Annotated in this window: 175 protein-coding genes and 2 pseudogenes (1 of these 177 running past the window's edge); 51 read left to right on the top strand and 126 right to left on the bottom strand. The window is 50.6% G+C overall.

Annotation, left to right across the window (positions count from 1 at the left end; all coding sequences use genetic code 11):
- Nucleotides 1-111 precede the first annotated feature (111 nt).
- Together ACX93W_RS13500 and ACX93W_RS13495 are read left to right on the top strand one after the other, a co-directional pair.
- Entirely contained in the window at nucleotides 112-1,317 is a 1,206-nt protein-coding gene (locus tag ACX93W_RS13500) for an ATP-binding protein (RefSeq protein WP_459392894.1), read from the top strand.
- Nucleotides 1,318-1,581: 264 nt separating this feature from the next.
- A complete protein-coding gene (locus tag ACX93W_RS13495; protein WP_459392893.1) occupies nucleotides 1,582-2,274 on the top strand; it encodes a Na-translocating system protein MpsC family protein in 693 nt (230 codons plus the stop codon).
- Between the two features lie 55 nt (nucleotides 2,275-2,329).
- On the opposite strand, the gene ACX93W_RS13490 is transcribed toward ACX93W_RS13495, so the two are convergent.
- The 3 genes from ACX93W_RS13490 to ACX93W_RS13480 form a co-directional block, all read right to left on the bottom strand.
- Complete coding sequence (locus tag ACX93W_RS13490) at nucleotides 2,330-4,552, bottom strand: S41 family peptidase (protein WP_459392924.1); 2,223 nt, start codon at nucleotides 4,550-4,552, stop codon at nucleotides 2,330-2,332.
- A gap of 189 nt (nucleotides 4,553-4,741) precedes the next feature.
- Nucleotides 4,742-4,927 carry a hypothetical protein gene (locus ACX93W_RS13485; RefSeq protein WP_459392892.1) on the bottom strand — a complete coding sequence of 62 codons (186 nt, stop codon included), beginning with the start codon at nucleotides 4,925-4,927 and terminating at the stop codon, nucleotides 4,742-4,744.
- 259 nt (nucleotides 4,928-5,186) lie between these two features.
- Nucleotides 5,187-5,528, bottom strand: coding sequence for a zinc ribbon domain-containing protein YjdM (locus ACX93W_RS13480; protein ID WP_459392891.1), 342 nt, complete (start codon nucleotides 5,526-5,528; stop codon nucleotides 5,187-5,189).
- A 366-nt stretch (nucleotides 5,529-5,894) separates the two neighbouring features.
- On the opposite strand from ACX93W_RS13480, the gene ACX93W_RS13475 reads away from it, so the two are divergent.
- From ACX93W_RS13475 to ACX93W_RS13440, 8 genes are all read left to right on the top strand, one after another.
- Nucleotides 5,895-6,110, top strand: coding sequence for a hypothetical protein (locus tag ACX93W_RS13475; protein ID WP_459392890.1), 216 nt, complete (start codon nucleotides 5,895-5,897; stop codon nucleotides 6,108-6,110).
- Nucleotides 6,111-6,272: 162 nt separating this feature from the next.
- A complete protein-coding gene (locus ACX93W_RS13470) occupies nucleotides 6,273-6,914 on the top strand; it encodes a rhamnogalacturonan acetylesterase (protein ID WP_459392889.1) in 642 nt (213 codons plus the stop codon).
- A gap of 148 nt (nucleotides 6,915-7,062) precedes the next feature.
- Nucleotides 7,063-9,390: a helix-turn-helix domain-containing protein gene (locus ACX93W_RS13465; protein ID WP_459392888.1), complete on the top strand. Its 2,328-nt coding sequence runs from the start codon at nucleotides 7,063-7,065 to the stop codon at nucleotides 9,388-9,390.
- A 170-nt stretch (nucleotides 9,391-9,560) separates the two neighbouring features.
- The gene (locus tag ACX93W_RS13460; RefSeq protein ID WP_459392887.1) at nucleotides 9,561-10,523 is read left to right on the top strand and encodes an ABC transporter permease; all 963 of its coding nucleotides are present in this window, start codon (nucleotides 9,561-9,563) and stop codon (nucleotides 10,521-10,523) included.
- A 17-nt stretch (nucleotides 10,524-10,540) separates the two neighbouring features.
- Nucleotides 10,541-11,425 (top strand): carbohydrate ABC transporter permease, encoded by an 885-nt coding sequence (locus tag ACX93W_RS13455; protein WP_459392886.1) that lies wholly within the window; start codon nucleotides 10,541-10,543, stop codon nucleotides 11,423-11,425.
- Between the two features lie 62 nt (nucleotides 11,426-11,487).
- A complete protein-coding gene (locus tag ACX93W_RS13450) occupies nucleotides 11,488-13,050 on the top strand; it encodes an extracellular solute-binding protein (RefSeq protein ID WP_459392885.1) in 1,563 nt (520 codons plus the stop codon).
- A 29-nt stretch (nucleotides 13,051-13,079) separates the two neighbouring features.
- Nucleotides 13,080-14,351: a rhamnogalacturonan lyase family protein gene (locus ACX93W_RS13445; RefSeq protein ID WP_459392884.1), complete on the top strand. Its 1,272-nt coding sequence runs from the start codon at nucleotides 13,080-13,082 to the stop codon at nucleotides 14,349-14,351.
- A 24-nt stretch (nucleotides 14,352-14,375) separates the two neighbouring features.
- A complete protein-coding gene (locus tag ACX93W_RS13440; RefSeq protein ID WP_459392883.1) occupies nucleotides 14,376-16,583 on the top strand; it encodes a rhamnogalacturonan lyase in 2,208 nt (735 codons plus the stop codon).
- Here ACX93W_RS13440 and ACX93W_RS13435 read toward each other — a convergent pair.
- Nucleotides 16,580-17,665, bottom strand: a complete 1,086-nt coding sequence (locus ACX93W_RS13435; protein WP_459392882.1) for a substrate-binding domain-containing protein — start codon at nucleotides 17,663-17,665, stop codon at nucleotides 16,580-16,582. The genes ACX93W_RS13440 and ACX93W_RS13435 overlap by 4 nt on opposite strands.
- Nucleotides 17,666-17,995: 330 nt before the next feature.
- On the opposite strand from ACX93W_RS13435, the gene ACX93W_RS13430 reads away from it, so the two are divergent.
- From ACX93W_RS13430 to araA, 3 genes are all read left to right on the top strand, one after another.
- Complete coding sequence (locus ACX93W_RS13430) at nucleotides 17,996-19,609, top strand: xylulokinase (RefSeq protein WP_459392881.1); 1,614 nt, start codon at nucleotides 17,996-17,998, stop codon at nucleotides 19,607-19,609.
- Between the two features lies 1 nt (nucleotide 19,610).
- Nucleotides 19,611-20,306, top strand: a complete 696-nt coding sequence (locus tag ACX93W_RS13425; protein WP_459392880.1) for an L-ribulose-5-phosphate 4-epimerase — start codon at nucleotides 19,611-19,613, stop codon at nucleotides 20,304-20,306.
- Nucleotides 20,307-20,572: 266 nt separating this feature from the next.
- Nucleotides 20,573-21,997 carry an L-arabinose isomerase gene (gene araA, locus ACX93W_RS13420; protein ID WP_459392879.1) on the top strand — a complete coding sequence of 475 codons (1,425 nt, stop codon included), beginning with the start codon at nucleotides 20,573-20,575 and terminating at the stop codon, nucleotides 21,995-21,997.
- Nucleotides 21,998-22,831: 834 nt separating this feature from the next.
- Here araA and ACX93W_RS13415 read toward each other — a convergent pair.
- The 13 genes from ACX93W_RS13415 to ACX93W_RS13355 all read right to left on the bottom strand — a co-directional run bounded on the left by ACX93W_RS13415 (nucleotide 22,832) and on the right by ACX93W_RS13355 (nucleotide 41,712).
- On the bottom strand, nucleotides 22,832-23,839 hold the full coding sequence (locus tag ACX93W_RS13415; RefSeq protein ID WP_459392878.1) for a glycoside hydrolase family 113: 1,008 nt from the start codon (nucleotides 23,837-23,839) through the stop codon (nucleotides 22,832-22,834).
- Between the two features lie 116 nt (nucleotides 23,840-23,955).
- A complete protein-coding gene (locus ACX93W_RS13410; protein ID WP_459392877.1) occupies nucleotides 23,956-24,960 on the bottom strand; it encodes a carbohydrate ABC transporter permease in 1,005 nt (334 codons plus the stop codon).
- A 25-nt stretch (nucleotides 24,961-24,985) separates the two neighbouring features.
- Nucleotides 24,986-25,888: a carbohydrate ABC transporter permease gene (locus ACX93W_RS13405; protein WP_459392876.1), complete on the bottom strand. Its 903-nt coding sequence runs from the start codon at nucleotides 25,886-25,888 to the stop codon at nucleotides 24,986-24,988.
- Nucleotides 25,885-28,455, bottom strand: a complete 2,571-nt coding sequence (locus tag ACX93W_RS13400; protein ID WP_459392875.1) for a DUF5696 domain-containing protein — start codon at nucleotides 28,453-28,455, stop codon at nucleotides 25,885-25,887. The genes ACX93W_RS13405 and ACX93W_RS13400 overlap by 4 nt, the downstream gene beginning before the upstream one ends.
- A gap of 14 nt (nucleotides 28,456-28,469) precedes the next feature.
- Nucleotides 28,470-29,090, bottom strand: a complete 621-nt coding sequence (locus ACX93W_RS13395) for a Yip1 family protein (RefSeq protein WP_459392874.1) — start codon at nucleotides 29,088-29,090, stop codon at nucleotides 28,470-28,472.
- The gene (locus ACX93W_RS13390; RefSeq protein WP_459392873.1) at nucleotides 29,071-30,531 is read right to left on the bottom strand and encodes a gluconolactonase; all 1,461 of its coding nucleotides are present in this window, start codon (nucleotides 30,529-30,531) and stop codon (nucleotides 29,071-29,073) included. The genes ACX93W_RS13395 and ACX93W_RS13390 overlap by 20 nt, the downstream gene beginning before the upstream one ends.
- Before the next feature lie 13 nt (nucleotides 30,532-30,544).
- The gene (locus tag ACX93W_RS13385) at nucleotides 30,545-31,411 is read right to left on the bottom strand and encodes a carbohydrate ABC transporter permease (RefSeq protein ID WP_459392872.1); all 867 of its coding nucleotides are present in this window, start codon (nucleotides 31,409-31,411) and stop codon (nucleotides 30,545-30,547) included.
- A gap of 3 nt (nucleotides 31,412-31,414) precedes the next feature.
- On the bottom strand, nucleotides 31,415-32,383 hold the full coding sequence (locus tag ACX93W_RS13380; protein WP_459392871.1) for a carbohydrate ABC transporter permease: 969 nt from the start codon (nucleotides 32,381-32,383) through the stop codon (nucleotides 31,415-31,417).
- Between the two features lie 11 nt (nucleotides 32,384-32,394).
- Nucleotides 32,395-35,316, bottom strand: coding sequence for an extracellular solute-binding protein (locus tag ACX93W_RS13375; protein ID WP_459392923.1), 2,922 nt, complete (start codon nucleotides 35,314-35,316; stop codon nucleotides 32,395-32,397).
- Nucleotides 35,317-35,481: 165 nt separating this feature from the next.
- Entirely contained in the window at nucleotides 35,482-36,837 is a 1,356-nt protein-coding gene (locus ACX93W_RS13370) for an ABC transporter substrate-binding protein (RefSeq protein WP_459392870.1), read from the bottom strand.
- Nucleotides 36,838-37,283: 446 nt separating this feature from the next.
- Nucleotides 37,284-38,318 carry a LacI family DNA-binding transcriptional regulator gene (locus tag ACX93W_RS13365; RefSeq protein ID WP_459392869.1) on the bottom strand — a complete coding sequence of 345 codons (1,035 nt, stop codon included), beginning with the start codon at nucleotides 38,316-38,318 and terminating at the stop codon, nucleotides 37,284-37,286.
- Nucleotides 38,319-38,380: 62 nt separating this feature from the next.
- Nucleotides 38,381-39,850, bottom strand: a complete 1,470-nt coding sequence (locus ACX93W_RS13360) for a glycosyl hydrolase (protein WP_459392868.1) — start codon at nucleotides 39,848-39,850, stop codon at nucleotides 38,381-38,383.
- Between the two features lie 506 nt (nucleotides 39,851-40,356).
- Entirely contained in the window at nucleotides 40,357-41,712 is a 1,356-nt protein-coding gene (locus tag ACX93W_RS13355; protein ID WP_459392867.1) for a dicarboxylate/amino acid:cation symporter, read from the bottom strand.
- 559 nt (nucleotides 41,713-42,271) lie between these two features.
- On the opposite strand from ACX93W_RS13355, the gene ACX93W_RS13350 reads away from it, so the two are divergent.
- The 7 genes from ACX93W_RS13350 to ACX93W_RS13320 all read left to right on the top strand — a co-directional run bounded on the left by ACX93W_RS13350 (nucleotide 42,272) and on the right by ACX93W_RS13320 (nucleotide 51,232).
- On the top strand, nucleotides 42,272-43,186 hold the full coding sequence (locus ACX93W_RS13350) for a hypothetical protein (protein ID WP_459392866.1): 915 nt from the start codon (nucleotides 42,272-42,274) through the stop codon (nucleotides 43,184-43,186).
- A gap of 101 nt (nucleotides 43,187-43,287) precedes the next feature.
- The gene (locus tag ACX93W_RS13345) at nucleotides 43,288-46,239 is read left to right on the top strand and encodes an S-layer homology domain-containing protein (RefSeq protein ID WP_459392865.1); all 2,952 of its coding nucleotides are present in this window, start codon (nucleotides 43,288-43,290) and stop codon (nucleotides 46,237-46,239) included.
- A gap of 122 nt (nucleotides 46,240-46,361) precedes the next feature.
- Entirely contained in the window at nucleotides 46,362-47,057 is a 696-nt protein-coding gene (locus tag ACX93W_RS13340; RefSeq protein WP_459392864.1) for a cytochrome c biogenesis protein CcdA, read from the top strand.
- A 17-nt stretch (nucleotides 47,058-47,074) separates the two neighbouring features.
- Nucleotides 47,075-47,770 (top strand): peroxiredoxin family protein, encoded by a 696-nt coding sequence (locus ACX93W_RS13335; protein ID WP_459392863.1) that lies wholly within the window; start codon nucleotides 47,075-47,077, stop codon nucleotides 47,768-47,770.
- 26 nt (nucleotides 47,771-47,796) lie between these two features.
- On the top strand, nucleotides 47,797-48,750 hold the full coding sequence (locus ACX93W_RS13330; protein ID WP_459392862.1) for a hypothetical protein: 954 nt from the start codon (nucleotides 47,797-47,799) through the stop codon (nucleotides 48,748-48,750).
- 217 nt (nucleotides 48,751-48,967) lie between these two features.
- On the top strand, nucleotides 48,968-49,579 hold the full coding sequence (locus ACX93W_RS13325) for a hypothetical protein (protein ID WP_459392861.1): 612 nt from the start codon (nucleotides 48,968-48,970) through the stop codon (nucleotides 49,577-49,579).
- Nucleotides 49,580-49,663: 84 nt separating this feature from the next.
- Complete coding sequence (locus ACX93W_RS13320; protein WP_459392860.1) at nucleotides 49,664-51,232, top strand: sensor domain-containing diguanylate cyclase; 1,569 nt, start codon at nucleotides 49,664-49,666, stop codon at nucleotides 51,230-51,232.
- Nucleotides 51,233-51,314: 82 nt separating this feature from the next.
- Here ACX93W_RS13320 and ACX93W_RS13315 read toward each other — a convergent pair whose 3' ends face one another.
- The 4 genes from ACX93W_RS13315 to ACX93W_RS13300 form a co-directional block, all read right to left on the bottom strand.
- Nucleotides 51,315-53,021, bottom strand: a complete 1,707-nt coding sequence (locus ACX93W_RS13315; protein ID WP_459392859.1) for a thiamine pyrophosphate-binding protein — start codon at nucleotides 53,019-53,021, stop codon at nucleotides 51,315-51,317.
- 32 nt (nucleotides 53,022-53,053) lie between these two features.
- Nucleotides 53,054-55,858 carry a sensor domain-containing phosphodiesterase gene (locus ACX93W_RS13310; protein WP_459392922.1) on the bottom strand — a complete coding sequence of 935 codons (2,805 nt, stop codon included), beginning with the start codon at nucleotides 55,856-55,858 and terminating at the stop codon, nucleotides 53,054-53,056.
- A 266-nt stretch (nucleotides 55,859-56,124) separates the two neighbouring features.
- Nucleotides 56,125-56,907, bottom strand: a complete 783-nt coding sequence (locus ACX93W_RS13305) for a DODA-type extradiol aromatic ring-opening family dioxygenase (RefSeq protein WP_459392858.1) — start codon at nucleotides 56,905-56,907, stop codon at nucleotides 56,125-56,127.
- Nucleotides 56,908-56,913: 6 nt separating this feature from the next.
- Entirely contained in the window at nucleotides 56,914-57,645 is a 732-nt protein-coding gene (locus ACX93W_RS13300) for an alpha/beta hydrolase (protein ID WP_459392857.1), read from the bottom strand.
- 272 nt (nucleotides 57,646-57,917) lie between these two features.
- Here ACX93W_RS13300 and ACX93W_RS13295 point away from each other — a divergent pair, with 272 nt between their 5' ends.
- Complete coding sequence (locus tag ACX93W_RS13295; protein WP_459392856.1) at nucleotides 57,918-58,469, top strand: helix-turn-helix domain-containing protein; 552 nt, start codon at nucleotides 57,918-57,920, stop codon at nucleotides 58,467-58,469.
- A 63-nt stretch (nucleotides 58,470-58,532) separates the two neighbouring features.
- On the opposite strand, the gene ACX93W_RS13290 is transcribed toward ACX93W_RS13295, so the two are convergent.
- The 9 genes from ACX93W_RS13290 to ACX93W_RS13250 form a co-directional block, all read right to left on the bottom strand.
- On the bottom strand, nucleotides 58,533-58,973 hold the full coding sequence (locus ACX93W_RS13290) for a VOC family protein (RefSeq protein WP_459392855.1): 441 nt from the start codon (nucleotides 58,971-58,973) through the stop codon (nucleotides 58,533-58,535).
- A gap of 216 nt (nucleotides 58,974-59,189) precedes the next feature.
- Nucleotides 59,190-59,507, bottom strand: coding sequence for a hypothetical protein (locus tag ACX93W_RS13285; RefSeq protein WP_459392854.1), 318 nt, complete (start codon nucleotides 59,505-59,507; stop codon nucleotides 59,190-59,192).
- Between the two features lie 1,135 nt (nucleotides 59,508-60,642).
- Nucleotides 60,643-65,157, bottom strand: a complete 4,515-nt coding sequence (locus ACX93W_RS13280) for a M20/M25/M40 family metallo-hydrolase (RefSeq protein WP_459392853.1) — start codon at nucleotides 65,155-65,157, stop codon at nucleotides 60,643-60,645.
- A 354-nt stretch (nucleotides 65,158-65,511) separates the two neighbouring features.
- Nucleotides 65,512-67,104 (bottom strand): L-glutamate gamma-semialdehyde dehydrogenase, encoded by a 1,593-nt coding sequence (gene pruA / locus ACX93W_RS13275; RefSeq protein ID WP_459392852.1) that lies wholly within the window; start codon nucleotides 67,102-67,104, stop codon nucleotides 65,512-65,514.
- Nucleotides 67,105-67,128: 24 nt separating this feature from the next.
- Complete coding sequence (rocF, locus tag ACX93W_RS13270) at nucleotides 67,129-68,031, bottom strand: arginase (RefSeq protein WP_459392851.1); 903 nt, start codon at nucleotides 68,029-68,031, stop codon at nucleotides 67,129-67,131.
- A gap of 47 nt (nucleotides 68,032-68,078) precedes the next feature.
- Nucleotides 68,079-69,275: an ornithine--oxo-acid transaminase gene (locus tag ACX93W_RS13265; RefSeq protein WP_459392850.1), complete on the bottom strand. Its 1,197-nt coding sequence runs from the start codon at nucleotides 69,273-69,275 to the stop codon at nucleotides 68,079-68,081.
- Nucleotides 69,276-69,361: 86 nt separating this feature from the next.
- The gene (locus ACX93W_RS13260) at nucleotides 69,362-70,084 is read right to left on the bottom strand and encodes an amino acid ABC transporter ATP-binding protein (RefSeq protein WP_459392849.1); all 723 of its coding nucleotides are present in this window, start codon (nucleotides 70,082-70,084) and stop codon (nucleotides 69,362-69,364) included.
- Entirely contained in the window at nucleotides 70,081-70,737 is a 657-nt protein-coding gene (locus ACX93W_RS13255; RefSeq protein WP_459392848.1) for an amino acid ABC transporter permease, read from the bottom strand. Before ACX93W_RS13255 ends, ACX93W_RS13260 begins: the two co-directional genes overlap by 4 nt.
- A 22-nt stretch (nucleotides 70,738-70,759) precedes the next feature.
- The gene (locus tag ACX93W_RS13250) at nucleotides 70,760-71,629 is read right to left on the bottom strand and encodes a transporter substrate-binding domain-containing protein (protein WP_459392847.1); all 870 of its coding nucleotides are present in this window, start codon (nucleotides 71,627-71,629) and stop codon (nucleotides 70,760-70,762) included.
- Nucleotides 71,630-71,953: 324 nt separating this feature from the next.
- On the opposite strand from ACX93W_RS13250, the gene ACX93W_RS13245 reads away from it, so the two are divergent.
- A complete protein-coding gene (locus ACX93W_RS13245) occupies nucleotides 71,954-72,598 on the top strand; it encodes a GntR family transcriptional regulator (RefSeq protein WP_459392846.1) in 645 nt (214 codons plus the stop codon).
- Here the strand turns inward: ACX93W_RS13245 and ACX93W_RS13240 are convergent.
- Nucleotides 72,593-72,916 carry an MGMT family protein gene (locus ACX93W_RS13240; protein ID WP_459392845.1) on the bottom strand — a complete coding sequence of 108 codons (324 nt, stop codon included), beginning with the start codon at nucleotides 72,914-72,916 and terminating at the stop codon, nucleotides 72,593-72,595. The genes ACX93W_RS13245 and ACX93W_RS13240 overlap by 6 nt on opposite strands.
- A 373-nt stretch (nucleotides 72,917-73,289) precedes the next feature.
- Between ACX93W_RS13240 and ACX93W_RS13235 the strand changes: the two genes are divergently transcribed.
- A complete protein-coding gene (locus tag ACX93W_RS13235) occupies nucleotides 73,290-73,829 on the top strand; it encodes a hypothetical protein (RefSeq protein ID WP_459392844.1) in 540 nt (179 codons plus the stop codon).
- Nucleotides 73,826-74,335 (top strand): hypothetical protein, encoded by a 510-nt coding sequence (locus ACX93W_RS13230; RefSeq protein ID WP_459392843.1) that lies wholly within the window; start codon nucleotides 73,826-73,828, stop codon nucleotides 74,333-74,335. The genes ACX93W_RS13235 and ACX93W_RS13230 overlap by 4 nt, the downstream gene beginning before the upstream one ends.
- 105 nt (nucleotides 74,336-74,440) lie before the next feature.
- On the opposite strand, the gene ACX93W_RS13225 is transcribed toward ACX93W_RS13230, so the two are convergent.
- The 6 genes from ACX93W_RS13225 to ACX93W_RS13200 all read right to left on the bottom strand — a co-directional run bounded on the left by ACX93W_RS13225 (nucleotide 74,441) and on the right by ACX93W_RS13200 (nucleotide 87,741).
- A complete protein-coding gene (locus ACX93W_RS13225; RefSeq protein WP_459392842.1) occupies nucleotides 74,441-75,913 on the bottom strand; it encodes a protein adenylyltransferase SelO in 1,473 nt (490 codons plus the stop codon).
- Nucleotides 75,914-76,047: 134 nt separating this feature from the next.
- Complete coding sequence (locus tag ACX93W_RS13220) at nucleotides 76,048-82,200, bottom strand: choice-of-anchor L domain-containing protein (protein ID WP_459392841.1); 6,153 nt, start codon at nucleotides 82,198-82,200, stop codon at nucleotides 76,048-76,050.
- Between the two features lie 167 nt (nucleotides 82,201-82,367).
- Nucleotides 82,368-84,479, bottom strand: coding sequence for a TerD family protein (locus tag ACX93W_RS13215; RefSeq protein WP_459392840.1), 2,112 nt, complete (start codon nucleotides 84,477-84,479; stop codon nucleotides 82,368-82,370).
- 291 nt (nucleotides 84,480-84,770) lie between these two features.
- On the bottom strand, nucleotides 84,771-85,379 hold the full coding sequence (locus ACX93W_RS13210; RefSeq protein WP_459392839.1) for a CPBP family intramembrane glutamic endopeptidase: 609 nt from the start codon (nucleotides 85,377-85,379) through the stop codon (nucleotides 84,771-84,773).
- A gap of 118 nt (nucleotides 85,380-85,497) precedes the next feature.
- Entirely contained in the window at nucleotides 85,498-87,015 is a 1,518-nt protein-coding gene (locus ACX93W_RS13205) for an ATP-binding protein (RefSeq protein ID WP_459392838.1), read from the bottom strand.
- Nucleotides 87,016-87,741 carry a LytR/AlgR family response regulator transcription factor gene (locus ACX93W_RS13200; RefSeq protein ID WP_459392837.1) on the bottom strand — a complete coding sequence of 242 codons (726 nt, stop codon included), beginning with the start codon at nucleotides 87,739-87,741 and terminating at the stop codon, nucleotides 87,016-87,018.
- Between the two features lie 248 nt (nucleotides 87,742-87,989).
- Between ACX93W_RS13200 and ACX93W_RS13195 the strand changes: the two genes are divergently transcribed.
- A complete protein-coding gene (locus ACX93W_RS13195; RefSeq protein WP_459392836.1) occupies nucleotides 87,990-88,313 on the top strand; it encodes a nucleotide pyrophosphohydrolase in 324 nt (107 codons plus the stop codon).
- Between the two features lie 257 nt (nucleotides 88,314-88,570).
- Here the strand turns inward: ACX93W_RS13195 and ACX93W_RS13190 are convergent, their stop codons facing one another.
- The 6 genes from ACX93W_RS13190 to ACX93W_RS13165 form a co-directional block, all read right to left on the bottom strand.
- Nucleotides 88,571-89,875 carry a DUF6080 domain-containing protein gene (locus tag ACX93W_RS13190; protein ID WP_459392835.1) on the bottom strand — a complete coding sequence of 435 codons (1,305 nt, stop codon included), beginning with the start codon at nucleotides 89,873-89,875 and terminating at the stop codon, nucleotides 88,571-88,573.
- 35 nt (nucleotides 89,876-89,910) lie between these two features.
- On the bottom strand, nucleotides 89,911-90,231 hold the full coding sequence (locus tag ACX93W_RS13185) for an EamA family transporter (protein WP_459392834.1): 321 nt from the start codon (nucleotides 90,229-90,231) through the stop codon (nucleotides 89,911-89,913).
- The gene (locus ACX93W_RS13180) at nucleotides 90,218-90,553 is read right to left on the bottom strand and encodes an EamA family transporter (protein ID WP_459392833.1); all 336 of its coding nucleotides are present in this window, start codon (nucleotides 90,551-90,553) and stop codon (nucleotides 90,218-90,220) included. Before ACX93W_RS13180 ends, ACX93W_RS13185 begins: the two co-directional genes overlap by 14 nt.
- Nucleotides 90,541-91,188 (bottom strand): HAD family hydrolase, encoded by a 648-nt coding sequence (locus ACX93W_RS13175; RefSeq protein WP_459392832.1) that lies wholly within the window; start codon nucleotides 91,186-91,188, stop codon nucleotides 90,541-90,543. Before ACX93W_RS13175 ends, ACX93W_RS13180 begins: the two co-directional genes overlap by 13 nt.
- 33 nt (nucleotides 91,189-91,221) lie before the next feature.
- Nucleotides 91,222-92,136 (bottom strand): decaprenyl-phosphate phosphoribosyltransferase, encoded by a 915-nt coding sequence (locus ACX93W_RS13170; RefSeq protein WP_459392831.1) that lies wholly within the window; start codon nucleotides 92,134-92,136, stop codon nucleotides 91,222-91,224.
- A gap of 228 nt (nucleotides 92,137-92,364) precedes the next feature.
- Nucleotides 92,365-93,888 carry a malate:quinone oxidoreductase gene (locus ACX93W_RS13165; protein WP_459392921.1) on the bottom strand — a complete coding sequence of 508 codons (1,524 nt, stop codon included), beginning with the start codon at nucleotides 93,886-93,888 and terminating at the stop codon, nucleotides 92,365-92,367.
- A 372-nt stretch (nucleotides 93,889-94,260) separates the two neighbouring features.
- Here ACX93W_RS13165 and ACX93W_RS13160 point away from each other — a divergent pair, with 372 nt between their 5' ends.
- Together ACX93W_RS13160 and ACX93W_RS13155 are read left to right on the top strand one after the other, a co-directional pair.
- Complete coding sequence (locus tag ACX93W_RS13160) at nucleotides 94,261-95,091, top strand: helix-turn-helix transcriptional regulator (protein WP_459392830.1); 831 nt, start codon at nucleotides 94,261-94,263, stop codon at nucleotides 95,089-95,091.
- A 112-nt stretch (nucleotides 95,092-95,203) separates the two neighbouring features.
- Nucleotides 95,204-96,598, top strand: a complete 1,395-nt coding sequence (locus ACX93W_RS13155; RefSeq protein WP_459392829.1) for a family 4 glycosyl hydrolase — start codon at nucleotides 95,204-95,206, stop codon at nucleotides 96,596-96,598.
- 467 nt (nucleotides 96,599-97,065) lie between these two features.
- Here ACX93W_RS13155 and ACX93W_RS13150 read toward each other — a convergent pair whose 3' ends face one another.
- The 8 genes from ACX93W_RS13150 to ACX93W_RS13115 all read right to left on the bottom strand — a co-directional run bounded on the left by ACX93W_RS13150 (nucleotide 97,066) and on the right by ACX93W_RS13115 (nucleotide 103,523).
- Nucleotides 97,066-97,278 (bottom strand): DUF6366 family protein, encoded by a 213-nt coding sequence (locus ACX93W_RS13150; protein WP_459392828.1) that lies wholly within the window; start codon nucleotides 97,276-97,278, stop codon nucleotides 97,066-97,068.
- A 4-nt stretch (nucleotides 97,279-97,282) separates the two neighbouring features.
- Nucleotides 97,283-97,924 (bottom strand): uridine kinase, encoded by a 642-nt coding sequence (gene udk, locus ACX93W_RS13145; protein WP_459392827.1) that lies wholly within the window; start codon nucleotides 97,922-97,924, stop codon nucleotides 97,283-97,285.
- Nucleotides 97,925-98,071: 147 nt separating this feature from the next.
- Complete coding sequence (locus ACX93W_RS13140) at nucleotides 98,072-98,389, bottom strand: hypothetical protein (RefSeq protein ID WP_459392826.1); 318 nt, start codon at nucleotides 98,387-98,389, stop codon at nucleotides 98,072-98,074.
- Between the two features lie 208 nt (nucleotides 98,390-98,597).
- Nucleotides 98,598-99,710, bottom strand: coding sequence for an alanine dehydrogenase (gene ald, locus ACX93W_RS13135; RefSeq protein WP_459392825.1), 1,113 nt, complete (start codon nucleotides 99,708-99,710; stop codon nucleotides 98,598-98,600).
- Between the two features lie 13 nt (nucleotides 99,711-99,723).
- Nucleotides 99,724-100,539 carry an SDR family oxidoreductase gene (locus ACX93W_RS13130; RefSeq protein ID WP_459392824.1) on the bottom strand — a complete coding sequence of 272 codons (816 nt, stop codon included), beginning with the start codon at nucleotides 100,537-100,539 and terminating at the stop codon, nucleotides 99,724-99,726.
- A gap of 95 nt (nucleotides 100,540-100,634) precedes the next feature.
- A complete protein-coding gene (locus tag ACX93W_RS13125) occupies nucleotides 100,635-101,897 on the bottom strand; it encodes an aminotransferase class III-fold pyridoxal phosphate-dependent enzyme (RefSeq protein ID WP_459392823.1) in 1,263 nt (420 codons plus the stop codon).
- 26 nt (nucleotides 101,898-101,923) lie between these two features.
- The gene (locus tag ACX93W_RS13120; RefSeq protein ID WP_459392822.1) at nucleotides 101,924-102,709 is read right to left on the bottom strand and encodes a hypothetical protein; all 786 of its coding nucleotides are present in this window, start codon (nucleotides 102,707-102,709) and stop codon (nucleotides 101,924-101,926) included.
- A 226-nt stretch (nucleotides 102,710-102,935) separates the two neighbouring features.
- Entirely contained in the window at nucleotides 102,936-103,523 is a 588-nt protein-coding gene (locus ACX93W_RS13115; protein WP_459392821.1) for a fibronectin type III-like domain-contianing protein, read from the bottom strand.
- 289 nt (nucleotides 103,524-103,812) lie between these two features.
- On the opposite strand from ACX93W_RS13115, the gene ACX93W_RS13110 reads away from it, so the two are divergent.
- A complete protein-coding gene (locus ACX93W_RS13110; RefSeq protein ID WP_459392820.1) occupies nucleotides 103,813-105,066 on the top strand; it encodes a helix-turn-helix domain-containing protein in 1,254 nt (417 codons plus the stop codon).
- Nucleotides 105,067-105,140: 74 nt separating this feature from the next.
- Here the strand turns inward: ACX93W_RS13110 and ACX93W_RS13105 are convergent, their stop codons facing one another.
- From ACX93W_RS13105 to ACX93W_RS13090, 4 genes are read right to left on the bottom strand one after another with little or no spacing between them, the layout of a single operon-like run.
- On the bottom strand, nucleotides 105,141-106,112 hold the full coding sequence (locus tag ACX93W_RS13105; protein WP_459392819.1) for a hypothetical protein: 972 nt from the start codon (nucleotides 106,110-106,112) through the stop codon (nucleotides 105,141-105,143).
- The gene (locus ACX93W_RS13100; protein ID WP_459392818.1) at nucleotides 106,102-106,686 is read right to left on the bottom strand and encodes a sigma-70 family RNA polymerase sigma factor; all 585 of its coding nucleotides are present in this window, start codon (nucleotides 106,684-106,686) and stop codon (nucleotides 106,102-106,104) included. The genes ACX93W_RS13105 and ACX93W_RS13100 overlap by 11 nt, the downstream gene beginning before the upstream one ends.
- On the bottom strand, nucleotides 106,668-108,152 hold the full coding sequence (locus ACX93W_RS13095; RefSeq protein WP_459392817.1) for a serine hydrolase domain-containing protein: 1,485 nt from the start codon (nucleotides 108,150-108,152) through the stop codon (nucleotides 106,668-106,670). Before ACX93W_RS13095 ends, ACX93W_RS13100 begins: the two co-directional genes overlap by 19 nt.
- 58 nt (nucleotides 108,153-108,210) lie before the next feature.
- Nucleotides 108,211-108,753: a hypothetical protein gene (locus tag ACX93W_RS13090; protein ID WP_459392816.1), complete on the bottom strand. Its 543-nt coding sequence runs from the start codon at nucleotides 108,751-108,753 to the stop codon at nucleotides 108,211-108,213.
- 160 nt (nucleotides 108,754-108,913) lie between these two features.
- Here ACX93W_RS13090 and ACX93W_RS13085 point away from each other — a divergent pair, with 160 nt between their 5' ends.
- The gene (locus ACX93W_RS13085) at nucleotides 108,914-109,300 is read left to right on the top strand and encodes a DnaJ family domain-containing protein (RefSeq protein ID WP_459392815.1); all 387 of its coding nucleotides are present in this window, start codon (nucleotides 108,914-108,916) and stop codon (nucleotides 109,298-109,300) included.
- On the opposite strand, the gene ACX93W_RS13080 is transcribed toward ACX93W_RS13085, so the two are convergent.
- The 5 genes from ACX93W_RS13080 to helD form a co-directional block, all read right to left on the bottom strand.
- Nucleotides 109,267-109,722 (bottom strand): DUF1569 domain-containing protein, encoded by a 456-nt coding sequence (locus ACX93W_RS13080; protein ID WP_459392814.1) that lies wholly within the window; start codon nucleotides 109,720-109,722, stop codon nucleotides 109,267-109,269. The two genes, ACX93W_RS13085 and ACX93W_RS13080, sit on opposite strands and share 34 nt — an antisense overlap.
- Before the next feature lie 52 nt (nucleotides 109,723-109,774).
- Nucleotides 109,775-111,181, bottom strand: coding sequence for an aldehyde dehydrogenase (locus tag ACX93W_RS13075; RefSeq protein WP_459392813.1), 1,407 nt, complete (start codon nucleotides 111,179-111,181; stop codon nucleotides 109,775-109,777).
- Nucleotides 111,182-111,186: 5 nt separating this feature from the next.
- Entirely contained in the window at nucleotides 111,187-111,489 is a 303-nt protein-coding gene (locus ACX93W_RS13070; protein ID WP_459392812.1) for an ArsR/SmtB family transcription factor, read from the bottom strand.
- A 234-nt stretch (nucleotides 111,490-111,723) separates the two neighbouring features.
- Entirely contained in the window at nucleotides 111,724-111,960 is a 237-nt protein-coding gene (locus ACX93W_RS13065; protein WP_459392811.1) for a hypothetical protein, read from the bottom strand.
- A 165-nt stretch (nucleotides 111,961-112,125) separates the two neighbouring features.
- The gene (helD, locus tag ACX93W_RS13060) at nucleotides 112,126-114,546 is read right to left on the bottom strand and encodes an RNA polymerase recycling motor HelD (protein WP_459392810.1); all 2,421 of its coding nucleotides are present in this window, start codon (nucleotides 114,544-114,546) and stop codon (nucleotides 112,126-112,128) included.
- A 348-nt stretch (nucleotides 114,547-114,894) separates the two neighbouring features.
- On the opposite strand from helD, the gene ACX93W_RS13055 reads away from it, so the two are divergent.
- A complete protein-coding gene (locus tag ACX93W_RS13055; protein WP_459392809.1) occupies nucleotides 114,895-116,451 on the top strand; it encodes a tetratricopeptide repeat protein in 1,557 nt (518 codons plus the stop codon).
- 161 nt (nucleotides 116,452-116,612) lie between these two features.
- On the opposite strand, the gene ACX93W_RS13050 is transcribed toward ACX93W_RS13055, so the two are convergent.
- Both ACX93W_RS13050 and ACX93W_RS13045 read right to left on the bottom strand, forming a co-directional pair.
- On the bottom strand, nucleotides 116,613-118,235 hold the full coding sequence (locus ACX93W_RS13050; RefSeq protein WP_459392808.1) for an S-layer homology domain-containing protein: 1,623 nt from the start codon (nucleotides 118,233-118,235) through the stop codon (nucleotides 116,613-116,615).
- A gap of 93 nt (nucleotides 118,236-118,328) precedes the next feature.
- Nucleotides 118,329-118,805 (bottom strand): helix-turn-helix transcriptional regulator, encoded by a 477-nt coding sequence (locus tag ACX93W_RS13045; RefSeq protein WP_459392807.1) that lies wholly within the window; start codon nucleotides 118,803-118,805, stop codon nucleotides 118,329-118,331.
- A 225-nt stretch (nucleotides 118,806-119,030) separates the two neighbouring features.
- Here ACX93W_RS13045 and ACX93W_RS13040 point away from each other — a divergent pair, with 225 nt between their 5' ends.
- Complete coding sequence (locus ACX93W_RS13040) at nucleotides 119,031-119,519, top strand: pyridoxamine 5'-phosphate oxidase family protein (protein WP_459392806.1); 489 nt, start codon at nucleotides 119,031-119,033, stop codon at nucleotides 119,517-119,519.
- A gap of 311 nt (nucleotides 119,520-119,830) precedes the next feature.
- On the opposite strand, the gene ACX93W_RS13035 is transcribed toward ACX93W_RS13040, so the two are convergent.
- From ACX93W_RS13035 to ACX93W_RS13020, 4 genes are all read right to left on the bottom strand, one after another.
- Nucleotides 119,831-120,547, bottom strand: a complete 717-nt coding sequence (locus ACX93W_RS13035; protein WP_459392805.1) for an ABC transporter permease — start codon at nucleotides 120,545-120,547, stop codon at nucleotides 119,831-119,833.
- On the bottom strand, nucleotides 120,544-121,389 hold the full coding sequence (locus tag ACX93W_RS13030) for an ABC transporter ATP-binding protein (RefSeq protein WP_459392804.1): 846 nt from the start codon (nucleotides 121,387-121,389) through the stop codon (nucleotides 120,544-120,546). Before ACX93W_RS13030 ends, ACX93W_RS13035 begins: the two co-directional genes overlap by 4 nt.
- Nucleotides 121,390-121,548: 159 nt before the next feature.
- Nucleotides 121,549-122,637 carry a LytTR family transcriptional regulator DNA-binding domain-containing protein gene (locus ACX93W_RS13025; RefSeq protein ID WP_459392803.1) on the bottom strand — a complete coding sequence of 363 codons (1,089 nt, stop codon included), beginning with the start codon at nucleotides 122,635-122,637 and terminating at the stop codon, nucleotides 121,549-121,551.
- A 133-nt stretch (nucleotides 122,638-122,770) separates the two neighbouring features.
- The gene (locus tag ACX93W_RS13020; protein WP_459392802.1) at nucleotides 122,771-128,185 is read right to left on the bottom strand and encodes an S-layer homology domain-containing protein; all 5,415 of its coding nucleotides are present in this window, start codon (nucleotides 128,183-128,185) and stop codon (nucleotides 122,771-122,773) included.
- Between the two features lie 303 nt (nucleotides 128,186-128,488).
- Here ACX93W_RS13020 and ACX93W_RS13015 point away from each other — a divergent pair, with 303 nt between their 5' ends.
- On the top strand, nucleotides 128,489-129,583 hold the full coding sequence (locus tag ACX93W_RS13015) for a nucleoside-triphosphatase (RefSeq protein WP_459392801.1): 1,095 nt from the start codon (nucleotides 128,489-128,491) through the stop codon (nucleotides 129,581-129,583).
- A 334-nt stretch (nucleotides 129,584-129,917) separates the two neighbouring features.
- Here ACX93W_RS13015 and trpB read toward each other — a convergent pair whose 3' ends face one another.
- The 9 genes from trpB to ACX93W_RS12970 form a co-directional block, all read right to left on the bottom strand.
- On the bottom strand, nucleotides 129,918-131,078 hold the full coding sequence (trpB, locus tag ACX93W_RS13010) for a tryptophan synthase subunit beta (protein ID WP_459392800.1): 1,161 nt from the start codon (nucleotides 131,076-131,078) through the stop codon (nucleotides 129,918-129,920).
- A 96-nt stretch (nucleotides 131,079-131,174) separates the two neighbouring features.
- A complete protein-coding gene (locus ACX93W_RS13005) occupies nucleotides 131,175-131,354 on the bottom strand; it encodes an anthrone oxygenase family protein (protein WP_459392799.1) in 180 nt (59 codons plus the stop codon).
- Nucleotides 131,355-131,992: 638 nt separating this feature from the next.
- Nucleotides 131,993-133,339 carry a sodium-dependent transporter gene (locus ACX93W_RS13000; protein ID WP_459392798.1) on the bottom strand — a complete coding sequence of 449 codons (1,347 nt, stop codon included), beginning with the start codon at nucleotides 133,337-133,339 and terminating at the stop codon, nucleotides 131,993-131,995.
- 178 nt (nucleotides 133,340-133,517) lie between these two features.
- Nucleotides 133,518-134,027 (bottom strand): alpha/beta fold hydrolase, encoded by a 510-nt coding sequence (locus tag ACX93W_RS12995; RefSeq protein WP_459392797.1) that lies wholly within the window; start codon nucleotides 134,025-134,027, stop codon nucleotides 133,518-133,520.
- Between the two features lie 85 nt (nucleotides 134,028-134,112).
- The gene (locus ACX93W_RS12990; RefSeq protein WP_459392796.1) at nucleotides 134,113-134,469 is read right to left on the bottom strand and encodes a nucleotide excision repair endonuclease; all 357 of its coding nucleotides are present in this window, start codon (nucleotides 134,467-134,469) and stop codon (nucleotides 134,113-134,115) included.
- Between the two features lie 124 nt (nucleotides 134,470-134,593).
- Complete coding sequence (locus ACX93W_RS12985; protein WP_459392795.1) at nucleotides 134,594-136,549, bottom strand: GTP-binding protein; 1,956 nt, start codon at nucleotides 136,547-136,549, stop codon at nucleotides 134,594-134,596.
- Between the two features lie 631 nt (nucleotides 136,550-137,180).
- Complete coding sequence (locus ACX93W_RS12980; RefSeq protein ID WP_459392794.1) at nucleotides 137,181-138,077, bottom strand: AraC family transcriptional regulator; 897 nt, start codon at nucleotides 138,075-138,077, stop codon at nucleotides 137,181-137,183.
- An 83-nt stretch (nucleotides 138,078-138,160) separates the two neighbouring features.
- Nucleotides 138,161-139,144: a phosphotransferase enzyme family protein gene (locus ACX93W_RS12975; RefSeq protein WP_459392793.1), complete on the bottom strand. Its 984-nt coding sequence runs from the start codon at nucleotides 139,142-139,144 to the stop codon at nucleotides 138,161-138,163.
- A gap of 184 nt (nucleotides 139,145-139,328) precedes the next feature.
- Nucleotides 139,329-139,481, bottom strand: a complete 153-nt coding sequence (locus ACX93W_RS12970) for a MerR family DNA-binding transcriptional regulator (RefSeq protein ID WP_459392792.1) — start codon at nucleotides 139,479-139,481, stop codon at nucleotides 139,329-139,331.
- A 111-nt stretch (nucleotides 139,482-139,592) separates the two neighbouring features.
- Between ACX93W_RS12970 and ACX93W_RS12965 the strand changes: the two genes are divergently transcribed.
- Nucleotides 139,593-140,354, top strand: a complete 762-nt coding sequence (locus ACX93W_RS12965) for an SDR family NAD(P)-dependent oxidoreductase (RefSeq protein WP_459392791.1) — start codon at nucleotides 139,593-139,595, stop codon at nucleotides 140,352-140,354.
- 69 nt (nucleotides 140,355-140,423) lie between these two features.
- Here the strand turns inward: ACX93W_RS12965 and ACX93W_RS12960 are convergent, their stop codons facing one another.
- A complete protein-coding gene (locus tag ACX93W_RS12960) occupies nucleotides 140,424-141,176 on the bottom strand; it encodes an SDR family oxidoreductase (protein ID WP_459392920.1) in 753 nt (250 codons plus the stop codon).
- 155 nt (nucleotides 141,177-141,331) lie between these two features.
- On the opposite strand from ACX93W_RS12960, the gene ACX93W_RS12955 reads away from it, so the two are divergent.
- Nucleotides 141,332-141,697, top strand: coding sequence for a winged helix-turn-helix transcriptional regulator (locus ACX93W_RS12955; RefSeq protein ID WP_459392790.1), 366 nt, complete (start codon nucleotides 141,332-141,334; stop codon nucleotides 141,695-141,697).
- A 73-nt stretch (nucleotides 141,698-141,770) separates the two neighbouring features.
- On the opposite strand, the gene ACX93W_RS12950 is transcribed toward ACX93W_RS12955, so the two are convergent.
- Both ACX93W_RS12950 and ACX93W_RS12945 read right to left on the bottom strand, forming a co-directional pair.
- Nucleotides 141,771-143,138 (bottom strand): methyl-accepting chemotaxis protein, encoded by a 1,368-nt coding sequence (locus tag ACX93W_RS12950; protein ID WP_459392789.1) that lies wholly within the window; start codon nucleotides 143,136-143,138, stop codon nucleotides 141,771-141,773.
- A gap of 227 nt (nucleotides 143,139-143,365) precedes the next feature.
- Nucleotides 143,366-144,328 (bottom strand): helix-turn-helix transcriptional regulator, encoded by a 963-nt coding sequence (locus tag ACX93W_RS12945; RefSeq protein WP_459392788.1) that lies wholly within the window; start codon nucleotides 144,326-144,328, stop codon nucleotides 143,366-143,368.
- A gap of 111 nt (nucleotides 144,329-144,439) precedes the next feature.
- On the opposite strand from ACX93W_RS12945, the gene ACX93W_RS12940 reads away from it, so the two are divergent.
- The gene (locus ACX93W_RS12940) at nucleotides 144,440-144,919 is read left to right on the top strand and encodes a GyrI-like domain-containing protein (protein WP_459392787.1); all 480 of its coding nucleotides are present in this window, start codon (nucleotides 144,440-144,442) and stop codon (nucleotides 144,917-144,919) included.
- 22 nt (nucleotides 144,920-144,941) lie between these two features.
- A complete protein-coding gene (locus tag ACX93W_RS12935) occupies nucleotides 144,942-145,406 on the top strand; it encodes a phage tail protein (protein ID WP_459392786.1) in 465 nt (154 codons plus the stop codon).
- A 127-nt stretch (nucleotides 145,407-145,533) separates the two neighbouring features.
- Here the strand turns inward: ACX93W_RS12935 and ACX93W_RS12930 are convergent.
- Nucleotides 145,534-145,908 (bottom strand): annotated as a pseudogene (locus ACX93W_RS12930) (ankyrin repeat domain-containing protein); the annotation flags it as partial.
- A gap of 263 nt (nucleotides 145,909-146,171) precedes the next feature.
- On the opposite strand from ACX93W_RS12930, the gene ACX93W_RS12925 reads away from it, so the two are divergent.
- Both ACX93W_RS12925 and ACX93W_RS12920 read left to right on the top strand, forming a co-directional pair.
- Nucleotides 146,172-147,356, top strand: a complete 1,185-nt coding sequence (locus ACX93W_RS12925) for a hypothetical protein (RefSeq protein WP_459392785.1) — start codon at nucleotides 146,172-146,174, stop codon at nucleotides 147,354-147,356.
- On the top strand, nucleotides 147,353-150,358 hold the full coding sequence (locus ACX93W_RS12920; protein WP_459392784.1) for a DEAD/DEAH box helicase: 3,006 nt from the start codon (nucleotides 147,353-147,355) through the stop codon (nucleotides 150,356-150,358). Before ACX93W_RS12925 ends, ACX93W_RS12920 begins: the two co-directional genes overlap by 4 nt.
- A gap of 90 nt (nucleotides 150,359-150,448) precedes the next feature.
- Here ACX93W_RS12920 and ACX93W_RS12915 read toward each other — a convergent pair whose 3' ends face one another.
- From ACX93W_RS12915 to ACX93W_RS12870, 10 genes and pseudogenes are all read right to left on the bottom strand, one after another.
- On the bottom strand, nucleotides 150,449-151,324 hold the full coding sequence (locus ACX93W_RS12915) for a DUF4097 family beta strand repeat-containing protein (RefSeq protein WP_459392783.1): 876 nt from the start codon (nucleotides 151,322-151,324) through the stop codon (nucleotides 150,449-150,451).
- A 179-nt stretch (nucleotides 151,325-151,503) separates the two neighbouring features.
- Nucleotides 151,504-152,397: an AraC family transcriptional regulator gene (locus ACX93W_RS12910; RefSeq protein WP_459392919.1), complete on the bottom strand. Its 894-nt coding sequence runs from the start codon at nucleotides 152,395-152,397 to the stop codon at nucleotides 151,504-151,506.
- Nucleotides 152,398-152,617: 220 nt separating this feature from the next.
- Nucleotides 152,618-152,854 (bottom strand): DUF6953 family protein, encoded by a 237-nt coding sequence (locus ACX93W_RS12905; RefSeq protein WP_459392782.1) that lies wholly within the window; start codon nucleotides 152,852-152,854, stop codon nucleotides 152,618-152,620.
- Nucleotides 152,855-152,995: 141 nt separating this feature from the next.
- The gene (locus ACX93W_RS12900) at nucleotides 152,996-154,444 is read right to left on the bottom strand and encodes a DEAD/DEAH box helicase (protein WP_459392781.1); all 1,449 of its coding nucleotides are present in this window, start codon (nucleotides 154,442-154,444) and stop codon (nucleotides 152,996-152,998) included.
- 322 nt (nucleotides 154,445-154,766) lie between these two features.
- Nucleotides 154,767-155,844, bottom strand: a pseudogene (locus ACX93W_RS12895) (beta-xylosidase family glycoside hydrolase).
- 26 nt (nucleotides 155,845-155,870) lie between these two features.
- Nucleotides 155,871-157,862, bottom strand: coding sequence for a YjhG/YagF family D-xylonate dehydratase (locus ACX93W_RS12890; RefSeq protein ID WP_459392780.1), 1,992 nt, complete (start codon nucleotides 157,860-157,862; stop codon nucleotides 155,871-155,873).
- 86 nt (nucleotides 157,863-157,948) lie between these two features.
- Nucleotides 157,949-159,409 carry an alpha-ketoglutaric semialdehyde dehydrogenase GucD gene (gene gucD / locus ACX93W_RS12885; protein WP_459392779.1) on the bottom strand — a complete coding sequence of 487 codons (1,461 nt, stop codon included), beginning with the start codon at nucleotides 159,407-159,409 and terminating at the stop codon, nucleotides 157,949-157,951.
- Nucleotides 159,410-159,475: 66 nt separating this feature from the next.
- Nucleotides 159,476-160,351, bottom strand: coding sequence for a fumarylacetoacetate hydrolase family protein (locus ACX93W_RS12880; protein ID WP_459392778.1), 876 nt, complete (start codon nucleotides 160,349-160,351; stop codon nucleotides 159,476-159,478).
- A gap of 97 nt (nucleotides 160,352-160,448) precedes the next feature.
- Nucleotides 160,449-161,207 (bottom strand): IclR family transcriptional regulator, encoded by a 759-nt coding sequence (locus tag ACX93W_RS12875; RefSeq protein WP_459392777.1) that lies wholly within the window; start codon nucleotides 161,205-161,207, stop codon nucleotides 160,449-160,451.
- Nucleotides 161,208-161,313: 106 nt separating this feature from the next.
- Nucleotides 161,314-161,979, bottom strand: a complete 666-nt coding sequence (locus ACX93W_RS12870; protein WP_459392776.1) for a hypothetical protein — start codon at nucleotides 161,977-161,979, stop codon at nucleotides 161,314-161,316.
- Nucleotides 161,980-162,278: 299 nt separating this feature from the next.
- On the opposite strand from ACX93W_RS12870, the gene ACX93W_RS12865 reads away from it, so the two are divergent.
- The gene (locus ACX93W_RS12865; protein WP_459392775.1) at nucleotides 162,279-163,253 is read left to right on the top strand and encodes a YndJ family transporter; all 975 of its coding nucleotides are present in this window, start codon (nucleotides 162,279-162,281) and stop codon (nucleotides 163,251-163,253) included.
- 147 nt (nucleotides 163,254-163,400) lie between these two features.
- Here ACX93W_RS12865 and ACX93W_RS12860 read toward each other — a convergent pair whose 3' ends face one another.
- Together ACX93W_RS12860 and ACX93W_RS12855 are read right to left on the bottom strand one after the other, a co-directional pair.
- A complete protein-coding gene (locus ACX93W_RS12860; RefSeq protein ID WP_459392774.1) occupies nucleotides 163,401-164,171 on the bottom strand; it encodes a helix-turn-helix domain-containing protein in 771 nt (256 codons plus the stop codon).
- A 128-nt stretch (nucleotides 164,172-164,299) separates the two neighbouring features.
- The gene (locus ACX93W_RS12855; protein ID WP_459392773.1) at nucleotides 164,300-164,785 is read right to left on the bottom strand and encodes a MerR family transcriptional regulator; all 486 of its coding nucleotides are present in this window, start codon (nucleotides 164,783-164,785) and stop codon (nucleotides 164,300-164,302) included.
- Between the two features lie 211 nt (nucleotides 164,786-164,996).
- On the opposite strand from ACX93W_RS12855, the gene ACX93W_RS12850 reads away from it, so the two are divergent.
- Entirely contained in the window at nucleotides 164,997-165,851 is an 855-nt protein-coding gene (locus tag ACX93W_RS12850) for an SDR family NAD(P)-dependent oxidoreductase (protein WP_459392772.1), read from the top strand.
- Nucleotides 165,852-165,902: 51 nt separating this feature from the next.
- Here ACX93W_RS12850 and ACX93W_RS12845 read toward each other — a convergent pair whose 3' ends face one another.
- The 3 genes from ACX93W_RS12845 to ACX93W_RS12835 form a co-directional block, all read right to left on the bottom strand.
- Nucleotides 165,903-166,505, bottom strand: coding sequence for a suppressor of fused domain protein (locus ACX93W_RS12845; RefSeq protein ID WP_459392771.1), 603 nt, complete (start codon nucleotides 166,503-166,505; stop codon nucleotides 165,903-165,905).
- 41 nt (nucleotides 166,506-166,546) lie between these two features.
- On the bottom strand, nucleotides 166,547-166,870 hold the full coding sequence (locus tag ACX93W_RS12840) for a DUF2834 domain-containing protein (protein ID WP_459392770.1): 324 nt from the start codon (nucleotides 166,868-166,870) through the stop codon (nucleotides 166,547-166,549).
- Nucleotides 166,871-167,131: 261 nt separating this feature from the next.
- A complete protein-coding gene (locus tag ACX93W_RS12835) occupies nucleotides 167,132-167,785 on the bottom strand; it encodes an AraC family transcriptional regulator (protein WP_459392769.1) in 654 nt (217 codons plus the stop codon).
- Between the two features lie 298 nt (nucleotides 167,786-168,083).
- Between ACX93W_RS12835 and ACX93W_RS12830 the strand changes: the two genes are divergently transcribed.
- Complete coding sequence (locus ACX93W_RS12830) at nucleotides 168,084-169,154, top strand: bifunctional transcriptional activator/DNA repair enzyme AdaA (RefSeq protein WP_459392768.1); 1,071 nt, start codon at nucleotides 168,084-168,086, stop codon at nucleotides 169,152-169,154.
- Between the two features lie 60 nt (nucleotides 169,155-169,214).
- Nucleotides 169,215-169,799: an isocitrate lyase/PEP mutase family protein gene (locus tag ACX93W_RS12825; protein ID WP_459392918.1), complete on the top strand. Its 585-nt coding sequence runs from the start codon at nucleotides 169,215-169,217 to the stop codon at nucleotides 169,797-169,799.
- A gap of 97 nt (nucleotides 169,800-169,896) precedes the next feature.
- Here ACX93W_RS12825 and ACX93W_RS12820 read toward each other — a convergent pair whose 3' ends face one another.
- Nucleotides 169,897-170,841, bottom strand: coding sequence for an alpha/beta fold hydrolase (locus tag ACX93W_RS12820; protein WP_459392767.1), 945 nt, complete (start codon nucleotides 170,839-170,841; stop codon nucleotides 169,897-169,899).
- A gap of 99 nt (nucleotides 170,842-170,940) precedes the next feature.
- Between ACX93W_RS12820 and ACX93W_RS12815 the strand changes: the two genes are divergently transcribed.
- Entirely contained in the window at nucleotides 170,941-171,852 is a 912-nt protein-coding gene (locus ACX93W_RS12815; RefSeq protein ID WP_459392766.1) for a helix-turn-helix transcriptional regulator, read from the top strand.
- A gap of 417 nt (nucleotides 171,853-172,269) precedes the next feature.
- Here ACX93W_RS12815 and ACX93W_RS12810 read toward each other — a convergent pair whose 3' ends face one another.
- The 6 genes from ACX93W_RS12810 to ACX93W_RS12785 all read right to left on the bottom strand — a co-directional run bounded on the left by ACX93W_RS12810 (nucleotide 172,270) and on the right by ACX93W_RS12785 (nucleotide 184,914).
- Nucleotides 172,270-173,754: a P-loop ATPase, Sll1717 family gene (locus ACX93W_RS12810; protein WP_459392765.1), complete on the bottom strand. Its 1,485-nt coding sequence runs from the start codon at nucleotides 173,752-173,754 to the stop codon at nucleotides 172,270-172,272.
- Between the two features lie 40 nt (nucleotides 173,755-173,794).
- Complete coding sequence (locus tag ACX93W_RS12805; protein WP_459392764.1) at nucleotides 173,795-174,085, bottom strand: HAD family hydrolase; 291 nt, start codon at nucleotides 174,083-174,085, stop codon at nucleotides 173,795-173,797.
- A gap of 526 nt (nucleotides 174,086-174,611) precedes the next feature.
- A complete protein-coding gene (locus ACX93W_RS12800) occupies nucleotides 174,612-179,060 on the bottom strand; it encodes an S-layer homology domain-containing protein (protein ID WP_459392763.1) in 4,449 nt (1,482 codons plus the stop codon).
- Between the two features lie 107 nt (nucleotides 179,061-179,167).
- Nucleotides 179,168-183,529 (bottom strand): BREX system ATP-binding domain-containing protein, encoded by a 4,362-nt coding sequence (locus ACX93W_RS12795; RefSeq protein WP_459392762.1) that lies wholly within the window; start codon nucleotides 183,527-183,529, stop codon nucleotides 179,168-179,170.
- A gap of 113 nt (nucleotides 183,530-183,642) precedes the next feature.
- Nucleotides 183,643-184,122 (bottom strand): 23S rRNA (pseudouridine(1915)-N(3))-methyltransferase RlmH, encoded by a 480-nt coding sequence (rlmH, locus tag ACX93W_RS12790; protein ID WP_459392761.1) that lies wholly within the window; start codon nucleotides 184,120-184,122, stop codon nucleotides 183,643-183,645.
- A gap of 192 nt (nucleotides 184,123-184,314) precedes the next feature.
- Complete coding sequence (locus ACX93W_RS12785; RefSeq protein WP_459392760.1) at nucleotides 184,315-184,914, bottom strand: TetR/AcrR family transcriptional regulator; 600 nt, start codon at nucleotides 184,912-184,914, stop codon at nucleotides 184,315-184,317.
- Between the two features lie 198 nt (nucleotides 184,915-185,112).
- Between ACX93W_RS12785 and ACX93W_RS12780 the strand changes: the two genes are divergently transcribed.
- The gene (locus ACX93W_RS12780) at nucleotides 185,113-185,871 is read left to right on the top strand and encodes an SDR family oxidoreductase (RefSeq protein ID WP_459392759.1); all 759 of its coding nucleotides are present in this window, start codon (nucleotides 185,113-185,115) and stop codon (nucleotides 185,869-185,871) included.
- A gap of 158 nt (nucleotides 185,872-186,029) precedes the next feature.
- Here the strand turns inward: ACX93W_RS12780 and ACX93W_RS12775 are convergent, their stop codons facing one another.
- Nucleotides 186,030-186,197, bottom strand: coding sequence for a CxxH/CxxC protein (locus ACX93W_RS12775; protein WP_068681509.1), 168 nt, complete (start codon nucleotides 186,195-186,197; stop codon nucleotides 186,030-186,032).
- Between the two features lie 129 nt (nucleotides 186,198-186,326).
- Complete coding sequence (locus ACX93W_RS12770) at nucleotides 186,327-187,685, bottom strand: S1C family serine protease (RefSeq protein ID WP_459392758.1); 1,359 nt, start codon at nucleotides 187,683-187,685, stop codon at nucleotides 186,327-186,329.
- A gap of 149 nt (nucleotides 187,686-187,834) precedes the next feature.
- Between ACX93W_RS12770 and ACX93W_RS12765 the strand changes: the two genes are divergently transcribed.
- Nucleotides 187,835-188,056 carry a hypothetical protein gene (locus tag ACX93W_RS12765; protein ID WP_459392757.1) on the top strand — a complete coding sequence of 74 codons (222 nt, stop codon included), beginning with the start codon at nucleotides 187,835-187,837 and terminating at the stop codon, nucleotides 188,054-188,056.
- Here ACX93W_RS12765 and ACX93W_RS12760 read toward each other — a convergent pair.
- The 7 genes from ACX93W_RS12760 to ACX93W_RS12730 all read right to left on the bottom strand — a co-directional run bounded on the left by ACX93W_RS12760 (nucleotide 188,025) and on the right by ACX93W_RS12730 (nucleotide 196,690).
- Nucleotides 188,025-188,831 (bottom strand): MBL fold metallo-hydrolase, encoded by an 807-nt coding sequence (locus tag ACX93W_RS12760; protein WP_459392756.1) that lies wholly within the window; start codon nucleotides 188,829-188,831, stop codon nucleotides 188,025-188,027. The two genes, ACX93W_RS12765 and ACX93W_RS12760, sit on opposite strands and share 32 nt — an antisense overlap.
- Nucleotides 188,832-188,891: 60 nt before the next feature.
- Nucleotides 188,892-189,668 carry a two-component system regulatory protein YycI gene (yycI, locus tag ACX93W_RS12755; RefSeq protein WP_459392755.1) on the bottom strand — a complete coding sequence of 259 codons (777 nt, stop codon included), beginning with the start codon at nucleotides 189,666-189,668 and terminating at the stop codon, nucleotides 188,892-188,894.
- An 86-nt stretch (nucleotides 189,669-189,754) separates the two neighbouring features.
- Nucleotides 189,755-191,458, bottom strand: coding sequence for a YycH family regulatory protein (locus tag ACX93W_RS12750; protein ID WP_459392754.1), 1,704 nt, complete (start codon nucleotides 191,456-191,458; stop codon nucleotides 189,755-189,757).
- On the bottom strand, nucleotides 191,455-193,302 hold the full coding sequence (gene walK / locus ACX93W_RS12745) for a cell wall metabolism sensor histidine kinase WalK (RefSeq protein WP_459392753.1): 1,848 nt from the start codon (nucleotides 193,300-193,302) through the stop codon (nucleotides 191,455-191,457). Before walK ends, ACX93W_RS12750 begins: the two co-directional genes overlap by 4 nt.
- Nucleotides 193,299-194,054 carry a response regulator YycF gene (gene yycF, locus ACX93W_RS12740; RefSeq protein WP_459392752.1) on the bottom strand — a complete coding sequence of 252 codons (756 nt, stop codon included), beginning with the start codon at nucleotides 194,052-194,054 and terminating at the stop codon, nucleotides 193,299-193,301. The genes walK and yycF overlap by 4 nt, the downstream gene beginning before the upstream one ends.
- A gap of 233 nt (nucleotides 194,055-194,287) precedes the next feature.
- On the bottom strand, nucleotides 194,288-195,874 hold the full coding sequence (locus ACX93W_RS12735) for a peptidoglycan DD-metalloendopeptidase family protein (protein WP_459392751.1): 1,587 nt from the start codon (nucleotides 195,872-195,874) through the stop codon (nucleotides 194,288-194,290).
- A gap of 162 nt (nucleotides 195,875-196,036) precedes the next feature.
- Entirely contained in the window at nucleotides 196,037-196,690 is a 654-nt protein-coding gene (locus ACX93W_RS12730) for a hypothetical protein (protein WP_459392750.1), read from the bottom strand.
- A 243-nt stretch (nucleotides 196,691-196,933) separates the two neighbouring features.
- Between ACX93W_RS12730 and ACX93W_RS12725 the strand changes: the two genes are divergently transcribed.
- Both ACX93W_RS12725 and ACX93W_RS12720 read left to right on the top strand, forming a co-directional pair.
- Nucleotides 196,934-197,542 (top strand): flavin reductase family protein, encoded by a 609-nt coding sequence (locus tag ACX93W_RS12725; protein WP_459392749.1) that lies wholly within the window; start codon nucleotides 196,934-196,936, stop codon nucleotides 197,540-197,542.
- Between the two features lie 70 nt (nucleotides 197,543-197,612).
- Nucleotides 197,613-198,371 carry an ArsR/SmtB family transcription factor gene (locus ACX93W_RS12720; RefSeq protein WP_459392748.1) on the top strand — a complete coding sequence of 253 codons (759 nt, stop codon included), beginning with the start codon at nucleotides 197,613-197,615 and terminating at the stop codon, nucleotides 198,369-198,371.
- Nucleotides 198,372-198,450: 79 nt separating this feature from the next.
- Here the strand turns inward: ACX93W_RS12720 and ACX93W_RS12715 are convergent, their stop codons facing one another.
- From ACX93W_RS12715 to ACX93W_RS12670, 10 genes are all read right to left on the bottom strand, one after another.
- Complete coding sequence (locus ACX93W_RS12715; RefSeq protein WP_459392747.1) at nucleotides 198,451-212,280, bottom strand: S-layer homology domain-containing protein; 13,830 nt, start codon at nucleotides 212,278-212,280, stop codon at nucleotides 198,451-198,453.
- Nucleotides 212,281-212,479: 199 nt separating this feature from the next.
- Nucleotides 212,480-213,619: a response regulator gene (locus ACX93W_RS12710; RefSeq protein WP_459392746.1), complete on the bottom strand. Its 1,140-nt coding sequence runs from the start codon at nucleotides 213,617-213,619 to the stop codon at nucleotides 212,480-212,482.
- Nucleotides 213,594-215,426: a sensor histidine kinase gene (locus ACX93W_RS12705; protein ID WP_459392745.1), complete on the bottom strand. Its 1,833-nt coding sequence runs from the start codon at nucleotides 215,424-215,426 to the stop codon at nucleotides 213,594-213,596. Before ACX93W_RS12705 ends, ACX93W_RS12710 begins: the two co-directional genes overlap by 26 nt.
- Before the next feature lie 264 nt (nucleotides 215,427-215,690).
- On the bottom strand, nucleotides 215,691-216,977 hold the full coding sequence (locus ACX93W_RS12700) for an adenylosuccinate synthase (RefSeq protein ID WP_459392744.1): 1,287 nt from the start codon (nucleotides 216,975-216,977) through the stop codon (nucleotides 215,691-215,693).
- A gap of 176 nt (nucleotides 216,978-217,153) precedes the next feature.
- Nucleotides 217,154-218,515, bottom strand: a complete 1,362-nt coding sequence (gene dnaB, locus ACX93W_RS12695; RefSeq protein WP_459392743.1) for a replicative DNA helicase — start codon at nucleotides 218,513-218,515, stop codon at nucleotides 217,154-217,156.
- A gap of 25 nt (nucleotides 218,516-218,540) precedes the next feature.
- Nucleotides 218,541-218,984 carry a 50S ribosomal protein L9 gene (gene rplI / locus ACX93W_RS12690; RefSeq protein WP_459392742.1) on the bottom strand — a complete coding sequence of 148 codons (444 nt, stop codon included), beginning with the start codon at nucleotides 218,982-218,984 and terminating at the stop codon, nucleotides 218,541-218,543.
- Complete coding sequence (locus ACX93W_RS12685; RefSeq protein ID WP_459392741.1) at nucleotides 218,981-220,942, bottom strand: DHH family phosphoesterase; 1,962 nt, start codon at nucleotides 220,940-220,942, stop codon at nucleotides 218,981-218,983. Before ACX93W_RS12685 ends, rplI begins: the two co-directional genes overlap by 4 nt.
- A gap of 18 nt (nucleotides 220,943-220,960) precedes the next feature.
- Nucleotides 220,961-221,872: a DUF2232 domain-containing protein gene (locus ACX93W_RS12680; RefSeq protein ID WP_459392740.1), complete on the bottom strand. Its 912-nt coding sequence runs from the start codon at nucleotides 221,870-221,872 to the stop codon at nucleotides 220,961-220,963.
- 159 nt (nucleotides 221,873-222,031) lie between these two features.
- Nucleotides 222,032-222,442, bottom strand: a complete 411-nt coding sequence (locus tag ACX93W_RS12675; RefSeq protein WP_459392739.1) for a CBS domain-containing protein — start codon at nucleotides 222,440-222,442, stop codon at nucleotides 222,032-222,034.
- A 21-nt stretch (nucleotides 222,443-222,463) separates the two neighbouring features.
- Nucleotides 222,464-223,501 carry an LCP family protein gene (locus tag ACX93W_RS12670; RefSeq protein WP_459392738.1) on the bottom strand — a complete coding sequence of 346 codons (1,038 nt, stop codon included), beginning with the start codon at nucleotides 223,499-223,501 and terminating at the stop codon, nucleotides 222,464-222,466.
- 206 nt (nucleotides 223,502-223,707) lie between these two features.
- Here ACX93W_RS12670 and ACX93W_RS12665 point away from each other — a divergent pair, with 206 nt between their 5' ends.
- From ACX93W_RS12665 to ACX93W_RS12650, 4 genes are all read left to right on the top strand, one after another.
- Nucleotides 223,708-224,061: a DUF4870 domain-containing protein gene (locus ACX93W_RS12665; RefSeq protein ID WP_459392737.1), complete on the top strand. Its 354-nt coding sequence runs from the start codon at nucleotides 223,708-223,710 to the stop codon at nucleotides 224,059-224,061.
- 174 nt (nucleotides 224,062-224,235) lie between these two features.
- Nucleotides 224,236-224,550, top strand: a complete 315-nt coding sequence (locus ACX93W_RS12660) for a hypothetical protein (RefSeq protein ID WP_459392736.1) — start codon at nucleotides 224,236-224,238, stop codon at nucleotides 224,548-224,550.
- Between the two features lie 74 nt (nucleotides 224,551-224,624).
- The gene (locus ACX93W_RS12655; protein ID WP_459392735.1) at nucleotides 224,625-225,287 is read left to right on the top strand and encodes a potassium channel family protein; all 663 of its coding nucleotides are present in this window, start codon (nucleotides 224,625-224,627) and stop codon (nucleotides 225,285-225,287) included.
- Nucleotides 225,274-226,665 carry a TrkH family potassium uptake protein gene (locus tag ACX93W_RS12650; RefSeq protein ID WP_459392734.1) on the top strand — a complete coding sequence of 464 codons (1,392 nt, stop codon included), beginning with the start codon at nucleotides 225,274-225,276 and terminating at the stop codon, nucleotides 226,663-226,665. Before ACX93W_RS12655 ends, ACX93W_RS12650 begins: the two co-directional genes overlap by 14 nt.
- Before the next feature lie 313 nt (nucleotides 226,666-226,978).
- Here ACX93W_RS12650 and ACX93W_RS12645 read toward each other — a convergent pair whose 3' ends face one another.
- From ACX93W_RS12645 to rpsF, 6 genes are all read right to left on the bottom strand, one after another.
- Complete coding sequence (locus ACX93W_RS12645; protein ID WP_459392733.1) at nucleotides 226,979-227,167, bottom strand: hypothetical protein; 189 nt, start codon at nucleotides 227,165-227,167, stop codon at nucleotides 226,979-226,981.
- 116 nt (nucleotides 227,168-227,283) lie between these two features.
- Entirely contained in the window at nucleotides 227,284-228,540 is a 1,257-nt protein-coding gene (locus ACX93W_RS12640; protein ID WP_459392732.1) for an MFS transporter, read from the bottom strand.
- Between the two features lie 21 nt (nucleotides 228,541-228,561).
- Nucleotides 228,562-229,590: an ROK family protein gene (locus ACX93W_RS12635; protein WP_459392731.1), complete on the bottom strand. Its 1,029-nt coding sequence runs from the start codon at nucleotides 229,588-229,590 to the stop codon at nucleotides 228,562-228,564.
- Between the two features lie 166 nt (nucleotides 229,591-229,756).
- Nucleotides 229,757-230,041, bottom strand: a complete 285-nt coding sequence (gene rpsR, locus ACX93W_RS12630; protein ID WP_068681551.1) for a 30S ribosomal protein S18 — start codon at nucleotides 230,039-230,041, stop codon at nucleotides 229,757-229,759.
- A gap of 27 nt (nucleotides 230,042-230,068) precedes the next feature.
- Nucleotides 230,069-230,608, bottom strand: a complete 540-nt coding sequence (gene ssb / locus ACX93W_RS12625; protein WP_068681553.1) for a single-stranded DNA-binding protein — start codon at nucleotides 230,606-230,608, stop codon at nucleotides 230,069-230,071.
- 40 nt (nucleotides 230,609-230,648) lie between these two features.
- Nucleotides 230,649-230,686 carry the final stretch of a 30S ribosomal protein S6 gene (rpsF, locus tag ACX93W_RS12620; RefSeq protein WP_459392730.1) on the bottom strand. The gene runs 247 nt beyond the window's last position, so the window shows 38 of its 285 coding nt (coding positions 248-285); its start codon lies beyond the right edge, outside the window; its stop codon occupies nucleotides 230,649-230,651.

The following is a 230,686-nucleotide window of genomic DNA, read 5'->3' as shown; positions in this document are numbered from 1 at the left end:
GGGTAGGAATGGACCAGAGATAGCGCTGGTCATACGCCTGGATAAAAGCTAGCGAACAGCGGCTTTTATTCGGGCTTTTTTGTACCCATGCGAAGAAGGGAGGTCCATCGATTGACCTTGCCAAGTGATCATAGCGGCGTCACCGAATCCGATCTTAGACTGGACCGGTTGGCTTCCGTCGGCCAAATCGCCGCAGGCATTGCCCATGAAGTCAAAAATCCGCTTACGGTTGTAAAAGGCTTTCTCCAGCTGCTTAAACAGGAAGCGCCGCATAAATATCTGGATTATGCCTTTGCCGAATTGGAAAACGCCATTTCCACCATGGAAAATTTATTGCATGTATCCAAACCGGATTTGGAGAGTGAACCGTTTGACATTATCGACCTTTGTTCCGAATTGGATTCAGTCCTGCATCTTTTTCAGGAACGGTTTTATCAAGTCTCTATACATAAACATTTTTCAGATACGGATGCCCGAATATACGGAAAAAGGAACCCGTTGAAAAAAGCCCTTTTTAACCTCCTCAAAAATGCGTTCGAAGCCATTCCGGAGGATGGGGCCATTACCGTTGCGCATTTCCGGTCCGACGATAAAATAGTCGTTTCGATAACGGATTCCGGATGCGGAATTCCCGGGGACGAGCTGGATCTGCTAGGCACGCCGTTTTATACCTCCAAGGTGAACGGCACCGGCATCGGGTTAACTCAGGTGTTTACGACAATTTATGAGCATGGCGGATTTATTCGGGTCAGGAGCGAGCTGGGAGCCGGGACTGAATTTTCATTGCATTTTCCGCTATGGAGCACGGAGTATCAATCGGGGGATTTTCCAACGACCACAAGGGATGGGCTTCATTCTGCCCAATCAGAATTTGACAAAACGGGAAATGCTTGCTGCTCTTCGCATGAAGCTGAGCGGAACCAGCCTAATTGCTCTACTCCTGTCATCACCTTGCTGGATCATGTAGGCTTGCTCCCGCTTGCCGGGGGAATCCAGTCACATCGCGGCGGCAAAGCTCATGAATCCGTGCTTGCCCAAATCAATGAATTGAAGCTTAACCGGCTAATCATAGACTTTTCCGCCATAGACCGCATGACCGAACCAACGCTGTGTTTTTTATCCGAAATACTGGAAGGAGCGGTCCTGAATAAATGTGCCGCCACCCTGACCGGCATACGCCCGGAATTGAGTGATACCTTACTAGAAAAGGGACTCGTTTCCCGCGATCAAGCCGCGTCCTGCCTCACTTTACAGCAGGTCCTGCAGGGGTACATCAAACCTTCAAACCTTCTCGGTACAGATGACCTTACTTCTTGAACTTGCACTTTAACCTTGCCAAATAAGACCAAAATTATTAAAATGAATGTGGGCAGCAGATTTGACGCTCTTGCCTTTATCCTTTATCCATTCCATGCGGGGGAAGCCCGCAAATCGACAGGTTATGCATGTTGACTACAATAAGGATTGAGTTGGCCGAGATGAACCAGAGACAGCGCTGGACATAAGCCTGAATAAAAGTTGCTGAGCAACCTTTTATTTAGGCTTTTTTTGTTGCTAGAAAAGAGGATGAACGTACTGAGTATGAATGAAAACTATTTCCAGAATGAAATAGCAAGCCACCTTGGGAAAATGCTTCGGGATGCATTCGGGAAAGGGCCCCAGTCCATATATGTAAGCGTGGATCGGCCATTCATTGTTGTTTATTTGCGGAATTTTTTGACGCCGACGGAAAAAATACTTCTTAACCAAGGGCAGACCCGCGCGATACAGCAAACAAGGGATTTGGTCATGTCATCGCTGATTCCCGAGATCAAAGCGTATTTGCTGCCGTTGACCGGAATGAACGATTTGGAATTTTATTATGACTGGGAGCTTCATAACCACTCCGGCATTCTGGTAGGGCGCCAATTGGAGGAATCCGCAACTTCGGAAACCGCGCAGGACAAATTCGAAGGGAGAGAAGGACTTCAGCGCGAAATTCTCCGGATGAGCCAGCGTATCCAGAAGAAACCGGATCATATGTATTCCCGCATCATCAATAAAAGAACGCTGGTTGTTGTTCGTTCCGGAATCATGATTGATCTTAGCAAGGAGTTGTTTCGTCTCGGGGATGAAGATCGTTTGAGACAGGCGGTTAATCATCTGGAGAAAAAGCATTTGCGGGACAACAGAAATATCGAACAGCTATTGAACACCAAAATTACGGACGTTTTTGTCGATTGGAATATGGAGCGGGATAAGAGTGTCATCGTATTTATTCTAAACCCGAAATAAAGAGGGCTGCCCGAAAGCTAAAGCTTTTGGGTCGCCCTCTTGCCGTTTCGACGATTTATGGCTTCATTCTGTCCCGGACCGGCTTCATGAACGCTTCCAGACTGTTGCCTTGAACGTACACATCCGGCTTGATGCCGTCATCGGATATATTTTTTTGCTTCACATTCCAATAGAAGTTGACCACGTATAGCAGCACCTTATGAACCGGGTCATCGAACACGTATTGCCCGACGCCTTTTCCGTAGGTATCGCGTCCCACGATCGTAACGTTGCTTAGGTAGGATTTAAGGCCAAGCGTCAGCAGCTCGGATGCCGAAGCAGAGTTTTCATCGACCAGAATATAAATGTGCCTAAACTCGGTATACGAAGGATCGGAATAGAAGTTTTCCGTTTGACCATTGCGGTATATCATCATGCTGGTCACATAATCGGGCAGCAGCGCATCCAGCATAATATTGGCGCTTTGCGCTATGCCTCCCCCATTGCCGCGCAGATCCAGCACCAGATTTTTGCTCTCCGGCTCGTCGATCCGGTCGATGATGTCGATAAAAGCGTCATCGGTCCGCATATGGAAGGTCGGAATCCGAATGTATACCATGGAGCCTTCCTCCGTCAGCTCCAAATCGTTTTCCTCGTAGTAGCCCAATTGGTCGTAATCGTCTCCATAGATCATAAAGGAAAATTGATCGCCTTTTTTCTTCGCTTTTTCAAACCGCTCCGCGATCAATTCCAGCGGAATATCGGGCTGATCCAGCTCGGATAACAGCTCTTTGGAGGCTTCGACCGCATCCAGGTACAAATAGTTCTCCTCAAAAAAAGCTTTAATCTGCGACCCGATCGGTTTGTTTTTTTCCTTCAGCGATTCCTTGACCATCTCTGCCGTATAATTGCCGCTGTACAACTTCAGGCTTCGATCGCTGTATTCTCTGGCTTTGCCCTCATCTCCGTACAACAAGTTGGCATAAGCCAGCTGCGCCCAAGCTTCGGAGGATTCCGGATCGGTTTCCGCAGCATCGCTCAGATCCTGAATGGCTGCTTCATATTCGCCAAGCTCCACCTGACATAAACCGCTGTACCAGGCAATATCGGAGTGATCCGGGAACAACTCTCTGGCCGTCTGGCCAAGCTCCACACAACGGACATTTCGGTTAGCGCTGTAGAGCGAGGACAACTGCTGCATATAATGCAGAGGTTCGTCCGGCAGCGCTTGCGCCGCATAGCCGTAGTAATCGGCAGCATCCAGATAAAAGCCGAAATTGTACGCGGTATCGCCCATTTTTTCATGAATCAGCGCTTTATCCGCTACAACGTCCAGCGCTTCACCGTATACCGTTTTGGCCTCTTCGTATTCGCCCATGCCGTCATAAATGCCAATCAGCCACCAGTAAGCATCGGCGTCCTCCGGGTAATCCCTCAGCTTGTCGCGAAAAACAGCAACCGCCTCATCAAAGTAGCCGTAATCGGCATAAAATTCGCCCAGCATATCCATTACATCGGGATTATCCGGGAATTGCGCCTTAAGCTCTTGATGAAATTGATCCGAAGCCTCGAAATCGCCCATGTCGCCAAGCACAATCGCTTTGAGGCGGTATACATGATAATCGTCGGGGTATTTGCCGATAATATGCTCGGCATAATCCAGCGCCTTGGCGGATTCGCCCAGCGCAATATGGGAGTAAACCTTCATCTCCAAAGCGTCATAATCGCTTTCGTCCTTTTTCAAAAAAGCATTAAAAGACTGCAGCGCCTCCCGGTATTGGCTCCTGTCATAATGGATCATGCCTTTGCCGTAATGGGCATAAATGCTGCCATTATCATAGTCGATCGCCTTTTCGTACTGTTCCATCGCTTCATCGTAACGAGCAAGACCGTACAGGGCATTGCCCTTATTGATATATTCCGTGTCGGTATTAGGCAGCAGAAGAAGAGCGATCTCTATATACTCCAGACTTTTTTCGTAATCCCCCAGGTCATGATAAGCCCAGCTCATATTATTAAAGGGCGAATCATACACCTCCGATGATTGAATCGGAGAGCTGAGCTCCTTAAGCTCCGGTTTTGCCTCGTATATGGCATCGATGGCTTTTTCGAACTGGGTTATCGCTTCTTCAGTGCGCCCCTCCTCCATCAAGTCGAATCCTTTTTGATTAAATGCTTTGATGGAGCTTCTGGAGCTGATATCCTCCCCGTCGAACAGGTTCTGCAATCTATTTGCGCAAGCGCTGAGCAGCAATACGCAAAGAATCACTCCTACCGCAAGTGATATTTTTCTCCGCACGTTCAAGTTTTCGACCTCATTTCCTGTAATCCCAAATGTTGTATGACCCTATTTATATATGTATTCGACAAGCGGTGACATTCATCCTTTTTGCGCGCAGCAAAAAACGGACAATACTGCCGGCCTCTGTAAGGCTCCTGCAATATTGTCCGTTCAGGTGGAGTCGTGCTTATTAGATCGACTCATGGGCTACTCGTAATACGCATGCAGCAAATTCAATGTTTCCTGGGCGCCCGCTTCGTCTGCAACGTTCCAAACGCCGTTATCGGTCCAGCAGGTTCTGCACGTTTCTTCCGTTTCGCAAAAACCAGCGTCATCGCAGGTGTAGCAAAACTGCATCATGTTTTGGGTTACATAAGTTTCGGTTGCTCTCATGTCACTCACTCCTTGTTCTTTTGTTGTCTTTATCATACCACGAAAACAAGGAATATATTGTGATTATTTTCACATGAATATGACGAAACATTGAACACTGTTCATTATGGAGGCAACTAGCGATTTCCCATTTCGCCCGGATAGTCTTCGAAGGGGCCGCTCAGCACCAGCTTGCCCTGGTCATGAAGAGCCTTCAGATGCTCCACATGCCCCTTCACAACTTCCATATTCAGGGGTATGATCCCAACCCCATCCCGGCTTAAATCTTTTTGACAAACTCCGACTTTAATTTCATGGCCCCAAAACCGTCGATCTTGCAATCGATATTGTGATCGCCATCCACCAGCCGGATATTTTTAACCTTGGTGCCGATTTTCAGCACGGAGGAGCTTCCTTTTACCTTCAAATCCTTCACGATCGAGACACTATCGCCATCCTGCAGCACATTGCCATTGGCGTCCCTTACCACTTCCTCTTCAGAGCCTTGCTCATCCCCGCCCTGCGCGCTCCATTCATGGGCGCACTCCGGGCAAACATACAGATCTCCGTCCTCATAGGTATACTGCGACTGGCAAGACGGGCAATTCGGCAAACTAGACATTACGTATTCTCTCCTTTAATAGGTTGTTCAAAAAGTCCACTTCCCATTACGAAGCATGCCTAGCGGCATAGCTAGCATCGAATATGACATTCAGCCGAAATCAGCGTATGCTTACGAAGTATGTTTCCTCCGGAAACATTGGAGGTACTCACTTAGCTTACACTAAGCTCCGCTCCTCGATTTCTAGCTTCTTGCCATCTTCTCGGTACTGAAAAGCGAACTTTTTGAACCTCATTTTAAGCTTTTGAACAACTTCTTCAATACGGCTTATTGTACCATATATTGCTATGGCTTCCGCTTAAGCATTTGACAGTCCCATGGAGCGGATGGTTATAATTTGATATTACCCCCGAAAAGGAGATTCCCATGTCCCTTCAATACCGTTTAATAACCGATGCCGATTTACAGGAGGCGCTTCAGCGAGGTTTCCGGGTTCGCGTCTTCCAGGACAATCATATTGTAGACGCCAGCTCGGTCATTCTGCGCTTCGACGACAATACGGTCGTTACGCAGTCCAGCGTCAGCGACTTGTCCTACCATAACCGGAAAGAGTGCGAGTTTTTCCAATTGAAAAAGCGATAAAAACGGTTCATTGATTGAAAGTCGCTTTAAATAGGCGGAATGATTAGGCGAAAGGCACGCCGCATCATGGATTGCAAAAAAGTGCAATTGCAGGGGATGGCTCAGCCGCTTACACTATGCGCGTATCTAAAGTCATGAATAAGCCTGATAGGGGTGAAAAAAATGAAGCATTCCGTACATGTCTTTCTTGCGGGAGATTCCACGGTGCAAACCTACGAGAAGGAGCATGCGCCGCAGGCGGGCTGGGGTCAATTTATAGGCGAATATTTCACGAACGGCGTTTGCTTCGTGAATCGCGCGATCGGCGGCAGAAGCTCGAAGACGTTTGTCGAGGAAGGCCGGCTCCAGAGTATTCTGGACGAAATTAGCGAAGGCGACTATCTGTTCGTTCAGATGGGGCACAATGACGCCACGCAGAGCAGGCCGGAGAGATATACCGAGCCGTTTTCGGCATATAAATCATATCTAAGGATGTACATCGAAGGCGCGCGGCGACGCGGAGCCGTTCCCGTGCTGATCACTCCGGTCGGACGGCTGCACTTCGAGCACGGAACGTTCTTAAATGATTTTCCGCACTATTGCACGGCAATGAAGGAAGTCGCTGCCGAAGATAATGTCATCCTCATCGATTTGATGGCGGAAAGCCTTGCCTATTATTCATCCGTCGGCTATGAGGAGGCGGAGTCGTTTTTTATGGTATCGGTGAACGGGACCGACCACACGCATTTTACCGAAACCGGAGCACGCAGAATAGCCCGGCTATTAACGGATAAAGTGAAAAGCCTGGCTATCCTTCCTCATTAATCACTGGCTGCGCATGCCGAATCATCCCTCCGATTTTTGCATGGGAAGCCCCCCTCTGTTCAGGTATACTTTACATACACAAGGGGGTTAATTGATCTATCATTTTGTAAGCGGTTTCTTGCGAATGATTTGGGACGGGGGGAAGTTCATGCTCAAGCGAATGGGCGGTTTCGTGAGAACAGGAAGAAAGAATAGAAACTTTTACCGAAAAAGCTTGACGTGGTTCTTATTGGCCGCAAGCGTGCCGGGGTTAATCATCGCCGTAGCGACATACGGATTCGCGGTAGGGCCAATGCAGAAGAACATCAGCGACCTGCACCAAAATCAGATTAAAGAACGCGCGCAAAATATCGACGACCAATTCGGTTCCGTCGAGCTGGATATTTCGCATTGGGCGTTTAACCCGCAATTTGGCTCCGATCTGAAGGAAATCAATTTCGTATACCAATTCAAAGACACCTACAATATTACGAAGACATTGTTCATGCTTCAAGGCTCCCATCCGCTCATCAATCAAGTGCAGCTCTACATTAACGGACATAACACGGTACTGTTCCAACCGGAATTCTATACGCTGAGCAACCGCGATCAGATTGATGATTTCGAACGGATCATTGCGGAGGGAACAAATATTTATTGGAGTAATAGGCTGCCGACCGCGGAGGAAAAAACGCAAGCCGCGGAGGAACCCATCGTGCTGGTCCACAAAATTCCGGGCGACAGCAATTCCCCGTTCGGCGTGCTCGTCACGGAGCTTAAACGAGAGAAAGTCATGAGCCTGCTAAAAACCATGACTCCCTATAACCAAGGCTTTACGATGCTTCTCGACAAAAAAGGCGAGGTGCTTGTCGCCGACCATGCCGAAGAAAAGGCCGTCAATGAGCGGCTGCGCACGGAAGTGCTTAGCCGCGAGGAGCTGTCCGGCACATTCCTGTTGGATCAGGATGACGTCACCTATTCCGTATCCTTTGGAAGGCTGACCCGTCTGTCAACCGAATGGACGTATATTTCGGCTACGCCGATCACGACCATTACCTCCTCCGTGGTGAAGCTCTCCAATACGATTTTCCTGGTCAGCGCATCGGGGTTGCTGCTCGCGCTGCTGTTCTCCTGGCTTGCTTCCCGGCGGATCTATCTGCCCGTCGAGAGGCTTCTTAACAGCCTCAAGCGCCATAAAGACGAGGAGCTTGACCGCGGTATGGACGAATTTCAATATTTGGAGAACCAATGGAATCAGCTGCACGACGAAAGCCTGAACCTCCGCAATCGGCTGGAGGAACAGCGGACCCATGTCCGGTCGGGCTTTCTGCTTCAACTGCTGCAAGGACATCTCGCTTCCTATACGGAGAAGGATTTAAAGGGCAGAATGAAGCTCTACGGCTGGGATATCGATGACCATCAATTCCGTATCATGCATATTCAGCTGACGGGATACGACATATTGACCGAGCGATTTTCCCAAGGGGATGAAAGCCTCGTTACCTTTACGGCTTCCAATATTATCGAGGAGCTTGCCGCACAACATTTGCATCAGTTCAGCGTCATGAATTTTCACGACTTGACGGTGGCCGTGCTCGTCATGCACCAAGGCGGCGAACCGATCGCCGAACGAATTCAGATGTTGGGGACGGAAATTACGACAGCCATCAACGGCATTATCCATATGCAAGTCACGATTACGTTCAGCGGCTCTCTGGAGAGAATCCAGCAGATACCCGACATGTATATGGAAGTGGAGCGCGCGACGGGCTACCGAAAATTCGTCAATCAGAACCAGATGATTAACATGGAGCAAATCACCGCCCATGCCGATAGCAACGAATTCCACTATCCGTTTGCGCTGGAGCGGGATATCGTCCATGCGATGAGAGCCGGCGACAAGGGTGAAGCGGAGCGGCTGGTTACCTTATTCCTGGAAGAAGTGTTGTCCTTCCGCGGCACTGAAATTTTGGTGCAGCAAAGCATGCTGCAATTGTACGGAACGATCCAGCACGCCATTCTGCAGTCGGGTCTAAGTCCGCATCAACTGTTCGGCGGGGAAAATATGTTCGGCCACCTTTCGCAAATCCGCGAGCCGGATAAGATGCTGGGATGGATGAAGAAAAAAGTCATTGAGCCGTTCATTGACGAAAGAGACGCCAGAGCCAACCTTGAGCTGAAGCGGCTAGTGGAATCGACGATCGACTATATCCATGCCCACTACACGTCGGACATTTCGCTTGAGCTGTGCGCCGACCTTTCCGGGACGAACAGCTATACGCTCAGCAAATACTTTAAACAATTTATGGGAATCAATTTTATCGACTATGTGACAGAGCTCAGGATCGAAAAAGCCAAGACGCTGCTGCGCGAGACTGATCTCAAAATCAACAATATCGCTAACGAGGTTGGGTATCAGCAGCGATACTTCAACCGGATCTTCAAGAAGCAGGTTGGTATTACGCCCGGACAGTTCAGAGAGCAGACGGAGACCTGAAAACAAGAAAGTACCACCCCTCCAAAAAACGTCCATACAGACGAAAAAGCCTTGATTATCAAGGCTTTTCTCATGCAAAAAAGTGAGCTTGAATGTCTTTTCCAAAGAGGTGATACTCAAAAATGTAAGCGATAACATTATGGCGCGTTTGACCAAGAGAGGGTGAGTGGATGAATACGGCGCTTCCATCTGATTCAGAAGCATCCCTGACACGGATCAATCCTAAACGGAGACGCTGGCTGTCGAAGCTTAAAAAAGACAAATGGTTGTATCTCTTATTGGTTCCGGGGCTGCTGTACTTCCTGATATTCAAATATTGGCCCATGTGGGGCGTGCTCATCGCTTTCCAGAACTACCAGCCGTTTCTAGGCTTTTGGAACAGCGAATGGGTCGGATTTGAGCACTTCAGCAATTTTTTCGCCAATCCCGATTTTTTTCGGCTGCTGCGCAACACTCTGATCCTCGCCGTATACGATCTTGTCTTTTTCTTCCCGGCGCCGATCATTCTGGCATTATTATTAAATGAAGTGCGATTGGCTTATTTCAAAAGAGTCGTTCAAACGCTCGTATATGTTCCTCACTTCGTGTCCATGGTTATCGTGGCCAGCATGACCTACGTATTCTTGACGACCTCGGGCGGCATTATCAACGAACTCGTCGCCTCGATTACAGGAAAAACAATCAACTTTCTGGCAGATCCGTCATGGTTCCGACCTATGATCATCCTTCAAATCATGTGGAAGGATTCAGGCTGGGGCACGATTATTTTCTTGGCCGCGCTCGCTTCCGTCGATATGGAGCAATACGAAGCGGCCGTCGTCGACGGCGCGAATCGTTTCCAACGTCTGGTCTTCATTACGCTTCCCGCTATCAGCAGCACGATTGTCATTTTGTTGATTCTGCGGCTGGGAAGCTTCCTCGATAATGGCTTCGAGCAAATTTTCCTGATGACCAACTCACTGAACCGGTCGGTCGCGGACGTCTTCGACACGTATGTCTACTTTGTCGGCATTACGCAAGGAGCCTTCAGCTATAGCACCGCCATCGGTTTGTTCAAGTCGGTTGTCGGCATCCTTCTGATCTATGGCAGCAACCGGCTCGCCAAGCGGTTTGGCCAAGAAGGCATTTTCTAACGCAGGAGGGAACAGGAATGAACAGCAAGCATGACTCGCCCTTAGAGAAGCTGTTCGACGGCTTCAATTATTTGCTGCTAGGCATTCTATCGCTCGTCACGGTACTGCCTTTCATCTACATTATTGCCGGCTCCTTCGCCACGGAAGTGGAGCTGATGGAACGGGAATTCTTCATCTTTCCGAGGGACCCGTCGATCGCAGCGTTTCAATATATTTTCTCCACGGATACAGTTGCTCGCAGCTTGATCAACTCGGTTGTCATTACGATTACAGGAACTCTCGCCAATCTCGCGTTTACGTTCACGATGGCTTACTCACTCTCCCGCAAGGATTTGCTTGGGCGCAATATCATCATGAACCTGGTAATCTTCTCCATGCTGTTCAGCGGCGGCATGATACCGGGATACCTCGTGGTGAAGCAGCTTGGCCTGCTGGATTCCTATGCGGCGGTCATTCTCCCTGGCGCCATCAGCGCGTTTAATCTGATTATTATCAAAAACTTCTTCCAGCAGCTCCCTCCCGGCCTGGAGGAATCGGCCCGGATCGACGGCTGTACCGACCTCGGCGTCTTATGGCGCATCGCATTGCCGCTGTCGAAGCCGATTATCGCCACATTCGGCCTGTTCTACGCGGTTGGCCACTGGAACAACTTTTTCTCGGCGCTGCTGTTCCTGAACGATCACTCCAAATGGCCGCTTCAGGTCATTCTGCGGGAAATCGTCATGCTATCGCAGATGGCCGCGGGCGATATGAGCGCCATGGATGCGAATTTCATCGAGCCTCCGGACCAATCGGTCAAGATGGCCGTCATCGTAGTCGGCACGCTGCCCATCCTGCTGGTCTATCCGTTTCTGCAGAAGCATTTCGCCAAGGGCGTGCTTTTAGGCTCCATTAAAGGTTAGATGAACGCATCTGCGTGACATCTATATAGAAAGCAACTATTTTTGAAAGAGGAGGGTTTTTAATGAAAAAGAAAGCAACGGGTTTGAAAAAAAGCTTGCTCTTGCTTGTTCTATCCTCTGTAATGATCATATCCGCCTGCTCAGGGGGAAACGGAGGAACTGCCAAATCGGAAAGCGCTTCGCCTCAAAACACGCAAACCGCAAATGCCGAAGGCAATGGAATTGCCCAGGAAGATCCGTTCAAAATCAGCATCATGATGCAATCCTTTGATACCAATCTTCCGAAAGCCGACAGCCCGGTAATCAAAAAACTGGAAGAGTACACCAACACGAAGCTCGACATTCAATTTGTGCCGAACAGCTCCTATCCCGACAAAGTCAACATTACGCTCGCCTCCGGGCAGCTGCCCACGATTATGGTTGTCGACAAATCGCCAAGCTTCATCAGCTCGGCTAGGGCCGGCGCGTTCTGGGAGGTTGGCCCCTATCTGAAGGACTATCCCAACCTTAGCCAAGCCAATGACATCGTGCTGAACAACGCCTCCATTGACGGCAAAAATTACGGCGTTTACCGGGGCCGCGTGCTAGGCCGTATGGGCGTCACCCTTAATCAGGTTTGGATGGATAATCTCGGACTGCAGCCTCCGAAAACGATCGAGGAGTTTTACAATGTGCTAAAAGCATTCAAGGAAAACGACCCCGATCAAAACGGCAAGGACGACACCTACGGCATCGTCATTACGAAATACGCTGGACCTTGGGACATTATGCAGGTATGGTTCGGTGCGCCAAACGGCTGGGGCGACGACGGAAGCGGCAGCTTGGTACCGACGCATATGACGACGGAATATCGGGATGCGCTTAAGTTTTTCCGCAAGCTGTACGAGGAAGGCCTCGTAAACGAAGATTTCGCCGTCATGGATTCGGCCGTATGGAACGATCCGTTCGTGAACGGAAAAGCCGGCGTGTTCGTGGACGTGGCCGATAATGCACGCCGCCTTAACAGCCCTATGCAGGAAAAAGCGCCAAGAGACAGATCGTACACGAGCGTTTTCCAAGCGCCGGTTGGTCCGAAGGGCCATCGTGATATGCCGACGACCGGCTACTCGGGCATGCTCGCCATTTCCAAATCCGCCGTCAAGACGGAGGAGGAATTGAAGAAGGTTCTTACTTTCATCGACAAGCTCAGCGATGTAGAGATGCAAAATCTGCTTGGCTACGGAATAGAAGGCGTTCACTACGATATGGTAGACGGCTATATCGCGCCGAAGGAAAATTTGGATGCCGGCCTTATCCAGCAATACAACGGACTTAATCAAATGCTGACATTCATCGGCCCGGTTGCCCCTACTCTCGAGCAAACGGATGTTAACCAGATGATTGCTGACGTTCAGGCGGCTAACGAAAGCATCGTCGTCGCCAACCCGGCGCAGCCGCTTGTCTCCGAGGTATTCGCGCAAAAAGGGCAGCAGCTTGACAACATTATCGCGGACGCCCGGATTCAATACATTGTCGGCCAGATCGACGATGCCGGTTTCGACAAAGCCGTCGAGCTATGGAAAACAACCGGCGGAAACGATTATATTGAAGAAATCAACAAGCTCCACAAGGAATCCCAGCAGTGAGCGAACCTCTCACAACGGAGGTATATTGGATGAAAAAGCAAACAAAAGAACCTGCTCAAGTCCAGCAATTGGACATCTCCCAAGCGGGACTGCGCTGCAAAATGCTGCTTGGCGATCTGGACGGAGACGGCCGAATGGAAATCGTCATGGTCCAGCCCAACGGGGGCATTGATGACCGGTATGTCCCCCATCAGGCCCAATGTCTGACCGCCTTCGATCTGGACGGCCGCCTTCTATGGCAGGTCGGGGTTCCCGATCCGAATTGCGGCGGTCCGGGCTCGGATTATCCGGCGCAGCTCTATGATATCGACGGCGACGGCCGCTGCGAGGTGCTGTGCGTCATGAACAAGCGCTTCCTTATTCTAGACGGCCAAACGGGTCAAGAGAAACGTTCCTTCGAGCTGCCTTCGGAATGGGCGCATGATTGCATCATCATCGCCAATCTCAGCGGCGGAGCCTATCCGGCGGATATCATTCTGAAGGATCGTTACCAAACGTTATGGGCGGTCGACAACGAGCTTCGCCTCTTATGGACCTATGCGGGCAATCCGGGCCATTTCCCCTGGGTGTTCGACTTCGACGGAGACGGCCGCGACGAAGTCATGGCGGGTTACGACCTGCTGGATCACGATGGCAAGAAGCTATGGTCGGCACAGAATCTGGACGATCACGCGGATTGCATATGGGTCGGGGACGTGCTCGGAAGAGGCGACATGCAGATCGTCATCGGAGGAAGCGTAACCGTTATGTATGACGCTCAAGGCAAGGAGCTATGGCGGTACGAGGGGTCGATCGAATCCCAACACATTGCGCTTGGCAAATTCAGGGGCGATTTGAACGGATTGCAGATTGCCGGGCTCGACCGGATTACGCGCGGGGATACGGGAGACGTATTTTCCGAAAGCGGCAAAGACGGCCTCTTCTTGCTGGATTCGCAAGGCAAGGAATTGTGGAAGGAAAACCGGCAGACTAACGGTTGGCTGACCATCGTCGAAACGTTATCCAACTGGGATGACGGGCCTCTCGACTATATACTGGCATACCGGCGCGGGGGCGGCGTCCCGCCAACCTTGTATGACGGCCATATGGCCGAGACAGTAAGGTTCCCCAATGACGGCTACGTCGCGCATGCGGACCTGACGGGATCGGGACAGGAGCAGGTGCTGATCTACAACCAGTCCACGGCTTGGATCTATGCAAGCAGGCCGATAGAGCTGACGCCGAGTAAGCCGGGGGAGCCTTTGCCCCAGCCCAAACGTCTGTACAGCTCCACGTTGTACCCCGGCGGAGAGTATCGGTAAGAAAGGGAGATAGGTGAACCAAGCATGATGCAACTGGAGCAATTAGATCGGGGACTCGTCGCCATGTGTACGTCGGAAGGCGTTTTTCTCAGCTGGAGATTGCTGGGGAACGAAGCTACGGGGTGGGATGAACGAGGATTGACCGGTACAAACTTTCATGTCTATCGCGATGGCGCCTTTATGGCTGCCGTAAACGACAGCACCAATTATCTCGACCGCGGCGGAAGCGCGGCGTCGGAATACGAGGTTTGCGCCGTCGTAGGCGGTCGCGAGACGGAGCAGAGCGCGCGCGTTAAGCCATGGCGGAACAACTACTATGAATTGCCGCTCCGGAAGCCCGAGGATGGCGTCACGCCCGCGGGCGAGCTCTATACCTACTCTGCGAACGATATGAGCGTCGGAGATGTTGACGGCGACGGACAATATGAGTTTTTCGTGAAGTGGGACCCTTCAAACGCCAAAGACAATTCGCATTCCGGCTACACCGGCCCCGTCTATATCGATTGCTACAAGCTGGACGGGACGCTCCTGTACCGTATCGATCTCGGAGTCAACATCCGGGCCGGCGCGCATTATACGCAGTTTCTCGTATTCGACTTCGACGGCGACGGCCGCGCGGAGCTTATGATGAAGACGGCGCCCGGCACGAAGACGATCCGGCAAGGCAGAGGGGAGAACATGCCGGCCGAGACGTACATCACCATGCTTGAAGAGGATCTGGCACAGGGATACAGTCACCAGGACGATTACCGGATGAGCAGCTCGGACTACTATGAGCATATCGTCACGTTGTTCATGCGTTGGCATCGGCATGAAGAGGTGACGGCCGGCCATTGGCCGGATACTCTGGAGGCTTGCTTCGGCATCGAAAAGCGGTTTCACTACCCGCTGACTCGCGAGGATGCGGAGAAGCTGGCGGATTATATGATCGATGTCTACGCACCCGGCCGAAGCAGCCGCAACGCGCTGCGGGAGATACAGGGTTTTGTGCTGGACGGCCCGGAATATTTGACCGTATTCCACGGGGAGACGGGAGAAGAACTTCAGACCATTCGATACAAGCCCGGCCGGCATGACGATGGGCTGATGTGGGGCGATTATGCATGGAATCGCATCGAGCCCGGCAACCGGGTCGACCGATTTCTCGCAGGAGTCGCCTATCTGGACGGCGAGAAGCCATCCGCCATATTCGCGAGGGGCTACTACACAAGGGCAACGGCCATCGCCTATTCATGGGACGGCCGCAAGCTCCACGAGCAGTGGTTCGTCGACAGCGGCTGGGTCACGATGAACAATCCGTTTAACGACTCCCTCCATCTGCCGGATGGGCGGAACGAAGAGTTCGGCGCGCTCGCCAGGCAAGGGGCGCATTCCTTGAGCGTGGCAGACGTTGATGGAGACGGCTGTCAGGAAATTATTTACGGCGCGGCGACAATCGACCATGACGGAACCCTTTTATATAGCTCTGCGGGTATAATGACCGCAGTCGGGGATACGCCGGGCAAAGAAGTGAAGCTTGGCCATGGCGACGCGCTTCATGTCGCGAATATCGATCCCGATCGTCCGGGGCTGGAAATATTCATGGTGCATGAAGGCGGCGCGTCCGTACCTTACGGCTACACATTGCGGGATGCGCGGACGGGCAAGGTGTTATACGGCGCCCCGGCGGTCGGCGATGTGGGTCGCGGCATGATCGGCCAAGTCGTTCCCGGCTGCCGCGGCTTGCAAACCTGGAGCAGCGAGGATATCCATAGCCAGGAGACGTTTGGCTTGATGACGGCCCTAGGCGAGCAGATCGACCGGAGGGTTCCCGGGACGAACATGAGCATTCGTTGGGCCGCCGACATGACCACCCAGATCATAAGCGGTTCCTTCGATCAGCCGGTCGCCATCGATGATTGGGAAAGAGGCAGACTTCTGACGGCCGAAGGCTGCCGATCCAATAACGGCACGAAGGGCAACCCCTGTCTCGTGGCCGACATTTTCGGCGACTGGCGGGAAGAGTTGTTGGTGAGGACGGCAGACAGCTCTGCCATGCGGATCTACTTCAGCACGGAGCTTACCGACCGCAAGCTGTACACGCTGATGCACGACGCCCAATACCGGGTCGGCGTCGCCTGGCAAAACGTCGTCTATAATCAGCCTTGTTATCCAAGCTTTTATCTGGCTTCGGATCTCGATTGGCGCGAGGTGCCTCTTCCGCGCGCCGGCGAAACCGCCAAGACGGATTAGCGTCTCTTCTTCACCGTCTCCCCTTCAATCAGAACGGGCTGATAGTAGGTGGTTTCCTTCAAATCCTTTTTCCCTTGCAGCTTTTTAATAACGAAGTCGGCTGCGTCGCGCCCCATCTGCTCCTGGGGATGGGTCAAGGTGGTCAGCTTGATATTTGCGTTTTTGGCGATGTACGAGTTGTCCTGCCCGATGATGGATAAGTCATCCGGAACGGACAACTCAAGTTGTCTGCACACATTTACGACTTCTAGTCCCACCTCGTCGTTATAGCAAACAATGGCCGTCAATACCTCTCTGTTTTCGCTCAGGAATGTCTTCAAGTTGACGGATAGATCCTGCTTGGTTTCGGTATCAAATGCCAGCACCTGCTCCGGGTGAAAGCTTAATTTGGCTTCCCCTAACGCTTTGATGTACCCCTTCATACGGTATTTCCCCTGCAAATCGTCCATTTTGGCAATAATTCCGATTCGGGTATGCCCGTTCGTGATCAGTTCCTTGGTAGCGAGATAGCTGGACTGGACATCGTCGAGACAGAAAAAAGGAACCTCCAGCTCTTCATAATAAGCATTGATCATGGCAAAAGGGACCTCTTGCTCCTTAAACGACAGGTAATACGCAATATTGGGATTGTACAGATTACTCTTTGTCGGTTCCACGATCAAACCATCCACGCCATAAGAAAGCATCATTTCCAGCGCCTTCTTTTCCTGCGCAACATCGTTATTGGTGCTGGCCAGCAGCAGCGAATAATTATCCTCGTTCAACCGTCCTTCGATGCCGCGAATAATGGAAGGAAAAATATAATCCGAAAGATACGTCGTGATGACTCCGATCGTCCGGTTGTTGGGACTGCCGCCTGACTTCGCACGATATTGATTACTGACGTAGGTGCCGGAACCTTTTTCGCTTCTTAAAAATCCTTCGTTGGAAAGCTCCAAAATAGCTTTTCGCACCGTTTGGCGGCTAACCTGGTATTTGTCCTGCAGGGCCGATTCCGTAGGAATTTGTACACCCACGCTGTATACCCCTGACAAAATGTCGCTTTTGATATCTTCAAGAATGACCTGATATTTGGGTTTCATCTATATTCACTTCTTTCGCAGTTGTCCATACCTCGCAATCATGCGCTTAATCGCCATCATGCCGAAGTCCATTATACAAATCGGCAAACACGCCTCGAATTTGTATGTACATCTTTTAACGTGTTTATGGTCCTATTATTATGCATCCTACTCCATATTACAAGACAAGCGGCAACTTTTCTTCGCGGTAACTTGTAAATACAATTCTTAATCCTTATTGACAAATGTACGAACAAAAAATATACTAGGGCTGAAATAAAGGAAGCGCCTTCTTACAGTCATGCATGTTATGTGGTTAAAACAATTGGTAGGGAAGGGAGCAGCGTGTCCATGGTTCAAAATATCAAGCAAGACATCGCCAGTGGAGCAACCTCGCTTGGCATCGAATTTGGGTCCACACGCATTAAAGCCGTGTTGATCGATTCTCGGTTCGAGACGATCGCATCGGGCAGCTTTGAATGGGAAAACCTTTTGGTAGACGGGTATTGGACATACAACTTGACGGACATCATCAAGGGTCTGCAAGATGCCTATAGCGAAATGAAGCAAGAAGTGGAGCAAAAATACGGAGTTAATCTGCAAAACGTCGGCACCATCGGATTTTCCGCAATGATGCACGGATATATGGCGTTTGACAGCGCGGGCGAGCTGCTGGTTCCGTTCCGCACTTGGCGCAATGCCACGACAGGAGAGGCCGCCAAGGCGTTGACGGATTTGTTCCAATTCAACATCCCTGAACGGTGGAGCATCGCCCACTTGTATCAGGCCATATTAAACGGTGAACAGCATGTGCCTCAAATTGAGTCGATCACGACGCTGGCGGGATACATTCACTGGCTGCTGACCGGCAACAAGGCTCTCGGCATCGGCGACGCTTCGGGTATGTTCCCGATCGATGAAGCAGCGCAAAACTACAACGAGTCGATGATCGGACAATTTGACGAGCTCGTCGCATCCAAAGGTTATCCTTGGAAGCTCACCGATATTTTGCCCAAGGTTTATGGAGCGGGCGAGCAAGCTGGCGTCTTGTCCGAGTCTGGCGCCGCTATTCTTGATCCGTCTGGCAGCCTGCAGGCGGGCATTCCTCTATGTCCTCCAGAGGGCGACGCAGGAACAGGGATGGTTGCGACAAACAGCGTGAAAAAACGGACCGGCAACATCTCCGTCGGCACCTCGGTTTTTGCCATGATCGTATTGGAGCGGGATCTGTCGGCCGTATATCCGGAGATCGATATGGTTACAACGCCGGACGGCAGTCCTGTCGGCATGGTTCACGCCAACAACTGCTCCAGCGATATCAATGCCTGGGTAGGCTTGTTCCGGGAGTTCTATGTAGCTATGGGGCAAAAAACCGATTCCGAGCAATTGTTCAGCGTTTTGTTCAATAAAGCGCTGGAGGCGGATGCCGATGGCGGCGGTTTGCTCAGCTATGGATATTTCTCGGGCGAAAACATTACCGGCATCGAAAAAGGACGCCCGTTATTCGTCCGTTCGCCGGAAAGCCGGTTCACTCTGGCCAATTTTATGCGGACTCATCTGTTTACCGCATTTGCCGCTCTGAAGCTTGGCATGGATATTTTGACTCTGAAAGAAAACGTTGCGATCGACAGCATTTTGGCTCATGGCGGCTTGTTCAAAACACCGGTCGTTGGACAAAAAATGGTGGCAGCCGCGCTTAATGTGCCGGTTTCCGTCATGTCGACAGCGGGAGAAGGCGGAGCTTGGGGCATGGCGATTTTGGCCGCTTATGCGGGTAACCGCGGCAACGGCGAGGTCCTGGCCGACTACCTGGAAAACAAAGTTTTCAAGGATGCCGAGGGAGTGGAAATTGCTCCGGATGGAGCCGACGTCAAAGGGTTTGAGCTTTTCCTGGAACGTTACGTGAAGGGGCTTGCGATCGAGCAAGCGGCTGTTGATCATCTGGTCGAGAACTGGAGGAATTAAAATGCTGGAGAAACTAAAAGAAGAAGTATACGAAGCCAATCTGGATTTGCCCAAGCATGGTCTCGTGAAATATACATGGGGCAATGTCAGCGCGGCCGACCGCGAAAGCGGCTTGTTCGTCATCAAGCCAAGCGGCGTCAGCTACGACAAAATGAAGCCAAGCGATATGGTCGTAGTTGATTTCGACGGCAATGTTGTCGAAGGCGATCTCAGGCCTTCCTCCGATACGCCGACTCACGCCGTGCTTTATAAGCATTATGCGGAGATTGGCGGCATCGTGCACACGCATTCCACATGGGCGACCATCTGGGCGCAAGCCGGACTGGACGTTCCCGTTATGGGAACTACCCATGCAGATACCTTTTACGGCTCCGTGCCTTGCGCGCGTTTCCTGAACCAAGAGGAAATCGACCGCGGGTATGAAGTGGAGACCGGAAACGTCATCATCGAAACCTTCCAGCAGCGTAACCTTGATGTTCTGGCGATTCCCGGTGTTCTGCTGAAGGGCCATGCGCCGTTCACTTGGGGCAAAGACGCCAAATCGGCGGTAATGAACAGCGTTGTATTGGAAGAGGTTTGCAAAATGAATCTATTCGCGCGCCAACTAAACAGCTTCGCCGAAGAATTACCGCAGAGCATACTGGATAAACATTACCTTCGCAAACACGGAAAAGACGCTTACTACGGCCAGAAGTAAAAACGATGTAAGTTCAACAATAAAACCGGCAGAAGCAGGCCAGAGTGCGGATGGTTCTGGAGAAAAGCATATGCTTGCGATGCGACGTTCTTTCAGAACGTTTCAAGCGTTCGCTTGTGTTTCCGGATTCCAACAATTGACCCTATCATTAAAGGGAATCTGGAAACAACTGCGATCGGAAGAACCATCCACACGGCGGCCTGAACACCTGCCAATACCCTTTAGTTAAACTTATATACACCCCACAGAAAAGAGGATGAACAAACATGTCAAAAGCAATCGTTAAAGAATTCTGGTTTGTCGTAGGATCGCAGCATCTGTACGGAGAAGAAGCGCTCGCTGAAGTTAAGGCGCATGCCCAAGCCATGACCGATGCATTGAACAAAAGCGGCGTATTGCCGTATCCGCTCGTGCTTCAGGATCTGGCAGTAAGCGCGGACAAAATCACTTCCGTCATGAAGGAAGTCAACTATCGCGACGAGGTTGCAGGCGTTATCACATGGATGCACACTTTCTCCCCGGCCAAAATGTGGATTCGCGGCACAAAGCTGCTGCAGAAGCCGCTTCTGCATCTGGCTACGCAATATAATGAAAGCATTCCTTGGGCCACAATCGACATGGACTTCATGAACCTCAATCAAGCTGCTCACGGCGACCGTGAATACGGCTTTATCAACGCTCGTTTGCAGAAGCAAAACAAAGTGGTTGTTGGCTATTGGGAGCGCGCCGAAGTTCAGAAGCAAATCGCTGAATGGATGGACGTTGCGGTTGCCTATAATGAAAGCTTCAACATCAAAGTAGCTCGTTTTGGCGACAACATGCGCAATGTTGGCGTTACAGAAGGCGATAAAGTCGAAGCGCAAATCCAGTTTGGCTGGACCGTCGACTACTTCGGCATCGGCGACCTTGTTGAATACGTTAATGCGGTTACCGCAGAGGAAGTTGACGCCTTGTTCGCGGAATACGCAGAGCTGTATGATTTCGATTACGGCTCGTACAGCAAAGAAGCTTGGGAAGCCAGCGTAAAAGTTCAAGCAAGCTATGAAATCGCTCTGAAAAAGTTTCTGGATAAAGGCGGCTACAACGCCTTCACTTCGAACTTCGAAGATCTGCACGGCATGAAGCAGCTTCCGGGCCTTGCCGTTCAACGCCTGATGGCGCAAGGCTACGGCTTTGCGGGCGAAGGCGACTGGAAAACAGCCGCTCTCGACCGCTTGCTGAAAGTAATGAGCCACAACCAGAACACTGGCTTTATGGAAGATTACACGTACGAGATGGCTGAGGGCCAAGAAGCCATTCTCCAATCGCACATGCTTGAAGTTGATCCAAGCCTGGCAAGCAACAAACCAAAAGTGCTTGTTTCGCCGCTTGGCATTGGCGACCGCGAAGATCCCGCTCGTCTGGTATTCGACGGCAAAGCAGGCGACGGCGTCGTTGTATCGATGGCCGACTTCGGAACTCATTACAAGCTGCTGATCAACGAAGTTACGGCATTTGAACCAACGGTTCCTGCTCCTAATTTGCCTGTAGCTCGCGTTTTGTGGCAAGTTAAACCTAACTTCCAAGACGGAGTTAAAGCCTGGATTGAAAACGGCGGAGGCCATCATACCGTCGTTTCCCTGAATCTGACAACAGACCAGATCATTACGTATGCCAAGCTGGTGAACCTGGATTACGTCGTTATCAAGTAATTAGAGGAGCCGCGCTTCTAATCTAAAAAGATGCTTCTAAACTAAAAAGATTGGGACTGTGCAAATAGTCCCTAAATAAAGGGCTGGACCGAGAAAACGCATCGTTTTCCGTCCAGTCCTTTCGTATTATGAGGGGCTGTCCAAAAAGCCGATCCGCGTATCTGATTCAATTAAAAACGCTAATGGACATCCGTGTCCGTTAGCGCTTATTTTTTAACTTTTTGCGTTTGTAACGGACATTGATGTCCGTTACAGTGAAAATTATCCAATAATTACCCATTTTGGGGCTCTAACGGACAAGGATGTCCGTTAGCATTTCAAAATCTGCGTTTTACGCGTCTAACGGACTTTCGTGTCCGTTAGAGCGTTTGACTTTTTGGACAGCCCCTTTTTGTGCCTGCTTTTGCAGGTACATGGCGAGGCGCACCCCCGCCACATTCACCTGCTTTGTTTTGACATCTTCGCCTTCGCTGTAGCGGACATGAATGTCCCTTACAAGGGGAAATAGCAACTTTTCTACATTGCAACGGACACATATGACCGTTACAGCCTGAAAAAGAGCCAAAATAGCATGATTTGGGGCTGTAACGGACATGGATGTCCATTACATTCGCCAAAAGCTATAAAAAACACGGCTAATGGACATGGATGTCCATTACATTCGCCAAAAGCTATAAAAAACACGGCTAGCGGACATGGATGTCCACTAGCCGGCGTCGCCTTTCTCTTTTAACACAGGTCCCAGCAGACGCAAAAAGACACCCCGTGTAACAAATAGTCCCGGGATGTCTTTTGTTGTTCATATTGGGCCAACCTTGACAGAAGGTCCTCCCGTCAACCCGGCAAATAAGCCGGTTCTTTCCCACGATAATAGCTTTGCAGCACCTCGCCCGCTTTTTTGCCGTAGATGTCGAATCCCCGGTTAACAGGCGCATCCTCGTGAGCGTACAGCTTGACGCTCCAATCCCACCAGAAAAATCCCGAAAACCACGGCTCATCCCAGAACGCCCGAAGCGCCGACTCATAAAAGTTGGCCTGCTCCTCTTCATGGTATGGAAGCTCCACATGCGTAAAATCCCATGGCATAGTGGAGCAGCCCAGCGCGCTGCGGCAGCCGATTTCCATAAATACGATCGGTTTGCCAAAAGCTTGCGATAAGGCAGCTAGCTTGGGCTTCTGGCTCTCCCATCCCTCCAGCATCGACTCCACGCTGTCTCCGGGACGTTTGCCAACGGGATAGTAGGCGCTAATGCCGATATAGTCAACCGCATCGAACCAATCCGCTCCGGTTTCCTTTCCGTGATTGGCATTATAGATGATGGGGCCGCTGTAAAGGGAACGCACCTGCCCAATCAGCTTGCGCCAGTAATCGGACTGTCCTTCCGTCCGCACCATTTCGCAGCCGACGCAAAACATTTCGCAGCCCAGTTCCTCGGCCAATTCCGCATAGTGGCTTATAAAGCTGCTATAGGAATGGAACCAGGCGTCCCAATAAGGCGCAGCCTGATCATCGCTTGGAAAACCGATATGCGCGCGCCATATGCCATCCTTGGAGTTGACGACCGGCTTGAGGCAAACCTTAAGTCCTTTCGCCTTGGCCTCTTTTACGGCATGGGCAATATCCCGATCCGTCATCGTGTAGCTGTAATCAAAAGAAATGGCCGTGGAGTGAACATTTTCCTGATAGGTCCAGAAGGATAACGCGATCCATTCGCTTCCCGTTTCCGTCAGCTTATCCAATGAATCCATCGCGTAAGGCTGCCTGTACTCTCCCCTGCTCGCCCCCCAGCCATAGGTCATTCCTTTAAAAAATTCTCTTTCCGCATTACGGCTTTGTGTCATTATATCATCCCCTTTCAAAAACGCGATTCCGCAAGATGAAACGCCTGACGGCATCCTTGCTGAAGATGCCGTCGTTACGGCGTGACGCATAGATGTGGGCAGAAGTTAACCGGCTATTAGCCGACAACTCCCGTACGCTCCACGCTTTCCACAAAATAACGCTGTACAAACAGATACATCAGAATCAGCGGCGCAATGGCCAGCAATATGCCCGTATCGACAATCATCGCCACATGGTTGGGATCGGCTCGCATTTCCGCATTTGAGCCAAGCCCCAGCAGACCCGGCAAAAATTGATTGGCATCCGCCGGCAGCGAAGCGATTTTGATCGATATCAAATCCCCGCCGCTCATAAATAACGATGAATAAAACGTATCATTGTATTGCCACACAAACGCAAACAGCATAACCGTCATAATGGCCGGAATCGCATTTGGCATCATGATGCGGAAGAACGTTTTGTAGAAACCCGCTCCGTCGATCAGCGCCGCCTCTTCGATTTCCTTGGGCAGCCCTTTAAAAAACTGCCGGAAAATATAAATGTACAGCCCGGACTTAAGCCCGTTGGCGGTAGCCGAAGTAATGATGAACGGCCAATAGGTATTCAGCAGGTTAACGCCATCCTTGCCGGTGAACAGCGAAACGATATTCAGCACGTCAAAATTGCGGAAATGCAGATACATCGGCACCATCAGCGTGTTCGTCGGGATTAGAATCGTCAGGACAACCAGCATAAACAGCAGGTTGCTGCCCGGGAACACAAATCTGGAAAAACCATAACCCGCAAGCGCGCAGGAGCCTGCTTGGAGCAGCGTCATAAATGCCACAAACATTAGCGTATTGCCCAGCGTGGGCAAATAATTCATAACCTCCATCGCATGCTTCAGATTATCCAGCGTGAAATGAACCGGAACCATATAAATGGTGGGGTTATAAATATCGCCCGGGTCCTTAAAAGCCATCGATACACGCCGAAACAGCGGGTAAAGAATAACAAAGGATATACCGGAAACCAGCATGTACAGCACCAGCTTCCAGAGCCAATCCACTGCTTTGTTTCGCGTTTTGTTCAGCTTGTAGACAAACATCTCGTTACTTTTCATGCTTTTACCGATATCCATACGCCTTTCCTCCTTCCCATCGCCGTCAGTTGTAGTAGAACACCTTTCTGGAAACCAGTACTCCGATCACAACCAGCACGACGGCGACGACAAGCGTATACAGCCAGGACATCGCTGCGCTTAATCCAAAATTCTGCGAACGGAAGGCCGTTTCGTAGATTGTCTGAGTGACGGGACTATTGGTGAACGAATCGATAATGGTATAGATGATATTTGTCAGAATGAGAGGGCTGACCATCGGAAACGTAATTTTCCAGAACGACTCGTAACCGGTCGCTCCCTCCATTTTGGCAACCTCGTACATGGCAGGCGGCACCGATTGCAGCGCAGCCAGAAAAATAAGAATTTGAACGCCGGAGCTGCGGATAATTTCGTAGATGCGAACCGTGCCGTCCACGATGTAGTTAATAAACCATTCCGGAAAACCTGCGCTGTCCAGCATCATGACCAGCCCCATCGTATCGAAGCCGCTCTGCATCTGGCCCAGCTCCTTCGCAACCTCCGAGCTTCCCGTCATGCTGATCAGACCGGCTGCTTCAGCCGAAGCGATAGCGCCGGAAGCCAGAATAACCGGCAGGAAAAAGATTGCCCGGGCAGCCGCGCGCCCCTTGAAATGCTGGTTCAGCATCACCGCCGAAAACAAGCTGAAGAACAAAATCATAGGCACGTTCCATACCATATTGGCAACCGACTCCGTCAAAATCCGGTTGAAGTTGGCATCGACGTAAAGCGCCTGCCTGAAGTTTTCCAAGCCGATAAAATTAAGGGAGTATCCCCCCGGCGCAACCTCAAGCTTGCTTAGGCTGAACTGAACCGACTGCAGCAGCGGCGTAGCGAACAAGAAAATAAATCCCAGCAGCCACGGTAAAATAAAGGAGAAGCCAACCAGCGCGCGTTTCTGCATCAGAGTCATTTTTTTCACGTTCATTGGCCTTCACCGCCTACCGCAAAGTTTTTCGCTTCAATTCGCACGCCGTTCACCGTAATCGGCTGGTCGGAATAATTGACGTATAGAGAAACGCCGTTTTCGTACTGCATTTGGGCAACATCCTCGCTATGGCGGATATGCCGCAGCATAGGCACATTCCGCAGGCCGGACAACGCTTCATTGGCTTCTCGGTACATCGCTGTCGCCGTCTCATGCCAAGCGGACGCCTCCGTTGCATACATGACATCGTATGGCGTAAATTTCAACTCGCTGGAGGAAACCTCCGACCAGAAGAAATGAAGCGCCGAACCAAGCTCGATTGCTCTAAGCAGCTGGATTTTGTCATCCTGCTCGCCCCCCAAATTGGCAGGCTCTCCGGCATAATCGATATAGCCGTGAAGAACCATCTGGTAGAAAGGCACCGTTTCATCCGTAATGTTAAAGCCGCTGTCCGTAGTCGGCACATTAATGATAGCCCCGGCGTATGGCAATGCATATCCGTTGCCGCCCGTAAGCAGCACGTCATCGTATTGCTCATTAAAGGCCGCCAGCTGATCCTGCACGATGGATTTGGCCGTTTCGCGGAAGACAACCCGCTTGTTCCGGTAATCGGCATGGAGCAAATCGCCGAGATCGCGGAGCGCTACCCCGTTTAGTTCCAGCTTATCGTAACCCTTTATAAACTGCCCTGCATAATAAGGCAGCTTGGCGGGAGACAGCAGATAGTAGGTGCCGAGATCATAGTCCATCGTATTGAACGCCCGGTTATACGGCGTCCGGCTGGCCTGCTCGCGAGTAATGTAGCGCGCGGCATCCGCCGCCGGAGCAAATCTGCCCTTTACGCGATACACATGCTGGAAGGCTACATCGGGATAAAGCTTGCCGCCCGTAGAATCCAGTTGCTCCGACAGCTCCTTAAGCCCGGACCGGCCGCCCAGCTTGTTCTCTACCTGCACCTTGTTTGGCGCCGTGTGATTGAGCCCTTCATTAAACCATCCCAGATACCGCATTTGAATATTGGTAATTCCGTCTCCGTTCAACCTTTCCGCTATACCTCCCGCTTCACCAAAGGTTGTCATCGGAACCAGTCCTTTATAGGGAACGCCAAGCACCGTTTTACGCTTGTCGATTGATCCCAATACGCTGACGAACAGCGGCAGCTCGCCGCTTTCCTGAAGCGGTGTCAACACGCCTTGCTGAATCAGCCGGCCCCGATAATCGGCCGCCATGCCAGAGTAATCCGCCTTGTCGCCCGAGAGGAAGCTGAACCGGACGGCGATTTCGCCTTGGTAACGCTCCTCCGACAGCAATTGAATTTCCTCTACCGTGTTTCCTTTGTACAGCTCCAGTTCATCCTCGCCGCGCAGAGCAAAGCTGGCGAACAAATTGTTGTAGGCATTGTTGCGGCCGCTAATGTCGGCTTGAACGGTCGCAATGGCATCGCCCTTTTCCACGGCGGCATACCATGCGGCATCTCCCGACTTAAGGCCGAACACCGGAAGTCTTGCGCTTTGGGCGACCTGGCCTCTGCGGCCGCTGTTGTCGTTTTCGTCTTCCCCGTAAATACGCTGTGCGTAAACCTCCTGCCTGATCTTGCCGTTGTTCAAATAAATCAGGCTGCCCGTTCCGTCGGGAACCAGCATATAGCCGTTTTCGCTTTGGCCCGCCGCACCAAATTGAGGGAGCAGATTCAGCATGCGGACGCGATAGCCCTCCGCCTCCTGGATGTCTCCTGCCGGTACGGATACAAGCAGCCCGTCGCCATCCAGTTGAACATGAAGCGGAACGGTAAAATTCGGCTTGTCGGCAGCCGCCCCGCCGCCTATGCCGTTTTCTTCGTTGTCGAAGGCAAGCTCCTCTTCGCCATAACCCGCCTGCTGGAAATAATCCAGCATCCGCTTCAGCACCAGCTCCCGGGATACTGCCGTATCCAATCGCTCAAGCACATCAGGGTTATTCGCAAGCGGATAATAACGCGTGCTGACATATTTGGCGCCAGCTTCGTCCAGCTTGCTGAGCACGGCTTCATCCATTCGCGTCTTGCTGATCAGCCGCGGCAAAGCGTCTATCCCCATCGACATATCGCCAAGCGTATAGACAATTCGGAAGCCGTTTTCCAGACTTTCCAGCCGGAATTGGCCCCGGCTTACGCCTTGCGTAAAGCTGTTGAAGGTGTCCAGCTTGCCCAAGGTGTCGCGGAACGTAATGGAAAGCTGCGACGCCAGATTTTCTTTTTCAAAAGGCGATGCGATGGCATCCTCCTCAAGATTGACGGGATTGCTGTACCAAATTTCCCCGCTTCCCTTCACCAATACGGCAAATTGTGCGTTTTCGGGATTCAAATAAAGCCCAAGCTCGCCGTTTTCGGCAGCCAGCTTCATGCCCGGAACGCCGGATGCGTCCTTCAGCGTCAGTTCCGCCCCTTGGGCGGGTCCCAGGGCCTGCTGCTGATAAGCCCCCACGGTAATGGCCGGAACGCCGCGATTGGCAAAATAAATCCATAATGACAATATTCCCGCGGCCAGAATGCAGGCCATTCCTACATACCATTTGATTGATGTCTTCAAGGTAATGGCCTCCTTTACATTCGGAATATAAGCTCGCGGTAGATATCCACCACAAAGTAGTACATTTGAACCGCCATACTGAACAGCAGCGTCCCCAGAAACACCACAATACCCATGGCAATGACCGTCAGCACCAAGGTCATGACCGTTTTGAACGGCGTATACTGGTGCACCGTCATAATGCCGACAAACAGCAAATAACAAAACCAAATCACTGCTGCGCCGTTAAGCAAGTAATAAAACGCCGTTTCCTCCATCGTCATAAAACGGCTGATATACGTCAGCGGGAAGTTGACCAGCACAAGCGGCAGAAGTGCGTAACCCGTCGCCATAACGATTTCGGAAAACTTGCCTTCGCCCTCCATCAGCGTCGTAATCGCCCAATTGGATATGCAGAACAGCAGAAAAGGCAGCACCGTATATTGAATATCATCCAGGCTGTTCAATAAACGGGGATCGTTAAAGTTGACAAGGAATCCCGCAAACTGTCGTTGCAGAACCACATTAAGCACCATCATCACCAGAATAATCAGGGCGATTCGAACCTTGCCTTTGCCTTCGTATTTCATATCCCAGAAGCCGTCGAACGGGTGCAGGATGACATGGAATGGAAATTTATAATGCTCCAGTTTCATGTTTGCTTCCCCTCCTTCTCCATTTCCTCGTCAGGCGATAGGCGACAAAAGCCAGCACAAGCGTAAGCGCTCCCGTCATAATGCCGCCAAAATGCTCCTGCAGAACCTCCCGGCGATACCGCTTGAAGGCAATGGAGTAGTATTTGCGCTGCATCCCCAGTTCAAAATATTCCATGGCTTCCTTGTTCCGCTGCTCCATCAGCAGCGATTTGCCGATGCCGAGATAAGCGATATCGTAGTTGGAGTTCAGGCGCAGCACATCCCGCCAGATCGCCACCGCTTCCGAATCGTTGCCGTCGTAACGGAGCGTTGTCGCCTTGTGTACGGAGTTGCCGAACAACGTTGGCTTAAACACCACAACATTATTTTTGCCGCGGTCCAGCACCAGCAGCTTGTCGCCAACCATTTCGACCGCCACCGGCGTATTGAAGACGCCAAGCTGCGTTCCCTTCCCGCCAAAGGCGTAAAGCAGCTCGCCTTCGTCGTTGTAAGTGAACAGCCTTCCCCGGAATGAATCCAGCGCCGTGTACATGCCGCCGCCGATTACCTTAATGTCGGTCAAGCGCGAAGGTCCGGCGTTGTTGCCGAACTGCCGGAAACGAATGTCGCCTCTTACCGGAAAATAACCAAAACGCTTTAATACATCCTGACCCGAAGGGTTCAGCCGTTTGATCGTTGCGTCCGACGTAGGGTCTACGCTGGTTGCGTACACAAACCCTTTGTGGTCGATATCGACGCTGGAAAATTCCGTAGGAATAAATAATTGCATCGTTTGGCGCTGGGCATTGGTCGCAAGACGCCGCCACAGCTTGTCGGAGAAGGTCTGAGTAACATTAATCGTCCCGACATAACCCATAAAAACGCCCTTTTCGTCAAATTGCATCAAGCCTTCATAGACGCCGCGCGCCACTACGAATACACGTCCCGCTCCATCAACCGTCAGCTTGACGGGCGCAAATTTGAAATTGGCCGGCAGGATGTCTGACTGCGGGTTTTCAATGATGAGCTTAAGCTCCCCGTCGCCATCCAATACAACAATCCGGCTGTTGTCCGTATCCGCGATATACATATCGCCATTGTCGTGGACGAAAATGCCTCCGGGATTGGCAAAGCTGGCTGCCGCTCCGTTCTGCTGAAAACCTTCGACAACCCTCTTAAGCTTCCAGGTTGCGTCCGTCACGACGATGCGGCTGCTCCCGCTGTCCAGAATGTAGACGTCGCCGTTTTGGGCAACGAAAAGATCGTTGGGGCTTTTGAACGCATCCAGCCCCAAATCCTCGCCGGACACCGCCCGCTCCGGCAGGAACGGCTCCGGCAATGGCACGGAATCGCGGTAATAGTTATAGGTGTACGCCTCGTAAGGCGCTTCGGCTGCGGCATGAAGTGGCAGGGATGCCGCAACGATGACTGCTGCCGTCAATGATATCAGCCATTTCTTCAAGGTCGCGTCCCCCCTAATCCTTCATGCCGGATGTCGCCATCGTTTCGATAATCCGGCTTTGTGAAAATACAAACAGCGTAATCGGCACGCTCATCAGAATCAGCGCAACCGCTGCGCCTACCCCGGCGCGGGCGATACCGCCCTGAATAATCTGATTGGTGGCAAAGTGGAGCGTCTTGAGCTCCTCGCTGTAAATAAAGCCGTTGCCGTCGGTGCCCCAGAGCAGCTGGAACAGCAAAATGATCAGCGTCATCCAGGCTGGCTTAACATTCGGCATGATAACCTGCCAGAAAATGCGGTAATCCGTCGCCCCGTCGATTCTCGCCGCTTCGATCAGCGCATCCGGGATTTGCTCCATAAACTGCTTCATGAGATACAGGCCCAGCGGGAATGCAAATGCCGGCACGATGACCGCCCAATACGTATCGATCATCCCCAGCCGGGACATGATCATGTAGTTGGGAATCGCCGTTACCTGCGGCGCAAACATCAGCGCCAGGACAACAACGGTAAACATAAGCTTTTTGCCCGGAAAATGATATTTCGCCAGCGGAAACGCAGCGGCCGACGCCAGCAGCACATGGCCGACAACGCCCATTCCCGTAATAAACACCGTGTTGAAAATGTAGCGCGTAAACGGAACCCAGGAATTGCCCAGCAGCGTCGCCAGATCCATAAAGTTAATCAGGGTCGGGTTGCGGACAAACAGGGTTGGCGGGAAAATAAAGATTTCATCCAGCGGCTTAAACGCCGCGTTGATCGCATAAACCAGCGGGAGCGCCATAAAAGCGCCAACGATCGCCAGAAAAGCAAACATGGAGAAGTTGCCAAGGAACGAGCGGTTTACCTTCTTTTTGCGTAAGGAAAAGCTGATATTCATCCCTTATTCCCCCACCTTCCGCAGCATTCGCTGCACAATCAGGTTGGTGCCGACCATCAGCGTAAACAGCACCGTTGCAATGGCGGACGCAAATCCCATTTCAAAGCGGATCGTGCCAAAGTCCATCAAATGCGTAACGATCGTTTCAGCGGCATAGTTGACGCTCGGGAAGCCGGCCAGATAGATGGATACGTCGGCAACCGCAAAGGAGGTCGTCAACTGGATGACCGCGCCGAACATCAGCTGGGGTCTCATGGAAGGCAGAGTAATATACCAAAGCTCCTGCCAGCGGTTTTTGACGCCGTCTACCGCCCCCGCCTCGTACAGGGTTTTGTCTACGGTTTGCAAGCCCGCGATAAAGGCCAGAAAGCCGGTGCCGAGGCTAAGCCAGAGCTGTACCAGAATGATAATGGCCAAAATATATATTTCCGTCTTGAGCCACTGGATGGGCTCCAGCAGGATGCCCCAGCGGATCAGAAAGCCGTTGGCGATGCCGTACCGGTCTCCCGAAAAAATCATTTGCCAAATAAAATAGATGTTGCCGGAAATCGACGGCGCGTAAAAAACCAGCGTCATAAACGCGCGCAGCTTCGGCCGCAGATCGTTGATAATCCAGGCGAACAGGAAACAGGCCACATAACTCAGCGGTCCCGTAATCGCCGCGAACAACAATGTGTTTTTGACCGCAATCAGGAAGATGTCATCCTCCAGAAACAGCCGGGAATAGTTCTGCCAGCCGATAAAACGCGGAAATTCCAGCATATTGAAATACGTAAAGCTGATCAGCACCGACATCAAAACCGGCAGCACCGTAAACAAGCCGAACAGCAGCATATACGGAGCCAGCATCACATACGCATGTTTGTTGGCCTTCATGGCCGCTTTCTTGAGGCTCCACCAGGACTGGGGACGTTTTGTCTTTCCCATCGCAGCCTTGCCCGGGGTTATATCTTTAATGGTGACTTCAGACATGGCAATCCCCCTCACTCATCCAAGCCGAATTCTTTGCGCTTGTTCTGTATTTCCTCCTGCATGTACCTCACGTACTCCACAAACGTCTCCCGAGGTTCGGCTTTTTCGCCGGGAATTCTGATGGTGGCTACATATTGATCCTGGCTGTTGACCACAACGGTATAGAAGGCGTTCAGCAAGTGGCGTCCGGTAAAATACCCCCCCGGAACCTCCGGAATGCCGCGCACTTCTTCAAACTGCTTCTTCAGCGCTTCGTAATCGGTAACCGGCCAAGGCAAGCTGTCCAGCGCATTGATATTGGCCGTCGGATAACGCGCGGCGGCTCCCATCAGCCCTTCCATCTCCCGGCCGAAGGTGGTTTGAATTTCGTCGCTGGTCCACCACTTCATAAACTCCCATGCGGCTTCCTTGTCATCGGCGCTTTCCAACATAATCGTTGCGCTGCCCCCGCTTGCCACTTCACGGCTGATCGTGCCGTCCGGCTGAATCGTTCCAGGCACAGGCACAAATCCCCATAATCCGCGAATTTCCGGGGCAAAAACGGTCAGCTGGTTGTAGACGGTATAATCCGCGATGCCGATTGGCATTTGCCCAGTCCGGAAACGGTTGGCAAAATCAAACTCCCGCTCCAGCTTGTAATCCGTATAAAACTCCGTCCAGGTCTTGAACGTTTCAATGCCAACTTTGGAATTCAGGTCGGATTCCTTGCCTCCATCCCGGTAGAACTGTCCTCCGTTCTGGAGCAGCAGCATGGCATAAACGGAATTGGGCGGAATATTTTCGCCCGGATATTGCGGCTGCAGCACAAGCGGCAGACCAAACTCCATATGGTTTTTATTCAAAACCGCAAACAGGCTGGCGACGTCCTCCCACGTGTCGGGAGCTTCAAGCCCCAGCTCATGGAGCACGTCCTTGCGGTAAAAGAGCATGTTGAACGTTTGCGTTTCCGGCAAGGCATATACGCCGTCTTCATACGTATAAGGCACCAAAGCGCTCGACCGGAACCGCTCCGCCACGGTGTCGTAATCGTCAAACTGCGAAACATCCGCTGCCGCTCCGCGCATCGCGTAGTTGACGGGAATATCGTTGCCGATCTGCATGGCGACATCCGGCCCTTGTCCCGCCAGCGTAGCCGGCAGCAGCGTATGCATCTGCACGAGCTTCAGATTGACGTCGATGCCGGTCAGCGGCGTAAACGTCTCGTCGATCATCGCCTTCAGCGTGTTCGCCTGGTCGCGGCCGCTGCCGATCCATACGGTCACGGAAGAGTCGCTTCCGCCCTCTGCTACGTTGCCGATCTGGTTGTAATCGATAAAGAAGGAATACAGGAAGGTGCTGATTTCATGCTTCATGTTCTGGAAGAAGCCAGCTCCGGTTTTGGGCAGCTTCTGATCCGGCGAAGCAATATACAACTCGTCGATTTCCAGCGGCATTTCGCGCGTCTTGAGCAGCCAAGTGCCCAAGCCGCCGGTATTCGTTTTGTAGCTGCCAAGCCGTCTTGGAATCGTATCCGGACGTTCGATCATTTCATCCAGCTGCAAGGACATTGTTTTCAACAATGCTTCCGCGTCGCTGCTGCCGCCGGCCAGCCTGTACAGCTCTTTGCTGACGTTTTGCAGCCTGTCGCTTTCCGTGCGGAACGTTTCCAGCAAACTCGGAATTTGCTGCTCCACGCGATAGTCGCGGAATTGATCCGGCAGCGTGCCGGTGATCATCAATATTTTCCGGTACATGGAGTTTAGATTGAACAGGCTTTGCTCCACATCGCGGATCAGAGGCGCGAATTCGCCCAAGCTGACCTCCAGCTCCAGCGTGTGCCTGCCCTTCTCCAGATAGAACAGGTAAGGCTCGTCATCACCCATAACATCCATCCGGTAATCATTCTTGAAGCGAAACGGCACCAATTCCATTTCTTTAAACGGAATCTCCCCGTCGATACTAAGACGCCTTGTCGAATAAATGCCCCGAACAAAGTTTTGCTGCGCCTTAAACGCAATGTTGTACAGACCGGACTCCGGCACGTCGATTTCCCACTGAATCCACTGGCCTGGAATGCGCCAATTGAAGCCGCCAATCGTATTGACCCTAATCATGGACGGGCTATAGGGATAAACCGCCGGACTGGAGCGTTCGGTCTGCGGATACAGCGTCGGTGACGATTTTGCCGTGGCGGCCTCCCCTTGGACGGTGATCAAGACATCCTTTGCTTCCTGGTAGCCCTGCTCCTTGTAACTCTTAAGCACTTCCTCGTAAGTCGGCGCTTCCTTATGCTGAAACAGCTTGAGCTGCCGGATAACCATAGGCTCGCGCTGCGACACAAATGCCAAGGTATGCTTGCCAGCCGTAAAATGGAACCTGAACGGTTCGTCATAATACCCCTCGTAATCCTTCAGCAGCACCTCGCGCCAGACCGGAGCTTCCTTTTGTCTCGGCCGCAGGTCGTTGCCTCGATTATCGCGCTCCACTTCCTCCAGCTCGTTGTTCCACACCCGGTCGAATTGCAGATAAGCCGCTTCCTCGAACGGAACCTCGCCGTCGATCAGCAGCGTGCGCTCGATGCTGGAGCTTTTGCCCTCGACGGGGTAGTATTGGAGCGATATATGATAAAGACCGCTTTCCGGCACATTGATTTCCCATTCCACCATGCCTTGCTCTCCGGTGTGCACCGAAACGCCTTCCATACCTTCAAAATCGTTTACGGCCCGAGTTTCGCCGCCTTCGCTACCCGAAAACTGTCCGGCTTCGACAATAATCTCCCGATCCGGAAAGCCTGCGCTTTCGTGCTGCGCGCGGTATCCCGTATAATCCGTGCCGCCTGGCAGGATCTCATTCAGCTTGCCGCTATCCTCCGTTTGTCCCGAACCTCCGGTCGAGGCCGATGAACTCTCGGCCGACGAATAGCTGCCGGGCCCGGCCGGAACTCCAACCATCATTGCCACAACAACAAACGCCAATGCGGCAGCTCTCACCCGTTTTTGTGTGATCAAGGCTAGCCCTCCTTCGTACTATGCAGCCGGAAAAATGGAAAGGTGCACCGGAATACGGCACACCTCCCTCTTCCTGTTGTGTCAGTTTTAGTGCGTGTTGAACAACCTCTTTTACTTGCCTACTTTGTCCAGAGCGGCCTGAGCTTCGGCCTTGTATTTCTCCACGGTTGCGGTGACGGATTGATTGTTCACAATGATGTCATCCATAATGGCGAAGAACGGATAGTCCGGAATGCCCTCTTCAACCGAAATTTTTCCTGTTCCGTTGACATGCTCCAACGCCATTGCGATATCGGCTTCAGTTTTGTAACGGGACTCCAGCCAATCTTGGCCGAGATATTCCTCTGTTGGAGGCACATCGCGCATTTCTTCAAAAATTTGATACACGATTTGCGGATCCTCTACGCCTTTCGGAATAAACCAGCCGTTAAGCGCCGTACTTGCATACGTGTGCTGGCCATCGCCGGATGGTCCCTTCGGAATCGGCACAACGCCAACCTCAAAGGTCAAATCGCCAATGTTCCAGTCGTATTGAATGGCCATGGCCACGTCTCCATCTTTAAACGTGTTGATTTCATTCCAGTCCATTTTATTTCCTGTTTTTACTTTGTTTACGTTTTCAACATTGATAACACGGTTAACCAGTTCAAGCGTTTCGATCATCTTGGGATCAGTCGACATATCCAGCATCGTCGAATCGTCAACGAAGGTTATGCCGTTGGCAGCACCGAAGTGGCGCGCCATATCCGCAGGCCAGCCGGAGAATCCGAAGGCATCGTTTTTGCCGTCGTTATCGGTATCGCGAGTCGCTTGCTTGGCAATGTCGAGGAATTTCTCCCAGGTCCATTCGCCATTGTTGTACAGCTCCTGCAGATCCGGCAAGCCGAGGCGCTTGAACAAATCCCGGTTGTAGTGCAAGCCCACTATGGATACGCCCGGCGAGTTGAAAGCGTATTCACCGCCACCCAGAGAAGGCAGCTTCATAACCAGCTTCTGCTCGTTGTTGATATCGTTGGCAGCAGTGGTGAATTCGCTGATCGGCAGCACCTGTCCCGCCTTCACGGGAACGATGGCCCGTTTGTATTCCATGATGGCGATATCCGCAAATGGTTCGCCCGCCAGCACGGTTGTCGTAAATTTATCCATGTATTCTTCGAACGGTACGTTGATAAACTCGAATTTGAAATTGTAGTCCTCTTCAAGCTGAGCCATTTTTTCCAGACGCGCTTTTTCGCCCGCCGTCTCGCCCTTCGGCTTTTCATCCCACCATGCTGCAATTCGAATCGTGCGACCACCCAAATCAATCGTTTTTGCCTCTTCTTCTGTTGGTGTCGGCTCAACAGTTGCTGGGGTATCCGCAGATTCAGAAGGTTTGGCCGTTGGCTCGCTCGCCCCCCCGCCGCTGCAAGCGGATACAATCAAAACCATAACAAACATAACCAATGTAAGCACTTTCAACTTTCTCATTGAAAATCCCCCTTGTTAAGGTAAGTATAGCTTGTTGAGCTATAATTGGCGGTCTGCACGCTCAACTGTCTGCAAAGTCATAATAACACCGCTTCCAAAACCAGTCAATAATTTTTCGCAACAAAAGTGATTTATGTTTTCTTTTTTGTTAGTCTTTGTTTGCAAACTTTGTCTGTTTTGTTGTCGCGGAGTGTCGATTTGTTTTGTGAATAGTTGCGCAAACCTGCAATATGGCTTTGGAACATTTTTTGTCAGTTCATAATTTTCGCACTTATCCACATATTATGAACATTTCGCACACATTAGAAGGAAGTTATCACCAAAGCGCCCATAAGTTGTCCACAGTTCTGGACAAAAAAACGCCCCCCTGAGGGAAGCGTTTAGCGAAGCAGTATTCAACTTTTGTTTTGCTCCGCTTTTGCGAATCCTTTAATGCTCCGGCAAACCTACACTCCGCCCTGGGTTAGCGCTTTGGCGTATTGCTCGCGCAGAATCAACTCGCCCGAAATCAGCTTGCGCTCATAGGCGCTCTCCGGATTCATAATTCTCCACAACATCTGGTCGACAGCGCGTATGCCAAGCAGCTCCTTGTTGACATGGACGGTGGCCAGAATGGGATGGGTGCCGATCGTATTGTCAAACCCTGTGACCACGCATTGATCCGGCACCGATACGCCGCGTTTGGCCAATTCGTCCACCAGGTAAGCGGCATTGGAGTCATTGGCGCAAATAAATGCGTCCGGCAGCGTATCCAGACTGACCAGAGGCATCATTTTGTACATATCGTCGGATTCCGGCCCATTAAGGATGGGGTCCTGATTCAACTCGATGCCATGCTCCTCCAGCGTTGTTTTGTAGGCGATCCAACGCTCGTAGAAGCTTTGCGCGTCTTTGATGCTGCCCACAAACTGATACCGCCGGTATCCCTTGCTGATCAGCTTCACCATGAGGCTGCGCATGCCCGAGAAATTATCCGCAAAGACGGCATCGCATTGGAACGCCGGATCATAATGATCCACCATAACTACAGGTATATGCAGCCGTCCGATATCCATTAAAATTTGCGTCGAAATAGAGCCTACTGTAATGATGCCTTGAATCGCGTTGGGATTGAGCAGTCCAAACAACCGGTCGCCGGTTGGTTCCGTTAACGTCAATATATCCACTTCTTCACGGTTCAATCGAGTTGTTATGCCCTCCAGAACGGGCCCCCAATAAATCGACTCCATATTTTGATAGCGGACGTTGGGAAACAAAACAACGATGGTGCCTGATATCGCCGCCCCTTGAAGCGGCCTCACCTCTATATTTTTCTTTGGCGGCTCGTGATGTTTAAAGTAACCGAGCTGTCCCGCCGCTTTTAGAATCGTCTCTCTGGTCTGCGGGCTGACTCCCGGTTTGGAGCTTAACGCCCGGGACACGGCAAACTTGGAGACGCCGACCATGTCGGCAATCTCTTGCATTGTGACCTTATTTCTCATCAGTCTCATCCATTCATGAAAAATTCGACGTCATGTATAACGTTATGATACTATAGCGATTTCTAATTTGGAATACCACCCGGCTTTAGATAGTCTGGCACCTCGTCAAGCGTAATGACCCGTTCATGATTAAGCACATATTTGATATAGTCCTCGCTGTTATGCTTGCCGTCGTCAATAAACTCGCCCGTCCAGGTACAGAACCAGCTCCAGTAGGCTTCGTACTTCTCCAGCAGGCCCGGATCAGGGATCGAGCCGTTTTCCGTCAAAGCAACCAGCTTGCGGTCGCCGACCAGCTCCACCAGATTTTCATAGGAGCGGCTGATGGGGTGATGGTCGCCTGGCTGCGGATAAGAGTCCACACTGACGATATCCACTACATCATCGCCGGGATACCATTCGGGAGCTTCGGAATTCCAGATCCAGATTAAATTGTTGATTCCATGGTAATCGGTAAGCCGTTCATAAAGCAGACGGTACAACTGCTTGGCAGGCTCCGGTCCTTTGGCTCCCCACCAGAACCAGCCGCCTTCCGCTTCATGCAGCGGGCGCCACAGAATGGGAATATCGGCTTCCTGCAGACGTTTTAATTGCACGGCGATGGCATCTATATCGCTGATCATCAATTTGTATTCCTCTGATTCCGGCTGCGCGAGCACAGCCTCCAGGTCAAAGGTGGTTCCTTCGACATAAAAGCCAGTCCACCACGGCTGCTGCTCGGAATTGACCAGATGGGCGGGAGCGTTCCAATGCCAGGCTAGCGTCGCAATGCCTCCAAGCTCATGCCATTGCAGCATATTTTCAACCTCTCGGGACGTGGAACCGTTCGCTACGCGAGTAGGAGAATATTCGATCAGATCAAATCCCGCAATGGCAGGCAGCTTCCCGTGATTCCAGTTAAGCAGCAAGGCATCCTGAAGGTTTTGCTGTCCAGCCAAAATGTTTTTGCCGTATTGCTCAACAAGGTATCCATGCAATGCAAGCGCTTCCTTTGTTGCGTTTGGATTAACAAGCTTATTTTCGACTCCATGCTGCGGCCGCGGCTCCGCTTTGGAAATTTCCGCATAATCGATATCGTACCAGCCCCAATGCCGCGTAACCTTAATCGTATTTTCACCCTTATTGAGCAGCACTTTGCCGGCAAATGTATCCGTGAAATCTTCAGAGGCTGCCAGCTTTACATCGCCAAAGGGTTTTCCGTTAAGCCCGAGCCAGCCAAATTTATCTCCATCGCCGTTCCTGTAGCCAATATTGAGCCGGTACAAGCCGTCATCCGGCGCCTGGATGCTGATTTCAATTGAATCGTTTTCCTCCTCAAACCCCGTCACGTAACCATCGCCCGAGAAACCTTGGGCAGCGGAAGCAACCTCCACGCCGGACAAGATCCCATTCTCCGCCTCAAACCTCCATTTTTCCGGCTCCTTACCGCCAGGACCGCTGCATGCAGCAAGGCCCGACACCATCATAATCGCAAGTCCCGATAACAAACCGGTTTTGACTCCTTTTACGCCTGGCTTCGAATTATTTTTCATATGCCGCCTCCTTTTCGCTCAAACAAATTCTCGCAATAAGTAACGCAACAAAACAAACAATTTTATTATTTTTGTTAGATTGGTTAGTCTTATTCATAACTTTATCGTTTGAGAAAGGCGGAGTCAATGTGAAGTTCAAGATGAAGATGAAGAAAGGGGAGGAATGGCCGGGAAAACCGGGGGGCAAACCGGTTTGGAATTGATCTGACGATAACAAGGCAGGGAGGAGCCTGAATACGGCGTAAATCAGGCTGCAAAATGGACCTTTTGGAAACATTTTGTCGAATTTGTGCCCGAGAAGCCTTATACTTTGTTTTTTCGACTGAGGGAGAGGCGGATGCCGTCGAGTTATCGGGAACGCCGTCCAGACCGATTTGTCAGAAGCCGGCGGCGGGAGAGCAGGGCGATGTATGCTGAGACGAGAAAAGCCCTTGGAGTAAATAGCACCGGTCATCACCGACCGCTATTTCTTCAAGGGCTTGCTTCTACCCGGCAACACCGTTTTTTTATGCGGGATTCAATTCCAGATCATCTTCATCGCCGCGGTTAAAACCTTCACGATCAAATTCTCCCTCGGAGTCCGCAACAAGCAACGCCGTTACGGTTGTGCCCGTCGCATTAACCGCCGTGCGGCCCATGTCGATAAGCGCCTCTACGGCAACCACAAGCGCAATTCCCTCAAGCGGCAAACCAACCGCCGTCAGCACAACCGTCGTCGAGATGGAGGCCGGACCGGGAACGCCCGCCACGCCGATGGAGGAGATAACGCTCACCAATACGATCAGCACATAATCCGTCAGCGTCAACGGAATACCGAATACCTCCGCGACAAAAACCGAAACGACTGCGGGCCAAACGCCGCCGCAGCCGTTGAAGTTCATGGACGCCCCCAGCGGAGCGACAAAACTTGCGATTTTGGGCGAGATGCGAAGTCTTTTTGTAATGACCTCCAGGTTAATGGGCAAGGTTGCATAGCTGCTTCGCGTCGTGAACGCAACGGCGATCGTAGGGTACGCTTTTTTGAAAAACTTGAGCGGATTGATTTTGGCCACGAATGAAACAAGGCCGCCAAACACAAGCACAAAGTGCAGAATCAACGCCACATAGCTGACAACAATCAGCATCGCAAGCGGCTCTAACGTCTCCCAGCCGTATTTGGCCGCCATCACTGCAATCAAGGCATATACGCCGTATGGCGTGAAGCGGAGTACGAATTTAACCACTTGATGCAGCACTTCAGTAGCAGATGCAATAAACGCCTTGACCGGCTGAACCGCATCGGGCTTTTTGCCCCCGATTTTGACAATCGCAACCGCGATGAACAGGGCGAATATCAGCACGGGAACAACCTTGCCTTGCGCCGCTTCGTTAACCGGGTTGGACGGAATTTGATCCAGAATGACTTTGAAAAAGCTCGGCACTTCCCGCGCCTCAAAAGCGCTGGGAGCCGCAGCTTCAAAACCTGCGCCGGGATTAAGGGCAATCGCGACCAGTATCCCAATAACGGCGGCTACGCCGGTTGTGCCCAGAAACCAGCCGATGGTCTTCAGGCTCAGCTTGCGCAAATACCCCAGATTAGTGATGGAAATAATACTGTTGATAACCAGTACAAATACCAGCGGAATAACGATCATACGAATAAAATTAATATAAATGGAGCCGATGAGGCTTACTCCTTCGGTCTCCAGCTTCCATTGATTAAACAGCAGTCCGGCGCCAAGGCCAAGACCAAGCGCCAGCAATACGCGGGTGCCGAATCCAATCCTTTTTTTCGCCAAAAAATAAAGCAAACCCAGCAGCACGGCGGATACAAGCAGCGAAATGCCGTTTGTCTCCAGCGCCGTCAATACGTTGTTTTCCATGTCGTTGTCGCACTCCTTCAGAGGGGTAATCAAGCTCTATTCCTAAACATTCGGACCCCTCCGTCGGTACGGTCGATCAGGATCAATTGCTTAACCCGGTCCTCATGGCAAGGCACAATCCACTAATAACAGATGTGATTGCTTGGATATGTAAAAGGATAACAGCGCCTCTTTTTGTTTGTCAATCCAAAAGTAGGAAAACGGAAGGCATCAGCCGACCCTTTTTGTCCACTTTTTAAAATCCGATAAAGCTTATAGGAAATGTGTAAATAATGATTGACATCAATTCTCTGCTTTGTATAAACTGTTATTAATTCATGCAGCAACCGACGGACCGAGAAGAAGAGTCAAACATATAATCTACTGGATGACCAGAGATTCAGCGAAGGCGTATTTCAGCCCTTGTTGGATCTTCTTTTTTTGTCCAAATTCAGCTCAGAAGGAGGCTAGAGGAAAGGCCGCATCGTATTCAAGTTGATGGTTTCCGAGCATAGCTAAACGTCTCTACAAAAAACATGCGCTCCCGGTTGTGCCGGAGGGCGTAACGGAAGGACTGTTGATGATTATGAAAGCTTTAAAGCTCTCGAAATTTTCCCTGACGCTGATTCTGTCAGTTACCGTTTTTTCACTCATTACTTATGCCGCAGTATCCGCCAAGCAAGCCCAGGGCGAATCGGTGATTTCCAGCGAGGCTCCAGCGGGACCAGCGGCGGATAGCCATCCGGCAGCCGAAACAGCCGTTGATTCCTCCGCAGAAGCAGCGGCAGCTTCAGAGGCCGTTCAGGAAGCTGCGACCGGAACAGCAGCTGCAACAGAGGAAGCCAGCACAGAAGCTTCAACGGCTGTTGCAGTCGAGGAAGCTTCCCAAAACGAAGAAGGCACTACAGCATCGCAAGCTGTATTAAGCACGAGCGATCAAACAAGCGGAGCCGCTGCCAGCGCAGCCAAAACGGTCAACGTTTCAACAACGGCCGACACATCGGTTTCCAATGCCTCGCCAGCAGCAAAAGCAGAGGAGGCTTCTAAGTCGAATGAAGCAGCAAAATTCGTTTCCGAAACCGCTAAGTCCGAGCCGATAAAAACGGAGAAAGCGCAAGAAACTGCCCCTGCTTCAGCAGCACCGGCCTCTTCATCTGCGAAGGCTCCAATAGCAGCTTCATCGGAAGCGGCAGCGATTTCCGCAGCGCCTGCACCGGCAACATCCTCCACGCCGGAAAAACAATCGTCGAAATCCATCAACTTTGCAAGCGGCAGCAGTGCCGCCAAACCTGTTGCCGTTGAGAAAAAAGCGCCAGCTGCAAGCTCGCAGCAGACCAACGATTCCTCGTCCGCTTCTTCGTCGTCGTCAGGATCGAACGCTTCTTCATCCAATCCTTCGGCTCCGGCCGCGCCTTCTGCGCCAGCGCCTGCAGCGCCATCTAATCCGGAACCGGCACCGGCAGCACCGGCAGCTGATGAAGAAGAAATTTGCTAATAAAGGCGGTTCAATGACCTGATAGCGATTGCTCAGCCGAGTTTTTGAAACGCGCATGTAACAGGGTGGCCCATATATCACATTAGGAAAGAGGAGAAACCATGCTGAAAACAACGACCAAATCATATATTGCTCTGCTTTTGGCTTTTGTGCTCGCACTGCCGGCTTTTTATGCCGGCAGTTCCGGGACGTCGGTATCCGCAGCAGGGGAGGGGACGGCAAGTCCTAGCGATTATTTCACAAAAAGCTACCCAGGGCTGCAGAACGACCCCAATCATGTATTCCGCACATTGACTTATCATGAATTCGATCATCTGCTCAGCATTGATGGACAATATGTTGTTTTGTTCGGAGGAGCTTGGGACAGCGACACACAAACCGCCATCGGCTACATTAACGATGTTGCGAAGGAATATGGCATTAACGCCATCCACAACTTTGACCCCCGGCTGGACGGCGTAACAAGCGCAACGGATATTACGGACGATGCAAACGCGCCCCGTACAAGAAGATACATTGATCTGGTCAACAAATATTTGACCAATCTGGATTCTTATGTCGCAGGGGACCGCGAAACGTTGAGCTATACATACACCTCGGGAAATGCGTCCACTTCAGGCAGCGCGGTCAAACTCGGCACGCCAACCTTGTTTGTATACAACAAAAACAAGGTTGCCCAGGATGAAACCAGCACGCCGATTGTATCCTTCCTTGAGGATATCGATGTGCTGAAAAATGAAGGCCCGGATGCCTATAAGGCAAAAATACGGGAAGTATTCGACGCTATTTCTCCTGCAGGCGACAAAAAAGCGGAATTCAGCGTTTTGACAAACCAGGTGTATGTGACGGAATCCTATAACCGCCATGTGCCGAATGATCCCATTTTCGAGGGAGAAAACATTGTAATTGAGCCTGTAACGCTGGATGAGCTGAAATATGTGCTTGAAAGCGAAGGCACGCATGCCATTATTTTCGGTTGCGCATGGTGCTCCAATACCCGGGCTATTATCAAATATGTCAATGAAGTAGCGCAGCAATATGGCATTGATAAGGTCTATAACTGGGATACGAAGCTGGATGGAGGCATTGGTTCCGTTGCGGACTCCGTGTACGGGTATAGCGCTCCGGATTCCGGAGACTTGTTCCAGACAAGGGGCAATCATCCCAACAGCAACTTGTACGTGGATCTGGTTAGACAATATTTTCCCGATTTGAAAGCTCAATATACGATTGAAGGAAACAACGCCATTTCGTATACCAATGCCGAGGGCGAGGTCGTAAAGGCCCAGCGCCTGCAAGCGCCATATGTAGCGGTATACAACAAAGACAATAAAGACTGGGAAGGCAATCCGCAGCCGATTCTGGGCCATGTCGAGTTAATGTATACATGGGGCGGCAACGCCAGCAGTAAGCGGGATCATGTGCAAGAATACAATGGCGTTACCTATACAGGGGAGCGCTACCGGATCTATAACGAAGGCCTTAAGCGATTGTTCTCCCGATTGGAGACCGTGCCGACGGGACTAGCGGGCGTAGCCCCAACAACAACTGCCAATAACAATGGCCAGATTACGGGAGTTAATGCCGAGCTGGAATATAGATTGGCAGGCGGGATCGACTTTACTGCCGTTACGGGCGAAGCCATTACAGGCCTTGCCGCAGGCAAATACGAGATTCGCTACGCCGCAAGAAACGGCGTAAACGGTCCTACAAGCACAAGCAACCCAACCGCTCACACCCTTGTGCCTTATCCTGCAGGCCAATCGGTAGAGGTTATCGTTCCGGCCGGTCCAGCCAATTCCGGCGGCGGCAGCGGCTACATTCCGCCTACGGATCCAACGCCTCCGCCAGTGAACGAAGAAACACCGCCATCCCAGGATGACGGCCAGCCAACAGTTGTTACATTACCTGTTACAACCGATGAAACGACCGGCACAACGATAGCAGTCGTTTCCGAAGAAGAAGTCGCCGAAATCATCGAAAAAGCCCAAAAAGACGCGGCGAACGGAAAAGCAACCCGAGTAGAATTCAAGGCGGAATCTACCGGAACAACCGGCTCCACGCAATTTACGTTTACGCGGAGCGTATTCGATAAACTCATCGCCGAAGGAAACGTCGAGATCACAGTAAACGCGCAATTCGGCACGATTGTTTTTGACGCCAAATCCCTGCAAAATATCGGCGCCAATGAGGATAAAGGAGATATCAGCATCATCATTTCCAAATCCTCCTTGACCGATGAAGGGAAAGAAGTGCTGGGAGACAGACCGGTATACGATCTGAACGTGTTTGCCGGACAACATGCGGTCACCCATTTTGGCGGCAGTCAGGCCAAAGTCAGCATCCCGTATAGCTTGCAGCCGGGCGAGGATGCCAACTCTGTCATCGTTTATTATGTGAACGAGGAAGGCCAGCTTGAAACCATTCGCGGCAATTACTCAGCGGCAACGCGTACGGTCAATTTTGCGACAACGCATTTTTCGCAATACATTATTGGCTACAACAAGGTTCTATTCGCCGATGTTCCGGCAACCGCCTGGTTTAGCGACGCCGTAAGCTTCCTCGCTGCGCGCGATATTACAAACGGTGTCGACGAAAGCCGCTTCAGCCCGGGCGACTCCGTGAAGCGCGGACAATTTATCGTGCTGCTCCTGAAAGCCTATGGCATTCAGCCGGCTCAAAGCACGACTGACAATTTTGCCGATGCGGGCGACACTTATTACACGCCGTATCTGGCAGCAGCCAAAAACCTTGGCATCACAACAGGAGTAGGGAATAACAGCTTCGCTCCCGAAAACAACATCACTCGCCAGGACTTGTTCACGCTGCTGTATCGTGCGCTTCAAGTCATTGGCGAAGCGCCGGCTGCGTCAAGCAATGCCGACCTATCGGAATTTGCGGATGCCAACGCCGTTTCCGGCTATGCCCGCGAAGCCGTGGAGTCATTAGTGGCGAACGGCATTGTATCGGGCAGCGACGGCAAGCTGAATCCGGGAGGCAACACAACAAGAGCACAGGTTGCTCAAGTGCTATTTAACCTGCTTTCGGAATAACCGGGTGACGACCCTCTCGCCAGGGGAGAATGAGCAGCCTTCGTGCCTGCTCGTTTTCCCCGTTTAGCGGCGATCGGCCGGACGGCTGCTTCCATCGCCGGCTTGAAAAGGAGAGAACAGAGTTGAACTATATATTGGCTTTTTCGGCAGGCTTGCTTTCCTTTTTATCGCCGTGCGTGCTGCCGCTTATTCCGGCATACATCAGCTACATCGTAGGTTCCTCCGTTGCGGATATAAGGAGCAGTAAAGAGCGCATCAACGCCCTGATGAAAACCTTGTTTTTTGTGACCGGATTTTCCATTGTGTTTATTCTGCTCGGCATATCGGTAAGCTCGCTCAGCCAACTGCTCTCCCAGCATATGAAAGTCGTTCAACAAGTCGGAGGAGTGCTGATTATCGTTTTTGGTCTCCATATGACCGGCATCATTAAGCTTAAATTTCTGTATGCGGAGAAACGTATCCAGACCGGCGGGAATTCGGGCAAAAGCATTGGCGCTTTATTGCTTGGAATGGCGTTCGCCATCGGCTGGACGCCTTGCATCGGGCCGATTCTTTCCTCCATCCTGATTTATGCGGGAAGTATGGAGACGGTCGGCACGGGCACTCTTTTGCTGACCCTGTACGCCTTGGGGCTTGCCGTACCTTTTCTGGTCTCATCGCTTCTGATTGAAAATCTCTCCGTTTACTTACGGAAGCTGAACCGGTATTTGCCGGTCATCTCCATCGTTAGCGGAGTCATTGTCATCATTATGGGCGTGCTTGTGTTTACGAACAGACTGGAAGTGCTGGGACAATACGCCGGACCATTTCAGCTTTAAGCAGAGGGAGCTTGACCATGAGAAGGAGTGTATGGCTGACGGTTTTGGTTATTCTTTTTTTGCTGGCGGCAGCTTATTTAACGGACCGGTATGAGATCAGCAGCGCCGAAACGGCTGTTTTGCCGGCTTCGGAGGCAGGTGCGGCTGCGGCTGACGGTTCGGCCACATGGTCGGTCGCGGAGCCGAATACAGACTCTGTGACAGAGCCTGCCAAAGGATCGGAAGCAGGTCCGGTCACGGGATCGGCCACGGAGTCGGCCTCAGGGCCGGCAGGGGAGCGGACCGAAACCGCGACAAGCGAAGCCAAAAGCATTGATTTTACGCTTAGCGATCTGAACGGGAATCCCGTATCGTTATCGGACTACAAAGGGAAAGTCGTGTATTTGAATTTTTGGGCGACCTGGTGCAAGTGGTGCAAGAAGGAAATGCCGGATATGGAGGCCATCCATCAGGCTTACAGCGATCTTGGATTGGTTATTCTGGCCGTCAGCGTTGGGGAGGAGACGGAAAAGGTCGCGCAATTTATTCAGGAAAATCAATATACGTTCCAAACGCTGCTTGATCCAGACAAAACCGTTTCGCAAGCGTATGGAGTCAAGCCGATCCCGGTATCCATTTTTATCGACCGTAACGGCCAGGTTGCTTACCGCAAGCTTGGGTATATGGACGAAGAACGGATGAGGGAGCAGATTGATCTATTGATTTCTTCATAAAAAAATGCAAAGGGGAGAAGTCCATCATGAAAAGGCTGGCTGTTTCAAAATTTTCGGCAATCACGTTTGCATCAATAACCGTATTTGCTTTATTGACGTATGGGGTGGTCGCATCCAAGCAAGCGCAAGGCGGGTCTGCCAACTCTGACTTGCACGAAAATACTCCATATGTATCTCAAAAGAATGATGCTGCTCCGGCGGATACAAACGGATCTACGGGGGCGGGCGAGATCAACACTGCCGCAACAGTGGCGGCAATTTCCAACCCAGCGGCAGCTCCCGGAGTGGTTGCGGCATCAGTCGAGTCCGCCAACGGGGGCTCTGAAACATCCAACGTCGTCCAAACGTCCTCCGGCACTGTGCAACCCGCGTCAGCCAACGCTTCCAATGAGGTACGGGAAACCTCGGCAACCCAAACCGCTGCCGCGCATTCTATTGCTGCGTCCGCAGAGGCAACAAATGATAAAACGGCGCGCACTGTATCGGACGCCGGGGCAGCTGCGACCCAAGAAGCAGCAGCACCAACGTCAAACAAGGCTTCTACAGCTTCAATTGGAACAAAATCGGAGGCTGCCGCAGTCTCCAAGAGCCCGGCCAACGGGCAGTCTGATTCCTCGGTTTCGCAATCGGAGGCGCAATCGGCTTCGTCAGCAAATAAAGCAGCTGCCGCGCCTTTAACGGAATCCCAAAGCAAACCAGCTTCCGCCGTTCAAGAGAGCAAGCCGGCTGCGTCGGTTTCGTATGTTAGCAATAGCGGAAAATCGAAGCCGGTTACCGTAGCCGCAAGCGAAGCAGAGAAGCCAGGCCAGACTGCGGGAACAGCCACGACGCCTGCAGCATCGTCTCCCTCTGCGCCGTCTTCTTCATCTTCTTCGCCCTCATCGCCGCCTTCATCACCCGCGCCCGCAGCGCCTGTTGCGGCGCCAAGCCCAGATCCGGCTCCCGCAGTAGAGGATGAATATTGCGAAGAGGAATGCTAAACGCGGGAATCCGCACTCTGATTCTGCGACATAATTAACGAAAGCATATATACGGTCTTGACCCTTGGCAACAGGGGTTAAGGCCGTATATATGCTTTTTTAATGAAAACCCTTTAATTCCCTCTGGTTTTGCTCCATTTTTTTGAAAAAGAACTGTTATTTTGTTACCGTTCAACTTTATAATTGAGTTAGCTGTGAATGCGACGGGAGGGATAGTGTGACAGGTTCAAAAGCAAGGCATATGGACCAGTTGCTGGACAAGCTGGGAGATGGGCTAAATGCCGAAACGATCGCCGATAGTGTGAAGGAAGCTTATGGCATTGATCTACGCCAGGTTTCTCTGCTGCCCGAAGTTCTGCCGGCTGAAGCAGCAGCGACAGCAGCGGAAAATAACGGAGTCGAGGCCTTGCGCCATGCCTGGGAGCAGGGAGGTGCACCAGCAGAAGGGCAAGCCATAAGAGGGATGATTAATAAATGGTTCGGCGTTAACCTGGATGCCATCTCCGCGCTGGACGGCAAAGGCATTTCATTGTTTTCCAAGGGGCAGTGGATCGTACGGAGCCCCGATGACTGGATTGAATTACATACCGGGGAAGGCGACCGGGATGTATCCATCGCCGCTACGCCGCGTTGGCGGGAGCTTCATGGCGATGCCGGACTTCCGCCAGCCTTGGCTGAAGCGCTCGTTCAACTGGGTTACCGCGCTGGCCCTGATGGAAACCAATTCAGCTATGCCCGACACGACGGAACTGCTGTGCCTGACGCTTTTAAGGGAGCAACCATTGCTGCCATTATGAACGGCCTGATACTTCAATTGCCGTCTACCTGAGCGCGCCTTATACTGAAATAGGACACTCCGAGCATCAAGAGAATCCAATGCCTGCCTCCTATCACCATGACGGAAGGGATGCCTATGATCAGATACATGATCGCCAACTTTGCATTGTTAACCGCTTTCCTTTTTCTGTTTAACCTTGTTTTTCAAAACTATATCAAGAACAACAGCAACAAAATAATTTTTCGTATTCTTATTGGTATAACGCACGGTCTCTGCGGTCTTTTGCTCCTCCTGTTCAGTTTCCGCCTGGATGAAACAACCGTGATGGACTTCCGCCAGATTATCGTGTTGAGCTCCGCCTTCTACGGCGGCTTGCCGGCATCGTTGATAACCGCCCTGTTTATAGCATTTGGCCGCTATCTGCTTTTTGACGGATTTAATTCTATTATGCTGCTGGCCTTTGTATCGATTACTTTGTCCGGCATCGGAAGCGGTCTTATCATGCATTACACCAAGGTTTATTGGCGGAAATGGCTGTATGCCTTACTTTTTATTTTTGTTATGATTTCTACATTGTCTTATTTCACTAGAGGATTTTCGGTCATTACCGCTACGTATCTTTCGCTTCTATGTGCAGGCGGAATTTTTACAGCGGCCTTGATCTCCTACTTCAACTCTACAAACCGGCTAGCCAGGGAGCTTGCGCAAAGCGAAAATCGGTACCGTTCCTTGCACGGGCTGCAGGAAGCGATTTTTCAATCCGCAACACATACCGCTATTACCGTGCTGGATTGCTCGGGAAAAATTACGAACGTAAATAAAGCCGCGGAAAAAATGCTTGGTTATTCTCAACATGAGCTGATCGGCAATACTCCGCTGCTGTATCACGATCGCCAGGAAATCCAGGTCTTTGAGCAGCAGTTGTCGCAAAAGAAAGGAAAAACAATCCGCGGCGCGGAGGTTTTCAACTGCGGGGCGCTGGATAGCGGCAGCGAGGGGCAGGAGTGGACTTATCTTCGCAAGGACGGCATCAGACTTACCGTTTTGCTCACCTTATCGCCGCTCATGATCGACGGTATAACCGTAGGCGTAATCGGCACTGCAACCGATATTTCCGCTCGCAAAAAAATGGAGGAACGCCTTAAGCATCTTTCGTTAATCGACGGATTAACGGGCATTGCCAATCGCCGCTTCTTCGATGAGACCTTGCTGCAGGAATGGAGCAACGCGGCCCAGCATCCTTCGCAAAACGGCTTGTCGCTTCTGTTGTTCGATATCGACAATTTCAAAGCCTACAACGATGTATACGGCCATCAGGCAGGCGATGACTGCTTGCGCAAAGTAACCGCGATCGCCCGCAAAATGCTAAACAATCCCGCGGCTACGATTGCCCGTTACGGCGGGGAGGAGTTTGCCGTTATTTTGCCCGACATGGACAGCCAGCAGGCTCTTGTCCTTGCGGAAAAAATTCGCAGAGCCATTGAAAAAGCGGGCATCCACCATCAAGGCTCCACCGTAAGCCGGTTTGTAACGATAAGCATCGGCGTATCGACTTACGCGCCTATCACTGATCCGCAGGACCAAAAGTCTCCCGACTGGCTGATCGCCAAAGCAGACGAAGCGCTGTATCGCTCCAAAACGCAAGGGAGAAATCGCGTCACGAATTGGAGCGCCCTCGCGGCTCCAGCCAGTGTTCCGGAGTGATCGAAACTATACAGAAGGGTCGTCCATCTCAAGTATGGACGACCCTTTTTTAGCATAATTCGGCCTGAACGGAAGCTTGGTGCTATTTGCCAAAGGATGACAGGAACTTGACGCGGTCGCCCATCGGCGGCGTTCCGTTATCGACCAGCACAACCTCCAGCACGGCCGGGCCTCCGGCCTGAAGCAGAGAATCAATAGCCTCCTGCGTAATATCCTCCAGCGATCCCACCCGATAGTTAGGAATGCCCATCGCATCCGCCATCGCGGCGATATTGACAAACTGCTGCTCAAAGGAAGAATGTACCCGCTTGAATTGCAGAGAATGCCCGTGATAAACCATTCCTAATCGTGCATTATTCATCACAATAAACAAAATCGGCAAACCTTTTTCTTTTGAGGTTAAAATTTCCATACCATGCATAAAAAAACAACCATCGCCTGTTATGCTGACAACAGGGCGATCCGGTTCAGCCAGTTTTGAACCTATAGCGGAGCCAATCCCGATTCCCATCGCTCCAAAATGGACATTGATGCCGAAGGTGTCCTTTTCTTTGACGGGCATGTGGTGAATGACATAGGACATAAATTCCCCGATATCTACCGTATAACGGGTATCATCGGGCAGCAGCCGCTGGATGTTTGCCAATACATTTCGTGTATTGTATTGCGCATTCGCTTCGGGATCGGCAACTGCCGATGAAGCAGCCGTCATGGCGTAGGTGAGCTCCGCTTGAAGAGCAGCGGCATTGCCCGATTCACCCGCTTCGCCTGCCGTGGCTCTGCTACCCGGTATGCCCAGCTTCCCCAGCTCCTCCAGCAGCGCAGGCAACGTCCGTTCCATATCGCCGAGTAACGGCAGATCCACGCCGTATTTGCGCCCAAACACCGTTTCGTCAAAATCCAATTGAATGACATAACGGCCCTGCGTTAATCCGGCATTATAGTTATTGGTAGCCGTCTCGCCCAAGCTGGAGCCTGCAATCAGGACAACCTTGCGGCTGTCATCCCCAACTAAAGAAGAGGCGGACTCATGGCCGGCAAAACCGAATATCCCAGCATTGAGGCGATGATCGGCGGGCAAATATCCTTTGGCCTGCGGCGTTGTTGCGATAGGCCAGTTCAAACGTTCTGCCAGCTCCACCAGTTGATCGACGGAATCCCTTGCTCCTTGTCCCATCAGAATAAATCCTGGTCCGCGGGACGCCAGCTCGGCCGCCGCCTTCTGAACGGCCCCCGCGTCAGGAACAATATCTTCCCTTTCAATAGCAGTTGGAATAGCCGGCTCTCCGATGTTGGCGTGCTGCACGTCGATCGGCAGAGCGACGTGCACCGGACCCGGCACGCCGGATACGGCGATGCCGCATGCTTTTACAATTTCATCAAGCACATCTTCGGCCTTTTTCACCAAAACGCTGTATTTGGTAACCGGACGGAATATCGGCGCAACATCAAGCTCTTGCGAAGCATTAGCCCCCATTGTGCCAACGGGAACGGCTCCCGTCAGGAACAACACGGGCAAATGCTCCCTCATTGCGTTGGCCGCACCAGTTACCAGGTTAGTTGCCCCCGGTCCGCTGCATCCGATGCAAACGCTCATTTTGCCGGAATATCGGGCATAAGCCGCTGCCATATAGGAAGCGGCTCCTTCATGTTTGGTTACGATCGGGTCCAGCTCCGGCATATCGTACAGTTCGTCAAAAAACGCATTGACCGATCCGGCCGGTATGCCGAACAAATGAGTTGTGCCATTTTTACTCAAAAACTCCAAAACTGCTCGGGCTGCTCTCACAAATCAATCCTCCCGCTCCTGTATCTATATTTTCATTGTGCAGAGCTCAAGAAATATTTGTCGGCAATTCCTTGAGCCGTCATCGGCTTGCTAAAATAATACCCCTGCATCAGGCAGCAGTTGCGAACCGATAGAAACTCCACCTGCTGCTCGGTCTCCACGCCCTCGGCAATTACGCTCAAATTCAAGTTTTGCGCAAGAGTAATAATCGTGTCGGTTATTGCCGCATTGTCCTCGTCCGTCACAATATCCTGCAGGAACGACTTGTCGATTTTCAACGTGTCGATCGGCAAATTTTTGAGGTAACCCAAGGAAGAATAACCCGTCCCAAAATCATCAATCGCTATTTTTATGCCAAGCTCCTTAAGCTGCTTCATCGTCTTCAAGGTCAACTCGGTATTTTTGATGATCAGATTTTCCGTCAGCTCTACCCTCAAATATTCCGGGGACAGATCGACATCCTGCAGCACGCCCTTTACGGTATCGAACAAGTTGTTCTGCGCAAACTGCCGGACGGACAAATTGACGGAAATGCTGAACAGCGGAAATCCCTGGTCCTGCCATTGCTTGAGCTGTCGGCAAGCTTCTCTCAGCGCCCACTCGCCAATCGGCACAATAAGAGCCGTCTCCTCGGCGATGGGGATGAATTGGTCCGGCGCGATCATCCCTTTATGCGGATGCTTCCACCGCAGGAGCGCCTCCACGCCAACCAGCTTGTTATCGGGGTAGTTGATTTGCGGCTGGTAATAAAGCACCAGCTCGCCTTGCTCCAACGCCCGGTACAGGGAATTTTCCAGCTTGATGCTTTCAAAGGTACGGGTATCCATGCCTTCGCTGAAGAAATGATAGCTGTTCCCCGAAATTTCCTTGGACTTGTACATGGCGGTGTCGGCATTTTTGATCAAAATTTCGGCCGTTTCGCCATGATCCGGGAACAAGCTGATGCCAATGCTGGTTTTAACATAAATTTCATTGTCCATCAGCTGGAAGGGTTCGACAAAAGCCTCCACGATGGAATCAATGGCCTCCACCACTTCCTGCTCTCCCTTAATGCTTGGCAGCAGAATCGTAAATTCGTCGCCGCCCTGGCGCGATACCGTCGCTCCCTTGGGGATGAATCCAATCAAGCGCGCGGCTACATCCCGCAGCAGATCGTCGCCAACACTGTGGCCCAATGTATCATTGATAAACTTGAAGCGGTCCAAATCAAGGTAGAGCAAGGCCAGCTTGTCGCCGTTTGCCTGGGCCTGGATCAATCCCTGATTAAGCTTGTCCTTCAGCATGACACGATTGGGCAAATCGGTCAGGCTGTCATAATAAGCATGATATTTGATTTCTTCTTCCATCTGCTTACGCTGGGTAATATCCTTGAAGGTTACGACCTCGCCCAAAATATGGTCTCCATCGCGAATGGGCGTAATCACAAATTCCACCGGAAAAACGGTACCATCGAACCGGTAAAATTGCCGGTCGGATGAATCATGCTCCCAGCTTCCATCCGACAGTGGAGACGATGTTTCCTCCGGGCATCCCCATCTTGCCGAACCGAAAATTTTGCAGGAGGGTTTTCCAATCAGTTCTTCGCTGGACGAATATCCAAGCATCGCAACTCCCGCGGGATTGCAAAACGTAATATTGCGGTCAAGATCCAGCCCGAATATGCCTTCACCCGCCGAATTGAGAATCAGCTCCTTTTCCCGGCTTAGCTGCCGCAGCTCCGCCACGACTCTCTCAAGCTCGTTATTTTTGACCGTAACTTCCGAAGTACGTTCCTCTATGATGTTCTCCTGCTTCTCCATGTAAAGGAGGTTGGACAAGGTTGAAGCAGTGGCGTCGACAATGGATTGGACAAATAAAATAGTAACGTCTGAGTAGAGCATGTCCCCTGCTTCCAGTTTCACGATAGCAATAACACCTAGAACCTCGCCCATTGCCACTAATGGTAACATAAAAATACCATTTATCCCAAAATTTTCGCAAAATTTGTGGTTTGGTCGCGGATCCTGATAGACATTGGGAATAAGCACCGCTTTTTTGGTGCGGATTACCTCCTGAAAGACAAGATCATTGCTTTCATCAATCTGAATTTTATTATGCATTTTGATCCAATCTTCCTCGCTCCAGTCGCTATCCTTGCTTAGCTTTGCAGGGCGAATGTGGCTTTCCGTGATGGGATCCAGCAAATGAACGCCTATATTGAAGTTGTCCAATACTTTGCCCAGATAGAAAAAACACCGGTCCAGGCTCTGCTGCATGGTGGAGCACATGGCCAGATCGCTCGTGACGTCCAGCAGCAGCTGTTTTTCGGCAATCAGGTTTTCCTTGGAAGTCAAGTTGTTGGCATTCTGGATGGCCACCGCCGCCATGTTGACGTAAGCCTCTACTGTCTGAATCTCTGATTCTGTCAAATTCATCGCGATGCCATAATCGAACAGGAACACCAGGCCGAACAATTCCTCGTTATAGGAGATAGGCAATACCAGGAGGGATTTGATTTTGAATCCCTCGACTGCCCTGGAATCGGGGCGATTGTCCTGCGCAGTGTCTGGGATGTAGATGGTTTTTTTGGTTTCGGCTACTTCGCGGGCCAAATGGTCGATATCCAAATCGATGACATGCATATCTAGCGTCCAGCCGTTCAGCACTTCCGGCTTTCCGACATAGCCGCGAAAAGACCCGTCTGCCTGGGGCAGGTAGATCCCCACGGAATCGCACTGCACAATCTCCTCGGATATGGCCGTCGTCACATGCTGTAATACTTCCCGCAGCTCCAGATTGGTATTAATTAGTTTTGTAAGATTGGCAAGCCGAGAGTACCTCGCCTGTTCTTTCAGCATCATCAGACCCCGTTTCCTATTGTTATGCACCACGGTTATTTTCGCTGCTGGTCCTGTCTTTTCGTTGAGTGTAAAAATCGGCTCCTTCTATATGTAATCACGCTCAAAGGCTGCAAAGCCGTTTTGATTCGAAGATTATCTGATATGCTTTATTTTATAACAAATCCTGCATTCCTACTATCAGAATTTGATACGTTTCAAGGGCACAAAAATAACGCTGCCCGTATGAATCAGGCAGCGTTATTGAGAGGACGATGGTCCACCGTCTATTCATTGAATTGCCAGCAGCTCAAGCTGAGATTGCCGTATTGGTAGCTGCGGTGAAGAAGTTTGGCGTTGCGCCCATTGTCGGCTGCTCCCATCGCCATCAGCAGCGGAATAAAATGCTCGCTGGTTGGCACGGCTTCCTTCGCATACGGAGCCAGCTCCTGATACCGGAATAACGAAGGCAAATCCCATGCCTCCAGCTTCTCCTGCAGCCAGCCGTCGAATACCGCCGCCCAATGATCGCTTTCGCCTTCTCCGGCGCGCCAGTTAAGAGCTCGCAAATTATGCACGGTGCCCCCGCTTCCAATGATCAAAATATCCTTTTCACGCAGGCTGGCAAGCGCTTTTCCAATCTCGTATTGCTGTTCATTGGACAAATGCCGGTTTACCGACAATGCAACAACGGGAATATCGGCTTCGGGATAAAGCAGCTTTAACACTGCCCAGGCGCCATGGTCGAGTCCCCTTTTGTCATCCGCCAGACTTTGGATGCCATGTTGCTGAAACAAGTCGGCAATTTCGCCGCTTAACGCCAAATCCCCTTTTGCGGGATAGGTCATCCGGTAGAGCTCTGGCTGAAAGCCGGAAAAATCATAAATCGTGTCATACCGGTCAACCGCACTAACCGTTTGCGTCGTCTGCTCCCAATGGGCGGAAAACAACACAATCGCTTTAGGCGCCGTCGGCAGCTGCTCCTTGAATCGTTTCATCAGTTCCGTGTAGCTGTTTTCCTCCAGTACAAGAGAAGGCGCTCCATGCGCGAAAAAATAAGATGGCATCATATGCTTTCACTCTCCTTTCGTCTCAGCGGTTATATCATTCCGTGTATCAGCAGCTGTTTCCACGTTGGATTCGACAGCCATTTCAACATTCACCCTGGAGTTCGCGTCCTGTCTCAGCCATTCCAGCACATCATCCCGGTTTTGCGGAATGACCCCATGATCGCTTGGATACAGGCGGAAGGTAAGATGCGGAGTCAGCTCTTTAAAATAGGCGGCCGTCGCATGGCCAATGGCCACTGGGAATACGGAATCAAATTCACCATGGGAAACAAAAATCGAGGTGTCCTCCACCGATTGCAGCGCGTATTCACTCTTGACGAAGTCAGGCACATAGCCGTTCAGCGCCACAACCCCTTTGAGGCCCTTCCCCATCCTGAGCGCAAGGCTCATGGAAAGAATAGCCCCTTGGCTAAAGCCCAGGAAATAACGTTTGTTTGCATCCACAGGATAGGCTGCCGTTGCATATTCCACAAACGACTCCAGTTGCTCCATCGCTTGATCAAACTGCTCCCGTATCGGATTGCCCAGACTTTTTAATTCATAAAACTGGAATCCCGCACCCATGCGCAAGTTTCCCCGAATATGGATCAAAATAAAATCAGAGGACAACGATTCCGTCAATCCGTGCATATTTTTTTCGTTGGAGCCTTTTCCGTGCAGAGTAAACAACGTCGGATATTTGCGGCCCGGTTCCATCCCCTGCGGCAAATAAACTTCATATTCATAAGCCGGTTTCATCTGCTCACCTCGTCTTGTTGTTTTTGGCGTCAAAACCTTTTTCTAAATGCGGCCGCTCATCCTAGGGCTTGTTTGCAAACTGCCCTAGAGAGGACTCGATACCTCGAATACCTCGATACAGTTTTTTATATCGCTCTTCACTTTATTACTTATAACGATTTTATTTTTATATTTGTAATATAGACCTTTTCCCACTAGCCTGTCAACAGAAATATTGCTATTATAAATATATATTCTCTATTTAAAATATTTTGCCGTAATGGAGGCGTATTATGAACATCGGGCCCAACATACGCGCGATTCGCAAACGCAAGGGTATTACCATTGCACAAATCTGCGAGGCTACGGGATTGTCGCAAGGGTTTATGAGCCAGATCGAAACCGGAAAAACGTCGCCTTCCATCTCTACGCTGGAAGGAATCGCTTCTGTTCTGGGCGTGCCGCTGGCCTATTTGCTGCTGAAAAAGGATGAGCGAATGGGAATTGTGCGCAAGGCGGAGCGTAAAGTAACAACAAGCGGCAGCGAAAGCCTGCGGGTGGAGCATCTAAGCTCAACGGTCAATGCCAGAGCCATGCTCGTGGAGCTTCCGCCGGGGGCGTCAACAGGAGAAACCCCTCACAGTCATGAGGGGCAGGAGATTCATTTGGTCATAAAAGGCCGGGTTCATGCAGAGCAGGGCGAAGATTCGGCTGAATTTGAAGAAGGCGATTCCTTCTCGTGGAATGCCTGTATCCCGCATCGCGTCCGCAATATCGGAACCGAGCCGGCGCTGCTGCTTATTTCGGTATACACAGATAGCGACCAGTCAGGGGAGTATTTGTAGAGTTCGTTCAAGCTCCTTGGAAGCTGGAGTTTTTTGAACATTCGCTTGTAGGGCAAGGGTGAATTAGGAGCGAAAATCTTCCTTGTATTCATCCTGAGGGTCCCATGTGGACCATACCCCTTCCAGCAAATTCCCTTCGTTGTCGAGGAAATAAAAGTATTTGGCTTCGCCTTCGCCAAGGCTGTTCAACGCCTCGACTTGTACGCCTTCGCCGGCAAGGTAAGCATGCGTTGCTTCGATATCGGGACATTGCAAGGCCAAAACGGGAAACGGTTTGCCGTTTCGGGAAATTTCCAGCGGCCGGCGATCGGCGGTTTCAATGAGCAGAACCGCTATCGCATGCTTATGGGGATGATGCAAAACGGCGATCATGGACCCTCTGTCCTCGAACTTGCTAACCAGTTTAAACTCCAGATGCGAGACATACCAGGCAATGGATTCCTCCAGTTGAGTCGTGGGAATATAAGCGTAACCGACTCTTGAAAAACGATAAGCTTCTGTCATATGATCAATCCCTCCTCTCTGCATTTCTTCGACATCCCTCCCTCTTTTTCCTTCTTTATCCAATTAATTAATTGATAACGTACTTCTCCTCAAACTGCACCTGTTAGGGAGGCCGATCCAGTAAAAGGCGAACCCCGCTGAAAAGCAGCACCGTTACTATGATGATTTTGGTTGTAACGTAAACGGCCCCCAGCAGCTGTGACGGCTGGAGACCATTTACTTGAGTTTTCGCACTTTTTTGGCTATCAACCAGTCTACTGGAACCTCGAACTGGGGGCTTTCGGCCATCGACCAGTTTACTGTGTCCTCGACTTGTGGGCTTTCAGCTATCGAGCAGTTTACTGTGTCCTCGACTTGTGGGCTTTCAGCCATCGACCAGTTTACTGTGTCCTCGACTTGTGGGCTTTCAGCCATCGACCAGTTTACTGTGTCCTCGACTTGTGGGCTTTCAGCCATCGACCAGTTTACTGTGTCCTCGACTTTTTCGCCTAACCACCAATCTACCGGAACCTCGAACTGGGGGCTTTCGACCATAGACCAATCCACTGGCACTCTCGACTTTTTCGCCTAACCACCAATCTACCGGAACCTCGAACCGGGGGCTTTCGACCATATCACCACACACTTTGGCCTTTTTCGGGTAACGGTCATTAATGACCGTTACAACGCCATTTCAGCATATTTTGATTTGTAGCGGACATACATGTCCATTACAGCATGAATAAGCCATGAAATGTTGGATTTAGGGGCTTTAACGGACACATCTGTCCATTACAAAATCAAATTCCCTATTTTTGGCCTGTAATGGACAAATTTGTCCATTACAGCTTCCATTAGAAAGTATGACGTTGGCCCACAGCATTCCCAAGTGACGAAGTGCCGCCGTCAGCCCTACTGGTTTCCAAGCGGCAAAAGATGGACAGTAGCTCTACTGAGTTTCCAGACGGCGAAGGATGGACCGTAGCCCTACTGGTTTCCAAGCGGCAAAAGATGGACAGTAGCTCAACTGAGTTTCCAGACGGCGAAGGATGGACCGTAGCCCTACTGGTTTCCAAGCGACAAAAGATGGACAGTAGCTCAACTGAGTTTCCAGACGGCGAAGGATGGACCGTAGCCCTACTGGTTTCCAAGCGGCAAAAGATGGACAGTAGCTCAACTGAGTTTCCAGACGGCGAAGGATGGACGGTAGCTCTACTGAGTTTCCAGACGACGAAGGATGGACGGTAGCTCTACTGAGTTTCCAGACGGCGAAGGATGGACCGTAACCCTACTGAGTTTCCAAGCGGCAAAAGATGGACGGTAGCTCTACTGAGTTCCCAAACGACGAAGGATGGACGGTAGCTCTACTGAGTTCCCAAACGACGAAGGATGGACCGTAGCCCTTCTGGTTTCCAAGCGGCAAAAGATGGACAGTAGCTCTACTGAGTTTCCAAGCGGCAAAAGATGGACAGTAGCTCTACTGAGTTTCCAGACGACGAAGGATGGACGGTAGCTCTACTGAGTTTCCAGACGGCGAAGGATGGACCGTAACCCTACTGAGTTTCCAAGCGGCAAAAGATGGACAGTAGCTCTACTGAGTTTCCAGACGACGAAGGATGGACGGTAGCTCTACTGAGTTTCCAGACGGCAACACTGCGGCCATTACGGCCACAGTGTTGCTAAGAAACGGTTAGTCCTCCAGCAATTCCAGCATGCGGTAGATGATTACCGCGGCTTGAGCGCGGTTGGCAACGCCTTTTGGAGCAAAGGTGTCGTTGCCCATGCCGTTAATGACGCCTTGCTGCGTCAGAAGGGCAACCGCTTCGCGAGCATAGGACGCAATGCTCTCCTTGTCGGAGAACTTATCCAGCGTACTTTCGTCGCCGGAGGCTTCATTTACAAGCTTCAGAGCGTTAGCGGCCATAATGGCCATTTCTTCACGCGTAATCGGCTTGTCAGGGTTAAAGCGGCCCGTTCCGGTTCCTTGCGCAATGCCAGCTTTGACGCCTGCGGCAATATATTCATAATGCCATGCGCTTCGGCTTACATCGCCAAATGTTACGCTTGCTTCTGCATCCTCAAGGCCCAATGCCCGTACCAGCATCGTAATGAACTGGGCGCGAGTCACTTGGTTCAGCGGAGCAAACTGTTCGTCTGTCATTCCTTTAATAATGCCCAGCGCGGCCAGCTTGCCGATCGCTTCTCCAGCCCAGGAGGCTACAGGCCCAAGATCCTCGAAGGATGGAATCACTTCCGGATCAGTTGGTCCGGTTGGCCCTTCCGGATCTGTCGGTGTTCCAGGATCTACAGGATCAACCGGCGTGCTTGGGTCTGTTCCTGGATTAGTCGGCGTAGTGCCCGGATCGCTCGGCGTGCTTGGACCGGAGCTATCCGGAACGGTAACCGGTTGAACCGTCGCAAAGATGGAGTTGGCGAGCAAACGGTATTGATGCTGCGGATGCGCCTTATTGACCAAATCATTGGAGAAGAGGGTCACATTCAGCTTGCCTTGGCGATACAACATGCCCGTTACTTTGCCTTCCGCTCTTTCGTGGTTCGGCCACCAGCCGGCTTTGAAAAATTCATTGCCAACGGCATTTTGCGCAAGCACAGTAGCGCCTGCCGGGATAACCTCAATCCAGCCGCCGGATGCTGTATACAGATACTCTGCCGTCTCGTAAGGAGCTGTGATGACGCTATTTTGATTCATGACAGCCTTATAGACGCCTTCATGTCCTCCGGTTCTGCCGACTTCGAGGCCAGTCACCAAGTTAGAGTTTTTGAAGGAATTGATTGCGGAATAGCCAAAGCCGATATACGGCTTGCCCTCTTCAATCAAGGTCCGGTTGGCGGCATTAACCGTCGCGTTGATCAGCACATCGCTGTTCGTGGCAATCGACGTTACCGTAAAACCAAGCTCCTTCAAGACAAAGGCTGGCACTCCAGTTGCATTAAGCGTCAACTTTTTCAGAGGGAAGGAAAGTGGAACAATTCCGCTAACCGGTTCAATATCCAAATAAAAATCGCCGGATATCGTCTTCAAGTCAGCCGCTGCTACCAGATAATCCCCTGCTCCGTATTTTTGACTCTTTGCCGTGAGCATGCTGACGGCTTTGCCCCCATCAAGCAGCTTGTTCACCGCTTTGATAGCGTCGTTGTTGCTGCTGCGAATGACGTAATAGGCTGCGTCGCCGCTGACCACTGTCGAACTAGGCACAGTAACGGAGGTTACCGCTCCGGTTTTGCCAGCAAAAGCCCCTGAAACACGAAGCTCGTAGCTATTGAAGCCGCGAAGATCCGGGAAGTTTTGCACGATTTCAGCGTACATGGCGGAGAAGTCCGATACGTCGACGCCCTTGTAAAGCACAAGGTTGGCGAATCCGCGTTTTGCCTGATGCATATTGACCACATAGGTTCCGGCAGGATAAGTGATGCCGTTTACGCTTACGCTTTCGGTCGTCTGCTCCAGCTTTACGCCGTTGCGAATCAAATATTCCGCCATGCGGTAAGCTTCAAGCGGATTCTTTTGCAGCTCGGAGGACGTAGGAATGACGTAGTATTCCGGGAAGAAGTTTTCTTCCGTGCCGCGCGGTCTGCCGATGGATTCATTTTTGGCATTAATCAGGTAAGGATCAACGCTGCGGTCGTCAATGCCTTCAACGCCGCGTTTGAAGATTTCCAGCTGATTAAGGAACAGCTCTTCCTTGTTTTCCGTCACATATTGGGATGCGGCCACAAGGGTGTAGAACAACGCCGTTGTAGATTCCTCGTTCAATTCCGGAATTTCAATGGTGTGTCCCATGGAGCCATGATGCATCGCATAAACGGCGGTATACGCCGGAGAAGCATCATCCCATCCGTCCGTGTAGCCAACCGGGCTATAGTTCGGGTTCTCCTTTAGCTTGCGGTGCTCCTCATACGGAATATGGTAAACCTCATATTTCGTGTTGGCGATGCCGGCTTGCCCCATCGCTTCGGCTTGAGCCACCATTTTGTCGATCAGAAGATCGAATTCATGGTTAGGGTCATGCGGAGGCGTACAAGGCTCGATCAGGAAGCTGCCCACAAAACCATGCAAATCCAGGAACGAAATCGGCGACCATTTGGCGATTTCAGACGTAACGATTTGCGTTTCCGGCTGTGTCTGGTACGAGTTGTCTCGGTTCAGGTCAAAGCCGTTGACGTTTGCGCGGGTATTATGAACGCGTCCGTCCGGATTTTCGGTGTAGTTGAACAGGAAAATGACGTTATCCAGCAGCGTGTCCATATTCAGGGTTGCCTGAAGCGGATTGCTTGCGTCTTTATTTACGTTATACGTGATGCTGTCTTCTGTCGCAATTTCCTCAAAGAAATTAACGATGGCATCAATGCCCGGCGCTTCGTCCGGATGGATGTTGTTGACCCAGATCGGAACCTTGTAGTCGCCAAACGCCCCGCTCCGGATTTTCTCCTGGAGTCCGGCCGGATCATCCATCATCCCGGGATGCGTTTCGTTGACGTATTTGTCTACAGACTCCTTGTCCTTGGCCAAAATCGTAAAGTAAATATCGCGCCCTTCCACGGACTGACCGAGTACCCGATTGTCGACATAACGGCCTTTGGCTTCAGCAGCCAATGTGATTTCATCAATTTTCGGCTTCAGCTCATCGTACGTATAATAGCTGTCGTAGGCATTAAGCTTGATATCTGAGGATGCCAGGTCCGTACCCGTATACTTGTCTAGCGCCGCTAACGGATAAGTACCGATCAAAGCGGGATAATTTCTCCGATGCGTTCCCGACAAATTAGTTGTGCCGTAAGGCAGATCAAACGTAATTTTCCCGGTAACCTTGCCATCCGCAAGAACCGGACCTTCTTCAAAGCTGATAAACGGAGCTCCGTTATACCCGTTGGATGCCCATGACTTCCATTCAGAGAATGGCTTTCCGCCATACAACCATACAATATCGTCCAGCGTTCGGTCCGAACGAAGATTGAACTCAAAATCGATGGTGCGTTTCTCTGTAATCGAAGCCTTGTTATTGCTGAGTGTAATTTCTACAGAAGGTTCATTAACCTCTCGCAGTATCGTTTTCAGCAGGATAGAGAAGGTAGATAAGTGCTGTTCGATTCTTCCCGGATAATCGGCACTGATTCTTTCCAGCGTATCCTTGGATGAATGCCAATAAGAGCCGTTGGCCGCTGTCTGGGTATACCCGTCATTATCTCCGACGTCCCAGTTGGTTGCTTCCAGGTAGGCAATTGGAATACCGGCTCTGTTAAATGGAGCATGATCGCTCCAATCGCCCGTTGTTCCTGCCGGATAGCCGGGATAACCTGGATTTGTAATGACATCCAAGTCAAGGCGATCGACAATATCAAGGCCCAGATCGCGGATAAAGCCGCCTTTGCCGGCGCTGCCGTAAATGTACATAAAGTCGCCTGCCGCAAGACTGTCCAGATTGATCATGCCGGCAACATTTCGTCTGTTTTCGGCGGACAATTGATTCACATAATAATTCGATCCGCGCAGCCCTACCTCTTCTGCGCCAAATGCCACAAATTTGATGGTATAAGGCGTGACCGCATCCTTGAGAGCAGCCGCTGTTTCCATCATAACCCCAACGCCGGATGCATTGTCGTCGGCGCCTTTGCCGGCCGTGACCGCATCATAGTGGGCGCCCACAACGACTTCACGTGTAGATACTCCCTCTTTGGTGGCGATTACGTTGGCAGAATTTCTCGAGCCGTATGTAAACGGCTGTACTTCGACGGTGTAGCCCATTTTCTCGAATTCCGCGACGATATATCCGCGAGCCGCAACCTCTCCGGCTGTACCCGCAGCTCTTGTGCCGTATACGCTTGAGAGCACCGTGAGATATTCGTATGCCATGACGCCGGCTTCAACATCCGGAACCGGAACAGGGACAGGTTCTCCTCCTGGTCCTGGCAGCGTTGCTTCCTCCGCCAGCGTTTGCTCGTCGCCTGCATCATCCTGCGGGTCTTCTTCCACCGCATCCGCTGGAGAAGCAGCCTCCTCCGCGTCACTCGGGGATACGCCCGGCTCCTCATCGCCCGGCAAGGAATCGGCGGCAGCAATAACCGGCGCAGCTCCGCTGTCAGGACTATCTTGGGCAAATGCTGCAGTCGGCAAAACCGCTGAAATCATAAGCATAAGCGACAGCATCAGCGCCATCCATTTTTTATTTCTCTTCAATCCCGACATCGTACTCCTCCTAACCATGATGGTTTCTCAACTGCCAGATGCTTCATTTCCTTTCAGGTCCATTACGACGAGTAACATTGCGGCATTTCTTTCATTGGCTTGTCCGGCTCCACATCTCTCCTATCCTATGAACTCTGAAGCTGATATTTTGACAATCATGATGCCAACTCTATGAAATCAAAACGTCAAAATCATAAGGAATATAAGCCGAGCAAAAGAATCCCAGCGAAGAGGGCCGCCATGCAAAAGGTTCTTTCGAGCGTTTTTTCTCCAGAATCTTTCACGCTTTGGCCTGCTCGCGCTGCTTTTCCGGTTCAACTTATACATGGGCAAAAGCGAAGGACAGAAGCCGACTTAGCGCACAATCTCCTTGCGAGACGTGAGCTTGGCTTGGGTGAACAGCAGCATGTAGTCATGGCCGCCGGCTTTGGAATCCGTGCCCGACATATTGAATCCGCCAAAAGGATGTACGCCCACCAGCGCTCCCGTACATTTGCGGTTAATATACAAATTGCCGCAATGCATCTCCTGCAGCGCCTCTCCGATTCTGTCCTCGTCGGCGGAGAAAAACGAGCCTGTCAAACCAAACTCCGTATTGTTATAGATAGCAATGCCCTCTCGCCAATCCCGGGCTTTGGCAATGGCAAGAACAGGCCCGAAGATTTCCTCCTGCATCAGAGGGGCATCGGGATCTACATCCGCAAACACCGTGGGCTCAATGTAGTAACCGCCCTCCGGCCCCGCATTGCCGCCCGCAACCAGTTTGCCTTGCGATTTTCCAGCTTCGATATAAGCAAGAATGCGTTCATAGGAAGCGCGGTCAATAACGGGGCCAATGTGAACATTGGCTTCCGGAAGGCCAATGGGCAATGCACGGGTGCGCTCCGCAATCTTCTCTACCATCTCGTCATAGACGTCCTCCACGATGATTGCACGGGAGCCTGCGGAGCATTTCTGTCCCTGAAAACCAAACGCCGCTGCTACAATGGCGTCTGCCGCTGCATCCAGATCGGCGGTTTCATCAACTACAATGCCGTCCTTGCCGCCCATCTCCGCCACCACTCGCTTGATCCAGATCTGGCCCGGCGCAGTCTCCGCGGCAAGCTTGTTAATGCGCAGCCCAATTTCTTTTGACCCCGTAAACGTAACAAATCGCGTTTTGGGATGACTGGTGAGGTAATCCCCGATTTCGGCGCCGCTTCCCGGCACATATTGAATGACGTCGGCGGGCATTCCCGCTTCTACCATTAACGAATAGAATTGATAGGCAATAATAGGCGTTGTTGAAGCAGGCTTTAGAAGGATGGTATTGCCGGCCACAACCGCTGCCGCAGCCATGCCCGCACAAATCGCGAGAGGAAAGTTCCAGGGGGGAATAACAACCCCTACGCCCAGAGGGATATAGGTCAATACATTGGTTTCGCCAGGCAGCTTTACTAATGGCTGAAGCTCGCTTGTAGCGGACAAACGCAGCATTTCCTTGGCATAATACAACAGAAAGTCAATCGCTTCGGCCGTATCGGCGTCAGCTTCCGACCAGTTTTTTCCCGACTCCAGAATCAGCCATGCCGAAAAGGTATGCTTGCGCTCCCGCATAAGCTCCGCCGCGCGGACCAGACAGGCTGCCCGTTCGGCAACGGGCGTTTTTTTCCAGCGCTGGAAGGCTTCCAGCGCTGATTCCATAGCTTCCTCTGCTTGGGCAAGGCTTGCCTTGCTCACCTCGCCGATTACCTCCGAGGTTGCCGCAGGGTTAATGGAGACAATTACTTCCTCGCTCCATGCTTCCTTGCCGCCAATCCACAGGGGATAAGCCTTGCCCAACTCGGCTCTCACCGTCGCAAGAGCGGACTCCATTGCCACTCGATTTTCCGCCAGCGAAAAGTCGGTAAACGGCTCATTGCTAAAGCCCCCGCTCCTGTATGACACATCCCTTTTTTCCACTATCATGTCCGATGCCCCTCTCCCTCTTCATTACACGATCTTTTTGCCAAGCAGCGATGCGGTAAGCTCTACGGCCAGACGCGTCGTTTTTCGGTCATGATCCAGCATGGGATTGACTTCGACGAGGTCCATGGACGTAATTCGGCCGGTCTCGGCCAGAAGCTCCATCGCAAAATGAGCCTCGCGGTAGCTCAATCCGCCTGGCACGGGCGTGCCCACTCCGGAAGCTTCCAGCGGGTCCAGGCAATCCATATCGAAGCTGAGATGAATGCCGTCGGTGCCGTCGCTTGCAATCGCGAGCGCTTCCTCCAACACCTTGGCAATGCCGTATTTGTCGATGTCATGCATGGAGAAGCAAGCAATGCCTTGGGAACGAATGATTTCTTTTTCCCCGGGGTCCAGATCGCGGGTCCCTATAATGACGACATTTTTTTTGTTGATCAGCGTGCCCGCGCCTGGAATATCAGTCAGCTTGAACCGGGAAAGGCCCATTGCCACCGCCAGCACCATACCGTGAATATTGCCGCTTGGCGTTGTTGCCTCGGTATTCAAATCGCCGTGCGCATCAAACCAGATAACGCCGAGATTATTGTAATGCCCCGTCAAGCCGGCAAGGGTGCCAATCGCCACGCTATGGTCGCCTCCCAGCACAATCGGGAATGTCTTGGCGCTTACCGCGCGGTACACCTGCTCGCCCACAAGCCCGCTCATTTCCTTAATCTCCGGCAAATATTTCATGCTGGGCGAAGCGGGATCCAGCTTGCCTTCGCGAGGACAGCTCACTTCATAATCGCCGTCCAGCCTGATGCCCAAATTGCGAATTTGTCTGCTGAGGCCCGCGCTCATAATATCCTCCGGACCATATTCCACTCCCGCGCGGCCGCCCCCCAGCCAAAAAGGTACGCTAATCAGCCTGACTCCCTTATCCCGCATAACTCTCATCTCCCTCTATGGAATGACTCTTCTGCCGCCCTCGCATATCAACCCAGCACTTGCGCTATCCGCTCCAAGGCCCAATCGATTTCATGCCTGTCGATAATTAAAGGCGGGGCAAAACGAATCGTATTTTCATGCGTCTCCTTGCACAGCAGTCCCATTCGCATCATGGCTTCGCAGTAAGGCCGGGCCGGGCCGTCCATTTCCATGCCGATAAACAGCCCACGCGCTCTTATGTCCACCACGGATTTGTTGCGTATTTCCTCCAGACGTCCGGCAAAATAACGCCCCATCTCCTCGGAACGGTTTGCCAGCCCCTCCGATACAGTGACATCCAGGGCGGCGGAAGCAACGGCACAGGCCAGCGGATTGCCGCCAAACGTCGAGCCGTGCGAGCCGGGATCGAATACGCCCAGCACTTCATCGTCTCCCGCTATTGCAGATATGGGGATGACGCCTCCGCCAAGCGCCTTGCCCATGATGTAGATGTCGGGAACAACGTTTTCCCAATCGGAGGCAAAACGCCGTCCCGTCCGGCCAAAGCCAGTCTGAATTTCATCCGCAACCAGCAGCACGTCATTGCTTCTGCACAATCGGGCCGCTTCGCTCAAATAACCTTGAGGAGGGATAACGATCCCAGCCTCTCCCTGAATCGGTTCAATTAATACCGCCGCCGTTTTGGGCGTAATCGCCTCTTCCAGCGCCTTCAGATCCCCATAGGGAACCAGCTTAAAGCCCGGCGTAAACGGTCCAAAACCATCCTTATATTCCTCCGACGACGAAAACGAAGTGATCGTAATCGTCCGGCCGTGGAAGTTGCCGTGGCAAACAATAATTTCGGCCTCATTGTCCGGAATGCCCTTAACGCGGTAGGCCCACCTGCGAACAGCCTTGATTGCGGATTCTACCGCTTCCGCGCCTGTATTCATGACCAATACCTTGGATTTCCCGGTGTAGGACGCCAGCTTTTCGTAAAAGATGCCTAGCGCATCGTTATGAAAGGCGCGCGAGGTCAAGGTGACCTTATCCGCCTGCTCCTTCAGCGCGGAAATAATGACAGGATGCCGATGGCCCTGGTTAAGCGCCGAGTAGGCGCTCAGCATATCCATGTACCGATTGCCTTCCGGATCCGTTACCCAAACGCCCCTGGCCTCTTGCACCACAACCGGCAGAGGATGATAATTTCTTGCGCCGTACTGCTCCGCCAGCTCGATATAGCGGGTTGACGATTGAACCGGCATTTTGTATCTACTCCCCTCAATATTTGTATACAAAATACAATATTCATCAAAAGGGCAAAAGGAACTTTGTCCTTTAATGCCGCTTCTTACAGAACTTTGGACAAAAAGTCCTTCGTGCGGGGATGGCTCGGATTCTGGAATACCTCCTTTGGCACGCCCTCCTCCACGATATAACCGCCATCCATAAACAACAGCTTGTCGCCGACTTCTCTGGCAAAACCCATTTCATGCGTGACGATAACCATCGTCATGCCGTCTTGGGCAAGCTTCTTCATCACATCCAGCACCTCGCCAACCATTTCGGGGTCAAGCGATGATGTCGGTTCGTCAAACAGCATAACGTCCGGCTTCATAGCGAGCGCTCTGGCAATGGCAATTCTCTGCTTTTGCCCGCCAGACAGCTGCGAGGGAAACTGGTCGCGTTTGTCCTCCAGCCCAACGGTTTTCAGAAGCTCCATGGCGATTCCTTCTGCTTCATCCTTCTTGTATTTTTTCAGTTTGACGGGAGCAAGCATAATATTGTTCATGACGCTCATGTGCGGAAACAGATGAAAATGTTGAAAGACCATGCCCATGCGCTGACGCAGCAGGTCCAGGTTCGCGCCTTTGTCGGTGATCGCCACGTTTTCCAGCAGGATCTGCCCCTTTGTTGGCTCCTCCAGCCGATTCAGGCAGCGCAGAAAGGTGCTTTTGCCGGAGCCGCTGGGGCCAATGACTACAACAACTTCGCCTTTGGACACCGTTGTTGTAATGCCCTTCAAAATTTCGTTTTTACCGTACGATTTGTAGAGGCTTCGAACTTTAATCATGAGTGGCGCAGCCTCCCTTCAAGCCATAACATCAGCCTGGATAGCGTAAATGTCATTACAAAATAGAGCGCCCCCGCCACCAGCAACGGCTCCATTGGCAAATAGGTGGAGCCTTGCACCGTTCGGGCCGTATACATCAGCTCCGATATGCCTACAACCGAAATGAGCGAGGAATCCTTAATAATAATGATAAATTCGTTGCCGATCGCCGGCAGCATGTTGCGAAACGCCTGGGGAAGAACGATATGGCGCATAGCCATGCCCCTCGTCATACCGAGCGAACGCGCCGCCTCCATCTGGCCCTTGTCGATGGCTTCAATACCCGCTCGGAAAACCTCCGCCATATAGGCCGCGCTGTTAATGGTTAAGGCTATCACTCCCGACGTAAAAGCCGTCAGATTGATGCCAAAGCTGGTCAAACCGTAATGGATAATAAATACCTGAACCAGCATCGGCGTTCCCCGGATAACTTCAATGTAGACCGAGGCCGCAATTTTGAGCGGCCACAGCTTCGAAATGCGCATCAGGGCAAATAGTACCCCGAGGACGGTGCCCAGCAGCACGCCGAAAAACGACAACTCCAGCGTGTGCCAGGCTCCTTTTAGAAAGGTCAGCCAATACTTATCCATGAATGCAAAGTTTAAGTCCATCATAAGCTGTTTCTCCGTCCGCAATTTATTCCGCTTCACCAGCCAGTTCATTTGCTTCGACTACAAAACGATCAACGTCGCCGGCTGCAATCAGACGGTCAAGTGTGGCGTTAATAGCATCCAGCAGCTCCTGGTTGCCCTTTTTCACCGCCGCGGCGAATCCTGTTTCTTCAATCGGCTGCTCGATTTCGACTGCGGAAAGCGCGATGCTGTCCTGAGTGGTCAAATATTGCTCGGCTACCGGCCTCTCCACAATCAATGCATCAACACGCCCGCTGGTCAGCTCCATGATCAATTCCGGAATTTTCGCTAATGATGTCAGCTTAGCTCCCTCAATTTCCTGAGCAAGACCCTCTTGAGTCGAGCCTCTTTGTACGCCAATCTTTTTCCCTTTCAAATCATCAACGGTGCTGAATTGATCCACATTTTCCTTCTTCACCAGCACGCCTTGCGATGCGTTGTAATAGATGCTTGAGAAATCAACGGCCTGACGGCGCTCATCATCCGGATTCATGCCGGCGAGAACAAAATCCACTTTATCCGTGTTTAACGCCATCAGCAGGGAGTCAAAATCCAAATCCTGAATTTCCAGCTCCGCTCCCAGATCCTTGGCGATTGCCTTGGCGATTTCGATATCAAAACCAACAATGGTATCCACGCCGTCGATCATGGCTTTAAATTCGAACGGAGCGTAGTCGGCGCTTGTTCCAAGCACCAGCTTATCGTAGGATAGACCTGCTGGCTCCTCTGTCGCGGCGCTTGTCGGGCTTGGCTCGCTTGACGCCGACGGGCTTGGAGAACTGCTACCTCCGCTGCTGCCGCCATTGCTTGAGCCGCAAGCTGCGGCCACCAGCATAACAATCATTGTCACGATTAATACGAGTCCCTTCTTCATTCCCATCTCTCCCTTTTCCGCTTGTCTATTTTTTTGCCCGATTACCCATAATGAATATTGTATACAATATACAATATACCATCATATTCATGTTAGAAATTATAACATCTGTATTGTCGTCCTACAATACTTTTTTGAAAATTCGGTCTTGTCTTACGCGAATATCTTATTCTATGTGATATTTTCTTGCGTTATGTCTTGTTTTTTTATCAACCACCCTGCTATATTAACCTTTTCACATGGGAGAATTGTCAATTTTCTTGTACTGGACAAAGCCGAGTGCTAAAATGAAGCATGAACAACGGGAGCAAAGGAGATTAGCCTATGCAGGCGCCCAAATATCAATCATTAAAGGACCATGTGTACCATTACATTGCTGAAAAAATCCAAGACGGAACGCTTCAGCCCAATCAGAAAATAAACGAGGCCGAAATCTGCAAACGTCTGGACATCAGCCGCACGCCTACACGGGAAGCGCTGTTTCAGCTTGCTTCCGATAATTTGCTTGTTTATATTCCCCGCAGGGGATTTACAGTAAAAGCTTTTGATTCCAAAAAGAAGCTGGATTATTCGCAAATCATCGGCGTTCTTGACGCGTTGGCTGCTACCCTTGCAGCAGAGCACCTCAAGCCTTCGCAGCTGATGGCCATGGAGGAACTCGTGGACAAAATCGATGCAGACATCGACAGACGCTACTTCGATGATTATTATAGCGATCAATACCGCTTTCACGAGATTTATACCCTTCATTGTAATAACCCGACCTTGATTGAGCTGCTGGGGTCCATGAAAAACAGCTTTATCAAGCAAGCTTATACAAGCGACGATAAGGAAAAGCTGGCGAGAGTGCTGAGGCAAGTAAACGGGGAGCACCGGAAGATTATTGAATTGTTCCGGACCGCCAATAAAGCCGGGCTGGAGGCTGCCCTGCAATATCACTGGCGTATCATCGACGACGAAATGTTATAAGTGGTTGTTATTGTCGCCCGGGTATTGAAAACGTTCCAGATCAATACGCCCGTTTGGACCGATATCAACGCCTTCCCCCTCCAAAAACAGCATTTGCTCAAAACGGGATTCGTCATCCATGATGGCGATTTCCCCTTTTGCATTTACGACACGATGCCACGGCAGCCCATGCTTGGCGCTCATGGAATGAAGAATGCGCACCACCTGCCTCGCCGCGCGCGGGCTACCCGCCATGCCGGCTACCTGGCCGTAGGTCATGACATACCCCTCCGGAATATTTTTAATCACTTCAATTACCCTTTGTGTAAATGGCTGCATGCTTGCATCCCCTTTCCTTTACCCATTTTATCTCATGCCGGACCAACTGTCCGCCTTTACCGGAATTTTGAGAAACTTAGTGAAAAAAATCATAAATTTTGTAATCGGGATTACTTTTTTTCTGCAAATTCTGATATATAATGAGGGCATAAGGAAAGGGGGGTGATACCATGTATCCAGCACCACCAAGCATTAAAGACCAAAAAAACAGCGTCAAGATCCAAAAAATCAGCGTTCTGCAGAAGCTGGCAGCAAGCGAGCAAGTCAGAACAGCGGCAGCAAAGTAAGGAAGCAATATTGCAACAAGGCACTGGCCGTGTTTGGCAGGACACAGGGGGTGCCTATTTTTTTTGAAATCCTCCGGGGGTGTAGAATGGGTTATTATGTTCAGGAATGCAAAACCGAGTTTTATGGCCAGCTCTATACATCCTACTTGCTAGACCGATATAGTGGTTTGAATCTCCCCTATGCCTTTCCCACGGCATTCCATTTTCTAGCCAGTCCTTTGCTGGTTGGCGCAGCTTTCCTATGCTTTAATGACCAGGATGAGGTCGCTGGCGCATTTGGATATATTCGGGGCACAGGCGAAAACCAGTATCAGGATACCCATGTTGCCCAGCTTCAACTTGTGTATTTATCAGAGGATCATCGGGGCGGCAGGCTTCTGGCGACAGCGCTTCAATGTCTGATGGAGCATGTGGAGGAGCAAAGTGAGGAAATTCGGCAATTCCGCTTTTGGGTGCCTTCGGATCTCGGCCTTCAACGTCTATGCGACAAGCTTGGGGAAAAGAAGGCAAGTTGGGACACTGCCCATGGTCAAATACTGGAATATCACGGCAACGCAGCGGAATGGAGCGCTTATGCCGACAAGCTGAAGGAAAAAGGCAGCCATAAAGGAGGCAGGACGGGGTGAACGTATCGTTCAAGCTTTGCAGGGCCGATGAGGAATATGCGGCGTATTGCAATTATTTTATTCAACACCGCAAGCAGTTTCATGCCTCTTATATGTTCGGAGACGCTATCGCGCATCTTGTAGGCTATTTGCAGGAAGCACGAATTGTTCTTGTATTGAATGACATGGAGCAAATCGTAGGGGCCGGGCACTACATGATCGTGGATGAAGAGCAGCAGTTTGACGCCAACGGAACAACCGCATTTATTCCCACTACCATTTTAAGCCCGGGTTACCGGCAAAGCCGCGTCTTTTATACGGGCTTACGGGAATTTGTACGCATCATCCTGACAGACGCTCCGCAAGTTAACAAGCTGCAGTTCGAAGCGCTTGCCGAAAATGTTTATCTGAATCGCCTCTATAGCAAGTTCGCCTCGCCAATCGGGGAGCAGGAAGGTCCCTTCGGGAACATGGTCATCTACTCCACCGATGTAGCGCCCCTCAAAAACTATCTCCGGATAAGTTGAGCAAAAGAGTTTCAGCGAAGACGCCCGCCATGTGAAAAATTCTTCCGCGCATATGCTTTTCTCAAGAACCATTCAGATTTTGGCCTACTGCTTGTTTCTATTTGCTCAGGTACCGCAATACGTCACGTATCTGCCGCAGCTGCCGTCCTGCGCGGGGCCGTATGCCTCCTGCTCAGCAGTGTAAGCAAACGGATTGGCAAGCACCGCCAGAAGCCGCTCCAACACACTGTAGTCGCCGTTTTCCTCCGCCGCTTCCAACGCTTCCTCCACACGATGGTTGCGGGGAATAACGGACGGATTGCTTTGCTTCATCAGCTCAAAGCTGTCTTCCGCCGTTCGCTCCTGCCGTTTCTTGCGGGAATCCCATGCCTCCAGCCAGTCGGCAAAAGCCGGCGTTCCGGCTAGAGCAGTTCCTTCGGGTCTACCCAGTGTCAGCAACCGGAATGTTTCGGTGTAATCCGCCTTTTGCTCGCTCATCAGATCCAACAGCTTTTGCGCCATTTCTTCATCTCCGGATTCTGCGCCGAACAAACCAAGCTTGGCGCGCATCCCGCGAAGCCAATGCTCCCGATATTGCTCTTCAAAACGCCTTACCTCTTCTTGGGCAATGACAATGGCTGCCTCCCGATCGCTGTCTAGCAGCGGCAGGAGCGTCTCCGCAAATCTGGCCAAATTCCAGGCCGCGATCGACGGCTGATTGCGGTAGGCATATCGGCCTTCGCTGTCAATGGAGCTGAAAACCGTATCCGGGTCATACGTGTCCAAAAAAGCACAGGGTCCATAATCGATACTTTCGCCGCTAATCGCCATATTGTCGGTATTCATGACGCCGTGAACAAACCCAACCAGCATCCAGCGGGCAATCAGCTCTGCCTGACGCGCAATGGCTTCCTTCAACAGCAGCAGCGCTGGACTGCCTTCCATTCCGGCATTGGGGTAATGCCGATGCAGCGTATAAACCGCAAGCTCCCCGACATCCTCCGCTTTGCCCCACTGGGCCGCATATTGAAACGTCCCCACCCGAATATGGCTTGCAGCAATTCGCGTCAGCACCGCGCCGGGGAGATAGGATTCGCGCACAATTTCCTGGCCCGTTGTAACAACTGCCAAACTACGGGTTGTCGGAATGCCTAATCCGTACATCGCTTCGCTGATGATATATTCCCGAAGCATCGGACCAAGCGCAGCTCTTCCGTCGCCGCTTCGCGAATAAGGAGTTCTTCCGGAGCCCTTCAGCTGAATATCCAGCCGCCGACCGTCAGGCGTCACATGCTCGCCAAGAAGCAGCGCCCGTCCATCGCCAAGCCGATTGAAATAGCCGAACTGATGGCCGGCGTAAGCCTGGGCTAATGGATCCGCCCCTTCCGGCACCACATTGCCTGCCAGCACCGCAATTCCATCTTCATCGCCAAGCTTGGCTGCATCCAAACCCATGGAAGCGGCAAGCGGAGCGTTCAATATGGCAATCGCGGGATTTTGGACCGCCGCAGGCTCCATTCGGGTATATAAAAAAGAGGGCAACTTGCCGTACGTGTTGTCCCAATCCCATCCGCTATCCTGTTGTATTTTATCCGCCATCGTGAACCCTCCTTTACTTTGGACTTATTATACCCCTAAAAAAGAATGGACACCAAATTCTTCTACATTAAAAAAACAGGGCGGAACCTGTCGCCATAAACGACATGTCCCGCGCCTGTGCCAAGCCATTAATTTCATTTCCACTCTTCTCTTCCATTAACCAGCTCATAACTATGGTCCAAGCTCGCTTCCGCAATGTCATGGTACGCCCAATGCGATTCCGGCACGTCAGACCATGCAGGAGATTCCAGATTGTACAGCGGTCCGCGTCTCAACAAACGGTTAATGATTGTAACGGCTTCCGACCGCTTCAATTCGCGATTTGGAGCAAATGTGCCGTCCTCATATCCCGTCATGATGCCGGATGCCACCACGGCATCGATTGCGCTGGCTCCCCAGTGGTTGTCCACATCGCTTATAGGCGATACAGCACCCTCGTGTTCGGTGAAGCTCAATTTTTCGTAACGAGCAGCAAATGAAGCCATTTCTGCACGCGAAATGACGCGCTCCGGTTTAAATTCGCCATCTGGATAACCTGTCATTAATCCCATATCAACCGCGACGCTGATATAACCTGCTGCCCAATGAGTTGCAGCAACATCGGCAAAGCCAGTAGTCGGATTCTCGCTAATCCCGGCTTCCAATCCCAGACCACGAACCATTGCGGCAGCAAGCTGCGCCCGGCTAATGCCCCGTTCAGGCTTGAACGTGCCATCGGGATAACCATTCATATATTTGACGTGGAACGGAGCAATAGAATCCCAGAAATCTTCCAGATCCTGCTCATCCCATTGCAATAATGCAATCTTGTCGCCAACTTCGGCTTCAGCGCTTAATCTCAGCGATCCGTCAGCCTGCTTGACCACTGTGCCTTTCACAAGCTTGCTAGTTCCATCCGCCTTTTCGATATAAAGCGCAAGTGATTGCAGTTTGTCGTCGATCTCCTGATTTCCGCCTGCCGCTTCATTTCCCATTAAAGGAAGTGTTATAGGAAGCGATACAGTAACCGCGCGGCCGGAGAGAGATCCCCCGATTTGGACAGGAGAACCAACAACAGCTGGAGCAGGCAGATTTCCAATGACCGCATCAACCTGCTTAAGCGTTTCGGAAGCGGGCTTCCAACCGGTGGACGACCCGATTGCATCAATCGTAATCGTAGCGGCACCGTTAATGTCCGCCAATGATTTGGCCGGAATCGATACTGTTCCTTGACTCGTTTCAATTGTGATGGCTATGCCTTCGCTTGCGAATAACGAAGGCGTGCCGGCTTCAAGCGTTACTTCTGTAGAGCGAACCTCTTTTTTGTCATCGGGGATAACGATTTTAATACCGTTCTGCCCCTTCTCGCGCACTTCGTCAATAACTCCCTCAACCTGCCCTGGAAGAATGATGATGCTGTCCGATTTGCTGCCATCCGGGCTGGTGGAACGTTTCACATCAACGTCCAGTGCCGCAGTGCCGTCGGCATCATTGTCGGATCCCAAGTTAGCCTTGATGGTGATGGAACTGGCTACCAACGGCTGGTACGGATAGTTTTTCAGCTCGACGATCGAGAATGTACTAAACTTATCAATCTGTACAGTCATGCCGATCGGTTCATTTTGGTCGTTGTATACGATCGTTCCTTGCTGCATCTCCTTTTCGCCATCGCTGTGGATGATATGCACGCGCAAACGGCTCAGGTTTACACTTGTGATATCAATTCCGCTTTTGGCAAAAGGAATAAACAAGCTTGTAGCATAACCGCTGTAGTTTGTATCGATTTCCAGAGGGTTCCCCAGCAATGACACCTGCATGGAATCATAATCGGAAGGAATCTCTTTTTTCACATCCTGCTTCGCTGCTTCCTGCTTAATAGGCACAAGGCGGAAGAACAAGTCCAGATAATTTTGTTTCATAGCTTCGATCTGGGCCGCATCCAGTGTCAAGACGGCATATTCCGTCTGCACATTCAGCTTCAGTCCTTCATCGGCTATTGCCGCAACCGCTCCGGCAGGCACCTCAACTGCAATTTCCTCAGGGGCGTCGCCAGGCAATTCGTCAATGATAATGTTGACTTCCTGAACACCGCTACCCGCGCTTCCTGACAATTCCTCAGCCTTATCCTGAGTAAAGATTACTTTGTCGATATTCGATTTGCCACCGTTCTGATCCGTCACTTCGATTCTGCGGATCGGCAAGGTTGCAACCGTATCGCTTCCATCCGAAACATTGACGTTGCGAATATAATCCGTGTTTTCTTCTTTTTGCGATCCGCTTGCTTTAACAATCAACAAGAAGGTACGAACAGCCTGTTTGCCGTTTTTGGAAACGGTAGCTGTCAGTACAACGCTTGTATCCCTTGCTTGCCTATGGATAACGCTGACGATTTCGTGATTAGCCGGCTCGGTCAGTTCAATGACGGATGGCTTGCTGGAAGTCCAGCTTACATTGGTTGCATAATGACCTGCTGTTAGCAGGAATAACGGCGCCGTTACGCTCTCCCAGGTATCTCCGTCGGAGAAACCGATTTTGAGCAATCTGGCAGCATCGTTGACGGCGTCATCATCCGATTTCAGCGCTTGTACACCAACCGCTACGCTTTCTGCACGGCCTTTTTCCGTGATGGTCAGCCTCAGCGGCTGCTCGTGCTCTAGCTCTACGTCGACGGTCAGTTCCACTGTGCCTTCAATATTCGTTTCATTTACAGCATGTCCAATGACTTGACCTTTTTCATCGTATACCGTAACCGTAGCTCCCACTGGAACAGAGGGTACTTTTACCGTACGTGTATTGACATCAGCTGTGGCTCCTTCAATGGATGGCGCAGAAGAAGGCTCCAGCAAGGCTATTACGGTTACAGCCGCGCTTTCACGCTTGCGGAACTCTGTTACCGTTACTTGAAGGGATTGGCCGTCTTGCAATTCAACATCGGTTTCAATGATGACGGCAGCCGGTTCGGCGCCTTCATTAGTGCCCGTGCCGATGAGCACGCCTTCGCTCGTGTAAACTCGAACCGTAGCGTTGGCAGGCACGCGCTGAATCGTTGCCTCGCTTGTGGTAGCATTAGCGAGTACATCCGACTCCTCAAGGGACGCAGTAGGCTGCTTCTGCGCGGTAGCCGAAGCAGGCTGGCTTTCCTGCTTGCGCACTTCCGTCAAGGTAACTTTAATGGATTGATTATCATTCAGTTCGCCTTCAATGGACACGGTCACCGTTGCTGTGGCACCTGTGTCATTGGAGGCTGTTCCGATCAGGGCATCCTGAGCGTCATAAACTCTTACAACTGCTCCGGCAGGCACCTGCTTGACGGTAACCCCCTTAGTTGTAGCATCCGCCAAGATGCTTCCTTCCGCCGGGGCATAAGACGGATCGGCGACTGCGGTAACTTTAACCGCTCCGCTCTCCGATTTTTTTGGCTCGGTTACTGTAACGTTCAACTCTTGTCCATTCTTTAAAACAACTTCAACCGCTACACGCACTTCTCCCAAAATGACGCCTTCGTTGCTGGCAGTACCGATTACCTCTCCTGTATCGGCGTCAAATACTGAAATGACCGCGCCAGGAACCACATTGCGCACAGTTACGATATCATTTGTCGCATTGGCAAGAACATCATTGCGCGAAGGGACGGCCGAAGGATCCTTGGCTGCCGTAACGGTAACGTCCGAGCTTTCCAGCTTATCCGTTTCCGTTATTGTAATTTTAACCTGTTCGCCAGCAACCAGGCCCGTTTCAATGGCGATGATGACCTCGCCTGCAATGCTTCCGTTGCTAACTTTCTGACCAATGGGTTTGCCAGTGGAATCATATACGTTTACAGTTGCGCCAGCCGGCACTTGCCGTACGGTTACCTCGCCGGTAGTAGCATTGGCAAGAACGCTTCCTTCATCAGGAGCCGCCGTTGTTTCTTTGCTTGCGATTACAGATACAGTTCCGCTCTCCAGCTTCCGGTCTTCCGTAATAGCAATGAAAATTTCCTGCTGATGCTGGAGCCCGCCTGGAATCGCAACCTTCAAGGTGCCTGTTGAAGGATCGTTTTGAATAGCGGAGCCAATTATTTCACCCTGCTTGTTCGTCACTGTGATGAGTGCGCCAAGCGGAATATCGGTCAAAATCACTTCGTTCGTTGTTGCATTAGCGGCAATAGTGGACGAGTCCAGCGTTGCAGATAACTCTTTGACTGCTTGGACTGTTATCTTGTCGCTTTCCGATTTTTTCACTTCAGTTATGCTCACATAGATGGTCTGATTCTCTTCCAAACCGCCATCCACGGGAATAACCAACGAAGCCGGGTTCTCTTCCGTATTGGTGCTTGTTCCAAGCACGCCGCCTGCTCCGTCATAGACATAAACCGTAGCACCGGCCGGAACGCCTTTAACCGTCAACTCTCCCGTTGTTGCGCTTGCGGAGGTTTGGTCGGATTGAAGCGGTTCAGTAGGATCATATACCGCTGTTACTTCAGCAAAAGGGCTCTCTGCTTTATTGGGTTCGGTTAACGATACTTGCAGCTGTTGACCAGGGGCAAGTCCTCCAGGGACCGGCAAATGGAATTCATCCTGCCCTTCGGTGTTGGTGCCAGAGGTGATTAGGACCCATTCGTTGCCATTATGGCCATATACGCTGACCAGGACACTGACAGGCACGTTTTTCAGGGTAATGATTCCTGTCGTAGCATTAGCCGCAATATTTTCGGCTGCCGGCGCTGTGGAAGGGTCATACTCGGCCGTTAGGTTAACTGGCTGGCTTGCCGGTTTACCGGTTTCTCTCTGAACAACCTTAATGGGTTGTTTGTCGCCAAGACCGCCAGGGATCAGAACTTCGACCTGGCCTTCCGTTTCCCCCGTGTTAGTGGCCGTACCAATTAACTCGTCGTTTTCGTCATAGACCTCGATCGTACCTCCCGGGGGCACGTTCTGAACGGTCACGGTTTCCGTAGTTGCATTCGCCGAAATATCCGAAGCTTGCGGCGAGCGGCTAATGACCGTTGTCACTGTATAGCTGCTTTCTTGGCTGGTCAAGCCATTTTGGCCAACTGCTCTCGCCACAATTGTTGTATTTTCGCTGATTGTAATTGGCCCTGTATAGGACTGCCAGTCGCCGTTGCCCAGCTTATATTGAATGCTCGCAAGAGGTTCGGCCGTTAGAGCAACCTCAACGCTGGTTGGCGGATTTGGCGTTGTGACATCGATAGACGGACTGGATGGCGGAATTGCATTGTAATCGGGGATTTCGCTCAACGGCTGCGATTCGTGCCCATCTCCAATTGTTGCCCCGCCTGTTGGATTGCTCAATTCAACCGTCACTGTAGTTGCAGGAACGGTAATGATTTTGAACTCTTCGCCATCCGCAAAGGTCACAGTATCGGAAGCAACTACTTTTCCGTCCTCATCCTTTGCTTTCCAACCCACGGTTGCCGTTCCGTCGCTGCCTACGGCCCGGTCGATCCGCACATCGTAACTTGCTCTTGTATTAATCTCCATTCTGCCTGGGCGAGCTTCCCGGTCGTTCAAGCTGCCTGCTTTAATGAAGACGTTGGAATCCAGAGTTCTGTCGGAACCATCTGCAATTGCCAGCTTGATATGATTAGTTACTCCAGCATTTACTTTAATGGAAACAGACATGACGACCGTTAAACCATTCATTGCTGTGTTTACACTGTTGCTTCCTCTTGTTGTCATTTCATTGTTAATAAAATACACTTCGTTTTTAGCGTCGGTCCCAAATGGATTTCCGCCGTTTACTGTATTAATGGATACGGGAATAGGCGGTTCCGAACCAGGGACAATTGCTGCATTGACTCCATTTACAAAAAATGCAAAAGTATCATTGTATTCTGTATTGGCATACATATTATATTCCTCAGAAGAGAACACGTATTGAAAGGAAAGAGTATCCGATGCCGGTACAAAATCAAATTCAAGGACTGCTGCATCGAATGTACTGACTTTTGATGCAACGGTCAAATCACTATCGCCAGCTGTGTTATTGTTTGTGCTCTTATTGGTACTGGAATTTGGCCCAACAACATCCGCCGCTTTTCCGGTACTCAAAATAATACCGTTTTCGAAGCCGATGATATCTTTTCCACCTGTAAAGGCTCCAAATGCGACTGCAGCGCCAGTTACTGTTGCATTGCTAGCCGTAATGCCGCTGCCCAATATGTGGTTGACCAGTTCGTTAGCGGTCGCTACCGGCGTAACCACCAATCCGCCGGCGGCTTGGATTTTACCCACTCCGGGCAGCAATGTCAGTAACATAGCAACAATCAGACATACATTTAGTATCTTTTTTCTTACTATTTTCACGTTCAGCCCTCCCATTATCAGTCCCTGGACCTACGAAGCCTCAGGCCTTATGAACTAATTATACTAATGGGCTCTGAACATGTTCTAAACATTCCCATTATTTACTCCGTTTCCTGTGAATTTAGTCATAGAACCTATTGCCTAAAACACAAAAAAAGAGCACATTGCTAAGCAATGTACTCTGCCATAATAGCGGCATGATGAAAGGGCGTGACGCCTTCCTCCAGAGCAAATATTGTCTCCGCTTCCGCAGCCCCGGAAACCAGCTCGCCTCTAGCCTCTGCATGCAGCAAAAACAATTCATACAGATTAGGTTTAATGACGGAGGTCATGGCGCGGCCGATGGCCGTCAGCCCGCATTGATTCCCTTCCACATTATTGTAGTAGTCCGGATGGCGCTTCAACGCAAGGTCGCACCAGATGATTTCCCGCTTCAGGAGATCCAGAATGACGGGAATCGAAATTTGGGTGTCCGCAGCCAAGTCAATTTTATCCGCCACCGCTGCAGGCTCGAATACCTCTCCGGAATCCGGACGTCTTCTCATCATCCATCCAGCGTAACATTCCGGCAGATCGCAGAACGGGTGGCTCGTGAACGAATTCAGCGATGCAACCACATACCGGCCGCCATACCGCAGTACAGAAGGAATATCGATGTCGATAAATTCGCATGCGCCTTTTGGCGCGGTTACGATGTCGCCGCTATGGGCGGCTTCGTATTTGGCGGAACGCAGATTGGTATACGAAATATGCTCCATATAGTCCCACCCGCTGTTGTACATGACCGCAGACAAATCAATATCTACCCGGTCCGTATGCACGCCGTTCACCAAGCCTTCCTTCCACCACAGGAAAAATCGGATGGTATCGCCCTCCGGCATGGCCAATCGGCTGCCTCGAACCAAGGTACGAAGCGATTTGCTTGCGGAACGCATGGCAAATGGCACATGATGCCCTCTCAAACGCTCGTCAATGTACACTTTACCCAGCGACGGCAGTTTAGCAAAACGGTCCAGCAAAGCCTGCCTGCACAAGGAAACAATTGATTCGCATACGTCTGCCGGCATGTAGGGCAGCTCGTTTTTGATCGCAACTGCTTTCCCTACATTGCCTTTCGGGAAAAATGTCCTCCATTCCGTCTTCAATGGACGCCCGCTGAAGTGGGCCATAACCTGCAGCAGCACAGGCGTCGACACCTTTTCCGCAAGATCGCTGAACAAAATAATAATTTCATAAGGCTCCCGGTGCACCCGCAGCAAATGGTCAAGACGACGGGCGAATTCACCCGGACGCTCTGCCAAAAGCTCTGCGGCCAACCCCGGATTATGCCAACGCAGCGCCTGCTCTACCCGTCCGCCGAACGTGTCGACGGGTTGCCCGCTGCGAAGAATATCAAAAGCTTCGGCCGTTTTGGGAAACCGGCTCCTGTACTCCGCGGGATGCAGAATTTCGCCGAGACGTTTCCAGCGGTCCCGGTGGCGAAGCATATCCTCCACCACATTTCCGCTTCGCTCCAACAAGGAAAGAATCAGACGGCGCTCGCTGCGTTTAAACTTCCGGTAAACCGTATTTGCAGCAAGACTTACGTCTCCCTCCGACAAGGCCGTTGCCAGACGCAGGACATCCGTTGCCGTTTTAAAATAGTTCCCGACTTCATCCCCCCGTGCCTTCCCAAACTTCAACAGCAGGCCCACAACAAAACCTACATTTTCTTTCAGAGGGATTTCTTGCGGGAGCAGCCTGGATACATTGTCTTCCATCTCAATGACAAATGCCAGATGCTCCTTGTCTGTTGGCGAGATGGAGGTTTTTGCGGAAATCAAATTTTTTATCGCATCAAAAAAATCAGCTTCATCGCCAAGCTCGATTATGTTCAGCTTAGCTATTTGGAGCGACGCTTCTTCGGAAGTCGCTGCCTTTTGGCTGTTGCCCTCAACCGGCAGAGCCAGCGTGAGATAATGAATCATGGCGCCTATGTACATCTCGGCATCCGACATGGCCATGACCTGCTCAGGAAAGCCGGGATACATCGGTTTGTAGGTTTTGTTCGCCCCTATCATCTCTCTAAGCTGACCTTCAATTTCGGCGTAAAAAGCCGTAAAGTCTTCCAGCGATTGCGACTCCAGCACTGCGATCAGATCCTTCGAAAAGGTAAAGCCAAGTCCCTCTATATTTTTCATAGCAGAAGCCAGATAGGTACGGGGCAATTGATAAACGCCGCGTTTCATGATCCATTTTCGGCTTCTGCGCAAATAAATTTCATTATAAATTGTCGACATAACCACGTCGCCTCCCAATCGTGCAAGTTCAAAAATAAATCACAAGCAGGAGAGCCGCATCTCTAGAACACCAAGTTTGTAAGAGAAGGAAGAAATGCAATAGCCTGCTTGTGACTTCAGGAGAGCTGCCACCCTATTGGATTAGGGTCGATTGAAGGAAGGATGGCAATAGCCTGAATGAGAACCGTTAGCGCCGTTCCCTGAAACCTACTTTATCAGGGGACGCTTCCTCCGAACATGGCGAAAGTATTACAATCCGGTTTTTTTTGCCATGACAGAGCAAATTCCCCTTTAGGTAAACATCATATAGAAGCAGGAGAGCAAATTCACCAGGCCATGCAGGATCCAACTGGGCAATATACAACCTCCACTCAGCTTTTCATTCATAAAGCCCAGACACCAGCCCGCAAAAGCCGTCAGTATAAATACAGCAAACGCCTTGATTATTCCCGCTGGCCCTGCCAGCATCACGGCATGAAGCAAACCAAACAAAAAGGCCTGAATGCCATTTCCCCATGCAAAGCCGAAGCGGCGGATAAGCCCCTTTCCCAGAAAACCGCGAAACAGCACTTCTTCCGACAAGCCGGTTTGCAGGAACGAATAAACTAAAGCGGGAAATAAGGCGGGCAAACCTGCGCCGTAGAATTGCGAACTGGCCAGGTCGCTGCCGTCCAGCACAAAGGCAGTCATGACAAAACCCGGGCCACAAAGCACAAGCGCGCTGCCAACAAACCAGGCGGCAAATTTCCTTTTCTGCGTGATTTCAGGCTTCCTTAACCCGATCCATTGAAAAAATGACGGATTTGTCTTCCTCCTCAGCAGAGTCCAATATCCAAACGGAATAAGCGAAAACAACAGCAATTGAACTACAGCGCTTATGATCACATTTACCCACATCATCTTTTTGCCTCCTTCAACGCCGACGTTTCGGTCAGCCTTGCCAAAACTCTTTTGTTGTATTTATAGAGCCTATCAGAAACAAACGCCTTCCCCGGCGGGAAGGCGCAACATGCAGAAATTAGGGAGCAATCGGCAATACAACTGTCATTTTGAACGAGCCATCCTCGTACCGGAAAGTGACGTTTCCCTGCAATCGTTCGACGCCATACCGAATGCTATCCAAACCAAAGCCGCTTTGCTCGCCTGCTCGTTTACTGGATAGATAAGAGCCCCGCTTATCGTGAATCACCGAATTCGCCGCATTGCGCAGAGCGATGAGCAGAAGTCCCTCCTGATATACCAGCTCAAGCACAATCGGCGGCTCCGCGCCGCCTCCTCTTTCGTCCTCGCCAAGACGCAGCACGGCTTCAATAGCATTGTCCAATGCGTTCCCCAGAATTAAAGCCAGCTCGATTTCCTTATGCGTCAGCTGCAAGTCAGAGGGGATCGCCGCATGTACCCCCACCTTTATGCCATGGCGTGCGGCCTCTTCTATTTTTTCGTTGCAGATGCTGTCAATGACGGGTTGGCCTGTCGAAATCAAACCAAGCTTCCCCTCACCGTCAGATTTATACCGTGAAATCAGATCCAACAAGTAGCTTGCAGCAGCTGTGGAAGATCCGGCAGTACCGGCAGTGCCGGTAATTCCATTAATTCCGGTAATCCCGGCCTCTCCGGTAGTTCCGGTAGTTCGGGTATTTCGGATATTTCCGGTAGTTCCGACATTTTCGGCATCTTCAGCATTTCCCGCCTTCCTGGCGTCGCCGCTCCATTGTTTGCCTTTTAACCAAGCCTCTAAGCCGCTCATTATATGGTTTAAGTCATGCCGAAGATGTGCAGTTTTCCGGTTTTCATCCTGCTTGCGGACATACTCCCTGATTTGCCGCTGAAGAAGCAGATTGTTTTGCTCCAATTGAAGCCTGGCCATCAGCCTCTGGTATAGGAGCATAACGGCCACATTAATGACGAGAACCGCAGCACAGCCGGCAATAAAACCGCCCGGAAGCTTCATTTGCAGCAAATTGTTTAAATCGGCTTGTCCAGGCAATCCAGCCAGTATAACTAGCAAGGACCCGCCAGGCACCAGACTCAAAATACCCCACTCTTTGCCAGGCAATGAAAACGGACTGTTTATTTTGAATAAACGAAGCACGCCGATTACGGCAATGATACCCCCTAGCACCAAAAGAAACGGAACCACCCACAATCCCGCGTCCATCCTGCCTCTGCCCAAGATGCCAAGACGGATTAAACCGCTCCCCGCATATAGCGCCAGCATTTCAATGGCTATAGTTGCGGCCGTGTAGTAGAGCACAAAAAATATCTTTTGCAGCTTGCCTCCACAGAAAAAGAACACCGAAATGACCATGTATGCGGCCAAATGTACCCCTACGCTGTAAAGCGGCGTTAAATAGGCAGCCAGAACAGCTTTCGCCAAGTAGAACAGGGACAGAACGGCGATCAAAGCTCCCAAGCTCCTACGGGGAAGCAGAAAATGATTGAAGAACAGCCAGAAGGCAAACCCCTGAGGCACATAGGCAAGCAAAATCAGAATCGGCAGAAGCCAAAGCTCCATCGGATGCATCACGTTTTCCATCTATCTCAAAAACCTCTTCTCCAAATAACGGTGATAGCTTATTACCGTTTCACCGCTTCTAGCCCTGCTGACCGGGAGCACGATGCCGTTTGCCAAAGTGACTTTGTCTTTGGCTACAGCGCGAACATACTGCCAGTTAACCAAATAACCGGTATGGATACGGCAAAATCCGTGCGGCGCCAGTTTGGCTTCCAACTCGCCAAGCCTTCCGTAATACATGCAAGTATCCCTTTTGGCAGCTATGATCAGCTTTTTGCCCCGTTCCACTGTAACGTACATGATATCGTCGCTCTTAAGCTGCCAAGACGTCTGCTTATACGTAAATTCCAGCCAATTATTACGCTGTAATAGCTCCTCTACCGCTTTGAGCGCCGCCGATTCCAGCCCGGCTAGATCAACCGGCTTTAGCAGGTAACGGAACGGCCTCACTTCAAAGCTTCTTTGCATGTAGTTGATGTGGCTGGTCACAAAGATGATAAGCATATCCTTGTCGAATTGCCGAATGATCTCCGCTACTTCTATTCCGTCACGCCCCGGTATTTCCATGTCCAGGAACAATAGAGGGTAAGAGCACGTTTCAAGAGCGTGGAGAAGCCCTTCTCCGGTCTCATATATATCTATGTTAAAAGCAATGTCTGGCATTGCCGAAAAGACCACTTCAAGCAGCTGCTCAAGCTTCGAGGCCTCCGTTCTGTTATCGTCGCAAATCGCAATGGTCAGGTTCATCTGGACGCCCCTCTTTTATACGAAGAATCATGCAAAATGCACCTTAGTACAAGTTTCCATCATTTTCCCATAAAAATAAATAAGCTGCATTACTATAATTCACAGCAAAAAGGAGCAGTCTGTAGAATCTCGTTACGACCACGATGATTAGCAGTTAAAACGCAGTGGCATTTTATTGAGCTTATCCCCCAAAATATTGATATGATAGACATACAACTACTCAAATTTATTTTGTTAGGAGAACGATAATGGATCAGCTCATAAATGAAATCATTGCCTTTCGCGACGAAAGAAACTGGGGGCCGCATCACAATCCCAAGGATCTGGCATTGTCGTTAACGCTGGAAGCCAGCGAACTTCTGGAGCTTTTTCAATGGAAAACAGGCGAAGAGGCTGTGCGAACGAAGCAAACGGAGATCCGGGAGGAGTTAGCCGACGTGTTGATCTACGCGCTGACGCTGGCCCATGACCTAAACATTGACGTTTCGGGCGCAATCCGGAGCAAAATGCTCAAAAACGCTATTAAATATCCGCTACCTGAAAGCAATGGCTCTGCTCAAGACCCTACATAAGTGAATATTGGCTAAAGGAGCGAGCAACATTGATTATTTATGAAGCAACAAAATATCGGTTTATGGAGGATGTTACGGAGGATTCAATTGCTGTAAAAATACATGACGCTTTTGTCCAGCGCATCGGGCGATGCTCCCATCATAGTAAACAGTAGAAAAACAAAACTTCTACTACTACCATAATGGGAGTTCAAATAAGCTGCAATTAGAGATATTCTATCCGGAACTTGAGTACAGCAAAGCTGGAACTCGCTGATCTAATGGTCTCTCGGCCCGGACGTAATCAGTTGCTCATACTCCTGCTTAATAATGGACAAGGTTTCAACGTGGCGATAAATATTGTTGCCCGCCATTCCAAAGACGGACGCAGCAAGCAGAATCGTGAGCAGCATTTTGCCCAAGCCTTTGCGAAGGCGAATCATAAATCCGCCTCCAAGCAGAACAAAGGCAAATAGATAGTGGCCTGCGTACAAATACATATCATACTTGTATACCGCCAGTCCAAAGCCCACCACGATATGCAGCAAAAATGCAAATAAAATATAGGGCATCAGTGTCCAAGTCTCCCGATCGCGAATGCCCGTGATGAAGCCTGCCAGAGCAAGCAGTAGCACGATGCTCCCTAGCAAAGTCACGAAGAGCGGATTTCGCACCGACAAATCTGTAACAAATGCCATTAAGCCCGTGTCCAGCAAATGAATCCGAGGAGAATACATTGGATTGATGGTCAGCTGCGCTAGCGACTGCCAGTGCACAGCGAACTGAAACGGTGTCGCATAGTTAGTTCCTCCATTTTGAAGACCGACCAGCCAATTGCTAACCCAGCTTCGACCGCCAAATGCCACATACTGAATAATCGTTAATGCAGCAATTATTCCAACGGCAAGCGCCATGATACTGATGAATTTGATCAAACCCTTTTTGCTTCGCCAAGCTGACATATTAAAAAACATACCGGCCGCAAAAGGGATAATATTCGTAGACGTCACTCCGAAATTGAGCGCTCCAAGCATCGCAGGCAGCACATATGGCATATTGCCCTTCTCTCGAAAAAATTGCATATAAACAACAGAGAGCAGAATCACAAACTGTGCATAGGGATAGGAATCGGGAATCATGGCCGTAAATATCAAATAAGAGCTGAAACCAAATAGCATTGCAGCAAGTAGCGGTATCAGAAGTTCTTTTGTTTTTCGTTGCAGGAACACGTATACCAACACAACGGAAGCCGCATTTATAAGAGATTGTAGCGCCAGAAAAAACCAGTTTCCTCCCAACGCCTTTGCCGCACCGCCCAGCGCCGCCGTCAGATAGGAAATCAACGGGTGAATGATGGATGAGCTATTCATGCCATAATACATCGAAGGATCGAAATTGAATAAATTAAGCGGGAACGCGCTCACGCTGAACGGGTTGAATGCCTGGACATTGGGAGCAACCTCGACGATATAGGACACGTATGACATATTCATCAATCCATAGAACAGAGCAAAGCCTACAAACAAAGCCGCAGCAGCTCGTTTTGAACTGCGTTCATTAAAGACATAATCAAGAAATCCCATGAAGTTTCACATCCTATCTGTTTTCAACGCTCTCTCTAAACTACCAAAAAGCAAAGTCCGCCTATAATACAGATAATACCCGTCCAACGAAAAAGACCAATCTTCTCTTTAAATACCCACTTCGCTATCAAAAGCGTCCATACATACGTTAAAGCATTTGCAGGGAGGACGACAGTAAGCGGCAGAAACTTCAAAAGAAAAATGTTTAACAGCGCACCAAAACCATAGAAGCCAAGCCCGAACAGCATATGTAGCCGCTTCCGGCTAATGGCAAATGCTTTAAGCCCCGCTCCGCCAACTGCCCCAAACAGCGTCATCACTACAAGCACCACAAGCAACCAGCTATCGTTCAACACTAGTCAACGTCACCCCGATTCCAAGTAACAGGACAGCCGCAAGCTTCTGCAATGTGATCTCTTCGCCAAGCAAGTAATACCCATAAATAAGCGCGAATACATAACTCGCACACATTATGGGGTAAGCAACAGACAGCTTCTCGATCGCAAACGCCTTGATCATCAGCAGCGCCCCTATGCTATAGCACAGAAACCCGATAGCAAGGAAAACCCATTTATCCAAACCCAATTTCCAGAACAACTGCCCGGTAGCCGTCAGAAAGGCGGCAAGCAGCATCAGCAGCTTGCCGACATGCCTTCCCCTATCCTTTATTTCCTCCACCTCAATTCCTCCATTAGGAACAAATGCCTTACACGTTTGTTTATAAAATATCGCTGTGCGACCATCTCCATAACGGGCAAATCAGACAAGGAATCGGAATAGGAGAAGGATTGATCATAATCAATGACCATTTCTTGCTCCTTCAGATAGGACTGTATTCGTCGCACCTTCTCTTCCCCTTTGCAATTTACGCCTTTCACTTTGCACGTATAGCCATTTCCGTCCACTCGACTCACCAATTCAGTACCGATTACATAATCAACCCAGGGCAACTGCTCAAAGTATTTCATATAGGCATGAGGTGACGCCGTTACAAGCAGCACATGACAACCCTCTTGCTTCCGCTTTTCCATCTCAAGGCTCGCCTCGAGAAACATAGCGCTCTTGAGCCTGGTATAAAAAAAATGCTCCAGATCATCCTCGGTCATAGACTCGATTCCCTTGAAATAGGAGCCTTTGACCCGTTCAACACTCATCATTCCTGCTTTGAATAAGACAGTATGTAATGCAATAACAGGCAGCCTCCACCAAAGCGCAGGATAACGCTTTAGACTATAGCCCACAAATTCAAACATGGAATCAATACTTATAATGGTTTTATCAATATCAAAAATAGCCATTTTAGTTCTATTCAAATTGGAAATCCCCTTTGAACCGCTCACGGAGCATTATTCAAAAATAGTAAAAATAGTAATGACTAAGATGACATATAAAATGACGGTAATCAAAATAGGCTTATCTTCAAATAATATGCGATCCGGCGAGCCGCCCTTGTTTTTCATATGAATAAGATATAAATAACGAAACATGCCGTAGATAACAAGCGGAATTGTCCACATAAGATGGATGGTGCGCCCCGCTGTAAACGTAAATAACGAATAACTGATAATGGTTGCGGTCGTAACGATTACATTGAACTGATCCAGAAGCGTGACTGAGTAGTGGTCAAGCACTTTGCGGTGTGATCCCGTATTGCCTTCTAACAATATCAGCTCGTTGCGACGTTTGCCGATGGCAAGGAATAGCGACAATAACATTGTGCAGATCAGAAACCATGGTGTAAAAGGAACATGAATTAATACACCGCCCGCAATAGCTCTTAGCACAAAGCCAGCTGCAATTGTCATTACATCCAGGATAACTCGATGCTTAAGCACAAATGAATACAATACATTCAAAACAAAATAAATGATGCATAATATACCGAACATTGGATTCATTAGCAATGCCGTAGTTGTTGACAATATCAGCAGCCCTATGCCGAACAACAATGCGGCTATCGGCTGCACTTGGCCAGAGGCGATGGGCCGATTTTTTTTCAAGGGATGCTGGCGGTCTCTTTCACGATCCACGTAGTCATTTAATATATATACACAGCCTGCTACCAGACTAAACAGGATAAACCCCGCTATGACAGTGCTGACCGTTTCTACCCTAACCTCTTCATAAGAGAACAACAGCGCTGCAAAAAGCAGTGCATTTTTTGTACATTGCTTCGGACGCAGCAGCATAAGCAGCCCCACAAACGTACCCTCGAGTTTCCGTTCTGACAATGGGTTTGTGCGTGGCGATAACAATCTCATTTAGCCCCTTTCCGCTATGTGAGTCTACGACGCTCTCTCACATTTATTTTTATAATACAAAATTCAATAATACGTCACCTTAATAGCAATGTAAATATAGTTTTTTCCAAATTTACAGCTACCTTAAAACCCAAAATCATGGATCAAAACTTAACAATTACAAATAAGGAAACAAAAAACCGCCTGCGACATCATGTCGCAGACGGTAAGCCCCATCCATTCGTTACGTTACTTTACGAGCAAAAGCTCGTTGTCCAGCTCCAATGCTTGCGCAGTGGAAGCGTGAATACCTTCAATTAGGTCTGGATTTTTTGCCAGGGCGATGCCATAGGAAGGCACCATCTCTTTAATTTTGGGTTCCCAAGCCTTCAGATGCTGAGGGAAACATTTCTCGATCACTTCAAGCATAACGGAAACGGCCGTGGATGCGCCCGGAGAAGCTCCGAGCAAAGCGGCGATTGAGCCGTCCGCTGCGTTGATAACTTCAGTGCCAAACTGTAAAACGCCTTTGGCGTTTGGCGTGTTTTTGATGACCTGCACCCGTTGGCCTGCCACGACCAACTCCCAATCCTCGCTTTTGGCGTTAGGGACAAATTCTCTGAGCGCTTCCATGCGTTGTTCCTTCGATTGCAGCACCTGTTGAATCAAATATTTGGTGAGCGACATGTTTTTGGCCCCTGCCGCAAGCATGGTAACCAGATTATCCGGTTTAACGGAGGTTATGAGATCAAACAACGAGCCTGACTTCAGGAACTTTGGCGAGAAGCCGGCAAAAGGTCCAAAAAACAACAATTTTTTGTTATCGATATAACGGGTATCCAGATGCGGAACAGACATAGGCGGAGCGCCAACCGGCGCCTTGCCGTATACCTTGGCTTGATGAAGCTCCACAATCTCAGGCTTCCGGCACACCATAAAAATGCCGCTAACCGGGAAACCGCCGATGCCCCTGCCCTCCGGAATGCCGGATTTCTGCAAGAGATGCAGACTTCCGCCGCCGCCGCCGACAAATACGAATTTGGCGGTATGCCGATGAACGGCTCCGCTCTCCGTATTCCTGATTTTCAGCTCCCAAGAGCCGTCCGAATTGCGTTTCATATGGTCAACACTGCTTTTAAATTGAATATCGACATTTCTTTGTTTCAGGGAATTGAACAACATACGCGTCAACGCGCCAAAATTGACATCCGTTCCAGATTCAATACGGGTGGCTGCCATAGGAGCGCCAACGGGCCGATCCTTCATGATAAGAGGGATCCACTCCGCCAGTTTTTTGGGATCGTCGGAAAACTCCATGCCCTTGAATAACGGATTGGCGGTAAGCGCTTCAAATCTTTTCTTCAGGAATGTCACATTTTGCTCGCCTTGAATCAAGCTCATATGAGGCAGCGGCTTAATAAAATCCTGCGGATTGTTAATTAATCCGCTATTCACCAAGTGAGCCCAAAACTGCTTGGACACCTGGTACTCCTCATTAACCTTGATGGCCTTGCTAATATCGACGGAGCCATCCGGCTTTTCGGAAGTGTAATTAAGCTCGCACAAGGAAGCATGACCTGTACCGGCATTGTTCCATTCGTTGGAGCTTTCCTCTCCGGCGCTTCCAAGCTTTTCATAGACAGTAATACTCCAGTCCGGAGCCAATTCCTTCAACAGCGAACCCAATGTCGCACTCATGATTCCGGCACCAATTAAGATAACATCTGATTTGGTTTGTTTGTTGATCATGTTAACCGTCCTGACACTTTGAATTTGAAGCAAGGATGTAAGCGCTACCGATCAAACACTGTCAAACCTCGGACTAAGCGTGCCCCGCTTCCAATCTGTATACTTTATCACACCCGTTTGCCGGTTCATACCAGCCCGTGTGAATCAACTACTCTCTATTATATGATAGTTGTTTGCTATTTAAAAGCTGGAAAATTTCGACCAAGACACATGTTCGCCAATTTAATGCCAACTACCGTTCACAGCAAAGCCCGCCAGCCTGGAGAATGGATTCCGCAAATCCATGCCCGCTCAAGCAAAAGACAGCAAATGCAACCTGCCGTTTCCTGCATCCGCCACTCTAATTTCGCTATAATAGATTCATAGACTAAACGCCAAAGGGAGGTCTTGTCAGGCATGAACGGTTTATCCCTCTTTAATGAGCTATCTGAACACATCTCCGTTCGGATACGGTCCTGCCATGATGAATTTCATGACGGCAAATGGAGCGAATCCAAAGCCCATGCGGATTATGATCTCTGGTACGTGTTATCGGGAAAAGTGAATCTCCATGTCAATCAGTCACATTATTCGGCAACACCGGGAGACATCGTCTTTTTCTATCCCGATATGCCTTACATAGCGTCTACATCGGAGGAAGGCTGCCGGTTTGTTTTTATCCACTTTGATTTTGGCGTGGGCAATCAATTTCAAATTTTAAAGGACTACCGGCTGGCCGGCATCGTTCCGGGACAAATGGTAACAGAAGAAGGCCGCAGCTTTCGCCTGTCTTACGAAGCTTACAAAGCATCAGAGCCAATGTCGGCGCTGCGACTTAAGGGGGCGCTGCTGTCATTGCTGGCGCAAATTCTTCAAGCTTACGAGACGCAGGGCTATAGGGGAGAGTTCCAGCGCGCGCCCGCCGCGTCTTCCTTATCGCAGCTCTCTTCTCTGCAGCCCGTCTTTGCATTTATTCATCAAAATACCCACAGGTCCTTGAAAATTCAGGAAATGGCCGACGCGGCTGGGATGTCGGAGAAATATTTTATATCCTTTTTCAAAAAAGCGATCGGAATTACGCCGGGACAATACGTGCATCAGCTGAAAATGAACAAAGCCCGGGATTTGCTTTATCTTCGGGAGTTTTCCGTCAAGCAGATTGCAGATCATTTAGGTTATCCGGATGCCTTCACCTTCTCCAAAGCGTTTAAAAAATGGTACAACGTTTCCCCTTCAAAATTTATATAAAACACGGCACGGGACTTAACCTTACTTTTTGACATGTTTTTGGTACCGCTTTCCATTCTTGTTTTTTGACAGAATGGTAGGATGAAGGTATCGAGTTAAAGGAGGTTTATCCGTGACAAATGACCGTATTTCCCGGCCTAAAGTTGTTGTTATCGGTGCAGGCAGCTTGTTTTTTGGACGCCAAGCGATCTGGCAGATGGTGCATTCGCCGTATTTGAATAAAGGGACCTTATCATTTGTAGACACGAATGAAGAGCGGCTGAAGAAGATGGTGGCCCTGGCCGAAATGGTGGTACAAGCCAACCATGTCGAGTTGAAAATCGAAGGTTCCACGAACAGGAAGGACGTTCTCAAAGGAGCCGACTTCGTTATTCTCAGTTTTGCCCAAGATACCGTCAAATACCGCGGGATTGATTGTGCCGTATCCCAGAAATACGGCATTCGCATGTGCTCCGGCGATACGATCGGGCCAGGCGGCATCTTCAGAGCCATGCGCGACTTCCCGGTCATTCTGGAATGCGCCAAGGATATCGAAGCTTTATGCCCTGACGCCTGGGTTATCAATTACATTAACCCTTCCGCCGTACACGGAATCGGAATGAAGCGATATGCCCCCGGTTTAAAAAGCTTTGCTCTTTGCGACAGCCAGCATTTGCCGCACATTAAGCAGCGATATGCGGTTCGTGCGGGCATCGTACAAAAACCGGAGGATTTGACCTCCGAGTTATCGCAAAGGTTTGATTTTCGGATTGCGGGAGTCAATCATTTTACGTGGCTGCTAAAGGCGGAATATGAAGGCAAGGATATGTCGCCAATCATCGCAGAGTCGCTGCGCACGGATGCCAAAGCCGAGAAGGAAACGCTGGGCGGAGATACCGGAGCCAAAGCGCTGTATAATCACACGATCAGCTACGAGCTGTATTCGATTTTTGGCCGCATCCCCACCTGCACCGCCCACACCAAAGAATATGTCCGTTTCTGGCAGGGTCATGGCACTGCGCACGAGGAGCTGCCTCCGCTGTCCATCTGGGAAACGGAAGACCGTTACAAGAGGCATGAGGAAATGTGGGAGCAGGTTGATGATTTTCTTGGCGGAAAGCTTCCGATCGAAAGCTATATGTCGACCTTCCAGCCTGATCACGCAACCGATGTCATCGAAAATATGGTGGGCAATCTGGGCAAACCCTTTTACATCAACACGTTTAATGAAGGCGCGGTCGGCAACATGCAGCGGGACGCGTTTCTGGAGCTTTGCTGCGACACCAGTCTAGACGGGATTAGACCCCACCCGGTCGGCGATATGCCCAGAGGCCTGAGAGGAATGAGCGAGCTGATTCTGGATACGCATGAGCTGACGGCCGAGGCAGTAGCGGAGCGCAGCTTTGCAAAGCTGCGGAGAGCGATGCTGACGGACCCGCTCGTCAACTCCATCGGGGATGCTGACGGAATCATCAGAGAGCTGCTGGAGCAAGAGAAGGACGCGCTTCCGCGCTGGTGGTACGAGTAACCGTCGATTTTCGGTGAGGATGGCGATACGAAAATAAAACGCGAACAAATATTCGTTCGATGCTGGCACGAAAATAAATCAGCGATATCGTGTTGATGGATACCGATTCCACAATAATACAGCGACATCGCTTTAGTAGATATCTACGCAAAAAGGGGCTGTCCAAAAAGTCAAACGCTCTAACGGACACGGAAGTCCGTTAGACGCGTAAAACGCAGATTTTGAAATTCTAACGGACATCCTTGTCCGTTAGAGCCCCAAAATGGGTAATTATTGGATAATTTTCACTGTAATGGACATCAATGTCCGTTACAAACGCAAAAAGCTAAAAAATAAGCGCTAACGGACACGGATGTCCATTAGCGTTTTTAATTGAATCAGATACGCGGATCGGCTTTTTGGACAGCCCCTTCTTATACACCCGCACAGCAAGGCGCTCGGCTTTTTAGTACGGGAATTTAGGTTATTCAAACAAACAACCTGTAGCCAATAAAGCCCAAAACAAGCAGCAAAACTAAAATACCGGTTCCTTTCCAGCCCAAGCCGCCGACCAGATCAGTCAAACTTCCGTGACTAGCGCGATTGACTCCATCGCCAAAGGCTCCCATTGGGTTGTTGCGCAGCTCCTGCTGCCTCATACGCTCACGGGTTTCTTCCGGTTTTTCGTTTCTATGGCTCAATAAATCACCTTCCGTTACGCGTCCACTGCTGCTCCCCGGTCAAATACTTTGCAGTCAGCACCGACAACAGCTCGATTCCGACCTCGTTCTGGCCACCCTCGGGGATAATCAGATCGGCATATTTTTTTGACGGCTCAATAAAGGCCTCATGCATCGGTTTAACGGTAGTCAGGTATTGCGTATGAATGGAACGGATCGTCCGTCCGCGCTCCTCGATGTCGCGAAGCACTCGGCGCAGGATGCGCACATCGGGATCGGTGTCCACAAATACTTTGATATTTAAATGCTCGCGAAGCTTCTCATCGGATAGGACGTGCAGCCCCTCGATAATGATGATATTGTTAGGCGCAAGCTCTACCGTGCGGTCAGAAAACCGCTCATGCTTCGTAAAATCGTATACCGGAGCGTAAGCCGTCTGGTAATCCTTGAGCTGATTCAAATGCTGGATCAGCAGATCATTGTCGAATGCCAGCGGATGATCATAATTAATGGCTTCCCGCTCTTGAAACGTTAGATGAACGTTGTCTTTATAATAATTATCCTGCGAAATAAACGTTACCTTGTCGGAGCCCAGCCGTTCAATAACGGAACGGGCAACCGTTGTCTTGCCGGAGCCGGTTCCCCCGGCAATCCCAATAATAAGCATACGTGATCAAAAGCCTCCCTGAGCGAACATCCTTGCAATTCCAATATTGTAGCATAGAGGGACAACAATTTCACCCGAGAGCCGCCAATCAGTCATGTCTAACCGGTGAAAAAACAAAGGAGCTTGCCGTCGGAAGCTCCTTTCATCCTATTTTTGCAACAAAATAATTTCCTGCTCCGTCAATCCCGTCGCTTTGGCTATCGTGCCAACATCGATATTCAGCGAGAGCATGTTACGGACGACTTCCTTAATACCAGCCTGTTTACCCTCTTGCATACCTGCTTGCATACCTGCTTGCATACCTGCTTGCATACCTGCCTTCAATCCTGCCTGCTTTGCCCCCTCCAGCATGGAAGCCTCGTCATGAAGGTACTTCTGCCTAGCTTCATACAAACGGCGAGCTTCCGAATCCTGGCTCAAGTATTGCAGCGTGTCCATTGCTTTTTCCAATCCCGGTTCATTCATCTTCAGCACCTCCCAATGTGCTTCCGATTCCATTCTTTTCTTTTAGGATAGCAAAGAAAGGGGGCTGCCAGCTATCGCTATGCGGTAAAATACCAAAAGAACCCTTGACCATCCAGAGTTCTCTTGGCTTCACTATTCATTACCCATGGTTTTGTTGATTGGGCTTGAAAAACCGCTCGGCTTGTAATTTGTCTGGGGCCTAAGCGGCTTATATGGCATCCGCCACCGCGACGGCCTGATAGCCGTGCGCTTCGGCAATGGCCGGGCAAGTCACATGGCCTCCCGCCACGTTCAGACCTCGGGACAGGGCGGAATTGCCCAAAACGGCCCTTTTCAAGCCAAGATCGGCAAGAATCAGTCCGTAAGGCGTCGTTACATTGGTTAAGGCAAGCGTAGAGGTATGGGGAACCGCTCCCGGCATATTGGCTACCGAGTAGTGGATGATGCCGAATCGCTCATAGGTAGGATTGGCATGAGTGGTAATGCGGTCGATTGTTTCAATGGAGCCGCCTTGATCAATCGCCACGTCCACAATAACGGAACCCGGTCCCATCTCCTTAACCATATCGGCCGTCACGATACGAGGCGCACGCGCCCCAGGCACAAGCACCGCGCCAACAAGCAGGTCAGCCTCTCTGACGGCCTGGGCCAAATTATGGGGATTGCTCGCCAATGTCTTCAGCCTGCCTCCGAACTGATCGTCCAGCTCCCGCAACCGATCCGCGCTAATATCCAGCAGCGTGACGTCCGCTCCCGCCCCCATCGCCATTCTGGCGGCATTGGTTCCTACGATTCCGCCTCCTACAATGGCAACCTTCGCCGGCCTGACGCCAGGTACGCCGCTTAACAAAACGCCTTTTCCGCCTGCGGATTTCTCCAGAAAATGAGCCCCGATCTGTATCGACATTCTGCCCGCCACCTCGCTCATCGGCATCAGCAGAGGGAGCGACTTGTTATCCAACTGAATCGTTTCATAGGCAACGGCGGATACGCGGCGCTGAAGCAGCGCCTTCGTCAGCTCAAGCTCTGGCGCCAGATGAAGATACGTAAACAGAATCAAGCCTTCGTGAAAATAGCCATATTCCTCTGGCAGAGGCTCCTTTACTTTAACGACCATTTCCGCCGACCAGGCCTTTGCCGCATCCTGTACGATGACCGCGCCGGCATCGATGTATTGTTCATCAGTAAAGCCGCTGCCTTCGCCCGCTCCGGTCTCAATCCAGACCTCATGTCCATGGACACTATAAGCATGAGCGGAGGCCGGCGTCATCCCGACCCGGAATTCATTGTTTTTAATTTCTTTGGGCACGCCGATGATCATGACCAACACTCTCCTATTTGTTTTCGATATTCCCGCGAACAAGAGCAAAAAACAAACTATCGGGCAGCAGCTTGCGAAGCGGAAGCAGCCATCCGGCAGGTTTCCCGGTGACATAACGCAAACGGCCGGAGCCGTCGGTCGCGGCTTTGTATATCGTTCCGGCCACAATTTCGGGACTTACCCCGCCCTTGTAGCTTTTTTCTATATTGCTCATTACCTTGCCAACATAATCCTGATAACCCTCAAGACGGCGATCATTGAAAAAATCAAGCGAGCGGGTGTTAAAATCGGTTTTGATAATGCCGGGCTGGATCAGCTTAACCTTGACGCCAACAGGGCGAAGCTCGTAATGCAGCGATTCCGAAAAACCCTCCACTGCAAACTTCGAGGCATGGTACAGGCTATAGAGCGGAAAGGTAACCTTGCCGCCCATCGACGATATGTTAATAATGATTCCTCTTTTTTGCGCGCGGAAAATGGGCAAAATCTCCGAGGTTACGCTCATCAATCCAAACAGATTGGCTTCAAATTGCCGTCGGATGCTCTCCTCCGAGGCGGCTTCAAACAAACCGATCGCGCCGTATCCTGCATTGTTGACCACAACGTCGATCCCGCCAAAATCATGAAGACTCTGCTGAAGCGCTGACGCTATACTGTCCCTGTCGGTCACATCCAGTCGGTAATAGCGAATACGACCGGACTTCTCCTTCTCTGCAGCGTCGGGACTTCGCATCGTAGCGGCCACATTCCAGCCCTTGCGAAAAAAATAGTCCGCCGCGGCTTTCCCGATTCCCGATGACGCGCCCGTGATCAAAACCGTTTTTCTCATTCTGCGCCTCCTTCCTAATAAACAGTTCTAGTAAGCCTATGCTTTTCTCCAGAACCATTCACAATCTGGCCTACCGCTCGTTTCAATTGCTCAACTTATATATTGACATACTGAGGGAATAATCCCTTCACCGATTTAAAAGCGTCATCCGCCACATCCAACGTGTAGGAGATGTCCTCTTCGCTTAATGCCGTATTGATAAAATGGTTATGATGGTTCGTAAAGAAAACGCCGCGCTGCACACATGCCGCAATCCAGGCTTGATGGAGAACCTGGCTTTCATCATCGGCAATCCTCATATACCAGAGAGGAAGCTCCCCGCTAATATTCAGCGTAAAGCCATGGCTCCTGGCTACACCAACAAGGCCGTCCGTCAGCTTTTTTCCGATCTCGAGCAAGCGGGCCGGCGCATCAATCTCTTTCAGCTTTTGTATGGTGGCTATCCCTGCGGCAAAAGGAACCGAGGAGTACCAGTAGCTCCCCGTATAAAATACCGAGGATGCTGCGCTTTTTAAGGAATCAACGCCGCAAATAGCGGATACGTTATGACCGTTGGCAAGCGCCTTGCAAAAACAGATCAAATCCGCCTTGAAGCCGTAGTAATGGTCCGACCCGGCCAAATCCAGCCGGAAGCCGCAGCGCACGTCGTCGATCGCCAGAACGATGCCGTGTTTGGTGCAGAGCTCCCTGACTTTTTCCCAATATCCCGGAGCCGGCAATTCGTTATCGAAGAAGTTGCCGTGGGAATAAGGACAAGCCATCAGGCATGCAATCTGCCCGGGATATTGATGGATTAAATCCTCCAGCTGCTGTATGTTATTCCAGTCCACATAGAGATTGTGCGTTACCTCCTCCTCCGTAACGCCCGCATTGCCGATCAGCTTTGCCCAAGGCGATACGCCATGATAATCCCTTTTGACGAAAATGGCCTTTTTCCTACCCGTTTCGGCTCTTGCGATCATGAGGGCAAAACTCGTGACATCGCCGCCGTTTTTGGCAAAAAACGCCCAATCCGCCGCATGTACCGTATCCACCAGCAGCTCGGCGAACTGGACCATTTTGGCGGAGGGCAGCGTCAGGCAGTTGCCCAGCCTGGCCTGCTCATTCGCCGCCTGCTCGACGTCTTCGTCGTTGTATCCCAATATATTGGGACCGTATGCGCACATATAGTCGATAAAACGGTTGCCGTCGACATCCCAGAAATAGGCTCCTTCGGCGCGGCTGGCGTAGAACGGAAATGCGCTGGGCGGGAGCATGCTCCCCTCAACGGGGCCAAGGTGGCCATACACGCCCGATGGGATCACCTTCAGCGCCCTTTCCAGAAGCTCGCGGCTTTTGTCATACGAGTAGGTTTTCACAGGTTATTCCCCCTTCACTTATGGATTTATAGAAATTGCGGCACCTTGGCCAATAGGTCGCTCATGTTCTGCACCATAGGCAGCAGCCCTTTCAGCTGAAGCTTCTCCCGAACAATCAGCTCATGCACGTCAACCCGCTCGCTCAAAGCATCGTTCGCCGATTGAATGCTGTCAAAAATCATGAAGGCGCTTGGAGAAGCATCACTGCTTTTCATTGCTGTTAGCCGCCCCTGCTTCGCCCGCAGAAAAACCCGCTGCCCGCTTTCTTCAATGGAGATTGCGATTATTCCATCCGGAATACGCCCGGCTATCGCCTTGCCCACCTTGTCGTTGTTCCCGATGCAGGCGACCGCATAAGCCGCCGTATTCAGCAGCAGCTCCGTATGCACGCGGAAGTAATCCCGATCCAGCAGCAGAGTTGGCGTCGGCTTCAAGTAATACTCCAGCCTTCTGGACAATTCCGTAAACGTCTTTGTCAGGAAACCAAGCTTCATAAAGCCCTTCAGGGGGATGGGGTTTCCTTTGCCGTCGATCATGTCGTTAAAATGTTGACCGGAGCGGAAATACAGCTTGATGTCGCCCGGCGCCTCATCCTCCCTCATCGTGCACACGCCATCCGCAAAAACCAGCGTGGCCGACGGGCCGTTCCGCACTTTAAAGTTAACCGACTGCCGCTTGGAGCCGAGCAGTTCGCGAGATGTTTTGTCCAGCCGGCATAGCTCCTCCAGATTTCTCAATACAGCAAACAGATTAATAGCGGCTTTTGTATCGTTGATTGATGTCTCCTCGATGGATTTATCATGGATTGACATAGAGCTCCTCCCTTTTTTCATCCCCTTCAGTGGCCCACCACGGGAAAGTTCCTTCCGATATTTATATCGCGTCAGGAAATCTAACCTATACTTAATATATATGGTCGCTATTACTGAAAACTTACAAAGGATCTAAGTAAGTATCTCTATACGTAAAAACGGGAGCAGCTTTTTAGCTGTTGCCGGTATTTCCCGACTACTCCCGTTCTCCGTTGCCTCTATTTACTTAACGTTTGGGAAAGATCAGCTTCCGAATGCCTCGGGCGTAGTTTCCGTTAAGCAAATCCAACAGCCCTTCCATTTTCTGCTCAGTCAACATTCCGTCGCCGGAGGCGACCATAGCGTAAAAAGGCATTTCCCGCATCATGGATAGGATCATCCCCTTCTGGTCCTCCTGCGATTTCGTCACTTGTGACGCCAGGCGGTCCGCATACATCAGAATAATACGCCCAATCCAGGTATGGCCGACATCCTCCAGCGTGTGGCAGGCCGTGTACGGACGTGAAATGGCACCGTCGTGCTCAGGCAGCGCTTCTCCGTATAACGCTTCAAATTCGCTTCGCCTGATGACGAATGGCCCCGCGGCCAGATCGTAATAACCCGGCGCTGCCGCCCGCAAATCAGGCTGGGGACGATGCGGGCCAACAAGCTCCAGGCTTGTGTGCAGCGGGCAGCTCACTGAGGATGGACCCACCAGAATGTCATAAGTACCGCTAGCCGCATGCCAGTCGCCAATGAGCGTATTGTAATAGCAGAACGTTTCGGTATCCAGAGCTGCCGTCACTCTTTTGGATTCCCCGGGCTTCAAGGACACTTTGACAAACTGCCTCAGCTCTTTGTTCGGCAAAAAAACGACTGGATTGTCGTGGCGCCGTAAGCAATGTTATTGCCCGTATCTCCCAGGCCAAACGCAATCTTTTCACGCACCAATAACCGTTGACTCATTACATGCCCTCCCCGTTTGTCTTCACCACGACGCAGCAGCATATGCCGGATTACTTGGCTTCATTATAAAGAGAGGGCCGGGAGCAAACTATTGCTATTTCGCTTTTTCTATCCCGATTTCCAGATACCGCAGAAGAAACCCGGAGGAGAGGTAGCTTATGTGTCTGACAAGCCATGAAGCATGCTTGATGCAGGAGTTACACCACTATAGCGGAATCCCGCTGTCGCTGTTTAATGGCCGCTTTGAGCGCAAGCTGCGCATCTGGACGGAAGCTCCTGCTTCTCTCCCGGAACGATGGAACGCGCTGCTGGCAGATGCAGTAGCAAGCATGGCCCATTCCGGCTTCGAGCTGGTGGGCTCCGGGGATGCTCTGTGCTTTGTCATCGTCTTCGAACGCCGTCGCATGCCCTTTTATGCCGTGGGAGGGCCCGTGCAACTCGCCAATCGTCTCCCGGCTGCGGGAGAGAGCGGTTCGCTTTCCTATGAACATGCTTTTCGACAACCTTTGGGGCAAGAGGGTCACAGGTTTGATCATCCAACCCCGCGTCCTCCGGTCGTTTCCTGGTCGTCCTTGCGTTCCTGCGCCCGGATTTTGCTGCTGCTGCTCAACAAAAACAGTCATTGGCTGGAGGAGCTTCAGCAAACGTTCGACTATTTTGAACGGCGGGAAAGCTTTCTTGGCGACGGTATGGAGCGTCCTTTTACGAATGCGCTTTTTGAAAAAAGAGAGGCTGCGCTGGTCCATACCCCATACAGTCACGAGGTAGCCGTGCTGAATTGCGTCCGCGAGGGCAACGTCCCGCAATTGGAGTCTACCTACAAAGCGTTCCCGCCTACACAATACGGCAGCATGTCGAACCATCCCCTTCGCCAGTTTCTTTATGGCTGCATTGCCAATACAACGCTGGTTACGCGTTATGCAATCGAAGGAGGGCTGGATGAAGAAACCGCCTTTACGCTAAGCGACGCCTATATCAAGCAGATGGAGAAATGCGGCTCTCAACAAGAGCTGGGCCGATTAAACGAAAAAATGGCTGTTGATTTTACGGAGCATGTGTCCAGAATCAAAGCAGGCCGGAAAGCGCCGTATTCCGGGTCCGTGCTTAGCTGCCTTGACTATATCGCCGCCAATCTCCATGGCAAGATTACGCTGGAGGCATTATCCGCGCAAACTCGTTTGACGCCAAAATATCTATCTGCCCTTTTTCGCAAAGAAACAGGCCAGACGGTCACCTCCTATATCGAAGAAAAACGAATAGAGGAGGCCAAAAGGCTCCTCCTCTATTCCCGATATGCCAGCAGCCGGATCAGCCACGATTTGTCTTTCCATTCCCACAGCTACTTTATTTCTGTCTTCAAAAAAAGAACCGGCATGACACCCAAGAAATACCGGGAGAGATGGGGCAGATAAAGTCATTGCCCCGACTCGGACGAAGCCCCGGCATCTTGCATGGTTCCAGCCTCTCAGTGGACATGTTAGACGGGCTATTGCCCCACCAGCTCTGCAACGACGCTAATCAGCTCTTCTTTTGTCATTTCGGGCGATGTGCTGCCAACACCATACACGAGCGTATAATCATCGTAGCTCTGCAGCCACTCCACCGCTTGCATTTGATTGGATGAAGACAGCATAAACGGCTCCGTCCGTAAGTAGTGGGCATTGATTCCTTGCAGATCAAGCTCCTCTGCTTCCGACAGGCTGGAAATCATCACAACATCCATTTTTTCCTCGAAAATGGTCATAGTAATATAGAGCTCTGCCTGGTGTTCATTACGATAAAATGCCGTAAATACATTCGTTGAGTCGCTATTTCTCTGAACCTTCATCCAGGCAGGGGCACCCTCCGATAGAAGTGATTCCTGTTGCAGGTCTTTTAGTAATTCCACCTCATTATTTCCTATCGCTCCTCCATAAGGCTGCTCCTGTTGTCCGTATTCAAATGTCCAGTTATCCAATACGGCGGGAGCCAAACCGTCGTGTCCTAGCCGACTCTTCAGCGTATCGTGCCACTCCTCAAAGTCAGGTGTCGTGAGCGGCCGAGATACGGACAGCAAGGCAAGCAACTCATGACGAGGAAACTTTTCTGCCAAACTAGGCACATATAAGACGGCTGACTCACCCGGATTTAATTTGCTTCTTACTTCTGCCACCTTATCGTAGATTCCGGCTGCCATCCCGACATCAAAGCCAGCAGACAATCGCTGCTTATATTGGATACTCACCCGCTGATCGTTGATTTTCAAGAAATAGTAGCCCGTAAAGCCCGATAAAACGACGATGATTACAGCCATGGCGGCGAGCACAGCAAACACGGGACGTCTCGGCTTGCCTTTTGATTCCGGACTCGCAAGGTTTCGTTCGAATAATTGCTGAACACGCCTTTCATGCCCTGCGGGCGGTTGAACTTGGGATGCCTTCGCCTTATAATGCTCCGATAATTGATCGCTATTGAACATGAACAGAACTCCCCCTTTCAAAAACAGAGTTATCCATCAATCGCCTTAGCTTGCGAATTGCGGCATGATGGCGCGACTTGACTGTCCCGACAGGTATCCGCAGCAGTGCTGCGATTTCCTCGAAGGAGCTTTCATGGTAATAGCGAAGCACAATGACCTCCCTGAGTTTGTTCGATAGCCGGTCGACAAAAGCCAATATCTCCTGCTGGCTTTCCTCGCGAAACAATCCTTCCTCGGGTAAAAAACGAGGCTGCGTTTCTGACGAAAAGAACATCCGGTTTTTGATACTGAGCTTCATGCCCCTCCACAACCGGCGTTTCCAGTTGCTCGTCTGGCGAATAATAATGCCGTTGAGCCAGGCTTTAAACGGCTTGTCCACATCGTAGCCCGGAAGTGCCTTGAATAGGGCGGCATAGACCTCATTCACGACATCCTCTACTTCATTTTTGTCATTGATAAAAAAATATACGGTTCGGTATACGTGAAGATGAATGCGGGCGTAAACCTCCCGAAAAGCATCTCGATCACCGGCAGCCATTTTCTGCAGCCAGCTTTTTAGCTCACGCTCCTCCATCTTGCCCTCCTTATTACGCCCAGAACTAGAATGAATTCTTCGATCAAGCCAATAATCGCCAACATAACCGGCGTAATGAACAATACATGCCCCCACCCTGGCATGAATAACAGGATTAGCGGCCATGGTGCCGATACAAGGGACGGAAACCAGAATAAGAATATAAGGGGCCCAGCCATATAGAACATAAAGACAACCAAAGCAAACAACTGAAGAAACGCCCTTTTTCCGGCAAATATTCTTCGTTTACGGAATAGACAAAGAATTGACAGCAGACACCAGAGAACCAAAACGGCGGAGACAATGTTCATAAACTCTTCAATATGCCCGTCAGTCGCTGAAAGGGCAACTCCTACCGGATTCTTTCCTCCAGTCGCTGCAAGGAACAATTGAAAAGCAAGTTCTTCGTACTTGCCGCCGTATACTTTAGTATTCAAAACATTGTTTGTATTCATCAATACAACGATTCCTGAAACCTGGTCGGGTCGCATGAATACATCCCCATGGTAGTTTTCGGCATCACCGCCATGAGATATGGCATAAGAATTCACAAACCAGCCCAACCCGTAAGGATAACCGCCCTCTACGGCATGCATGGACTGCATCTTGTCCTGAGACAAGAGTTGAGCTTCACGGAAACGGCCCCCGCTCATTTGAGCAAGGATATAATGCGTCATATCTTCCGCGGAAGCAGCCAAATATCCAGCAGGCACGTTAGCCGCCCTGATTGGATGCCTCACAGCTGCAAGCTTCCCGAAAATGGATTGATAGCCGCTCGCCAAGCCGTTTTCTTCTGCATCGTCCGGGTCAGCATAGCTATTGTTCATCTGCAGCGGTCCGAAAATAGATTGTTCTATGTAATTCGAATAAGAATCTCCAGTTACCTGCTCGATGATGGCACCCAGTAAAATGTAGTTGGCATTTGAGTAGTGAAATTTTCCATCTGCATAACCGGAATGCTTCATGCCGCCATATGCGCGAAGTGCCTCCGCCGGTGAACTCCCCGCCCCTGCCACCAGCAGCGCTCTGCCGTCATATGTCGAGATTCCGCTGGATTGCCTCAACAGATCCCGTATGCTGACGGGACGGCTTCTATCCTTTTCATGGAGCTTGAACCAAGGCAAATAAAACTGGACCCCATTGTCGAGCTCCAGTTTACCTTGCTCCTCAAGCTGCAAAATGGCTAATGCCGTAAACGACTTGCTTATGGATCCAATGATAAATGGCGTCTGTGGAGTAACCGGCCTGCCTTCCTCGTCGGCTTGGCCGTAGCCTTTAAGAAAGACGACTTCCCCCTCCATAACAATCCCGACAGCAAGCCCGGGAATGCGCAAATCTTTCATTCCCTTCTCCGCTATTGAATCAAGCCGTTGTTCGTCCACAATGTTGGCGCCATACAACCCGCTCGCCGCGATTGCCTCCGTACCGTTCGCAGTCCCTATAAAGACGCGCAGTACTGTTTCCATTGCAAAGCACAACAGGCACACTCGAATAAACCATTTTCCTTTGGTTCTATCCATAGCGCTAACGATAGGAGGACAAGAGGGATACAATAATGAGTGCAATTTGATCATCGCGCAGAATAAACTCCATGACGATATCACGTTCCTTGTCGATAAATCCCATTAACTTATCGTCTCCCAAGGTTCTTGTATAATAGCTTGAACCATAGGCTTCAACTGCCTGCTCGGCGCCGTCTCCCGGGACAATGCCTTTTGCCGTGGCTCCCCCCGACATGATAACGAAAGATTGCACGGAATCATTTTTTAACGAATAATGGAATCCATCATATTCCATTACAGCTGCTCGCTGCTTTTTGCCATTGATAACAATATCGCCTGTCATATTTGGCGCTCCCAGCTTGTCCACTACCTCCTGCCGCTTGGCTCCAAGCAAACCTATCCCATTCAGCTCATCACCCAAATCAGTGCTGTCCACCGAATCTGCGTAATCCAGCGGCGTGGACTCCGCAGTCGGAATGTCCGGTTGCCCAGGACTACTGCAAGAAACCAGCAAAACGGATATCATCATCAAACATAGACCTGCCATCACCAACCATTTCTTCATCTCCGTCTCCCCCTCGATAAACTGTTTTAATGTATTTGACCTATATTGGTCTAATCAGGGATAAAAGTTCGAAAAGGGTGATTGAAACATTCGGAACTTGGCAGAATGGATGGTTGGGAAGGTGTCTATGCTAAAATAGAGCCAAGGAAGTGATGAGGAAATGGATATTTTTCGTCTCATTGCGGAAGAAAGAATACGGGAAGCGGAAAGCCGCGGGGAATTCGATGATTTGCCCGGCAAAGGCAAGCCGCTTCCGCCTGACGAGCTGGAAGGCGTTCCCGAGGAGCTGCGGGTCAGCTATCGGTTATTGAAGAATGCCGGCGTGCTGCCTGAGGAAATGCAGCTTCGCAAGGACATGCTCACGCTAGGCGATTTGATCGCCGCTTGCAAAAGCGATAGCGACCGCCAAGGGCTGGAGCGCGAGCTGTCCGCCAAAAAGCTTCGTTACCAGACGCTGATGGCCGAGCGAGGCTGGTCCTCTACGGGAGTTTTCGCTGAATACGAGGGGAAAATTCAGGCTAAACTTACCTCAACCTCGGAGAAATGATCCGCAACATGCATGGCGAAGTAACGATCGTACTCCTCCTTGCTAAGCTCTCCGAAAATAAGATGGGGAGCAAGCTGGCCCTCGTACGCATAAAAATCGTCAATAGCCCGGATCAGCCGGTCGATTCCCGCTTTGGCGCTTCCTTGCGCCGTGATGGTGGCCGCGCCGGGCACATGCGCTGTCAAATCATGCTGCATCTGCCCTCTTTTCAGAAATCTGCTGATCACCAGACGACCGATTGTTTTACGAATGATCTTAGGCTTCATCTGCGGATATCCCGTCATGGAATATTCGATCGTTTGCGCGCAATGAACAAGCATCTCGTATAGTGGCCACTGCCTGGTTTTGATTCCATCCTGCTCATACATCCTCAAAAGCTCCTGTTTCACCTCTTGCAGCGAAGCAAACCGTACATTGTTCATATCCCGTCACTCCTCTAAGTTGTCTGATTGCACATAGCTTTAGCCATCGGCGTTATCGCATCACTTTGCGAATGAGCTTCGCCTTGTCGCCATAAGGCGGGAACAACACCGTCAGGTCCACTTTCGTGCTTTTGGCCATGACGCTTTTGGCATGAGAGAACAGGTCAAAGCTGTATTTGCCATGATAAGCGCCGATCCCCGCATTGCCTACGCCGCCAAACGGCAGATTATGATTGGCCGCATGAATGATCGTATCGTTGATGCATCCGCCGCCGAAGGATACCCGTTCCAGCACCTCTTTTTTGACGCTATCCTGTTCGGTGAACAAATAAAGCGCAAGCGGCTTCGGACGGGCATTAATGGTCCGTATCGCCTCTTCAAGTCCTCGGTAACCCAGCACTGGCAAAATAGGGCCAAAAATTTCGTCCTGCATGGCAGCGTCATCCCAAGATGCCGTCTCAAGCAGCGTTGGCTCGATGTACAGCTTGTCGCGATCGACTTTCCCGCCATAACGGATATTGGCCCGGTCGCCCTCTATGATGGAGGCCAGACGATCAAATTGCCGTTGATTAACGATGCGGCCGTAATCGACGCTTTGGCTGGCATCGGCACCATAAAAGCTGACAACCGCCGCTTTCATTCCCTTCATCAATTCCTCTTTAATGGACTCATGCGCGAGCACATAGTCCGGAGCAATACAGGTTTGGCCCGTGTTGAGCAGCTTGCCCCAAATGATTCGTTTGGCCGCGACGGCAATATTGGCCGATTGATCTACGATCACCGGGCTTTTGCCTCCAAGCTCCAGCGTGACGGGGACCAGATTTTTGGCTGCGGCCTCCATCACGATTCTGCCGACAGGCACGCTGCCCGTAAAAAAGATGTAGTCAAATTTCGCATGGATCAGGGCGGATGTGGTCTCCTTCTCGCCTTCGATGACCGTAACAAACGTCTCCTCGAACGTTTCTTCGATCAGCTTGCGGACGGCTGCGGCAACATTTGGCGTATTCTCGGATGGCTTCAGAACCACGCTGTTGCCTGCGGCGATAGCTCCAATTAGCGGTTCGATCAGCAATTGAAACGGGTAGTTAAACGGCCCGACAATAAGCACCGTTCCATAGGGCTCCTTATGGATGTAGCTCTTCGTAAACGCATGGTAAAACGGCGTTTTGACCTTGCGCGGTTTTGCCCATTTTTTCACATTTTTGCGAAGATAACGAATGCTCTGCAGGGTATACCCAATCTCGGTTGCGTAAGCCTCGAACTCGTTTTTTCCAAGATCGCGATATAGGGCCTCCATAATGCTGCCTTCATGCCGCTTGATGGCCTCCGACAGCTTATCCAATTGCTCTATGCGGAAGGAAATGTCCCTTGTATAGCCTGCTTCAAAACGTTCCCGATGCGCCTTCAGCAGCTCTTCCACCTGAGCGGCAGTCCATTCTTTCATATCGTGCACCTCCATAAGGTTTATAGGCAGTCCTGTTCCAAAGCAGTCAACAATTTTCTAAGCAATGATATGGAATCCTGCATGGATAAATGATAATAACGCAGCGTTCCTTCCTGCTCCACGTTTACGACTCCTGCATTCTTCAAGAGCTTCAAGTGATGCGACACGGCTGGCCGCGACAACGTCAGCTCCCCGGTAATTTCGTTCACCGTCATCCTTCCGTTTTGTGACAGCAAAAGCAATATATCCTGGCGATGTTCATCGCTCAACGTTTGAAGAATAGGCAGGCATTCCCGAAAAATCTCCACTGCTTGTTTTCCCATTGCTGTAGATGCCTCCTCATTATGATTAAAGGTTTAAACATTTAAACGCTTATTCGTATATGTAGCTTACCTTATTGTGATAGACAAAGCAAGCGCCGAACCCCGAAGCGTTGCATTGAAACAGCACAACCCGAAGTTTCTAGCCCACCTAATCATAAGAAAAGAGCCCTGACCGCTTTTAAGCGGGAGGACTCTGCCGTTTATTTTAATACAGTTGTATGTTCAACCTTCCATCTACTTATCCGATTGCTGCCCGCCGAAAATTTGGGTTAATAACTGATCGGTCGCCTCATTGGTCAGCTGGGATGGCTGGGATAAAATCTTTTGCGCTTCAGGATTGAAGGCTGGATCATCATTACCGGGTTTACTTTCCTGCTTAACGGCGGCTTGGGGAGGATCGGAAAATAGTTTCCCCAACAAATCATCCACTTGTTTTTCAGATAATGAAGCCTGTTCATTATTTTCTTTCATTTTCAACTCTCCTTTTTTGTTAGCTTGAGTGTGGCAAACATGTAACGATAGAAAAATTTAGTGCTCACTACACACCGATAATCCAAAATAAAGAAGATATTATACTTTAATGGTAAACCCCTCCACACAACTCGTCAAGCTATTTTGATGCTTGAACTGGAGTGGTCACATCACTGTCTGCTCTTCATCGTACAGTGAGCGATCCACCGTCTCAATAAACGGACTCCAATTGCCCACCGCATAAAGCGTCAGCCGATGCATCGCCCGCGTACACGCCGTATAAAATAGTTTGCGTTCGCTTTCCCGTCCATACGTCTCCGAAGAAGCGTCATAAAGGATAACTGCGTCAAATTCTACGCCTTTGGCCAAATAAGCGGGAAGCACGAGAACGCCCTTTTCGAACGTTGGCGTTGTTTTCGTCACAAGCTTAAGCCCTTGGCAGCCCGCGGTCGTCAAGGACTGGAAGGCTTCTTGGCCCTCTGCTATCGTTTTTGTAATAATGCCGATGGAGAGGTGCCCCTCATCTCGCAGCGCCTTCAGCTGCTCCTGGATACCGGCCACTCTATCTTCGTTATTAGCCGTCCTGTGGAGCAGCGGTTTTCTGCCGTTTCGATTAAACGGCACAACATCCTTGGCGCGACTGAGCAGGCTTTTGGTAAACTCCACGATTTCACGGGTTGACCGATATCCCCTAAGCAGCGTAAACCATCTTGTCTCCGTTTCTCCGTAAAGCGAGGTAAGCGGCGAATCCTGACCATGCAGCTCCGTGGACTGGACAAAAATAGCCTGGCTGAAATCGCCAAGAACCGTCATGCTGGCCCGGGGGAACAATTTTTTCAGAAACGCATATTGAAACATGGAATAGTCCTGACCTTCGTCAACGAATACATGACGGATTTGCGTGTTTGTCCGGGTGTCCTCCAGAAGCTCTTTTAAATAGAGATAAGGAGTGGCATCTTCATAAAAAAGCTCTCCCCGATCCAGCTTGGATCTGGTTTGCCCGCAAATCGCCGGCCAGAAGGAGCTTGGGACTCCCGCTTCGCCAGTCATTTTTTGAAAAGCGCCCTCTGCATCAAACAATTGACGATACAGGCTGACCATATCAACAAACAACATCCCCCTGACGCTTCTTCTAAGCGGCTTGAATTGCTCCTTTACGACCATCCGGCGCAACAGCTCTTCTTCACGATCGCCATAACCAAAATGCCCTTCGTCCAAGGTGCGGTCATTATCGTTTGCGCCTTCATATTGCCCGGTGAAACTAAAAACTCTCGCCTCCTTATGGAGCTTGCGATAGGCTTCGGCATATTGATCCTTGTCGAGGTATTCCAGCTCATCCCGCACCCATAACGCTTCGCGCTCCTTGGTTTCCAGCACGGACAGCTCGCGCAGCAGCCACTCCTGCATCATCGCAACCCGGTTGCTCAAATGGACAGCCGGATCATAGCTATAAAATTTATGGCTCATCTCCTGAGCCGAAATAAGCTCCCTGCCCCGGAAGGTGATGGCGTTAAACACCATGCCTTCCTTCTCCAGCTCCAACACATAACGCTGAAGAGCATGAAGATAACGCTCGGAGGCCTTGAACTGTATAGCCGCCAATCTTGCCTCATAGCCTGGTTCGCCCTGCCGCGACAGAACGTATTCCAACTGATCGAAGGAGTCCTCTACCGCAAAGGAATCTCCAAGCCAATGGTCCAGGTATTCCTGAAACGTCATCTGCAGCATGTTCTCTTCGCCAAGCTCGGGCAGCACCGTGGACACATAGCTGTTGAACATCGGATTGGGCGAAAATAGGACGATTTGATCGGCCTTTAGCCGCTCGCGATGCTTATAGAGCAGGTACGCCACCCGCTGCAAAGCAGCCGAGGTTTTCCCGCTCCCAGCCACTCCCTGCACAATCAGCATACGGCTATGATCATCCCGAATAATGATGTTTTGCTCCTTTTGTATGGTGGCCACGATGCTTTTCATGGCATTGTCGGAGCCTTTGCCAAGGACTTGCTGCAGCATTTCATCGCCAATCGTCAGACTTGTGTCAAACACGTTATGCAGTTGATCGCCTGTAATCTGGTATTGCCGCTTGAGGTTGATTTCTCCGTTTATATGGCCGCCTGGCGTCGCGTATCCCGCCGGCCCCGGCGGAGAATCGTAATACATGCTTGCTATCGGAGTTCTCCAGTCGTAGATAAGGAAATTCATGCCGTCGGAATCAAGAAAGGAGGACACCCCGATATAGACCGCTTCGGTCTCTCCCGTCCCATCCTCTTGGAAATCAATTCGTCCAAAATAAGGCGATGCCTGCAGCCGCTTCATGCTCTTCCACTGCCGCACTCGCAGACCATGGCTCCGTTCCCGTTCCGAAAGCAGAGCTTCCTGCTGTCTAATGCTGTAGAATGTTTCTTCGAAATCCTCATGCGTGCTCGTATTTACAGTGACCTCTTCCCAGAATTGCCTGCGAATATCGACGACTTGGTTATGCAGCCCGGAAACCTCCGGCTCCAGCTCCGCAATATCGTGCTCCAGCTTCTCCGTCACCTGCTTCAGTCTTTCCTCTTCCTTTTTCCAGTCCTCTGCGTTGATCATTATTCAGCTCACTCCTTTGTAGAGGTCATAAAAAATGTTTGACAGAATACAAGGCCGCATGATAAGATTAAAGTGTAGATAAGATGCGATACTTCTGTCCGTTTTAAATTTGAAAATAACTCATTTTACATCATAACATAATGTGTTGGTAGACACAACTTTATTTTGCATGGGTAAAAACGCGGTTATCCGCCTTCAAAAAGCCTCCTTGATAGAGGTTTTTTCATTTTTTCAGGAAACAGGAGCCTTTGGCGGCCCTGTTTTTTTCTTTTATTTTCAACAAGCCCTGTAAGGGACATAATGATAAAATAAATACTAACCAATTCAAAGAGAGCAGGATACTCCACCATGGCAGTTAAAAACAAGCAGCGTTACCGCTATAGCGAATCCCCGATATGGGATATTAATCGGGCCTATTATGAAGAAGAAGGCTTGAAGGCTTGGAACAATGACCAGGTCCCGCAATTTATAACCTGCAACCCTATGATCGGCACGGCGTATGCAGAAATGATTTTTGGACTCCTTCAAGACCAGAGGGGCAAAAGCAATCATGACGAGACGGTACGGATTGTAGAGCTTGGTGCAGGAGCAGGCCGTTTTGCCCTTCATGTGCTGCAGGAGCTTTGCCGGTTGATTGATTACGCCGGTATTAAGCTGCCATCCTTCCAGTACATAATGACCGACTTGGCAATGAATAATGTGGTGGCATGGCAATCGCATCCTGCTCTTCAGCCCTTTGTTGCTCAGGGCATCCTTGATTTTGCGCGATTTGATGCCGTTCAAGATACAGAGCTAAAGCTGTCCGTGTCAGGCGAAACAATCGGCAAAGGCGATTTGAAGCAGCCTTTAATTATTGTCGCCAACTACTTTTTTGACGGCATTCCGCAGGAGCTGCTCTATATAGGCGAAGGCCTCGTTTATGAAACGGATGTATTCGCCGAATTTCCCGAAGGCGCCGACTCCCTGAAACCGTCCGAGCAGCTGCGGCAAATTTCGTTGAGCTATACCCACAGGCGCACGCCGGAATACGAGGAGGAATCGTACCCTTACCGGGATACCATCTCCATTTACCAGGAGCAGCTGGAAGACTCCCATATCCTGTTTCCCGTAAAAGCTCTGGCCTGTCTGGACGTTCTGAACGGGCTTTCTCAGGCCGGGTATCTGCTGCTGACGGCGGACAAAGGCGACCACCTGCTTGATAACTTTAAATTCGCGGAGCCGCCTGAGCTGATTCTGCACGGCAGCTTTTCGGTAACAGCGAACTACCATGCGATTGGACATGTGGCGGAGATGAACGGAGCCCTTTCGTTATTTCCTCCTCACCATTACCGAAATATAAATATCGGCTGCATCATTCAACTGGATTCGCCGATGGAATACGTGCAAACCCGATTGGCCTATCGCAGATTCATTGAACGCTTTGGGCCGGACGATTTCTACAGCTTGAAGGAATGGGTCGATAAACATCTGGAAAGCATGGTGCTGTCTGAGCTGCTAAGCTTTTGGCGTTTAGGGGGATATGACGTCGAATTGTTTTCGCAAAGCAGCAAAGTCATCTCCAGTCTGATCGTTGACGCCAACGATGAAGAAAAAAGCGATTTGCATCAGGGCATCTTACACATGTGGTCAACGTTTTATGTCATGCAGCAGAAGTATGGCATCGCGCTTGATGCCGGCTTGCTGTTGTTTGAAATGGATATGTACGAGGAATCCAAACGGTTTCTGGAAATCGCGATTCAGGAAGATCCTGACGACGTCGTGTCCACTATTTATTATTGTCTGACCGTCTGCTGCTTCGAGCTGGGAATGGATGACGAAGGCTTGAGCTATACCCGAAAACTGCTGGAGCTTGAACCTGACCACGAAGAGGCCTTGGCCTTGGTCCAGCATTTCGAGGGCAATTAAGCAGTGCGTTCACTGGCGATAGCTCGAACGGTATAGGAAGCATAGGTTGTATAGATAACTCAATGCTTACGTATGAAAAGGGTGTTCCCACTGTCGGCGGCGACAGACGGGAACACCCTTTTTGCATGTATCGGAGTTTTGAATATATCTCGTTTTCCCGTTTACGATGTGAATGAGTACTCGCCGTATGTTGCGGCGTTCCTTAGGCTGGCCCAAATATCGGAGCTTTCACCGCCAATGTACCAATAAGCGACTCCGGCCAAATTCTGATCGATCGCCAGCCGGTATTTGGCCGTTAACGAACGGCCTTCCTCCAGCCAAATCGTGCGCTTAACAGATCCGCTCATGTAGCTAGCCACATATTGTCCTAAAGCAGCATCCCATACCGGTTTGGCTGAATATCTCATCAGCAGCTCATTTTGCTCCAGAAGGGAGATGAACCGCGAAGAACGAGCCGCCCCTGGCTGCTCCTGCGCCCATTCCCGGTTGTAGAAGGGCAACGCCAGAATGATTTTGTCATCGGATACCGTTTGCAGCAGCCTGGCGACAGCCTTTTGATCATAGAGCAGCGACGCATTAGGACCTGGTATCGGGCTTCCCCCATAATGCTCGTCATAACCCATCAGCACAATATAATCCGCTTGGCGCCCAAGCGCCGCATAGTCGAAGGCTTCCGTCCAATCCGTATCGCGGTCGGGAGAAACATCCACCGACAAGGTCTGTCCATTAGCATGCAGCTTCCGGGCAAGCAGCGTAACAAACGTTGTCAAAGCCGTCCGGTCTTGCGGCGCTACATTTTCAAAATCCAGATTGAGGCCGTCCAGACGGTACTTCACCGCCAGCGCAGCCAGCGATGCAACAGCAGCATCCCGGTTGGCTGCATTGGACAACATTTGATGCGTTGCGGCTTGATCAGCACGGTTCCCTACCATTGCCCACACCTTTTTGGCATTAGTCCTTGCCCAGAGTATAAGGCTTGAGTCCGTCAGGTCGGCAATCGACCCATCCCCATCGACAAAATACCATCTTGGCGACAAGGTGTTCACATTGGACTGCCCAAGGTTTGCCTGGTATTGCGCGGTCGTCTGGCCGTAGTTCCAGCCCATCACGATCCGCTCGTCGCTGGAACGGTTAAGCTCAGACGCCCAAGCCTCGTTCTGCAAGACACGGTCCAGCAGCACCGCCGCCTCTTGCCGGGTTATGGAATCCGCAGGACGGAAATTCCCCGCCCCGTCTCCTTTTATGAGCCCTAGCTGATAGGCAGCTGCTACCGCATGTTTCGCCCATTCCGCAATGGCTTGCCCGTCGCCAAAAATTCCGCCGACATCGGCGTCTGAGTAACTATCGCCTTGTTTTAAGGCTTTTACCAGCCATACTGCAGCCTCCTGACGCGTAACTGCCCTCTCCGGCGAAAAGCTTGTAGCGGAGGTTCCGTTAGCCAGCCCTAATTGAAGAGAAGCCTGAACCCATCCGTAATACCAAGCGGCAGGGCATACATCCTCGAACGGAGAGATTGGCCCCAGCACGGGTTCAAGCTTAAGCATCCGGTTCAAGGATGTCAGCAATTCCGCTCTTGTCATGGACTTGACGGGCGAAAATGTGGTTGACGAAGTGCCTGTCATTATTTTTTGTTGATAGAGATGAATAATGGAAGTTCGCGCGTAGCTGCTCCCGATGTCTTCAAATGGAACCTTTTGCGCAGCTCCCGCGCGCGGCCCAAACAGACCGCATGCCAACATAACAGCCACAGTCAATACGCCGAATCTAACCCGTATCCGTTTCACGAGACTATAAAGCCTCCTTCAGCTCTGATTGTCGAAGTATACCAAAGTAACCTCGCATCATCATTGCTAAAATACTGGTAGATTAACGCCGCATCATTGACCCGACCGAAAGACAACGCCGAGACCGGATTTTCCGCTTCTTTTCTCCAGCGCCTCTTCAATCATGAAGGAATATCTGCCGCGCAGCCAATCTGTTGTAAACGGATTAGGACAAGTCACCACCAACGTATCTCCCTCCACTTTGCCGGCCACTCCCGAAAACCATGTTTGATAGCTTTTAGGATGTATCTTGCCTTGAATATCGCTTAACACTCCTTCCCACATGGTCTGTTTGACCTCTGATGTTGGTTGGAATGGACCGGTTGAACCGAGCAAAATTTCTTCAACTGATCGGCCAAAAAGCCCCGCAAGATTCAGCAGCACTTCAATATCGGGCAAACATTCGCCATTTTCCCATTTGGATACCGCCTGGTGGCTTATGCCCAATTGCTCTGAAAGCTCCGATTGCGTCATATTTGCGCCTTTTCGCAGATGGTAGATGTTTCGGCCGATCTTTTCATTATCCAGCATTGTTTTGTCCTCCCCAGTCGAACATGTCCGCCTACAAGAATCGTAGCAAAAAATGACCCGCAGTTGTATCGACGGCAGGTTGAAAAATTAGGATGTTTTTTGCAACCACCGGTTGAAAAGCATGGTAAAGAGCAGAAACCTCAAAAGATTCGCACCTTCTGAATTGACAGCGGACAATGGGCGCACACTAAACGAAAATACATTTTGGGAAAGGTGACGTCATCTATGAATGCAGCCTCCGATAACCACGAAGCGATCGAGAAGGTCCGGTCTTTAATTAAAGGAATCGATACGGCTATGCTGACAACTGTATCGCCCGAAGGGCTGGTATCCCGCCCGATGAAAACCCAGGAGGTCGAATTTGATGGAGACCTGTGGTTTCTGACCAAAAAAGATACAGGCAAATTCCACGAGCTTCTGCATAACAAGCAGGTAAATGTCGCGTATGCGGGGAAATCCTACGTGTCCATTCGCGGCGAAGCCGAGCTGGTGGAGAGTAAAGAAAAGCTGAAGCAATTTTGGAGCCCGGCTTATGAGAAGCTGCTGGAAACCAGCATCGACAACCCCAATCTCGTCTTGATCAAGGTAAAAGCCGAAACCGCCGAATATTGGGATTCCGGCAATGCCTTTAAAATGGTAAAGTTCATGTTCAACCGGCTGATGGGCAAAGATACGGAGAGCACTCATCTCAATGAGATGGTGGAGCTAAGATAACGCAAATTGTCCCGTGAAAGCAACGCGATATCGAAACCGACACACCCCGAGAATGCCGGATGTTCAGCATTTCCGGGGTGTGCTTGTGGTATCATCGAATCTATTCTGCAAAGCGACTTTATCGGACTCCTCTTCTTTATCCCCAAAGTCCATATTCAACGTTTCCATGATCTACGTTATTGGAACAGCCCCCAAATTCCGTCGGGCAGCCAAAATTTTCGTACAGCCAGCATAGCAACAAGCACAACAACGCCAATGACTACATTTTTGGCCAATTTATTTTTATTCACTTGTACCCCTCCCGCACCAATCTATTTGTCAAACCGCTTTCTGCCGTATACAAGGAAGCATAGCGCAACCGAAGCAACCATCCAGGCAACCAGATTCAGCAGATGGCTGCCAATCGACGCAAATCCCCCGCCTTGGGCAAGCTCTGTAATAGCCACCACGAATTGCTGCGAAGGCAGCCAGTGGATAACCGTCATCAGCGCCGGCAAATTCAAATCCGGCACAAAGATAGGGCCGAATATGAAAATCAGAAGAATGGGGAGGCCTACAATGGAGGATTCCGATGCCGTCCGGGCTATAAGGCCAATAATCGTTCCAATGGCCAGAAAAATCACCAGCAGCAGAATCGTCAAAAGAGCCAGATAAAGAATAGGAACATCGGGAATGCCCGAAATAATGGCGCATATCGCAACAACAATCAGGGCGAATAAAGCTGTTGTAACGCTTTTTCCAGCAAGCACCTCCAGCTTGGAGGCTGGCGAGAGCATAAGCGCGCGCAGCGTATTTTTCTCCTTTTCTTCGGCTATCATGGCAGCTTGGACAAAAGCGCCGGTAATAGATATCGCAACGAGGATAGGAATAGCCAGAAAAGTGAAATCTCCAGGCGCGCTTTCCCTTTGGCTGGACAATATGGCAAGCAGAATCGGCATGCCCGCATTAAGCAAAATATGCTGATTTCGAATGCCATCCTTCCACTCCTTGGTTACCATAGCTTTAAATCGCCGCATGGAAAAACTCATTCCAAGCCCCTCCCCGTCAACTTCACAAAAATATCGCCAAGACTTGGCTCGTTGGAATGAATCGCCAGCAGCTCTCCCCGGTTCATCAAATCCCGCACATAATCTGCTCCCGCTTCGTTTTGTTCAATAATTTTCTTTCCTTGCGACGTGGTCAACGTAATGGTTCGGTCGCCGAATTGCAATCGGAGCGCCTGCGGCGTGTCGAGAGCGGAAATTTCCCCGTTGTTCAAAAAAGCGACGCGGTGGCACAGCTCTTCAGCCTCCGCCATATTGTGAGTGGTCAAAAAAATGGTCGTGCCCCGGGCGTTCATCTCCCGCAGCGTCTCCCGGATGCGTTCTCCGTTCACGGGGTCCAGAGCGGAGGTTGGCTCATCCAGAAACAAAATGTCCGGTTCATGCAGAATGCACCGGGCCAGCGTCACACGCTGCTTCATCCCTTTGGACAACTTCCCGACCTGCGTGTTTTTTTCCTCCGACAGGTTAACCGCTTCAAGCACAACCTCGATCCTCCGATCGGACGTCCCGTACAATCTGCAAAACAGGAGCAGGTTATCGTAGACACTCAGCCGGTCGTACATCCCGCTATTGTCCGTAAGCACTCCGATTCTGCTCATAAAGCCGGAATGCCGGCTTCGGCCGGGATCAACACCCAGCACCTTGACTCTTCCCGACGTATAGAGAAGCTGAGAGGTCAGAATTTTTACTGTTGTTGTTTTCCCCGATCCGCTTGGACCAAGAAAACCGAATATTTCGCCTTGGCGGACATTAAAGCTGACCCCCTTTAAGGCTTTTTTTCTTTTGTAATGCTTTTCGAGGTTCTCTACCTCCATAATGGATGACATGCTGACTTCTCCTTCCTTGACGTATGTGGACGGTTAGCTCCTTGCGGCGCTGCCGACAAGATCAGAGTAACCGTTAAAGCAGCGGATCGCCGCTAATTCGCCATAGAAGGAGCCATTTGCAGGCCGAATATGACCATTTGAAGGTTGAACGGAACAGCGTTAAAGGCTGATTAATGACTTAAGCTCCTCGAATTTCCCCTTGGACAACGGAATTCGGGATCTCTTCTCATCGTTTAGCACAAGGCTATAGCTGTTGCGGCTCCACACGATCAATTCGGCGATGCAATCCAGATTGACAATATAGGAGCGATGGCAGCGGTACAGCCGGTAAGGCTTCAACTTGGCCTCCAGTTCCGAAAGCGTCCATGGGCAGGAATAATTCCCCTCCTCGGCATACAGCTGTGTAATGCCCTCGTTGCTTTCAATAAAATGGATATGGCCGGGATCAATAAACAGGTATTTGTCTTCGCTTTTGATCATCAATCGGGAAAGAACGGGACTGGTACGGGGCTGTTCAATTAGCTCCGGTTCCGAATCCGGCTCCTGTTTCAATTGTTCAGCTTCTGCTTCATAGCCCTTTTCCTTCCTATCCGCCCGCCGGGACTCCTCTTCCTGGGTCTCCACCGATTCCAGGCTTGCTATTGGGGAAAACGCGCTATCGCTAAAGCGGAATATTCGGGTTGAGACGGAGAGCGCTTGCTCCATAGAAGAACATGTGATAAGAAGCGTCTTTCCCCTTTCGGTCAATACATCTATGATTTTGCGTACGGTCATACAGCTTTCCAAATCCAGATTTTGCTCCGGCTCCTCCCATATGACGAGCTCCGGATCATGGAGTATGCTTCTGGCGAATCCCAGCAGTCTTTTCTCGGAATAGCTCAGCTTGGAAATTCGTTCATTAGCTTTGGCTTCCAAGCCAAACAGGCCAAGCATCTCGCTGACCGGCGTTTGGACGTTATACAGCCCATTCCAAAACGACAAATAGTCCTTTGCCTTAAGGCGACCATACAGACCTTCGTCCAAAGCAGACAAACCCGTCTTATGGGCAGATTGCCCGCCTTCCAGAGTCACCTGCTTACCCCGGTAAAAGATCACGCCGTCGCCTTTTTCCTCGCCTAACATGGATCGGATAAAGGAGCGGCCAATATCGGTGTTGCACAACAGGACTGTACATGCCCCCTGAGTAACTTCCAATCGGTTTACGCCGCCTTTCTGGATCAAGCCGTCGCTTATATTCAATGTCTCCATAGAGGTTCCTCCACTTATAGGTATATGTGAACAGGATGTACTACTATTTCGGCAGTCCTCCTTCGATCCCCTTCCATGAAAAAACCTCGAAACCCATTGCTTTGGGTCTCGAGGTTTTTACTTTATGCCGATCTTAGTTTTGGTATAACAGCTCTCTGCCATCAGGCAGATACGTATAATGATGGTCTTGCGAAGCCTCTTCAATATGCTCGGAAGCCCAATGGCTGCCTCCATCCGGCCATGTTGGAGTCGGTACGCCCGTAAGCGGACCTCTGCCAAGCAGACGATTCATAATGGTTACGGCTTGCGCACGCGTTACGTATTTGTTCAAACCAAACGTACCGTCTTCAAAACCGATCATTATACCCGCTTCGCTTACAGCTGCGATAGCAGCGGCAGCCCAATGGCTATCGGATACATCCTCAAAAGAGTTCTGGAAGGTTCCCTTCAGATCGGCATTCAGCCATCTGGCCGCAACCATGGCCATCTCGGCTCTTGTAATGCGGTCGCCGGGGCGGAAGTTGCCGTTGTCATCGCCAATCAGCAATCCAACATCCTTCAGCTGCTCGATATAAGAAGTTGCCCAGTAGCCTTGCGCGACATCCGGGTACAACGCCTGATACGGGGAGCTCTCCGGCAAATATTTGTTGCGGGCGAGTATCGCTGACATTTCCGCTCTTGTTACGGTTTTATCCGGACGGAAAGTGCCGTCAGGGAAGCCCTTGATATAGGCAACATGATACGCCGGGTTTGCTATCTTCAGGTCGGCGAATGCCGTTAAAGCACCATTTGCCGCACCTGTGCCAGTGCTTGGCTTATACGAAATAACGGCTTCGTAGCCTGCCGGAATGGCATTCTTCAGCGTGATAGTAACTTGGTTGCCATTAATGCTGATTTCTTTGATTTCTACGTTTTGATTGCCAATTTTTACAGTAAAGCCGGATTTGTCGACGTCACCGGTTCCATTGGCAAGCTCAAGCGCGATCGTTCCTTTGTCTACATCAATCACGGCCGTCTTGACTTGATCCGTGCCTTGCGGCAGCGTTACAACCGGTGGAACCGGAATGTAGCCAACCGGACGGTATTTCAACTGCAGAATAGTAAATACGCTAAACTTGTCGATATCGATTTCCAGACCGATCGGAGTGCCTGCATCGTAGATGACCGTTCCAGTCTTCACTACTTTCTCTCCGTCGCTATGCTCGACATATACCCGCAGCGAATTCAAGAAATCGCTGGCATTGCCTGCCGGAACCGTAATTCCGTTTTTGCCAAAAGGAAGGAATAATTTTGTCGCATAATCGCGATAGTTCGTTTCAATTTCCAGCGAGGACCCGATAACTACCGCATCCCTGCTTCCGGCCGCTGTTTTGACAACTGGCTCATTCGTGATTGCCGCATTCAATTGTGCCTGCTGGCTAGCGTCTTTAACAGGAATCAACCGGAAAAATAAATCCAGATAATTGCCTGCCATTTGTTCCAGCACATTAGCCGAAATCGACACGGTAGCATATTCAGTGCGAACATCCAGCGAATTTCCGTTGCCGCTTAACAGCTCCACCGACTGTCTCGGGATTTCAACTGCAATTTCTCCCGGCTCGTCATTTAGAACTTCATCAACAAAGACGGTCGCAACGCCATTGTTTGTTCTGGCATCATTGATAAACCGCGCTGCCGCTGCCGCATCAAAAATGGCTTTGTCAATTTTTACGCCGTTGGATAACGAAATACGGTCGATGCGGGCGGTTTCGTTAACCTCGTCGCTTGATCCGCCAATGACCTTGACGGTCCGGTAGTTTGTATCGGTTTTTTTATCCGTTATACTGCTCGACTTAACAATCAACAGGAAGGTTTTTGTTTTCGTTACGCCGTTTTTGGAAATGGAAGCCGTCAGAATGACGCTCTCGTCCTTTTCGCCGCGATGCACTTTGGTTTCAATCGTTTCATCTTCAGGCGATACGATTTCGATGGAATTCGGCTTGCTGGAAGTCCATTCGATCTTCGTATTGTTTGCTCCCGCCGATACGATGAATACAGGATGCGTGACGCTCTCCCACGTGTCTTCTTCATGGTAGCCGATTTGAAGCTTTTTCAACGCGTCGTCAATCGCTTCATCCGCCGTATATTCCGCCACGATTACCAGCGGCTTGCTCTCGTATTTATTTTTTTCAATAATGGTTACATTGATTTTGGTGCCGGGCACCAGCTCAAGCCCGGTGATGACGACAGGACCCGTTTTTGTATCCGTATTGGCATTTCGCTTCCATTCATCGCCTTTGTCGTCGTAGATAATGACCGTTGCGCCCTCCGGCACATCTTCTACCGTAACCGTGCCTTTAGGAATGCTGACAACCACATCGTTTACAACAGGCGGAATGCTTTCCAGCTTCGCTTGACTTGGAACCGGCGGGCTTTCCAGGCTGCCCGGCAGCTTAACCGTTACGTCGATCACTTCATCTTCCGCAAGTACGTGCGGCGCTGCAATCGTAACGACAACATCCTCGTTATCCGAGCCGGTGTTGGTTGCCGTTCCGATCAGTTTGCCGTCCTTGTCGTACACATTAACGGTGGTGCCTGGCGGTACATCCTTCACCGTAACCTTGTTATCGCTCGCATTTGCGGTGATTTTTTCGGCCTCAGGGGCTTCGCTTACCAATTCGGCTTCGCTTGGCACCCGGTCGCTTTCGATTTTGTCCTCTTCCTTGGTCGATACCTTTACCTTATCGCCCTTTTGGAGCACGGTGGGAGCTTTGATTGTAACCACAACGTCTTCTTCCGTCGGGCCATCGTTCGTTGCCGTTCCGATTAATACATCATTTTCGTCGTACACGTTAACTGTCGTTCCGGGACGAACGTGTTTAACCGTAACCGTATTGTCTGTCGCATTCGTAGTCACGTCGTTTGGCGCAGGCGGATCGCTTTCCAGCTTCGCCTGGCTTGGGACCGGCGGGCTTTCCAGGCTGCCCGGCAGCGTGAGCGTTACGTCGACGATTTCGTCTTTCTCCAGCGCATGCGGGGCATTGATCGTAACCACAACATCGTCTTCATTCGAGCCGGTGTTGGTTGCCGTTCCGATCAGCTTGCCGTCTTTATCGTATACATTAACGGTGGTGCCTGGCGGCACATCCTTCACCGTAACCGTATTATCACTTGCATTAGCCGTCACTTTTTCTTCGTCAGGAGACTGGCTTACCAGCTTGGCTTCGCTAGGCACCCGCTCGCTTTCCAATTTGCCCTCATCGCGGGTGGACACCGTTACCTTATCACCCTTTTGAAGCACTGTCGGGGCTTTGATTGTAACCACGATGTCTTCTTCCGACGGACCTTCATTGGTAGCCGTTCCGATCAACACGTCATTTTCGTCATAAACATTAACCGTCGTTCCCGGCGGAACGTCCTTAACCGTAACGGTATTGTCCCCCGCATTTGTAGTCACATCGTTTGGCGCGGGCGGATCGCTTTCCAGCTTTGCCTGACTTGGGACAGGCGAGCTTTCCAAGGTACCCGGCAGCGTGACCGTTACGTTCACGATATCGTCTTTCTTAAGCACATGCGGCGCTCGGATATGAACCACGACATCCTCATCGTTCGGACCGCCGTTCGTTGCCGTCCCGATCAGCTCGCCGTTTTCGTCGTATACGTTAACTTCCGTTCCCGGCGGCAAATCTTTAACCGTAACTTTATTGTTCGTTGCGTTTGCGAGAATGTTCTCTTCATCGGGCGACTCGCTTACATCCTTGGCTACGCTTGGAATCCGTTCGCTTTCCATTTTTTCGTCATCCTCGATAGACACCTTGACCTTATCGCCCTTTTTGAGCACGGTCGGCGCATCGATTGTGATGATAATATCTTGTTCCGTCGGGCCGTCATTCGTGCCCGTTCCAATCACTATGTCTTCGTCGTCATACACGTTAACCGTCGTTCCCGGCGGCACCTTTTTAACGGTGACCGTATTATCCTTTGCATTCGTAACGACTTCTTCTTCCTCCGGAGCGCTGTTTCTGTCTAACGGCGATACCGGCACTTTAACGCTTTTGACCTCTCCGATTTTGGAATAACCCGCTTTAATTACAGCTGCTTCCGCCAGCTTTTCTTTTTCGGAGACGGTAAGCACGATACGGGCGGTACCGTTTACGGTAGGACCCGCCTTGGCGATAACCTCGTTATTTTCGTTGTACAGGGTCATCAACACGTCATTCGGCACACGATCGGCAGTAACAACGCCTCTTTCGGTGATCGCCACTACAATATCGTTCTCCAAAGGTTTAACCGTTTGAACAACGGTCGTATTGGCAGACGTGCCGCCGCCGCGAGCAATGACGGTAACGGTATTGCTGCCGGGCTGCAAATGACTGAATTCGTCAAAAACGTAATTCAGCTTGCCTTCGCCGTCCGTAGCATAATCTCCAACAACCAGTTGGTTGTTAATAAAGATATCTACTTTTTCATTCGGCAAATTATCGTTAATGCTGTTACCTTTTACCCGGATGTCAAGTCCCGTTACCGTACCGTCTTCCGGAACATCCTTGTCGATTGTTACCGCGGTTGGACCTTGCCTGTAATTGCCGTTGGGATCCAGACCGCCTTCAACATAAGTATTTTTGAAATACCAGGCCAAAATATCATGATGGGAGTTTGCGCCGCCTGTACTTGCGCCAAAGCCCACGTAAACCTCTTTGTTCATGAGGGACATGCCTACATTGCGGGTTATGCTCCTGTTATTGGCATCTCTCCTGTTAGCGCTCAGGCCATAGGTGGTTGTAAGTTTGCCATCATCGTCATAATCCACCCATACATGGACATAGGCGTTCGAATTGGCATAATCGTACAAACGGAAATTGGCGCCTTGCAAATTATCAACGACATCGCCATTTCCCGGAGCATGCGTATTATTTCCATTTACAACAATCGCAACATGGTCTGCGGTAGGCCCATTGGGATTTGTGACAGGATGATACTTATTCGTTCGGTTAAACGCTGTATTAGGATCATAATAAAGACCCAAATTCATAGCTCCGTCATTCTTCCACGTATCAAACTCTACGCCTATGGAATTAGGAATGCCGGCATACCCAACGCCTTCGCCGATTCCGCCTAATACAGGCTGCGGATTATCCTGAATAATAAAGGTCAATCCATCGGCCGGGCCAGGAAAGCCTGTGTTATTCAGAGACGTGCTTCCATTCAAATGCATAACAAAATACGTGCTGAATCCGCCGTCCAGCTTGATTTTGTTTGTGCGTACCACGATGCCGCTGGAGCCGTTCGTTACCGGTACCACCCTCAGCCTTCCGTTCGCCGTGGTAGCGGCATTATTGCGTTGGGGATCTGTTGGAAATAGAAGCCCTCTGGTACGGTCATTGGACACATTGGCGTTGTTGCCGATATGCTCAAATTTCTCCAGACCCACGTAAATGGGCAAAACCTCCGGTTCGGTGCTCGCCTTCGCAGGCGAAATCGGTGCAGCCGTCACCACTAACAATACAGCCAGGATGCACATAACGGCTTTTCGATAAATCGATGCCGCATATCCTTGTCTTGAATACATTGCTGATCCTCCTTAATGATTGTCTATAACTTGAGATGCGATGAATCTATATCTCCATTGTACATAGCCGCACTAAACAAACTATAAACAAGGAGCGACAATAACCGATCTGGATCGACAAAATCGGGATCGCACACTTGCCGCCTGGTCATTGTTTAGCAAGTTGTCATAGCTTTCCGGAACGGTTAAGCCGACCCATGAATATAAAATAAGATAGGCATTTATCCCACTTTGCTTATTCAGGGCGGTGTGGCAAGCCGGCTCCTTGCGCGAAGGCGGAATAAGCACGAAGGAGTGTTCAGATTGACCGAAAAAGCAACCCATTATTTTGCGCGGGGCAATACTGCTCGCGGAGCTCACTTCCTATACCATTCGGCTTTTCAAGGACTGGAAAAGCTTTTTGTCCTTACCGGACCTCAAGGCACGGGAAAATCTACCGTCCTGCGCAAGCTGGCTAACCGCCTGATTGAGCTTGATCGGGATGTAGAGTTTTTTCATTCGCCGCTTAGGCCCGATGAATTGGACGGCATTATTTCCACCGATTTAAAAATCGGCTTTATAGACGGGGAGGTCTGCGGGGCGATAGATGATATTTCATCAGAACAAATCATCACTTATTCCTTCGAGCCTGCACTGGACTATGCTCGAGTTTCTTTGGAGGATCGCGCCGCTATCGAAGACCTTGCCGCCAAGCTGGATAGCGCTTACAACAAGGCTTACGAAGCATTCCATACCGCTTTGCGGATTCATGATGAATGGGAAACCTACTATATTGAAGCAATGGATTTCAGGAAGGCCAATGATATAGCGGAGGAATGGATAGCTATTTTATTTGGCAAGCTGGAGGACGAACCGCCGGTGATAGGCCGCCATTTGTTTTTTGGGGCCGCTACGCCAAAAGGCGCCTTTGATTTTATTCAAGGCTTGACCGCTTCGCTGGAGAGGCGGGTTTTTATTAAGGGAAGACCGGGCTCCGGCAAATCGACCCTGCTCAAAAAGCTGGCTGCCGCTGCGGAAAAGAAAGGCGTCGAGGTGCAGATTTTTCATTGCGGCTTTGACCCCAACAGCCTGGATATGCTCATTTTCCCCACGTTAAGCACGGCGATCTTCGACAGTACGGCGCCGCATGAATACTTCCCCAATCGGAACGGGGATGAAGTATTGGATATGTATGCACGCACCATGCAGCCTGGCATCGATGAGGCTTATGCGGTCGAATTGGCTGATATAAAGGCCCGTTATTCCGCCAAAATGAAAGAAGCCACCTCCTTCCTTGCAGAAGCAGAGGCGTTAGATAGCACGATTAAAGCATCTTATACAGCTGCGACGGATTTTTCCAAAGTGGAGGAATTTCTGGGGGATTTGGAGTCGAAGCTCGTTGAAGCCAGTGGCGGTTGACCGGAGGATCCCGGACCTAAGGCCGTAGCCGCAGCTTTTAGTCAGACAGCAGAAAAGGGGCTGTCCGAAAAGTCTGTTATGGACAATAATTAATCAGCAAAATCGGTCCCTTCCGGAAAAGGGTGTCTTGGAAGCTCAAACATTTTTGTCCGCTTTATTTCGATCCCATTTTTAGTGGATAAAAGCGGACAAAAAAACTCGCCCTCAAGACCCCCTTTCTCCTCCGGTCCTCTCTGCTGAATAATTATTACTTCCGCTTGACTTTTCGGACAACCCCTTTTGCGTTTATTGCTTATTGAAGCTTTGAGATGCATTCCGTATTTTTTCAAATTCTCTATTTGAGCATCTGATAAACCTGCTCGACGTCTTTGTCCCCGCGCCCTGACAGGTTAACGATAAGAATATGGTCACGGCTCAACTCAGCCGCAAGCTTCTTCGAATGAGCAATTGCGTGCGCGCTCTCCAGCGCAGGGATAATTCCCTCCGTACGGGACAATTCCTGAAAAGCGGCCAGAACCTCTTCGTTGGTCACGGTGGCGTATTCCGCACGCCCTGTCACTTTGAGGTGGCTATGTTCCGGCCCGATGCCGGGATAATCAAGGCCTGCGGCAATGGAATACGTCTTCTGCGGCTGACCCTCCTCATCCAGCAGGACGAGGCATTTAAAGCCGTGAATGATGCCGGGCACGCCTTGAGTTAACGTTGGCGCCTTATCCGGCTCCACGCCGATCAAGCGAACGCCCGGCTCGTCGATATAATGCGCAAAAGCACCAATCGCATTGCTGCCGCCGCCCGCGCAGGCGACCACGGCATCCGGCAATCGGCCTTCCTTCTCCAGAATCTGCCGCTTGGACTCTTCACTGATAACGGCTTGGAAATGCTTGACCATGGTTGGAAACGGATGAGGACCAACCGCAGAGCCAAGCAGGTAAAAGGTATTTTTATAATTGCGGACCAAATCGCCTAATGCTTCATCCACCGCATCCTTCAGGCGGCCTTGCCCTTTATCGACGGGAACGACGGTCGCTCCGAGAAGCTCCATGCGGAATACGTTAAGCGCCTGGCGGCGTGTATCTTCCGCTCCCATATAAATGACGCAATCCATATTAAACATCGCGCAAGCGGTAGCCGTCGCTACGCCGTGTTGACCCGCGCCTGTCTCCGCAATAATCCGTTTGGCTCCCATTCGTTTGGCGAGCAAAATTTGGCCGATCGCGTTATTAATTTTATGGGCTCCGGTATGATTCAGATCTTCGCGCTTTAAATAGATTTTGGGGCCGCCCCATGCTTCGGACAACCGCTCCGCATACGTTAACGGACTCATACGGCCTACGTAATCGCGCAGATAGTAGCTGAGCTCTTCCTTAAAGTCCGGGTCGTCCCGAAATTTGTAAAACTGCTCACTCAAGTAGTTCAGCACTTCCTGCAGCTCAGGAGGGACAAAACTTCCTCCGAATTCTCCGAAGTACCCTTCTTGCTCCAACCGTTGGTCCATACGCAAGCGCCTCCATCAAATAAAATGGTAATCCCACCCTATTATTCTATCACGGAAACGCGTTAAAAAGGAGAAGTAAATAAAGCAGTCTTACGCTCACATCCGGAGCAGTTCCGCAACTAACGAGACAGAGGCCGCGCAGCAAGCAACCGTCCGAACGTGGTTCCAAACCAGCCATACAGGAACTGCGCGGCCTTCTTCGCTTTCGGGTTCCACCTTGGCCAGTTTATTGTTCAAAGGCACGTTAAAGGAGCCTGTTACAGCCAGACCCCCCACCACCTCCTGAATGAGTTATTTTGATAGTGAGCTCTATAAGGGGCTGTCCAAAAAGTCAAACGCTCTAACGGACACGGAAGTCCGTTAGACGCGTAAAACGCAGATTTTGAAATTCTAACGGACATCCTTGTCCGTTAGAGCCCCAAAATGGGTAATTATTGGATAATTTTCACTGTAACGGACATCAATGTCCGTTACAAACGCAAAAAGTTAAAAAATAAGCGCTAACGGACACGGATGTCCATTAGCGTTTTTAATTGAATCAGATACGCGGATCGGCTTTTTGGACAGCCCCATTATAATAAGGGAAAGCCATTAATCAGCCTTCTCCAAAATCTCGCTTACTTGATCTAGACGCAGCGTTAGTTCATTGCTTTCCGATTCGCACAAAATGTCGTTTACAATCAGACGCAGACGATCCCGGCATTCATGAATGACCGGCCCCAATTCCTTGCCTTTATCCGTTGTATAAATCGGAAAACCTAAATTTTGTAAAGGATTTCCCAAATAAATCTATTGGAGCATGTTCCACACATAAAAAACGGACGGCGGTTGGAATACCGTCGTCTGCTTATCGTCTGTCTGATTGCATTAGATTGTTGTTTGGAGATGTCGGTGCCGACATCCCTTTCCACCCGCTAAAACCGGATAATTCCCGATGTGTAGAGAAGCACCAAAACCATCAGCACCGGTGCAATATAGCGCAAGGTAAAGAGCCATACGCGGAGCCACGCCATGGATAGGCCGGCGGCATCGGCCGCCTTTTTCCAATAATAGCCCGTAAAGATGGCGATCAGAATCCCGCTTAGAGGCAGCATGATATTGGAGGTCAGAAAGTCCATCCAGTCAAAAAAGGTTTTGCCTCCAAATGCAAAATCCGGACGAAGCCCCAATGACATGGAGAGAGGAACGCCCAGCACAAAGCTGCTCGCAGCGATGATCCACACCGATTTTTTGCGGCTCCATCCCCACTGTTCCTTGGCGAATGCAATCGGAACCTCCAGAATCGACACAGCAGATGTCAAAGCCGCAATCGCCAGCAGCAGGAAAAACAACCCGCCAAACAGCCACCCCAGCGGCATGGAGGAGAAAGCCGCAGGCAATGCGATGAACACCAGTGACGGCCCTTCATTGGGCGATATGCCAAAGGAAAAGGTCGTCGGGAAAATGATTAATCCCGCGATCAGCGCATAAAGCAAATCGCCAGCCCCGATAGCGGCCGTAGCCGTACCCAGCGACTGCCGCTGGTCAACGTACGCTCCATAGGTCAGCATGATTCCCATCCCGAGAGACAGAGAGAAGAATGCATGTCCCAGCGCAACAAGTCCGGATTCCGGCGTCAGCTGCGTAAAGTCGGGCTTGAGGAAAAAGCTCAGCCCTTCCTCCGCTCCCGGAAGCGTGATGGCCCGAATCATGAGGAGAACGAGCAGCACGACCATGGCGGGAATCAGGATTTTATTGTATTTTTCGATGCCGCCTTTGACGCCCTTCACGACAATTAAACCTACCAGCAGCATGGCGATGGCCTGCCAGACAAGCGGCATGTAGCCTGAAGTATACTGACTGAATTGCGCTACGAAATCGCCGTTTTGGAATAAACGCCCGCTAAAGGCCTGAACCGTATAATGCAGCGTCCAGCCAACAACGATGACATAAAAAGAAAGGATCAGAAACGGCACAAGCACTTGCAGCAATCCCGCCGCCTTCCAGGACCGCCCCGCTCCCAGCTTGAGAAAAGAATGAGCTGCGCTCGCCCGGCTGCTTCGTCCAATCGCCAATTCCGCAAGCAGGATCGGAAACCCTACCAGCAGCAGACATACCGTAAACAGCAAGAAAAATGCAGCTCCCCCGTATTGGCCTGTAATATACGGAAACTTCCAGATATTCCCCAATCCGGCCGAGCTGCCAATGGCCGAAATGATAAATCCGGCTTTTGTAAATCGATCTTCCGACGTTCCCGATGGAACGCCTTGTTTTTTTCCCATTTTCTACACTCCTGTTCAGCGCCCATTCAGCATTTAGCACGTTGCCGTTACCCATAGGATGCCTATTCATTGTAAATGCATAAACGATTGTATTCACCATACAATTATTGCCTGTCCCTTGCTGTGAGCAGGCTCACTCGTTCAGGAGTCTAGCGGCGCTGATTAGGGAGCATCTGTACTATTTTGTAAACAACTTCCTTCTGATTCGACCAATGGATATAAGGGAATGAGCCACCAACAGATATGGCGCTTTCTCGCCCGCTACTTGAAGCAGCTCATGCAGTTCGTTACTTACTGTGTGGATGTCTCTGGGGATACTTGTTGTTTCGCTCCACCCAAACCCTGCATGGTCAAAAGCAACCGTCCTTGCATAGGGCTGCAATTCATTCAGCAAGGCATAAAAATCCGTATAGGCGCTTGGCGTTCCAGATCCCGCAATAAACACAACCGTGGTGTCTCCTTCACCAGCCCCATATAGATGCATTTTGTGGCCATTTACGGAGTAAATCTGTCCTTCCGGCAAATAGCTGCGACGTTCAATTTTCACCATGACCGCTTGCCAAATACCGCCCGCAACGCATAGAAGAAGGACGATAGATAGAAGCTTGAGCCATCCATTTCGTTTTCTTTTTGGCGGCAATCCCTTTATATGCACGCTCTTACTCAAGTCCTCTCCCAATGTAATCATTTCGAAAACCCTTCTTTTCTGGTTATAGAAAAAGCCTCCGTTAAGAGGCTCCATCCGTCTTGCTCTGTTGTCTTCAATGCTGCCGTTACTTGTACAGCACCTTGTCGACATTGTATTTGGCCTTAAGCTCGTTAATGATGAACGTTTCATAAATCTCTCGATGAACAGGGTCATGAACGATGCAAACCTCGATTTTGACCACTTCGTCTCTGTGATTTTTCATAACGGATACGGTATCCTCAAAATGCTTCTTGATCCGGGGTCTTAGCTTGCGCGCTTTGCCCACAAACAAAAGCTCGTCCCGGTCATTGTAAAACATAAAGATTCCGCCGTCTTCTCTCGTAATCAGATGGAAATCGGTAAACCCGTTAATATGGCTGAGCTTGGGCTCCTCCTGCTTGTATATCGTTACATCCGGTTTTGGAATCGTAATAAGTATCATTGGGTAATCTCTCCTTTTTGAACACGCGCTGCCAACAGTGTCGCCTTATTATATCAGCCCGTATTGGGGTTGTCCCGAAAATTCTGAAGCCCTCCCCCCATTATAGCCCGGGCATTGGCAAAAGCTAAAGCAGGTGCATTTTGGCCTCCGCCTCGTCCCATGGCACCGAATACCCCGCTCCTTTGGCGCAAAAAATGGACGATGAGGTGTACATTGGATCGCTTTCCTTCCGGTAACCGAGCATTTCGATAACCTCCTCTGCATTATGGCACTTGTCGTAGCCGCCAAACACGCAGCGGATGCTGCCTCGCCCGTGCGTAAAGGAAGCAAATTCAGCGCTATAGTTCATAAAGGTCGATACGGGCGCCCTTCCTTGTATGATCGTCTGGCCGCCTTCTGTCTCAGGGGGCTGGAATGTGCCTGAAGCCCGCTGGATATCGGAGAGCACCTTTCCCATTTCATCAATGCCCACTTTAATTTTAAAATCGTAAAAGGGCTCCAAAAGCAAATTGTCCGCTTTCTCCAATCCCTGCCGCAGCGCACGGAAGGAAGCTTCGCGGAAATCGCCGCCATGCGTATGCTCCTTATGCGCTGCGCCTCGGAGCAGCGTTATTTTCAAATCGGTGACCGGCATGCCCGTCAAAAGCCCGTGATGCTCGCGTTCATGGAGATGCGTCCGAATCAAATTCTGGTAGCTGACATTAAGGCCATCGGGGTGGCATTTGCTTTGAAATTGAAGTCCGGACCCGCGTTCCCCCGGCTCGATTAGGAAATGCACCTCGGCATAATGCCTGAGCGGCTCAAAATGTCCATAGCCCGTCACAGCGGACGTAATCGTTTCTTTGTACAGGATTTGCGGTTGGCCAAATGCGACGGAGAAGCCAAAGCGTTCCTTGACGAGCTGCTCCAGCACTTCTAATTGGATCAACCCCATAACGCGAATATGAATCTCTTGCAGGGCTTCATCCCAAACGACATTCAGGGAAGGGTCCTCCGCGTTCAGTATGCGAAAAGCGCCGAGTACCTTTTGCACATGGATGGAATCGTCAAATTGCACTTTCGACTGCAAAGTCGGCTCCGAGTCATAGGTCACTTTATCATTTAACTGCCCCAGACCTTGACCCGCTTGGGCGGACGATAATCCCGCAACGGCAAAAAGATCACCGGCCTTTACTTGATCCACCGACTGCGATTTTAGGCCATTCACCAATGAAATACGTGTAATTTTCTCGTCATATTCTACCCCGCCGCTTTCATAATGGAGCTGTTCCCGTACCTTCAAGCTGCCGCTCAGCGCCTTGATGTAGGTAAGTCTCATTCCGCTGGCATCATGCCGAATTTTATAGACCCGCCCGCTGAAGGGAGCCGCCTCGTCATAGGCGGCCGTTGTCAACCGGTCCAACTGGTCCAAAAATTCCACTATGCCTGTATCCTGAAGCGCGGAGCCTGAAGCGCAAGGGAAAATACGACCTTCGGCCATCAGTTTCTGCATGGCCTGTTGCCAGAAGGGCCCGTCGTCCCGCCCCTCCAGAAAAGCTTCCAGCGCCAATTCGTCGCGTTCGGCCATCATTTCCCGCAGCGGCTCGTCTACAATCCCGTCGACGAAACCGGCCGTAATAGGTAAGACATCCCTTGTTAGCTGCTGGCGTATATCATCTTCGACCCTGTGGACATCCGCGCCAATCCGGTCTATTTTGTTAATAAAAATAAACGTCGGGACCTCGTGCTTGCGCAGCAGTCCCCAAACGGTTTCGGTGTGGCCCTGAACGCCTTCAACCGCGCTGACAATGACGATTGCATAGTCGATAACCCCAATGGCCCGCTCCATCTCCGGGGAAAAATCGACGTGTCCGGGCGTGTCGATCAGATAATAAGCGCTACCCCTGTAGTCCATGATCGCTTGATCGGCGAACACCGTAATGCCTCTTGCCCGTTCGATGTCATGGCTGTCCAGAAATGCATCCTGATGATCCACCCGCCCCCGCGACCGTATGCTGTTCGTATGGTACAGCAGCTGTTCCGCAAAAGTCGTTTTGCCTGCATCCACATGAGCGAACAGGCCAATCGTTAGCGTCTTCATATGTATCCCACTTTCACAGCTTCTTCTCTAGTCCTATCATTGTATCAAAATAAAACGCAAGCCAACATCACCAGACAATTAGGCAACTGCCAAGCAGCTCCCGTGACAGGGGAGCAAAGACATAAAGGCAAAGAAACAATAACACAAAGGCTTAAAGTCACAAGACACAAAGACACGAGGCACCAAGAAACAAGTAACGAAGACAAATAGCAAACATGCAAAAAACCATCCACTTGCGGCAATTCCCCTTTTAAGCAAACCGTTTAGCAATAAAACGGGTTGCTTTAGAGAAACTCTCAATGCGGATGGTTTTTTGTGCAACTGTAGGCATGCTTTCTTAATGGCTGAACCTTATCATCAGCACTTGAATTTACTAAGCAAGGTGTTAAACCTTGAAGTCTGTCACCTTTTTTCAAAGATGGACAGCGACAGCAAACGTTTGCCTTTTGCCCGTTGCCTTTTGCCTGTCTAACGGCCACCGATGACCGCTAGGGCCCAAAATAGGTACATTGACTTCGGCTAACGGTCACCGGCGTCCTTTAGAGACCCAAAATTCGTGTTTTGGGGATGAATTTCAGCTTTTACGGTCATGGATGACCATTAGAAATGGACATTGCATCAAAACAAGGCTTTAACGGTCATGGATGTCCGTAGCGTGCACCTTTTTAACCGGGATCCAATATTCGACGGGGACTTCTTCCGTGTAAATCTGTTTTTCTTCGCCAATCTTGATTTCAGGCCCAATCTGAATTCGCGATCCTTCAGCCTGCTCATACCCTGAGGACGGAAAATATTCCCCGTAAATTTGCTTCCACTTTTCCGGCCCCCAAGGGATATGGACATCAATAACCAGCCAGGTTGAGGCAGGCACATGAAGCGAAGCAAAGTGCTCCGGGCAAGGCTTGGTTGATGCAACCGACATGTAGTAATCATAATCATTCGTTTCACTGTCGGGGTCCCCTACATCGACATGAAGAATACCGAATGGCGCGACATCATTAAGCGCTTTTAATTCATTGTATGTTTCCTGGGTCGTGCTTTTCCACACCTGTTCGACGCCGGGATGCTCCGCCATCTGGACGGGAGTCACCCGATTGGTTATCCCGATCACTTGAAAAGCTTCCTTGGTTTCAATCCTGAATTTCATCGGTTCGCCACCTCCAATAGATAGTCGGAAGGTCATTGGAGGATATGCTTTAATGGATCGACCGGACGCTCTCATCTCCGTTGGCGTCATGCCATGCTGGCTCTGAAACGCGCGCGTAAACGCATCGGGCGAGTGGTAGCCGTATTTGACGGCAACATCAATAACTTTGATCGAACTATTCTGCAATTCAAAAGCAGCCAGCGTCAAGCGCCTGCGCCGTATATATTCATGGAACGGAATGTCCGCCAGAAAGGAAAACATTCTTTTGAAATGATAGATGGAGCAGCAGGCGTGTTTGGCGATCTGGCGTTCATCGATGTCATCCTCCAGATTTTGTTCGATGTAGTCCAATGCCTTGTTCAAATGCTCAAGCATATTCATCTCCATAACCTCCCTTCGATCTCACAATAGCAGGAACGTTTTCCCGGCATCCGACCGATAGCGTTCAATCTTTGCAGGGGTTCTTACAAGACAATATCGCAGCCATCAAAAGGCAGCCCTTCCTTGATCAGCTCGACTCCGTTGGCGATGGCGTTTTTTTGAAAGCCGGTGAGGCGGCTTTTATCCCCATTCCAGTCCCCTAACCACCAGAAAAAGGAGCTGATATTTCTGTAGTCCATAAATAGGGGAATCTGCCGGAGCCAATACTTATCCAGCGCGGTTTGCTTGAGATATCCAGTTAGAAACTCATGCAAAAACAGGTTCGCAAATTCATGCCTCGACTTGCGCGTTCCCTCCGGTTGTCCCAGCCAAATCGCTTGAGCGGCAGCAATGCCAATGTCCAAGGCAAACCACCCATATAGACAATCGTCGAAATCAAAAACCGTTATTTCTCCCTGATAAATGTGGAAGTTATAGGGATGCAAATCATTGTGAATCAGCCCGTAGGAGGCTGAATCCTTCGGCAGTGCTGAAATAACGGCTTCAACCGATTCCAGCTTTTTCAGCAAAAAGCTATAGTCTCCCTCTTGAAGATAGGGATTGTTGATTATCGCAGGGGACCATTTGGCTCTCGTTAACCCAGGATCGGCAGGGTGATAGGCCTTTGTTAAATGATGAATGCTGCCCATCATCTCCCCCCATTTTCGGAAAAAGGAAGGGCCCCATATCTCAGGTTCCCTGTCAAAAAAATGACCTGGCGCCATCTGAAAAGCGGTCGCCATGTACCACTTCTCATCTTCATTCAAAACAGCGGTTAATTGTCCATCCTCGGTTGTAATGGGCAGCGAAGCGCGTACCCCTTTTGCAACAAGATAGCGTATCCAGTGGATTTCTGCTTGAATACAATCCTTATAAGGCAAGGGTTTCTGGGATAATCGCAGAATATAGGACCGTTCATTTTTGGAGAATCGGTATACTTCGTTGCTTGTGTTGCTAATAAACGCCAAGGTGCCGGCATCAAATCCAAATGCCTTCGCGGCTTGTTTCAGCAAGCGTTGATTTACCATGGTGAAACCTCCTCATGCTAGGTTTCCCGGCCGGGTACAGCTCTACAATACCCCTATTTTCGAGAAAGAAATAGACTTATATTTTCTCCTGAATTAAACTAAGAATTAAGCACAAATCTTTTTTCCCCTCTAAAAAACGGCCTGTGGCCCCTGCCTGCATGTCCGCCCACTGAACTTGTTTTGATCAGCCAATGCTACCTTGTTTATTCATAAACTCCTTGTAAGCCGATATTTTGTACTCCAGCATCCCATCCGCAGACTCCAACGTTTTTTCGTAATATCGCAAGGTATGAGCGCTTATGCCAATTATTTCGGATACTTCCCCGATGGTGAACATGAGAAACCTCCATGCTGAATTTATTGTTGACTTAGAGCTTACTCTAATCAGTATAATCAACTCATCATTTGGCTACAATCGCCAATAAGAAGCCGATGGGGAGGATTTTTCATGAAGTATACAGTGATTACAGGCGCAAGCTCGGGGATTGGATATGAATCGGCTCTTGCTTTTGCAAACCGTGGGAAAAACCTGATTCTTGCGGCCCGCAGAACGGACGAACTGGAGAAGCTAAAGCTAAAAATCAGCGAAATAAACCCGAACCTGGACGTCATTATTCATACAGTTGATTTGTCTGTCGCAGATCAGGTCTATTCCTTTTACGAAAGCACGCGGGCTTATGAGGTCGAGACGTGGATTAATAATGCCGGATTTGGAAACTTTGCTTCTGTAGGGGAACAAAACTTAACAAAAATCGGAGCGATGCTCCATTTGAATATCGAGGCTTTAACCATTCTTTCCTCTCTTTATGTGCGAGATTACGCCGAGGTGGCTGGAACCCAAATTATCAACATTTCATCCGGTGGCGGATACACCATTGTTGCCGATGCCGTCACTTACTGCGCGACAAAATTCTATGTTAGTGCCTTTACAGAAGGCCTGGCGCAAGAACTGATCGGAAAAGGGGCCGCCATGCAGGCCAAGGTGTTAGCGCCTGCAGCAACGGAAACCGAATTTGCGAAAGTTTCTTTTAATGTGGATCAGTTTCAATATGAAGGTGTCGTTCCCAAGTTCCATACTGCGCAACAAATGGCCGGATTTCTCTTGGAGCTTTATGATAGCCAGAAGGTCGTTGGCATTGTTAATGGCGAAACTTATGAGTTCCACTTAAGAGATCCTTTGTATCCTTATGTGACAAGTACAAGGAAATAACAGGGTAACCTCTAGAGGTGCCCTACAGCTCTTGAGGCATTCAGCTTCGATGTTTAGGCGTTGCCTTTTTTATATTAGCGTATAGCCGCCATCCGGGAACAACGTGCTGCCGGTCGTGAATGCGCTGCTCATGAGGTACAAGACGGTTTCGGCGATCTCTTCTTCCCGGCCAACGCGCCCAACAAGCGCCAACTGCTCGTAATCCTTGAAATGCTCGCCTCGCGGCGTCCCCTCCTGTCCTTCACGCCAGATCGTGCCCGGAGATACAACGTTAACTCGCACGGGCGCCAGTTCGACGGCAAGCGCTTTGCCCAAGCTTTCGATTGCTCCGTTGCAGGCGCCGTAAGAGGCGCCGCCATGCAGCGGACGCTGACTGAACGCGCCGGACATGAGCACGATCGAACCGTCGGCGGACAGGTAGGGAGCGGCATATTTTGCAGCAAAATATTGCGGCCAGAACTTCCCCTCGAAGCAGCTCATCGCCGTTTCCCGATCCGAAGAAAGCGGGCCGCGCGTATACGAAGCTCCCGGCGTAAACAGGTGGTCGATCGGCCCGATTTTCGCAAAAAACCGTTCCAGCTCCTCGTCTCTCCGATTATCCAACTGGTAGGTCCGGATTTTTTGCCCCGTCCTCTCTCCGACAATCTCGCTCGCACGCCGCAGCTTTTCTTGAGATCGTCCTGCAATGATGACTTCCGCTCCTTTTTGCGCCGCCATTATAGCCGTCGCCAGTCCAATGCCTGAGCTGCCTCCAATAATAACAACCTTTTTCTGTTCCCACTGCGTTTGTTTCAAGTTTCCCAGCTCCTTTTTTTGCTCCATTATGAGGGCGGTTTGCAGGTTGCGCCAGTAGACACTTTGTCCGTACATAGTCCGAAACTTCGTACTTTTGCGCTGCTGCGGGGCATGGGTGCGAAAATCAGCAGAGTCCGTTATGATGAATATATAAGATGAAGTTTTATTAAAGGGGAAGAAAAATGGATCTGCAGGAACCTAGGTTAAAAGGCGTTATTGCCACGCTGGAAGCGATCGACGGGAAGTGGAAACCGCTGATTCTGTTTATTTTGCTTGTCGACGGCACCAAACGTTTTGGGGAACTGCGGCGGATGATTCCGGATGTGTCGCAGGGCACGTTGAGCAAACAGCTGCGTGAGCTGGAACGGGACCAGCTGATTGAGCGAACGCTGTTCCCCGATGTACCGCCGAAGGTGGAGTATAGCTTGTCACAGCACGGACGCACTCTAAGCACGATTTTGGACGCTATGTGCGGATGGGGAAGATCGCATCTGAAGGTATTGGAGAAGACGGAGCCTCAATGGTCGAATGACAAAAGCCACGACTAATTGCCCGGAACAACCCCACGGACAGTAGACGTGGCTCAACAAGCCAACATAAACCCCAAAAACGTCGTACAAATCAAACCTTAAAGCGGGAAACCAAGGTTTGCAGATTCTGAGCCAAATGCGCCAGCGCGTCTGCAGACGAGGCGATTTCTTGAACGGAAGCGACCTGCTCCTCTGTCGAAGCGGAAATACTTTCTGTCCCAGCCGCGTTTTGTTCGGATACCTCATTAATAAACTGAATGGCCTGGACAACCTCTACGGTGCTGGCGGACATTTGCTCCGAGGCGGCGGCAATCCCCTCTACCTGGGAGGTCAAGGCATCAATTGCCGTATTGATGTTCATAAAGGCTTCATCCGCTGTTTGCACCGAGCGAATGCCGTTGTCCATCTTGGCCACGCCGCTGTTCACGCTAACGATGACCCCGTCGATTTCCCGCCGGATTGTCTGCACCAACTCCGCTATGTGCTGCGTGGATTCCCCGGACTGCTCGGCTAACTTGCGGACTTCGCCCGCAACAACGGCAAAGCCGCGTCCATGCTCGCCTGCACGGGCTGCTTCAATCGCAGCGTTTAGTGCCAGCAGATTTGTTTGCGACGCAATCCCCGTGATAGTGGATACAAATTGACCAATAGCGACTGAATGATCCCTTATACGCTGTGCCGTCCCAGCAAAATCTTGAACATAAGTGCTTACATCCTTCATATCGGTTACAGCGCTTTGAATTTTTTCAGTACCCGTACGTACAAGCCCTGTCGCTTGCTGCGCTGCCGAGGAGGCCTGCTGGGTGTTCGATGTAATGAAATGAACGCCATCGGACAGTTCCTTAATTTGCTGAGCGGTATGCTGCAGGCTAACGGCCTGCTTTTCAATTCCGGTTGCCGACTCCTCCGTGATCAGGGCGACTTGCTCCGACGCTTTGGACGTTTCGCTGGCATTGACCGACAGTTGCTCGGACGACTCCGCAAGCTGCATCGCTGTAGGTTTCCCTTTATTTTCCGAAGCATTTATGTACCAGGGGCGTTTGCGCGGATCATAGTCGGGAGGATTTACCGCACTTTTCGGAGCGTTTACGTATACGCCCTGATCGGTTCCCACCGAAGCTAACTCCACGTCGCCGTGTTTTTCCTTGTAAGCATCCAGCACTGCCCGTACAAAGGGATCCTCATCCCCCTGAACCCGTCCGATCTTGCCGGCTGGCAGCTGATCTGCCAAAAAATCCACATTTTTTTCGGTAGCGCCAATCATTTGATTAATCGTTTCATTCAGCACGGCCAGCTTGCCTGACGCGCTTGCAAACATTTCCTCCCGCACCTTGTCGCGGGCAGTATCATAGGAAATTGTCCCTATGCTAAGGCTTGGCAGCAATAGGATTACGGCGAAAGCCCAAACCAGCTTGCTGCGTAAAGTTAGGGATTTTCTCCAAAACCGCTTTTTGTTCATGTTGTAGCTCCCGCTTTCTCTAAGGTAGTATGTCTCATTTTATAGTAGGGGGCTATTGGGTCAGTTTCAACAAAATTCGATACATTTACATGAAATTAATGTTATGGCCAGCATGGCACAACAACCCGTATTTTCGGGAAAAATCAACGTTACAAATGAGGACTTATTGCAGTAAGGGCAATAGCCATCAGGCTGCGTTTATTTCTTATTTTAGGGAATATTATCCTTTATTGCGAGTATTGAGCCAATCGCTCTTGAAGTCTCTCCGCCATTTCCTCCGGCAGCTCCTTGATCTTGAGATCTCTGCCCAGGAAAAGCAGCCAGTTGATAAATTCAGCCTCCTCCTCCGAATCGTTAACGTTGACACAAGCTTTTAAAATGGCCTTCGTCTGGAAAGGATCCGTGTAGGACAGCGAAAGCGTTAAGGGATGATACTTTTTAAACTGGGCAATCGCCCTGGGGCCAAGCTCAAGAACAAGGTTGATGGCCTCCTCCTGCTTGCTTAGCTTGTCCTTTATTTTTTTCCGGCTTAACCGCCTACTCGCGGGGTAAGGCTCTACTTCGATCAGATGATCAACGGAAAAGATTCGTCTCTTTTCTTCCGCTAAGTCGAAGCCTTCTATGAGCCAAAGGCTTTTTTCGCGGTATAAATGCATCAGATAGATGGGATACGACTTTGTTTCGTTTCCTTCTCTGATCGTGATCCACAGGTAGCTGTCTGCCAGAAGGATGCCAATAAGTTTCTCCAGAATGGGATGTGGCAGGTCCGACAGCTCAAGCAGGTCCGGGTTATTGCGGTTGGTCCCTTCAAAAAGCAGGATTTGGTTCAACAAAACAAGATCGTCCTGCTGATTTTGCGAGATCAGTCCCAATAACTTCTCCGCCAAGGACTGGCGACTCTTCAAGTAGGGAAGCTGCTGATTCCTTGTCGCCATAAAAGCGATAAACAACGCTTTAATTTCGTTATCCGTAAAACGAACGGTCGGCAAAACGGAATTGCTCATGACAAAATAACCCCCGTCCCTGCCCACCTCAGCGACAAGCGGCATCCCCATGGCCTCGATTTCCCTGATATCCCGTATGGCTGTCGAACGGGAGATGTTAAATTCACGCATAATTTCGGAGATGGTGAAGGAAGCGCGGTTGTTGATATACCGCATGATGATATTGATCCGTTCCACTTTTTTCATCGCGGCCTCCTAAGGCGTCTTAAACAGTATCACTTTTTGACATGATTAAAGGCTATTATAAACGCAACAGGCAAAAAGCAAAACCATTTCACAAAAAGGATGGATGAAAACATGGCAAACTACACAATTGAAGCAAAAGAAAGCTTTACCGTATTGGGGATGGGAACGGATCTTAAGAGCGACTATACTGACTATGCCGGCATCAACAAGGAGAAGCAGGAATTCTGGCATGCTGTTAAACAAGACGGAAGGCTTGACGCATTAAAGGCGGTGGCGGCCAATGACTATATCTTCGCTGTCAGCGAAGCCGTCAACCATAAAATGATGTATTACGCCGGCGTGATGACGGATGCCTCATTGCCTGAAGCCACTCGGGTGATTCAATTCCCCAAAGGCGAATATCTGGTTGTTGAGGGTGAAGCCGAGACGTCCGACGCGCTGGGTAACCAGCTTACCGGAATTGCCTTTGGTCAAGTGCTGCCGGAAGCGAAAGACTTTGCCTACGTGGGCGGACCCAACACAACCGTGGAGATGGGACAGCGAGATGGTTTGGTGTTCGGCGAAGTTTGGATTCCCATCGTCAGAAAATAAATCGATTATTGGAGGAATGGACATGTCCTACGCAGTAGATTTTAAGCAGGTATCGACGGTTGGCCTGGAGGCCTCGCCCGTGCAAGAAGCGCTGGCTGGCCTGCGCGCGAACGAAGCCCGCTATTTTATGAATAAATATAAGCATGAATTTATCGTAACGCCGGCTGCCGAAAGCACTGAGACGCTTGAATACGTAAACCGGATTCTGAAGGAGGAACGCGGCATTCAATTTGCCGCCAAACCGTTGGAAACATCCAGCTTCCAAGTGGAAAATATCCGGTGGACCTACGTGTTTTATGAGGACGGCCTAAGCGTCAACGTTTTGTATACCCTCGATGATTCCAAGAAACGCGCGGTTGGGTTCAAGCTTTCCGAAGGAATGGACGTGCCTCCGGAGTTAGAGGGGAAGTTTAAGTTTGCCCGGCAGAAGTCCAAGCTGGCCGGAACGATTCGCGGATCTTTTTTTGTGATTAAAGGAGAGTATTGAGGAAACGGTTCGGCAATGGAGCGATTGAAGCAATAGGACGATTGAGGCGATAGATCGTGCGGAGATGGGTCACATTGAGGACTTGGAGGTTAGAGGGGCCAGAGGGGTTGGAGACAACGGCCTCGCTTCACAGTTCCCCTTCCATAAATCGAATGAGGTAATCCTCAGGCTTTGCGAGGAAATCGGGAAAGCTGCACAAGTCCTCATAAGTCCGATGCTCCTCATCATAACAGCCCAGAACCTTGTTTTTTGGGTTCCAGACCAAATGCAGGCCAGAGTAATTGTCGATGGCAGCCGAAAGACGCAGCAGCTTTTGCCTGCCGACTTTCATCTCGATCGTATCCATCCATGCAAAAAAATCGATATACGAAATATCATATTCATTTGGCGCCAGTTCAAGGCGGAGGTTGTCCCCCGTTAGAAAGTCCACCAGCTCGCTGGGTAGCTTGTATGGTTTAAGCGCCCGCTTCTTGTTTTCGGCATTATGGAAATCAGCCGGTTCCCCTATTGTTTTGGGACTCTATGCGCTCCCGCTCATTTATCGTTATAATGAAGAAATTGATTCATGAGCGGCCCAGGGGGTGTCCTCAAACTCCGCAGGGAGCAGATATTGCCGAATTTTTGTCCCCTGCAAGGCGCTTTTTCGAAGGCTTACCGGGAGTAAGTCAAGAAAAAGCAACGAAGCAGGGGTCGAAAAAGCGGTGACAGATGCCCTTCAATGAGTTTGAAGACACGCCCTAGCTCAAGAAAGGAATGTCCGCCCCAATGAGGAAATCCGAGCCGAATTCACTGACCGAGCTGAGCGTTGCCCAGTGGCAGGACTTAATCTCCGACAGCGCCAATAGAGCGGTGGCCAGCCCTTACCAAGCAGACTATAGCAACGAGGTACGCTCCCTTGTGCACCCTTTTATGTCGGAGTTGACAACCGGGGAGGCTTGGCTGTTCGAGCTAAACATTGGGCTTTGCCTGCTCCGCAAGCAATCATCCGGAAGCCACGCGGGTTACTTCGCCCATGTGGCAACATCCGAAACAATAAATGCAATCGAGACTCACCTCAAAAGCGTGCTGCCGCAAGAGCATGCGACCAAGCAGCGAGAGCGGCTGCTGGAGACCGCCGCATACATCCGCGAGACGGCAATCGAAGATGTGTCGGCTCCGACCGCCTATCTGGATATCTACGTCGAGCTGTGGATTACGCTGATATCGCCTATGGCGAACGATCATCGTCTCTTTAAGGAGGAACTTGCCCGGCTAGATGAAGCCGTGGGGAAGGCCAATGGACTCTTCCCGATTGTCGCCCGCGCCTGGATGACATTTTGGCTAGGAGAGGATCAAGAGGCTTGGCGGCTGCTCGAAGCGGCGGAGCGGCATCGGCTAAAGCCCGTTCAGGTGCTCCGCTTCCTGCGCTTGCTGAAGGAGAACAGCGAATGGAGCCGGCTTGAAGCCTGGCTGAGCCATTGCGCGACCGAGCGTATCGGGCGCAGCCCCGGCAGCCTGGATGAGTACGGACGCTACTGGGAAGCCGTCGTGGAGCAATTGCCGGAAGCCGAAGACCAAATGTGGAGCGCGATTACGAGCCTGCTCCCCTACTCCAGCAGCCTCTACGAGGAGAATCTGCTGCGTTTTGGCCATTGGCGGCAGTGGGTCGATTACCAGCTTAGCCTTGGCAGCGATCCGCTTGAATTTCGAGCAAAAGACCTGCAGCCCATCGAAAAGGGATCGCCGGAAGCGCTGCTGCCTTTTTATCACCAAGGAGCGGAAAAGTATCTGTTGTTAAAAAACCGCGACAGCTACAAGCGGGCGGTAAAGCTGCTCAAACGGCTGGCCAAGCTGTACAAGAAATTAAAGCGCGAGCAGCAGTGGGAGGCGTACATGGAGACATTCGCCAGACGGAATAGCCGGCTGCGTGCGCTTCAGGAGGAGCTGCGCAAAGGAGGTTTGATTCCATGACCACGACTATCTATAACCTAGGTACCATCGCGGTTCGGATGATGCTGACGTCGCATGGCGACGCGTTGTTTTTTGGGGACCCGGATTCCTTAAAGGAAACCACCGGACTTCAACTGAAGAATCGCCTGTTTGCCTGGCATGAACCTTCCTTCTACGGCACCGAGCTGGAGCTTGTCAAAATCGGGGAGCTTGAGGCCGTCGTGCTGCCCGCCGAAGAAGTTATTTCCTTCTTAGCTTCGGCGCCGCTTCTGGCGCATATCCAGTGGACGTGGCACGATGATGCCGCGCGTTTGGCCGCATTGGCTCCCCTGCTGAGCGAATGCTTGGAGAAACGGCTGTATGCGCCGGACCTTACGGCTTACCGCAGCGGCTCGCTGCGCTGGATCTGGGATGCATCGGCGGTTGGAGCGACCTTCGGACAGTCTCGCCGCAACGAATTGGACCTCAATCGCGGCGGCTGGAACGATGAGGCCCGCGATGGGCTAAAAGCGGCCTTTTCGGCGGCCGTAACAAATGTCTTCTACGGAACGGAGGCCGACGAAGCGGATTTGCGCCGGGAATTCCCGGCTCTGTTCGCTCGCGAAAATGCGGCGGCCGCAACGGCCGGCCTGGATGCCGAAGCCTGGCTTGTGCAGATCGGCTGGAAAGCGGATGTTGCGCCGTTTCGCCCCATGCTCCAACTAATCGAGCCGTGGGAGGGCGATGAGTACTCCCGTTGGTGGCTGCGTCTTGTGCTGCAGGACAAAAGTGATCCCGCTACGCTCCGGAGAGTACGGCTCGGCGACGACGGCAAAGCGACCGGCAAGTGGCCAGACGCGTGGACGGAAGCCGTTAACAGCCGCTCGGCTGGTTGGCTGAAGCGGCTGCGCGCCAGCCTTCCGCACGAGCGGCTGTCGCGCGGCGAAGATGTGCTTGGCAAGTCTCTCGACGACGAGGCGGCTTGGCGTTTTCTGCACACGGACAGCCACCAACTGCTCGAAGCCGGTTGGCTGGTGCTGCTGCCCGCATGGTGGGAGGCCGCCAGCCGTAAAAAACCGCGGCTGCGCGCGGCGGTGCAGTCGGAGGACGAATCCAAGAAGCGCGGCGGCGGCAAATCGCTTTTTGGACTGGAAGCGATTCTGAACTTCGACTGGCGCATCTCCATCGGCGACGCCGACCTGAACGAGCAGGAATTCGACGAGCTGCTTGCACGGGGCGAGCGTCTCGTGAAATTCCGGGACCGCTGGATCGTGCTCGACCCGGCGCTAATCGCCCAGATCCGCCGCATGATGGAAGGCATGGACAAAAGCCAGGGACTGAGCTTTCAGGATGTTCTGCATTTGCATCTACTCTCGCTAGGCGAGGCGGACGGCGACACGGAAGGCGGGGCGGCTGACGCCCTTGCGGAGACATTGTCAGCCAATGCGGCCCGTGTTCAACTGGAGGTTGAACTGGATGCGCATTTGACTGGGCTGATCGCCAAGATCAACCAGCAGAGCGAATGGCCGCGGCTCGATCCGCCGGCCGGTCTGCGAGCTGAGCTGCGCAGCTACCAGCAGGACGGTTTTGCCTGGCTCGCTTTTCTCCGCCGCTTCGGACTTGGAGCTTGTCTCGCGGACGACATGGGCCTCGGCAAGACGGTCCAGCTGATTACCTACCTGCTTCACGCCAAGGAGCAGGCAGACGAGGGAATGGGACTGCCGTCGCTTATCGTCTGCCCTACGTCAGTGCTCGGCAACTGGCAGAAGGAGATTTCCCGCTTTGCCCCATCGCTGCGTGTGGCGATGCATTACGGCTCCGGGCGCAAAAGCGGCGACGCGTTTCGCAACGAGGCACGCAGCGTTGACGTCGTGTTGACCTCCTTTGCCACCGCCTCGCTCGACCAGGAGACACTGGCCGGGTTCCAATGGGGCGCAGTTTGTCTGGACGAAGCCCAGAACATCAAAAACGCCGGGACCAGACAGGCCATCGCGGTCAAAAGCTTGCCCGCGCTCCATCGCATCGCGCTCACCGGAACGCCGATCGAAAACAGGCTGGCGGAGTTATGGTCTATCTATGATTTTATCGTGCCCACCTACCTGGGGTCTGCCAAGGCGTTCCAGGACCGGTTCGCCACTCCAATCGAGCGTGAACAGGACGGGCGCCGCACGGCGGAGCTCAAGCGGCTGGTCAAACCGTTTATGCTGCGACGCAAGAAAAAGGACCCTGCCATTCAGCTCGACCTGCCGGACAAAAACGAGATGAAGACGTATGTTCCGCTGACCTCCGAACAGGCCGCCCTGTACGATAACTGCGTCAAGGAGCTGCTCGAGAAGCTCAAGCAGCTTGACGGCATCCAGCGCAAAGGCGCGATCCTTGGAGCGCTGACGCGGCTTAAGCAGGCATGCGACCATCCGGCGCTGCTGGACGAGGATACGGGAACGGAGCCTGAGGAGGGCCCGCCTCCTTCGGAGGCGATCGTTGCCCGCTCCTCCAAGCTCGAGAGGCTGCTCTCGATGGTCAAGGAGCTGCGCGAGTCGGACGAGCGCTGTCTCATCTTCACGCAATACATAGGCATGGGCAAAATGATTCAGGATGTACTGCAGCGCGAACTGGGCGAACCCGTGCTGTACTTAAACGGCAGTACGCCGAAGGCGCAGCGGGACCGGATGGTCGAACGGTTCCAATCCCGCGACCTGCCGCCCGCCGAACAGCCCAACGTGTTTATTTTGTCGCTCAAGGCGGGAGGCGTCGGGCTGAACTTGACTGCGGCGAACCACGTCTTCCACTTCGACCGCTGGTGGAACCCGGCTGTCGAGAACCAAGCGACCGACCGCGCCTACCGGATGGGCCAGACGCGCGATGTGCAGGTGCACAAATTCATCTCGCTCGGCACTCTCGAAGAGCGCATCGACGAAATGCTGGAGAATAAGCAGCAGCTAAGCGACAACGTCATTTCAAGCTCGGAGGGCTGGATTACCGAGCTGTCGACAGAGGCGCTGCGGGAGCTGTTTACGCTGCGGCGGGATTGGTCACGCGATTGAAAGCAAATAACACCCTAGAGATGACTCCCATTCCGGGCGCACCATAAAAAAACAGCAGGTCAGGAATCGCCCCCTGCCCTGCTGTTCCATTTAAGACGCAACCTTCAATTCCACGCTTCCCACTGACGACTTCAGCGTCAGCTTTGGTCCCCCGGTGCCAATCTTGCCCTTCAGCTTGTTCCCACGCTGTTCTTGGACATCCAATTCCTCGAGCTCCGAAGTGACCGTGCCGATTTCGCTGCTCATACTAACCTCAGCCGCCGCGGGAGCTTCCGCCAGACTAACACTAACCAAGCCTACACTGGATTTGGCGCTCAGATCATTCTCCAGCACGATGCCGTTTAGCGAAATCTCGCCTGCCTCGGCCTCCACGTCCAGTTCACCTCGCACCTCGTTCATCACAATTTGCCCTGCTTCGATTTTGGCCGTGATCTGTTCGGCAGCGATATCCTGCACCTCGATTTGGCCAAACGCGCTAGTGATATTCAGCTTATTATACGTTTTATCCGGAAGGGTAATCATCAGCCTGCGTTCCCCGCTCTGGTCTTTGCCGATTGTGCGGCTTTTCTCCTTCAAAGTCACCTTCAACGTGCCCGACTTTACTTCGGAGGTGAAGGTTATTTTGTTGCTGTCTATATTCCGATCCAGCAGGAGCTCCACCTCGGCCTGATCACCAGCGCCGCGGCTCACAAAAATCGCCAGCGCATCGCCCCTGACCTCGATTCCATCGATCTCATCAGCCTCATAGGTGCCGCTGCCAAGACTCACCAGCTCTCCGGAACCGGTTCCCTCGCCAATTACTGACTCTGTATCGATCACGGCCTCCTCGCCGATCACCTCATCTTCACTAATGACCGGCCCCTCTAGCTGCTCGGAAGTCACTCCCAGCAAGCTGCAACCGCTGAGTAACGTTGCCAGCAATGTGGCTGCCACGAGCAAACTTACGTTTTGTTTCATTTTTTTCATCCGTTGTCCGCCTTCTTTCCGACGCGTCTCACGCCGCTGTATAGACTCCATTGTATATCAGTGGAAATGGAACAACCTCGGACCGGGGACTATAACGGACCTAGACTCAGGTCCAGATTATGGGAAATAAAAAATGATTCACACCACTTTGAGACAAATAATAAAAAGCCGATCCCCAATCATTTTCGCGACTGTAGGATCGCCGATTCTTTTTTCATAACAGGTATCCATATCTCGCTCCTATACGTTGGCGATGTTACGTCTATGCTTTCATTCCATAAGATTTCAGGACCCTTTGTCAATTCGTAATTTACAGAGGGAAACCACTCCGAATAGATACGTCCCCACACATTTTGCAAGGTTTCGGGAAAGGGACCAATTGCTTCGAAGACAGCCCATAACGTGGCGGGCACTTCTAATTTCACCAAATGTTCAGGGCAGTGCATAGTCGTTGCCACGCCGATATAATGTTCAAGCTCCCCCTTTTCCTCCATTCGCCCTTCCGAAAAATTGGTGGACGCTTGGATAAGTCCCGTCGGTTCGACATTCGAAAGGCTCTTGAGTTGAGCGATATCATTAAGAGTTAAGCTCTTCCACATCTCTGAAATTTCCGAATTTACCCCGTTAAATTGAATGGGGACTCTCTTCATGATGCCTACGATATGAAAAGGCTCTTTTTCTACAATACGATAATTCATAGCGCTTCCTCCCTGAATGGTCAATTGGAAGGTCATTCGCGAATATGCTTTTAGAGAGGCAACATGGGATTTTACCACTGAGGGCAGGATGCCGTGCAAACTTTGAAAGGCTCTGGAAAAGGCATCTGCTGAGTTATAGCCGTATTTTACCGCCACATCCACAATTCTTAATTCGCTATTTTGGAGATCTAATGCAGCCAGTGTCAGCCGTCTCCGCCGGATATACTCCGATACAGTGATTCCCGCGAGAAACGAGAACATCCTCGAAAAATGATACTCCGAGCAATCGGCCAGCCTAGCCGCTTCCTTCAGGTCAATGTCTTCAGCTAAATTTTCCTCGATATAGTTTAGCGCTCTGTTCAGACATGCAAGCATATTCACTACATAACCTCCCTTCAGGTATAGAGTAGCAACTTTCGGAGCTGCCCATCCGACATCTCATGCACATGATTGTAGGATCAACCATATCCATACAGTCTCCATATATTCAAGCTTTGTTCCCAGATATAAAAAAAGAGGGTGCACCACCGTCATTTTTTGACTGCAAGCCACCCTCTGTTGAACTATTTGGTTTCAATACAACGTCATACACGTCTCAGGTCCAAGCCCACATGAAGCTGTCGCGTTCCCAGGCTATTTTGCCGCCGTGGAGCTTGCGGAATGCCTTTATAACCTCTTTGGACAACGAGGCATTTCCATTGTCATTCACAAATACGAACTGTTCGCCAAAATTGGTTTTTACATATTGGATTGCATCGGTCTGATATAACATTCCCGTAAAACGGATCTCCTTGACCATCCATTCCGCCACTTCCTGTGCGGTTACTTCCATGAGCTTTTGCCCCTTTCAATCAAACATCCAATGACCGCTTCTGATTCAAAATGCCTCCGGCAGTCCTCCCCATCATACTTCCTCAGAAGTTGCCCGTCCATTCCAAATCGCCTTTAGCTTATAAACAGGCGGAACCCTTTTTTATTTCCGGTTTGCCTGATGTACTTTCAGAAGCTTGCCTTTAATCGTTGTATTTTTCATGGTAGTAAGAACGAGATGTCCTTTGCCATTGAGGATATCCACGTAGGAGGCGTTATCCTCTATCGTAATAATCCCGATGTCTTCCGCCGTTATCCCGTCAATTTTGGCAATCGTGCCGACGAAGTCCACTGCTCTGATCTTCTTTTTCTTGCCCCCGTTAAAATACAGCTTCAGAACATCCTGATTCTTGCGCGAGCCCCGTTCCTTCTTAACCGTCTGCTGATTCCTTAGCTTTTCTTCAAAAGCAGGACGGGTATGCGCGACGGCCTCTTTGGATGGGGGCGTGCTCTCAGGAATTGAAAACCCTATGTATTGCTCGACATTGGTAACAAATTTGTCTTCTGTCGGCGTGGCGAAGGAGATTGCTGTCCCCGATTTTCCGGCTCTTCCCGTACGACCGATTCGGTGGACATAACTTTCGTTTTCTTGCGGAAAATCATAGTTGATGACATGGCTGATATTCTCGATATCGATTCCTCTCGCAGCAACATCCGTCGCGATCAGATAGCGGAACTCACCTTTTTTGAACGCGTTCATGATCTCTGTGCGATCGTCCTGCTCCATTCCCCCATGGATTCTGCCGCAAGGGTATCCGTGCTTTTTCAACTCATTAAATACGACCTCAACCCTTATCTGTGTCCGGCAAAAGATAATGCAGCTATCCGGATTCTCGACAACGGTGATATCCCGCAGCAAGTTAAGCTTATTTTCATCTCTGACGGAATACATGGAATGCTGAATTTGGCTTTTTGTCCTTGCCTCGGTTTGCACCTCGATGTCCAATGGCCGGTTCATATATTTGTGGCACAATTGCTCCACGTCCTTAGGCAACGTCGCCGAAAAAAGCATGGTCATCCGATCCTTGGGCAGCTCGCGAATGATCTTCTCGACATGCTCGATGAATCCCATATTCAACATTTCATCGGCTTCATCGATCACAAGATATTTGATTTGCTCCAAATCAATGGTTTGCTTCTCGATATGGTCAATCAGGCGTCCCGGCGTGCCCACGATAACGTGATTTCTTTGCTGCAGCTGCACCTTCTGTCTGGCGAAAGGCTGCTTCCCATAAACAGCGGTTGCTTTTATCCGTTTATATCTGCCGATATTCATCATGTCCTGCTTAACCTGATCGGCAAGCTCGCGAGTTGGCGTTAAGATCAGCGCCTGAGGCCGATTTTCTTGCCATTCCAGCATCTCGCAGACCGGAATGCCATAAGCCGCTGTTTTCCCGCTTCCTGTACGGGACTTGACGGTCATATCCTTTCTCTCCAGCGCCAATGGAATCACCTTGCGTTGAACCTCCGTTGGTTGCTGATAGCCCAAGCTGTCCAACGAACGGCTGATTTCCTGACTTAATCCATACTCTTTAAAGCCTTGCTCGCTCATAAGTAAACCCCTTTTATTTACATAACAACGAATGATTATGTTCTCGTGTCTAGGTTATATTCTATATGCAAAAAACAGATTTGGGAAACAAAAAGCCTCTATTCCCGCTTGGCTCTCTTGCTCATGGCCATGAACATTACCATCTCAGCCCCTTCATCTTCATGAGTGCGAGGTGCTCATAAGAAAAAGGAACTAGCCTCGCCGGGCCAGCTCCTTTTTTGAATGATACTGCGCAGGGACGGCGACTGGTCGGCCTTTGACCGCGCCGGCGGCGATCCCCTTAACACTATGCTTCCCTTATAGATTTGCCGCAGCTATTCATTCAATGGGGTTCGTCATACTCCTCATATTGGAAATAATCGAAGTCGGCATAGTTGCGTTCGCCGCTTAAGTCCTGGACGCTCAGCCCGACAAAATTGCCCGTGAATCGAATGTAATCCCCATACTCATCGGATAGATGGCTTACATCCAGCTCCGGCCCGATTTTGTTCCATTCTCCGCCCTGCACCGAGTACATAAATGTCGCTATTTCGCGTTCAAGCCTGACCTTCAGCCGATAGGTTCCTTCGCCAAGCGAAATATCGCTGTCCAGGATTTCATTATAAACTCCCTTTATGGATTGAATGATTCCTATGCAGACTCCTATTTCCTCGTGGTGCGTTACGCGCAAATAGACATAATCCCGAGTGTCGTAATACAGAATCAAACCCGCCATTTGCTGATAATGCTCCGGGCGAAACTCCATAGCCGCCTCCGCTTGGCAAAACATGGACTGCTGCCTGCGCGCAACAAGGCTTTGCCGATGCGTCGAGCTCATGGACTCCTGGCCCCAGAGCCGCAGCCAGCCCGGTCTTGCTGTTAAGGATAACCAATCGTTGCTTGCGGGAATGCGAAGCGTGCTCCATTGCAGCCCAAGCTCAACGCGATCAAAATGGTCCAGGCCAGGCTCTGCCGGGAATGGATGCGGCGGCAGCTTGGGCTTGTGCCGCGGAAAATATTTCTTTTGGGACCAATCAATCTTCTCTCTTCCTTGGAATACTCCTGAAGAACGATGCCCGCAAAGGAATTGGTTCCTTTCCTATGGTCCCAAATCATATTAACCAACCTTTGGCGGCCATCGTCGTCATGAAACAAGGAAGGATCGAAGCCGCTGCTGTTCAGATAAATGGGTTCCGACCAAGGCCCCATGATATCCTCCGCCGTCACCATATATCCATATTCAACTGAGAGGAACGCGTCAAAATCGAGGTAAGCGGTCGCCAATGCACCAAATCCCTGGAATGGTGAACGAGTACGCCAGGAAACCATTGAAATGTCGAGGTCGCAATATAATAGTCGTCACCTACTCGCACGATAGACGGGTCGGGATGAAATCCGCGCAGGATTGGATTTGTAATCATTTTTTTTGGCCCTCTTATCTGTTCTGCTAGCCCTTCATGATCGCTTGGCCTTCTGCCGTATTCATTCCCGCTTCCAGCAGCTTGACGATTCGATCAACATCGTAGACGCATCCCCGCCACGTGCCGCCGCTCGCCGCTTGCAGCGCCGCCCATAGACGCGTATCGTCCGGAAGCGCCGGATCTTTTGCAAGCTCGGGATGGGGCGCTCTTGAAGCCAGCATCTTTGTTCCCGCTTCGGCATCCTCCGGGTTTTCGCCGCAGCCCACCATCTCGACATGCCCCTCCAACCGGCGCAGATCAATGCGGATATCAATCCAATCGCCATCGCGGAGCTTGCCGACAGGACCACCAGCTAAGGCCTCGGGTCCGATATGCCCGATGCAAGCGCCGGTCGACACTCCCGAGAAGCGCGCGTCCGTGAGCAAAGACACTTCTTTGCCATAGGACAGATGCTTAAGCGCCGAGGTCAGCTGATACGTCTCTTCCATTCCAGTGCCGGATGGGCCGCGCCCGATCAGGACCATAACATCTCCGGCGGCAATGCCTTTGTTCTTGATCGCGCGGATTGCGGCGCGTTCCGTCGTAAACACTTTCGCCCGGCCGACATGGCGGAAAACGCCGTCCGCGTCCACCTTGGAGTGATCAATCGCCGTCGATTTAATGACGGAGCCTTCGGGACATATATTTCCGGTAGGGAAGGTCACCGTCGAGCTCAAGCCTTCCTGCTTGGCTCGTTCGGGACTAAAGATGACGCGGTCGGGATTAATTCCTTCGTTCACCAGCAAATGCTGCCGCATGCGGTGGCGTCTCTCCGACGACTCCCACCAATCCAGCGTTTCGCCTATCGTATGGCCTGTTACTGTAAGCGCTCTCTCGTCCAACACGCCAAGCTTGCGCATATGAAGCATAACCTCGGGCACGCCTCCGGCGAGGAAAGCTCTTACGGTTGGATGATGCTCGGGACCATTGGGAAGCACGCTGACCAAGCGCGGAACGGAGCGGTTTATTTCCGCCCAATCCGAAACCGTCGGCAAGGCAAGCCCGGCCGCATGAGCGATGGCGGGAATATGGAGCAGCAGATTGGTAGAGCCTCCAAAGGCCGCGTGAACAGCCATTGCATTGCGAATGGAGCGGTCCGTTATGATCATTCCCGTCGTCACTCCGCTGTCCGCCATTCCCAGAGCGGCTCTCGCGGATTGCTTCGCCATTTCCCTCCATACCGGCTGTCCTGACGGCGCCAATGCCGCATGAGGAACGGTCATGCCAAGCGCCTCCGCAATAACCTGCGCGGTCCCTGCCGTGCCAAGAAATTGGCAGCCTCCGCCAGGCGTTGCGCATGCGCGGCAGCCAAGCTCGGCCGCTTCCTCAAGCGATAGCTCGCCATTGGAGTATCTTGCGCCAATCGTTTGGATTTTGCCCGCATCCTCGCCATTCGTCGGCGGGAGAGTGACGCCGCCCGGAACGATTACGCCGGGAAGATTGCTCATGCCCGCAAGAGCCAGCATCATGGATGGCAGTCCCTTGTCGCAGGTTCCTGCTCCCAATACCGCCGAACGCTGCGGCAGCGAACGAATAAGACGCCTTAATACCATCGCGGCATCGTTGCGATACGGCAGCGAATCGAACATTCCCGTCGTTCCTTGGGAACGGCCGTCGCAAGGATCGCTAACAAAACCGGCGAAGGGCACGCCGCCGCGGCTAGTAATTTCTTCAGCTGCGGCCTTCATCAGAATTCCGACCTCCCAGTGCCCGGTGTGATAACCCAACGCTATGGGACGGCCATCCTCCTCCCGAATTCCGCCTTGCGTTCCCAGTATAAGAATTTGCTTTCCAAGCAGGTTTTTGGGGTCCCATCCCATGCCGACATTTTGCGTTAAACCGAACAGGTCGCCGCTAGGCGAATCGCGCAGCATATCCGGGGTAAGAGGCAAAGAGCCGCTTGGTCCCGGTGCATGCGTATAGATATCAAAGTAAGAGTCAGAAGCATTTCCCATTATCGTCTCAAAACCCGGATTCATAGGTCCTTACCAGCTCCTCGTGGTATGACTCATTCTGTTCGCTATGAGTTAATGTGTTATGACTTGATAGGTTAAGGCTTCATGCGTTAAGGCTTAATAAATACGGTTTTGATCGAGGTATAAAATTCGATGGCTGCTTGGCCTTGCTCTCTGGAATGGGAGCTGGATTGCTTCATGCCTCCGAACGGAGCTTGCAGCTCGACACCGGCTGTTTCCGCGTTTACTCGGACAAGTCCCGCTTCCATCTCTTGAACGAACTGCATCGCGTTGCCGATATTGCGAGTATAAATCGATGCGCTAAGACCATAATCGGTATCGTTCGCAAGCTCTATGGCTTCCTGCATGTCGTTTACTTCAATTAATGTAAGCACAGGTCCGAATATTTCTTCCTGGGCGATGGACATTCTGGAGGTCACTTTATCAAAAATAGCCGGGGTTACATAAAAGCCATCGGCTAGATCGCCATCCACTGGCCTTGTACCCCCATGCAGCAATACCGCGCCTTCTTCCACACCCTTGTTGATGTAAGACAATACCGTTTCCATTTGCTTTTCGTTAGCGCAAGGCCCCAGCCACGTCCCGCTATCCAGCCCGTTTCCAACCTTCAGCTCCGCAACCTTCCCAATCAGCTTGGACTTGAACTCCTCGTAGACATCCTTCACCACGATGACCCGGCTGGTCGCCGTACATTTCTGACCGGTCGAACGAAGACCTCCGCTGATTGTTGCATCAACTGCCAAATCGACGTCCGCATCCGCTGCGATGATAATCGGATTTTTGCCGCCCATCTCAAGCTGATATTTCGCTCCGCGCGCCAATGCCGCTTGTCCCACCGATTTCCCTACCGCATTCGAGCCAGTAAAGGTGATGCCGTTAATATCGGCATGCTCGGCAATCCCTTGACCAATGACGCTGCCGCTGCCCACAATCATATCCAGCACGCCTGAGGGCAAGCCCGCATCATGGAAGCATTGCATCACTTTTGCCGCCGTAACCGCCGTTTCCGTTGCCGGCTTCCATACGACAGTGTTGCCGTAAATAAGCGCGGGAGCAATTTTCCAGATCGGAATGGCAACCGGGAAGTTCCAAGGAGAAATGACTCCTACCGTTCCAATCGGGGGTCTGGTCGTATACAAGAAGGCATCCGCATCGGAGGAAGGAATAACGTCTCCGATTTTACGCATGCCTTCTCCTGCATAGTAACGAAGAATAGCGACGCCGCGCGCGGTTTCTCCCTTGGCCTCGGGCAATGTTTTTCCCATTTCCATGGTCATTGCTTCGCCGATTTCATTTGTTCTGCTCTCCATTATATCGGCAACCTTGAACAAAAAATGGCCGCGTTGCACACCGGCGAGCTTGCGCCATGCCAGCTTGGCTGCCTTAGCAGCGGCAACGGCGTCCTCTAAGTCCTGCCTGGACGAATCCGGGATGATACCTACGATTTCATTTTTATTGGCGGGATTGATACTGTGCTGCGTTTTTCCGTTCTCGGAGTCTCTCCATTCGCCATTAATATAATTGCGATATACCGGGGTTGGATTAGTCATAAAATCATCTCTCCTTTAATTGTGATTTAATTAGAGCGTGCCTTCAAGCTGCACAGAAGACTTGCCCTAGCTCATAATAGCCGTGTTGGCTAACGTTCCAAGTCCTGTAATCTCTATTTCAATCACATCCTCAGGCGCAAGCGTGAATTTATTCGGTGGCACAATACATGTGCCTGTAAGGAGAACCGTACCGCCAAACACAATGTTATCTCTGCGCAGGAAGGAAACAAGCTCTCCCAGCTTGCGCTTCAGTTGTCCTGTGCTTGCCGATTGATCGACGACTTTTTCCCCATTCCTATAGATTCGCAAAGAAATTTGCAGCTGATAGGGGTCTTCCACCGTTTCGGCTAATCGGATAAACGGTCCAATGGAGCAGGATTGCTTCCACACCTTGGCTTGCGGAAGATACAACGGATTTTCCCCCTCAATATCCCGGCAGCTCATATCGTTGCCGATTATGTACCCCACAATATCGCCGCGGCTGCTCAATACCAATCCCAGCTCGGGCTCGGGAACCTGCCAATCGGAATCGTTTCTTAAACAAACCTGATCCAGATGGCCGACTGTGCGGGCCGCCGTGGATTTCAGGAACAGCTCCGGCCTCTCCGCATCATACACCTTGTCATAATAGGTGGTTGCATCCATTTTGCCCGCTGTCGCTTCATAGTTTCTTGCTTCCTTGCTGTGCGCATAGGTCACGCCGGCGGCCCATACCTCCGGAGCTTCTACGGGAATCAGCAACTCAAGGCTTTCCAGTGACGCGTCCAGCGGCTGAGCAGATTGAATCTGCTGATTCACGTCTTCAAGCGGTGTTGCCCCCGTCTTCTCAATTCGCTCAAGAAAGGAGATAAAGTCCGAATCGCTTAATGCATATACCTTATCTTCATCCGTTACTGCTGCCAATCGTTGTTCCGCACCATTCTGATACCGAATAATTCTCATCTCAACAACTCCTCGTTTTATAATATAAAACGCTGTTCTTAAAATATGACAAAGATCGATTCGTCACTTATTACGAATGGATCGATCTTAAATTAAACTAATGACGATACCCTAATTGCGTTGAAATTTCGCTTGTTGCCTGTCGAAGCCGTTCGATTAGACGTGTCAGCTCATCATCATCGACATGTGCAACCATTGTAGATACGCTCATCGCCGCGATCACTTGCCCGTTGTGATCCAATATCGGAGCGGCGGCGCACCGGACTCCCGGTTCATTCTCTTCATTATCGATGCCGTAGCCTTGCTTCTCGACCATCTTCAATTCTTCCAGAAAGCCTTCAACGCTATCAATCGTTTTATCCGTATGCTTGACGAACGTATACCCTGTCAACATTCGAGCCTGTTCATCGCCAGGCCGAAAGGCCGTCAACACCTTGCCAACCGCGCTGCTATGCAAGGGAACTCTGCGACCGATACGCGAATACCGAATGGCTGCCTTTTGCCCTTCCACTTTGTCAATGTATATGCCTTCTACGCCATCTATAATAACCAAATGCGTGGTTTGGCTGGTTGCTATAGACAAAGCTCTCAGATGGGGTCTGGCAATTTCCACAATATCAAATTGCTTGAGAAGCAGCTCCCCCTTCTCTACGAACTTTAGCCCAAGACTGTACTTCCCGGACTCCTCGTCCTGTACAATATAACGGTGAATTTGAAGCGTTTTCAACAACGAATGCACCGTACTTTTGTGCAAATTCATGGCTTCACTTATTTCGGACAGCTTATACTCCTTGTGCTGCTCGTCGAACAAGTCGATAATCTTTAATGCTCTATCCAAGGCCTGAATAATTGGCATATTCCTTTATCTATCTCCCTCTCCACACTCGTTTTATATTATAAAACGCAGTGTTGTAATATCGACACCCATATCATAGCAGACACTAATTTCAATGTCTATCCTGTTAGCTAGACATCAGGTTCTCGAAGTGTGTTATCAATGAATCCAGCGGATTTCCGATTTTCACATTTAACTCTCGCTCAACCATAGCGGCTGTTTCCACCATAGATAATTGAGCAACAGAAATTTTCTTGTTTTTTTCTGATGCAAGTATCCTCTTTATGTACGTTGATACTTCTCCAACATATTGCTCTGTTTTGCCCTGCATGATTAACTCAAATGTATTCTCTATGACACGTGCCTCAATAGTACCAATTGGCTTATCGTGGATAGAAGCAAATTCATTAAGCCTTCTCATTGTTCCCTCGACGGTTGCAGGATTGGTGAATAGAAGAACCTGTGGTTCGGTACTATTGCAGACAGAGCCAAAGAAAGGCTCGTCCATTTTTATGATAGGAATAGATGTATGAAGTCGGTTTTCTTCAAGAAGAGCAATATAATTAGTACATGTGATCAGAATAGCCTCGACGTTTGCTTGAGCTATCCACTCGATTTGTTCGATAACTTTATTTTTGGCTTTAGCTTCATCAAAATGTTTATCCCATGAAATTCTGCTCATCAAACCAGGATCCACAAAATGAACCCATTCCAATTCATCAGAGGCAAGAGCATTTTGAATATATTGGATATTTGAATAATGGGCGTGTAAACAAGCAATCCTTTTAATCATGAATTTATCTCCTTCAACCGTATTTTAGTCCATTATAAAGTCAAGTTGCTTAAACCCCCAGGTACACACATAGACTGAGCCGGTCATGACATGGGATGGAGACAACCGGTCCGAAGCAACGTTTAGTTCCCGAATTATAGCATACATTGCTGCAGCAGGACTAAATCACAGGCTTAGAAAGACTATCCGATTATATATGTTAAACTACTAAAAGAGCATCCTCCATCTATAATAGAGAATGCTCCATTATCGGATATCGACTTGGTATCTCTACCGAGCATCGTTAGAAAGGAGCCCCCATGCATAGCTTCCTCAAACCAATCATCAAATCATTAATAGCACCGGTGATTCCAGGCGGAATTATTACCGTTCTTATCTTTTATCTGGATTACTTTCAATTCGCTCTTGTTGAAAAATTTCTACTGTTCGCGGCTTTCGTCATTGTACCTCTGGTGATTTTACTTTTGAAACATGACGAAGGGAATAAACATCAAGTAATGATTTATGCTGCTGTTAAATGGCTTCAATTTCCCGCAGCGCTTCTTACCCTTGCTTCAGTCATGAGCAGTAAGATGTGGGGATTAGAAAGCACGGAAATACCAGGGGCCCTCTCCCTCGGGTGGCTGCTGTTCACGCTGCTGCTTGGCATCTATGGCTTGGCTACTATTGTGGTTTCTAAAGGAAAAGCAGCGGAGATAGCGATTGGCGCGGGGCTCGTGTATTTTTTTATCGGGGGCGTTTGGTTCACCTTATATCAGTACCAAGTTAACCTCTTCCAAGCTAATCCTGCAACGCACGCGTTAAGCTCGGTCCACTTTCATTTTTCATCGGCTATCGTTCCGATTTTTATTGGCCTGCTGGGACGGATCATGACGAAAAAAAGCTGGTATCCCTGGGTCGTTGCCATCGATATCATCGGACCCATTTTAATTGCTATTGGCATGATTTTCTCCAAGCCGATTGAGTACATTGGAGTCACTTTATTCGCCTGCAATATTGTGGTTTACACCACTTATCTCTTTGCTTACTTGAGGAAAAACTCCCTGCATAAAAAGGCAGCCTTCTTTTTGGGCCTTTCCTGTTTGGCCTTTTACACGGTTGTTGTCGTTTCCATTTTTTATCCGTTACTGAAAAACATGTTTTCCTTGACCATACTCGACTTCATTCCCATTTATGGTTCTCTGCATGCGTTTGGTTTTGTCTTATGTGGACTGATTGGTTGGGTGTACATGGTAGACTCTTTAAGAAAAAAGCTTGCCTACAAGGGTAGATGAGTGATCCGCTTTTGTAAATGAGTACATACAAAACCAAACGGCCTCAGTCCCATTGAATTCAGGACCAAGGCCGCTTAACGATCTTTATTTTCTTGCACTGCTTACTTGACGGGCAGTTCAATTCATGAACTTCGCACCTTCACTTCTTCAATTTACTTTTCCCACGGTTACATTCATTGTTCCAGGCTTGTTCAACGTTTGATGAATAATAGCCAATAATCGAACAGCAAGATCAGACCTGAAGTTTAGCCGGTAACCGCCGCGAACCCGATCCACGAATCCAAGTTCAATGCAATCCGTCATAACCGGCTCAAAATCAATGTCCGGCAAAAGAGTCCGGAGTGTCTTTTCATCAACCGCATAATCCGGTTTCAGATCGTCCATGTCACGCAAGAGGGTTAGTAGGACAAGACGAATGTCATCGGACAAAAGGGTAAGCGGAAACTCCGCTTCCTTGCCTAACGTTTCAATGGCTTCATTCAGAAATGTCGTCGTAGTGATGCAGGCAAGCCGTTCCTTAGCCCATAAACCGATTCCTGTTGGACCAAGGTGAATGTGTACAAGCGAGGGATGTCCGCTTGAGCTTTCGTGATACGTAGACATAGGGGCTCCTGCTAACGAAATAATCTCCCCAAGGAACCCTATCTGCTCTTCCACTGCCATTCGGGCAAACGCTTCACGAATTTGGGGTATGATCGACGATATTCCACCCTGTCGCCCCAATAAATAGTCAGTTGAACAGTCATACGTTTCCGCTAATTGTACGACAAGCGAAAGATCAGGCAGAGAGTCGCCATTCTCCCACTTGGATACAGCTTGTGCGGACACGGATAACCGTTTCCCCAATTCCTCCTGCGTCATACCGCTTGATCGGCGCAGCTGCGCAATTTTCACGCCAATATTCCCTAATTGCTCCATTAGAAGAACCTCCTTAAATAAGATGCCTTTAGAATAGCGTGTATTCTTCAAGTTTTGTATGGAGGTGTACGTGAGTCCTCAACCAATGGTTGAATTTCTCTTATCCGCAGTTGAACGTTCCCAAATGTCTATATCTGTGACTGGCGAACCCCCGCCGATCCTGGAAAGTACGTCATCTCCACGGGCGATACGGGCTTTGGACTAGGCTCTCCCGTCATGGCTTCCGGAGTATCCTCGGAGCAGCCTTTGCGGATCCGCCCCTCCTCAAATTTCATATCGATAAAATCCACCACCTGCTGCAAAGAGGCGATTTGGGCAACGATCGATTCCCGATGATTTTTTAAGAGCTCCACCAGCTCGGGGTACTCAGCAGGATCAGCATCGGCGGAGACCGCCAAAAAAGGGCGCATTTCTCCCAGCGGCATCCCCGTTTTTTTCAGGCAATAGATGAGACTGATTGTGTCCATGTCCTCCTGCCGATAGACGCGATGCCCGTTACTTTTACGCTCGGCACGGGGCAACAGTGCAATTTTTTCATAATACCGGATCGTATCTTCTGAAATTCCGATTTGCTTCGCGGTTTGCTTGATCGTAAAAGTACGTTCTTCCTTCATTCTGCCCGCTCCTTTCGGAGATGATTTTAGTGCATTATACGTCCGAGTGCTGGCTCTAAGTCAAGTTTTCTAATACAACCGGGCTCTCTTGTTCCGCGATCGCCTTATTCCCAAGAAAAAATCTGTACTCCCCGGCCTTGACTTGGAGTCGGCTCCAAGTTATAGAATGTGCACTACTGAAGGGGAAACCCGGTATTGGAGGAGATATGGAATGAACAAGAGACAAGGTCAAGGAATCGCTTTTGTTACGGGTGCAAACGCAGGAATCGGATTGGAATTAACCCGGAAGCTTCTGACGGAGGATTGGCAGGTGATTGCTTTAAACCGCTCCGACTTTCCGTCGGACGATGAGACAATCCAAACTGCAATGGAGCGTGGAGCACTTCGGACTTACAAAACGACTGATCTTACTGATTACGCAAGTTTGCGGCGGGCATTGGAGGATATCAAGGGAAAGGAACAGCGAATCGACATTTTGTTTAACAATGCTGGCGGTTCCTTTCACGAGTTAAGCTTTTCGAAACAAGGACGGGAGCTGCACTATGAGTTGTTAACGGTTGTTCCATTCATCGTTCTTATGGAGTTGATGGAGCTTATAAAACGAGGCCACTTCAAAACAGTGATTAATACCTCATCTTCGGCGCTAAAATGGACAAAAGACTTTACGATACAAAAACTAGAGCAACCCAAAACCTTTCGCAAGCTGCTTGGGCCTTATGCTACCTCTAAACTAGCCCTTTCATTATGGACTCGGGCCATAGCTCCGCAGCTTGCAAAGGACAATATCAAAATCCGCAGTGTCGACCCGGGCGGCAACAATACGCTGAGAAAAGGAAAAAAATCCGGCCTGCCTTTATTGATTGTACCGTTAATGAAGCTGTTTTTTTCTCCACCTGCTCACGGAGCCAACAAGCTGTATGAAGGAGCTCTCGGGGAACATCGCGATAAGAATGGCGTATTTTTGCTGAACGGTCGGGTTGCAGAGTTAACATTTCAGGATCAAGCACGGAATGTACTGCAAAGGGTCCACGACATTTATGAACATGAATTTTTAGTGCACCGTTAAAATGGTGCGGCAGTATCCGTACTTTAATGGAGCTATTTTTGCCGCAATGGTCTACGGGCGCCGGGGATCGATAATGGAGTGTTCGGCGCCTGCTATGTACGTGTCGAAGGCTTCTACCCCTTCCCGCAAAATCAGGCTGGCTTCCTGCGCAGTGACCGGGATCGCCCATATAACTTGGACAACTTCGTTGCCTATCTGAATTTCCTCCAGGTCTTCGCTTTCTCCTCTCAGCTCATCAAGGAAAAAAGCTTTTGTTGACCAGTTTTCCGGAGCAAGCCGGCTTTCCTCCATCACTCTTGGTATCTGAGAATCAAGGGAGGCTTCGATATGATGGGCTGCTAGATCGCACACATACGAAAAAATCCGGTCGACGGACTCTCCGCCTAAATCACAGGCCAAAGCCATCATCCACTCCGTACCAATCGATTGTCCAGTGGAGCGGAGAGAACTGGATAATCCAACGGTTGCAAATCTCGCCACATCGTTTTCGTTTACTGCCGGAAAATAATAAATTTCTACGTAAACCGCTTTTTCAGGCTTGGTCAGGACGATCCGGTACTCTGGCATCGACCATTCTTTAATAAACGCGCCTAAAATGATAGTCCTTCGAATATCGAAGGAAAGCTCTCTTTCTTTGCTTGATTCCGTGAACATGGCAAGAACACCCCCTCATTTTTTCGGTTCGTTATTTGATGCTATTTCCGAATGTTTTTCTCCACGTGTAACTGTCGGAGAAGCAAAAACAAGGGAAGGCCTAGAGAAGGACCTACCAGTAGCGTACCCGCAATCGGCAGCCACACATTTTTCATTTTCTTTCTAGTGCCTTCAAACAGGATAAATCCTATAAGCGCAATCGCGGCAACTAAAACATCCATCCATGCAAAAGCTCCGATACGCGTACCGGCTATGTCTTCAAATAGGAGAGGCAAATCGAGGCCGTTCTGCACGACCCAAGGGATGAATTGCGAATAAGGCAAGACCAGTCCCAAAAAGGATAACACTCCGTAAAAATACTTCATTTGTAATCCTCCATTATTTTGTAAGTTATAATTTCAAAAAGCTCGCAAAAATCCGTTTGCTCCATCTTCGCCGCTACGCGGCCCCCTCCTCAACCCACAAGGCTCCGTTCCACGCCCGTAACGCGATTTCAAAAAAACTCTCCCTACTTCTTGCCTCTACTTCTTGCCCCAACTTATGATACGGTTCTCCGCGCTGTCTGTGTCATCAATTTTAAGAGCCATCCCTTGCGGGATGGCCCTCTGGCATATCTTCATTTTAACTCATTTTATGGCTAGAGGATAATAAAGATCCAGTTGAAACGTTTCGTTGATATACATGTCGCCGTTAAACAAAAAATGCTCCTCCAGCCACTGATGCGATCCCGCTTCATATTTGCTGTTTTGAACCCATTCGTTTAATCTCTTCCATGCATCGGGAATATCAAGTCCGTACAGACTTGATACGGCATATAAACCTCCATCCATCTGCTTAATACGTATTTCGCCCGAAGGCTCGACATCATCGGAAACTACAGCCCCCATTTCGTAACCATGCTCATTCATCTCGCCCGGGTTATTAAACCCAAAGTAACGGGTAGTGGCTATCTGGTCCAAGCCTTTTTCCTTGACCCAAGCAAACAATACATTCCACGCTTCATCCTCCGGCTGGTTTCCAGCCGTTGTATGATAATAAGCCACCTTCATCGGTTTTAATTCAATAAATCGAACCTGATGATCCTCAAGCTTAACCAAATTATCCATACCGCTCAATTCCTCCATTTCAGCATTTAACTCTTCTGCACGAATAACGGCAGCAACGTCTAGACTAATTGCTTTCGAGTTATCCAATAAAAGATGGATCGCATTCCCTTTTGAATATCCCTTGGCTTGCAGCAATTCCAGATACCGTTGAAGAAGCTCCTTTAATTTCGCCATATTGCTGATATCCCTTTGGACCTCTCCTAGCTACTTATTTTCTAAAAATTTCAAAAGGAGACATTTTGCCATTGCTCTGGAACCGGGAGCCAGTGGCGAAAGCCGCCCCGCGGCCCCGAAGTCGCTGGATATTCTCTCCCCAGTGTGCCCCCCCTTTTCGTGGGGTTCTTTTCTTTTTCAAGATGAATGCCAGAATGAGAATCAACAACTCATAAATAAAATAAGTGCCTGATTTTCGGCTACAGACTTCATTCCCAATGGTTATAATAAACTCATCCTAAAATATGCAGGTGTGGCCATGATCCATAATGAGGAACGCAAAGCCGAATATTATAAAGCCCTAATTGAAAAAAAGTCTGACTACGAAGGCGTCTTCTATGTGGGCGTTACCTCCACCGGCGTATTTTGCCGGCCAACTTGTCCAGCCAGGAAACCAAAGTACGACAACTGCGAGTTCTATGAGACAGCACAGCAGGCGCTTCTTGCTTCCTTCCGTCCATGCCAGCGCTGTAGGCCCTTATCCCATCCGAATCAAGTCTCCGATATCGTCCGGCTGCTTGTCGAAGCTGTGGAGCAAAATCCGGAGAAGCGATGGAAGGGCCAAGACTTCAAGGCGTTATCCATTGATGAATCGACCGCCCGCCGCCAATTTAAAAAGCGCTTCGGCATGACATTTGTTGAATATGCCAGATCCCGCCGCATGGGACTGGCTTTAAAAAGCATCCGAACGGGGGGAAAGATTATCGATACGCAATTAGCTTCCGGCTACGATTCCAGCAGTGGATTTCGGGACGCCTTCTCCCGCATTATGGGCGCAGCGCCTACCCGTTTAGAAGATAGCCTCATTCTTAAAGCAGCGTGGCTGGACACACGACTCGGCCCCATGATGGCAATAGCTGACGATAATGAGCTGTATCTTCTGGAGTTTGTAGATCGCAGGGGGTTGGAACGCGAGGTTGAACGGTTACGGACAAAATTGAAAGCAGCGATTATACCCGGACAGACGCCCCCCATTCAGTCTATTGAGAGTGAGCTGAGTCGATTTTTCGAGGGAACGATATCCGAGTTTAAGACGCCCCTCCATCTGATGGGATCGCCATTCCAGAAAAGCGTGTGGGAGCAGTTAAAACAGATTCCACCGGGCGAAACCCGTTCTTACGCCGATATCGCGCTGGCGCTTGGCAAGCCCACCGCATATCGTGCGGTAGCGCAAGCCAATGGCGCCAATCAACTGGCAATCGTCATTCCTTGTCATCGCGTCATTAACAGCAGCGGCGAACTCGGCGGGTATGGCGGCGGAATCGCACGTAAAGAATGGCTGCTAAATCATGAGAAAGTCGGAGGTCCAAAAAATGAAAAATCAAATTGAACAGGCACGGAAGTTTCACCAAATGCACCAAAGCGGCAGCCCGCTAGTCCTCGTCAATGCCTGGGACGCCGGAAGCTCGCTAATGATTCAAGCAATAGCGTAGATCTGCCCATTACAATTGATATAGAAGGCGGTTATGGCGCCTCTCCCGAGATGATTAAAAGCAATGTGCTGAAGATCATACAGCGCGGTGCCGTAGGGGTTAATTTTGAGGATCAAAAGATTCATAAACCTGGCCTATACGCCATAGATGAGCAAGCCTTGCGTATCGCGGCCGTGCGGGAAGCCGCTGAGCATGCGTCCATTCCCCTTTTTATTAATGCTCGAACCGATGTCTTCTTTGAGACCGCGGCACATGACCATGAGGAGACTCACTTGGAAGCTGCCCTACAAAGGGCGCACGCCTATGCGGAAGCCGGCGCTCACGGCATTTTTGTGCCGGGTTTATGTAACGAGATGCTGATCCAAAAATTATGCCAGCAGTCTTCACTACCTGTTAACGTTATGATTTCTCCTGATTCGCCTTCACCCAAGAAACTGGCATCATTAGGCATCGCTTGCATTAGCTACGGTCCGCGCCCCTATTTGAAAGTAATGGATACTTTAAAACAAGCCACTGCGAGCGCCCTAGCTCTATTAGGGTAGCGCTGTCCAGTCGGTTTGCCTCGAAGATGGTAACAACGTCTCGTTCCACCCTCCAGTCAAGCCGGAGGGCAGACTCAGTCTTGATATACTCTTGTGACTAGCTAGCATCATGCTGTTCCAGCCATCTCAAAATGACTTGGTTTGTTTCTTCCGGCTTTTCTTGCTGGATCCAATGACCGCAGTCCAGATTGACCACTTCCACATTGGGCACGAACTCTGACAGTTTTTCAAACTTCGGAACCACATCCCGGTCACCGTAGATCATGAGAGCCGGCTGTTGGATGATTGGGTTCACCCCCGCCAATAAGCGCCAGTTGCGGTCAAGGTTCCTATACCAATTGATGCTGCCCGTGAACCCTGATGTCTCAAAGGAAGAGACAAAAACAGCCAACTCGCTGTCACTCATCAAGGGCTCGCCGAGTGCTTTTTCCGCGTTGGCAAGATTGATCATCGCCATGCCTGGCTCAGGTGCTCTGAGAGGCTCGTTCATGCGGTACAGGTTGCGAAGAAACCGGAACGTATTTTCATTCAATACGGCGTCCGCGACGCCTGGCTGTCGATTGAAATGGACAAAATAATAGTCCCCGCCAAGTATTTCTTCCAAAAACTCGATCCAGGGTTTTTCTCCGCGCTCTTGGTAAGGCAAGCTCAGATTTATCACTTTGTTTACACGGTTTGGATGCAATAGGGTCAGCCCCCAAACGACCATTGCGCCCCAATCATGACCAACAAAGGTGGCATCTTTGTATCCATAATGATCGAGAAGTGCGATAAGATCACCCGACAAGTGTTCGATGTCATAGGCTGTCACTTCGGCCGGACAGGATGAGTTGCTGTAACCCCGCTGGTTGGGAACGATGACATGGTAGCCCGCTGCGGCAAGGGCGTCCATCTGATAACGCCAAGAAAAGGCATGCTCTGGCCAGCCGTGACAGAGGACAATGGGTTTTCCGGCATTTTGTCGGCCTGCTTCAAAAACTTCGAGTTCCACACCGTTGACTGAAATAAGGGTGGGTTTGGGAAAATCGGTTGGATTAAACATTGAATCAAAACCTCCTTCTTTTGATACATGTAGTATAATGAACAAAAGGTGACACCTTATTGTCATCGTTCTAAAATCATGTAGAAAAAGGGGGCCGTTATGGACAAAGTGGAGCGACTCATTTCGATTATTATGATTTTGCTGAAAAAAGAAATTGTTTCTACAAGGGAATTCTCACAGCTATTTAATGTTTCCAAAAGAACGATCCTTCGCGATATGGAAACATTGAGCTTGTGCAGCATCCCGATCTACTCTGTTAATGGGGTCAGAGGCGGCTACGGCATCATGGATGAATACAAGGTTGATAAACGCCTTTTAACCAGCTCCGATTTGCAAAATATATTAGCTGCGCTCGGCGGGTTGGAACAACTCCTCCTGACTGAAGACGTTGAAAGAACGATAAAAAAAATAGAGGCAATGGTTAGTCCATTGTCTCTGAATCGTTCCATTCAATTGTCGTTTTATAATTGGGAAGGCCGGTCCGAGATTCTTGAAACCTTAAAAATATGTCAAGAATCCATATCTAAGAAAAGACTGGTTTCGTTCCACTACACGGATAAAGACGGGGCCGTAACGAATAGAGTGGTCGAGCCCTACGAGCTTCATTTTAGCGAATCGAGCTGGTACTTAAAAGGATTCTGCTTACATCGACAGGGAAATCGAACCTTCAAGTTATCCCGGATCGACCATATGACGATGGATGAACGCGCCTTTCATCCTCGAGACGATTGGTCAGAGCAAGGACCTGAAGCAAGTTATAGACCGGAACTCGTCACGATTAAGGCATGGATATCGCCTAGTATAAAAGATCAAATCATAGAAAGGTATGGCCGAAGAAATATTGAAGACCATCCTTCCGGTTCCTTATTCGCAACCATGTATGTCCCTCAGAATCGTATGGGATTTCAATTATTAGCAAGCTTCGGCACTCAGTTAAAAGTTGTGGAGCCCACAGTCTATGTTGATGAATTTCGGAATTATTTATCTCAAATGATGGAGAACTATTCCTGATAGAAGTTTCGTCTCGGCATATATACCGATTCCATGTGAGGTGGATTTTTAGGTGCTTCTTCATAATTTAGCATTGAAGTTTCAACCTTAAACTTAACTTTTCGCTGGCACTTAGGTTCCACGCACTGTCTGTAACGGCAAGTTTTAAATGTAAAAGGGGCTGTCCAAAAAGCCGATCCGCGTATCTGATTCAATTAAAAACGCTAATGGACATCCGTGTCCGTTAGCGCTTATTTTTTAGCTTTTTGCGTTTGTAACGGACATTGATGTCCGTTACAGTGAAAATTATCCAATAATTACCCATTTTGGGGCTCTAACGGACAAGGATGTCCGTTAGCATTTCAAAATCTGCGTTTTACGCGTCTAACGGACTTCCGTGTCCGTTAGAGCGTTTGACTTTTTGGACAGCCCCTTTTACTAGCCGTCTATGAGTTCAAGATATTCTTTGAATCCCGGATGCACTTTGTAGTTTGATGCCTTTGGATTGAATTTTATCTTAGGATCAGTATAGCGGAAGCAATATGTCGCTCCTCCATAACCTCCTCCACCAGGTTTGTAAAAACCAACTACACTAAACTCATACATTCTTTCCAATACAGTACTACTATTTTCTTGCATTTTTAGTCTGACAGCACATACTTCGAAACTTGCTTCATAATTTTCAATTGTAAATACTGTTTTATGCATATCTCTTAAAACTTCAAGATAACTGTCAAAATCTTTATACTTAGCGCCAACTTCATCCTTTAATTCAGAATACAAGTAATCTGAATAGTCCTTTCTAACATTATGAATATCTCTATTAATTATAGCATCCTGCGATCCAGGCCCTAAACGTAATCTTTTCTGTGCTTCCTCAAGTGAAAGGTTTAATAATTTTATTAAATCCCGAGGACGCAAAAAAGTTTGATCAGAAATAAAATTCCACTTTAATTGGTTTCTACCGATATTTGCTGGCTCAAAAATTTTTCCCCAATTGTAAGAAAAAGATTCGTCTGCCTGTTTTATATTTTCTTGAATACGTTTTGCAGCTAATTTCTTGAGACTCAAGTTAGCATTTTCATCTTTTGGATCCCAATTAAGATACTCAACGTGGTTGTCTGTGATCTTATTTTTATCCTGAAAATCTAAAATTTCATAAATATCACTTCGCAAAAATATATAAACTTTTACGTTGTCATTATGTATTTGAAAATATGAGTTTATGCTATATGCCGATAATAAAAGCCCCTTAATTCGAGAAAGATAGTTTGCGTCATTTGGATCATAACTTAAATCCAGTTCGTCAAATAATAAAATGTATTGTCTGTCGTTCTGTAGTAAAGGGATTAAGTTTGAAAGAAGCTTTTTGTTTATTTCCCCTAATGTACTTCCTAAACGTTGAGCAGACTCACCTCGAGAAACAGACCCCAAACTATTTCCCATTACAGAAGGAGAAAAAGAAAAATCCCAGTTCTTAGGGTTCATGGTCTCCCTATGATTAAATCTAACCGATCCCCAGCTCCTCTTTAGCCATTTTTGAATTTTTCGAACTTTAAATTTCTGGAAGAAACCATAGTTATCGATATCTTCTACCAAAAGTTTTGCTAATTCTACATAAATTAAAAAATCCCAGGAATTCACGTATGTTTCCCTGTCTGAAACCATATCATTCGCAAAACGATCATGTACCTTCCAAGGATAATCACGGAATAACAAAGCAGCTGTTAATTTATTTTTAGCTTCCTTAGATAAAAATTTATATATCGCAGTTTTACCAGATCCCTTGCGCCCTATAACTACTCTTCTTTTTTCGTCCCTTATTCGTTTTAATGATTCTGATTGGATAAAATAATCGAATAATCGGTCGTCATTTTCAGCATCGATAGCTCCAAAGTCACTTATGGTTTCAATTATCCCCATCAGTATCCTCCATTTTCTTGAATTTGCATTATTGAAATAATTATATTTGAACATCTATTTTTATACAAACTATTAGTTGTTTCCCCCTATTCTTGCTTACCCTACTTACGATACTCTTCCTCTCACTTCGTCTGGGACAACGGCATAAAGCGGGTAGCCCATACGTACCACTTCTTTTAGCCGCTCTAGGCGGTCGGGCCGTGGCAACAATAATATGAATTCCAGAATCATAACATCTTTTAACAGTCTGATAATTTCTAGGTGATATGGATTTGTCACTGCCAAGCAATGTTCCGTCCAAGTCCAATACAATTGCCTGTATATCCGACATCTGCATCTCTCCTTAAATTATTTTTCCGATAATAACCTAACTTAAGGAGAGATGCTAGACTCTCTATTAAATTAATATGCCAGTTAGCCCAATATCGCATCAATTATCTATTCAGACATATACCATACTCGTTAGCCAGTATCGAGATTCCTCTTAAAGGGGGTATTTTCTTTTTTCAGCTCCATACACCATCGTCATCTGATGCCAATAGGAATAAGTCATGGACGCCCCCATACCCTCAAATCACAGCACATTGCCTCTGTAACATGCCTTTTCACAGAAAGTAACTTAGGGTAAACCCTCGCCATGCTAATCCTTTTCCACGCCTTTTACGCAGTTCCCCACCAAAAAACTTGCCCCTACTTATGATAGGGTTAACCGAATCATCTATAGAGCGAAATCGAAAGGCCCCCAATTGGGGGCCTTAGCTAGAAAAGTCGCGTAGTTCATGATCATTCCAGGGGCAACACTGCACCATGTAGGGCAGCCGCTTAGTTTTTATCAAATTTATAGGTTAATTTTCACTTTACTTGCCGTTATTCGCCAACAAGTTCAACAGAAGCGTTACAGCCTCTGCTCTTGTCGTAGGATCTTGAGGGGCGAATTCATTATTTCCTTTTCCTTGCACAAGCCCTGCTTGCTTCACGTAAGCAACGCTAGCTTTCGCCCACGCTGGAATGTCTTTATCATCCGTAAAGTCTGTTGTTGTATTCGCTTCGGTAGATGAACCTAGAGCATTGGCAATCATCGTTGCCATCTCTGCGCGCGTAATATTTGCATTCGCCCGGAAGGTACCATCGCTATAGCCGCTAATAATGCCCGCTTGCACAGCTTGTGCTACCGCAGCCTTTGCCCAACCCCCGATGTCCGCTTTATCTGTGAAGGTCAGCTCCGCGCCCGCTTCCTGAACCTGCAAGGCATTCATCAGCATGACTGTAAACTCCGCACGGGTTATCGTTTTACCTGGCTTAAACGTTCCGTCGTCATAGCCGTTTACGATTCCATCTTTGACTGCTTTCCTGATGCTTGCTTCAGCCCAATGTCCCGCAATGTCGCTAAAGCTAATTTCCGGTTTGACAGGGGTTACCTCCCCTTCCTCAGACACAGGAAGTCCTGTCGCCTGGTCTACAACAAGCACCGCGAACTTCGTAAAGTGATCAACCTCTACTGTAATCGAATTTCCACTTGTCTTACTGCCTTTCACTTCTACCCATTCTTTCTTCTCTTCATCGAAATAGAAGATCGCAACCCCTTGACCGCTCTTCACATTTCTCGCATCGAAGGTAAAGGTTAATGTTACAGGCTTGATGAAATGACCCGAAATGTTTTTCAACACCTCATATACCGAGCTTGCAAGCACCTCTTTATGAAGGAGAACATTTTCCGTATCAAGCCATTTGGAAATCGTTAATTTCAGTTCCTGATTGACCGCGCCTACAGGAACGGTAATCGTTAACTGATCTTCCAGACTAACCTCGCCAAGCGATCCAACTGGAAGCGTTAGGCTGCCGTCTGTTGATGTCACTTTAGCTGGCGTTGGAACAACACTTCCGCTATTGCTTCCGTTATTAGGTGGAGCTGCTGCTTCATTCACAGTCACCGTATAGGTCACCCGCGTTACTCCGTCCTCAGCGGTAACAATAACTTTATTGCCCGTTGCTAATACCGTAGCAACCGTTGTTCCATCTGTCTGATATACCTCAAACGATGCGCCTGCTGCCGGCGTGATTGCTGACTTTAGCGCCTCTAACGTCGTAGTTCTAGGAATGTTCTTAATCGTCTCGTTCTCTGTTCCGCTCGTGCTAACCGTTCCAATTGTAGAGGTTAACGTTGCGCTTGTGCTGACCCATTTCGCAAATAACGTCTTACTCGCCGTAATCGCAAAGCGGTCTGCCTCCGAATAGTTTTTGCCAGATCCATCCGCTAATGTATTCCATCCCGCGAATGTGTACCCTCTTTTGACCAAATTGCCTGTGTTTCCACTAACGCTAACCGTATCTCCTCGAACATAAGAGGTTTGGGCAATCGGCAATGCTCCATCAACTTCACCATTCCCGTTATAGGTAACTTGAAGCTCTGAGCTCCGCAAGTAAGGATATCCATTATTGACCGCGGAATCAATTGTCCAGATCCCATCGAAATCCCAAGCTGTATAGCTGGCTTGCGTCTTCATCTCCGCTGTCGTTAGTGCCGTCCCCAAACTCGTTTGTCCGGTTGTCTCACTCTCGTAAAAGCTATTGCTTACCGAACCGCCACCCATCCCAACTAAGCCGCTTAAGCTTCCTTCTCCTGTTAGGGTACTCGTTGCATAGCTGTTATCGACACGAAACGAGCTTGCTCCAACTAATCCCGCTGCAACATTTTTCCCATCTACGTTTCCATGGAAGTAGCTATAAGATATTGGTCCACTATTCGATCCTACAAGCCCACCTGTGTACAGACCGCTAATGCTTCCAATAGCAAAGCTATTTCTAATCGTACCACCATCGTTAAAGCCGACCAACCCGCCTGCAACCTCCGCCGTTCCACTCACATTCCCCTTATAGAAGCTATCGCTAATTGTGCCTAAATTATAACCAATCAACCCGCCTGTATATGAGCCGTCACCCCCGCTCACACGCCCTGTAACGACCCCGCTGTTTGTGATGTTTCCATAGCTCGCTCCAACCAGTCCACCTACATAACCTCTACTGCTGCTTACATCGATATTTTCTAGAATGACATTATTGACTGTCGCTCCTGTCTCTACGTAGCCGAATAACCCTGTAAAATCAGAATCTGTCCCATTCATCGTTAAATTCTCGATCGTATAACCATTGCCATCGAAGTTTCCTTCAAACGCATTGTACCAATCAGAACCGATGGGCGCCCAGCCTGCTCCTTCCGCATAGCCGCTCAAATCGATATCCGCCGTCAGCTTAAAGCTCGAATTCAAGAAATCTCTAACCTTATTCAGCCCAGCCGCCGTTCCAATCTGATAAGGATCTGTCGTTGTTCCCGAACCGCTGGAAAATATAAGCTCTGTTGCCGGGAATGTTGCCGTTACCACGCCGGAATCGGCTGAATTCGTTACAACAGTCGCACCTGCTAACGTGAAGAAATCCGCAGGCACTCCCGTTAACCCATACCCTCTCTTGGGTGTAATCGTCAGCGTAGCCGTGTAAGTCTCTCCCTGTGCATATCGGGAAGCCACCTCTGGAGACCAAGTGACGGATGCGGTATATTCATTTGCATTTATCCGTCGGATTGGCTCTTCGCCCACGACTGGCACAGCTACCCCGCTGATCGCTGCCGTCGTAATTGCCGTTGGAGCACTCATCGTCACAGTATATGTAATCTGCGTCGCTCCATCTTCAGCGGTAACAATGACTTTTATGCCCGTCTCTACTTCAGTAGCTGGCGTGGTTCCATCCGATCGGTAAATCTGAAACGTAGCATTCGTCGCTGGCGTGATTGCTCTCCGTAGATCTGCTAAACTCGTACTGTACGGAACATCGGTTATGGATTCATTAGCTGTTCCGATTTCACTTACTGTTCCGATTGTTGAGGTCAGCGTGGCTGCTGTTCTTAGGCGGATATGTTCCTTAGCTGCCAGTAACTCTTGCGCATAGGACGCTGGGTTCTCATCGTCGGCAAGGAATCTAACATAGATTTTATCTCCCTGTTGCACGGGAATATTATCTACACTTGTGCCTGCAATACGTTGAAACGCTCCATCATTCACCTTATATTCCATCAGGCTCGTCACATTATTCAGCTTCGCTCCATACTGTGTCCCTTTCTCCAACGTTGCGGTTGACGGAGCTGCTGATCGTATAATCTTATAGCTCTTGCTCATAATCGGGCTATCTAATTTTCCCGGATACACCGCTATCGCTTTGATCGTGACATCGTCATTGATCACGATTGGCGTGCCTGAATCGTATAATGAACTGGCTCTTGTCGGCGTCACGCCGTTTGTCGTGTAATAGATTTCAATATCCGCTCTCTCACCCGTAAGCGTCACCTCTGAACCTACCGCGACAGATCCACCTGCGGGATCTGGGGAAGCCACAGGTTCAGCATGAGCAAATATTCTTAATTGAGGATATTGATGAGGTCGAATAAACCAAATCTGATCGAAATCCCAACCTGCAAATGTAGTTTGGAGCTTCATTTCTTCTGTACTTTTTCCATTCCCTGCGCCACTATAGACTCCTGTTGTGATTTGGTCATAGTAGTTATTTATAATTAGGTTAGATCCACCACCTATTTCACCTACTATTCCGCCGGGATACCAAATTCCTGTTACGTGTCCTGTAGCATACGTATTTTCAATAATAACCGCTTGAAGCTTAACCCCAGCTATTCCACCCACACCATAATTCCCCGAAGTGGCAGCCATCGAATAGCTGTTTTTAATCGACGAATTGCTAACAGCGTATCCAGCCAATCCTCCTACATAACCCGTTCCCGATACGGTACCTGTTGTATAGCTGTTAGAGATCTTCCCATCTAACCTTCCTGCTATACCACCAACAAGATCCAACCCTGTTATACTGATATCTTCCAGACCAATTGCCGTAACAGAGCCAGTAGCCGTTATAAAACCAAAAAGTCCAATAAGAGAATTATAAGAAAGATCTATTTTCAATCCTGTAATGATATGCCCGGCACCATCCAATGACCCTGAGAAATTATCGATTGGATGCCAAGACGTACTACCGCCAAGGCCATTGCCCTCCTCAAGAAACTCTGTCAGGTCAATATGATTTGCCAGTTTATAATGCTTGTCCGGATAATCACGAATAGCGTTTAATTCCTCTGGTGAAGTAATTATATAGGGGTTCTCCACTGATCCATCACCACCGCTAAAATCAGCTGCAAAAACCTTCCCTCCTCCTGTTGTGAGCAATCCCGGCATACTGCCGATCACCATCATCATGATGAGAAAGAGCGCCGTTACTTTCTTACTAGCTTGAAATCTTGTACCCATGTCGATTTCTCCTCCATACGAATGAATTCGAGCCTAAGTATAGGCCCCAAGCCATAGAAAAAAACACTAACCAAAGTTAGTGTTTCGCAAATATTGTAGAAAAAAGTCTAATTAATGAGTTCCAACTCCTTGGCGCGGGCAATCGCCTGACTCCTTCGCTTCACTCCCAGTTTGCCGTATACGTTATGAATATAACTTTTGACGGTTCCTTCTGTTAACCCGAATCGATAGGCAATCTCTTTGTTCGACAATCCATCTGTCAGCGCGTACAAGATCTCTGTTTCACGATTCGTGAGTGATTCGAATGCCAGCTGTGAGGCTTTCGCAGGGGTGGATGACGGGTTATCTGACGAAACAATTGGTGAATCACTCTGGCCGCGTGATTCATTCAACGATGTCACATACATCATTCGGGCAATCATTTGCTCCAGCATGGTCCGCGTATCCGGAGTGAAAACGCCGGCGATGAGACTGTTCTCCAAGTAAAGCGCGAAGGGCGTTCGTTCGCTTGTAAAAAGAACAGGCATACACAGTACGGATTGGGACTGCCTGCTACTAATCGAAGGATCAGCGGAATAAGAGCTGTGCAAAGCATCCACAAGTATGACCGACTCTCCTGTTTTCAGAACATATCTGACAATCGACTCACCATACGAAGCTCCCCTGTGATCGCTCAACGAGCCTTCCTTTTCAATGGCGCAAATCTCTCCTCCACTACCGCTACCCACAATACGTCCACTTTCCGCACCAGAATAACGGATGGCAAGCGCCAGGAATTGATCCATGGTACGACAATTGTCTACTGATTCCATCCATTCTGGCTGCTGCTTGAATGGCCGATTGTCCGCAGTACGCCAAGACATAGCTTCAGACCTGATGTCGATTGCGCCATGCTGCTCTGTGGCTGGCTTGTCTTCCCCCACTCCCTCATTCGCAGCTGCTCTTAACCCTGGATGGCTAGCTCTCAGTTGAACTGCTTTGGCCGTAGCGCCCCATCTTGAATAAGCGTCGCAAGCATCAGCCATAAGTGCCTCCGCACCGCTCAAGCTCTCCATATGCCTATAGAATACAGCGGCCCGTTCACAAGAAATAGCCTCCATGAGCCCCTCTCCTGCTTGGCGAGCTGCCCGAATGGCCTCTTCGTATAATTGTGCGGCATCGACTCTATTGCCCTCCATCCGATAGCGTTCAGCGGATAACAGCAAATAAGTGGACGAAGCCTTGCCGCTATAGCCAGACCATCGCCTCATGGCACGCAAGTGCTTACGCAGCTTCATCCGTATCTTCTTCTGCTCGTTGGGTGTCACTTCCGAATACATTGCAGCAAGCGTCAAGGAATGATACATCCTTTGTTTACGAACATGCGGCCGCGTCTGGAGGAATGTATTCCGCTCCCCTCTATGGGCCCATTCAAGAGCTTCACGGTACCGACCGAAGAGATAAGCAATTTCCAGGTTACAGGTGCACGTATAATAGACCTCGTTATTCACAAAATCCTTGTATGGCTCATTCAGGAATGGCGTAACGTAGTCATCGTTTTCTCCAGCCCCATCTTGCATTTGTGCGATATACCATTTTGCCCTTCGGAAAATGTTACGTGTGACGCCGTCCACAAGCTGCTGCGAAGTCTCTTCATACTCTTGTATCCGTGCAGCTAATGAATGCAAATTCTCGGTGAAGTTGGTTATCGTCGTCATCATCGCAATGCCAACATAGGTTAGATTAGCCGATTCCATCCCAGCCTGGATCGATTTCTCAAACTGCTTGATTCCTTCAGCCGGATTGATAATTCCGACAAGACCTTTCAGATAATACAATCGGCTTCGCAGGTCTGCGCTATCAAAGGAAGAGGCTAGACGGGATGCCTGAGCTACATATTGAGTCCCCGTACGGAAACCCGATATTTTATAAATAACCATCCCGTAGCTGGCAAGCATAAAGGAAAACGCCTCATTGCTTCCATGCTTTAGACCATATCGTACAAATCTTGAGAATAGCACAGCAGACTGCTCAATACTTAATACATAGGCAGGGAGCGAAATCGCCATGACCAAATCTGACAATGCTTTATAGCGCGGATCAGAATTAATCGGTAAATGAGGAATATCGTTAGCCTTATTGAACAATGCGCTCTGGGTGAGCAGGATTTCCTTTACCACTAATGCTTTGGAAGGCTTGCTTGGGAAGGGCCAGCCCAATTCTGCCAACGCCTGCTGCCCAATATGGACAGCTGTTTCATCCTTCTTCAAATACGAATACATGGCAATACGGATCAAATAAATATGAGAACGTTCAACCACGTTCGTTGTACAAGACATTAAGTCCGCCAGTAGTTCCTCCGCACGATCTGTATGACCACACATGTATTCACATTCCGTTATCTCCAGCATGATACGGTAATCAAGGGAAGCTGTATTCTTCCAATCACCATTAGATAGACGTAAAGCGTTCTTATAGAAGTGAAGGGCAGACGTAAATGCGGTTGATGCCTTAGATTTCGATCCCGCCTCATAGTTACATTCAGCAAGCTCTCTTTTCTCTGCGTCATCCTCTATCTTCTCGCTACCCAAATTCAAGTGGTGTACCCGATCAAAGATCGTAAATCCACCTTCATTGGATAAATCATCGCGTATCACCCGGCCAATGGTCAGGTGTAAGCTCGATTTGTTTGATTCAGACATGATCATGTAAGCCGCCTGTTGAATACGGTCATGCAAAAATCGATACCGTTCCACATCGTCAGACGTATCACTCTCATGTTCTCGACAAATTAACCCCTCTTCCTCTATCGCATGCAGAAGTCTGCGTACCTGCAGCAGAGGGTATCCGCTTACTAATGAGATCGTTAATGAACAGAAACGATGTCCGATAGCGGCACCTATCGCTAACAACTCGATTTGGGCAGGGGACAACATACGAATACGAGCCTCAATCAAGTGGACAATGTCAGGATCCTCAGGTATTTCCATAATGACAGATGGATTCCACGCCCATGACGCCTCTACCTCATCATAATAAATCTTATTCTCCCGATATAGCTTGTCTAGCAGACGATTCAAGTATAGAGGATTGCCGCCTGTTCGGTGGTATAACACCTCCGCGAGCGCGCGAATACGGGCTGAATTCTCATCCAGAACATCGGATACGAATTGTCTCACTTCGATATAGGACAGCGCCTCCAGATGGATATGATGGACAGATAATTGTGATTCATCGTGCAAGGCAAGCGACTCCGCCATCCATGCTGCCGCATCCACTTTATTTCCTTCGTTTTTCTTCCAGCCTGGAGCGAATTCCTCCCGAAACGCGCTAATTACTAGTAAGCCAGGCCGTGCCTGATCGTGTACAATGGTACGAAGAACATCTATCGTAGCAGGATCTGCCCATTGCAGATCATCCAGGAATATAATTAAGGGATGCTGCTGATCCGCAAAAACCTTAATGAATATGGGTACTAACCGGTTAAAGCGAATCGCAGCCTCCGCAGGATGCAGCGGTTCTATCGCTGGAATGACATCAAACAGCTCAGCAGCTTCCGGTAAAAGCTGTACAATAACAGCTGCTCCCTGGCCTAAAGCCTTTGTTAATTGCTTCTTCAGTTTCGCTACTCGATCCGGCGATTCGCTCCATATTTGTCGGATTAGGCTTCGCAAAGCTTCCAGTAAAGAAGAGAATGGAATGTCGCGATTCATCATATCGCATTTGCCACTAATGAACCGGCCTCCATCCCTTCTAACTACCATCTGAAGCGCTCGGACGAGTACCGTCTTGCCACTGCCTGCACTTCCGCTGACGAAAACGAACGAGGATGCACCCGTTTTAGCCTGTTCGAAAGCATCTCTTAGAGCTGCTTCTTCCCTTTCACGTCCAAAGAGAGTTTGAGGAAGCCGAAACCGGCTGGCCTCATCTGCACGGGCGATCTCGAAAGAGGTCACTTCTCCCTTTTCTTCCAGCAATAAAGCGCACCGCTTCAAATCACTCCATAAACCATAAGCACTCTGATAGCGCGCCTCCGGATCCTTCGACAACAGCTTCATAATAACAGCCTCAAGCGAGTCGCTCAGATCTGAACGCCATTCGCGCAGCGGCTTCGGTACAACAGCAAGGTGCGCATGTATCCATTCTTCCGCACTGTGTGCATGAAACGGCAGACGGCCTGACAGCATTTCATAATAGAGCATACCCAGGGAATACAAATCGCTGCGCCCATCGGGGATATAATTGATTCTGCCCGTTTGTTCGGGAGACATATAGGTGTAATCCGTCAGTTGCGGATCTGTGAGAATAACGACTTCCCTATTGGACTGAATTCGAATATTCGCCGAACTCAAATTTCCGAATAATTCATTCTGCTTATGCGTATGGTGTACCGACTCCGTCAATGCTATTGCTATATGTAAGAAAGAACCGACGTCCATTGAGGCGCCGTTCATCATTTCCTTTAATTGAATCCCTTCTGTAAAAACCATCCCAGCTCTCTCTCCAATCCGAACGCAGTGCTTCTTGCTATTTTATCATTATTTTCGGGATGTTAGAGCCACGAATTTATCATAACTTGTCGTTATATGACGAAGGGCTTTGCTTACTTGTGATACGGTTCCCCCCGATTTATCTTCACCGCCCGATAAATCTGCTCCACCAGCACCAGCCGCATTAGCTGGTGCGGCAAGGTCATGCGCCCAAAGCTGAGCTTCTGTTGGGCGCGCTGCAGGACGGCGGGAGAGAGGCCCGTGCTCCCGCCAATAACGAAGGCCACGTGGCTGCGCCCGTACGTGGCCAGCTTGTCGAGCTGTCCAGCGAGATCTTCGCTGGACCATAGCTCTCCCCCGATCGCGAGCGCGACGACGTGGGCATCCGGCTTCAGCTGTGCCAGAAGCCGCTCCCCTTCGCGCTCGCGAACCTGAGCTTCCTCCGCCGGGCTCATCGTTTCCGGCGCTTTTTCATCTGGGACCTCCGTGAGCGTCAATTTCACGTACGGTCCCAACCGTTTTGCATACTCGGCGATGCCTTGCACCAAATATTTCTCCTTGAGCTTACCCACTGTCGCGATTTGTATATGCATCTGCGTACTCCCTTATTTCATATTGTTTATTTCATCATAATTCGATTTCATTCTTATTCTCTTTCAATTGCCCTATCTCATTCCAGTTCCGATTTTTGCTTTTATAGTCACGAAGTGAAAAGCGCAAGCCGTTTAAACACTGTGCCACGAGGTAAAACCCGTCACGGCCTAGATTTTCACCTCCACACACCCTCACCGTCTCCGCACCATTTTCGCCTCCGCCGGCCGATAATGAATGAGCTGGATCAATTGCTCCTGCATATAAGCCGGCGAATAGGCGAAGCCGCCTTCGATCCAGTGAAAAACAAGCCCCATCAGAGCGTGCTGACTGTAAACGATGCTTAGCTCAGGATTGATCGTGGAGTTTACATCGTCTGTGGGCTTCAAATCCTCGGTCATCAGGCGGCCGACTGCGCTAAGCATCTTTTCCTTAATGACAGGCAAAGTTTCGCTCCGGAACAACGTGGAGTACATATCCCGCCTCCCGTAAATATGCTCAAAAATCGCAACAGAATGCGCCCCCAGCTCGTCCATCCGGAAAATATCTACATTTTTATACGGAGCGCGGAACGACTCGATCAATTCGTCGATCAGCTCCGAGATCACATCGGCAAGCAAAGCATCTTTATTTTCAAAATGGGCATAAAATGTCCCTCTATTATAATTCGCCGTCTCTACAATCTCCGTAATAGAAATATCGGAAAAGCTTTTGTGTTCCATCAGCGACAGCAGCGTCTCCTTGATGGCAGCTTTGCTTCGTACTACACGGCGATCCATTTCCTTGTGTGCCAACCCTTTCCCGCCTTCCCAGCTATCTTTTCTCAACAAAGCAGCCTCAACTGTGCATTATCGCACATTCCAAAAGGTTTTATATATTGTAGCGCTTTCCTGATATCTATTATAGTAAAAGTAACACTTGTTCTGTACTGTACAAGTGTTGATTATTATAACAAACTATCATCCATACGATCCCATGAGGAGGAAACATCCATGAAACTGACAGAAAAAGTAGTGATCGTCACAGGTGCGGCATCCGGCATGGGCAAAGCAATCGCTGGGCTTTTTGCGGCGGAAGGAGCTAAAGTCGTCGTTTCCGACCTGTCACTGGAAGGCGCGGCAGCGGTTGTCGAACAAATCAAAGCAGGCGGCGGGACCGCGCTTGCGATAGCGGCGAATGTAGCCAAGGAAGAGGATGTACAGCATCTCGTCGACGCAACTGTCGTTGAATATGGCACCTTGGATATCCTCATCAACAATGCGGGCATCATGGATAATTTTGTGCCTGCGGGCGACGTGACAGATGAGCTGTGGGAACGGGTCTTTGCGGTGAACACAACGGGTCCTATGCGTACGATCCGCAAAGCACTGCCGATTTTCCTGGAGAAGGAATCCGGCGTCATCGTCAACATCGCATCCGCAGGCGGTTTATACGGCTCCAGAGCGGGCGCAGCCTATACAGCTTCCAAACATGCCGTCATCGGCCTGACCAAAAATGTTGGCTACCAATACGCGGTCAAAGGCATCCGCTGCAACGCAATTGCTCCCGGCGGCGTCGCAACCAACATCAGCACTTCCATTAACGCGCCAAACGAGTTCGGAACGGGCCGCGTTATGGCGGGCATGGGCATCAACCCGCGCACAGGCACTCCTGAAGAAATCGCCAAAGTTGCGCTGTTCCTCGCCTCCGACGATGCCAGCTTCGTAAACGGCTCCGTCATTACGGCCGACGCCGGTTGGACAGCCTACTAAGCCCAGCCTCATCAGCCAGCAAAACGGCTTCGACGGAAACGCGGCTTCACAGGGCCGATAGCCCCGTCCCGACCTTCCCAAAAAACAAGAGCGCCTTGCCACCGACGGCAAAAGCGCTCTTCTTCTTTATATAGCGACGTTTGTAATCTTGACGCTTCTCAGACAACCAGAAACGCAGCAGGCTCTTCGCAAAAATCGCATTTGCGCGGCGGGTCCCAATTCGCGAACTGGGTTTCCTCCAGGTTGACGACGTCCGGCGCATCCTCATATTCGTCTACAAAACGTTCCAAGGCCTGTTCAATGCAAGGTTTGCATACACAATACATATACTCATTCGCTTTCTGTTCTGGTGTAATGTCCTATCTGCTATTGTAACAGATTGCCCCGATTTCGCATACGTCTTCACCGGATAGGATCTAACAGCCTGCAGCTATTTATGCTATTCCATTTCCCCTTTATTCTTCCTCCGGGCGATCCGTAAGCTTCACCTTGACCGTCTGCAGCTTGCCGTCCCGGTAATAGGAAACCTCAACATCATCCCCGATGTTTTTTTGCTTATAGAGGTATTTGCGCAGCTCCTTGGTACTGCCTACGCTTTGGTTATCCAGCTTGACGATAACATCGTTGAATTGCAGCCCTGCATCCAAAGCCGGGCCAACCGCTTCAAGCACGATGATGCCGGAAAATACTTCGTCAGGCAGCTTCAGCTTAGGCGTTTCACCATTGGCACCCGCTTCATCGGAACCGGCGGACTCGTCTTTTTCGCCGGCATCGCCATCCTCGCCCTCCAGAATGCCCTGCCACTTCTCCTGCTCCCAATACTGGGACAGATCCATCGTGTAGACGCCGAGGTAAGGACGAGATACGTACCCTTTTTCGATCAACTCGTTGACGATAGTCATCGCATTGTTGATAGGAATGGCGTAACCAATGCTTTCAACGCCAAAATCGGCGATTTTCATACTGTTGATGCCCACAACGCGGCCGTTCAAGTCGATCAGCGGACCGCCGCTGTTGCCTTGATTGATGGCGGCGTCCACGCGGATCACTTCCTGCTCCCAGTCGATCACGCCGTTTTGGTTCAGGGATACCGGAATGACCTCGTGAATAACGCTTACGACGCCCATGGTAATGGATTCGCCCATGCCCAGCGGATTGCCGATCGCCATGACGAACTCGGCCGCGCGCAGCGCGGAGGAATCGCCGATTTCGGCTACCGTGTCGATGCTTTTACTGTCAATCTCCAGAACGGCCAAATCCGTGATTTGATCCACGCCCACAATACGCGCTTCCCGGATTTCGCCCGTAGTAAGCACCGCTTTCACTTTCTGGGCATCCGACACCACATGGTAATTGGTCACAATAAACGCTTTTCCGTCTTTTTTCTCCACAATGACGCCGGAGCCGACGCCCGCCTCGCGAAGCACGCCTTCTCCTTCTTCGGCATCCTTGAGCAATCCGCCGCCGAGTCCAAGCGAAAACGTCTGTTCATTGATTATGCTAACCACCGCTGGACGCACCTTTGCTGTAGCGTGAATCGTCCTCTCCGATGGGTCCAGTCCTTGCAGGGTACTGCCAGAGGTCAAATTGCCGGATGGGCCGCTTTGACCGGCTCCGCCAAAGCCGCCGAAGAACAATCCGAACAGCAGCGTGGCCGCTATAGCGCTTGTAAAAGAGGACACAAAGGCGATCCGCAGAGTCGACCAGTTGCGTTCGCGGCTTTTGAAAGGAAACCCCTTTTCCTCACGACGGCTGATCCTCGTTGTGCGCCTTGACACCTTGGTTGAATAGAATTTGTCGTCGAATATGCTCATCGGACTGCCTCCTCTCCGGACTCCACGGGCAATATTTGCAATCTTTTCGCTGCAATCTAGGAATAATTTCGGAAGATTGGATTAAAATAATAATAGATTAAGTGATGCCGCTTCACATTTTTTTAAAAATTAGCAAAGGAGGCCATCCCATGAATAATACCGATATATCCGCTTGGGAGCAAGTGCAGATTGTTGCCAGGCTGTCTGATCTCAAGGAGGATCATTACCGCGCATTGCTGACGCTTAGCGCCATGATGGAGCTTCTGATTGAAAAAGGGCTTCTGACCCGCCAGGAGCTGGACGAAAAAGCGCGTCAGCTGGATTCCGAGCTGGAGACGCTTATTTCAACCGAACTTCATCCCATGGCGTAGGGCGATCGTAATAGGTCATGCGGAGCGGAAACTCCTCTTTTTTATAAAATATTCCGTGGTTCTCCAATATAGAATTAACAGTAAGTAAAGCCAGGTCCATCTGATTATGGTCCAGGCTGAGATGGGCCAGATAGATGCGCTTCGTACGGTCCGTCATAAGCTCAACCAGCGCTTCCCCTGCCGCTTCATTGGACAAGTGCCCGATGTCGCTCAGAATGCGCCTCTTGATATTCCAGGGATACCGCCCCATGCGCAGCATCTCGGTATCGTGATTGGATTCCAGCACCAGCACATCGGAATCGATGATCTGACGTTTGACCTTTTCGCTGACGTATCCCAGATCCGTTGCCAGACTGAGCTTTTCGCCATTTTCCTGAAAACAATATCCTACCGGCTCCGCCGCGTCATGCGAGATGGGATACGACTGCACCGTCATCTCTCCAAAGTCGAGACTTTCACCCGTCTCCATAATGACGCGTTTCTCAGGCGCGATCGTGCCGATATGGCGCTCCATTGCTCCCCATGTCGCCTCGTTGGCGAATACGGGAAGCTCGTATTTTCGGGCAAAGGCACCCAGCCCTTTTATATGATCGGAATGCTCATGCGTCACCAGGAGCCCGTCCAGCTCATGCCCGGATACCCCGCGTTCCTTCATCATTTCATCCATTTTTTTGGCGCTAAGCCCGGCATCCACCAATACCATCTTGCTGCTGCCTTTGATGATAGTGGCGTTCCCCGTCGAGCCGCTTGCCAATACTGTAAATCGAAGTCCCAACTGCTCCAGTCCCTTCTCCCTGCTCCCCGGTCTCTTGCCTTTCTATGTCGCAAGCCTGAATCAACGCCTCTCTACGGAAGCGTCGCTTGCCAGCTCGTCGTCTCCATCCTCGTCGCCGGCGTCCGTTGCAACCTCGCCGCTGATGGCATGGATAAAATAAACCTTTCCATCCTCCAGCGTTACGCGCCAGGTCGGTGCGGACACCTGCTTCTCGGAATCGAAAATTTGGCCGTGATAGCCCAATTGAATGTCGGTAATGACCGAACCTTCCTCCAGATAGGTTTCGATAAGGCTAGCTACAACCTTGGCGGCGGGAAGCACCTGTCTGGGTTCCCCGATCCCCACCAGCTCCACCTGATCCTGCAGAAAGCCCGTTATTTTCAAATTGCTGATAAACAGCTCCAGCTTAATATTGAACATCGGCCGCCCCTCGACCATGCGGTTCAACACGAACACGCCGTCTCTGCTGCTGTGCAGATCATAGGCGTATTGATCGATTTCGGGAATCTGGCCGCTTAGCCTTTTGTTCAGCTCCGATTTGGAGAAGTTAAGCGCGCTGTCCACCGGTGTTTTCAGCGGAAGCGGCTCTTCATGTTCGGGCCTGCTCGTGTGCAGCAAATACGTCAGGTCGCCCAGCTTAGGCGTGTCCAGCGGAAGATTCGCGGTAAGCGAAATTCGCTTTTGCTGCATGAGCAGCACCTTGTCCTGGGGCAGCTCCGCGAATTTGATATTGGCGTTTAATTGCTCCCTCACATCCAGCCAAAGCTGATAACCCAGCAAAATATTCAGCAGAAGGAACGATATAATCATCACGCTTTTGGCTCTGCCCCAATCCAAGCACTTCACCTCCGCTTTATCCTTCTATAAGTTCAACTAATCATTTCCAGAAAAGTCTACCATCATGTGAAAGCTCTCTGACGGTTTCATGGAGACGCATCGTTTTCGGCCGAAGTATCGCGGCCTTCGCGGGCGGATTCTCCGTCCGTATCCCCATCGGATCGACTGCCCGGATCGTCCTGGCCGCTTGAAGCCGCCGGCTCGCCTGTTTCGTCGAAGCCGCCTCCCGCGGCAAGCTCCGTTGCTGCGCCATCCGTACCTGACTCGCTCGCCTCGGCTGTGCCATCGGTGCCGTCCGCATTCGTGCCATTGGCACTGGAGCCGCTGCCGCTCTGACCGTTCCGGGAAGGAGCGCCTGAACCCGATCCGCTATTTGAGGAACTGGAATCAGCGTCTCCTCCAGCCTCGGCGCCCTCTTGTCCCGCTGCCGTTCCATTGGCATTTTCGCCGTCGGAACCTTCCGGCTTGTCGGTGCTGGCCGGCGGCTCGTAGCCTGCTGGAAATGCTTCCTGCAGAATCTCCTCCGTGCCGTCCTTCAGCCGAACGGCCCAGACCGGCACGAATTGCAGACGGTTGCTGTCCAATGGACTTGCTCTCAGAGCCGGGAAGATCGCGACGACCTGAGATCGTTTCCCGTAGGCCTCAAGCCGGTCCTCCAGTCCTTTCCCGCCTTGCAGCCATCGAGACACGCGTGTCTCCCATTTGGGCTTTAGCGTCAGCAGGGACCGGCTGTACTCCGTCACCACGCCTTGCTGCAGCGTCAATCGCATATAGCCGTAACGGAACGGCGAATTGTCGATAATGGGATATTCCTCGACGTATTTGCGGAAGCTGACGTATTTCTTCTCCTCCGCAGGGGTGGCGCTCATCAGCCGATGGCTGCCGTCCCATCCGCCGTGCTGATTAATAAAATCAACGGATGCATACACGTTTTCGCTAAACAGGAAGTCATGGCTTTGTCCCGCGGCGGAGTTCGTATAGTTGATCCACATGCCGTTTTGCTCTACCTTGAGGCCGCGTTTGCCGTCGGTGAAAATTTCCGAGCCGCTGCGGTCCACAATTGCTTTGGTCGTACTGGAATCAAAGAACAAGCTCCGCTGCATCTGCTCCGGCGAATACATCTCGTATGGATACACCATTTCGGAAGCCTGGATCGCCTCATCCGGTATATACAAGCCATCATCCGTCATCCGGTATGACGGCAGGTGCTCGCCAAAGCCGACATAATCCTGCACATCCCGAACGGTCAAGTCGGCGCGGACCGCTTCGTATACATTTTCTCCGTCGCTGCTGAAGAAGAAGGCCCGAACCTCCTCGGAATCGCTGAGCTTGAGAATCCAGATTTTCTGAATCCGCTCGTTCAGGAAAAGCAGGTCTCCTTCCAGCTTCAATAGCTTTTGCAGCAGGTCAACGGGCACGCCATTGCCGAAGCGCAGCTCAATGCCAATCTCATTTTTGCGAATTTCTTCCCAATCCATCAGCATAGCCACGGTGCGCTGCAGGCCTTTGAACTCGCGCCCCGCGATGCGCTGCTTCAGAATCATATCGTAGAACTGGGTCCCCGGCCGAAGCACCGTATGCCGGTTTTCACCCATGTGAAGCACCAGCTCCTCTGGAAAAATGACGCCCTCCACGCTGGACGACACGCCCAGCGGCTCCGCATTGACGTAATCCTGCTCGCTTCGCACCGTCGCCCCAAGGCCAGGCATGCTGTAGGCAAGCAGGTAACTCTGCAGAAGGCTAAGCGCAACCAGAGCGATCAATACTGCCGTCTTGGCTCTTTCCATCATCCCGGCTCGCCTCCTTCCTGCAGCAGAGGAAGACTAAACGTCACCATCGTGCCTTCATTCAGCTCCGAATACAGGGCAATGCTGCCGCCATGCGCCTTTACAATTTCCCGGGCAATGGACAAGCCAAGCCCCGTGCCTCCCATATTGCGGGAGCGCGCTTTATCTACCCGATAGAATCGGTCGAAAATGCGGCTTAAATCTTTTTTGGGAATACCGATTCCGGTATCCTTCACGCTAATTTCCAGCATGCCGCCGTCGCTCGATTTGCGGGCGATCAGCTCGATCGAGCCGCCATCCAGCGTGTATTTGATCGCATTGGACATCAGGTTGTCCAACACCTGATCAATCTGATCGCGATCCAGCCAAGCCGTGTGCAGCTTGCGCTCCACGCGCACCGAAGCCTGAATGGATTTCTGGCGCAGCTGGAAGGAGAAGCGGTCTGCTACCTCGTCCAGCATTTCATGAATGTTGGTCTGACGCCTCCTGAGCGGAGCTTGGTTAGAGTCCAGCCGGGAGAGATGCAGCAGATCCGTTACAAGACGAATCATACGTTCCGTCTCGTTGCTGATGACGCCAACAAACCTCTCCGACAGCTCGCGTTCCTCCAGCGCGCCGTCTCCCAGCGCTTCCGCATAACTTTTGATCGTGGTCAGCGGCGTGCGCAGCTCATGGGATACATTCGCTACGAATTGGCGGCGCGACTGCTCCAGCTTTTCCTGCTCCGTCGCATCCTGCAAAAGCGCAATCGTGCCAGTAATGCCCTTGTCTCTGCGGTGGATTGGGGTAAACGTCACCTTGAGCAGCGTCTCCTCCGCGTCCCCGGTAGATCGGTCCGTGTTCTCCCGCGAAATCAACAGCGTCTGCCCCTTGCCCTGCCGCAGCTCCGACAGCTTGTCGGGTCCCAGCATCAGCAACTCCGACAGCTCCGCCCCCTGAAATGTTTCAACCTCCATCAGCTGAAGGGCGCGACGATTCCAGACAATGATGTTTCCTCGCTCATCTGCGGCAACCACGCCGTCGCTCATATTGGAGAGAACCGACGTCAGCTTCTCGTTTTCCTCCTCGTTGGCGGACAACGCGTCCTTCAGTCTGGAGGTCATATCGTTAAACGCCATGCTGAGCCTGCCGATTTCATCGTCGCCAAGCACGGGCGCCTTCAGATTGAAATTCCCTTCCGCCATCGCTTCCGCTTGCCGCGTCAATCCTTTGATCGGGCTCGTAATGGTATGGGCCAGCAGAATGCCCAGCATCCCCGTCAGTCCAAGCGCAATCAGCGTTCCGGAGAAAAAGATCTGGTTGACCCGATTCACCGTTTCGTAGAGCTGCGTCATGGACGCCTCAACGTAAACCGCGCCAACAACTTTGTCGTTGTACATAACCGGAATCGCAATCATCTTTTTGCGGGAGTTGTCGTCGTCGATAAACTCTTCTTCGTTGTCGGGGATGTTTTGCAGCGCGCGGCTAACCGCAAGCTTATTGTTCTTTTGGCCGATTCGGGATTGATGGGATTGCAGGGAGGTCGCTACGATTTTCCCGTTGGCGTCCAGCACCTGCACCTCCGCCCCGCTAATGCTGAACAAGCTCCGCACCACGAGATTAAGGTCCTCTGTCGTATTTTCATTGGCATCGCCGTCCGTCTCCAAATTAGGCAGAAGACTCGGCGCGGCGAACTTGGACAAAATGTCCGCCTGCTCCTTCAAGTTGTTCGTAAAGCTGGTAATCAGCGAGTTTTTGACCGTGCTGATAAAATAAACGCCAATCAATTGCATCGCAACCAGAATCAACAGCAAATAAATAATGACCAGCTTGACTTGGATGGTGCGGAAAAACTTCCGGCCTTTCATCCGTATCCGAAGCCTCCCGTTTTGGGATTGCGCATCATGTACCCCAATCCGCGCCTTGTCATAATGTATTCCGGACGGCTGGGATCATCTTCGATCTTCTCCCGGAGACGCCGAATGGTTACGTCAACCGTTCGCACATCGCCGAAATATTCAAAGCCCCATACCGCCTGCAGCAAATGCTCGCGCGTCATCACCTTGCCGCTGTTGCGGGCCATGTAATGCACAAGCTCGAATTCCCTATGTGTCAAATCAAGCTGCTCGCCGTTTTTGTATACGACGTACATATCCGTATCGATAAAAAGATTAAAGATCCGCAGCCCCTGCTGCTCTGCGGTCGCTTCCTGGGCTGCTTCGCCGGAAGCGGACTGGCCAAGACTCTCCGCCGACTTGTTCTGGCGGCGCAGATGCGCCTTTACCCGCGCCAGCAGCTCGCGCGTGCTGAACGGCTTCGTCACGTAATCATCCGCGCCAAGCTCCAGTCCCAGCACCTTATCGATTTCCGTATCCTTTGCCGTCAGCATAATGATGGGCATTTGCAGCTTGGTGCGCACCTCGCGGCATACGTCCATGCCATCCTTTACCGGCAGCATCAGGTCCAGCAGGATCAGATCCGGCTGCTCCTCAAAGGCCAATCGGACAGCCTCTCCTCCGTCAAAAGCACAAATGACCTGGTGGCCTTCCTTTTCCAGGTTGAATTTAAGTATATCTGCAATCGGCTGTTCGTCATCGACCACCAAAATTTTTCCGTGCATCGCTACACCGCCTGTCGCTTGTCCAAATTTATACACTCATGACCGGGTTTCGTCCCGCTTGTCCGGTCGTTATCGTAATGATTCTATTCTAACACAGGACTAGTCCCCCTTCACAATGAAAGTTCCCTTATTTTAAGAGGTAGTTCAAAAAACACGCTTTCCATTTGCAAATAAAAAAAGCACCATTCGGGTTTAAAATTCCGAATGATGCTTTACTTATATGATATGGATGATTACAAATACTTAAGCGGGTTTTGAAGAACCCCGTTTTTGTGAACTTCAAAGTGCAGATGGACGCCGGTCGAATTGCCGGTGCTGCCCATAATGCCGATGATATCGCCTTTTTCCACTTTATCTCCGCTGCTTACTTTGTAGGAGCTCAGATGGCCGTAAACGGTTTTGTAACCATTCTTGTGATCGATAATGATGGTTTTGCCAAGTCCCTCTTTGGTGCCGACGAATTCGACGACGCCATGATCGGACGCCATAATGTTTTTGTTTCCGGTAAAGTCGACGCCGTTATGATTGCGGCCCCAACGCGGTCCGAATTTGCTGGTAATCCGGTAATTCTTCACCGGAACCATGAACCGGCCTGTACCTTCGCCAAGCACAACCAAGGTGCCTTTTTCAATAACCGTTGGCGTTGGTTCTGTCAGTACAACTTTCTCGAGCAACGATTCCGTTACCAGGTAACCATTTTCCTTCGTAATTTCATACGTCAGGCGTTGCGTGCCTTCCGTGCCTTCTTTAATTGTTTTGGTTTCTCCGACCCTCATCTGGTCGTTTGTTACATATTCAACAGGTATCGCTATCTTCTCCAGTTCAACCAGCTGCTCCGTTGTGCGGACAGTCAGTTCAGGCTGGAGTACAGTCAGGTCAAGCTCGTCGCCAACCGTAATCCGGTCGCCTTCGATCCATGGATTATTGTCATAAATGACTTGCGGCGAGATGTCGAATTTCAGAGCGATACGCCCGATAACATCGCCGGCTTGTACAACATATTTCGTTGGTTTCGTGCTTCCGTCAACAATTTTCTTGTATACTTCTTCCGCATCCTGAATATCTGCAGGATCCGTATTTTGCTGCTGCACGGCAACTTGCTCTACAAATTCAACATTCGTCACTGTAACGCCGGGTTCATTGGGATCTACCGCCGTTTCATCCGCTGCTTCCGCATCTTCTTTGCCGTCAAATGACAATGTCGATACGCTCTTCTGGCTTTTGCCCGCCGCAGCCAGCTCAGGCGCATATTTGCTTTGAACTCTGGCCAAAACGGCATCCGCCGTTTCCTGGTCCTTCACAACTCCGATAACTTTGCCGTCAACCTTAACCTCTACGCCGATTGCATACGAGCTGAAACTATTCTCCACTTTGGCCAATGTTGCTTCCGTCTCTGGAACAAACTTAAAGCCGCTGTCAAGCTCATATGTAATCTCGCCCGTTTCCAGCACCATATTGATGCCAGGGTTGGCTTCTTGTATGGCTTTCGTTTTGGCCGTGACCATGGACTCAACTTCATCCGATGCCGCAACCGTCCCAATCTCTTTGCCGTCTATATATACGTGGTAGTATGGGAACGTATTTCGTTCAATGTATTTGTTGTATTGGTCGTTTCCGATAAAGCCAGACGTTGTCAGCAGGATTACAACGCCGCCGATGATAATGGTCGACTTCCTCTTCCAAAGTGGGGCGGGCTGGATCACTTCTGCCGCTTGTTTATCGGTCTTACCTGTCAAGTCTTGCGAGCGCATGCGCCGAAAGTACTGGGTCGATTGTTCCCATGCTTTCTTGATGCGACTCATGTCCCTGAAACCGGTCATGATTGTCTCCTTTTCGCACTTTGCTGAGAGATTTGTATGTCCGATACGGCGCTTTATGCCGTACAAAACGGCAAAAAGGCGAATTCTCCCGGTCGGATCACTCGCCTAATACTTTAACATAAGCCTTACAAATGGGGCAACCTCTGCAATCATACCGTAATATTAATATTTTTTCAGAATCTCCATCATGCTATCGTATTCTTCGGGCTCAAGATACTGCGCAAGCAGCTGTTGAATTTGAATCAGTTCCCCTTCTGTAAGCCCTTCCTCCATCAAAAACGAGATGTTTTGAAGCGCTTCCTGAGGCAATTTCAGCATCAGCAAGCTAAAAATCTGGTCCTTGTCCGCCTGGCTCATCTCATCCTTGACGTCCAGCATTTCATCCGTTGTAACCGCCGTTTCCGCCCCCTCTATTGATGGGTCTTCAGAACTATGACCGATATCACTGCCAGCCTTTACCGGGTCCTCCTGGTCCATTTCTCCTATAACTTCGGCTGCATTCGGCATCCCCGTGGATTCGGGGTCCTGTGCGCCGCTCTCCTTGCCCTCCTCTAGCGGATCCTTCCCGTTCGCAAGTCCTGTGTCCCCTACCGCTTCCGTTTCGCCGTCATTCCCGGCCAACAACGGCTCACTGCCCCACAGCTTGCCCCAAACGCCGGAGACGGCCATAGGAGGCACCTCCAGCGGCAGCTCATATTGCTTCAATATACTCTCGACATAACTTGTTACGATATAGCCGGTTGTCCATATGCAGAGGAAACTAAGAATCAGCCCTCCCGCCACCAGCTTGCCCAGCCAAGCGATTCCTTTCAGCATCTCTCTCAACTCCTGTCTCTCGTTCCTACCATTATGGTCAAAAACGGACAGCTCCATTCCCCGAACCTAGTGAAGTGTCATTTTTCGCATCTTTGATAGGCCTTGACCACCGTTTCCCCAGTAAATCGCTCTATCGGATGAATCTCTGCACAGCTCGCGCGTTTCGCTTCCGATGATCTTCTTCACGTTTCGACGGCAGTCGAAGCATTTGGGGGCTACAATGATTCCCGAGGTGATATACTAATGGAATCCAGCTTTGCAGAATCAAGCCGTGTGATTAGTCCATCCATTCTATATTTTGGAACGCCCGTCGTTCTGCTTTCTACGATCAATGAGGATGGATCGACGAATTTGACCCCCATGTCATCGGCATGGGCGCTTGGCCGCACAATCGTGCTGGGACTTGGCGCAAACAGCCATGGCCTGGCAAATCTGATGAGACACGGCGAATGCGTTTTGAACCTTCCCGACAGCTCCTTATGGGACAAAATAGAGCAGCTTGCGCCGTTAACGGGAGCAAATCCGGTTCCTCCCGGCAAACAAGCACGCTACGTCAAAGACAAGTTTGCTTTTGCCTCGTTGACGGAGCTGCCTTCCCGGCTCGTACGGCTTTCCCGCGTCGGGGAATGCCCGCTGCAGATCGAAGCCGTTGTCCGGAAAATTCAGAAGGCGGAAGCCAATGATTCGTACTCCATTATTGAAGTCGAGGCGGTTCAGGTCCATGCCCATGAAAGCATTGTGGCTGGTGAAAACCATATAGCCCCTTCCAGCTGGAATCCGTTGATTTATAATTTCCGTCACTATTTTGGATTAGGCGAAGAATTGGGCAAATCGTTCAAGAGCGAAACGTGAAAATAACGTTTTACGTTCAAAAGGTCTGGTGTTCAGACCATACATCCTCTTAAAAAGGAGACTCCGCGCCGTGACCAAACCATTCTTTTCAATCAGCTCTGGCCTAGCAAGCGGACAACCCGACTTTATTGCCCTGGCGGAGCTGCTGGGCGAGCCGTCGCGAGCAGCTATTTTGCTTGAGCTGCTAAGCGGCCGTGCCTTGCCCGCTGGCGAATTGGCGCGGATATCCGGCATAAAACCGCAAACGGCCAGCTCGCACTTGGCAAAGCTGACCGATGGAGGATTGCTTGCCGTGGAACAATCCGGCAGGCACCGTTATTACCGGCTTGCAAGCCGGGAGGTTGCTCAGTTAATCGAAGCTATGAATCTGCTTGCGCCTCCTCGAAAAATCAATTCGCTGAAGCAATCGCAAGAGGCCTTTCGCCTGCAACATGCGCGAACCTGCTATGACCATCTTGCGGGAAAATTAGGCGTAGCACTAACGGATCGGCTGCTTGAGCTCGGTTATCTGGAAGCAACCCCGGAGAGACAGTTCGAGGTTACGGAAACCGGATATCGGCAGTTGGCTGCATTTGGGTTGGACATGGATTCACTGCTGCGCGGAAAACGCCGCCTGATCCGTCCCTGTCTGGACTGGAGCGAACGACGCCATCATATGGCGGGAGCCCTCGGGAGTGCTATGACCGAACGGCTGTGTGAGCTTGGCTGGATCAGTCGCTACCCTCAAGGCCGAGCTGTTCAATTAACCAAAAACGGTGCCGACGGCTTGCTCCGCGAGTTTGGTTTTGCTCCCGCCATCCTTGCTACTCAGCATTCATCTATGCGATGAAATGTTAAAATAATGAACAAAAAGGGCGGCCGGATTGGCCGCCTTCTTTGATTAATCCCTCATTATTCTTTTGCACACCTCAAGCAAATTTCACAACGTCATTAACCATTCTGTACACAAAATTAAATATTTTATAAGCCGTTTCCAGTTCAGTTACCACATTGCCGATAGATTTTCCAACCATAGTCTTGAGAATGCTTACTCCAATTTCCGCTCGATAGACATCCCATAGCGCTCCCAGCACATCGGGAATACTGTATCCCGAATAGCCAAGCATGATGCCCGCTTTTAGATAGCCAAACCTTTCGATCTGCTGAATTAATAGGGCAGATTCTCTGACGCTGAAGTCCCCTGCGCGCAGCGTTGTCACGGTTGTGACTATAGCGATCGTATTATCGTCAAATACTTTGCGCTCGATTGCGGATAAGGAATCTCTAAACGCCTTTTGCTTGTCTGTCGATATCGCGCGGATTATCGTATAAACCTCTTTCAGACTAACGTCGTCTCTAAGTCTGCCTTCATTGATACGTCGAATTTGTTTAGCCAGCTCTGCAAGCGACATAACCTCTTCATCCAGCATGGTTTGCGCGATCTCCTGCTTAGACCAATGCTCCAGATCAATGAGATCCTCCAGTACCCAGTACCGATGGCTTCTTCCTGCCATCATCGCTGGAATCAACACCAACAGGTCGGTAAAGCCGCCATTGTACAGAGCTGATGCAATTTGAAATGAGCTTCTTCCGTAGCGATTCAGAACATTCGCCATCTCATCCGCTGATACGCCGTATTTCTTCAGAATAGCAACGCCGTCATTACCCCCGTATTTCATGTAGTCATAAAGGTCATAACCATTCTTAATCATCCAATACATCTGGTTATCGCGTGTACGACTGCTCGTGAATGTGATGGCCTGCAGCGCACTATAGCCATATTCCTTCATAAGTCCAACAACGCTGTCGTCCTGGATTTCAAGACCCTTCAACACATTCATAATCTCGACGCCGTCATGGCCCATCTTTTTCATTGCCTTCGCAATAGTAACAGGCTCCTCATTCGGCAGCGCAAGCGCAATCGTTCTGTAAATGCGGAAAGCATAAGAGGCACTATTCACATAACCGGCATAACGAAGTCCGTCAACAATATCCTCCGGACGCTCGTATCCCAGCGCCACGAACATTTCAGCATGCTCCGCCACGGTTGCTTCCGTGCCGCGACCTGCCGTATATACCGCAAACACGGTCCGGATAATGCTCTCAAGGTCGTATCCCAGCGACTGCAACAGCTTGGCGAGATACACAATGTTGACGGAATCGAGCCGGCCCTGGCGCTCCATCTCGGTCGCGATATCCCGGGCGCCTGCGCCGCTTCTTTTCATAGCGGCATAATACTGGAACAAGGTTTCATTCCCGTAAAATGCAACTACAGCTTCCGTAAACTGATCCTTCGGAATGCCGCTATTACCCAATGCCTGCAGCATCTGCGCAGCATCAAGACCGTAGAACCAGTGCAATGCGCTCACAATATCGCTCATTGTGAACTGCTTGTACATAAACTGTGCCAGCCCGATAGGCGTATTGGAAACATTAAGCGGGTTCATGACCTGGGACAAATATTTCAGATTTCCGCTTGTTGATAAATACACCGATGTTGTTGCTAAACCAATTTCCGAAATTGTGTAGTAGGGCTTCAGCAGCTCTGTTGCTTCGGCGGCCGTCACTCCATATTGCACCTTCAAGTAGGAAACGATATCCTTCAGCGGGCTTTTCGCCTGACGCATAAAAGCGATGGCGCCATCCGCCGTACGAATGCCATGAAGCTCAATGGCTGCTTGCAGCAGCGCCGTCTCCGTACTCAACTCTGCCCCGTACATTTTTGCAAGAAGCTCTCTTACCACAACCTCAGCATAAACGTTCTTGCTCAGCAAATACGTTTCCAGTTCCGTTTCCTTCAGTCCAAGCTGCTCCTTTGCCGCCCGGACGATTTCCTCGAGCCTAATGCCGCCGAGCCGCAGATTGTCGATGATGACAGCCGGATCGCTGAACCCATTACTTTGCATAGCCGCCACAATTCCATCCGCAGACTGACCATAAACAAGACTGATGCTTTGTACAATAAGCTCAATATTGTATAACTGCGATCGGATCAATTCGTTGGCTGCTTCTCTCGATGCCAGATGGTATTGGGATTGCGCTCTTCCTGCAATATCCGGAAGAGCAATGCCGGCATTCCTTAATTCAAGAATGGCATCCGCAAAAACAGCGCCCGTTACAATCTCTTCCGGCTCTGCCGACCCTGCGCTTTGGCCGTATACATTGCTTACCGTCCACTGCAGAAGCTCCAGACTGGATTCTCCCAAAATAGCAGCGAGCGAATGCGCGGCGTCTCCCGCAGCAAGTCCGTATTGCTCCTTCGCCGTTGTCACCATATCCTTCATGCTATAACCCATCCGTTGCAGGAACAATACGGCATCCTCCAAATTGGAGACCCCTCCGCTCGCGAGCACATCAGCTACTGATTCGCTCAACGGCTTGCCATACACTTCGGCTACCTGGGGCAGAATGGCAGACAAAGCATAATAACCGGATTGCTGAATGCCATAAATGGCCGGGCCATGCTTCAGGGAATAATAATCCTTGGCTGCCCTGACGATTGTATTGAGCCCGACATTTTGTTGGTGCAGATAAGCAATTCCTTTTTCAAAGGTGTCATGTCCAAGCGCATCCAGCGAATCAATCATCGTCTGATCCAATGTTTGTCCGTACACATAGGCTACATCGGTTTGTATCGCTAATGCCTGGTAATAATTATCGTTGATCAGTTCGCTTGTCGTTTGGGCTCCGGTCAAACCGTAATAATCGCGGCCGACGCGAACAATATCCTGCAGATCATAACGATTGGTTCGCAAGTAAGGAGCAGCGTCCTTCAGCGTCAGCAGCCCTTTGCTGGCTAGCGATTCCGTAATCGTCTGCTTATCTGATGTTGAATAGATCGTTGGAATAGCCGGCGAAATTTCGCTCACGTTGAATCTTCCCGATTCCGTTAAAGCATGGAATGCCGCCCCTGAGGAAATGCCATAATACTCCTTAGCCATTCGGATGATCTCCAGCAGGTTCAGACCCGCTCTATAGCCGATTTCGATCCCGGCGGCAAAGCTTGGCGTCCCGTCCGCAAGCTGCCGCTCATAAACGGTCTTTAGAATCGACTGATTATACACGGCGGAAAGAGCAGTCAGCAGAGCGCTGCTATCTCCCATGCCCATAGCCGCCATCCGTTTTACCGCTTCTCCTGCAGTCAAACCGAATACATGCTTCACCGCTCCAATGGACTCTGCATGCGAGAATCCTCTACGGCTCAGATAAGGAATCGCCTCTTCAAAGGTTGTGATCCCATTTTCCTCCAAAATATTGCCAACCGTATTGCCAAAGCTTTCTCCAAAAGCCGCATTAACTCCGTCCAGAACCTGAGCGATGGAATTCGGATATTCGGCAGCCAGCAATGCCGACGCCTTGCCTGAAGCAAGACCATAATGCTCCTTCAACGCTCGGGCAATTGTCGCAATGCTGAATGCTGCGCTTCTCATAAATGGAATGCCTGCTTCTGGCGTTTCTTTGCCTGATGCTGTGAGCAGCCTCGATACGGATATTTGCTCTTCCGCATACATTTGTTGCAGCAGCCGTACCGTTTCCTTCATATTGCCAGCGCTGCTGTAAGCCAGCAAACCCTCCATCACCTCGTCGACTCCGTAACCGGCGCGCACCAGCGCCGGACCAACCACGCTGGCCTCCCGATAATTGGCATAACGAGACGTAATGGTATAGATGACTGTAAAGACAGATGCGTTTTGGCTCTTCAACGTCTTAATCCAGAGATCAACCGGATTTCCGCCATAAGCAAATACCAACGCCAAGCTGATATCATCGGCAAAATAATGCGGTGACAGCAAGGCCGTCGCCTCCGCCTCCGTCTTGCCGAGTTCGGTTCGAAGCGCTAACGCGATATCCTTAAGCGCGTAAGGCTCCAGACGTTGTACTATCCCTTCGTCTGCTATCGAAATCTGTTTCAGATAATCAACCACTTCGCTAGCTGCAATTCCGTTGCGGCTAAAGGATCTAATCCAGCCGCTCCAGCCTTTTGCGTCGAAAATCGCTGCAATATCCGTGAACGGATACCCCGCGCTCTTTAAACCGGCGGTTAAATAAGACAAGGAATCACCGGACAAACCGCTCACCTGGTAGTAGCCCACAAGGCCGTCTACCAGCTCGGTCAGCGTGAACAGGCGCGTCTGGCTCATCGCCCGCGTAATATCTTCAATGGTTGCCCGCGGGTACAAATATTTTGAATCATTGACAATCGTACTGACATTGCATGTACAGCCTCGAGCCGAAAATACGTCGCTTCGTTCCAGCTCTACCCATTCCGTCAGCGTGATGCCCAGTCTTGAGACTAATGCCTTGCCGATCTCCATTTTGTCCCACATGATGGAATCCGACATCGCTTTTGCATACTCAGCAGCCGCCGAAGCACTTCCGCTGTTGGTATGGGCAAAGGTAGCTACCAGCGCTTTAAGGACTTCGTCGGCCGTAAATCTGTCGTAGCTTTGGCGGAAAACGTCTACCCCGTCCTTGGATGTAAACGTTGCGCCCGAAATCTCAACAGCTTGCCGAATCAGGTTTAGAGCCTCATCTGCCTTGATGCCCGCCTTCTTCAGCATAGTCAAGGTATCGCCGCGTCTTCCCCCATAGACATTGTCCAGGTAATACTTTACGGTTTCTGCGCGGTCGTAGCCCGCTCCTACAAGAATGGACATCATATCCTGCTTCTCCGTCCCAGTCGCCGAAGGACTCAAAGCCGCAATTGCGGAAGCGATCGTCGCCCCGTACAGCTCGCGCAGCAAAGCGGTACGATCGTGAATAGCCATTCCGTTTGAAGCCAGGCCGCTCATGGCCATGGTCAGCGCTTCCGGAGTATTGCCCCACGCATCCGCTACATAGGCGGCGGCAACTCCGCTATCCACGCCGTTTGATAACATGGCGGATATAACGATAGCTGGAGCATCTCCGTCATTCTTGACAGCGTCGGCCACTTGGTCCGGCGGAATACCGGCAGTCAGCATCGCCTTTGCGGCAGATTGAGCGTCAAACATGCTTTTGACAATACCGTATACGTAAGTCGGCTGAACCCAGGCGTTGTACAAGGCCGCCGCCGCCTCCCCGGCATCGCCGAAAGCATGGGCTGCGCTCATTGCTTGCCCTGCCGCTTTAGCTTCAAAACCCGCTTCAATAAGTACCTGCGCCGCATCCGTCGCCGTAACGGAGTGATCCTCTAGCATAAAGGCCAGAACATCTCCTGCGGAAAATCCGGCCGATGCCATTGCTGATGCAATCTCCACATTGGATAGACTAAATGTGGAACGAACAGCGGCTGCCAGCTCATTCCTGCCAAAACCCGCGCTTTTCAAAATCGCCGTTGCGCTGAAATGAGTTTCATTAAATGTTCGGAACAGGATGTCGGCAGTCATCTGGGCCGATACGCCAGCTTGTTTGAACAACAGGGCGGCGTCCCTTCCCTGAATGCTTTTGGAGCGCAATTTAGGCGCGATCTCGTCAGCTCCGTATCCTGCAGCGATGATGGTGCCCGTCAACGCCTTGTATGAGCCATGAGCTCCAATACTGTCCAATATATCGAATAGCGTGGAAACATCGGTGTCTGCCTGATACAACAAGACAATAATATCTGCGTTAGATAGCTCATATTCACGCCGCACCGCACTGGCGTAGTTCCAAGGCGCAAACCCGGCGTCGCGAAGCAGCTTCAGTGTCTCAAGCGCCGTTTTGCCGTAAACGCTCTTCAGCAAAGCTGCCGGCTCATTAGCATAATTTCCATTCGGGAAGCTTCTCACGAAACCTTCAACTGTCGTTACATTGGCAACCTCGAACTCGCTAAAGGGAGCAAGATAGGTCTGATTGATTGCCATTACCCGGTTAATGCCAGTAAAAGCAACCTGAGCGGATGAAGTCGATGTAATAACGGCTCCCGTATTGCTCCACGTTAACTCTACCTTTGTATTATCCGAAGGAACCAGAAACGCTCGTACACCGCTTTGCCATTGATTATTGATTTTAATCGAAAACGGCGCATTGGACGGAACGGATTTTAACGCCATATCAAACCCAAGCGTTATTTTTCTTCCACCGGCGTCCGTTGCAGCAGTGAGCAGCGCCGGCGGCAGGCTGATATGCTCGACGACAAAGTCTTCGCCTAGAGCATAACCGTCCTTTGCCAAGGAAACCCGTAATGTTGAATTATACGGAAAGTGAACGCCAACAAAATACGTAAGTCCTCCATCGTTCGTAACGAGCGAATCCGGACTAAAACCAAAATTGGAGCTTCCGGTGTACAACGTAATAGCTACGCCAGGAACAGGTGCTGAAAATACCAGGTTAAATCCGCTTGGTCCTACATGATCAGCAACCGCGGATAACTTGATCGGAACGTACATATCGGAGCCTCGCTGCCACTGGAAGTGAACTGCTTTTTGCTCCAGTACGACGTGGTACGTTTCTCCCTCTTCAAGCTTGGCTTCAACGTCATACAGTCCTGCTTCAGCTCCAGGCTTGATTCTTGCAACGGCTACCGGCAGATTATCGGAACCGTATACGGTAATGGCCTCCGCCATCAGACTACCGGGAACTGCGCCAACAAATCGCAATGTAAAGCCGTCACTTGTCGGAGACTCCAGCCTTGGATTAAGATTCAGCGTTACGAAGACCTCTGTTGGTTCCGCTGAAGCCCTGACTTCTTGCTCCGCCAGCTCAACCGTATAAACGACGCCTGGCGTCAGCGTCACTCCAATCCTATAGTTCATATCATCGTTCTGATCACTAAGCCCGCGAACGCTCTGAGGCACAACGTTTTCTCCCTGAGCATTCGTAATCCGTATCGAACCGACCGTCAACCCTGGTACGGAATCGCTGAATACCAGGTTAAAGCCTGCGCTTGTTGCATCCGTTGCGATCATTGTTACCGGGGGTTCCGGCTCAGGCAACGGAGGAAGCGGCACCACGAATGTAAGTCCATCGCCAAAATCATATCCGGAGCGGGTAATGTTTAAACTGTAATTCCCGCCTTCGGCGAGCTCGACGTTTATCGCATACGTCTCTCCGCCATCCTCCGATCGGGCTTCGCCGACAGGCAACGCAGTGCCCTTCCCATCCAGCAGAAGGAAGTTGGTTGCGTTCAAAAGATCTACCGGAGCATCCAGCACTACGGTAAATCCATCCTTGCCGGGAGCTTCAATCGACTTATTTACTTCAAAAGGCACATAAGCGTTAAGCGGACTTCCAAAGCTGTACCCTGCGGCTGACGGAGCCAGATTGTAGCTCCGCCCTTCCTCAAGCGAAGCCTCCAGCCAATAGGTCAGCCCTCCGTCGGTTGTTGCAGCTGTTACTATTGGAATAACGATGCCTTGACCATCTTTCAGTACGAAGCTATCCTTACTTAACCCATCTACGCCTGGCGTTAAAGCGACCCTTATTCCTGTCGATTTCACGCCGTCTAGCTTAATCGCAATTTGCTCGGGCAAAGTGACGTTCAGCACAGGCTTGAACACATAACCGCTGCGTTGCAGCTCGATGTCATACGTTGCTCCGCCCCGGAAGCCTGCCTGAATCCGGTAACTCGCTCCTCCATCGGTTGTTGTAGCGGCGAGCACTGTCACCTGGTTGCCGCCCGCCTCCTTAATGGTGAAGTGTTCGGCGCTTAAGTCAGGAACAGCGGGACTCAGTCCGATTACAATCTCCGATGATCCGGCGCCAAGCAGCGCAGCTCTGGCAAATACCGGAACATCTACCGCAATTGCTGCCCCAAAGTCGTAGCCGTCTTTCACCGGCAATATCGTATATCTTTCGCCTCCCAGAAAATCGGCTTCAAGGAGGTACGTGAATCCGCCGTCCGCCGTTTCTGCCAGAATGACCGACATCAGACGCCCATCCGAAGCACGACGAAGCTTGAAGTCGCCTGTTCTCATCTCTGGAACAGCATGGTCAAGCTGCAGCAGGAACGCACCCCCGCTGTTATTAACCAGTCCTCCGAATTCCATCCCGACCGATTGAATGGCAAAGGATTTCGGGCGGCCAAAGTCGAAGCCCGCTTTGGCAATCCGCACTTCATAAACGGTGTCAGGAGATAACGTGGCGCTTATCTCGTAGCTATATCCGCCATCCCATGACACAAAACCTGTAATCGGAACGGAAACGCCATTGGAATCATAAAGCGTCACTTCCGAGTAGGTAAGGGACGTTTTGTCGCTTAAATTTAGCGTCAGACTGCTTAGAGACAGCCGGTCCAGTGCTGTTGCGCGCGAAACAAGCGATATTTTCTCATTTATACGCACCAGGTAACCACTCTTATTAATGGCTAAAGAATAGGTATGACCGCTGGACAACGGAGCTTTCACATTGTAGGTGACTCCTCCATCCAACGTTTCGACTGCCTGTACAGGGATCACTCTCTCTGTTTCATCCTTAATGATGATATCTGCTGGCTGCAGACCCGGCAGAGGCGGGAACATCCACAGCTTAAAGCCATCTTGATTCTGACTTGTCATGACGGCGTCGGACTTAATGATGAGCCCGATAGCAAGCGGGGAGCCAAAATCAAGGCCTGGGTAAGCAATCGCCAGATAATAAGTCTCCGCTGTTTTGAAATCTCCCAGCAAGCTGTAGAACGTGTCGTTCACCTGCTGCAATGTTGCTGCCACAGCTCTGCCGCTGCTATCCGTCAGCTTCACATGATCCATGGTCAATGGAAGCGAAGCGGGCGTTATGCCAAAAATAAGTTGATCTTGAGCTGTACTGTACAACCACAACGAGCCTGTATCCGGGATGCGAACAGTGACAGGTGCAGCGAATCTCAGCTCATCGCGATTCAATTCAACTGTAAATTCCTCTGCGCTCGGGAGCGGCGGCATTGTGACTTGATACGACAAGCCTTGATCCTTGGTCGAAATATCCAGTATAAAAGCGTCTGTCGGCAACCTTTGGCCATCGGCGCCGCGGACAATAAGCTCGCTCAGCTTCAAATCTTTAATCCGTTCGCTAAACGTTAAATGAAAGCCGCTCCGCTTTAATTCAGATAGAGAGGCCGTAATCGTCTTGACTACCGCGAACGAAATCGGCACGTATTGCTGATAGTGCTGTCCCGGCTTAACGCTCAGCGTATAGAAATGGCCTGGCGTCAATGCGGCGGACAGCCTGTAGCTCGCCCCTCCGTCCGTTGTCGTCGCGGAGGTAATTCTCACATCCGCTCCGAGGGCATCACTTAGAGTGAAATTCCCTCTAAGCAGTCCCGGCAGCAGCGAGTCGAAAGTAACATCTACACCTGTAGAAGTAATCCCCGTTACGGCATAACCCGCAGGCAGCGCAAAGGTCACAGGAGACATGGCGTACCCGTCAACATCCAATTCCGCAGTATAAGCGGTCCCTTGAGTAAGCTCGAATACGCCGCTAAATTTGAATTGATAAAGCGCTCCGGCTCCGCTCATGTCTATGGCATTAGGATAAAACCGGTTACCCGCCGAATCCTTGAAAATAATGCCGACACCCGTTTCCATCTGCGGCATTGGCGGATCAAACGCGATGGAAACAAATCCGCTTCGCGTGGTCTCCACAACCGTCCCGGTGACGGCCAGCGGCACCCGGAAACTAAGCGATCCCCCAAATTCCGCATAGTCCTTATGAAGGGAAAGACTATAGTCCGCGCCGCTGCTCAATCTTGCGTTGACCCGATACGTCAATCCATTATCCGACGATGTCAGAGTCAATCCGGTGACGGCACGACCTTGCCCGTCCCGAAGCTCCACATTCCCTGGGAGCAGTCCCGGCACCGCATTGGCAAACCGAAGCTCGAAGCCTCCCAGCGTGATGCGATCGAGGGCAACCGGTCCGGCTTGGATCGTTGCTTCCGCTTGGAAAGCAACGCCTTCCTCCGGCAGATGGCCTCGCAGCTTCAGATTATAGCTGCCGCCTGCCAGACTGGCCGTCAGCTGATAAGTTCGGCCACCGTCCGTTGTCGTGGCGGATCCAATAGCAATTTCTTCACCCGTATCGGCACGTGTCAGCAGAAACTGATACGGCTCCAAATCCTTAATCGGAAAATCAAGGGTAGCTCGTACTCCGGTATTACTTACCGAATCGACCGATAAGGTCGCCACCACAGGAACATAGAAATAAAAGGATGTTTCGCTCAGCGAAGCATTGACGTGCAGCCAATAATCGCCCGGCACAAGTTTCCCTCTAAACTGATAGCTGGCTCCGCCATCCGAAGTGGATATGGAAATGCCTGTTACACGGCTTCCATCGCTCTTTCTTACTTCAAATCCGGTTGAAACCGGAATGAGCAACGGCGGATTCAGCACAAAGTCGAAGCCATCATACGAAACATTGTTCACTCGGTATTGAGGCTCCAGCGTGATCATTTTGGGAGCGCCAAAGTCATACCCTTCCTTAACGACGCTAACCGCGCTGGTTTTGCCTCTTTCTCCCTTGTAGGAAACTATATAAATTCCTTGCCTGGAATCCCAATCGACGTTTGTAATTTCGACGTTTTCGCCGTCATCGCTTATCACTCTGAAGTTGTCGGCGGTTAATCCTGGCACGGCAGGATTAAGTCCGGCCATAAAGCTATTCGGTCCAACGCCTCCATACCATGGATTAAGCGTCGTGCGAATCAGGTAGACCGGCTCGCCAAAGTCATACCCGCTGCTGGAAATATCCAACTTCAACCGCTGGTATTGCATAGCCGACGATTCAAGAAAGTAGCTCGCGCCTCCGTCCGTCGTTGTTGCCGAATCAATGGCTATGACTTGATCCGCCGTATCGCTCAGATGGAAGTCCTCAATCTCTAAACCCAGTATCGGCACTTCAAAATGGACGATGACTCCCGCATTTGAGAGATCAAAGGTCGTGTATTTAGATACCGGAATAGCCTCAGGCACAGTTACTGTTCCTTCAATATAACGGTCGTTATCCAGGTCTACCGTATAACGATAAACACCTGCCGCAGGCAGGTCCGCCTGAACTAGAATGGAACGTCCTCCGTCTTCTGTTGTTACCGACCTCACTGTGACGGGAAGTCCTGCTTCATTCAGCAGCTCATAGGATAGAAACGGTGAATAAGCGGTATCGTTAGGCAATTTCAGCTTAAAGCCGGAGCGCGTAACCCATGCCGTCTCGGATTGCAAAAGAGTCGGCTCAACGATCCATTCCACTGCGCCCTCCGCAAAAACATAACCTTCCTTATCGAGCTCAAGCGAATACGTCTCGCCTCTGGACAGCGTTGACCAGACCTCATATTCAAGACCATCCCTAACGGGACTTAACATGTCGATGCCCACTTCTGAGGTTCCGCTGGTCAATACGAAGTTCAACGCATCCAGATCCGGCACCGGCTTGTCCAGAGTGAGGATAAAACCGGATGTCGAGATACGGGAGATCGCGGGCTGAATGCCGATATCCCCTGCCGGAATGCTAATCGTGGATGCGGCGCCAAAGCTGTACCCCGGTTTGCTGATCCCGACCGTGTAGCTCTCGCCACTGCCCAAAGCTGCCGTAATACTGTAGGAGCTTCCCCCATCCGATGTAGCGGCATTAGCCGCTGAAACACCGGCCCCGCTTTGGGTAGAAGTGATGGTAAAATCCGAGGCAGTAAGATCCGGCACGGGCGGATTTAACGATAGGGCAAATCCCGTCGGCAGAACCGTTGTAATCGCGACATCCACCGTGATGATTCCGGGATCGGTTACGGGCACAAAGATCGTAACCGCCTCGCCGAAATCGTACCCGGACTTGTTAATAAAGAGGCCGTACGTCTCTCCCTCTTGAAGCGCCGTCGGGAATAAATAGGATACGCCGCCATCCTCGGAGATTGGTTGGCCTGCCGAAATCGACGTGTTGTCGATTTTGCGAAACAGCGCAAAATTCTCCGAAGTTAACCCATCCACCGGATCATTAAGCCTCAAGGAAAAACCGGAAGCGCTAATGCCGTACACCGATGCGGTAACCGTTACGGGAGGCTGAGGCGTAACCGAAACGGTAAAGGAAATATTGCCGCCAAAATAATATCCTGCCTTAGCTATAGACAGGCTGTAGGTAAACCCTTCGCCAAGATTTGCCGGGATACGATATGCCGCCCCGCCATCCATCGTTGCCGGCGATCCCACGTTGACTGTGCGTCCTTCACTGTCCAGCAAAGTGATGTCCGTAGCGGTTAACCCCGGGACCGAAACGCTAAAGGTTAGTCTAAAACCCTTTGCGCCCGATTGGCTCACGGCCGCTTCTACCGCGACGACCGGCGACGACGTAGGTGTCGGGTCGGACGAAGAGGTTGGACCTGGCGTAGCCGTTGGTCCCTGCGTTGGAGCCGGTGTTGCTGTTGGCGCAGGCGTTACAACCGGACCTGGCGGGAATCCGCCGCCTCCTCCAGGAGAAACGCCGCCCCCCGCTCCGCCGGCATTGCTGCCGCCGCCGTTTTCCGTTACTTCTTTGGCAGCAGGTTCCGTCTCGAATGTAACCCCCGGGGCATCCACGATCGCCATTCCGATTGTTCCTTCGCCCTTTACTTCGGTTGTACCTCTCAGGGTCATTTGGTCGACGTTTACCCCTTTTTGGAGTTGAATCGCAGCGCCGGCCGCCGATTCATCTACCGTCAAGCTGTCAATGGAGCCGGAGGCGACCGTCAGCGCGACGTCGCCCTTAACTTCGACTTGGCTGAAAACGCCGGACAACACAACTTCGCCAGAGAAATTGATTTTCACCTCTGCGATAGCGGCATCCGAGCCGGGGGCCGTTTCAATAACGGAATCCGACTGCACATCTATTTCCTGAATAACCGTTGTGCCGCCAGCAACAACCCGAACCTTGCCATCCACCCGCTCGATGACTACGGTTCCCAGGTTGGAGTTATCAATATGAACGCTGTTTTCGCCGCCGCCCCGGACAAAGGTTTTCCCTCGCACCTGAATATTGCGCAGAAAAACGTCTCCTTCTCCAACAGACGGCAGAATCGTTAAATTGCCGTTAACGACGATATTCTGAAGCGTTGTCCCCGAAGCGCTGATTTCAAGATCTCCCCCAACCTGATGTTGGCCTGAGGCAGGTCCATAAATTCCAGCTTCCGTCACTGTGTAGGCATGCGGCACAATGCCGCCCCCCGCTGTCTCCGAGGCATTTTTTCTAACCCGATCCAATAGCGCTACTGCCTCGGCCCTGGTCAGCGCCTTCGTTGGCCGAACAGTATTGTCCGGGAAACCTTGCAGCAATCCGGAAGCAATTGCCGATTCCAAGGCCACTCGTCCAAAGTCCGGAACGGCGGACCAATCCTGGAATGCGACGCTCTGATTACCCGCTTCGCCGGCGATAGCAGGCACCAGCTTGGTCAGCATCGTAACCGCCTCTACCCGCTGAAGCGATTTGCCGGGCCGGAAGCTGTTGTCCGGATAGCCGTTAATATAACCGGCGCTTACAGCCGCCGCCACATCGGACGCAAACCAGTCCGTGGACGATACATCGATAAACGACTTGATGGCGCTGCCGCCCTGAAGGGCGAACAAGCGATTTACGAGCGCAACGAATTGAACGCGCGTAATGATCTCATCCGGACGCAATGTCCCGTCCGCAAAACCTTGGATCAAGCCTTTGCTCGCCCACTCCGACAGCATGGACTCCGACCAATGGCCGTTTATGTCGCTTCCGACATTTGAATCCTTTACGCCGCTTGCATCACTTGCGACATCCAGGCTCTGAACGCCATCCTCCGTGAACACCGAGGCGGCTCCTGCACCTGCAATAGGCCCCGCCGGGGCAATAAGCCCCATGGCAAAGCTTGCGAGCAGCATCCATTTTAATACATGCATGGTTATATTCCTTTGGTTCCTTTGTCTCACCCTGGTGCGCTCCTTCCGTCATCATGGTTTGGGCAATCTGACTCTCGACAAATTGCAAGATACTATCATTGTAGAAGCAGGCAATAAAAGAATTATAAAAAAATGTCGAAGGAACGCGAAAAAACCGCGCAGCATCAAGCTTGCACGGTTTTTTTCACCTTGTCAGGACCTATTGTTTTCGAGTCGCCAGCTTGCCCCCGAGCTCCTCGTATCGCCGTTTCAGTTCATCGCTTGGCTGAATGCCGAGCTCCCGGTCCATCAGCCGGGCATAGTCGTTATACAACGCCGTCAGGCCTTTGCGGTCTCCGGTTTCGCCGCAGATTTCCATCAGGAGGGTCATCGCCGTTTCATCGAGCGGATTCCGCTCCTTGAGCTTTTGAAGCAGCTTGGACGCAACAGCCGTTTCTTTAGTTGCGATAAGAACTTCAATGATTTTGACAACAAAAGCGGTATATTGTCTGGCATAATGCTCGTTCTCATACAGCGCCCATACATAAGCCTTGTCTCCGAACAGATCACCGGTATAGAGCCGCTCAATGATAAGCGCCTGTTCCACGTTCCCGCTCCCGATTGGACCAAGCTCCTCGACTTGGCGGGCGAATTCCAGGTAATCGATAACGGCCCCTTGCAGCTCCAGCGCGTAGCCGTCGTTTTCCGACCTAATCAGATCACGCACGCCAAGCGGCTCCAGCGATTTGCGGAGCTGATAGACTGTCGTGTTCAAATAGTTCTCCGCATTATCCTGACGCATGCCCGCGAATATTTCGCTTATCAGCCGCGATCTCGGAATTCGCTTGCCCTGATGAAGGAGCAAATAGGCGAATAGCTCCGCGCATTTGCGGGATATCCATTTGACGCGGCCCGCACCGGTGCTGACCGACATATCGCCAAGCGCGGTTATGGACAGCTTCACCGCCGAAGACCGGCTCTCCGTACGCTGCGGCGACGAAAATGACGCAAGCGCGCGGTCCACGGCACGCTGCAGACGCTCCTGGAATACCGGCTTGACCAGGTAATCCAGCACAGACAATTCGTATGCCTCCAGCGCAAACTCCTTATGGGAGGTAACAAATACGACCTGCATGGAGCCAAATCTCTCGGCGGCGGAAGCCGCAAATTCCAGACCACCGCCGCCCGGCATGGAGATGTCGACTAACGCCAGGCCGATATCCCGGTTCTCATCCAAAAAAGCAGTGGCAGACGCGGTATTGTTAAAAACTCCCGCAACCTCGATACCGGGAAATTTGCCAAGCATTGTCCTCATGATGAGATGCATCGCCGGCTCATCGTCGATCAGAATTATTTTCATGCCCAGAGCCTCCTAGACCTTTATGGATATCCCACTGCATCTCGCTGGCGGCAATGGGCAGAGTGAACCAGAACGTCGCGCCATCGCCCTCCTTGCTTTGAAACCAGAGACGTCCGCCGTTGATTCGCACAAACTCCCGTGCCAGAACAAGGCCAAAGCGGGTGTCCCCAACATCGTCGCCAGCGTCCCCTTTACGGAAAAAAGGCTCCTCGCGAAGCAGCATTTCCGCCGTCTGCTCATCAATTCCCATGCCATTGTCTCGTACGAACAGGAGCACTTCGCCCTCCTTGTTTTCCGCACCTATTTGGACCTTCCCGTCCATACCCGTGTATTTGATTGCATTGGACAACAAATTTCGGAGAATAAGGTCAAGCATCTCTTTATCGGCTAACACGGCAAGTTCTTCGTCGAGGGTCTCCGACAATTCAATTCGCTTCATCTTAGCTTTGGCTCCGGCAACCGACATGGCCTGAAGCACAACCTGGCGCACATTCCATACGGATGGGCGAAAAGCGACTCTCCCTTGCTGGCTGCGGTACCAGTCCAGCAGATTGTCAACCAGGCGGTAGGTGCTGTGCATCTGGCCTTCGATTTCCCGGAACAGCTCGGCCCTCTCCATGCCCGCCGCCGCCAACTCCTCGCCCAGCAGCTCGGTCAAGCTGACAAGCATAACGATGGGATCGCGAATATCGTGAGCCACCACCGTAAACAGCTTGTCCTTGAAGGCGTTTAGCTCCGTCAGCTGACGGGCATTTTCCACCAGCCGCGCTTCGTTTTCTTTTAACTCCGTAATGTCGTTGATCATGAGAATTCTGCCGATTGTGCTGGAATCCCCATCGTTAATGGGAGTCAGACTGCAGCTGTAATGTCTGTTGCGCCCTTCGTGAACCCGCCGAAACGGAAACCGGCTGTCATCGCCTGCAACGGAGCTTAAATGGGACAGCAATTCAGGCGTTTGCGCTAAAACCTCGGCTGCCGGCGCTGGATACAGCTTCCTTAACTTCAGCTCGGGCAGCGCGACGGCAGCCGCTCCGTTATACCCGATAATTTGATCCTCGTAATCCAGCAATACCACGCCGTCGCGAATGGTTCGGAACACTTTTTCCATAGCCAAAGGTCCAAGGCGGAGCAGGTTGAATCGCCAAATTCCCCACAAATAGACACCTCCCGACACCGCAAAGCCGAAAGGCGTCAGATCAACCGTAAAACCAAACCAAAAAAATACATTGCACAGCAAAGGCGCGGCCGCCCCAATGATAAGCACCCCGATTTGCTTGCGTACAATGGAATAGGAATACAAATACATCCGGATAAACAGAGCGATACCAAACAGAAGTACTGCATAATTGTAGAGCGCATGTACAAGATACCACGGCCCTTTGACAGTGGTATATAGAGGAATCCCGCCGTTTGCGGCGTTAAGCTCGTATTGCTTGTAGACAAGGTGATGCCAGTCATTGGTTAGATGGAGTACAAAAACGGTGACGGGAATAAGAAACAGCCCTATGGCCAATTGTTTGCGGATAGCGGGCGCTGTGCCCGTAAATTGGATAGCCTGAAACAGCCACAACGTGGAAACAAACGGAATGCCGATATATTCGAGATGCATGGAAAGCTTGAATTGCAGCAAATCGGAGCTTATGACCTCCAACGCATAACCGGCCGCATAAAAAGCCGCTGCCAGCATCGTTAATGTCATTGTTTTTGCAACAGGAAGATGCCGCTTGCGATACGACAACACGGCTATAAAAACCATCAATCCCGCAGCCAAAATCAGCAGAAAGGACAAGCTTTGTTTGAACTCCACTTCCATCGTTCCCCCATCTGTCCCGGCCGTAAGGTGCCATTTTCGCTCTACGGAGCGATGCAAATGACCGCATCACTCATTCTTAAGGTGGATTATAGCATTCTCATCAAGGAGTGTCCCTTCTTTTTTTGGCTCAAAAAGAAATCAGTGCTTGCCATTAAGCAGAGATGGGATGCTGCTTATAGTCAAGAACCGATGCTTGTTTTGATCCTGTTTTACACAAAAAAAGCGCTGCGGATAGTCCGCAACGCCTTGAGTTCATTCTTATGCATAAATCGGAACAACGGGATTTGTTTGCTCGCGGTTGCGTCCAACGGAGAAAATGGCAATTGGAATGCCTGTCAACTCGGAAACGCGGTTTAAGTAGTTCAGCGTGTTTTGAGGGAGGTCTTCCAGCTTTTTGGCGCCGGAAATGTCCTCGCTCCAGCCCGGATGCTCCTCATATACCGCCTCGCACTCCGACAGCATTTTGAGGCTTGCCGGGTAGTGAGTAATGATTTCTCCGCGGTATTTGTAGCCCGTGCAGATTTTGACCGTTTCCAGTCCCGTCAACACGTCCAGCGAGTTGAGCGACAGACCGGTAATGCCGCTTACGCGGCGAGCATGGCGGACAACAACCGTGTCGAACCAGCCAACGCGGCGTGGACGGCCAGTTACTGTGCCGTATTCATGGCCTTTGTCGCGAATGATTTGTCCGATCTCGTTGTCCTGCTCCGTTGGGAACGGACCGTCGCCGACGCGCGTTGTATACGCTTTGGCAACGCCGATAACCTGCTGGATTTTGGATGGGCCAACCCCGGAGCCGATGCAGACGCCGCCTGCGGACGGATTGGAGGATGTAACGAACGGATAAGTGCCTTGGTCAATATCCAGCATGACGCCTTGCGCGCCTTCGAACAATACTTTTTGACCTTCGTCGATAGCATCGTTAAGCACGACAGAAGTATCGGTTACATAAGGACGAAGCACCTCGGCAAAGCCCAGGTAGTCTTTGATGATTTGCTCGGTGTCGAGCGGCTCTCCGCCGTATACCTGCACGATAACATTGTTTTTCTCCACCATGATCTGGCGCACGCGCTGCTGGAATTCCTCCGCATCCATCAGATCGCTGATGCGAATGCCGTTGCGGGCTGCTTTATCCATATAGCAAGGGCCAATCCCTTTGCGGGTTGTGCCGATTTTGTTATCGCCTTTGCGGTCCTCTTCCAAAGCGTCCAGCACCAAATGATAAGGCATGATGACATGGGCGCGGTCGCTGATTTTCAAGTTGTCCGTCGAAAAGCCATTGTCATGAATATATTGAATTTCGCCGATCAGAGCTTCCGGATTGATGACCATTCCGTTGCCGATTACGCAAGTTTTATTATGATTAAAAATGCCTGAAGGAATCATCGTCAGTTTGTACTTTTTGTTGTCGATGAGGATGGTGTGTCCGGCGTTGTTTCCCCCTTGGTAACGGGCTACAACGTCAGCTCCTTCTGCAAGAAAGTCCGTAATCTTGCCTTTCCCTTCGTCTCCCCACTGTGTACCGACAACAACAACCGTAGACATATACATACCCCCGTCCGATGCTTTCAAACATCGAAAATTACCGTCTAAACGGCGTGTACGGCATTCTTTAGCGCGACACACGACAGAAGACAGCAATATTAGTGTAGCAGTCTCGCCATCAGAAGTCAAACGAAAAACGAACAATTGCCAAAGACCCATGACAATTGTTCGGATATTTACGAGGCCTGCGACGGATCATGATGCGTTCTGTCGAGACTGACGAACTTATTGTAGTTTTTCAGGAATACAAGCTCAACCGTGCCGACCGGCCCGTTCCGCTGTTTGGCGATAATGATCTCGATAATATTCTTTTTCTCCGATTCCTTGTCGTAATAATCATCCCGATACAGAAATGATACGATATCGGCATCCTGCTCGATGGAACCGGATTCCCGGAGGTCGGACATCATAGGACGTTTGTCCTGCCGCTGCTCAACGCCCCGGCTAAGCTGCGACAACGCGATAACCGGCACTTCCAGCTCTCTCGCGATTTGCTTCAGCGTACGGGAAATCTCCGATACTTCCTGCTGACGGTTCTCGCCGGCCTTGCCGCGCCCTTGAATCAGCTGAAGGTAATCGATCAGAATCATGCCCAAGCCGCGTTCTTTCTTCAGGCGGCGGCATTTGGCGCGAATATCCGCCACGGTAATGCCGGGCGTATCGTCAATATAGATCTGCGCTTCCGACAAAGCGCCAATCGCCATCGTCAGCTTTTCCCAGTCGTCGCCCTCCAGCGTTCCCGTCCGCATGCGGGTTGCGTCCACGTTCGCTTCGGCACAAATCATCCGCTGTACGAGCTGCGCCGCCGACATCTCCAGACTGAAGATGGCTACCGTTTCTCGCGCTCGCACGCCGACGTTCTGCGCAATGTTCAGCGCAAACGCGGTTTTACCCACGGAAGGACGCGCCGCCACGATAATCAAGTCGCTTCGCTGGAAGCCGGCCGTCATTTTGTCCAGATCGACAAAGCCGGATGGAATGCCCGTTGTTCCGCCTTTATTGGAATACAGAAACTCGACTTTTTCAAATACTTCCATCAGCACGTCGCGGATGGAAATAAAGCCGCTGCTGGAGCGGCGGTTGGAAATCTCAAGTATTTTTTTCTCGGCATCGCTGAGCAACGCGCTGACATCCTCGGAATTGGCATACCCGTCCGAAACGATGTTGGTGGCGGTGCGGATCAGGCGGCGCAGCATGGACTTTTCTTCCACGATTTGCGCGTAATAGTCCACATTCGCCGCCGTCGGCACTGCATTCGCCAGCTTGGCCAAATAACCGACTCCGCCGATTTCCTCCAGCAAGCCGCCATCCTGCAGATGCGCGGTCAGCGTGACCAGATCGACGGGCTGGTTATCCTCGCCCAGCTCAATCATCGCCTCATAGATGCGCTGATGAGCCGTTGTATAGAAATCCTCGCTGCGAACCCGCTCCATCGCCGTAATCAAAGCTTCCGGCTGAAGCAGAATCGCGCCGATGACGGCTTGCTCGGCTTCCAGATTTTGCGGGGGAATCCGGCCCGACATTACTTCCGTATCCATTCCGGAACCCACTCCTTTTTACCTCTTATTCTTCGGCCGTTTGTACGTTTAGCTTGGCCTTCACATCTGGATGCAGCTTGACCGGCACCTGAGTGACGCCCAGGGTGCGGATCGGCTCTTCCAGCTCGATTTTGCGTTTGTCGATTTTGATGCCTTGCGCAGCCAGCGCTTCCGCGATTTGCTTGCTTGTGATGGCTCCGAACAGACGGCCGCCTTCGCCGGCTTTCGCTTTTACGACGATCTTCATTTCTTCCAGCTTTTTGCCCAGCTCTTGCGCTTCTTCCTTCTCTTTCTGTTTCCGCTTCACTTCCGAGGCCGTTTGTACCTCAAGCGTCTTCAGATTGCCGTCCGAAGCCGGCTTTGCCAGCCCTTTAGGCAGCAGGAAATTGCGCACATAACCTTCCGATACTTCCTTAACCTCGCCTTTTTTACCCTGTCCCTTTACATCCTGCAAAAAGATTACCTTCATTCAAATAACCCCTCTTCCGATTGAATTTGTGCCAAAACCTCTTTGAGCTTCGCCGCAGCTTCCTCTACCCGGCCTTCAAGCTGGGCCGCCGCATTGGTCAGATGGCCGCCGCCTCCCATTCGCTCCATGACGACCTGCACGTTCATCCCGCCAAGCGAGCGGGCGCTAATGCCGATTAGACCGTCAGGCCGTTCGCTAATAACGAAGGAAGCCAGAATATCCGTCATGTTCAGCAGCGTGTCCGCCGACTGAGCGATGAGCAACTGCTGATTTCTCCGGCCGTGCTCAGCTACCGCAATGGCGATATGGTCATAAACGACTTCCGCATGTTTAATAATTTCCGCCTTGCTGACGTATCCCTCCAGATCCTCCTGAAGCATACGCTGAATCATCATCGTATCCGCGCCGTTACGGCGCAAAAAGGAGGCTGCTTCAAACGTTCTTGCTCCCGTGCGCATGGAGAAGCTTTTCGTGTCCACGGTAATGCCCGCAAGCAGCGATGTCGCCTCGCGGATATCCAGGCTGATGCGCTCATGAATATATTGCAGCAGCTCCGTCACAAGCTCGCATGTGGAGGATGCATAAGGCTCCATATAGACGAGCGTTGCGTTGCTGATAAACTCTTCGCCGCGTCTGTGATGATCGATGACGACTATCCGGTCAGTCATACCCAAGAGCTTGGGCTCCTTGACCATAGAGGCTTTGTGCGTGTCGACGACCACCGCCAATGATTGCGAGGTCATCAGCGTCAATGCCTGTTCGGGAGTAATAAACCGCTTCGACAGCCGCTCGTCTTCCCGCAGCAGCTCCATCATTCGGTCGATGGAGGAGTTAACGCTCTCCAATACGATATACGCCTCTTTATTGAATAGCTGCGCAGCCTTTAATACCCCGATGGCAGCGCCGATAGCATCCATATCCGGCATTTTGTGGCCCATGATGATGATATTATGGCTTTCGCGCATCATATCGCGAAGCGCATGCGCCACCACCCTGGCTCTGACCCGGGTCCTCTTCTCCACGGCATTGGTTTTGCCGCCGTAGAAGGTTTGCCTTCCGCCGACCTTGACCGCCGCTTGGTCTCCACCGCGCCCAAGGGCAATATCAAGGCTCATATGAGCCCATTGCCCAACCTCCGTAATGGATTCAGCGCCTGCCGCAAACCCGATGCTGAGCGTAACGGGAATTTTCTGATCGCCCGTCATCTCCCGCACCTCATCCAGCACCACAAAACGGGAATGCTCCAGCTGGCGCAGTGTTTTCAGATCGGTAATGAGCAGAAAACGATCGGAGGTCAGACGTTTCAGATAAATATGATACTTCTGTGCCCATTCTGTAATTTCCGACGTCACCTTGGACAGAAGAGAGCTGCGCTGATGATCGTCCAGCCCTTGCGTAACTTCCTCCAGGTTGTCGATCATGACCACGCCGAGCGACAGCTTTTCATCCTCGTATTTGCGTCCCAGCTGCCATAGCTCCGTGACATTTTTGACATAGAGAATGCCTTCCTTGGGACGGAAAATCAACTGATACATATGAGCGCCTATCGTGGCCTCCACGATGCCGTCGCGTTCCTTGGCATGCTGCAAGGTTGGAAACAGCTCCGTCAGCGGCATGCCGACTGCGGATTCCTTCTCCGCAAGAGCCGCGATAAAGGGATTATGCCACTCCACGACGCGTTCCTCGTTATAAAGGATAATGCCGAACGGAAGCTCGCTGATGACATCGTTTCCGCCCTTTTTCACCCGATAGGACAACGTGCCGAGATAGGCCTTTAAATCCTTGCGGAATGCCCGCTCCGCCAGATAGCCATACAGTCCGACACCTGCGGTTAACGCCAGTCCGACGGCACCCGCGATCCAATGGAACCAGGCGAGCACTCCCGACAGGATCAGCATGACGGCTATGGCGGCTATGTTATGCATTCCGTGCCATCTTGCAATCAGAAACTTTGGCATTTCATTTTCGCTCCCGTGCTATTGTTTAGTAAACGACTTCCTGATCGGAAATGCGGTGTCGAGTACGCCGATTAGACTAAGCGGCGGTATCAGCAGCACAGGAATAGCGATGAGTATGGGAACTGCTTTGTTCCACCCGCGATGATGCGCGATAAAGAAGAAAAAGCCGATAGCCTGGATTGCAAAAGCATAACTCAGCAGCGGCACCAGATTCATCAAGGCGATAGCCATGAAGGATTCGCTGGTCGGCGACATGAATAAGTTGATCACGTAAGCGATCAAATAATAAATCACGAGCACACGCGGAAGCTTCCAGTCTTTGGCCTCCGGAAACGCCGGCGCATCCACGCCTTCGCGAACGACGAATTTCCGCGCCACATAATGAGACAACACCGAATAGGTAAAAGCCATCATGATAAACGTCAGCGGAATCCAGTTAATGACCGATTGGATAAGCAGCTCCGTCTGTTCGGAGCCCCATCCCGCCGCCGCCAGGCTTTGCGCCATTGGCCCGTCAAACATGCTGCGGATCGTCGATTTCATTTCTTCCAGAAGGGATAGATCCAGAATGATCTCGAATGCCAGCAGCTCCAGCATCAGCTGTGCGAGAATGACAAGGCCCGTCAAGCGGATCACCTTGCCCGCAGGCGTTCCTTTGCGATACAAATGCCCCATCACGATGCCGGGCACCAAAAAGAAAAAGGCAATAATCAGAATGGAAGGACCAACGACCACGGACGCCAAAATCCAGGCCGGGAGCAGATGGAGCACAAACGCTCTCTTGGACAATGTTGCATACAGGTAGGCGTAAGGCACCGTCATAAACAAAAGCGCGATTAAATTCAGTACAGGAACTGCAAGCATAATCAGCAACAAAAACGCCGCGCCGCTCCAAAGCACTGGTTTCAAGCCAGTTTTCAATCCTTTCACCTCTTACATTCTTCATACTTGTTCAGGCATTTACCACTCATTATATCACAAAAGCAATTTCCCGCACCCATCAACGGCATATGCAAAAAAGCCCGCAAGCGGCGTTTTCAGGAACAAACGCGCATTTGCGGACCGTAAGACGGTTGACGCTTTATTGCTCTAAAGCTTTTGGGACAAGCCCTTCTGGCAATAGTCGATAATTTCGCTTCTTCTTACCAAGCCGATAAAGTTGTTCCGATCGTCGACCACCGGCACAAAATTCTGTATCTTCGCCAGCGAGATCAAATCGTCCATATTGGCATCGATATTGACGGCCCGGTTGTTCAAACGAAGCGGAACCTCGACCAGCTTTACCCTGCTGGTGGACTCAAACGTAAGCTCCGGCCGGCTTTTCATAAACCAGAGCAAATCGCCTTCCGTCACCGTCCCGTAATAACCGCCTTCGCTGTTCAGGATCGGCACTGCGGAATACCGGTGATGCTCCATCCGCTCCAGCGCCTGCCTTAGCGTGGCATCCTGAGACAAATACGCCACTTCTGCTTTGGGCAGCAGGAAAAATGCGATATTCATTTCCTTCCTTCACCCCAATCTCTACCCTGCGCTGGATAGCGACTGAACCTCCTTCTTGATCCCCTCCGCCTCTTGCTCCGGCAGAATCAGGCCCGATGATGGCGTGTCGCCGTCCAGCCAATTTTTAATCATGATCCGAGCTTGCGCCAAATCCTCTTCATCTACAAAATAATACCAGGCTCCGCCGCTCTTCAGCCGTCCTCCATCCCCGCTCAGGGTGTGGCTGTACATGGTCGTGCGCTGTTTCTGCACAAGCAGCGACTGCGCCAAATCCACAAGCTGGTTCGGACGCATGTCGGTGCTGAAATTATTGCCCATAATATCCAGAAGATCCGGAATTTTCGACCATGACTTCATGGCGGTTGCTTTCTCTATCATAGCATGAAGGAACTGCTGTTGTCGCTCCGTCCGGTTAATATCGCTGTCTTCGCGGTAACGGACAAAGTTAAGCGTATCGAGTCCGTTGTAGGAAGCCTGGCCCGCTTTTACGATGAAGTAATCATGGTTGGGATCTTTGTTGATGATGTCCTTTTCAATCGGCAGGGAGATGCCTCCGAGCGCATCGACAGCATCGCGGAAGCCTTCGAAATTGATGGTGGCGTAATGGTTGACGGGCGCGTCAAACAGCTTCTCAACGGTATCCATCGACATTCCCGGTCCGCCAAAGGCGTACGCATGGTTGATTTTGTCCTCCCGGTCGCGGCCTACAATCTCTACATAGGAATCCCGCGGTACGGACATCAGCAGAATGTTGTTGTCGCTGGGACGAACAATCGCATAAATCAGCGTATCCGATCTGCCGACCTCGCCGTCTCTCTTGTCAATGCCAAGCAGCAGAACAGAAAACGGGTCCTGCTTGGTCTTGTCGACGCTCACCGGCTTGGGCTCGCGGCCTTCAACAGGCTTGTAGGTATTCTCCAGCTTTTTCTCCACGGAATCCTGAACGAACCAGTCAAATCCAGCCATCGCGATCGCCTCGCGATTCATATACGCAGCTGCCAACAACACGATCAGAGCCGCTCCTATCGTATAAAAAATCTTCTTTTTTCGTGTTTTCATCCAATCGCTCCACTCCATTGCAATTCAATGCAGATTATTTCACTATTATTCTAGACGAAGCTTCTAGCCAACTGGTTACAAACCGATTACAAAAAATTGCTGGCAAATGTGGAATTATGTCGGCAAAAAAAGAAGGTCTACGGCTCTATCCTATCGAATAGAATCATAGCAACGATATTTTTTGGTAGAAAGGATGTATGAATAATATGCAACCGGTTCAAATCAATCCCGATCCGTCATCAACCAATCTGGACCCCAAGGTGGCCGGACTGCTCTGCTACGCGCTTGGTTTTGTAACCGGCATTATTTTTCTCGTGCTCGAGAAGCAAAGCCGTTTCGTTAAGTTCCATGCGCTCCAGTCCACTGCGGTATTCGGCATTCTGGTCGTGGTCAACCTCATTCTTGGCGTCATTCCCGTCATTAATCTGATCTCATCCTTTATTCTCGGCCCGCTGACCTTTATTCTGTGGATCGCGCTTATGCTGCTCGCCCTGCAGGGAAAAATGTTCAAAATCCCCTATATCGGAGATTGGGTGGAGAAGGAAGCAAGCAAATTTTAACGTTGAACTTATAATGCCTTACATCTAAAGGTGTCCTTACGGCTATATGGCCGTGGAGGATGCCTTTTTGCTTCTCGCAGGCTTCCGCTGAAAAGGACAAACGTTGCTGCGCCGTTCCTCAAAAGGAATGAAATGGGCTCCAATCGGGGATTATGGGAAAAAGGAGTGACAACCATGACCCGATTATCAGCCAAAATCGTCATATGCTTCCTTATGTTCGCCGCGATCATGGCTAGCGGGGCTTTTCTCCACAACCGTTTGCCCCAGAGGCTCGAGCCGCCCTTTATTATGAGTCCTGACAACGGCTATGCCCCGAAAACCGCCGGTTTCTCGGGCAGCGGGGAAAATACCGTTCCGCCAGCCAGTATATACAGACCTTTTTTCCAGCCCCGGCAATACGTGCGCATCCTTCCTTCGGATCACTTCCCCGTCCAGCGGGAGCCGGATTCCGTACAAGATTCATCCACGATTAATTCCTTTGACAAATGAACCGTTGTCTCCTATCATGGATTCCAGTTACTGCTATCCCGTTTGCCAACATGTTTAGGATGTGGTCCATTATTATGAGAAAACAGTTTATGGTTATCGGCCTGGGAAGATTCGGAACAAGCCTGACGCGCACATTGATCGCCAACGGGCATGAAGTGCTCGCCGTAGACAAAAATGAACAGCCTGTGCAGGAAATCGCCAATATCGCTACGGCGGCCCTCCAGGCGGATTGCACCGACGAAGCCGTGCTTCGGGAGCTGGGAGCAAGCAATTTTTCTCATGCCATTGTTGCGATTGGCGATGATCTGCAAGCCAGCATTTTGACCACCTTGCTTCTTAAGGAGTTTAAGGTGCCCAAGGTAACCGCCAAGGCGCGCAATGAAATGCATGGCAGCGTATTAAGCAAAATCGGCGCCGACCACATTATTTATCCCGAACGGGACATGGGCATTCGGCTGGGCAACCAGCTCAGCTCCGACAATCTGATCGATTATATCGAGCTGTCGCCGGACTACAATCTGGCGGAGATCAAAGCGCCGGCTGCCATGAACGGACGTTCTCTCAAGGAACTGAACATTCGGGCCAAATACGGCTGCACCATTATGGCGATCAAAAAAGGCGATCAGATCAACGTATCGCCCAAAGCCGAAGACGCGATCTATACAGGCGACGTCCTGCTTCTGATCGGCAGCAATGAAGAGATTCGACATTTGGAGAACGATTATGAACGTGCTTAGAGGCACAGGTAAGAAGGATATGTCTCCGCTTGAGGCAATCGTCAATCATTTAAAACACAAAATCAGTCCGCCGCAGCTCATTATCGGCGTTTTTCTAGTTCTCATCTTTTTTGGCACCATCCTGCTCAGCATGCCTTTTTCATCAAGCACCGGCCATTCCGTCGGGCTGTTAAACGCCTTGTTCACGGCTGTATCCGCCGTATGCGTGAACGGTCTTATCGTTATCGATACCGGCACCGCGTTTTCGGTGGCGGGACAGGTCATCATCATGCTTCTGATTCAAATCGGGGGCATCGGCTTTATGACCGTCGGCGTCATGGTAGCTATACTTTTGGGCAAAAAAATAGGTTTGCGCGAACGGCTGATCATCCAGCATACGACGCAGTCCACTTCCTCCCAGGGGTTAGTGAGGCTTTCCATGTATATGGTTCTGATTGTTTTTATACTGGAATCCATCGCCACCCTTATTCTGACACTTCGCTGGCAGGAGGAAATGGGCTTGGGGCAAGCCGCCTATTATGCGCTGTTTCATTCCGTATCCGCCTTTAACAACGCCGGCTTCGCCTTATGGAGCGACGGGCTTGCGCAGCATGTCGGCGACCCGGTCGTCAATATCACGATACTTATTTTGTTTGTGGTTGGCGGCCTGGGTTATATCGTCATCGTGGATATATTCCGCAAGCGCTCCTGGCGCAAGCTTTCGACCCATTCCAAAATCGTTCTTGTATCCTCCGCCCTCCTGACCGTTGCCGGCTTCCTTCTGCTATTTCTGCTGGAGAGCTGGAACAGCGTCACCTTTGGTTCTCTTGGTTTTTGGGAGAGGGTGCAGGCTGCGTTATTCCAAAGCCTGACGCCGCGCAGCGCGGGTTTTAATACGATCGATATCGGCAGCATGCTGGCCGTGTCGCAATTTCTGCTCATTATTTATATGTTTATCGGAGCGGCGTCCGGGGGAACCGGGGGCGGGATCAAAATCAATACGGTGTTTGTGTTGCTGCTGGCCACCTTCAATACATTCCGTGGGGGCGGACAGATCCATGCCTTCAAACGCAGAATCTCGCAAGAAACCGTCAATCGGGCGCTTGCGGTCGTCATCAGCTCGCTCACCTGCGTCCTGCTGGTTACGCTGGTGCTCACGATAACGGAGGATATGCTGGAGGATCATTTTTTGGAGGTGCTGTTTGAGGCAACCTCGGCGTTCAGCACCACGGGCATGTCGATGGGCCTGACGCCGGAGCTGTCTCCCGCCGGGAAAATCATCGTCGCCATCACCATGTTTGTTGGACGTCTCGGTCCGCTGACGCTGGCCTTCGCCCTTTCGCAGAAAAAGACGACCTCCAAAATCGGCTATCCCGAAGACAACGTGCTTATCGGTTGACAAAATAAAGGGGCTGGGCGTGAAAACGTAACGTTTTCCGTCCAGCCTTTTGTATTCTTGCTTTTGCAGGTGAATGTGGCGGGATGCCTCCCCCGCTACATTCACCTGCTATGTCATCTCCGTCTTCGCTGTAGCGGACATGAATGTCCCTTACAAGGGGAAAATGCATCTTTTCTACATTGCAACGGTCACATATGACCGTTACAGCTTGAAAAAGCTCCAAAACGGCATGATTTGGGGCTGTAATGGACGTGGATGTCCATTACATTGTTCAAAACCTATGAAAAACACGGCTAACGCACATTCATGACCGCTAGCCGCGCAATGTGCTGCATTGCCCTTGGCCGCGCAATGTGCTGTATTGCCCTTGGCCGCGCCGTGTGCTGCATTGCCCTTGGCCGCGCAGCGTGCTGCATTGCCCTTGGCCGCGCAATGTGCTGCATTGCCCTTGGCCGTGCGCCGTGCTGTATTTGCGCCGCCGTTCGATATTCCCTTCAGGCATGCCTTTTGTTCACTGGCTGTGCTTTTATCACTCAATTAGTTGGACTGGACTGCCGCCTCTGACCTCTGGCTTTGAGCGTCAGGTTAGAGCGCCAACCTGTGCGCACATCTAAAGCATTAAATGATTTCTTTTCTCCGCCGCAAGTAGAGATACAGCATAATGCCGGCAACGGAGCTTAAAGCCGCGCATAATCCAATTACTCCGTACCCTGCTTGCAGTCCCGCCAGAAGCCCCGCTTGCGCGTCGCCGCCGGACAACCCTTTGACGAGTTCAATCACTCCCCCAATCAAATAATTGCCGATGACGCTGCCTACTCCCATCAATGTAACGGTGATCGTTATCGCAGTGTCGCTGCTATTAGGGTAACGCTTGGCGATAAAAGCCATCACCGTAGGATAAATCATTGCAATCCCGACCCCTGCTGCCGCAAATAAAAAGGCCAGTTTCTCGCCGCCCAGTATGGCTGCAAAGGTGCAAAGAGCCGATAAGCCCGAAAAGATGATAAGCGACAAAACAAACCCGATTTTGTCCGTTAACGGCCCCAACACCAGACGCGCTATCGCAAAACACAGGAAAAACGCGGACAACATCCCTGAAGCGGTGATAGTATCCCAGCTATACGCCTTCTCCAGGAAGTTGACAAGCCATCCGCCAACCGCCAGCTCCGATACAACGCCAAAAGACAGAATAAGCACCATCAGCCACAATACCCGGTCCTTCAGCAGCGTCTTCATCGGAACGCGATCCTCATGCTTGATATCGTCACCCGGAAACTTGCTGACCAAGGCAAATACGATCGGGATTAGCGACAGCATTAACACAACAAGGTACATGCCGCGCCAATCCAGCGTATAACCGTTAATCGTCACCTTCATCAGCCCCGTCGCGATCAGCGGCGCCACCGTTGAACTTAGTCCATAGAAACCGTGGGTCAAGTTCATCATCATACCTGTATTTTTCACAAAAATACGCGCGCCAAGCACTGCCAGGCCAATCTCCAGCATGCCATTTCCGATATACATCAGAAAATACGACGACGAAAACATAACATATTGCTGCGAAACAAAAATAAACACGCCGGATAATGCCATCAATGCAAAGGAAATGACGGTAACGGCTTTAATCCCCCATATCCGGGTCAGATACCCCGTAAACGAACACGCAATCAGATAGCCGAGAGCATTCAGCGACAGCAAGGTGCCAAGCTGAGATTCGTTTAGCAAAAAGTCATATTGAATGCGCGGAATTGCCGGTCCTTTAATATTTTCCGAAAAGCCGAAAATGATAAATCCGATAAAAATGGTAGCAAGCTGCAACGCATATATTTTGTTGAAGCCGCTTTTTTGTGTTCTGATTTTGCCCGATTCGCCCACTTTATTCTGCTCCTTGTCCCATTATCTTTTTTCTATGACTTGCAGGCGATAGGTCAAGCTTTCCAGAGTGGCCGTCACCATGCCTTTCATATATTCAGCATGCGTATTGGTTTGAATGATCAGCTTGGGCATATGCTCCTCGGGAATATCCTTCAGGCAGCCCTGCTGCAACGCCTCCAAATGTTCCGCGCGGGGCACGTCTCCCGTAATCGCGATAACCGCCGGGTTAATGATAGCGATAATGGATGCCAGCGTATGCGTGGCCAGCTTAATAAAGCCGTCCTTTGACTCCAGCAGCCGGAGCTGCTCATCGCGCGTTACGCCGAAGGGCAAGAAGGACACCTCTCCGCCAAAAGTCGTGTTGCCGGTCACTATGCGGCCTCCCACGATAAAACCCGCTCCCGGGAAATGATTGCGCGGAAACGTCACAACGGAAAAATTGGTTTCCTCCTCAAACTCCTGAGCATGGTAAAAGCCGTACACTGTCATGTTCATATCATTTTCGACCAACACCGGCACACCGAACTTTTCTTCAAAATAAGGCCCAAGCGGCTTTCCCGCAAGCTCCGGAGCATCGCAAACTCCGATGACCCCGCGATGGGCGACGCCCGGAATGCCGATGCCAATGGCCATAACGTTGCCATACTCGCCAATCGCTTTCTCAATTAGCACGTCGATGACATCAACGTCGATACGCTCCAGCTTTTGCGTATCCTCGCCGATTAATTCTCCGATCAAATTGACGATGCGCCAGCTGACGGAATGCAACCCGCCTTCCGTCCTGACGAGCAAGCACAACGCACAACCAAAATCGGCGTTGTATTGATAAAGCTTGGCCGGACGTCCCCCGTTTGGTTCGTCCTGTTCCCGCTCAATTACTTCGCCAGCGGCCACAAGTTCGTTCAATATGGTTCCGCATGTGGCGATGCTTAATCGGGTGGCGGAAGCCATGGCCGCTTTTGTTCCCGGCCCTTGCGTTTTAAGGGTCTGTTTGACCAGCTCAACGTTCATCCGTTTGACCTGAAGCGTGTTATGGGATATCGGCTGCACCCTCCCACTCCTTTACAAAAACACTTATTAAAAGTCTTTTAATAAATGAAGTATAAAAGCCTTCCCTACCCTTGTCAAGAAACACAAAAGACCCGCAAGAAGGGCACTTCAAAAGTGCTCCTCTTGCGGGTCTTTGCTTCACATCAGCTCTCTACTGCTTATTCAACTATTCAGTTGTGTAAGGCAGCAAAGCGATCTGACGGGAACGTTTAATTGCAATTGTCAGCAAGCGTTGGTATTTCGCGCTTGTGCCAGTTACACGACGTGGCAAGATTTTGCCGCGCTCGCTAATAAACTTCTTAAGCAGATCCGTGTCTTTATAGTCAATGTGAGTAATTTTGTTTACAGTGAAGAAACAAACTTTACGGCGTTTGTTGCGTCCGCCTTTACGTCCGCTGAACTTACGCTCTGGACGCTCGTCGCCGCCGTTCTCTCTTGGTTTGAAAGCCATGGTGTACATCCTCCTTATCGTTGATATTTAAAATGGCAGATCATCTTCGGAGATGTCAATCGGGCGACCGTCATCCTTAAAAGGATCATTATTGCTGTCGTTCCGTGATGAATTGCCGGATCGGTTTCCACCGCCATAGGATGAGCCGGACGAGCTGCCTCCGCCGCCGTAGCCGCCTGAGTTGCCGCCCCCGCCGCTGCTGTATCCTCCACCGCCGCCATTATCCTCACGTGGAGCTCCGCCTTCGCGATTGGACTCCAGGAACCGGACATTGTCTGCTATAACTTCCGTTACATAGACGCGTTTGCCCTCATTGTTCTCGTAGTTCCGCACTTGAATACGGCCCTCAACCGCCGTAAGACGGCCTTTGCGTAAGTAATTGGCACAGGTTTCAGCCAGCTGGCGCCAGGTTACAACCGGAATAAAATCCGCTTCGCGCTCCCCTTGACCTGACGAAAACGGTCGATCTACAGCCAGCGTAAATTGCGTTACCGCAACACCCGCGGGTGTATACCGAAGCTCGGGATCTCTCGTCAATCTGCCGATCAGAATTACACGGTTCAACATGCTTTCGTCCTCCCCATTAAACATTCCTGCGTAAACGTGACTAAGCTACGTCTCTGACGATCAACGAACGGATAACTT

Source organism: Paenibacillus sp. CAU 1782 (assembly GCF_054551715.1).
The sequence above is the reverse complement of the archived record's forward strand: the minus strand, read 5'-3'. Positions and strand labels throughout refer to the sequence as shown.

What these genes read in the sequence shown, in the direction of transcription:
- ACX93W_RS12725 (WP_459392749.1), top strand. Translation starts at nt 196,934, where the DNA reads ATGGAATCCAGCTTTGCAGAATCAAGCCGTGTGATTAGTCCATCCATT.
- ACX93W_RS13040 (WP_459392806.1), top strand. Translation starts at nt 119,031, where the DNA reads ATGAATGCAGCCTCCGATAACCACGAAGCGATCGAGAAGGTCCGGTCT.
- ACX93W_RS13105 (WP_459392819.1), bottom strand. Translation starts at nt 106,112, where the DNA reads ATGTTCAATAGCGATCAATTATCGGAGCATTATAAGGCGAAGGCATCC.
- ACX93W_RS12955 (WP_459392790.1), top strand. Translation starts at nt 141,332, where the DNA reads ATGGATCTGCAGGAACCTAGGTTAAAAGGCGTTATTGCCACGCTGGAA.
- ACX93W_RS12835 (WP_459392769.1), bottom strand. Translation starts at nt 167,785, where the DNA reads ATGGCGAAATTAAAGGAGCTTCTTCAACGGTATCTGGAATTGCTGCAA.
- ACX93W_RS13120 (WP_459392822.1), bottom strand. Translation starts at nt 102,709, where the DNA reads ATGTCAATCCATGATAAATCCATCGAGGAGACATCAATCAACGATACA.
- ACX93W_RS13480 (WP_459392891.1), bottom strand. Translation starts at nt 5,528, where the DNA reads ATGTCTAGTTTGCCGAATTGCCCGTCTTGCCAGTCGCAGTATACCTAT.
- ACX93W_RS13215 (WP_459392840.1), bottom strand. Translation starts at nt 84,479, where the DNA reads ATGTCGACAATTTATAATGAAATTTATTTGCGCAGAAGCCGAAAATGG.
- ACX93W_RS12845 (WP_459392771.1), bottom strand. Translation starts at nt 166,505, where the DNA reads ATGTTCACGGAATCAAGCAAAGAAAGAGAGCTTTCCTTCGATATTCGA.
- ACX93W_RS13385 (WP_459392872.1), bottom strand. Translation starts at nt 31,411, where the DNA reads ATGAATATCAGCTTTTCCTTACGCAAAAAGAAGGTAAACCGCTCGTTC.
- ACX93W_RS13425 (WP_459392880.1), top strand. Translation starts at nt 19,611, where the DNA reads ATGCTGGAGAAACTAAAAGAAGAAGTATACGAAGCCAATCTGGATTTG.
- yycF (WP_459392752.1), bottom strand. Translation starts at nt 194,054, where the DNA reads ATGCACGGAAAAATTTTGGTGGTCGATGACGAACAGCCGATTGCAGAT.
- ACX93W_RS13350 (WP_459392866.1), top strand. Translation starts at nt 42,272, where the DNA reads ATGATTATGAAAGCTTTAAAGCTCTCGAAATTTTCCCTGACGCTGATT.
- ACX93W_RS13460 (WP_459392887.1), top strand. Translation starts at nt 9,561, where the DNA reads ATGAATACGGCGCTTCCATCTGATTCAGAAGCATCCCTGACACGGATC.
- ACX93W_RS12665 (WP_459392737.1), top strand. Translation starts at nt 223,708, where the DNA reads ATGCAACCGGTTCAAATCAATCCCGATCCGTCATCAACCAATCTGGAC.
- ACX93W_RS12925 (WP_459392785.1), top strand. Translation starts at nt 146,172, where the DNA reads ATGAGGAAATCCGAGCCGAATTCACTGACCGAGCTGAGCGTTGCCCAG.
- ACX93W_RS12900 (WP_459392781.1), bottom strand. Translation starts at nt 154,444, where the DNA reads ATGAGCGAGCAAGGCTTTAAAGAGTATGGATTAAGTCAGGAAATCAGC.
- ACX93W_RS13140 (WP_459392826.1), bottom strand. Translation starts at nt 98,389, where the DNA reads ATGAATGAACCGGGATTGGAAAAAGCAATGGACACGCTGCAATACTTG.
- ACX93W_RS13495 (WP_459392893.1), top strand. Translation starts at nt 1,582, where the DNA reads ATGAATGAAAACTATTTCCAGAATGAAATAGCAAGCCACCTTGGGAAA.
- dnaB (WP_459392743.1), bottom strand. Translation starts at nt 218,515, where the DNA reads ATGGATACGGAAGTAATGTCGGGCCGGATTCCCCCGCAAAATCTGGAA.
- ACX93W_RS12840 (WP_459392770.1), bottom strand. Translation starts at nt 166,870, where the DNA reads ATGAAGTATTTTTACGGAGTGTTATCCTTTTTGGGACTGGTCTTGCCT.
- rocF (WP_459392851.1), bottom strand. Translation starts at nt 68,031, where the DNA reads ATGCGGGATAAGGGAGTCAGGCTGATTAGCGTACCTTTTTGGCTGGGG.
- ACX93W_RS12855 (WP_459392773.1), bottom strand. Translation starts at nt 164,785, where the DNA reads ATGAAGGAAGAACGTACTTTTACGATCAAGCAAACCGCGAAGCAAATC.
- ssb (WP_068681553.1), bottom strand. Translation starts at nt 230,608, where the DNA reads ATGTTGAACCGTGTAATTCTGATCGGCAGATTGACGAGAGATCCCGAG.
- ACX93W_RS12970 (WP_459392792.1), bottom strand. Translation starts at nt 139,481, where the DNA reads ATGTTCACCATCGGGGAAGTATCCGAAATAATTGGCATAAGCGCTCAT.
- pruA (WP_459392852.1), bottom strand. Translation starts at nt 67,104, where the DNA reads ATGATAGTGGAAAAAAGGGATGTGTCATACAGGAGCGGGGGCTTTAGC.
- ACX93W_RS12990 (WP_459392796.1), bottom strand. Translation starts at nt 134,469, where the DNA reads ATGATACTTATTACGATTCCAAAACCGGATGTAACGATATACAAGCAG.
- ACX93W_RS12670 (WP_459392738.1), bottom strand. Translation starts at nt 223,501, where the DNA reads ATGAAAACACGAAAAAAGAAGATTTTTTATACGATAGGAGCGGCTCTG.
- ACX93W_RS13200 (WP_459392837.1), bottom strand. Translation starts at nt 87,741, where the DNA reads ATGAACCTGACCATTGCGATTTGCGACGATAACAGAACGGAGGCCTCG.
- ACX93W_RS12775 (WP_068681509.1), bottom strand. Translation starts at nt 186,197, where the DNA reads ATGTATTGTGTATGCAAACCTTGCATTGAACAGGCCTTGGAACGTTTT.
- ACX93W_RS12830 (WP_459392768.1), top strand. Translation starts at nt 168,084, where the DNA reads ATGATCCATAATGAGGAACGCAAAGCCGAATATTATAAAGCCCTAATT.
- ACX93W_RS13440 (WP_459392883.1), top strand. Translation starts at nt 14,376, where the DNA reads ATGATGCAACTGGAGCAATTAGATCGGGGACTCGTCGCCATGTGTACG.
- ACX93W_RS13410 (WP_459392877.1), bottom strand. Translation starts at nt 24,960, where the DNA reads ATGGATATCGGTAAAAGCATGAAAAGTAACGAGATGTTTGTCTACAAG.
- ACX93W_RS13070 (WP_459392812.1), bottom strand. Translation starts at nt 111,489, where the DNA reads ATGGGAAAACAAGCAGTGGAGATTTTTCGGGAATGCCTGCCTATTCTT.
- ACX93W_RS13375 (WP_459392923.1), bottom strand. Translation starts at nt 35,316, where the DNA reads ATGATGGTTGGAGTTCCGGCCGGGCCCGGCAGCTATTCGTCGGCCGAG.
- ACX93W_RS12905 (WP_459392782.1), bottom strand. Translation starts at nt 152,854, where the DNA reads ATGGAAGTAACCGCACAGGAAGTGGCGGAATGGATGGTCAAGGAGATC.
- ACX93W_RS12920 (WP_459392784.1), top strand. Translation starts at nt 147,353, where the DNA reads ATGACCACGACTATCTATAACCTAGGTACCATCGCGGTTCGGATGATG.
- ACX93W_RS13355 (WP_459392867.1), bottom strand. Translation starts at nt 41,712, where the DNA reads ATGGAAAACAACGTATTGACGGCGCTGGAGACAAACGGCATTTCGCTG.
- ACX93W_RS13090 (WP_459392816.1), bottom strand. Translation starts at nt 108,753, where the DNA reads ATGAAGAAATGGTTGGTGATGGCAGGTCTATGTTTGATGATGATATCC.
- ACX93W_RS12985 (WP_459392795.1), bottom strand. Translation starts at nt 136,549, where the DNA reads ATGAAGACGCTAACGATTGGCCTGTTCGCTCATGTGGATGCAGGCAAA.
- ACX93W_RS13210 (WP_459392839.1), bottom strand. Translation starts at nt 85,379, where the DNA reads ATGATGTGGGTAAATGTGATCATAAGCGCTGTAGTTCAATTGCTGTTG.
- ACX93W_RS13000 (WP_459392798.1), bottom strand. Translation starts at nt 133,339, where the DNA reads ATGGGAAAAAAACAAGGCGTTCCATCGGGAACGTCGGAAGATCGATTT.
- ACX93W_RS12995 (WP_459392797.1), bottom strand. Translation starts at nt 134,027, where the DNA reads ATGATTACATTGGGAGAGGACTTGAGTAAGAGCGTGCATATAAAGGGA.
- ACX93W_RS13360 (WP_459392868.1), bottom strand. Translation starts at nt 39,850, where the DNA reads ATGAAAAATAATTCGAAGCCAGGCGTAAAAGGAGTCAAAACCGGTTTG.
- gucD (WP_459392779.1), bottom strand. Translation starts at nt 159,409, where the DNA reads ATGACTAATCCAACCCCGGTATATCGCAATTATATTAATGGCGAATGG.
- ald (WP_459392825.1), bottom strand. Translation starts at nt 99,710, where the DNA reads ATGATCATCGGCGTGCCCAAAGAAATTAAAAACAATGAATTCCGGGTC.
- ACX93W_RS12820 (WP_459392767.1), bottom strand. Translation starts at nt 170,841, where the DNA reads ATGTTTAATCCAACCGATTTTCCCAAACCCACCCTTATTTCAGTCAAC.
- ACX93W_RS12950 (WP_459392789.1), bottom strand. Translation starts at nt 143,138, where the DNA reads ATGAACAAAAAGCGGTTTTGGAGAAAATCCCTAACTTTACGCAGCAAG.
- ACX93W_RS13405 (WP_459392876.1), bottom strand. Translation starts at nt 25,888, where the DNA reads ATGAACGTGAAAAAAATGACTCTGATGCAGAAACGCGCGCTGGTTGGC.
- rplI (WP_459392742.1), bottom strand. Translation starts at nt 218,984, where the DNA reads ATGAAGGTAATCTTTTTGCAGGATGTAAAGGGACAGGGTAAAAAAGGC.
- ACX93W_RS13255 (WP_459392848.1), bottom strand. Translation starts at nt 70,737, where the DNA reads ATGATGGACTTAAACTTTGCATTCATGGATAAGTATTGGCTGACCTTT.
- ACX93W_RS13475 (WP_459392890.1), top strand. Translation starts at nt 5,895, where the DNA reads ATGTCCCTTCAATACCGTTTAATAACCGATGCCGATTTACAGGAGGCG.
- ACX93W_RS13110 (WP_459392820.1), top strand. Translation starts at nt 103,813, where the DNA reads ATGTGTCTGACAAGCCATGAAGCATGCTTGATGCAGGAGTTACACCAC.
- ACX93W_RS13300 (WP_459392857.1), bottom strand. Translation starts at nt 57,645, where the DNA reads ATGAAACCGGCTTATGAATATGAAGTTTATTTGCCGCAGGGGATGGAA.
- ACX93W_RS13205 (WP_459392838.1), bottom strand. Translation starts at nt 87,015, where the DNA reads ATGGAAAACGTGATGCATCCGATGGAGCTTTGGCTTCTGCCGATTCTG.
- ACX93W_RS12815 (WP_459392766.1), top strand. Translation starts at nt 170,941, where the DNA reads ATGGACAAAGTGGAGCGACTCATTTCGATTATTATGATTTTGCTGAAA.
- ACX93W_RS12915 (WP_459392783.1), bottom strand. Translation starts at nt 151,324, where the DNA reads ATGAAAAAAATGAAACAAAACGTAAGTTTGCTCGTGGCAGCCACATTG.
- ACX93W_RS12800 (WP_459392763.1), bottom strand. Translation starts at nt 179,060, where the DNA reads ATGGGTACAAGATTTCAAGCTAGTAAGAAAGTAACGGCGCTCTTTCTC.
- ACX93W_RS13470 (WP_459392889.1), top strand. Translation starts at nt 6,273, where the DNA reads ATGAAGCATTCCGTACATGTCTTTCTTGCGGGAGATTCCACGGTGCAA.
- ACX93W_RS13035 (WP_459392805.1), bottom strand. Translation starts at nt 120,547, where the DNA reads ATGAGTTTTTCCATGCGGCGATTTAAAGCTATGGTAACCAAGGAGTGG.
- ACX93W_RS12945 (WP_459392788.1), bottom strand. Translation starts at nt 144,328, where the DNA reads ATGAAAAAAGTGGAACGGATCAATATCATCATGCGGTATATCAACAAC.
- ACX93W_RS13345 (WP_459392865.1), top strand. Translation starts at nt 43,288, where the DNA reads ATGCTGAAAACAACGACCAAATCATATATTGCTCTGCTTTTGGCTTTT.
- ACX93W_RS13365 (WP_459392869.1), bottom strand. Translation starts at nt 38,318, where the DNA reads ATGAGAAATAAGGTCACAATGCAAGAGATTGCCGACATGGTCGGCGTC.
- udk (WP_459392827.1), bottom strand. Translation starts at nt 97,924, where the DNA reads ATGCTTATTATTGGGATTGCCGGGGGAACCGGCTCCGGCAAGACAACG.
- ACX93W_RS13190 (WP_459392835.1), bottom strand. Translation starts at nt 89,875, where the DNA reads ATGGGATTTCTTGATTATGTCTTTAATGAACGCAGTTCAAAACGAGCT.
- rlmH (WP_459392761.1), bottom strand. Translation starts at nt 184,122, where the DNA reads ATGCATATACAAATCGCGACAGTGGGTAAGCTCAAGGAGAAATATTTG.
- ACX93W_RS12940 (WP_459392787.1), top strand. Translation starts at nt 144,440, where the DNA reads ATGGCAAACTACACAATTGAAGCAAAAGAAAGCTTTACCGTATTGGGG.
- ACX93W_RS12780 (WP_459392759.1), top strand. Translation starts at nt 185,113, where the DNA reads ATGAAACTGACAGAAAAAGTAGTGATCGTCACAGGTGCGGCATCCGGC.
- ACX93W_RS13370 (WP_459392870.1), bottom strand. Translation starts at nt 36,837, where the DNA reads ATGAGAAAGTTGAAAGTGCTTACATTGGTTATGTTTGTTATGGTTTTG.
- ACX93W_RS13285 (WP_459392854.1), bottom strand. Translation starts at nt 59,507, where the DNA reads ATGGTCGAAAGCCCCCAGTTCGAGGTTCCGGTAGATTGGTGGTTAGGC.
- ACX93W_RS13225 (WP_459392842.1), bottom strand. Translation starts at nt 75,913, where the DNA reads ATGGCGGATAAAATACAACAGGATAGCGGATGGGATTGGGACAACACG.
- ACX93W_RS13415 (WP_459392878.1), bottom strand. Translation starts at nt 23,839, where the DNA reads ATGACACAAAGCCGTAATGCGGAAAGAGAATTTTTTAAAGGAATGACC.
- ACX93W_RS12875 (WP_459392777.1), bottom strand. Translation starts at nt 161,207, where the DNA reads ATGCCAATTATTCAGGCCTTGGATAGAGCATTAAAGATTATCGACTTG.
- ACX93W_RS13430 (WP_459392881.1), top strand. Translation starts at nt 17,996, where the DNA reads ATGGTTCAAAATATCAAGCAAGACATCGCCAGTGGAGCAACCTCGCTT.
- ACX93W_RS12795 (WP_459392762.1), bottom strand. Translation starts at nt 183,529, where the DNA reads ATGGTTTTTACAGAAGGGATTCAATTAAAGGAAATGATGAACGGCGCC.
- ACX93W_RS12715 (WP_459392747.1), bottom strand. Translation starts at nt 212,280, where the DNA reads ATGCATGTATTAAAATGGATGCTGCTCGCAAGCTTTGCCATGGGGCTT.
- ACX93W_RS13100 (WP_459392818.1), bottom strand. Translation starts at nt 106,686, where the DNA reads ATGGAGGAGCGTGAGCTAAAAAGCTGGCTGCAGAAAATGGCTGCCGGT.
- ACX93W_RS12890 (WP_459392780.1), bottom strand. Translation starts at nt 157,862, where the DNA reads ATGAATCCGGGTTTTGAGACGATAATGGGAAATGCTTCTGACTCTTAC.
- ACX93W_RS13295 (WP_459392856.1), top strand. Translation starts at nt 57,918, where the DNA reads ATGAACATCGGGCCCAACATACGCGCGATTCGCAAACGCAAGGGTATT.
- ACX93W_RS12660 (WP_459392736.1), top strand. Translation starts at nt 224,236, where the DNA reads ATGACCCGATTATCAGCCAAAATCGTCATATGCTTCCTTATGTTCGCC.
- ACX93W_RS13030 (WP_459392804.1), bottom strand. Translation starts at nt 121,389, where the DNA reads ATGTCATCCATTATGGAGGTAGAGAACCTCGAAAAGCATTACAAAAGA.
- ACX93W_RS12645 (WP_459392733.1), bottom strand. Translation starts at nt 227,167, where the DNA reads ATGCCTGAAGGGAATATCGAACGGCGGCGCAAATACAGCACGGCGCAC.
- ACX93W_RS12750 (WP_459392754.1), bottom strand. Translation starts at nt 191,458, where the DNA reads ATGATGGAAAGAGCCAAGACGGCAGTATTGATCGCTCTGGTTGCGCTT.
- ACX93W_RS12735 (WP_459392751.1), bottom strand. Translation starts at nt 195,874, where the DNA reads ATGACCGGTTTCAGGGACATGAGTCGCATCAAGAAAGCATGGGAACAA.
- ACX93W_RS12975 (WP_459392793.1), bottom strand. Translation starts at nt 139,144, where the DNA reads ATGGTAAATCAACGCTTGCTGAAACAAGCCGCGAAGGCATTTGGATTT.
- ACX93W_RS13170 (WP_459392831.1), bottom strand. Translation starts at nt 92,136, where the DNA reads ATGAGATTGTTATCGCCACGCACAAACCCATTGTCAGAACGGAAACTC.
- ACX93W_RS13080 (WP_459392814.1), bottom strand. Translation starts at nt 109,722, where the DNA reads ATGAACAATGTACGGTTTGCTTCGCTGCAAGAGGTGAAACAGGAGCTT.
- ACX93W_RS12980 (WP_459392794.1), bottom strand. Translation starts at nt 138,077, where the DNA reads ATGAATATGCTTGAGCATTTGAACAAGGCATTGGACTACATCGAACAA.
- ACX93W_RS13280 (WP_459392853.1), bottom strand. Translation starts at nt 65,157, where the DNA reads ATGTCGGGATTGAAGAGAAATAAAAAATGGATGGCGCTGATGCTGTCG.
- ACX93W_RS12870 (WP_459392776.1), bottom strand. Translation starts at nt 161,979, where the DNA reads ATGATTAAAAGGATTGCTTGTTTACACGCCCATTATTCAAATATCCAA.
- ACX93W_RS13260 (WP_459392849.1), bottom strand. Translation starts at nt 70,084, where the DNA reads ATGATTAAAGTTCGAAGCCTCTACAAATCGTACGGTAAAAACGAAATT.
- ACX93W_RS13045 (WP_459392807.1), bottom strand. Translation starts at nt 118,805, where the DNA reads ATGCTGGATAATGAAAAGATCGGCCGAAACATCTACCATCTGCGAAAA.
- ACX93W_RS13195 (WP_459392836.1), top strand. Translation starts at nt 87,990, where the DNA reads ATGGATCAGCTCATAAATGAAATCATTGCCTTTCGCGACGAAAGAAAC.
- ACX93W_RS12860 (WP_459392774.1), bottom strand. Translation starts at nt 164,171, where the DNA reads ATGGAGCAATTAGGGAATATTGGCGTGAAAATTGCGCAGCTGCGCCGA.
- ACX93W_RS13130 (WP_459392824.1), bottom strand. Translation starts at nt 100,539, where the DNA reads ATGAGAAAAACGGTTTTGATCACGGGCGCGTCATCGGGAATCGGGAAA.
- ACX93W_RS12960 (WP_459392920.1), bottom strand. Translation starts at nt 141,176, where the DNA reads ATGGAGCAAAAAAAGGAGCTGGGAAACTTGAAACAAACGCAGTGGGAA.
- ACX93W_RS13160 (WP_459392830.1), top strand. Translation starts at nt 94,261, where the DNA reads ATGAACGGTTTATCCCTCTTTAATGAGCTATCTGAACACATCTCCGTT.
- ACX93W_RS13245 (WP_459392846.1), top strand. Translation starts at nt 71,954, where the DNA reads ATGCAGGCGCCCAAATATCAATCATTAAAGGACCATGTGTACCATTAC.
- ACX93W_RS13310 (WP_459392922.1), bottom strand. Translation starts at nt 55,858, where the DNA reads ATGCTGAAAGAACAGGCGAGGTACTCTCGGCTTGCCAATCTTACAAAA.
- ACX93W_RS12880 (WP_459392778.1), bottom strand. Translation starts at nt 160,351, where the DNA reads ATGAGAATTATTCGGTATCAGAATGGTGCGGAACAACGATTGGCAGCA.
- ACX93W_RS13455 (WP_459392886.1), top strand. Translation starts at nt 10,541, where the DNA reads ATGAACAGCAAGCATGACTCGCCCTTAGAGAAGCTGTTCGACGGCTTC.
- ACX93W_RS13240 (WP_459392845.1), bottom strand. Translation starts at nt 72,916, where the DNA reads ATGCAGCCATTTACACAAAGGGTAATTGAAGTGATTAAAAATATTCCG.
- ACX93W_RS13025 (WP_459392803.1), bottom strand. Translation starts at nt 122,637, where the DNA reads ATGGAGACATTGAATATAAGCGACGGCTTGATCCAGAAAGGCGGCGTA.
- ACX93W_RS12865 (WP_459392775.1), top strand. Translation starts at nt 162,279, where the DNA reads ATGCATAGCTTCCTCAAACCAATCATCAAATCATTAATAGCACCGGTG.
- ACX93W_RS13445 (WP_459392884.1), top strand. Translation starts at nt 13,080, where the DNA reads ATGAAAAAGCAAACAAAAGAACCTGCTCAAGTCCAGCAATTGGACATC.
- ACX93W_RS13305 (WP_459392858.1), bottom strand. Translation starts at nt 56,907, where the DNA reads ATGATGCCATCTTATTTTTTCGCGCATGGAGCGCCTTCTCTTGTACTG.
- rpsR (WP_068681551.1), bottom strand. Translation starts at nt 230,041, where the DNA reads ATGGCTTTCAAACCAAGAGAGAACGGCGGCGACGAGCGTCCAGAGCGT.
- ACX93W_RS12765 (WP_459392757.1), top strand. Translation starts at nt 187,835, where the DNA reads ATGAATAATACCGATATATCCGCTTGGGAGCAAGTGCAGATTGTTGCC.
- ACX93W_RS12655 (WP_459392735.1), top strand. Translation starts at nt 224,625, where the DNA reads ATGAGAAAACAGTTTATGGTTATCGGCCTGGGAAGATTCGGAACAAGC.
- ACX93W_RS13265 (WP_459392850.1), bottom strand. Translation starts at nt 69,275, where the DNA reads ATGCCGGTTCAATCGTCAACCCGCTATATCGAGCTGGCGGAGCAGTAC.
- ACX93W_RS12730 (WP_459392750.1), bottom strand. Translation starts at nt 196,690, where the DNA reads ATGCTGAAAGGAATCGCTTGGCTGGGCAAGCTGGTGGCGGGAGGGCTG.
- ACX93W_RS12935 (WP_459392786.1), top strand. Translation starts at nt 144,942, where the DNA reads ATGTCCTACGCAGTAGATTTTAAGCAGGTATCGACGGTTGGCCTGGAG.
- ACX93W_RS12685 (WP_459392741.1), bottom strand. Translation starts at nt 220,942, where the DNA reads ATGCCAAAGTTTCTGATTGCAAGATGGCACGGAATGCATAACATAGCC.
- ACX93W_RS13065 (WP_459392811.1), bottom strand. Translation starts at nt 111,960, where the DNA reads ATGAAAGAAAATAATGAACAGGCTTCATTATCTGAAAAACAAGTGGAT.
- araA (WP_459392879.1), top strand. Translation starts at nt 20,573, where the DNA reads ATGTCAAAAGCAATCGTTAAAGAATTCTGGTTTGTCGTAGGATCGCAG.
- ACX93W_RS13290 (WP_459392855.1), bottom strand. Translation starts at nt 58,973, where the DNA reads ATGACAGAAGCTTATCGTTTTTCAAGAGTCGGTTACGCTTATATTCCC.
- ACX93W_RS12850 (WP_459392772.1), top strand. Translation starts at nt 164,997, where the DNA reads ATGAACAAGAGACAAGGTCAAGGAATCGCTTTTGTTACGGGTGCAAAC.
- helD (WP_459392810.1), bottom strand. Translation starts at nt 114,546, where the DNA reads ATGATCAACGCAGAGGACTGGAAAAAGGAAGAGGAAAGACTGAAGCAG.
- ACX93W_RS13250 (WP_459392847.1), bottom strand. Translation starts at nt 71,629, where the DNA reads ATGAAGAAGGGACTCGTATTAATCGTGACAATGATTGTTATGCTGGTG.
- ACX93W_RS12700 (WP_459392744.1), bottom strand. Translation starts at nt 216,977, where the DNA reads ATGTCTACGGTTGTTGTTGTCGGTACACAGTGGGGAGACGAAGGGAAA.
- ACX93W_RS12965 (WP_459392791.1), top strand. Translation starts at nt 139,593, where the DNA reads ATGAAGTATACAGTGATTACAGGCGCAAGCTCGGGGATTGGATATGAA.
- ACX93W_RS13235 (WP_459392844.1), top strand. Translation starts at nt 73,290, where the DNA reads ATGGGTTATTATGTTCAGGAATGCAAAACCGAGTTTTATGGCCAGCTC.
- walK (WP_459392753.1), bottom strand. Translation starts at nt 193,302, where the DNA reads ATGAAAGGCCGGAAGTTTTTCCGCACCATCCAAGTCAAGCTGGTCATT.
- ACX93W_RS12675 (WP_459392739.1), bottom strand. Translation starts at nt 222,442, where the DNA reads ATGAATATCGCATTTTTCCTGCTGCCCAAAGCAGAAGTGGCGTATTTG.
- ACX93W_RS13095 (WP_459392817.1), bottom strand. Translation starts at nt 108,152, where the DNA reads ATGGAAACAGTACTGCGCGTCTTTATAGGGACTGCGAACGGTACGGAG.
- ACX93W_RS13330 (WP_459392862.1), top strand. Translation starts at nt 47,797, where the DNA reads ATGAAAAGGCTGGCTGTTTCAAAATTTTCGGCAATCACGTTTGCATCA.
- ACX93W_RS13055 (WP_459392809.1), top strand. Translation starts at nt 114,895, where the DNA reads ATGGCAGTTAAAAACAAGCAGCGTTACCGCTATAGCGAATCCCCGATA.
- ACX93W_RS13075 (WP_459392813.1), bottom strand. Translation starts at nt 111,181, where the DNA reads ATGGAGGTGCACGATATGAAAGAATGGACTGCCGCTCAGGTGGAAGAG.
- ACX93W_RS13085 (WP_459392815.1), top strand. Translation starts at nt 108,914, where the DNA reads ATGGATATTTTTCGTCTCATTGCGGAAGAAAGAATACGGGAAGCGGAA.
- ACX93W_RS12910 (WP_459392919.1), bottom strand. Translation starts at nt 152,397, where the DNA reads ATGCTTGCATGTCTGAACAGAGCGCTAAACTATATCGAGGAAAATTTA.
- ACX93W_RS13450 (WP_459392885.1), top strand. Translation starts at nt 11,488, where the DNA reads ATGAAAAAGAAAGCAACGGGTTTGAAAAAAAGCTTGCTCTTGCTTGTT.
- ACX93W_RS12810 (WP_459392765.1), bottom strand. Translation starts at nt 173,754, where the DNA reads ATGGGGATAATTGAAACCATAAGTGACTTTGGAGCTATCGATGCTGAA.
- ACX93W_RS13335 (WP_459392863.1), top strand. Translation starts at nt 47,075, where the DNA reads ATGAGAAGGAGTGTATGGCTGACGGTTTTGGTTATTCTTTTTTTGCTG.
- ACX93W_RS13395 (WP_459392874.1), bottom strand. Translation starts at nt 29,090, where the DNA reads ATGAAACTGGAGCATTATAAATTTCCATTCCATGTCATCCTGCACCCG.
- ACX93W_RS13380 (WP_459392871.1), bottom strand. Translation starts at nt 32,383, where the DNA reads ATGTCTGAAGTCACCATTAAAGATATAACCCCGGGCAAGGCTGCGATG.
- ACX93W_RS13465 (WP_459392888.1), top strand. Translation starts at nt 7,063, where the DNA reads ATGCTCAAGCGAATGGGCGGTTTCGTGAGAACAGGAAGAAAGAATAGA.
- ACX93W_RS12770 (WP_459392758.1), bottom strand. Translation starts at nt 187,685, where the DNA reads ATGAGCATATTCGACGACAAATTCTATTCAACCAAGGTGTCAAGGCGC.
- ACX93W_RS13020 (WP_459392802.1), bottom strand. Translation starts at nt 128,185, where the DNA reads ATGTATTCAAGACAAGGATATGCGGCATCGATTTATCGAAAAGCCGTT.
- ACX93W_RS12650 (WP_459392734.1), top strand. Translation starts at nt 225,274, where the DNA reads ATGAACGTGCTTAGAGGCACAGGTAAGAAGGATATGTCTCCGCTTGAG.
- ACX93W_RS12805 (WP_459392764.1), bottom strand. Translation starts at nt 174,085, where the DNA reads ATGTCGGATATACAGGCAATTGTATTGGACTTGGACGGAACATTGCTT.
- trpB (WP_459392800.1), bottom strand. Translation starts at nt 131,078, where the DNA reads ATGGACCAACGGTTGGAGCAAGAAGGGTACTTCGGAGAATTCGGAGGA.
- ACX93W_RS13435 (WP_459392882.1), bottom strand. Translation starts at nt 17,665, where the DNA reads ATGAAACCCAAATATCAGGTCATTCTTGAAGATATCAAAAGCGACATT.
- ACX93W_RS12710 (WP_459392746.1), bottom strand. Translation starts at nt 213,619, where the DNA reads ATGAAAATAATTCTGATCGACGATGAGCCGGCGATGCATCTCATCATG.
- ACX93W_RS13485 (WP_459392892.1), bottom strand. Translation starts at nt 4,927, where the DNA reads ATGAGAGCAACCGAAACTTATGTAACCCAAAACATGATGCAGTTTTGC.
- ACX93W_RS13320 (WP_459392860.1), top strand. Translation starts at nt 49,664, where the DNA reads ATGATCAGATACATGATCGCCAACTTTGCATTGTTAACCGCTTTCCTT.